A 230,686-nucleotide genomic window follows, 5' to 3' on the forward strand; every position below is an offset into this window, starting at 1 on the left:
TAGCACCTAGTTACCCCAAGGATTACTGGCATTTGAGCGTTGTTTTCGCGTCCGTGCACGATCTTTTGCTTCTTTTTTCGCTTGAATACGTTTTGCGTCACTAAAACTTAACTCACATGGTTCACCCGGTTTATGATCTTCAGGAATAACGCGGTCACGTGGTGGTAGTTCATATTGAACATCATCGGGTTTAGGTAGATTTTTTAATCTATAAAGATAAAAGTTTTCAACTTTATCTTGTGCCCACTGGGTTTTACGCAAAAATTTAACTGCAGATTTGATGTCAGGGTTGTTTTTAAAACAATTTAGCAGTAGATAAGCATGTAAAAGCTCCCACCCATATTGATCAACTAACTCTGATACAACTTGCTCAAGTTTAACGCCTTGTAGCGGGTTATTGCTGAATAAATCTTCATTACTCATGTTTTACACTCTTTTTCTAAAATCTAATCCCAGAATTATAATTTTTATCACGATAATTTGATACAAGAATATCAAGTCAGTTTGCTTGTGTAATTTACATTTGTTTACTTTATCGGTAATATTAGCACGCTTTAATAAGTATCGGCATGACGCCACAACATTGGATGATAGATTTAAGGAATAATATACATGGGTCTTTTTAATAAAATTAAAACACAAGCTACCACTATTGGTTCAAATATCAGCGAATCAACGTCTAAACTAAGCTCTGATATGAGCACCTCAATGAAAGAGAACTCAAAGTTATCGGCGATCCGCTCTGAGATCACTTCAATAGAAGGGCAGCTAAATATTGGTTATCAAGATATTGGTAAAAAATACGTAGAAAATTTACTAGAAAACCAAGGACAAAATATCGAAAGTGCTTTGCAAGAAGCATTAAACCGTGTTGAACCGTTACTTGAGAAAAAAATTGAGCTTGAAGATGAAGCTATTGAAATTGAGAAAAAGCTAAAAGATCAAATCATCATTCAAGAAAAAGCAATTTTTCAAAAAGAATACGATCAAGAAAAAGAGAAGCTTGAAAAAGCCGTTAAACTTGATGTGATCTCTGTAGCAGAAAAAGAACAGAAATTAGCTAAAGCACGATTAAAACTTGATAATTTCGACACTATTCGTAAAGTTAAAAAACAGTATGAAATGAGTTTAATTTCAAAAGACGAATTAAACGAAAAGCTTGCTGCTTTAGGCGTGTAATGACGAAGAAATTAAAGCTTCTTTTACAAGAAGCTTTAATAATACCAATTGAGTTAAATATTTAACCATTCTAGCGGGCTAAAAACTACGTCAGTAATTTTTCAAGTAGAACAACGGCATGTCAAAATTCCTGTCTTGTTATTACTGCATTTCTATGTCGCTATAAATACTTAGTAACTTAACACGATTGGTATAACTTATTTTTACTGTTGGCAATTTACTACTACACGGCCTCGGATATTTCCGGCCATCAGCTCATCAGCCGCGTTAATAACCTGCTCTAAATTAATTTCAGTCGATATTTTATCTAAGTAGCTCTGCTCAACAAGCTCACCTAGACGTTGCCATGCTTGGATGCGGTCGACCTTAGGACGCATTACACTGTCTATGCCGATTAATGAAATACCACGCAAAATAAACGGCGCAACGGATGCAGGAAAATCCATGCCTTGTGCTAAACCGCAAGCAGTAACAACACCGCCATACTTTAAAGAAGCACAAATATTAGCAAGGGTATGACTGCCAACTGAATCAATGGCTGCAGCAAAACGTTCTTTTGCTAATGGCTTACCTGGATTTGATAGCTCATTTCGGTCGATCACTTCAGAGGCGCCAAGTTGTTTTAAATGTTCGCTTTTATTTACACGACCTGTTGCTGCAACTACGGTAAAACCTAGTAGATTAAGTAAATAGACGGCAAAACTACCTACACCACCGTTTGCACCCGTTACTAAAATATCACCAGAGTCGGGAGTGATGCCTTGCTTTTCAAGCGCAATAATACTGAGCATCGCGGTGTAACCGGCAGTACCAATTTGCATGGCCTGATTAGGTGTTAACGACGTTGGGAGTGGGATCAACCAATCGCCATTAACAGCGGCTTGTTGAGCCAGCCCCCCCCAGTATTTTTCGCCAACACCAAAGCCATTTAGTAATACCAACTGATCAATAGCGAACTCGCTAGAATCACTGGCTGTTACTTTACCCACTAAATCAATACCCGGCACCATAGGAAATGAGCGCACCACGGGGCCTTTTCCTGTAATAGCTAGACCATCTTTATAATTTAGGGTGCTGTAAAGCACATCTAGTTTGACAGGGAGATTGGGTAATTCGCTATTATTTAGTGTTTGTACTGACGCGGTATACTTATCGTCAGTATTATTTATAACAATGGCTTTAAATTGATTGTTCATCTGGACTCCATTTAGACCGATCGTCTTTTAATTGTTATGCAAAAAGAGCAATTACTTAAGCCGTTACCTAAGCAATGCACGTAAAAACATTTCAGTATATAAAATAAGTGGCTGAGTATTTTTAGTTAGCTTGGCACGCATTACAGCACCTTCCCAGCCAATCCAAAAAAATTCACTCATTTGTGTGGTATTCACGTTGGCTGCAATAACACGCTCCTGCTGAGCTTGTGCCAGGCAAACTTGCACATGTTGTTGCCAAATCTCGTAACTGGTCAATAGTTTATTTTTAAAGTCAGCGCTGAGGTGGTTTAGTTCCTGATTTAAATTACCGACTAGACAACCGCGACTAAAATCGTACTTTTGCATACCCCTTGCTGCACTTTGGGTGAAATTGATTAGTCGCTCTAAAGGAGGGATATCGCTTGCCCCTAGATAGCGAATAAGTTTAGCAACAAAGTAATCGTTGTAAGCGTCTATAACAGCTAAGCCGTAGGCATCTTTATTATTAAAGTAGTGGTAAAAAGAACCTTTTGGAACACCTACTTTTTTTAAAATAGTATCAAGTCCTGTGGCACTGAAGCCAAACTCGGTAAGTGTTTCTACCCCCGTAGCAATAAGTAATGCTTTGGTGTCGGCATTACTGCGGGCAACTTTTGGTGGGCGACCACGTCGTGGTGGATTTTGACTGTTTTTTAGCATAAACACATATTAGACCGATCGTATTTATATATGCAAGGATTAATTATTAAACAATTTAAAAAAGTGTACGTGAAATGTGGGCTAATTAAGTGCGAATAAGCCGCAGTAAAGTGGTCTGAAATAAGTTCAAAAATTAAACTTCTTTACTATTAATGAGTTGAAATAAATTTGTCATAATTACATTTTTTATAGGAACTTCATCCATAAACCGCAGTCACAATTAGAGCAGGAAACTGCGTGTTAGTGATTAGATAGTCGTAATTTTTTGTACATATATGGGTCGCACAGAAGATGGTACGACCACTTTACTTTTTTATATGTTAATTCATTTTTGCATCAGCAGCTTAGTTAAAGTCAATTTATTTAATTGCTTTTGTGATTTGAATTTAACAGTTTTATTAACTATTCATTAAATGTAGATGTCACGAACACTACAAATATATAAATATAAAAGGTGAGGATTTACCTATGAAGAGACAGAAAAGAGATCGGTTAGAAAGAGCTCATTCTCAAGGCTTTAAAGCAGGCCTCGCGGGCCGTTCAAAAGACCTATGCCCTTATCAACAAGTAGACCCAAAATCAGAGTGGTTAGGCGGTTGGCGCGAAGCGATAGAAAATCGCAATATGTATAAAACCTAATTTTTAAGTATTGAATTAAAGCAAAAACGCCGCTGTTTATGAAACAGCGGCGTTTTTGTAGCTGGGTTTTAATAAAAAATTAAAACGCGCTAGTATCTTGGAATAAACCAACTTTTAAATCTTTTGCTTCGTAGATAACGCGGCCATCTACTTCAACAGTACCATCAGCCATCCCCATGAATAATTTACGTTTAATAACGCGCTTCATGGTCAAACGGTAGGTAACTTTTTTTGCTGTTGGTAAAATTTGCCCAGTAAATTTAACTTCACCTACACCTAGCGCACGGCCAAGACCAGGACCACCAGACCAACCAAGGAAAAAGCCAACCAGTTGCCACATTGCATCTAAACCAAGACAACCTGGCATGACTGGATCACCTTTAAAGTGACAAGCAAAAAACCAAAGATCAGGGTTAATATCAAGCTCAGCAACGATTTCACCTTTACCATGCTCTCCACCGTCATCAGTGATTGAGATGATACGATCCATCATTAACATGTTGTCACTTGGTAGACGACAATTGCCTTCTCCAAACATTTCACCTTGACCACATAGGATCAAATCTTCTTTTGTATAACTATTTTTAGGTTCCATAACACTTTTCATCGCTTAGAAATTGCCACGTACTTTAGCGTACACTTGTACGCTAAACAACTCGGAGCAGTTAAAAAAATAATTTATTTGCACGAAATACCACCGCTTAGGTGAAGAACATGCTAATTACACGATTAAATCGCGCAATTACTAGCAAAAATCATTATAATTACCGTGATTTTTTAACCAGTATAAAGGAAGTTTATGATCCTTTTTGTTAACGCACTTACCGTAATTGATTTTTCTTACTTGTGTAATAAACGAGGCGCAGTTGGCGAGAGCTGGATTGTTGATTTAACCTTGCATGGCAAGTTAAATGAAGAGTCTATGGTGCTTGATTTTGGCTTAGTTAAAAAGCAAATCAAAGGCATTATCGACCAATGTATTGATCACAAGCTGGCCATTGGCAACCAAATTAACGGCCAAGTTGAAAACCATGGTGACTACACAACACTTGATTGTACTTTTGGTGATGATCACCACTTAGCAATGAGCGCGCCAAACCAAGCGTTTTGTTTAATTGATGCTGATGTTATTAATGAGCAGTCAGTTATTGAATTTTTAATTGCTACAATCATGCCGCAGTTACCAAGCAATATCGATAAAATCGAAATTGAGTTAAAGCCAGAGCATAGTAAGAGCTTTTATTATCACTATAGTCATGGCCTTAAAAAGCACGACGGTAATTGCCAGCGTATTATTCATGGTCACCGTTCGCAAATTGGTATTGCCCTTGATGGCATGGCAATGCCACGATTACAAAAGCAATGGGCTGATAAATGGCAAGATATTTATTTAGCGACAGCAGAAGATCAAATTCAAGCGCCGCAGCTACAGCACATCAGCGCCAAAGAAAATGACCTCTGTTTTGCCTATACCGCCGCACAAGGCTATTTTGAAATGGCAATAAGTAAAGAACGGTGTGATATTTTACCCATTGATACTACGGTTGAATGTATTGCAGGTTACCTTGCTGAGCAAGTTAAAGCGCAGCATCCTGACAATGACGTAAAAGTCACAGCATACGAAGGTGTGGCCAAAGGGTCCATTTGTTATGCGTAAATTATTAGCCGTTTCGTTATTTGCTACTGTGAGCTTTTTTGCTGATGCAGTGGAGCTAAAAGGTCACTTAACCCAAGGCGGGTTAGTGACTGGTCAAATTGATGGGGTTAAGTCAGTTATTTTTAATGGCCAAGCATTAAAAACCACCGCACAAGGTGAGTTTGTATTTGGCTTTGGCCGTGATGCTGAATTAACCCATCAATTAGCCTGGGTTGATGCAGACGGTGTCAAACATCAGCAAGCGATTGAGATCACTAAACGTGATTATAAAATTGATAAAATTACTGGAGTGGCAAGTAAATATGTGTCACCGCCAAAAGCGGTAAGTGAACGTATCAGCCGCGAAGCTGTGGCAGTAAGAAATGCCCGAAAAGTTGACTCTGAGCTTAGGTATTTTTTAGATCCAGTTTACAAACCTGCACAAGGGCGTATTTCGGGTGTGTATGGTAGCCAACGCTATTTTAATGGTGAGCCTCGTCGGCCACATTTTGGTTTAGATATAGCCAACAAAACAGGCAGCCCTGTTTATGCGCCTGTCAGTGGTACCGTTGTTTTTGCTGATAACGACCTTTATTACTCTGGCGGCACTTTAATTTTAGATCATGGCCACAGTGTCACGTCTACCTACATACACTTAAGTAAGCTTGATGTAAAAGTAGGGGATACCATTAAACGTGGTGATAAAATAGCTGAAATTGGTGCGACTGGTCGTGTAACTGGTCCTCATCTGGATTGGCGTTTTAATTGGAAAGGCGAACGCCTTGATCCTGCACTTATGATGTTAGATAAATTAGCAAACCAAAAGTAGAGAACATGACAACTCAAGTAAACCGTGAAGAAATAATTGCTCAGCGCATTAAAGACTCAACGACTTCGGTCACAAAAACAGTATTTCCTGGGCGCACTAATCACCACAATACCTTGTTTGGTGGTGATGCATTGGCATGGATGGACGAAGTTGCATTTATTGCTGCAACGCGCTTTTGCCGTAAACCATTGGTAACCATTTCATCAGATAGAGTTGATTTTAAAGAAGCTATTCCAGCTGGAACCTTCGCTGAATTGATCTCAAAAGTTGTGCATGTAGGCAATACAAGTTTAAGAGTCGACGTTGAAATATTCTTAGAAACAATGCACAGGGATGATAAACACTCGGCAATTACTGGCAGTTTTACATTCGTTGCGGTCGATGACAATCACAGACCTACGCCGGTTGTATGCGATAAGATGATTTATGGTTTTTAAACCGAGTTGTTAAGTTAAGAAAGCACTTTTATGGTGCTTTCTTTGCTTTATAAAAAGAACACATCATACTATATTACACTATTTTATATCTTTAGCATCTGCGTTAAAACAATAATTGAGTAACCAAGTAGGGGGCTTAATCTATTCTCTACTTGGTTACTCACATTCAAGGTATTAAAGCACCATAGCGGCTATCCAGCCAAATATTAGTAATGGAATATTAAAGTGGATAAAAGTAGGCACAACTGAATCCCATATATGATCATGCTGACCGTCAGCGTTTAAGCCGGAAGTTGGTCCTAAGGTTGAATCGGAAGCAGGGGAGCCAGCATCGCCTAAAGCACCTGCGGTTCCCACTAAAGCTGCGGTTGCCATCATTGAAAAGTTAAGCTCTAAGCACAGTGGCACAAACAAGGTTGCTATTATTGGCACTGTGGAAAATGAGCTGCCAATCCCCATGGTGATCATTAAACCAACTAATAAAATTAGTGCAGCTGCCAAAGGTTTGTTGCCATCAATAATCAATGCGGCGCTTTGTACTAAGCTAGTCACATCGCCTGTCGCTTTCATTACAGAGGCAAACCCTTGAGCTGAGATCATTATAAATCCAATCATTGCCATCATTGCTACGCCTTTACTAAATACGTCGCTATTTTGCTCCCACTTAACTACGCCAAACAAACTAAAAATCATCACCCCAACTAAGCCACCTAAAATCATTGAACCACTGACATTTTGTGCTGCTAAAGAGGCTAATACCGCTGTAATACCGACTAACAATACTTTTTTAGGTTGTTCTACAACCACATTAGTTGCGTGCTCTTGATGTTCGTCATGCTGATAATCTCGATGTTTTCTATAACTGATAAACACCGCTACAATTAATCCAACTAACATGCCACAGGCAGGAATGATCATCGCCATAGGTACTTGGGTATTAATGATTTCTAAGCCATTTTCCACTAAGTTTTTATGTAAAATCGAGTATAAATAAATTCCACCAAAGCCATAGGGTAAAACCATATATGAGGTTGCTAGACCAAACGTTAAAATACAGGCAATAGCACGTCTGTCTAACCTTAGTTTATTAAATATAACCAGTAGCGGGGGGATCAAAATTGGTATAAAAGCTATATGAACTGGGACTAGGTTCTGCGATGAAATTGCACACACTAAAATTATCAGTAAAATAAAATAGCTTAAATTTGTTTCGCTATTACTACTATTGTTATTTACTTTAGCGAGTAGTTTTGCAGCTAAAATGCGCGTTAAGCCTGATTTTGAAATCGCAACAGCGAATGCGCCTAGCATTGCATAGCTTAGAGCGATCTCAGCTCCGCCAGAGAGGCCTGCGTTAAATGCGTTAAGGGTATCGTTTAAGCTAAGTCCGGCGGTTAAACCGGCGACTAAAGCACTTAAAGTCATAGCAACAATTACATTAACGCGGGCTAAAGTAAGGCCAAGCATTAAAATAACGCCAATCACGACTGCATTCATAGAGTTCTCTTAGTTGTTGTTTTAATTAATTTTACCAGATTTTTACTGTGTTTTTTACGATAAGCGCTAAATATTAGCTGTCGATAACGCACATCGGAGTATAATTGCGCAAATTGCATGATATATGTCCGCTTGTTAGGCAGCTGTTGAGCTGCATATGCTAAAAATTGCAGCGGCGTTTGATTTGACGGTGCAGAAATACCTTGCTTATTACACCAACGCACAACAGTAAGGTAGTCTTTTGCGAGTGAATGCGCTGGCGATTCTGGCTTTTTAGGCCAAGACAAATACACAAAGTAACAAATAAAGGCTAAACATACGGTTGCTATCACCATCAGTGAAATTTGCCAAAGCTGTTTATTACCGAATAATTCTTTTAGCAGGGAAGATTGCTTTTGCTGGTCAAAACCTAACACCCAATTTGTCCATTGATAATCAAGATTTTCAAGCTTAAGCCTTAGCCAGTTAATACCAGCAATATTACTCAATCGTAATAAGCCAAAACTCAAGTTGCTTGTAAATTCGCTATTCAGCTGCAAGTGCTGTGATAAAGATCCGTTTAATCGTTCAGGTGAAACAACCGCAGTTGCATCAAAAATTTGCCAACCTTTATTTTTTATAAATACTTCAACCCATGCATGGGCATCATATTGATAGACGCTCATATAACTATTTTGTTGATTATACTCACCACCTAAGTACCCCGAAACAACGCGGGCAGGAATACCAACACTTCTAAACATAAATGCAGCTGTGCTGGCATAATGGCCACAAAAACCACGTTTATTAGCAAATAAAAACTGGTCAAGGGTGTTGTTACCGGTAATTGGATCCGGCGTTAAGGTATAGCTAAAGTTATTATTGGCAAAGTAGTCATAAAGTGCTGAATAAAAAGCCTGATCATTGTTATTATGTTGTTTATATAGACGTTTAGCTAAAGACTGTGACTGCAAATTAGTCTCTTTAGCTAAACTAAGCTGCACGTTTTGATAGTGTGCAGAGCGAGAGAGTTCAGCCAAGCTAAAAGCATAACTCTGGGCTGTATAGCTAATACTATTAGCTAAAAAACGTTTCCGCAGTAGTAATCCATTGCTGGTTGTTTTTACATCTTGATGGGCCGAGTCGGCAAACTGTAAACCATAAAGCCAAGGCTTAGCGCCAGGCTCTGCAAAAATTTGATAACTATATAATGGTTCACCACGTTCAGCTGAGGTGATTTGGTCAATTACTTGTTGGCTTTTTAAAATGTCCGATATTAACCAGCGTTTCCCATCAAACTCATCATGTATAATCGCTCGCCAGTAATAGGGGGAAGATGGCTTTTGCTGATCAAATTTAGCTCGAAATACTAACTCATCTGAATTAGACAGTTTGGCTATATCAAATGGATCAACACTTTCTGACAAACCGGTTTTAGCGAGTTTTGGCCCCGGTAATTGCCAAAATGCGGGAAGTTTCGGTAACAATAATAATAAAAATATCGCTAAAGGTAGTGCTAGCAACAAAAGTTTGCAGCTGTCTTTAGCTGCAATTTTTAAACTATGTTTAGATTCAATCAGCGCTAAAAGCGCAAAATTTAAAATATATAGCATGCTAATTACTAGCGTAACAAATAAGCTCTGAGAAAATAGATATACTGTTGAGAGACTAAAAAAACTTAACAAAATGATAGTTTGATAATGCTTTTTTGTATTGGCTTGCAGTAATTTAAATAAGCTAGAGAGGATCAGCATCGCAACAAATAAAGTCACCGTATCGCTAAAACCTACGTCATAAAACAAGATCAATAGACTCAAACCGGCCAAAGTATTTGCTAATATGGCATTGGGTTTATTTCTTTTCAATAAGGTAACGGCTAGATTCCAAATACACAAACTAGCTAATAATGTATTAAATAGAGGAGGTAACTCAGTAAAAATAAAACTCAGCACTAAAATATAAACAATAGATAACGACAAATTGATCGCGGTTAAATTATCAGTGACTTTCATTTTCATCCTTTGCAAAACGGCTTAGTGCTTCTAAACACTGTTTACAATGTTCTTTGGTATCACTGATCGCGTATAGTCCTGCTTCTAATTGCAGGCTATAACTAACGCCTTGTGAGTAAGCCTGAGTGACTAAATAGCTTAATTGTTGTAGGCGGGATTCGGTATTTCCTTGTAACTGATTAAAATCAAAAACAACACTTTGGGCTGAATAATTTACAAACTCTTTTACCATTAATTGCTGAGTTTTTGCGTAATGTTTCCATGATATTCGTTTCATATTCATGCCAGGTTGATGAATATTTAAACCATCAAATTCATCACTACCATGGCTGTTTTTATGCAGGCCATCATCAGTGTTGTGGTTATTTTGCAAACTAGCTTCATGCAATGGTTTGAGTTGTTGCGGGTAGACAAATACCGTATGTGCTAATTGCATATAGCTCCATACCGATACTAATCCAAACGGGTACTTGCTGATTATTTTTAATCGGCGCAAGGGGTATTCACCACGTTCTTTTAATCCTAAATCTAAATTAACTATTTGCTTTTGACTGGTTATTTCATCAACGGTTGTGAGGGTTTTATTTTCATAAATAAACTGCAGTGATTGACATTTTTTTTCGGTTTTTAGTTGCAGCTCTAATAATGCAGAGCAGGGAGCATAGCTAGCTATATGATTTTTATAATCAATTTTTAATCCTTTAAGATTGCTATAACCCATAAGTAGCGAAAATATCATTACTACAAGCATTAAATAAGCCATCGCTAAAATCAGATTATTCTGATAATTAATGCCTAATATAAAATTAAGCATAGTAACCACTAAAAAGCTCACGCCCAATTTTGATGGCAAAACATATATTGTGTTATGCGTTAAGGTAAGATGTTCGGTATTATGTTTATTTCTTACTAATAGCTTGAAAATCTTAGCTTTAAACTGAAACCAAAAAGTAGGGCGCTTTCCTGTTTTATTGTTCATACCTTAAAGTGGCACATCAACAGTATTTATTAATTGTTTGATCTGTTGTGAGCTAACATCATGCTGCAGACCTAAACGATGTTCGGTAACACTAGCAAAAATAGTTTGGACATCATCAGGGGTAACAAAGTCACGACCATCAATAAACGCCCATGCTTTCGCGGCTTTGCCAACTGCAATACTGGCCCGTGGAGATAACGCATTAGCAAATTGACTGTTATTTCGGGTAGCAGATACAAGCGCCAAAATATAATCAACAACCGGTTCACTTAACATAACAGCACTTACTTTATTTTGTATTTCAATTAATTGTTGTGTATCGATACGTACAGGTAAGTGTGCATAATCACGATTATGTTGGCCTAAAATGAGTTTACGTTCAGCTTCATTAGGTGGAAAACCCAAACTAATACGCATAAAAAAACGGTCTAATTGAGATTCAGGTAAAGGATAAGTACCTGATTGATATAAAGGGTTTTGAGTTGCTATAACAAAAAATGGTGTTGGTAGGGCATGTTTATCACCATCCATAGTAACTTGGTTTTCTTCCATTGCCTCTAATAAAGCGCTTTGTGTTTTTGGACCTGCGCGATTTATTTCGTCCGCTAAAACAACTTGACTGAAGATAGGCCCTTTATGAAAAGTAAATTTATGCTCATTGGCATTAAAAATACTTGAGCCCAGTATGTCGGAGGGTAATAAATCACTGGTAAATTGTACTCGTTGATACGACAAACCTAATACCGCAGCAAGTGCATGCGATAAAGTGGTTTTACCCATACCTGGCAAATCTTCAATTAATAAATGACCTTGGCTAAATAAGCAGGTTAACGCGAGTTTTATTTGTTGCTGTTTGCCAAAAATAACCTGAGATAAATCATCAATGATCGCTTGTACGGTCTGTTGCATAGTAACCTTGTAGGTTGATAAATTACATTAAATAAGTTCGAGGCGTTTCATCACAGTATCAACTTTTTTAGCATTAAATGGCTTTGCAATAAAACCTTTAGCACCTAGTTCCCAAGTATTTTGAACATTTTCGAGGCTGTTATGGCCAGAGCACATGACAACATGTGTATGTGGGTAATTGTCATTTAAGTATTCAAGAATTTCTGTACCATCGGTATCGGGCAGTTCAATATCGAGAAAGATAACATTCGGGGATTTTTCATCAATCAACGTTTTAGCAGATTCAAAATCTCTGCTTTCAAGAATATCTTCAAAACCTAATTCAGTTAAGATCTGATTTAAGTAGTCACGTATATCTTGAACATCATCAATTATTAGGATTGGTTCTAACGGGCGCACAAATTCCATATTGTTTACTTCTTGTGATACAGCTTAAATTGTATTTTTAATACTATGCTAAGCGATAATGAAGCTCAAGAAAGATACTCGAATTAAACTGTATTATTGAAATAAATCATCACTAAGTCCGATACCGTCTAGTATTGGACTTAGCGGTGGTTCTAGGTGTGTATTTGCAGAGGTTCGCATTAATATATTTAATAACCTATAATTTATATTATGTTAAATAGAGTACGTTTTATAAGTAACAACCTAATTACCGTGGTTAATAAACGCTATTTTCCCTATTTGCATGCAAATTTAGATTAAATCAGTTACACCAATTTCAAACACCTAACTCACACATAACTAATTGTTAATGGCTGGTTGTTTAACTTTGACTCTAAACGCACTTTAAAAGCTGTTTTATATTAGCTGACTTTGAGCGCTGCTCATTTACACACAACTATAATGAGCTGCCGATGTTTAAACTTTACCGGCAGCTATGATGGTATTTAACCCTGGCCTAGCTCTGCCGTGATCATAAAATCTTGGTACGATATTTTTACTTGGTTGCCTATATAAGCAAACGTATTTGGTTTTTGAACAGCGTTCATTAGTTCGTGTACTTGCTCAATTGCCAGTTGGCCAGTTAAGAACTTTTCAACTTGAGTGCTGCTAACTGTAACAGCGCTACTATATATAGGTGCGTTTTTACGTGACATTCCGTTTAGTATATTCACAGGCAAGTGCCCTAGCGTTAATTGCTAGCTATCTGGTATCGACTTTTTAAGCGCTAACTTTGCTGCTGTTACTTAAATTTCAACCATATTTACTTACTAATCATTTTTAACTTTACATAATTATATTTGTAAACCATGTTTATATTAGTTACTAATGTAAAGGAGTACGATATGAAACTTATTTCTATTATTGCTGTTACATCTATACTTTGTGGTTGCAGTACATACTTTAAAAAATCCTATATATCTATTGCCGATAAAAATGAACAAACTGTTGGTACGCTCTTTGTTTGGGAGCCAGATACCAGTGCTGCAGTTATCTTAAACGATCCAGATGGAACAATTAGAGCTTGCATGCAAACTGCATTAGCTATTAAAACAACCGATAGCAAAGGTGAAGCAACTATTTCAGAAGCTATTTTGAACTTGTCCAAAACTGCCGCAAGTGTCTCAACTAGTCAAGGCACTAGTTCTGAAAAAGCGCTTGCGCTGGCTGAGTTATCTGGTTCAATTAAGCAAACTGCAAATATTTTAACAACAACTACTGAACGAACTGCTTTTTTGAACATGGGATTATTTTATATTTGCCAACTATCTGCAAATAAATCAATATCTGAATCTACAACTCTACAATTAACATCTGAGCTTATTAAACAAACCGTTACAATGCACAATAAAGAATAAAATTTTGAGTTTCAGCCAGTTAATATCATTTTTAAAAGTAATAAAATCATATTAACGGTAACCCCCTACTCCGGCCACTATTGGATTGTTTCTGCATTAACTAAATACCAATAGAATAACCTGCAGATGCGAGTTTGTCTGAAAATTTCATTTAAAAGTCTTTATGCTCATCATGAGTGATATAGCTCCAAACTAATGCCGTATTCAATATTCGTGATAGTTATTTACATAGAGTGACTAATAATGGTCTTTATTTCTTCAAATATCATTTTTTCAGAAGTCATGCTAAATTAATTCTATGCAAAATTTTTTGCTAAATAACATTATCGATAATATCGATGATGTTGACTTCGGTATTTTAGAAAAAGTAAAAAGAAAAGTTAGCAGTAAATAATGATAAAGGTTTACTACATGTAGCTATTGTATTCACATACATAAGAACACTCCGTGTTGTGGACAATTGTTAGTATGTACCTTAAAAAATATTCACTGGAACTTTATTTATGCATTTTGGCAGTTGAAATAGATGAAGTTAATAAAACTAGCTCAGAACTTCTCCAACTAATATTAGTGATTAGTAGCTAACACTTTGGTTGAAAAAGTTTTAGAGAAATTACTTTATAAAAAATTGCCTACAAGACGTGAACTTCTGATGTGCAAAAGTTACAACAATACTGACTCAAAAGCTTTTGACTGTCATGAGTGAGGTATTTGTTGATACTGTTGCAGATGGATCTTTGTCTATGGCGTAAAAAAGGATATTAATATGCTTAAAAATACATTTAAAATTGCAACTTTACTGTGTGCAACATTAACGATTTGTAATGTTGCAGCCCTTGCTCCTCAAGCAGATCGTGCAGTTATTCAATATATGAGTGCAGATATTTTACTACCAGATAATTCATTGCTTAATGTTGATATGAGCTTTGATTGTGGTAGTGACTTTTCTAAAACGGCGATGATTATAACCAGTGATGCAGGTGCGCATTTACTTGCTACTGCATTTGCAAGTATGTACGGCAACGCAGCAGGTGATCAGGTTTTGCATAGTTGGAACACTAAAGTAAATGAAGCTGACCCTCGAAAGCCTACATTTCTAGTTGTAACTCCTCCTGAAAATGCTCATGAAAATTGGTATAAAAGTACTATATCAAAAGGGGTTAAAAAAACGTTAAATTATCAAGCGGAATCATTAACATCTGAACGTTCTGATGATTTAAACGTAGAGTTACCAATTGTAAAGCCATATTGTGGTTCTAGAGATCACAGGCCAACATCGGCACAATAATGGTCACTAGGAAATGTGTAAGCCAATTTGATTGGTAATAATAATAAAATGGACACCATTATGAACAAGTTACTATTTTTAATCTTCTTTATGTTGAGTAGCACTTATTGTTTTGCATTTAACATGCAGCATTTGAATGCCGCTACCCAAGATAATAACAAGAATATTTATTTTTCTTCACATGATGGTGTCTATCGTTTCGATGGTAGTCATTACCTAAACCTTTCGAGTATCTCTATTTTACCTAAGCGTTGGACAAGTGATGTTATCTTTCAATCACCAGGTTATTTGTATATAGCCTATAAAGATAAAGAGGTGTGGCAATTTAATCTAAATACGCTTGAAGCCGTTAAACTTAGTGATATCGCAGCTAGAAAGCTGGCAGTAAATAATACATATTTATTTATGTTAGCTAGAGAGCAATTAACGTTACTTGATCTAGAAACATTTGAAGTTACTGAGCCGCTTGGTAAAAAAGATAAGATGTTTGATGTATCTGCCTCAGCCAACCATGGGTACATTATGGCAAATGACGGTGTCTACGTGATTAATAATAGGAGTGTACGATTAATTGATGACACACATGTTAGTGACGGAGAGCTAGTTGCTACACCTTACGGAGTGATTTATTTTTTAAATGATCATATGACATCATATTCATACTTGAATGACATAAAAATTGTTAATGACGACATTACAAGTGCAAGACATCTGCGCTTTTCACCTCCATATTTTTTGTATTATGTAGACCGTGGCTCTATAAACCAAGCTGAAATAACACAACTATCAGTGTTACAAAAAGGCATAAACTCCCATCCTCAAGCATATAAAGACTTGTTTGTTGATGATGAACAAAATTTATGGGCATTAGATGTTAATAGCTTTGAGGTCGTTTCATCTAAGGTCAGACTCGATCGTCTTTCAATTGCTTCGATTTACAATGTGATCGCAACAGTAAATGGTAAAACCTGGATAGGCTCTGATAACGGGCTTTATATTTACTCTGACGGTCACTATTCTGCTCTTAACAATTTAAATCAGCAAATCTCAAAACTTGGTTTTTCTGTCACTGCATTACAGCAAGAAGGTGACACGCTGTTCGTTACTACTAATTTAGGTGCATATGCTATTAACTTGACTACACAGCTTGTTACTCAGTTCTTTAAAGGTTATGTAATTAACTTAGCAGTTATTAATAAACAGATTTACTTATCCACAAATGATGAGGGAGTTCAAATATTTGATTTAGCCCTTTCGCAACTCGATTCAGGGTATATCAATAAATTTCTATCGCATAAGACTGCTTGGGCAACTAAAAACCTTGGAGGTATACTCTATATTGCTAATGAAAAGGGGTTGATATCTTTTAATCAACGGGGTGATGCCTCGATTGAACTTGAAAAATATGCACCTATCGCAGATATTCAATTGTTAGGTAATACACTTTATGCAGCAACTTACGGCAGCGGTTTATTTAGAAAAATTAACGGTCAGTGGGAATCTATTGTAAGCCCGCTATATATTAATGAGCTACATTCATTGAGCCAAGAGCTCTATTTATCTACTAACCATGGTATTCACAAGTTTAGTATGGATGATGCTTACACTAATCTTTTAGAAGGTACAGGAGATCATTCTTTTACACCAAATGGAATATTAAGTATTAGTGATAAAATTGTTGCGGTTAGCAACCAAGGCGTAATAAGAGTTGAAAGAAAAAAGCAAGAAACTATACCAAATAGTCGTATTAGTTATATAAGAACAAACACTAAAACGTACTTAAATCCAGAAACGTTAAAAGTGAATAACTCTGGCTGGCTTGATATAGCTTTGACTAATTATAGCTACACGCTTAGCGATCACATTAATTATCAATACCGCTTAAATATGAGTGAATGGCATGATATCCCTACCCCATTAATACAATTAAATAAGCTAAACCCTGATAATTACACATTAGAATATAGAAGCAAAGTTAATGGAGGTATGTGGAGTAAGCCACAGTCTTTCAATTTTTTTGTAAGTGGGCCTTGGTATAGCTCAAATAGTGCTTTGTGGTTTTATGCTTTAATACTAATTAGCTTATTTTTAGGTGTTGCTAGCTTTGTATTCTTTTGGTTGCAGAGTTTTCACCGTGTTTTTAAGTCACATCAAAAGCAATTACAGCGTGAAGGGCTAAGTGTTGCTGCTATAAACTTAGCAAACGGCATAGATTTATGTGGCGGAGATCAAATAATGGTATGTAAAGGCCTTGATAAACTTAAAAAAGCACATGAAATTTTAAGCCCTATTGCTAATAGCCATGCAAGCCTTGGGCAGAACGACTTGGCTACAGCGATTGATATGCTACATATTAAATGTTTATCAAGGGATGGTATTAAGTCGGAATTCAATATCACGCTTGGTAATGAAGTTCTTACTAAACAATTACAGTGTGATATTTATGCGGTGTTATACCATGCTGTTGAGAATATATTTAAACATGCAAGTGCAACTAAAATAACAGTTCACTTAAATAAGATCGGTAACAAGTTAATATTGCAGGTACTAGATAACGGTAAAGGCCTATCAATGTTTACCCGCTCTATAAATTTTGGCCTAGGTTATTACGTGATGAATAGTATTGCAAAAGAATATAAACTGCCTATTAAGCGAAGCTCTAGCAGCAAAGGGACTAAGGTAGTAGCCCAATTTCCAGTGATCTTACAACCAAAAAAAATTCAAAAAAGTGAGTTACATACAAGCAAATATCAGCCAAATTAATGGCTGAACATATGGCAGCTGTTGCTGCTCAGCGGTTATACACTTCAACGTGCACTATCAAGCGCTGATCTGATTAATGCAGCGCCGCAGTAAATGGGATGTTTTTACATATTTCAGCTTCAGCGATAAGAATTTCTTCTAATCGCGAATCGACCTCATTTTTATCAAAATATTCATAAGCCAGCTCGACAAATAAGTTTTTATGTTTTTCTTCTGATTTAGCTATTGCCACATAAAAATCTTTTTCTTTGCCGATTGGTAATGCTTGTGCAACTAAAGAGAAACGCTCGTGTCCCCTCGCCTCAATTACGGCACCTACTAATAATCTATCCATTAAAAACTCGTCGCGGCCATTTCTAAAAATCGCGCGAATTTTTTTTACGTACGGATCTTTTTGGTCGTTACCTAAGTTAACATCACGATCAAGCAATAGCTTTAATACTTGTTTAAAGTGGATCATTTCTTCCAGTGCTAAATCGGTCATTGCTTTTACAAGCTTGCGGCGATCTGGATAATGCGACAACATCGACATAGCCATACCGGACGCTTTTTTTTCTGCAGCGGCATGATCTTGTAAAAAGGTGTCAAAGTCTGCCATCACAGCTTCGGTCCATGCAAATGGAGTGTGGTATTTTAATTCGAACATAAATATTTTACCTAAAAACTAATGGCGAGATTTTAACGCAATTGAACTACAAAATCTTGTTACAGCAATAATTTTTAATTACCTTGAGTAGTTACTTCTTATCAAGATGTTGGGTATAGATATTTATCGATTTTACCATTTGCTGTTGATGCAACTTTTAGTGGATGCTTTATTGCATTCCAAGCTGTTACCTTGCCGCCAATATTCATTTTTTCAAACTTTGTCAGTTCAGTTTGTAATTGCAAAAAATCACAAAGCTGATTAAAACTGTTTGGATGGGCTATATCTATTGATAAAAAGTCAGCTGCTCGCTTAGCAAAATAGTTATGTGCAGCACTTTTGTGTTGCTCATAGCATTGTTGTAAATAGGCATCATTGTGTAACTCATTAATAGAAAAACTACCAAAGGTATGCAGATAACAACGCTTAATATGTGGGTTAAAACCCCCATCCTCTCGCATTAAGTTGGTGTGCATTCTCAGTAATAATTGGCGAATTGAAGGCAGCCACTTTTCTGCTTCCCGCTCTAAATAGATAAATTTAGCACCTGGATAAAGTGAATCTAAATATTCGTAATCATTAAAAATTGGTGTGTCAGCAATCACTTGCGCTTGGTTAAAACATTGCTTGGTATAGGCTGTATGGGCACAACTAAAACCAAGTTGTAAAAATGCATGGCATACACTGGTTGTGCCCGTACGAGGTAGGCCAATTATAAAGATTTTAGTTATTGGATTCATAATGACTTGTGGAACTGAATGCTTTTTTCTGGAGTAAACCATAATGCACTGTTGTTAATAGGAGTTAAGTGAGGAAGATGTGTATTTTCTAATTTTATAATCATTTTTTCTTGTAATTTTGCGCTTGCAATAATTTCAGCGAAGTGGCGATTAAATAATTTATCAAACTCACCATTTTGATGTGCTTTTTCTAGACCAATTTTAATTGCATTATGTAAATCATCGCGCTGCGAGTTAACAAAAAAGTAGATCGCTGCTGGATAATTAAAAACGACATTAGGCACCGTAGTAATGTGATCGCTTGCATCAAGCTGCTTTAATTCCCAATCAACTTCTAAAATTGAGCGAGGAAATGCATCCCCACGTCCTTTAACAAGCATATTAAATAAGGAGTCATAACTTGTTGATGTTGAAACTTGAAAACCGTTATCGCTTAGAATTACCGTGTCTGGCCAGTCATGTCCTTGAATAAAATAAAGCTTTTTAAGTTCAGATGGCATTTTTACGGCTGTAAATAATGAAAGTTTGTCTTCAGTAGTAAGTAGTAAACGCCAACCATATAAACCTTTATAAATTGGAATTCTAATAGGCTTAAACAACTGCTCTCTTTCTATACTTGTCATTGACCTACTACATTAACCAGCTCACCGTGTTCTAGCTCTTTTAAAGAACGGCTTTGTACCATTTTTATCGATGATTGTAAGGTATACGCTTGGCCACTATATTTTAGTGCAAGTTTGAGTAACTCTAGCGGATACCAATTATCTAGTTCGTATTCACGCTCTGGCTTAGGATAAATAACATTCAGTGTTTGACGCGGATCATTATGATCAACAGCTGCACTAACAGGGTTTACTATCAATGATGTAGAAAGTGCAAGCCATGTACAAAACATTTAGAAAAAACGACCGAGCAGTAACGCAATTGCACTTAACGCGAGGGTTGCAAAGGTTGATAGCATGCCTATAACTCTAAGTTTTAAGGTATTATCATTAATCGCAATGCTGTGGCATACGCGACCAAATACTAATAAAGTCCCTAAAAGATGGCAATAATGACTGCTTAAACCTTGGTACTCTGCTAAAAAAATAAGGATCAGCGCGAAAGGTACGTATTCAATAAAATTACCATGAGCTCGCGTTGCTCTCAGTAGTTGTTGGTTATCGTTAGTACCTAATGATATTTGATTTGCTTTTCGCACTTTTACAACATTTATACTTAAATAAATATACATAAAAGCTAATATGGCTGCGTAGAAAGATATGATCACAATAAACCTAATTTTTATCTAATAGTTTATAAGAACTTGTGTATTGCCAAGTCCCCCTAATAATTCGTATTACTATACAACTATTGTTATTTAAATAACAAATGATAATCAACCTCAGAAAACAACATCACTTATTTTAACCTTTGTATGGTCTTGCTACTGAGATTAATAGAATGACCTTATACAATGCCCTCTCAATGACGTCTATTATTTAGACGATTTCGTCGCATATCAAGCAATAAGCTAATATTGTAGTCAAGACGCTCAATGCGGTCCGTAAAATTAAAGTTACAACATCTTGCTGCTTGCTATTAGGAGTCCATATACTAAGTAAGTTTTAAGCCTCCAGCTAATAAAACATGCATATATTGGAAACGTTATTATTAATAATTAGACGTAAAACAAAGTTTGTTGTTAAGCTTACTGCATAAATTAGCTGTTGTTGGTACAACAACTAAGTCATCTTAGGGTTTCATATATGTTCACTCCGCGAAAAATTGCCGATAATTACCGAGAATTAGTCAGTAGTATCGGTTTCTATCCATCGTTATTATCAGTGATATTTTTATTGTTTGCTGTACTTGTAACAACTACAGAGTATACGTCTTTTGTTATGGAGCTTAAATCGCTGCTTGAGGTACTATTGGTTGATAGCGAAGAAAATGCACGAACGATTCTAAGTACATTAACGGGTAGTATTATTTCGCTAACTGTTTTTAGTTTTTCTATGGTTATGGTGGTACTTAATAGTGCCAGCGCAAGTCTATCACCAAGAGTATTACCGGGGCTTATAACGCGTAAATCACATCAACTTGTTTTGGGCTTTTATCTCGGCAGTATTATTTTTTCAATCGTTATGCTGATCAACATCCGGACTATGGATAATGGTGAAATAGGAATTCCTTCATTGGGCATACTTTTTTCACTTGTTTTTGGCCTGATATCGTTAGGCTTTTTTGTATTTTTCATCCATTCAATTTCAAGGGCTATTCAAGTCGATAACGTATTAAACGACTTATATAAGAATACTAAAAATGAATTGAAATCGATTATTAGCATGCAAAAAGATAACCCTATCGATGTATTTCCTAACTTTGACGATTGGTCGAGTATTTCAAGTAAAACAGAAGGTTACTTTAAAGGCGTGAATAGCGATAAACTATGTGCCCTTTGCCAACAACATGATATAAAAATTTATGTTGTAGTTAAGCAGGGTTTTTTTACTGTTGAAGGCTATCCGTTTTTAAAATGTAATCATGATTTATCTGATAACGAGCAACTCCTTGAAGATCTACTTAATTGCTTTATTTTTTATATCGAAGAATATGTAAGTGACAATTATAGGTTTGGAATGACACAGATTTCAGAGATTGCAGTGAAAGCGATGAGCCCGGGTATTAACGATCCTGGTACTGCGGTAAAGGCGATCGATATGCTCAGTATTTTACTCATTGATCGATTAAGCATATATAACGTTAATTACTCTTTAAAACATAGTGATGATAAACAGCCACTGTTATATTTCCATGAAACATCATTTGATGAATTATTGCATGATAACTTCACGCCAATCCGCAACTATGCAAAAAGTGATGGTTATGTGATGAATAATGTACTCGAAGCGTTCAAAAACATTTTGTTCAGAACCCACCAGAACAGTAAAGCAGCGCAGAGTCTATTTACTTATTTAGATGCTATTATCGATGATGTAAATGAGAATATTAGTAATCAGTATGATCGCGACCAAATAATTAATATGCTTAATGCTATCGCGAGAATCTCCCCTGAAATGGGAGATAAATTGGTGGCGAAATTTCGCCACCAATGAGTTGGCTGTTAATTTTTAATTAGATAAATAGCGTAACTGTCTGCCGAAATTGTGATTTCGCCGGCATGATAGGCATCAGGGACGAAACTGCCAGAATTACTGTCTGACAACATGGTTTTTTCAGCACGCATATAAGGTTGAGCTGATACGTTCATAGGGGCATTTGAAGCACTATACAAACCTTTGAGTTCTACGTCATAATCAGCAGCAAATTCTTTTGCCGCTGATTTTGCATCTGCAATTGCCATTTTTTGCACTTTCTTTTGCAATGACTCAAAACGACTCGATGTGAACTCAGTTTGGTTTATTTCATTAATGCCTGCGTTCACTAAACTTTGCAGCAGTAATGGATATTTTGTTACATCCGTCAGTGTGAGTGAAAGTGTGCGACTAACCCGGTAACCAATAAAGTCTTGCTTACCTGTTTCACGGTTGTATTGATTTTCTCGGTTAATTGAGATTTGTGAACCATAAATACTTTTTTCATCAATCCCCTGCTGCTTTGCTAATTTAATCGCTTTAGCCATAGTTTGATCAGCTTTTTGTTTAGCGCTCATCAAGTCCTTATCAACTTCAACAATTGCAACGCCTAACTTTACATTATCGGCAATAGTGGAGATTTGCGCTTGGCCTTGAATGTAAATGTGTGGGGCATCTGGTGTACTGGCTGCAAATACATTGAAACTTAGAGTCGCGGCTAACAATGGTAAATAACGCATACATATCCTTAATAGTTTTAATAACGTTATTAGATACCGTACGCGGTTAATTTAAAATGAACAAGCATAAAAAAACAGGCCGAAGCCTGTTTCTAGATAATTTACTAGTTAATCAGCAGTGATCACTTAGATACTACAACGTTTGTAATTACGGTATTTTGGTAACCAGTAATTTCTGTCAATTGCCGCCCATAACATATCATCGCTGATCTCAAGTGCAGCCCCCTCTTCGATGGCTTTTTTAGCCACACCAAAAGCAATGCGTTTACTCAGTGTTTCAATTTCTGTTAGTGCAGGTAATAAACTCCCTTTACCGGTATTAGCTCGAGGTGATGATTCTGCCAATATTTCACTCGACACCATGAGCATTGCATCAGTAATACGGGTGGCCTTCGCCGCAATGACACCTAAACCAATACCAGGGAAAATATAGCTGTTATTACATTGTGGGATTACAAATGTTTCACCGTCATAAACAACCGGTGCAAATGGACTGCCAGTTGCAACAATCGCTTTGCCTTGTGTCCAATTGATCACATCTTCAGGTAGTGCTTCAACTTGCTTAGATGGATTACTTAACGGGAAAATAACGGGCTGTTCGCATCCATTATGCATGGCGCGAATAACTTGCTCAGTAAATAAACCAGGTTGCCCTGATACACCAATGAGAATATCAGGAGCTGTGCAGTGCATCACATCTAGCAATGACGCGTATTCACCGCTGTATGTCCAATCAGCTAATTTATCTGTAGGTTGGGCAAGTGCTTGCTGGAAGTCGCGCAGCCCTTCCATGCCTTGTGTTAACAAACCAAAACGATCAACCATGAAAACTTGGCTGCGGGCTTGCTCGTCAGAAATACCTTCCGACACCATTTGTGTAATGATTTGTTCGGCAATACCACAGCCTGCGGAGCCTGCACCTACGAACACTACCTTTTGTTCTGATAACTGTGCACTCTTCACACGACATGCAGCAAGTAACGAACCAACTGTAACCGCCGCTGTGCCTTGAATATCATCATTAAAACTACAAATTTCATCACGGTAGCGTTTTAATAAAGGCATTGCATTAGGTTGTGCAAAGTCTTCAAATTGTAATAACACATTTGGCCAACGACGCTTAACGGCTTTAATAAATAGATCTAAAAATTCATCGTATTCATCTTGTGCAATACGTTTATGGCGAGCACCCATATACATAGGATCGTTTAATAACTTTTCGTTATTCGTTCCTACATCAAGCATAACCGGTAGCGTATAGGCTGGGCTTATGCCACCACAGGCGGTATAAAGTGATAGCTTACCAATTGGAATGCCCATGCCACCAATACCTTGGTCGCCTAAACCAAGAATACGTTCACCATCGGTGACAACGATAACCTTTACTTTGCCTTTGGTCGCATTACGTAAAATATCATCGATTTGATAACGGTCTTCATAAGAGATAAATAAACCGCGCGCGCTGCGATAAATATCTGAGAATTTTTCACAGGCATCACCCACGGTTGGGGTGTAGATAATAGGCAACATTTCTTCAAGATGGTCACGCACTAAACGATAGTAAAGTGTTTCGTTGTTATCTTGGATGGCGCGTAAATAAATGTGTTTATTTAGGTTGTCTTTAAAACTTGAATATTGTTGATAACAACGTTCAACCTGCTCTTCAATCGTTTCATAGCGAGGAGGCAGTAATCCCGCAAGGTTGAAACTTTCACGCTCTTTTTGAGTAAATGCACTGCCTTTATTTAAGAGTGGCGTTTCGATCAGACCTGGGCCTGAGTGATGAATATAAAGATAATTTGGGTCAGTATTTGTAGTCATAAGTCCAAGCTTAACGAAGTCTTTAAGTTACGATCTGTCATTATTACTGTTGAATATTAAAAAGCAATGATATTCAATCTTGTCAGACCATTAGGAGAAAATAAGACGTGTGCGCTTAACACACACGTAAAAGTAGATTGTACATTAAATCACGATGTCAATTAAGGCTTATTCACTGGCATTTCGTGCTCTTTAAGAACAATACTTTGCTCACTTAAAGCGATCCCTTCGCGGCGAGGATCTGCGGCACCAAATAAAGTGCCATTGACGACTTCAACCGCATGCAAGCCAGAGTTTAAATCGACGACTTTTACTGTATGACCACGTTTTTGTAAATCAGGAATAATCGCCTCTATAGCGGTGCCTTTTTCAACACTTGTATAATTATTACGATTAGTAATTCTTGGTAAGTCAATGGCTTGTTGAGCAGTTAGTTGCCAATCTAATACGCCAATAACTACTTGCGCGACATAGTCGATAATTCGGCTACCGCCAGGTGAGCCGACCACTAAGCGTAAACTGCCATCGTTATTAAACACCATCACCGGTGACATTGAGCTGCGCGGGCGTTTACCTGCTTCAACGCGGTTGGCTAATAATTTGCCGTTTTTGCGCGGCGACAAGGCAAAGTCGGTTAATTGGTTGTTTAATATATAACCGTTCACCATAACCGTTGAACCAAACGCCATTTCTATTGAGCTGGTCATTGATACCGCGTTCCCTTCACTGTCAACAATAGATACATGAGTAGTAGATGGCAATTCATACGCATCATCTTGTGCGTAACTCAGTAATGGACGAGGTTGCCCTGCATAGGCTTTTTCGTCTCGCTCACTTATTAATTTTGTCCGTTGCTCGATATAGCGTTTATCGAGTAGCTCATTAGTAGGAATATCTGCAAAATCGGGGTCGCCCATATACACATTACGATCCGCAAAAGCGAGTCGCGATGCTTGGCTAAAATAATGCAGGGCTTGTGCAGAATTAGCTTTAAATTGACCCATGTTCTTATCTTCAAGCAAAGCGAGAATTTGTAACACCGCGACTCCGCCACTGCTCGGTGGTGCCATGGAACATACTTTATAACTGTGGTACGGGGTGCAAACTGCGTCACGTTGTTTACTTTTATAATTAGCTAAATCGGTTAATGCTAAAGTACCTGGTGCCACAATAGAATGAGTGACCGCAGCAACCATTTGCTTAGCGTTATCGCCTTTATAAAAAGCATCAATGCCTTTACTGGCGATTTTTTTGTAAACTTCAGCAAGTGGTTGGTTCGTTTTAACAGTGCCAACAGCAAGCGGTTTACCATCTGGAAAAAAATAATCACGGATCACTGGAAGTGTTGTCACCCCAGGGTTTATTTGTTTGGCTAACAAAGCATGTAAACGCGGTGATACTACAAATCCTTGTTCAGCAAGTTCTATGGCCGGTTTAAACAGTTCCGCCCATGCAAGTTTGCCATATTGTTGATGCGCTTTAGCAAAGGCATGCAATAAACCAGGTACACCCACTGAACGGCCGCCAACCACTGCTTCAATCCAAGGTGCCGCGTTACCTTTTTCATCTAAAAACAATGTTTCGTCAGCATTACTTGGCGCTGTTTCGCGGCCATCAAAGCTGGTTAGCTTATTATGACCTTTGTCAAAATGCAGCATAAAAGTCCCACCACCAATTCCTGATGATTGCGGCTCAACCAAGGTCAAGACTAATTGCGTTGCAATGGCAGCATCGACTGCACTGCCGCCCTTAGCGAGTATGGTTTGTCCTGCTTTAGCAGCATAGGGGTTTGCCGCAGCAACCATATACTGCTGACCAGTTACATGCTGCTTAAGTTGATGGCCAGTGGCGGCTTCTGGCTCGCGTACTTCCCGTGGTGTTTGAGTGGCTAAAACCGGTAAAGTAAAAAGAGTTAAACTAAAGACGACGCTGGTTTTAAAAGGTAAAAACATAAAAAGACCTTAATTGCATTGAGATGTTTGGCATCTTAAAGTTAAACGGGCACAATATGCAAAATTTTGCTGTAAAAATAAGAATAAAATGGTCAATTTACCACTTCAACCCCGATATATTTTACCCCCGCTGTGTTTAATGGCATTAAGCGCCCTATTTGCAGCGTTTAATTTAAATGATGTTTTAGAGTTTAATCGCCAGCTCATTGACCAAGGCCAAGTATGGCGTTTGATCACGAGCCAATATGTGCATGCTAACTGGGCGCACTTAGCATTAAATTGTGCCGGTATCGTACTGATATGGGCGTTACATGCTGAGCATACAAAACCGACGCAATATGCATTGCACACCTTATTTTTGGCTGCTTGGTGCGGTATTGGTATTTACTTTTTTTGTCCTGACATTCACATTTACACCGGATTGAGTGCACTACTGCATGGTGTAATTGTGTGGGGGGCAATCAAAGATATTGAAGTTGGCATGAAAAGCGGCGGTTTATTGTTTATCGGTATTTGGCTTAAAATTGCTTATGAACAATTTCATGGCCCCAGTGCTGAAGTGAGTAAATTAATTGCCTCTCGGGTTGCTGTTGATGCTCACTTAATAGGTGCAATTGGCGGAATAGTACTCGCAACGCCACTGCTGATAAATTATATAAAAAAACGCCAAGCATAAGCTTGGCGTTGTCTAAAAATTTAGTGCTTATAAACTTTCTTTAAATAGTTTATGAATACGACGGTATTCATCTAACCAACTAGAAGGCTGTACAAAACCATGTGGTTCGACTGGAAATATAGCCGTTTCAAAGTTTTCTTTTTCAAGCTCAATTAAACGCTGTACTAAGCGTACTGAGTCTTGGAAAAACACATTATTATCAACCATAGGGGCGTTGATCAATAAGCGGTTTTTAAGTCCCTGCGCATAATATATAGGCGAACTTTTTTCATACGCAATTGGATCAACATCTGGGTGATTTAAAATGTTTGATGTGTATGGACCATTATAGTGTGCCCAATCGGTAACTGGACGAAGCGCAGCCCCGGCTTGAAATAAATCAGGCTGAGTAAATAACGCCATAAAGGTCATAAAGCCACCATAAGAGCCGCCATATGTACCCACAGCACCGGTATCAACATTGGCATTTTCAGCCATCCATTTAACACCATCGGCTAAATCTTCAATTTCTGGGGTACCCATTTGACGGTAAATCGCCGTACGCCAATCACGTCCATAACCTTTTGATGCACGATAATCCATGTCCATCACTACATAACCTTCAGAGGCTAGTAATGAATGAAACATAAATTCGCGGAAGTAACCTGACCAACCCATGTGTGAGTTTTGTAGATAACCTGCACCATGGTTAAAAATGATCGCTTTGCGGTTTTTGCCGCTCTCACCTTCTACATAGTCTGCTGGGTAATATACTTTAGCGTATACCGGTTGTTCAGTATGACTTGACGGTACCGCAACAATTTTAGGCGCAATTAATTGTTTTGCTAAAAATTCACTCGATACTGTATGAGTTAGCTGCGTTGCAGTTGTATTCGCTTTTGCATCAGCAACATATAACTCTGGTGGAGCCATGATTTTGGAATGTGTTAACAATAATTTGCTTTGATCAGGGCTTAATTTATAGTCGGTCATACCGTCTAAGTTGGTTACTTGCTCTGATTTTGCCGTTTGTGGATCAACGCGGTAGATTTCATATAGACCAGGATGCTCAACATTGGCTTTGTAATAAATTGCACTGTCGTCATCTGTTAGTGTGAGGTTCGATACGACAAACTGACCTTTGGTAAGTTGTGTTGCTTTACCATTGAGTGGTTTTTTATATAGGTGGCTATAGCCAGTTTCTTCAGATAAATAATACAAGGTATCTGAATTATTTAACCAGCCAAAATCGTTATAAGCATAGTTAACCCATGCATCATCGTGTAAACGGTGTTGTGAAACAAGTTTGGAATTTTCAGCATCAACAGTAGCTAACCAACGGTCTTTGTTATCCCATGCTTCAAGCATAATCGCGACTTGCGTGCCGGCTTTGTTCCAGACGATAGCACTTTGATCCCATCCCCAATCCATCATTAGGTTGATAGCACGAAGTTCTTTTTTAGATTCATATGTTTTGCCGTCACGGGCATAGTTTTCTTTTTTAACTGCCGCTAATACATCTTCATCAAAACCAGGTAAGGTATCAAATGCGAGTGTTGTTTGCGTTTGCTCAGTTAAATCTATGTAGATAACTTGCGAGGTTTGTGGTTTTTCATCAGCAACACGACGACGTACTTTTTCAGCTTTTACCCGTGCATCATCAGCAATATAGTTTGGCATGATGTCGGCTTCATCTCGCCAAGGTTTGGCCTCAGTGACAACAGCAATTAATGCTTTACCATTTGGTGATAACTGCACATCGGCTAACTCATTGCCTTTACCTAAGTAAAACTGAGCATCGGCAATTGAACTATTTTGCTGGTTGAGTTGCTCTTTGCGCGCTTGTTTATCTTTTTTATTTTTATGAGTCAGCGCAATGTAATCAATCAGTTTATGCTGTTCTTTAGCGATGTAAGTTTCAGGCTCTGTAACTCCTTTTGGTGCATCGCTCAAATGAAGATTTACAAGCTCAGCTTGCAGTCCCGTTGCCAAATCTACTTTATAAAAAGTGTTTCCTTGACGATAAGCTAAATTACCATCAGTTAAAAATTGTGGTTTAGATTGTTTAGCACTGTCGTGAGTAATTTGTGTAATTGAACCTGTATTGATGTTCTTTACAAATATATTACCTTCAAATACATAGGCTTGCTGTGTACGATCCACTGAATAAACAGCATCACCAGCCCCTAATGTATGCAACTTATTTAACGCTACTTGGCTTGCCGCTTGGCTATCAACAGCTTGTGTAAATAAGTCTCGAAGCTCATTACCTTGTTGTTTTTGCGCATAGACAACTGTTTTTGAATCAGCAGCCCAAAACGCACGCTCTGCTTGGCGGCCTAACCAATCAGGATGAGCCATTGCTTGCTCAAGTGTGATCGCGCTGCTGCCTGTATCAGCAGGCGTTACAACAACGCTGGCAACAGTTGATTGTGGTTGCTCTTTAGGGGTAGATGCGGTTGATTGACAACCGGACAACATAACGCTGGATGCTACGGCAAGTGCAATTAAGGTTTTTTGAGTAGAAGATTTAAAAATCATAGGGCTTCTGTAAGGTTATTGTAATTCCCCCAATTTAAGCAGAAGCGCCTATGTAATAGCAATTATTTCAGACAAACAGCCAAACTTTGCTGTTTAATAACCAAGTTACTTTATAGAAATATCTAACCACACCATGCGATGATCTGACGATGCATTACGATCTTTAATTAACCGGTATAACTCGCTACTTTTAGTTGGCCAAAATACCCCACCGTCATGGACTTCAATGCCATAAGTTGAAGGCAAAACATAATCTGCACGAGCTTGCCAGTAAGCTGTGTAAGCAGCAGCATATTTTTCACTGTAAGTGGTTTTAGCGCCCTTACTAGTTGGTGTAAATTGACTATTTATTAATGAGTTTTTTAAAAGTTGATCCGTTGTATCTGGGCGTTTTTTATCTCCTTCAGGAGCCGCATTTAAATCTCCGACTATAATAAACCGTGATTTTTCAGCTAACCCGCCTTTGACACCATGATCGTCATAGAGGTAATCTGCGCTGGCGATATAATCTTTAATCAAACGTACTTCATCATGATTACGTAAGCCGTTTCTATCTTCAGCACCATCAAATACAGGAGGCGTTGGGTGCGATGCAATAACGTGCAGCGTTTTACCTTTTACAGTAACCGGAATATCCCAAAACGATTTTGAGCTGAGCCTCAAAGCTTGCCACTCTTCGTTGTTATACCAATTTTCACCTGTAGTTGGATCAATTGGCATTTTAGCATTTGGCATATCTTTGTATTTAAAGGTTTGTAAGGTACGAATTTTATCAAAATCAATTGGGTAGCGAGATAAGACGGCCATACCATAATGGCCTTCAAAAAAGCCAAAACCAAATGCATCCCCTTTAATACCAGTTGCTTGGCCGTCATTATCTAGATCAAATGGCGTTTTCAAACCTGTGTTTACTGGGCCAACATAGCTGTACGGATAATCTATAGAGGGCTGTTTATTTTGGCTTTTAGCAAGGTAGTGCGTTTTAAAATAATCAATGCCTTGCGCTTTGCTGACATAATCAAATTCATTTAATAATAAAATGTCAGGGCGAATGCGTTGAATGATCTCGGCAATATTTTTGATTTGTGGATGATTTGTTTGTAACGCATTTACCAGGCCATTAGGATCAACGTCCTTATCATTTTCAGCATAATTTGTTGCATCCATGCTCACATTAAACGTGGCTACACGTAAAGATGATGCGGCCAATGCTGAGTTAGAAAAACCACTGATTAATAGGCACGCTAATGTGGCGATAGAAAACTGCTTCTTCATACGATATATCCATCTAAAATTAATAACAAAATGACACTACTTACGACTATCCATAAAATAATTGCCATTATAAAGGGCTTTAGTCCTGCTTGTTTTAATACAGCCAGTGATAAGCCACTGCCAATTAAGAATAAAGTCATTACCAATAGTTGTTTTGCTACGGTGTTGATCAGCTGCCAGAGATCCGTAAATTGAGGCAAATACGTATTGATCAATGCAGCAGCTAAAAAACCAACAATAAATAAAGGAATGCTGGCCTTTTCTTCTGAGCGCCAAAAGACACCTGCAATCGTAGTGTAGGGAATGATCCACATCGCACGTGTGAGCTTAACTGTTGTAGCAATACTTAGTGCCACAGCTCCATAAGCTGCTGAGGCCCCTACTACACTGCTGGTATCATGAATAGCTAACGCTGCCCATAAACCAAATTGGTGTTGGCTTAAACTAAAGTAATGACCAATGGTTGGAAATAGTAGCAAACCGACACCGTTTAATAAAAACACTACACCAAGTGCAACCGCTACTTCGTGATCTTTAGCTTTAATTACAGGCGCCATCGCTGCAATCGCACTGCCTCCACAAATGGCCGTACCGAATGATATTAATACACCTGTGTTACGATTTAATTTAAAGACTTGCGTTAAAATTTCACCAAGACCAATGATCGCTGTAATACTGACTATGGTCAGTACCAGCGAACTGCGACCAACTTCAATCACCTGATTAAAATCAACAGCAAAACCTAAGCCAACCACCGCGGCTTTGAGCATCCATTTACTCGCCTTTTGGGATAGCTCTGCAAATGGATTACCGAGCAAAATAGCAAACATCGCGCCACAAATTAGGGCACTACCACCACCAATCCAAGGGGTGATACACAGGCCAAAAAAAAGCAAGTATAGAGGCTTTTTAATCCGATCAGACACAGACAAAATAATCCCTTCGTTACGAGCGCACAATCTTTGTAGTGAGCTTATGCACAACTGGCGCTACAAGAATTACGGTAGGAAATGCGACACAAAATGCAAAAGCCCACGCCGCTAGCCAAATAGAAACTATGTTATCAATTAAACCAACATTAAAAATTGAAATTACCAATGACATAAAACCAGACATAAATAATGCCATGAAAAAAGCGAATACCACGGTTCTGTATTTAGCGCTAATCATAAAACCATTCCTCAAGTAAAAAGCCGAGATAAACTCGGCTTTTTTAGTTAATTTAAAATCAACGCGGTGCTGGCCGCTAATACGCCGGGATAATCTTCCTCCGGAAGATACTCCGACAATTGTGCTAAGCGTTCACCTAACTCATGAAGGTTCGCAGCAGATACATTAATATGGCCCATTTTACGACCAGGCTTTGCTGTTTTACCATACCAATGACTCGTAACCTCAGCAATGCTTAGTACTTGCTGAGGAATCGCGGCTTGTCCGAGCACATTCACCATTGCCGTAACACGCTGCAATTGTGTGCTACCTAATGGCAGCCCAGAGACTGCACGCATATGATTTTCAAATTGACTGCAATGCGCGCCTTGTTGGGTCCAATGACCAGAATTATGAACCCGAGGAGCAATTTCATTGACCAATAACTGCCCTGCCACATCGAAAAACTCAATCGCCAATACACCAACGTAATCAAGCTCATTAGCCAATTTATTAAATGCATCTTCAGCTTGTTGTTGAATCACAGATTTTTCTTTACCGGCGATAGATAAGGTTAAAACACCATTGGTATGCTGGTTTTCAGTAAGTGGGTAAATAGCGGTATTACCACTTTTATCGCGAACACCAATGATTGATACTTCACGATCAAATGGGATCATTTGTTCGGCAATAATAGTGTGTGGCGCGGATTCAGTACCGGAGGCAATAAAATCAGCCATTTGTGACCATATCTGCTCAATTTGATCATCTGATTTTAAACGCCACTGGCCTTTCCCATCGTAACCGGCTTGACAGGTTTTGATAACTAATGGCTTACCCAAGCTAGCAACGGCTTGTTCTAAATGGGCTTTTTCAGTGATCAACTGATATGGTGCGCACTTAACTGCGGTTTTACTTAGTAATGCTTTTTCTAGGGCGCGATCGCCACCCGTTTTAATCGCGGCTTTACCCGGATAAAACTTCTTGCTTGCACAGCATAGCGTTAGCACATCATCAGGAATATGCTCAAACTCAGCGGTGATCGCATGAGCGTCTACAATTGCTTGCTCTAACGTTGTAGTATAGATTTGCCCAGTTAATGGGTGAACAATTTTTTTACTACCAACATCATACGCAACCACATTTAAATTCAATGGCGCACCAGCTAAACACATCATACGTGCTAATTGGCCGGCTCCTAAAATTAAAATAGTCATATTACTCTGCTGGATTTGGGTTAGCTAAAATAGTTTCGGTTTGTTCTTTACGGAACGCTTCAACTTTGGCAAATATCTCCGGTTGCTGACAACCTAAAATCTGTGCAGCTAATAATCCTGCATTTGCAGCACCAGCTTCACCAATTGCTAATGTACCTACTGCAACACCTTTTGGCATTTGGCAAATCGACAGCAATGAATCAATGCCATTTAACGTTTTAGACTTAACCGGCACACCTAATACTGGTAACGATGTGAAAGCAGCGGCCATACCTGGTAAATGCGCTGCACCACCGGCACCGGCAATAATTACTTTAATACCACGTTCTGCTGCTGAACTTGCGTAATCAGCGAGTAGTTGAGGAGTACGATGAGCCGATACAACTTTAGTTTCGTAAGCGATGCCAAATTTATCTAGCATGATCGCCGCATGTTCCATAGTTGGCCAATCTGACTTGGAACCCATAATAATGCCAACAGTCATAAATACTCCTCAGTAATGGTTTTAATACCTATAGCGGACTTATGTCCGCATTAAAGGCGGTCATTATACACGTATTAATTGTTAAATTGCGAATATCGAGTAACAAAAAAGCCATGACTAGCATGGCTTTTTGATCAGTATGTAAATTGAGCTTTAGCCTTCTTTACTGGCTAAATATTCAGAGTAAGTACCTCTGAAATCAATTATTTTGCCGTCTTTGATTTCCCAAATACGGGTTGCAACTGAGGATACAAATTGACGGTCGTGAGATACAAACATCAACGTACCTTCATATGCTTCTAGCGCAAGGTTTAATGCTTCTATTGACTCCATATCCATGTGGTTCGTTGGCTCATCCATTAATAGGATATTTGGTTTATGCATCATAATCTTACCAAATAACATGCGGCCTTGCTCACCACCAGATATTACTTTTACAGACTTTTTAATATCATTTTGTGAGAACAACATACGGCCTAAGAAACTGCGAACAACTTGTTCATCATCGCCTTCTTGCTGCCATTGCTCCATCCACTGGAATAAGTTCATATCGGTGGCAAATTCATCAGCATGATCTTGCGCATAATAACCGATATTGTGGTTTTCAGACCATTTAAACTCGCCTTGCTTCGGTGCCAAACGACCTGCTAAAGTATTTAACAGTGTTGTTTTACCAACCCCATTTTCACCGATGATAGCGATACGCTCGCCTACTTCAACTAAGCCTTCAAGGCCAGTGAACAGCATATCGTCAAAACCTTGGCCTAAGTTTGTTAATTCAAGGGCATTACGGAATAACTGTTTTTCTTGCTCAAAACGAATGAACGGTGTTTGACGTGACGATGCTTTAACTTCATCTAATTGAATCTTGTCAATTCGCTTGGCACGAGATGTTGCTTGCTTTGCTTTAGATGCATTAGCTGAAAAGCGCGAAACAAACTGTTGTAGCTCGGCAATTTGATTTTTCTTCTTGGCATTTTCACTTAATAAGCGTTCACGAGCTTGCGTTGCTGCAAACATATATTCGTCATAGTTACCTGGGTAAATACGCAATTCACCATAGTCAATATCAGCCATATGCGTACATACAGAGTTTAAGAAATGACGGTCATGGGAAATGATGATCATTGTGCAATCACGTTGATTCAGTACATCTTCAAGCCACTTGATAGTATAAATATCCAAGTTATTAGTTGGCTCATCGAGTAGCATGATATCTGGATCTGAAAATAACACTTGCGCAAGAAGCACTCGCAGTTTAAAACCAGGAGCAATCTCTGACATCGGACCGTAATGCTGATCAGTTGCAATACCTACGCCCATTAGTAGCTCGCCGGCTTTAGATTCTGCAGAATAGCCATCCATTTCAGCAAACTCAGTTTCAAGATCGGCAACCTTCATGCCATCCTCTTCACTCATTTCAGGCAAGCTATAGATACGATCACGCTCTTGTTTAATCGCCCACAGCTCTTTGTGGCCCATTATTACAGTATCAATAACTGAATATTCTTCGTAAGCGAACTGGTCTTGGTTTAGTTTAGCAACACGTTCATTTGGATCAGTACTTACATTACCAGCTGACGGTTCCAATTCCCCACTTAAGATTTTCATAAATGTTGATTTACCACAGCCATTTGCGCCAATTAAACCATAACGGTTACCTTCGCCAAATTTAGCTGAAATATTCTCAAATAACGGTTTAGCACCAAATTGCATGGTGATGTTAGCTGTACTGATGATAGCGCTACCCTCCAACGGGGAAAATCAAAGAAATAAAATTGGCTGGAGTGTAAACCAAATAGGCCTATTTTTCCATGAATTATTAGCTTTGTGAGCTATAGCTGCAACGCATTAAAATAAGCTAATTTGGATCAATTTATTGTGCTCGCATTTTGTCGCCGGACAAAAAAGGAACAGAAATTAACAATTCAAATTTCCTCTATCATTTTTTAATGATATTTTTTCACTTTAGCCATTAATTTAGCTTTGTTAGTCTGCGCGACCAAAGGACAATGATAGATAGCACACAAGGCAATATCAAATGAATAGAAAATTAATTGGGGTCATTATCGCAAGCGCTTTGATGGCACCGAGCGTAAACGCTGTTGAAGTTTATGATGACGGAAAAAACAATTTAACCATCGGTGGTTTTATTGACGCCAGAATAATCCACACACAAGGGCAAACTGAAATAGTTAATGGTGCATCACGGATTAGCTTTGATTTTAGCCGCAAACTAAAAGATCAGTGGTCAGCTTTAGCCTTATTAGAATGGGGTGTAAACCCTGTTGGCAGTAGCGATATCATCTATAACAACCGCTTTGAATCTATTCAAGATGAATTTTTATATAACCGACTTGGTTATATAGGTATAGCGCATGAAAAATATGGCCAAGTGACAATAGGTAAACAATGGGGGGCTTGGTACGACGTAGTTTATAGTACTAACTATAGCCTAGTTTGGGATGGTAATGCAGCCGGTGTTTACACCTACAACAAAGACGATGGTGCAATTAATGGCACCGGGCGCGGTGATAAGTTATTGCAGTATCGTAATACGTTTGGTGATTTTAGTATTGCAACTCAAGTGCAATTTAAAAATAATGATTTTTATACCTGCGATATTGAAGCCATTTCAGAAGCTGCTTGCCAGACATTGTGGGAAAGTGGCAGTGATCTTGCTCAACAAGTAGAATTTAATTCAACCTATGGGGCAGCCGTTACCTATTCTGTAAGCGACGACTTAAAACTTACTGCCGGGTTTAACCGCGGTGAACTAACCGTAAATTACGCAGCAGGACGTATTCAGTCTGTTAATGATTTTATTTATGGCGCAGGTGTTACTTGGGGTAATTTCAACAATGATGGCCTTTATTTTGCCGCAAATATCAACAAAAATGAAAATCATGATACCGATAACTTAGGCCGTCTGATCAAAGACGCGATTGGGGTAGAGTCATTATTATCTTATAAGTTTGATAATGACATTCGTACCTTCATTGCATATAACCTCTATGATGCTGGAACAGATTACGTGATCCAGCCAAATTTTAACGCGGATCCTAATGACAACTTTAAACGTCAATTTACAGTACTTGGCTTTCACTATCTATTCGACGAAGATACGATTTTTTATATTGAAGCACGTAAAGACTTTAGTGATTTTTCAAGTGCCGATAAAGAGCAAGAATATCAAATGGGTCTATCAGAAGATGATGGCATTGCATTTGGTTTTCATTACACATTATAACTAGAACACTTACAGGCTGATTATTTAATCAGCCTGTTTTGCTAATATTAACCACCCGCTGCGATCACACTTTTTTGCTTTACCTTTAGTTGCAAACGCTTTTGTCAAAGCCAAATAACCTTCCTTAGGTCCTAAAATTATCCATAACATTAAAATTCCCCCCGGTAATAAAATTGCTTTAAGTAATGGTCCTAGCATGTAAGAATAAAAAATAATAAATGGGATAAATAGTCCGTAACCAATAACTTGTTTGATAAAGTTCATATAAGTTCCTTGCTTAAATGAGCGCGCTCATAAATACAATTGAGCGCAGTCACTTTTTCAAATAACTTCATCTTTACTATCACAAGTTAAATATAATCAATTGATATACAATGAATAAAAAAACGCAAACCTATAATAAAATTCTTACCTCGGCTTGGCTGTTATTCTTAGAGCAAGGTTATGCTCATACATCTACACGAGAAATCGCAAAAGCGGCTAATGTGGCCGTTGGTACAGTGTTTAGTCATTTCGAAAATAAAATCGACTTACTAAAAGCAGGAATGCAGCAACAAATAGATACGATCATTCATCAGGCTAGTTTAACTGATCGCCAACATGCACCAAGGCTTAAGTTACGTCACTATGCCCTACCGTTATTTGAATTTTATTGTAATAACATTGAATTTAGTAAAATATTGATAAGCGATATGATTTGGCAAGCCGATTTTTTTGAACAGCATATGAGTGAGTTTAAAAAACGGCTGTTCGATGAACAGCAAGAGTTTGACGATATAAAAGCAAGTGTGATGTTAGATTGTTATTTTATGACCATTATTTCAGGGTTAAATGAACCTGCGCCAGAACCTGAAAAAATGCTACGCCAACTCACCAGCAAAATATCTATTCTTTAGCGACAACTTATTTCACTTTTAGCATTAAATTTAAGCTTTTAACTTACCCTCTGTTTAAGTTAAAAGCTTAACTTAAAGTAATAGCGATTTTCTATGGTTAAGTGCAAACTCTGTAACTTATCTATTGATAAATTAAACGTCGTTAGTGTGTAAATAAAACTCACCTTCTGAACCCCTACTAATTCGCTGCAATTACTGACTTTTTACTGATATTTTTTGATTTAAGACGTTGTATCAATGAAGATCCCTCCATAGCCAAATAAGCATAACTCTTGTGATACGTTTAATCGAATTACTAACTTTGATTTATCAAGCTCATAATTCTTCTTAATAGCTTTTAGTTGAAAATAACTTTTTATGCAGAGTTATCTTAATTAACAAATATAGTATGATGTGTTCTTTTGTGGTTTATTACTGTCTTATTATTTAGTTAAGCATATTAGTTTATTGATGAATTATAGAAATCGAGTGCCTGCTTAACACTATGCACCGGGTTTTCCCTGTGCTCTAAACCTTCATTAATTCTGCTATTCCAAATAATATCATTAGCATATATGTTAAGGCTATTATTAAGACCAGCAAAGGCACTTAACATTAAAGGATGCTCGGCGCCTCCTACTGTTATATAGAGCGACAGCGGTATGTTATCGTCTGTATTGAGGCATCGTTGCGATAAGAATCGATCAAACTCTTTTACAACGGTCATATCGTCGTACCAAGCAGCCGGACTAAATGCAAAATAACCGTTAAACAGCCAAGGCTTTGTACTCATAGTGTATAAAACAAAACTCCCTCCTGCTGAATAGCCCGACAAAACACGATTATTATCTAGCTTATAATGTGATTCTAAATACGGTAATAACTCACCTTCAATAAAAGCCAAAAATTGATCAGCTTGACCAAATAATTCTGGTGAATTTTCACTTGCTGGTCTTGCTTGGGTATTCACATCTTGGCGTGCATACGGTGGGACTAAATCTCGATTTCTAGTAAAGGTCCAAAATTGATTGGGGATCGATACCAAAATTGTATCCTGCTGCGCTGGTAGCTCAGCCATCACTGAATCCCACTGCGTAAGATTGAAGTTACCGTCGGTTCTAATGATCAAGGAGTAGCGTTTATTTGGCTCAAAATTGCTAGGTAAACGAATAAACACTTTCCTATTTTCATCCAATACCTGCGAATAAATTGTGATGTCTTTAAAATTTGACGTGTAATGCGCGTTGTATTTATAAATGACAATAGTGCATGCAATGAAGGCGGCTATACTCAATAGAATTATGATTGCAGTGCGATTAAGTTTTTTTAATAGAAGCATAGCTTTCAGGTAAAGATTGTTTTAAAAACAATACCCTTTCTGTATTTTAATTAAACTACCGTTATGTAACAAAGTATGATTTACAGTTGATACGCCCATTGTTCACTCGCTACATGAGTGAATTTAAAACGGCGAAGTAATTGCTGGCTTTGGGTGTTTTCTACCGCCACTTTAGCCTTTAAATTAGTAATGTTCAACTCATTGCCTAACAGCTTAACAACGGCTTTTATATTTGTTAGCAAGAATGCTAATGCTTCAGACATATACCCATTCCCCCAATAATTTGGAGACAACTCAAAACCTAACCAAGCAGTATCTTCTTCAATATCATATAAACCAATGCAGCCAATCAAGGTCGACGTATTTAATAAGTACATTCCAAAGCGCAGCGTATTTCCTTCATACATGCCAGTAATATCATCTTGGATCAGTTGTTTTACGTCATCACGCGTAAGTGGCACTGCATAGTCATTAAACTGAGCAACTAACGGCTCAGACAAAATAGCCCACAACGCACTACAGTCCCTATGCTTAATTGGCTTTAATGTGATTCGACTTAGTGCAAACTCATTGTTCATAAATAAAATTAAATTACGGCTTTAAAGCCCGCTATTATTCCCTTAAGATACCCGCCATACAAGTTAATAACTGAGCTAATTATGAATGACGAATTTAAAGTAATACAACCTACAACCACAGTGTATTGCCCAAAGCGCGGTGAAGGTTGGACCCTTACAGGTATTACTAGCATTAATGAATTTACATCTGTTATGTTTGATGGTGTGCGTTATACGTTACCTGCACGTGAAATCATTGAACAGTTATTACCTAACCAGCTTGCTCGTGAACAAAAATAGCCACAACTTAAAATTCCCCGTTAAAGATACAAAATTAAGCCTTTAATATTATAAAACACCTCAATTTAGCCAGCATTTCGTGTATAAATGCCAACCGTTCGTTAAGATATGTTGCTTTTGTAATCAACCATTAGGATAATTGTACAATACTTTGAGGTTAATAACGGATGCGCTCGGCTTATAGGAATTAAGCAATACAATTTTGGGAACAAGGATAGGCAGCTATAAACCAAATTGTAATTACCTCAGACTAACTATAGCTGTAACAATGGATCCTCGTTAAAAGGCCTACTCTAAATGAAAACAACACTAAAAATTACAACCCTGTCTGTTGCTATCCTTTCATCTTTGCAAGTTGCGCATGCAAACCAATGTAACGGTCAACTTTATGGTATTAATGCTGGACGCGGTGACACCGGTATTATATTTAAACTAGACGAATATACACAACAAACTCAAGCACATTCTAGAGCTAAATACAGCTCTTCAGCGCTTGCTCATATTCCGGAAACAAATCGCTTGTATTACATCTCAGCACCTCACCCTATTGAATATCAAGTAGATGTTGAGCACTTAGGTTTTAATTCAACAGAGCTCAAATCTCTACCTATTAGTGGCAGTAAGTTTAAGTACATCAAATTGGCCTATGTTGATTTAGATACAAACGAACATGTTGAAGTTGGCAGAACAAGTAACATGTATCGTTTAGTGTATGACCAACAAAATAATCGCTTACTTGGATCATATAAAGATAAGCTATACGCGATCGATCCTGAAACTAGCGAAACAACTTTACTTGGAAATATTACAGGCCTTGAAAATGACCAAGGTATCTGGCGTGGTGACATGGTATTTAAAAATGGTGAATTAATCTTAGTCACCAGTACAAGTTTATATACTGTGAATGTGCAGGAACTTACGGCAACAAAATTATCTGATCACAACTTAACGACTGTCACAGGCGCTGCACTTAACCAGCAAGGTGATATTGTATTAAGCCGAACTATTTTAACTGATCTAGGCCATTCTAATAAATCTGAGTTGTACAAAGTAAATAAAAACACTGGTAATACCTGCCATGTTGCAGATTTTCCAGTACGTTTAAATGATTTAGCAACTAATTTTAACGAATCAGTTGCATGCTACGATGCACCAGTTTGCACCGTGTCAGATATTCCAAGCTTTACTATTGTACCGATTGTTGATTCAGTAGACGAAGGTAGCGCATTATCTTATAAACTAGAGCTAAGCAATAGTTATGAACAAGATAGTGATATTTATGTATCGACTTCAGCAGGAACAGCAACAAGTAGCGACTACAGTTTCTCTGATCAAGTCGTTACTATTGCGGCAGGTGAAACAACTGCTTCATTTACAATCCCAACAATTGATAACGATGACTATAGTGAAACTAAAACCTTTACCGTCAATGCCGTTGCTCAGCTTAATGTAACTGGTTCAAGTTCTCTACCAGCGTCTATCTTAAATGATGATGCTCAGTGTATTGCCGAGAATTACACACGGATCAGTTACTCTTTTATCTCTGAAAATTCTGGTTATAATAATGATTGGGGTATTAAGGTTAATAACCAATATATTAAATTGTTAGATGAGCATGGAGCATCAGGTTATTACGACGTTAAAGCCAGTGATTCAATCGTTTACGTACTTTCCGTGAACGGTAATGCAAACAATCTTAAAACAGCCTATAAAGCCAGTGGTACTAAGCAATATTGGGAAGATCAAAACGACAGAGACTACAATGACTTCGTCGTAAATGTCACAACACAACCAATTCAAAAAGGCTGTAATTAATCTGAACTTAGGATAATAAATCCCTTACCCAAGGTTCAGGTAATTCATAACTTTCCTGTTTATCATTATCAAATTTACCCCACAAAAAAAGCCAGCATCGCTGGCTTTTTAACGTCTAAATTGAAAATTAACGTAACGCGTTAATTCGACCATAAAGTGGTGGGGGTGAAGAGAGTAACTCAGCCATACCTTATACCAATCGACTTAAATATTTAACCATTCTAGCGGGCTAAATAAAGTGCTGACTGCGTTAGTGATTTTTTATGTACGACTGCATGGATGCAGGAGGTAGAGCAATGCAGGAGCAATTGCCGAGAACAACTACATGTCAAAATTCCTGCCTTGTTATCACTGTATTTATCTGTCGCTATAAATGGTCAGTAACTTAACACGACTAGTATTAACCACTAGCAATACCCACCATAACAATAAAATAGACACCCACTTTTAATAATCTCAGACTAAACATGATTTTTATCTGGTAATTTTACTGTGTCCCCTAACATGCTCTCAATTTATCATGCAAATAAACAACTCATGATAAAAAACCTAAATAACAAACACACTAAAAAGTGCATTATTGCAATGCGCAGCTTTTTGTTTGGTTGACGTTTTAAGCAAGTAGCTTTTCTATATTATGAACAAGACAATAAAGTTGCCGCATAATGCAATGAAAGCATTACTTTCGTTTTTCCGAGTAAGGTCAATTTATTCATGCATTTTTAACTGTAATATTGCACAGTTTACTTACAAGCAAACAGGCTCAATTACAGCCTAACCTTTTACCATTCCTTAAATAAAAAGCTTTCATCGCCCTATTGAGCTGTCTTTTTGAGCTTCATTTTGTCGATGTAACTTACTTGCAGTCTTCCAACGCTTATCGACTAACCGTGGGTTTAGAACACAAGATCCCCCGTTTAGTAATAATGTGTTACAGGCGACAGTGGTGCTTTTTATAAAAATAGTACGCACTAATTAGATACGCAGTTTAATCAAGTTGAAGGTTAGTGATCGACTCGCCATATCCATATAGTGTGGTATCACCAGTACCAAAAGTAGGCGCTTGGAAGCGAAAGCTCTTGTCAAAGCTCAAAAACAAAAGGCATTAACATTGCGCTAGGCAATGACTATTTAGCGTCACAAGGTTTAGTGTCATTGAAAGATATTTGGATCAATATTCATGATGGGAGATGAGCCGCCCATTGCACTTGCTATTAATAAAAAGCGCATGATGAGCAGTCTGGGGCTTGATGTTAGAGACCCCCGGCTATCCGATTTGCTCTCACTCTTTAATCAACACCCATCGCGCGGTTTTAACCCACTTTTTTAAACAGGCAATTTCTTCCATACAGCGTAGTTCATTTAAAATCGACAAATACTGCTCTTCATTTGACGTATACATAACAAATGCATCACCTTCGCTATCAAATTGAACAGATGCAAAATGTGTATTTGCTCTCACAACTTGCTCTATAGATGGGCCATTGCCGCTAAAACCATAGGCATTAAACAACTCTGTGAATGATCGCTTACCATCCTTTAAATCAATTTCCACAGGGATCGTAATTGAAAAATAGGTCTCATCAGAATATATGATTGGAGGATAATATTCTGTAATGTCAGGGTTAGCCAGTGGACGAATCCAATAGAACACGAACAATACGAGTAAAATGCAAACTACAATTATTTTCAAAATTTTCATCCTTGAGAACTAACGCTGAGTTTTACGACAATTTTGATGCCGCGAAGCGGTGTAACAAGTAAAAATGACACCCCCATTTTAAAATCACCTAAAAATAGCATCAAATAAGTTCAGATCAAATCAATTTACCGCCTAAAACTCATTCAAAATTACATTTACAATTATCTTGGGAAGCTTTTATTCTACAAATCCAAAATTACTGACATGCAAACCCTTGCCTTGGGGCAATATTTGACGTTTTAGCTGGGTATAAGTACTGGCCAGTAGTTTTTCGCTGTTGTTAACGTTGCTACATTTTGCTGGTTATTCATTACGGCGTTAGCACATATATAAATACAAAATGTCTTTGCGACTAAAGCAAGTAACTTGCCTTTCCCCCCTCTGCGATGTTCATAAGACTTTCCTGTAAAGCAGTCTTCACCACATAAAAATGCTCGGCGAACACAACGTGAAATACAGTGATAATACTTTGTAGCGGCACCATGATTATTTTTCACACTAATTAAAACTTAGTATTTAGCTTTGTAAAATGCAAAAATTAAGGTGAGTGTCTTACTTATTTATTATTTATAAATTAAACATTGGGTTATCGTTAAAATGAGAGCCCAACTAAATAAATTATTTTAAAATCTAGAAAAAGCCATATTACTTATCTATATGTTCAAATAAATTGATAGGCTTTATTAACAAACAGGATACGGCTGTTACTTTTGTTTATTGCTTAATTGTGTTTTGATGAATTACCTAAAATTTAGATCCCTTTGGTTCTTAAGTAGCTTCATTTATAACAAAGCGAATAAAGTTTAAAAATAAGAAGAGAAAATAATGACAAAACTTAATAACAATAGCGTAGTTATATTAAGCGCAGTTCGTACCGCTATCGGCAGCTTTGGTGGCAGCCTTAAACATTTCACGCCCGCCGAGCTAGGCACTCTATGTGCGAAAGAAGCACTAGCCAGAGCCAAGCTATCACCCAACCAAGTTGGCTCCACTGTAGTCGGTAAAGTAATTCATAACGGCCCTAAAGACGCATACCTTTCAAGAGTCATTGGGCTAGATGCGGGGTTACCTATTAGTAGTCACGCAGTAACTCTCAACCGATTATGTGGCTCTGGTCTTGAAGCCATTATACAAGCAGTACAACAAATACAATTAGGTGATGTAGACGCAGCCCTTGCTGGCGGAGCTGAAAGCATGAGTAGCTCAGCTTATACCCTCGAAAGTAATCGCTGGGGGCAAAAAATGGGGAATAGCATCATGCAAGATGAACTCACCTCCACATTACAAGACCCATGGGATAATAACCCAATGGGAATAACCGCTGAAAACATTGCAGATAAATACACTATTAGCCGCGACCAGCAAGACGCTTACGCAGCTCAAAGTCATCACAAAGCAGCAAAAGCGATTGCTGCAGGCCATTTTAAACAGCAAATACTCCCTATTGAAATCAAATCAAAAAGTGGCAGCCATATTTTTGATACTGACGAACACGTGCGAGCCGATACCACAACCGAGAAGCTCGCTACCTTAAAGCCCTACTTTAAAAAAGATGGAACCGTTACCGCAGCAAACTCATCAGGTATAAACGATGGCGCAGCCATGTTGGTACTCATGTCTGAGCAAAAAGCGAATGAGCAAGGCTTAAAACCGCTTGGTCGATTAATAGGTTATGCCAGAGCGGGCGTTGATCCCTCGTTAATGGGCACCGGCCCAATTCCTGCGGTAAAACACGTATTTGAAAAAACAGGCTTAACCATTGATGATATGGATGTAATTGAGTCTAACGAAGCCTTTGCAGTACAAGCTCTGTGCGTTGCCAACGAGTTAAATTTCCCAGCGCATAAGGTAAACCCGAATGGCGGTGCAATTGCCTTAGGCCACCCTGTTGGCGCAACGGGCGCAATTTTATCAACTAAATGCTTGTACGAACTCAAACGAATTAATGGCAAATATGGGCTAGTCACAATGTGTATTGGCGGTGGGCAAGGCATTGCAGCCATTTTTGAAGCGCTTTGATTCTAAGTTTGTAACAACTATTTGATACCACATTAGTTTAAACATAAGAGCTTTATTCACAAGGAGAACTAAGAGACGCTTTGCTGTTAGAGGAAACAAACAATGTGAAAGGCTATTTTTCTTCTCGTTTGCTCCTCTTTCATTTTTCTTTGTGCAAATAGCTCTTTAAAGGCTTTTTTCACAAAGGGAGCAAAGCGCTGCTACACCTTATAGGTTAATAACAAACGCTTTACTTCAAACCTCAGCAAGCCATTCGTCTACAAAACGTGTTTTAAAGTTAACTTTCTTACGCCTAATAAAACACCACCAAATGAGATTAAAAATAATATTGGTAAAAACAGTAATGCATCAGTGTTGTCTATATCTGTAGCTGGGCTACCAATAACCGCCAGCGTATTAATTAACAGCAGTATTAAACTTGATTGCAGGTAGCCCTTGTAACCAATAGCTCCTGCAAACAACAGCATAATAAATGATCCTGATATCGCAGGCGTAAAAGGTGCAGCGGCGAGTAACATGCAAACAAACGAAAATATGACAGCACAACCAATTATTATTTTAAACATAACATCCTCCATGGTGTTTAACAGTTAATTCAATATAGCTTAACTTAAAGCACCTTATCGTGCCTTTTTTCCACCAGCTATTTATAGCTGTATTATCAAAAATCGTATTCCACCTAACAGGTTTCAACTAACTTTTTGATTTATCAATAACCCCAATATAAAACTACTTATTTCCAAACTGCCGCTCACAGGGCTCGCCATCTCTATCTCCGTCCATTTCATTATTTTTAATTTTACAGCCGTTTTATCAGAGACAGAAAAAGCACAAATTCCGCCACACATAAATGCTATTTGAAAGCTAGATAGCGAAGAAAAACTAAATTGCAGAGAATACATGTACTGCCCTAATAACTGTACAAAGGTAGCCATGCCTAAAATAATCAAAAATGGACATACAACTAGCGTAAACCAAAACCAAAACCAAATACGTTTAATGCCTTTTATAATTAATACCTTCCATAAAAAATCCTTTTCCTTAATTTAACTCAGTAATTAATTAGCCAGTGAACCACCAGCATTTTATTTTAAAAACAGCTTATAAAATTGCCGCATGAATTTGATGTCTGAAGTCAAGATTTGACCCCTTTGGTTTCTTGGATTGTTATGTTTACATACCAAACCAACTAGTCATTTTGAAATAGACCACTTTAGTTTCGCCATTTGATGTTTCAATGGTTATAGCATCGTATACATCATTGCCGTTGGAGAGCATAGATTGACTTACTTTTTTAAAGTTTGGATACTTCTCTTGCAGCCATTGATTCTCCATTGGTATACCATCAAAGCTACTTTTAGCATTAGGAAAAACAACTGCATTTTCAAACGAGCTACCTTCAATCCCATCATATGAGGATGAAGTTGAAGCACATCCGACCATAGCTAGACAAAATACTAAAATAGATAATTTATACATAACTTTCCTTGTAAACATAACACCTAATTAACAGGCAAAAAATGGTTGGCTAAAATGTGTAGCGAAGCGAAACCGAGCAAACTATTTTTAGTCCCGCTTGATTGGCTTATAGTTATATGCAATTTACGGGATGCCAATTTCCCATAGTTGTTCATTACTTAAAAGCTCATTTGTCCCGTCATTTGCTTGGATTAAACCTAAACAATATTTATTAGAAATAAAGAGCTTGTTAGTTGCCAACATAACGACTACCACATTACCTAATTCATGTGGCTCTAGCCAAACATTTTGGGTAAATATTTGACCATCTATTTCTAATTTAATGTCAACGCAAGGGATCAATTTACCATTGATAAATTGATCTCTTAAAAACTCTAATTTGGCATAAATGCTAGATTCATTCATTTTGCATATAACGCCCGCTTAAATTGCGTAAAAAGCTGGCTTTGGTTTTTGCTCCGCAAAAAATATGAGCGCTTTTGGAGTCAAATTTAAAGCCCTTGTAGTTATATGTATTAAGCACAAAGCTTAATTGCTATCTCTTTACCGTTATTCCAGTACATATGAGGCCTAATTTTGTCAGAATTTAAAATATCAGTAACGCTATTATACTGATTAAAAAATGGAATAAGTTTAGAGGCTATAAGATTTGTTAATCTTGTAATTTTAGCTTCTGTATTTAGGCCTGACTCAAAATCAGACAGCCTATAAAAATCTCTAATTTCTTCATCAGAACTTAACAGCTGCTCAAATCGAAAGCGTAAATGGCAATCTAGTTCTTTTGGGTAGTCTACTTCTTTTGTTGCTTGAAAATAGATACCAACATTAAAGTAAACACAACCGCTGTTCCGAGAACATTGGATGTTGAACCACTTTGCTAATTCACCCTCAGCACAAGCCCAAGAAGCCCCTTTCTTTTTAAATCCAAAAGCTTTGAATTGAGCTTTTAATGCTTCTTGAAGTTTTTTACTTATAATCGACGACATATAGTACAACCTCAAAAATACATATAACGCCGCCAGCAGCGGCCGAGTGAAACGAGGTCCAGCGACCGTAGGGAGCGATGCTGGCTGGCCTTGTTATGAGCTTTTGCTAGTGCCACAACAAATTATTCTTATAGTTCACAGGAGGTTTTCCATCAGTAGTTAACCCTAAGTAGTAATAAAAACTCACCATTTTACCGCCAATGTCGGCGGAACCAACAAAATACCAATGATCTGTATAAGACACTAAACCGAAGTGTGAGCTATGAGAAGCCTCTGAAACTTTAATTTCAGCCCCCTTTAGAAGGGACGCAACATCCATTCCGCGAGGACAGGATTTGAAACCATGGTTTTCATATAGCTCGTTAACGGGTAAGCCTTTCGTAAACATTGCATTATTATCAACAGTGCAAATGAAAGCGTTCTTTTCTAAATATTTTATGCCTATGTCACCTTCAAATTGAGAACTATCTGAAACATTTTTTATGGTTGTGCAACTAACCAACAGAATTATCAGGCTACAAATTAGTAAGTTATTCATATGGCTCATAACGCCGCCATAAATTGCGGCTTTGTAGTTGATTTTTTTTGTGGTAGCGTAGCGTTAAACCACCAAAAAAGCGACGGAAAAGACGTCAATTTGATGGCTTTGTTAAATGCGGACTCCCCACCCAACTAGGCTTATTAATATAGTGGTAGTGGAACAGCAAACCAGTAATACCACCGGCCAAATTCCAATATAGATTCTCTAGCGAGGTGGAAAACCCAAAGCAAAAGAATGTAACAGTAAGACCTAGCAAAAATGCCGTGTAATAGTTGGCAAGCTTATATTTAGTGAGTACAACGTAAATTGGCCCAGCAACAACTGTTGCTATAACGCATGAAAAAATAGCTGTAATAAAGTAAAACAGTATAGCTCCACCAATTGCGCCACCTATAAAATCCCACCCACCAGCCAAGAACGATGCAACCATACCAATAAAGACCACCACGCTACCCAAGAACGAGGAATAAATGGCGCTGGTAAAAATATTAGCGATGATTTTCTTCATAGGCATTTAACAACTTTGTCTACGACATTTGTCGTTTTATAAACCGACAAATGTCCATATATACATTGCATTTATCTTAGCCCTCAAATAAACACCTGTAAACAGCTAGTTAACTTCAGGTCATACTTCATAAATGCAGAAATACCCCAAAATGGTGGTGATCAGTAATATTGGACAAAACATCAAGAACTGTATAAATAAACAGTATCGCTAAATATGCCATTTTTTTGCTTATAAAACATTCAGCTCACTGGCTGGTAATTTAGCTCGGTGGTTTTAATTTTTGCTGCTGTTGATTATGATGAGCGCACACCCTGCCTTTTTAAATCCATTAAGGTTTTTTCAGTCATTTTATTAAGGATTATCTCATGTCTAGCTATAATGAATCTCCAGAGCAAATTGCACAGGCCACTGAAGGCTATGTGATGCAGCAAACTATGTTGCGTATTAAAGATCCAAAACCGTCGCTGGCATTTTATGAAAACGTATTGGGCATGAAACTATTAGGAAAGTATGACTTTCCTGGTATGGAGTTTACTTTGTACTTTTTAGGCTACGAACAAGACATGCCAAAGGGTGATGATAAAGAAAAAACCCAGTGGGTGTTTCGCCGCCCTGCACTCATTGAGCTTACCCATAACTGGGGCACTGAAAACGACGACAGCTTTAGCGGTTATCATAGTGGTAATGAAGAACCAAAAGGCTTTGGCCATATTGGTATTAGTGTGCCTGATGTATATGCAGCGTGCGAGCGCTTTGCTAAGTACGATGTGGAGTTTGTAAAACAGCCAGATGGCGGCTCAATGAAAGGCCTTGCCTTTATTAAAGACCCAGACGGTTACTGGATTGAAATACTCTCGCCGGAGGGCATTACTGAGATTATTCAATCGCAATAAAAACCATTAAAAATAAAAAAGCCTGCAAATGCAGGCTTTTTGTTTACAAGTACTGTGAAAAACTTGAATTTTTTTAACGACGTAGTGCGTCTATTCGTGCGTCAAGCGGTGGGTGAGATGAAAACAACTCAGCCATGCCTTTACCACTGGCAATACCAAAGGCCATCATTGAGCCTTCTAATTGCGATGGGTGGTTTTGCTTTAATCGCTCAAGGGCTGAACGCATTTTATCTGCGCCTACCAACTGAGCTGCGCCGTTATCGGCTGCAAATTCACGTTTTCGGCTGTAATGGGCAACCACTATGCTTGCCAATACACCAAATAATACTTGGAATAACATATCGAATAAGAAGTAAGTCCAGCTGCTGCCGCCCTCTTCTTCATCGCTATTGATAAAGTTATCTACAATGCCAGCCAGCACTTTCGCGGCAAAAATAACAAAAGTATTAACCACACCTTGAATAAGCGTTAGCGTTACCATGTCGCCATTAGCAACATGCGATACTTCGTGCGCCAGTACGGCTTCTGCTTGATCTTGGCTCATGTTATGTAATAAACCCGTACTTACCGCCACCAACGAATTATTTTTACTTGGGCCGGTTGCAAAGGCGTTCATTTCTGGGCTGTCGTAAATCGCCACTTCTGGCATGTTAATGCCAGCTTTTTTAGCTTGAGCAGCCACAGTGTTTACCAGCCATTGTTCGGTTTCGGTACGAGGTTGGGTGATCACTTGCGCACCGGTTGATTTTTTTGCGATCCATTTCGACATAAATAACGAAATAAACGATCCACCAAAACCAAATACAGTCGCAATTAGTAAAATTCCGCCAAGGCTACGATGGCTTAAGCCCAGCGCACTCATTATGATTGAAAGCACCACACCTAATACCAACATAACCGCGAGGTTAGTTAATAAAAACAAAAATACACGTTTCATACGAGTTCTCCAAAAATAACATTTATTGCTGAGCGATTTACTATGTTTGATCGGCTTTGAGCAATCACTGCGTTATGACACACTATGTCATAACGTCAGCGCTATTCTGTGACAAACTATGTCACAACACAAGGGTTATTTATGGATTTATTGATAATTTTTCAAGCAGGGTTTTATAAATTTGTAATTTAGGGGTTTGCTCTGTGTATGGGCTAATGGCAAGCAGTGGAAATGGTAAACGTGTTTTCAGTGAATCTAGGTTTGCTTGGTATTCATCCATAGTGGCATCAACTTGGTTAGCAATCCAGCCAATGCAATTAACACCCATACTTTGCATATGTGCTGCCGTGAGTAATGCATGATTTATACAGCCTAGTTTCATCCCGACCACTAATATTACTGGCAGTTGCTCTGCTTTTACCCAGTCGTATAAATACTCGTTATTATTAATAGGTAAAGCCCAACCACCCGCGCCTTCTGTTAACAGGTAATCTGCGCCTTGTTGCTTAACATGTTGATAAGCCATGCTCAGCTTTTCTACTGTTATGTTTATACCCGCTTGCTCTGCAGCTATGTGGGGAGCTATTGGCGGCGCAAATGCAAATGGGTTAATTATGTCGTATTTAGCGCTGACTGTGGCACTTTCCATTAGCATTAGCGCATCGGCGTTTACGAGCTGCTCAAACGCCATTTCACACCCAGAGGCAATCGGCTTAAAACCTATTGCGCGCTTTTTATGTTGTGCGAGTAACTTTAGCAGCAAACTGGTTACATGAGTTTTACCGGCGTCGGTATCGGTACCGGTAATAAAAAACTGGTTCATGGCATGGCCTTATTATTTTTACTGGGCTTTTTCTAATGATAACAATACTACATGGTAAGATACATGGGCTTTATTGTTTACAAGCGGATAGGCATCACAGACTTTTTTTAGTGCTGATTTAGTTAATAAACCACGACGACTTGTTGCATGATTTTGTGTGGTGGCACCAATGGCTTTAATCGATTTTATAGCCGCTAATGCACTGCTGTGCTGATCGGTATAGATGACTTTTTTTGATGCGTTGATCTTAAACCCGGCCTTTTCGACCGATTGGTTTATATTATTATGGCTTGCAAACTGATTAATATGATTATGTGAATCAAGCACTGCAAAGGCGGTTTTTATTTCGTTTAATGACCCTGCAACAACCGTACTAATATAGGCTTGCCCGCCTGGTTTTAATGCTTGGTAAAGCGAGTGCATTAAGATTTCAAAATTAGCAGACCACTGCAGCGCAAAATTACTAAATAGCACATCAATACTGTTAGCTTGCAGCGGTAAGTTATCCATATCGGCGCACAGTTTAGGGGTGTTTAAATTACTGCTTTTTAGCATGTTAAAACTTAAATCTATGGCAACAACTTGGCCAAATAATGCCTTTAAAGCCTGACTATTTACAAGCGGCCCTGCGCCTAGGTCAACACAGAGCTTTTTAGGGTTTGCACTAATAAGTTTAAATAAATCATTTGCCGCTTGTTTTTGCACATTGGCATGCTGGCTGTAACTATTTGCTGCTTTTGAAAAGTTATGCGCTGTGGTTTTTTTTAAAGCCTGAGTAGCTAAATACACTGTAGTGGGGCTAAGTGGCTTAGTTTTAATTGCCTGCGGGCTTATCATGAAATGACCTTTTGTAAACTACCAACGAGCTGTTTTATATCGTCATGGGTGTGGGCTGCACTTAAGGTAATACGCAAACGCGAGGTATTGTGTAAAATAGTTGGCGGGCGAATAGCCGTTAGCCAAATGCCCTGCTGCTTTAGTTGCTCACTGGCTTTTAACGTTTGCTCGGCGCAGCCTAAAACAATCGGTTGAATCGCGGTGTTTGATTCCATTAACGCAATGTGCTGCTCTTTTGCTAGGCGTTTAAACAGCGCAATATTAGCGTTTAATTTGGCTCGCCTGTCGTTGGCGTCTCTTATGCTTTTAATACGTGCCAAAGTATGAGCGGCAATAAACGGTGACATAGCGGTTGAGTAGGTATAATCACGATTAAACTGCAGCATGTAATCTATAAAATGCCGCGAACCTAATACGCACGCCCCGCTACTAGCAACCGCTTTACCAAAGGTGATCACTAAAATATCGGGCAAGGTGTCCGCTGTAATTAAGGCTTCACAACTGCCAAGCCCCGATTTTCCTAAAACACCAAAACCATGGGCGTCGTCTATCATTAACCAGGCGTTATGCTGCTTTGCTAAGGTAAATAGCGCTTTAATTGGCGCGGTATCACCATCCATGGAGAACACACCTTCAGACACGATGAGCTTATTGCGCGCTTTTGATTTTTCTAGCCGTGAGCGTAAATGGTTTATATCGTTATGGTTAAAGCGTATTAAAGCTGCGTTGGCGTGTAATGCGCCATCAATTAAACTAGCGTGATTGAGTTTATCTTGAAAAATAGCACTGTGTTGCGCTGTCGCTTTATCTTGAAACAAGGCTTTAATAACACTACTATTTGCACTAAAGCCCGAATTAAACAACATGCCTGCCTCATAACCCAAAGCACTACATAAAGCATGCTCAAGCGCTTGCTGTGGTTGTTGATAACCCGTCACTAGTGCTGAGCTGTGGCTACCTAATAATGGCGCGCTGGTTAACTCCACCGGCGAATCGCCAAACCCTAAGTAATCGTTACTCGCAAAGTTAAGGTAGGTTTTATCATTAACCGTAATAGTGCGCGCTGTTGCGCTTTGCACTACATAGCGTTTACGCAAGAGCTGTTGTGCTTTGCGTTCATCTAAATGGGTGTTTATAAATTCAAATGACATAAATGCTTTAACCTGCAACGCGATACTTCAAACCATTACCATAGTACTAAGCGCTTTACGCTTCGTAAAACATCTCAGAGGTTGCTTTATCTGCGACCGCTGACGATAACGATGCAGCATAGGCCTCGTCTGAATAATCGTGGCGTGTTTCTGGGTTCATACCGAGCTTTTTGATCAAGTTCATATCAGCGTCAGCTTCAGGGTTTTCTGTGGTTAATAGTTTATCACCATAAAATATAGAGTTAGCACCGGCAAAAAAGCACATTGACTGCATTTGTTCGTTCATTGCTGTGCGCCCTGCCGATAAACGTACGTAGCTATGCGGCATCATAATACGTGCTGTGGCAATGGTACGAATAAACTCAAACTGATCTAAGTCATCAACATTTTCAAGCGGTGTTCCTTTTACCTTTACTAGCATATTAATTGGCACGCTTTCGGGCTGCTGGGGTAAATTAGCCAACTGCATTAATAAGCCATAGCGGTCGCTTGCTTGCTCACCCATACCGACAATACCGCCGGAGCAGACTTTCATACCAGCGTCTCGCACATTACCAATGGTGTCTAAACGATCTTGGAATGTCCGAGTTGATATAATTTGCTCATAGTATTCAGGTGAGGTGTCTAGGTTGTGGTTATAGTAATCAAGGCCAGCATCACGCAGTTCATGGGCTTTTTCGTTATTTAACATGCCTAAAGTCATACAGGTTTCAAGGCCAAGGGCTTTTACTTCTTTTACCATTTGCGAAATGTATGGCATGTCTCTGTCTTTTGGATCTGACCATGCAGCCCCCATACAAAAACGGGTGGCGCCTTTTTGTTTTGCTAACCGCGCTTGCTCTACCACTTTTTCTACTTCTATTAGGCGCTCGCGTTCTAAATCAGTTTTGTAATGCCCCGATTGCGGGCAATATTTACAGTCTTCTGGGCATGCACCGGTTTTAATAGATAACAACGTAGAAATTTGTACTTCGTTTGGATTAAAATTAGCGCGATGCACAGAGGCGGCTTTAAATAATAAATCGTTAAATGGCATTTCAAATAAGGCTTTCACCTCACTGTGGGTCCAATCGTGTCGAACTGTTGCAAGCTCCATAATACTCTCTTTTATTTTTTGCTCTTGGTGTTATTGGCTTAGAATACGTATTGCCGTACCATTGTCAACGAAGCCCACTTAGTTAAAGTTTACATATGAACAAAAAACAAACGATAGACCTTGATTTTGATCGTCAGCACATTTGGCACCCCTACACATCAATGACTCAACCTATTCCGGTTTACCCCGTTACTCATGCAAATCACAACCTTATTCACTTAGAAACGGGCGAACAACTTATTGACGGTATGGCCTCTTGGTGGAGTGCTATTCATGGTTATGGTCATCCAGTATTGAAAAATGCAGTGATTGAGCAAGTAGATAAAATGAGCCATGTAATGTTTGGTGGCATAACCCACCAGCCAGCAGTAGAGCTTTGTAAAAAGCTGGTTGCAATAACCCCGAGTAAGTTGCAAAAAGTATTTTTAGCCGACAGCGGCTCGGTAAGTGTTGAAGTGGCGATAAAAATGGCTTTGCAATATTGGCTTAGTCAAGGAGTAACCAGCAAACAAAAACTGATGACGCCGCTAAAGGGTTACCATGGCGATACCTTTGCAGCAATGAGCGTATGTGATCCTATTAATTCAATGCACTCTTTATACCAAGGCTTTTTACCTGAGCATGTATTTGTGCCTGCACCAAAGACTCAGTTTGGACAACAGTTCGATAAACTAGAAGCACACCACCTTGCACAGTATTTCGAAGAACATCATCAGCATGTTGCAGCTTTTATCATCGAGCCAATTGTACAAAATGCAGGGGGAATGAACTTCTATCATCCTGAGTATTTAAGAACCGTGCGTGAACTATGCGATCGTTACGGCGTATTATTAATTTGTGATGAAATAGCCACAGGGTTTGGCCGCACAGGTAAGCTATTTGCCGTAGAACATGCTGATATTGAGCCAGATATTTTATGCATAGGTAAAGCACTCACAGGTGGCATGATGACGTTATCTGCAACATTAACCACAGATAAAATTGCCATTGGTATCAGCGAAGGTGAAGCTGGGGTATTAATGCATGGCCCAACATTTATGGGCAATCCATTGGCCTGCGCAGTGGCTTGTGCGAGTATTGATTTATTACTTGAGCAAGACTGGCAAGCACAAATAGCCCACCTAAACGATGCGCTGCAAGCATTACACCGTTGTAATGATCTTGAGCATGTTGTTGATGTAAGAACGTTAGGAGCAATTGGTGTGGTTGAACTCGATACTGTTATCGATGTAGCAAAGATACAAGCTTTCTTTGTTAGTAAAAATGTATGGATCCGCCCTTTTGGTAAGCTTATCTATTTAATGCCACCGTATATTAGTTGTTCAGGCGATATCACCACATTAGCTAACGCCATTTACGCCGCAATTGCCGGAAAACATTATTAGCATATCATCAAGACCCCAAATAATTACCCAACCTAATCGTAATTTGGGTAATTATTACCACTCAAACATATAAGCCATTTTGCTGATCATTTTCAGTGGAATGTTATGGCTATTACGTTTGGCGTACAGGTGTTGCATTGATTTGTCTTTTACTTCACCCACAATCACTTCTTTAACTTGGTAGCCTAGTGCAACAGCGGCTTGGCTATAAGCAATAAATTCCCATTTCTTGATGTTAGTATTATCAACAATAATAAGTGGGATTTCTTGCGCTAACGCATTTATAAAACGAGCTAAATTTAAATTGTGGTATTGCGACAGTTTGAACTTATCAAACTGATACTCCCCTTGCTCATTATAAAAATAATCATCGGTCGAACAAATTAAGTATTGGCTTTGATCGCCCGCTACCATTTCATCGGCTAGGTTTTGCGCATAATAAGACTTACCACACCCTGGTAAACCACGTAAAATAAAGACTTGTTTCATAATACCTATATGTTTAGCAAGTTAGTTTAAATATCGTAATTGCATATAATGCCACAAAACCCGTTTTTATCGCAGTGAAAATCGCCTTTAAATTTTGATCTAAGTTGTTTCTTATCACAAAGAATTAAAGTTCTAGGTTTTAAACGACAAAAAACCACAAAAATGCAAAAGAATAAGCAAAGAGTTACTTTTGAATGTTTTTTTATTTTACATTCAAAGGTAAGATACACCGTTCAAGTGCAATAGCGCACATATTAATGTAGGCAACTTATATCATTGGAGTGAAGATGAGCCACTTAGCGATTTCAGAGCTATTAAAAGGCAAGGTTGCGGTAGACAGCCAAGTAACAATTAAAGGCTGGATCCGTACACGCCGCGATTCAAAAGCAGGAATTTCATTTTTAGCCGTTCATGACGGTTCGTGTTTTGATCCTATTCAAGCGGTAGTACCTAATTCACTAAATAATTATGATGAAGTTACTAGCCTAACAGCCGGTTGCTCTGTGTCAGTTACTGGTGTTTTAGTACAATCAGCAGGCCAAGGTCAATCTTTCGAAATTCAAGCAAATAGCGTACAGGTACTTGGTTGGGTAGAAAACCCAGACTCATACCCAATGTCGGCAAAACGCCACAGCATTGAGTATTTACGTGAGCACGCTCACCTTCGCCCACGTACCAATATGATTGGTGCGGTAACACGTGTACGTAACTGTTTAGCGCAAGCTATTCACCGTTTCTACCATGAGCAGGGTTATTACTGGATCAGCACCCCTATCATCACCGCAAGTGACTGTGAAGGTGCAGGCGAAATGTTCCGCGTATCAACGCTTGATATGCAAAACTTGCCACGTACAGATAAAGGCGATGTTGATTACAGCGAAGACTTCTTCGGTAAAGAAGCATTCCTTACTGTATCAGGTCAGTTAAATGGTGAGACTTACGCCTCAGCGATGTCAAAAATTTATACTTTTGGCCCGACTTTCCGTGCAGAGAATTCAAATACTTCTCGCCACTTGGCAGAGTTTTGGATGGTCGAGCCAGAAGTTGCGTTTGCCGATTTAGAAGATATCGCCAAACTTGCTGAAAACATGCTGAAGTATGTGTTCAAAGCGGTTCTTGAAGAACGTCGTGATGATATGGAGTTTTTTGCGCAACGTGTTGAGAAAACAGCTATCACGCGCCTAGAAGAATTTGTTGAGAAAGATTTTGCACAAGTTGATTACACTGATGCAGTAGAAATTCTTAAAAGCTGTGGTAAGAAATTTGAATACGCCGTTGAATGGGGTGTTGACTTACAATCTGAGCACGAGCGTTACTTAGCAGAAGAGCACTTTAAAGCACCAGTGGTTATTAAAAACTACCCACGAGACATTAAAGCATTCTACATGCGCCAAAATGAAGACGGCAAAACCGTTGCTGCAATGGACGTTGTAGCACCAGGTATTGGCGAGATCATTGGTGGTTCACAGCGTGAAGAACGTCTTGATGTACTTGATGCACGTTTAGAAGAAATGGGCTTAAACAAAGAAGACTACAGTTGGTATCGCGACCTACGTAAATACGGCACTGTACCACACTCAGGTTTTGGCCTAGGTTTTGAACGTTTAGTTGCCTATGTAACGGGTATGGGCAACGTACGTGACGTAATCGCCTTCCCTCGTACCAAAGGCAGTGCAACTTACTAAAATGAGTTGATGCTCATTACTGCAATAGATTACTGCAAAAGCCAACCTTAGGGTTGGCTTTTTTTTTGCTAAGTCAATCAGTCGACTTCCCTATTAGACCTTTTATTAATTGATTTTCTGTGCTTTATATTTAAGACTGAAAATTACAACTCAACAAAGGTCAATGGAATGAATTTAAAATCGCTATGCTATACACTCTTCGCTGTCAGTATTGGTTTTCTATATTACTTCGAGCAACTATCGATAGTCGCGGCGCTAATCATTGCAATTTTTACTGCTCTATTCGCTTTTACAGCCAAGTTAACTGACAAAAAACCAAACCCTGCGTCAGACATTAATAAACAGCCCCAACTCAGCAATGTTGCTCAAAACATCACAGTGGCAACCTCTCAAAATGCAATTGGTGCAGCAGAAGTCGGATTCTATGTAGATAGCCTAACTAAAGAAATTGATGGTTGTTACAGTGAAAGCGAATCGGTTAGCGCTGCAACACAGGCGTTATCCCATAACAGTAGTGAACTCACTAATAGTATCACCATCGTAAATGCAGCAATGTTGCAAACATCTCAGGCATCAACATCAGCAGAGCAACGCTTGCAAATAGCCACACAACAAATTGATTCGTTGTCTAACTCAATTACTAACGTCGCAAGTAAGTTAGATTTATTATTAAAAAGTGCAACTGATATTCAAAGCATTACCCAAGTTATTCAAACCATTGCTGAGCAAACTAATTTACTGGCATTAAATGCCGCCATAGAAGCAGCACGAGCGGGTGAACAAGGCAGAGGCTTTGCTGTAGTTGCCGATGAAGTACGTAATCTTGCCAATAAAACCAATCAAGCCACTAAACAAATTGCACAGATGCTAACTGAGATCAATACTAATAGCGTGCAAACAAATGATGATATGAAACAGGTTTCTTTACAAAGTGATGAAGTGAAAACCGAACTCGAAAATGTTACCCAAGCATTTTTAACAATAAATCATGATATTACAGACTCATCATCAACCTTAGAAAACATGCAGCAAGCAGTATCTGCTTTTCAACAAGCAACCACACAAATAAATACCTCTGTATCAAGTATCAGCCATTTGCTAGCTGAAATAGCAACCAAAGGTAACTCAATTTCATCACAAGCAGCTATGTTATCGATAGGATCTGAAACCATCTTTAGAGAGCTCAGTAAAGTTGAACACAATGCCTTTTTCAAGCCTATACTCAAGGCAGCAACAACGGCAAGCAATGCAATCGCGGTAAAATTTAATGAGTTGCTAGAAACGAAGCAATTAACTGAAAAGCAGTTGTTCTCACAAGAATATCAAGCAATTAAAAATACTAACCCCACAAAATATACAACACCATACGATACTTTAACCGATAAAATTTTACCGCCAATTCAAGAGCCTATCCTTGAAAATGACAAAATTCTTTTTGCTGGTGCCGTAGACAAAAAAGGTTACTTCCCTACCCACAATAAGCGCTACAGCCAGCCATTAACTGGCAATTACCAACAAGATTTAGTGAATAACCGCACTAAACGTATTTTCAACGATGCCACCGGCAGCCGCTGTGGTAGCCACACTGAGAGCTTTTTATTGCAAACCTATAAACGTGATACCGGTGAGATTTTACATGACCTATCAGTACCCATTTATGTAAATGGCAAACACTGGGGCGGTTTTAGAATTGGGTTTAAAAGTAACTAAAAAGAAGCTATCAGCTATCAGCTATCAGCTATCAGCCATTATTAACCGCCGTTTTGGTGCAAAATACCAAGCCTTGAATTTTGCTATTTTAATTACTTGTTTACAAAAGTAATTATTGGTGGAATTATCAGAATATGTAATAGATGCCGTTTTGGGGTTTATAAACCATCAAAATGGTGTTTAATAAGCTGTTAGACCTATGTGCGTACTTGGCAACAGTTAAAAATCAAGGAGATTAAATGATTGGATCAATTTGGGGTAAATGGGATTTACACATTCACTCTCCATATACTCATCAGGCTAATGAATATGGGGCTTCTACTATAGATGAGTTTGTTGACAAAATAATCTCTTCAAAACTTAGCCTAACCGGGATTACCAATTACTTTTTCTTTAAAGATAATGAATTAGGTGAAATCAGAGAAAAGTTTCAAGAGAAAGGCGTTGAACATACAGTCCTAGGAAACCTAGAATTTCGTATTGATCAACAAAATAAGGATGGTGAGTGGATTAACGTTCATTGTATATTTTCGGAAAATATTAGCACCCAGCAGATAAACAGCATTTTATCCACACTTCCCATCTCCAATACAACTTCTGACGGTAAGCATATCTATTGCTCCCAACAGTCTTTTACTGAATCCCAAACTAAAACATCTGAAGCGTTTGTAAAATTTGATTCATTGATAGCTCATCTAAATAATAACTTAAAGTTCGGAGTTGATTTTTTAATAGCTGCTTGCCCAAATGGTTATGGTGGCTTTAGACCTGATATGAAGGAAGGGAGGTCTCTAGCTGTTGCACTAGAAATAGAGAAACGGTGCCAAATTATCTTAGGCCGACCTCAAGACAGGAACTTTTTCCTTAAAGAGGATAGATATCCATCTGCAAAACAAAAACCGGTATTTCATGCTTCAGATGCTCACAAGTTGGAAGATATCGGAACAATGTACTCTTGGGTTAAGGCTAAACCAACCTTTGAAGGCTTAAGGCAATCTATTATTGAGCCAGATTTGAGAGTTCAGCAAACTGACGACTTTGTCGAAAACACATACATAAAGCCTTGGTTTAAATCAGTTGAGTTAGGTGGAAAGGTATTTGCTGGAGAGGATATTAACTTTTTTAGTCAAACTATCCCATTAAATCCAAACCTAGTCACAATAGTGGGCGGTAGAGGGACAGGTAAAAGTCTTTTTTTAGATGCGATGCATTCAAGATTCAATCATCAATCTGAGCACTCAAATGCACGAAGAGTAAGTGGAGAAAGCCTTTGCGTTGAACTAGATCAAGGTGATGGAACAGTTTTAAAGTTCGATTCATCGGCAAATACCTACTCCTATTTGCATGTTTCACAAGGAGATGTGCAACACTTTAGCCAAAAGCCTGATGACCTAAGTGGCGAAATTAAAAGAATGTTAGGAATTCATGGTGTGGAATTTGATTCTGTTACCAGTTCTGAAATATCAAATAACCTGAGTAAATATCGCACGTTCGTTGAATATTGGGAAGATGTTGACTCTCAAAATCAGCGTGTTAATACGCAACAATATCAACAAAGCGTTATCGACAATAATACTCAGTTAATTGGAACACTTACCAATCCACAAAATAAGCTGTTAATTGAACAGTATCAAAAGAACTCAAAGAATATTAACGAAAAAAATAACTTCATTGACGAAGCAAGAAGCACTTTAGCTCTTTTGAATCGGCACGCAATAGAAATAAATCAAAAAATTACACTCTTAAATACCAATCTATGCTCAACCAATCAAGCGCCATTGATTGATGATTCTTTGATTAAATATCCTATTAGCAAAAATATTGATATATGCAATAAAGAAATAGAAGCACTAACAGAATCAAATAGTGAAATAGCAAGCCAGTTTAGACAACAAGGTATCAATCAAGATATATCATCCTTGTTAAGCAAAGTGACTGAATATCAAAAATCTATTGATCTGGCGTCATCAAAATTAGATGAGATAAACCAAAAGACGATGGATTATCAAGCGTTTGTTAAAGAGCGTGGTGAACTTGCATTAAAGTACAAAGAGTACATTGATTACCAAAAAGACAATATAGATCAGGCCTTTCAAAATCTTAAGATAAAACAGCCCAATTGGAATGATGAGCAAAATGAATTAGTGCAGGAGATTCTTTCAGACATACATATTAATGGTCGTGTCGTATTTAATGTAAATCATTTCTACAGTGGAATTGAAGAATGCCTAAATCGTGGAAAGTTTAGAAGCACAAGTGAAAAATCGACATTTGAACGGTTGAAAGAAACATTTTGCGTAAGATCAATTGATGACTTTTTTAAACTGCTTTCCGGGGAAAATATTATCAACTGTGATGGAGCTCCTACAAGTATTGAAGAGTTCTTTTGGAAGCCTGAGTTCTTTAATAAGGGAGGACGATTTGAGTTGTTAAATTACCTCTACTCACCTTCAAATATTAGAAGATATCTTTATGCTAATGCAGATTTCCAGTACAAAGGTAAAATAGTAAATAAATTATCTGTAGGGCAAAGGGGTACATTCTACGTTTGTTTAAAATTAGCAACAGACCCGTTCGGTAGTCCATTTGTATTTGATCAGCCAGAGGATGACTTAGATAATGAATTTATTATGTCACAGCTGGTTCCCCTTTTTAGGAAAATTAAGAAATACCGACAAGTTATTATAGTTACTCATAATGCAAATTTGGTGGTAAATACCGATGCTGAACAAATTATTATCGCTGATAACCAAGGTGAGAGTATCCGCTACACTTCAGGTTCTGTTGAAGACGGTAATGTTAAAGAAAACATAGGGATAAGAGCAGAGATTTGTAATATTTTGGAAGGTGGGAGTTATGCTTTCGAGAAGAGAGAGCGTAAATATGGTATTCAAGAATTGGCCTAATCGGGTAGCCGGAGATCTCCTCCAGCTCCCACACCACTCATCATGCACTTTTTATTAACAGAAAGTGCAATGGGCGGTTCATCTTCCGTAATGAATATTGATTCAAATATCTCTCAATGACACTAAACCTTGTAAAGCTAAGTAGTTATTGTCTAGCGCAATGTTTATTCCTGCAAAAATGTCGATAGTTGATCAAAACGAACTAAAAAGGACAGGCATGTTTTAAATTTTGCCTTACATCAAAAATCGTCTTTGGAATTACTAATCCCCCAGCATTTATGCACTATCAAATTCACCATTCGATGATTATTAAAAATTTTACATTCTTGGATAGGATATTAAGCTGCAGAGCAAGGCTTGGCTAAAGACGTATGCTTTTTTGATGAGATTGTTTTTCAATTACTTGACGAACTTAGTGCTAACCTACCCCTTTGTACCATTTTACATCGTTGGTTGACGCGTGCAGCTTTAACCGTTGTTTACTGCCTGCGAAATTTGAGTACTGCTGCCTAAATCGCATTATTGATTCAAGCCATTGCGCTTCTTCTATATTTAAAGTGAGTAGCACTTTTGGCATAGCTTTCTTTATATGCCCTTTTTTCTTTGGATCTATGCGACGGCCACTCCAATCAACTAATTCAATGTAATCAAGTAAGGCAAAAGGGATCGTGTTTTTGATGTGGTTACCACCAAATGATTTTAGCTGGGATGGCTGGCTCTCATGCTGAATATTTATGATAAATTGTTTAAAAAATCAATAACGTCCTCTTGTAAGTCACAATACTCATCATCATTCAAATGCAGTACATCTAAGACTTTTGATTCTATAATACCCCACTGTGGTATAGGCGAGCCTCGTCTGACCATAGTCACTAAGTTTTCAGACATTTTCAAAATAGCAAAGCAGATTTGCTCATCTGTATCTGTCACCTCAGCAAGAATAGCTGCATTGTGGTGGTTGAGGATTAACTGACATATCTCTTTTGGTAAATGCCAACTATTAGCAAAATAATAGCCAACAACTGCATGGTTTGTTTTATATAAACGCTCTTCAATCTCAATAATAGTTTCTTTGTCTGTTTGATTAGCGCAGTGTAAAGCGGTTAAATAATTATCATATTTTATTGCCATAGGAGGCACACCACAATCATGAAAAAGCCCAAGCGTATACAAGGGCTCTATGGCTATCTGTTTTTTAAGACGCTGACCTATCATCATGTTTACATTAGCAATGTCGGTTGAAGTATCCCAAAATCTTTCTAAACTAATACAGCTGTTATCGGTTGCAAACATTTCTTTTAATTTCAAGCCCTGTGCAAGCACATTGACTCCGTCCCAACCAAGAAACATCACGGCTTGTTTTATATCAGCAACAGTACGAGATAAGCCATAAGCAGGAGAATTTATTATTTTTAGTATTGCTGATGAAATTGCTAAATCTTTTACCACTACCTTAGCGGCATCAGCAATAGGCGCATCGCCAGTTGCTATTAAATTTTGTAACTCAGTTAATATTTCAGGTTTAGGAGGAATAATAAAATTTCTATTTATATCTTTCAGTATCTGTTCGTTTATCTCAATCATGTATGTTTGATCCCTGAAGGTGCTTATCATTATAAGAACAAATAGATAATTAATAGTAGAAGTTCATCGCAACTATGACAACTAAAATAGGAAGCGCTAAATGAATTACAGCCCAAATAGTTAAGCTATTACTGACAAACAAAAAAGCGCTGTATATACATACAGCACCACTTGAAGTGCTACTTTATTAATCAATTAAGCTATAAAACAAAAACGGCAAGCCGAGGCTTGCCGTTTTATTACACTTAAAAAAGGTTTACTTACAAACGAATACCGCCGTCAATCTCAACCACGCGACCGGTGAAGAAGTCGTTTTCGATAATATACTGCGCTGTGTGCGCAATTTCATCCGCTTCACCAAAGCGCCCTACGGGTGTTACTGCTAGCATACGCTGCTTGGCTTCTGGTTTCATAGCATCAGTCATATTAGTACGAATAACGCCTGGTGCAATGGCACCTACACGAATACCAAAACGGCCAAGCTCTTTTGCCCAACCTGTAGTCATCGCTACCACACCCGCTTTCGACGCAGCGTAGTTAGTTTGACCAATGTTACCTGCACGAGCAACACTCGACATATTAACTATCACGCCACCTTTACCCGATTCAATCATATGACATGCAGCTTCACGCCCCGCTAAAAACACGCCGGTTAAGTTTACATCAATCACTGACTTAAATTGATCAAGGGCCATTTTAGCAACCACTTTGCCTTCTTTGGCTTTGATAAACATACCATCGCGTAAAATACCGGCATTATTTATCAATACACCAATATGACCAAAATCTGTATTGATGGTATTAAATGTATTTACCACCGCATCTTCATCAGTCACATTGGCAACATAGGCTTTTACAGTTACACCATGTTGGCTAAGCTCAGCAACTGCATCATCTAACAACGCTTGTTGCATATCAATTAACGCAATATTAGCACCAAGCGACGCAAGTTTATGCGCCATTGCAAATCCTAAGCCTTGTGCGCCACCGGTGATCACCACGGTATTATTTTTAATTTCCACCTGTTACTCCTTCGAGAATAATTTAAATATGGCGCTAAAGTCTTCGCTGCCCGCACCTTGGTGTTGCAACATGGTATAAAGGTTTTTAGCCATTGACCCCATCGGGGTTACTGAATTACTTTGCTGCGCGGCTTCCATCGCAAGACCGAGGTCTTTAGCCATTAAATCAACCATAAAGCCTGGTTTATAATCATTACTAGCCGGGGCTGTGGCCATCACACCTGGGCAAGGATTGTAAAGCTCAAGGGTCCAGTTACGACCAGAGCTGGCGGTCATAATGTCGCTCAGCACTTTTGCGTCAAGGCCATTATTTATACCCATTTGAATTGCTTCACTGGTTCCCGCCATTAAAATACTCAATAGCATGTTATTACAAATTTTTGCGACTTGTCCTGCGCCAATATCACCTGCATGAAAGATATTTTTACCCATATCAGCAAGCACCGGTTGGGCCTTAGCAAATTGCTCATCGCCACCACCGACGATAAAGGTCAGTGTACCTGCCGTTGCACCGGCAACACCACCGGATACCGGCGCGTCAACAAAGTCGATACCATGCTCACTAAGCTCAGCGCCTACGTCGCGTGCTGATGCTGCATCAATCGTTGAACAATCAATTACTAACGTTGACTTTGCTAAAATATGTACAAGTCCGGTATCACCTAAATAAAGTGACTTAACGTGCTTACTGGCCGGTAGCATGCTGATCAATACATCAACATCCGTTGCACAATGTTTAGCATCATCCGCGGCGATCGCGCCATTTTCAGCAAGTAGATTTACGACCGATCGGTTTAAATCAAACACCTTAACCTGATGACCCGCTTTAACTAAGTTGGCAGCCATTGGGCCACCCATGTTACCTAAACCAATAAAACCAATAGAAAGTGACATAACATTATCCTTGTGTAAGTTGTTTTAGTGGATGTGAGTCGTGATCCCAACGTTGAACAAAAAAACTCTCGACTAATTCATCAGGGATCTGTTCAATCGTTTTAAACTGCCAATTAGGCGCACCGTCTTTATCAATCAGTAACGCACGAATACCTTCTTGAAACTCGCCGACTTCACCACAGCGAACCGACATACCCAGTTCCATTTGAAAGCATTCGCCTAAACTTTTTCCTTTTGAACTGGCAAGTTGACGCTCAACTAAGGCGCAACTGAGCGGGCAACCATGCTTTAATGCTTTTTGTGCTCGGATAAGCCACGTATCGTCAGTTTCTAGATTTAAGATATAATTTACTTTATCGCGTAGATCAGTAAATTCACCCAATTGTTGAATGGTGGCTAAATGCGCCTTTACATTGCCTTTTGGCATTCGCCCAGAAACATTATCAAGTTCGGTAAGTAAACTGGTCAGCTTCTCGTGATTCAATGAAGCCGTTTTACCCCACTTAATGCTGCACAATTGCTCAATCAGAGTGTCGTATTTATCCGCCTTGAGGTAGTGATCTGCCAATGCCACATACATTGTATCGTCACAATTAATAGACGCTGCAGTTAACCCCAAAAATAAGCCGACATGTTCAGGCATTTTATGCAGAAAATAACTACCGCCTACATCTGGGTATAAACCAATTGTTAGCTCAGGCATAGCTATACGTGAGTTCTCAGTTACCACACGATGACTTGCTCCGGCCATTAAGCCTAAACCGCCGCCCATCACAATACCATTACCCCAAACAAGGATCGGTTTATCATAACAATGAATGAGGTGGTCAAGGCGATATTCGTGAGCAAAGTAATCTTCTATTAGATTTGCCGGTTCACCACTGTTCATAGCATTATGCAGGCTGACTACATCACCACCGGCACAAAATGCTTTATCCCCTGCCCCTTTAAGTATCACCATCGCAACATTACTGTCAGCCGCCCATGCGTTAAGTTGCGGCGCTAATAATTTGATCATCTCAAAATTAAGTGCATTTAACGATTTAGGAGAGTTGAGCGTGGCAAAACCAATGAGTGAACCGTTTGCAGCGCTCGCAGTTTCAAACACCACGGGCGCATCTGGTGAATTTAATTGCGTTAACTCAATCATTAGCCATTCACCCAATTTGCTTTGCGTTTTTCTAGGAAGGCATTCACCCCTTCTTGTTGATCTTGTGTATCAAACAAACCAACAAATAATTCACGTTCAAGCGGTAATACATGCGCCATTGGCTGAGTGCGGCCCTTTTGGATCAGGGTTTTACAGGCACTAACAGCAACAGGACTTTGATCTGCCACTTGAGTAGCTAATTTAAGTGCCACAGCAAGACTTTCGCCTTGTGGTACCACTTCTTCAACTAAGCCGATTTGTAGGGCTTTATCTGCTTTTAGACGCTCACCACATAAGATCATACGTTTAGCCCAGCCTTCACCAACTAACCATGCTAGGTTTTGCGTGCCACCCGCACACGGTAGTAAACCTACTTTGGCTTCTGGTAGTGCCATTTGTGCTTGCTCTTCTGCAATGCGAATATCACATGCTAACGCCACTTCTAGACCACCACCCATGGCATAGCCATTGATCGCGGCAATGGATACACCTCTAAATGCAGTTAATGCTTCAAATGCGTCACCAAATACTTGCGACATAGTCGCTGCTACGCCTTTATCGCCACCAGCAAATACATTTAAATCAGCACCAGCACTGAAGAATTTTTCACCTTCACCGGTGATCACTAAGGAGTAAACATTTTTATTGTCATTGAGCTCATTTACCATATTTTTTAAGGCAATTAACGTGTCTTTAGTCCAGGTATTCGCTGGCGGATTAGACATGGTTAAAATCGCTACGTGACCTTCAATGGTTAATTCAATACTTGGGTTTGACATTTCGCGCTCCTTATAAAATATCGGCTGCTGATTCAGCTAAAATACGGCGTGCAATAATCACCCGCATGATCTCGTTAGTACCTTCAAGAATTTGATGAACGCGCACATCACGAACGTGGCGCTCCAGTGGGTATTCTTTGATATAACCATAACCACCATGAATTTGTAGTGCGTCATTACACACAGTAAAACCTACATCAGTGGCAAAACGCTTTGCCATGGCGCAATAAGTGGTTTTTTCGCTGTCATTATTATCAAGTTTAAAAGCCGCTAAACGCACCATTTGACGCGCCGCAACAAGCTCGGTATTCATATCGGCAATTTTAAATTGCAGCGCTTGAAAAGCAGCCAACGGTTTACCAAATTGTGTGCGTTCTTTTAAGTATTCACGGGCTGTTTCAAGTGCCGCTTGGGCAGTGCCAATTGAACAAGTTGCAATATTAATACGCCCGCCATCAAGGCCTTGCATTGCAAACTTAAAGCCTTCACCTTCTTGACCTAATAAATTATGAGCAGGTATGCGTACATCTTCAAAACTAATTAGTCGTGTTGGCTGCGCATTCCAGCCCATTTTTTCTTCTGCTTTACCGTATTCAACGCCTTTGGCATCAGCCGGTACTACAAACGCAGAAATACCCGCCGCACCTTCACCGCCAGTACGCGCCATAACTACTAACACTTCGGTCTCGCCTGCGCCTGAGATAAACATTTTTGAGCCATTGATCACGTAATCATCGCCATCACGAACCGCTTTTGTTTTCAATGAGGCTGCATCGGAGCCTGAACCAGGCTCTGTTAAACAATAAGAAGCTAGTAGTTCACCCATAACAAGTTGGTCACAATATTGAGCTTTTGTTTGCTCAGTACCAAAACTTGCAATCATCCAGGTCGCCATATTGTGAATGGTCAACATTGCGGTTGTAGCTGTACAACCCATCGCCAACTGTTCAAAAATAATACTTGAATCTAAGCGCGACAGGCCTAAACCGCCTGCTTCCTCTGGCGTATACAAACCACAGAAACCCAGTTCACCTGCAGCTTTAATGGTATCTTTTGGAAAAATATGTTCGCGGTCCCATTTTGCTGCATAAGGAGCCAGTGCTGATTCTGCGAATTGACGAGCTGTTTGAGCAAATGCTTGCTGATCTTCAGTTAAATTAAAGTCCATTGGAGACCTCTTGTTTATAATTGCGTTGTCAAATTAGATATTCGTGAAGAGCAACGAAGGCAATATTGTGTGTGAAATAGCCTTCGTGCCCCTCTTTTTTATTATGTGGAGTAAGTTAAATTAGTTATTTAAGATTAATGCTCATGTTTGGACCAGAGGCAATCTCGTCTTCAAACCAACGTGAAGTAATTGTTTTGGTCTCAGTATAAAAACGAATACCTTGCTTACCGTACGTATGCGTATCGCCATAGAATGAACCTTTCCAACCGGTGAACGAAAAGAATGGCAGTGGCACAGGAATTGGTACGTTAATACCCACTTGACCAACTTCAATCTCATGTTGGAACTTACGCGCAACCGCACCACTTGAGGTGAATAACGACGTGCCATTACCAAATGGAGAATCATTTATAAGCGCGATTGCTTCATCAAGCGAATCAACAAACATACACGCCAGTACTGGGCCAAAAATTTCTTCTTTGTATAAATCCATCTCAGTGGTGACGTCAGTAAATAAGGTAGGTCCTACCCAGTTACCTTTTTCATAGCCTGCAACAGTAAAATCAGAGCCATCAATTAAACACGTTGCACCTTGCTCTTTACCTTGTGCAATCAGTGACAAAATACGCGCTTTGGCTGCGGTCGATGTTTGCGGACCATAGGCTGCATCTTTGTCATCCCACACACCCGGGCGCACATTGGCAAAACCGGCTTTGATGTCTTCAACCCAGTCTTTCGCTTGACCAACAAACACCGCCACTGAAATACCCATACAACGCTGACCCGCAGCACCAACAGAGGCACCAACAAGGTTATTAACTACATGTGAGCGACTTGCATCAGGCATGATCACCATGTGGTTTTTAGCACCGACACAGGCTTGTACACGTTTTAAATTAGCAGTGCCTTTAGAGTAAATGTATTCACCTACGCCACACGAGCCAACAAACGAAATTGCGCGTACTGCGGGATCTTCTAATAAGCGGTCAACTTGTACTTTAGTGCCATGAACAACTTGTAGTACACCTGCAGGTGCGCCGGCTTCAATGAACAGTTCAGCGAGTCGCATTGGCGTCAGCGGATCTTGCTCAGAGGGTTTTAAAATAAAGGTGTTACCACAGACAATCGCCAGTGGGAACATCCATAGTGGGATCATCGCTGGAAAGTTAAACGGCGTAATACCCGCGCACACACCCAGTGGTTGCATGTATGAGTAAGTATCGATTTTACGGGCCACGTTTTCCATGGTTTCGCCCATCATTAAAGATGGCGCATTAGCTGCTTGCTCAACCACTTCAATACCACGCCAAACATCGCCTTTGGCATCTTCAAAGGTTTTGCCTAATTCATGGCAAATAATGGTGGCTAGTTCATCGTGGTGCTCTTTTAAAAGTGCTGCATACTTCATCATAATGCGCGCACGTTCAGTAATTGGCACGTCTTTCCAGCTTTTAAAGGTGTCTTTGGCAAATGCGATAGCCGCATCCATTTCAGCGTCGGTAGCACACGGAACTTGTGCTAACACTTCTTGGTTTGCTGGATTAATAACGTCAATCAGTTGATCTGATGTTGATTGAACAAATTCGCCGTTGATCAGTAATGGTACTTGGTGCATAACGCACTCCTCCCCAGAGGGTAATAAATTAAGCCGCAGTAGTTATTGTTAAAAGAGCCTACGGCTGTAAGAATTTAAATTTAACTAATTTATAGTGCTTCAACCGCCAGTGCGACCGCCTCGCCACCGCCAATACATAAAGATGCTACGCCTTTTTTCAGGCCACGATTTTTAAGAGCATGGATAAGTGTCACTAAAATACGTGCGCCGCTAGCACCAATTGGGTGGCCAAGTGCACAAGCACCACCATTAACATTCACTTTGCTGGCATCAAGTTTTAATTCATTAATCGCCAACATTGTTACCATGGCGAATGCTTCGTTAATTTCCCATAAGTCAACGTCGTCAGTTGTCCAGCCTGCTTTTGCAAGCAAACTATTCATTGCGCCAACAGGAGCAAGAGTAAACTCACTTGGTTTTTGAGAATGGGTACTGTGCGCAACAATACGACACAGTGGCGTAAGCCCTTGTGCTTTGGCGTGCGATTCACTCATTAAAATAAGGGCTGCGCCACCGTCTGAAATTGACGATGAATTAGCCGCAGTGATGGTGCCGTCTTTTTTAAACGCAGCACGCAAACCGGGAATTTTTTCTGGGCGTGCATTACCTGGTTGCTCGTCAATGCTGATGGTTACATCGCCCTTGCGAGAGCTAATAGTGTGCGGCGCAATTTCATTTACAAAATCGCCATTTGCAATCGCTGCATTGGCTTTGGTCAGTGAATTAAGTGCAAATTCATCCATTTGCTCGCGGCCAATACCGTATTCATCAGCCGTATCTTGAGCAAAACAGCCCATCGCTTTATTATCGTATGCGTCTTCTAGGCCATCACTCATCATGTGATCTTTAATTTCGCCATGGCCCATACGCATACCGCCACGCGCTTTAGGAATAAAATATGGCGAGTTGGTCATGCTTTCCATGCCACCTGCAACCGCGCTGTTAATTGAACCGGCTTTAATTAAATCATGTGCAAGCATGGCGGCCTTTAAACCTGAACCACATACTTTGTTGATGGTCGTAGCGCCAGTACTGCGCGCAAGACCTGCTTTTAACATTGCTTGACGTGCTGGCGCTTGACCTAAACCTGCCGGTAATACACAGCCCATGATCACTTCATCAATAGCTGTATCGCTTAATCCGGTGTCAGCAAGCGCACTGGCAATGGCTGTTGCACCTAACTCAGTGGCGGCTGCATCACTAAGGGCTCCCATAAAACCACCCATTGGGGTGCGTTTTGCTGCTACAATAACAACGGCTTCGGTAGTCATAAAAAAGGCTCCATTTTATAATTGGCTATATTCATATGCAGAGATTAGCCAAACACTGTAATTTATAATCTGCTTATGAGCATACATAATATTTACGTTTACGCCAACGTAAATCTAAAATCAAGATTTTTGCGCCCAACGAAAGTGTAAACATATCTTTATTTTGCTGTAGCCTAATACAAACAGCGCCCCTGCAAGCTGCATTAATACAGGTTACACCTGCTATTTATGGCTTTAGGTTATTAGTCTAAAGTATAAGTTCTACAATCCACTTTACCTTTACGTAAACTTCACTTATATTGGAGTTATTCGAATGAGGTAAAAACACTATGAATCAAGATAATCAAACAAACTTTGCAAGTTCAGCCGCCGAACCGGCAAGCAATGAACAAACCTTTAGTATCAGTGAACTGGCTAAAGAGTTTGATATAACCACCCGCTCAATTCGCTTTTACGAAGATCAGGGCTTAATTTCACCTGAGCGTAATGGCCAAACCCGTATTTATTCAAAACGCGATAAAGTGCGTTTAAAACTTATTTTACGTGGCAAGCGGTTAGGTTTTACCTTAGCTGAAACAGGCCGTTTGTTTGAACTTTATGATGCCGATAAATCCAGCGCTAAACAGTTAGTGACTATGCTTGACTTAATTTCAGATAAAAAAGCTGATCTAAGCCAACAAATGGATGACATTAAAGTTGTCTTGATGGAATTAGTAACCGCAGAGCGTCGTTGTCGCGACACCTTAAATCAATTAGATGAATAACTAGTTTTAAACAATAACGATTAAATGACTATTCATTAACAGTCTCTCACACAGGAATGAATCATGAGCACTATTTCACTATATAAAGAAATGAACTTTGGCCTTGGCGAAACCGCAGATATGATCCGCGATCATGTAAACAGTTTTGCTAGCCAAGAAATTGCCCCTTTAGCTGAAAAAACCGATCTTGATAATGCGTTTCCTAATCAGCTTTGGCCACAACTTGGCGAAATGGGCTTACTAGGTATGACCGTACCCGAAGAGCTCGGTGGTGCCGGTCTTGGTTACCTTGAACACGTAATCGCAATGGAAGAAATTAGCCGAGCGAGTGCCTCTATCGGCCTAAGTTACGGTGCTCATTCTAACCTGTGTGTTAATCAAATTAATCGCAATGGCACGCAAGCACAAAAAGAAAAATACTTACCTAAATTAATTAGTGGTGAGCACATTGGTGCCCTTGCCATGAGTGAGCCAAACGCAGGCTCTGACGTAGTATCAATGAAACTTAAAGCCGAGAAAAAAGGCGATAAGTACATTTTAAACGGTAATAAAATGTGGATCACCAATGGTCCAGATGCGCATACTTTAGTGATCTATGCTAAAACTGATTTAACCGCTGGCGCTAAAGGCATCACCGCATTTATTGTTGAGAGTAATTTCCCTGGTTTTTCTACCGCCCAAAAACTCGACAAACTCGGGATGCGCGGCTCAAATACCTGTGAATTAGTGTTCGAAAACTGTGAAGTACCAGAAGAGAATATTCTTGGCAATTTAAACGAAGGCGTTAAGGTACTAATGAGTGGCCTTGATTATGAACGTGTTGTGCTAGCGGCAGGCCCGCTGGGGATCATGCAAGCCTGTATGGATATTGTAGTACCGTATATTCATGAACGTAAGCAGTTTGATACACCGATTGGTCAATTTCAGCTGATACAAGGCAAAGTAGCCGACATGTATACACAAATGAATGCAGCCCGCTCTTATGTATACACTGTTGCGCGTTCATGTGATCGCGGTGAAACGACCCGTAAAGATGCCGCAGGCGCAATTTTATATGCGGCAGAGCTGGCAACTAAAATGGCACTTGATGCTATTCAAATTCTTGGTGGTAACGGTTATATCAACGAATACGCCACTGGCCGCCTATTGCGTGACGCTAAGCTTTATGAAATTGGTGCCGGCACCTCAGAAATTCGTCGCATGCTAATTGGTCGCGAATTATTCACTGAAAGCCGTTAAGGATAAGCGCTATGACTATTTTAAAATCAAGCGTCAACCCTCACGACCCGCAGTTTTTGCAAAATCATAAAAATATGGCGGCACTGGTTGATGATTTACGCGATAAAGTAAGCGAGATCAGCCAAGGTGGTGGCGTAGCGTTAATAGAACGCCATGAAAGCCGTGGTAAAATGTTCGTGCGTGAACGCATTAGTACCTTACTTGACGAAGGTTCACCATTTTTAGAGATTTCACAATTTGCAGCCTTTGGTGTTTATGAGCAAGCGATTCCTTGTGCCGGTGTAGTTGCTGGTATTGGCCGTGTTAAAGGCGTTGAATGTATGATCATCGCCAATGATGCGACAGTTAAGGGCGGCACCTATTTTCCACTAACCGTTAAAAAACATTTACGCGCACAAGATATTGCCGAGCGGTGTCACCTACCGTGTATATATTTGGTTGATTCAGGTGGTGCCAACCTACCTGAGCAAGATGATGTATTTCCTGACAAACTGCACTTTGGTCGTATTTTTTATAATCAAGCGCGTATGTCGGGCAAAGGCATTCCACAAATTGCAGTCGTTATGGGTTTATGTACCGCAGGTGGCGCGTACGTGCCTGCAATGGCCGACGAAAGCATCATTGTAAAAGAGCAAGGCACAATATTTTTAGCCGGCCCACCGCTGGTAAAAGCGGCTACAGGTGAAGAGGTAACCGCAGAAGAACTTGGCGGCGCTGATGTCCACTGTAAAACATCAGGGGTTGCCGATCATTACGCTGAAAATGACGCTCATGCGTTATCAATTGCTCGCCAATGTATTGAACGAATTAATTATCAACGCCCTACTTCGCCAATATTAGAGCAAGTAAAAGCACCGCGTTATGATATTAACGAATTATACGGCATTGTTGGCACCGATCTTAAAAAGCCATTTGATGTTCGCGAAGTGATTGCACGTACCGTGGATGACTCTTCGTTTGATGAGTTTAAACGTTACTTTGGCGATACCTTAGTGACTGGGTTTGCGAAAATCTATGGTCATCCGGTTGGGATTGTTGCTAACAATGGCATTTTGTTTAGTGAGTCAGCTCAAAAAGGCGCGCACTTTATACAGCTGTGCGCACAACGAAATATTCCACTGGTGTTTTTACAAAATATTACCGGCTTTATGGTAGGTAAAAAATACGAAGCCGAAGGCATTGCTAAACACGGCGCTAAAATGGTGATGGCTGTTTCGTGTGCTGATGTTCCAAAATTTACCGTATTAATTGGCGGCTCTTATGGCGCAGGTAACTATGGCATGTGTGGTCGTGCGTTTGAACCGACTATGATGTGGATGTGGCCTAATGCGCGTATTTCTGTGATGGGCGGCGAACAAGCAGCAGGCGTTATGGCGCAAGTTAAACAAGATGGTTTAGCCCGTAAAGGCCAAAGCATGACTGATCAGCAAATCAGCGAGTTTAAACAGCCGATTATCGAGCAATACGAGCAACAAGGTCATCCATACTATGCCAGCGCCCGTTTGTGGGATGACGGTATCATCGATCCAGCAGATACCCGAAGTGTGCTAGGTTTAGCTCTCAGTGCTGCAGCCAATGCACCAAAACGTGATTCGCAATTCGGCGTATTTAGAATGTAAGGACGTGAGTATGTCAGTAACACTACAAATAACTAAATCAAATGTGGCTGTACTCGTTTTAAGTCGCCCTGAAAAGCGCAATGCCTTTAACGAGCAAGTGATCCAAGAACTTATTCAATGTATAGAGCATGCTAATAGCTTAAATGTACGCGCCCTTGTTTTAAAAACTGAGGGAGAGCATTTCTCTGCAGGGGCTGATCTTAATTGGATGAAGTCCATGGCAAACAATGACTTCAGTGAGAATCTTGCGGATTCAAAACAACTTGCCAAATTAATGCATGTATTAGCCAGCAGCCCACTGCCAACGGTATGTTCTGTGCAAGGCGCGGCATTTGGCGGCGCACTGGGCTTAATTGCCTGTTGTGACATAGCCATATGCCAAGACAATGCACAGTTTTGTTTAAGCGAAGTAAAACTTGGCCTCATTCCAGCTGTAATCAGCCCGTATGTGATCAGAGCCATTGGCGAGCGCGCTGCACGTCGTTATTTTTTAACCGCTGAGATTTTTGATGCCCACACAGCCAAGCAATTAGGCTTAATTCATCAAGTAACCGGTAAACTTGAATGCGCGCTTGATCAACTACTCGAAACACTGATCAACAACGGCCCTGTCGCGGTTCGCGCAGCAAAACAATTGATCAACGATGTAGCTGGCCATGATATTAATGAACAAATCATAAATTTAACCGCAGAGCGTATCGCCAAAATTCGCGTATCTGAAGAAGGTCAAGAAGGGTTATCTGCCTTTTTTGAAAAACGCCCACCAAATTGGCAAAAATAGGGATCACCATGAGCACACAATCATTACAAAAAATTCTTATTGCTAATCGCGGCGAAATTGCCTGTCGGGTTATGCGTACCGCAAAGCAAATGGGCTTAACCACTGTGGCGGTTTACTCTGATGCAGATAAAAATTCACAACATGTAAAACTCGCCGATGAAGCCTACCATATTGGCGCAGCGCCGAGTAAAGACTCCTATTTGGTAGCTGATAAAATTATCCAAGTAGCACTGGATGCAGGTGCTGATTGCATTCACCCTGGTTACGGCTTTTTATCTGAGAACAGTGAATTTGCAAAGGCCTGTGAAGCCAATAATATTGCGTTTATAGGCCCACCAGCGAGCAGTATCGAAGCAATGGGCTCAAAAACCCGCGCCAAAGAAATAATGGCAGCCGCGAATGTACCATTAGTACCTGGTTATTATGGTGACAAACAAGATCCTGCGTTTTTACAAGCTGAAGCTGAAAAAATTGGTTACCCAGTGCTTATCAAAGCAGCCTTTGGTGGCGGTGGTAAAGGCATGCGCGTGGTTGAACATGCAAAAGACTTTATCAGTGCTCTACAAGGTGCACAGCGTGAGGCAATCGCCGGTTTTGGTAACGACTTAGTACTACTTGAGCGCTATGTTAATAAACCACGCCATGTTGAAGTGCAAGTGTTTGCTGATAATCACGGTAACTGTGTGTACTTAGGTGATCGTGATTGTTCATTACAACGCCGCCATCAAAAGGTGATTGAAGAAGCCCCCGCGCCTGGTTTATCTGACGAACTACGCAAAGAAATGGGCGAAGCCGCAGTACGCTGTGCACTTGCGATCAATTACCGAGGTGCAGGCACGGTTGAGTTTTTACTGTGTGGCGATGAATTCTTCTTTATGGAAATGAACACCCGGCTGCAAGTTGAGCACCCTGTTACTGAAATGGTGACTGGTGTCGATTTAGTTAATTGGCAAATTAACGTCGCCGCAGGTAACCCATTACCCATGCAACAAAGTGATATCCAATTACAGGGCCACAGCTTTGAAGCGCGTATTTACGCCGAAGATCCAAGCAATGACTTTATTCCTTGCTCTGGTACCATCAATGGCTTGTATATACCAGTTCAATCTGAGTATGTACGCATTGATACTGGGATCATGCAAGGGGATGAGATCAGTCCATTTTACGATCCTATGATCGCTAAATTGATCGTTCATGATGACTCGCGCGAGCAAGCTTTAGCACGATTAAGCACAGCCCTTGAACAATTTCATTTAGCGGGCTTTAGTTGTAATGTGAGCTTCTTACACACCCTTGCTAACCATGCAACCTTTAAGCAAGGCGCTCCTGATACTCACTTTATTGAAGAGCAAGGCGATGCGTTGCTTAAAGTTAATCAACAACACGCTGTTAGCAGCCGCATTATAGCTGCATTTAGCTATTTAACTGGGCTTAATCGTCAAGGAACTCAGAACGCATGGGGCAGTCTAGCTGGTTTTAAACTCAATGCAGAAGCAACAATCAAGGTGCCATTCGTTGATAATGCGATCACTGCAACAGCTCATCAAGCGGGGTACACAGTCCGCATCGATGAGGTTGACTATACAACCTCTGGCAGTATCGACAATAACCTGTGTAGTGTATTTATCAATGGCAATAAACATATCGCCCATGTGGTTACTGCAGACAATAGCATCACAGTAATGTACAAGGCATTGCAAACTACCTTTGATATTTTTGATAAACACTATATCAGTGATCACGAAAGCGATGCCCTACCGCTTGCAGCACCACTTAATGGTACCGTTGTAAAACACCTTATTGACGTTGGCAGCACCATCACAAAAGGTGATGCTGTGGTGATCATAGAAGCAATGAAAATGGAATATACGCTTACCGCCCCCCATGATGGTGTATTGCAAAGCTATTGTTTTGCAGAAGGTGCTCTGGTGAGTCATGGTGCCCTATTAGCAATTGTCAGCGATGAGAGCGCAGCAGATGAATAGTACACTACCAAGTCATGTTCGCATTGTTGAAGTTGGTGCCCGTGATGGCTTACAAAACGAGCGTGCAGTAACTACCCAAGATAAGGTAACCTTAATTAACGCTCTTGCTGATGCAGGTGTTAAAGACATTGAAGCAGGCGCATTTGTATCACCGAAATGGGTGCCACAAATGGCCGATTCCAGCAATGTGATCAGTGCGCTTGATTTACCTACGACTAATTTAACGGCACTTACGCCTAACTTAAAAGGTGCAGAAGCAGCCCATGCTGTAGGTATTAAAGAATTTGCTATTTTTACCGCTGCCAGTGAAGCCTTTTGTCAGAAGAATATTAACTGCTCAATTGACCAAAGCATAGCCCGCTTTACTGATGTAATGGCCTTTGCTAAATCACATAATATTCGTGTTCGTGGTTATGTTAGTTGTGTGCTTGGCTGCCCATACGAAGGCGATATCGATCCGCAGCGCGTACTACAAGTATGTCAAAAGTTATTAGACCTTGGTTGTTACGAAGTAAGCCTAGGTGACACTATTGGCGTAGGTACCGCAAAAAAGGTCGATGAGCTGTTAGACGTGCTACTAGCTGAAATTGATAAGTCATTGTTAGCTGTTCATTTTCACGACACTTATGGTCAAGCGCTCACAAATATTTACACTGCCTTAAAGCGAGGTATAGCAACGGTTGACAGTGCGGTTGCAGGCCTTGGTGGCTGCCCTTATGCAAAGGGTGCGTCAGGAAATGTTGCCACTGAAGATGTAGTTTACTTACTACAAGGACTTGGCATAGAGCATGGAATTGATTTAGAAAGACTGGCTAAAGCTGGTTGGGCAATTTGCACGGCATTAAATAAACAACCTGTGAGCAAGGTATCCTTGGCACTTAAAAATCAAACTACTGATCAATAGTCTATATTTAGCCTTAAATTAGTAGTCATATAATTACAAATAAGGAGTGGGCCCATGGCCGGTTTCGATAAAGTGGTTTCAAGTTATGAAGCTGCAATGGAAGGCTTAAAAGATGGCGATACCATTATCGCTGGTGGTTTTGGTTTATGCGGTATCCCTGAGGGATTGATCAGCGAAATCAAACGTAAACAAACCAAAGAACTTACTGTGGTATCGAATAACTGCGGTGTAGATGATTTTGGTTTAGGTATTTTATTGCATGACAAGCAAATTAAAAAAATTATTGCCTCCTACGTGGGTGAAAATGCCCTATTCGAACAGCAATTGTTGAGCGGCGAAATTGATGTCGAGCTTACTCCGCAAGGTACGCTGGCTGAAAAAATGCGTGCCGGTGGTGCTGGCATTCCTGCTTTTTATACAGCGACAGGCTACGGTACGCCTGTGGCAGAAGGTAAAGATGTAAAAGAATTTAACGGACGCCCTTATATCTTAGAAGAATCAATCACTGGTGAGTTTGCCATTGTAAAAGCATGGAAAGCGGATCGTTATGGTAATTTAGTGTTTCGCCATACTGCCATGAACTTTAATCCAATGGCCGCAACAGCAGGTAAAATTACCGTTGCTGAAGTAGAAGAAATTGTTGAACCGGGTGAATTAGAACCAAGCCAAATTCACACCCCTGGTATTTTTGTTAATCGCGTGATCAAAGGTAACTTTGAAAAACGCATTGAACGTGTAACCACTCGCGATTAAGGAGCAATAATTATGGCATTATCACGTGAACAAGTCGCAATGCGCGTTGCACAAGAACTACAAGACGGTTATTACGTTAACCTCGGTATCGGTATTCCTACGTTAGTGGCAAACTACGTACCTGATAACATTGAGGTGATGTTACAGTCTGAAAATGGCTTACTAGGCATGGGGCAATACCCTACTAAAGCAGAGCTTGATGCAGATATGATCAACGCGGGTAAAGAAACCGTGACAGCAGCTAAAGGCGCAGCCATATTTAATAGTGCAGATAGTTTTGCAATGATCCGTGGAGGTCATGTAGACTTAACTGTTCTAGGTGCATTTGAAGTTGACCAAAACGGTAGTATCGCATCGTGGATGATCCCTAAAAAGTTGATCAAAGGCATGGGCGGCGCGATGGACCTTGTCGCTGGTGCAAAAAATATTATCGTTACTATGACCCATGCGAGTAAACATGGTGACTCGAAACTGCTAGAAAGTTGCTCTTTACCTTTAACTGGTGTTAACTGTGTGAAGAAAATAGTAACAGATTTAGCCGTGTTAGAAGTCAAAGACGGCGCATTTCATCTTTTAGAACGCGCACCGGGCGTGTCAGTTGATGAAATTATTAGTAAAACAGCAGGTAAATTACTTGTTGATGGTGAAATCCCTGAGATGGTTTTTTAATTTAACGCTCAGGTCCACCCTGTACCGACCTCATTCCCAGTGCCAATGGCGCTGAGTTACCCAAAATCCCTCGCAAGAGGGATTTTTTTTATCCATGCTTATCAATCCATCAAATAGACTCTCGTAACATCTATTTTCTTACCTGAAATTATTACAATATTCTCATCTTCTCGATATGACAATTTACCTAGTTCTTCATACCTCCAACGCCCCCAATCATTTAAATCACTTTGCCATCCTGCCCATACAATTTCCTTATCAGTAACATTACAAACATATTGCCAATTAGTCATATCAGAGTTTCTAGTATATTCAACATAGGTATGATTACCATGCTGATTGTATGCAGAAACATGAGTAAATGGTTTATGAAAAACTGTTCCTATATAAGCTCTACAGAGTCTTGATTTATCTTCAGCTGAGTAAAATTCACTTTCTTCTTTATCTGGGGCTAAAACAGCAATAACTAACAAGAATATAAAAACTATAACGGCTTTATTGAAGTGTTTATTTTGCGGAATAGTTACTAATGGAAAATTATTGTGAGTGCTCTTAGGCTCACTAGTACAAGAGGCTTTAAATGTAATTACTTCCTTTAAGCTAAGGCCACAATTAAAGCAAAACTTATTAGAATCTTGGTTTTCCTTTCCACAATTTGTACAAAACATTATCAGTAAATCCTTTTTCATTTTTCTACTATTATTGTGTTTTGTTACATTAATGTCTAATCAAGATTGGTTGTGCTTCATATCTCCACTTTATTTTGTACACAAATAGGTATTATTACGTCACACAATTACACTAAAATTGCCCCTTCAAAGTTCATTACAAGAGTTGCATCCCTCGCAAGAGGGATTTTTTTTGGCTGCACCAATTTGTCACACAAATAGCGTATAATGCCCCATGATTGTGAAAATCACTGAAATTGCTTAAACATATAATTTAATAAGCAACGGAAATAACTTAATATATTAGCTATTTAAATACTTATAGCAGATTAAACAATCCAATAAAGTCTATTTATTAGGCATTCTGGCAAATATTACCTATTCCCATACTTTAAGCAGAGGTTTTTTGCAAATTGGGATAATAATTGCTTAACTAACGTTATTGAGAATTACTAGCAACGACTATGCAAACACCTATCAGAGGATTGCGTTCATTTTGTTTTGCGGCAAGAACGCTAAGCTTTAAAGAAGCCGCCAATCAGCTTTATTTGACTCCATCTGCTGTTAGTCATCAAATAAAGCAACTAGAAGAACAGTTAGGGATTGAGTTGTTTGAGCGCCAAACACGCTCGATCAGACTTACAGCTGCGGGGAAAAACTTTTATGACTCGGTATCACCACTTATAAAAGCACTCGAAAAAACCATTAACGAATTTAGTCAGCTGCAAGAAAATATAACCATCAGCATTACTTTGCCAGAGTTTTTTGCCAGTGAGTTATTAATGCCGAAACTGAGCGAGTGGACTGTTGAGCACCCTAAAACCAATTTACAACTAAACACCATGAAAACGCGTAAAGAGTTAACTAAACAAAGTGATTTATCTATTGTGCTGTCGTCTTCGAAGCCAATTGAAGGCGTTGTCCACGAGCTGTTTTCATTACAATACACACCGGCTTGTAATAAAGAAAATTGGCAACAGTGGCACAAAAAGCCACTTGAAGCATTACAACAAGTGCCGTTAATTTTGCACAAAGCGCGTCCTTGGGCTTGGCATCAATGGGCTGAACATGCAGGCCTTGATGACTTTTCACCCAAGCAAATTATACAAGTAGATAGTATGTTTGGTGTTGCCCGTGCAGCGCAACAAGGTATGGGTATAGCGCTAATTCCTTTGCCTATTAGTCAAACATGGTTTGACGAAGGCTGGTTGTGCAACTTTACTGATGAACCATTAGTAACCAAGGATAAATACTATTTAGTACAGCACTACCCTGGCGAGGCAAATGCACAGCTTGAGCTATTTATAAAATGGCTGCTAGACACATTTAAACACTTAAAATAAAGCCTATAACAGTGATGATCCGACATTAATTGTACTCTTATAATTTGATATACAACTCATTAAATACGATAAACCCAGCTCAATGGGTTTATCGTAAAAATAGTTTATTTTGAAGCCTTACTCTGCAATTTCCTCAGCCATTATTCTAAACTGTTAGGTGTCTTTGCGAGCAACAAAATCTAACACAGTTGCATTGATACAATAACGATCTTCACCTTTTGGACCTTCACCTGTGAACAAATGCCCTAAATGAATACCCGTAGATTTAGATTTAATTTCAATACGTTGCATACCGTAACTATTGTCTTCATGCATGGTCACACTGTCTTTGATGGGGTGAGTAAATGACAGCCACCCGGTGCCCGATTTGAACCGATCCCGAGTATCAAACAGTGGTACACCACTGAGTTTGTCTATAAAAATACCGTCCGGGGTATTTTTAAAAATATCGTACTGTTTACAAAACGGACTATCTGTACGGGCCTTAAATGCCACTGTATATGCTTCACTATCCCCTAATTTAAATGCGCCAAGTGCTTTATAAAACTCTTCGCTAGACACATAACCTTGGCGACCATAAACCTCTTTACCATCTTCTAAAAATAAGATTGTTGGGGTGGCCCACGTCGCTGATTTAATCGTTAAACCATCAAGTTGATCGGCTTTACGATAAGTGACGGCAATGGTTCCTTGATAATCATTTAACACATCTTTTTTGAGTTTTTCACAATAAGGGCAGTAATCTCGTGAATCAATGATCACTATCTGCTTTCCTGCGAGTAAAGCCGTATTATCAACTTTATCATCACTGCGTTTTTCAAATACAACGCCTGTTGAATGATCTGGGCAATAGCCATTAGGATTTTTAACTAAGTAGTCTTGGTGATATTCCTCAGCCGGAAAAAATTCCGTTAATGGTTTTATAATGGTTTTTATAGAGCCATAACCAGCTTGGGTTAGTTTATCTTGATACTGCTGTTTTAATTCTTCAGCCAGTGCAGCTTGTTGCTCAGTAGTAGTTAAAATAATTGAACGGTACTGCGTGCCAATATCATTTCCTTGGCGATTTTTTTGCGTTGGATCATGACTTTCAAAGTAACTTTTTAATAACGTTGCAGCACTGATTATATTGCTATTGTAAGTAACCTGAACAACTTCAGCGTAATTATTTTCATCGAACTTGCGCGATGATTGGGTAATATTACGATAAGTTGCTTTAAAACCCTTACCATCTGCATAGCCTGACTTTGCATCAATTACACCAGGAAGCGCTTCATAACGTTTTTCTGGCCCCCAAAAGCAACCAGAACCAAGTACCATGGTTTCTAAATGCATTGTTGCTTGAATATCATTATCTTTTTCATTGTTAAGGGAAACACCATAACTTGCCGCACTGAACAAAATTGTTAAAGTGGTTAATTTAAGCCAATTCTTTGCTGCCAACATACTCTACCTCTTTCTATTTGTTGCTTCATTTTAGTAGACCTTGAAGCAGAACATATTATTTCAGGAATGTGGGTTATTTTATCGCTCATTATTGCGGCTTTACCGAATCCGACTTAACCTATGCGAATAAATGAGGTAAAACGTGTTTATTTAATAAAGGTACAAATATGAAAAACCTTATTGCTTTTTCTGCATTATCAATTGCCCTTGCACTTAGTACGCAAAGCCATGCTGCAGAGTTTAATTTTTCTTCCAAGCTTGATAGTAATGCACAAGCATTAGTGTTGTTTTACAGTGAGGATGGGAGCAATACCGCATTTAACTCAATCAATAAAAAGTTCAATGCTCAATTACAGCACGCTATTGAAAATGAAAGTTTTAGTGGCAAATACGCCAGTACTGTTGAATTAATTGCACCTTATAATAGTGACTATAAACGCGTGCTAATTGTTGGTACCGGTAAGCAAGATAAGCTTGATAGAGCGTTAATGACCAAACTAGGTGGTAATATTCATGCGCGATTAATGAGCAGTAAAACAACAACTGCTGCGGTTGTATTCGATGACGTTGAAGGCGTAAACAATAACAGTGTACTTAGTGCTCACTTTGCACACGGTGCAAATTTACGCGACCATCGTTTTGAAAAATATAAACAAAATCCGAACACTCACACTGTCAGTTATCATTTTGACGTTAGTAATTCCAAGCAAACAAAACGTAACTATTCTGAACTTGAAAGCATTCAAGCAGGAGTGTTTTTAGCACGTGATTTAACCTCAGAAGTGGCCAGCGAAATGACTCCTGTTGACTTTGCTAGTGCGGCAAAAGAGCTTGAGTCTCTAGGTGTAGAAATCACTATTTTAGAGCCTAAGCAATTAATAGAACTAGGAATGGGGGCACTTGAAGCTGTCGGGCGTGGCAGCGAACAAGGCGCTCGCTTAGTCGTTGCACATTACAAAGGCTCAAACGCGACCCCTATTGCTCTGGTTGGTAAAGGGATCACCTTTGACTCTGGTGGTTATAGTATCAAAACAGGCGCATCAATTGCGCGTATGAAATCTGATATGGCTGGCGCCGCCGCTGTACTTGGGACTATCAAAGCAATGGCGCTTGCAAAAGCTGACAAAAACATTGTTGCCGTTATGGGTATGGCTGCCAATATGGTGTCGCAATACGCTGTTGCCCCTGGTGATGTGGTTCGCACCGCAGAAGGTTTAAGCGTTGAGATTGTTAATACTGATGCAGAAGGACGCTTAGTATTAAGTGATGCAATGTGGTATGCACGTGAATATTTCAAGCCGGAGATCATGATAGACGTTGCCACCCTTACCGGCTCTAAAATCAAAGCCGTAGGTAACGATTATGCGGCGGTGTTTTCTGATGACGATACGCTTGTTACGCAACTCACTTTAGCTGGAATGCAAGTAAACGAAAACCTATGGCGCTTACCGCTGGGATATAAAGAAACCTTAAGTTCAGACATTGCCGATCTTAAAAACCTAGGCTCAAGTGGCCCCGGAGCAACAACGGCCGCCAGCTTTTTGCAACATTTTGCTGGTGAAACTCGTTGGGTACACATAGATATTGCAGGTAATGCACTAGCAACTAAAGGAAAAGATGAAATTTCACCAGGCGGCACAGGTTATGGTGTGCGCTTGCTCAGTGAGTGGCTGTTAAGTAATTAGCAGTAAGCTATTATAACTTAATGCATTCTACTAACATCATTAGTTGTTATAACAACTGTGGCATTATCAAACACCTACTCTAAGCAATAGTGAGTGATATGCCACAGTTTTTTATAGTCTGACTCACATATCTAGTTTACGTGTATTAGTCCAGAACATTCCATAACCAAACTAATGTGTTTGCGCTACACTGGGTAATGTTAATATTGCAAGGTTGTTAACTAGTCGCATCGCTATAAACATTTCATACGTTATATGCTAGTTTGAGGTATTCAAGAATAATAAATACATTTGGCTATGGATCAACAAACTATCTCTCCAACTATTAGTGTCCTCAGTAATAACAGCATATTGCTTGATGCCACTGCCCTAAACGATGACAGTCTGAGCATTCAAAAAAAAATCTGGGCACTAGTGCAACAATGCAACACCAGCGACGCCTTTATAGATGTAGTACCCGCAATGAACTCGCTGACAGTTTATTTAATAGACCCTACTTCGCTTGCTCACTGGCAAGCTCAGTTAGCACTTTGGTGGGCAAATATAAATCCGCACGACTATCAGGGTAAGCATCATAAAATTATTACCCAATACGGTGGTGACTATGGCCCAGATCTAGACTATGTAGCTGAGTATCACAATTTATCGCCACAACAAGTAATTGATATACATAGCCAAGGGCATTATCAAGTATTGTTTTTAGGCTTTCAGCCAGGCTTTGCATATTTGCACGGTCTGAATAGTCAATTACATACTCCGCGCAGAGCACAGCCGCGAACTCGAGTGCCCAAAGGTTCGGTTGCCATTGGCGCTAATCAAACCGCGATTTACCCAGCTGATTCGCCCGGTGGTTGGCATATTATCGGCCACAGTGATTTTGCATTATTTGACAGTGAAAATACTCCACCATGCGCAATACAACCGGGCGATACGCTGCAATTTATTACTAAGGAGTCGGTATTATGATCACCGTAATAAAGCCCGGAATGCAAATGACGATTCAAGATCTCGGCCGTCATGGCTATCGTCATTTAGGAATTGCCCAATCTGGTGCGCTTGACCCTTATGCAATGATCATTGCCAATCGTTTAGTGGGCAATGATGATAATCAAAGCGTTATTGAGATCACTTTAGGCTTAGCGCAATTACAGTTTCAATGTGCCACTGTTATTGCGCTGCATGGCGCTGATATGCAAGCAAAGCTTGATGGAGTAAGTATTTATCCCGGCTGGAGTTATCCAGTAGAGCAAGGACAAACACTGACATTTGCCACCGCTCGGCAAGGTTTTCGCAGCTACCTCGCAATTAAAGGCGGCATTGATTGTCATGCAGTGATGAATTCAACAGCCACCGATATTGCAGCAGGTTTTGGTGGCCTAACGGGCGCGCCTTTACAAGCCAATGATCAAGTCCCAATCACGCCATTTGATGGCAATTGGCCGCAACGTGGAGCGATTGCCCCCGCTAAGCGCAGTGTGATCCGCGTCCATTCAGGCCCACATCAACAATTACTATCACAACAATTTAGTGATTTTTTTGCCCAGACGAAATGGCAAGTCAGTCCGCAAAGTAATCGTATGGGAGTAAGGCTCAGTACTGAGCATAATCAATTAATGCATACACATTCATTGCCTTCTTTAGCTGTTAGACCGGGCTCTATCCAACTAACACCCAGTGGTGAGCCTATCGTATTGCTAAATGATGGCCAAACAACCGGAGGATACCCGCTACTTGGTACTATAATAAGTGCGGATCAACACCAATTTGCACAACTTAAACCTGGTGACTTTGTGCGATTTGAATTCGTCAACCTAGCAGCTGCAAATACTGCGCAGCGAAAACTTGACGCTCACCTACAACAATTGACTATTGCACTAAAAAACTTGAGCATCAGATAACCAATCACTAAATAAAAGCTCAGCTTAATAAATAATAATAAACACAGCACAGTGTAGGAACTATGATGTTTGATCTTAATTATTGGCCATTAATTGGCATTCCAGTGGTTGTGCTAGGATTTGCCTTGCGCTTTAACCCACTGATTGTAGTAACCGTTGCTGGCCTTGCAACTGGTTGGGCGGTAAATTTAGATATCCTCACCCTTTTGCAAACCTTTGGCGAGAAGTTTATGAACTCTCGTCAACTGGCCAGCTTTATTCTTATTTTACCCGTTATCGCACTGCTAGAGCGCTATGGTTTACAACAGCATGCGAAAAACTGGATTGCACAAATTCAAAGTGCCACCAGCGCACGTATATTAGCCCTGTATTTTATCGTTCGAGAATGCTCAGCAGCCCTTGGGTTATTAAGCCTTGGCGGTCAAGCACAAACTGTTCGTCCATTATTAGCCCCCATGGCATTAGGTGCCGCGACCAATAAACACGGTGAGCTGCCAAAACCCATAAAAGACATGATCAGCGCCCATGCAGCTGCCGTTGATAATATTGCGATGTTCTTTGGAGAAGACATTTTCATTGCTTTTGGTGCTGTACTATTGATGGATGCCTTCTTAAAGGAAAACGGCATTGCCGGTATTGAACCGCTGCATATTGGTTTATGGGCTATTCCGACCGCCATTGCCGCACTCATTATTCATTTATTTAGATTATCTCGTTTAGAAGCAAAAATAGCTCTGGCTGTTGCTCACTACAAACAGCAGGAAGTGTGATGAGTAAAGTACTAACAACCGATGTAACTAACTCAAACGCTACAATTATCACCATTGAGAACATTTATTTATTAATTGGTCTCGTTGTGATGTTTTTAGTTGTTCGAACGCTGCAAGACAAAAACCATCCAAAAAGGCTCACCACAGCATTATTTTGGTTGTTATTTGGTAGCAGTTTTTTATTTGGTGATGTATCTATTGCCTTGTTCGGCAAAGCCAACACTTATTTATGGGTTGGTGTGAGCGTAGTATTAATTGCCCTGTTAGCGGGTTTAAACCTAGTAAGCATGGGCAGTTATCAACCACTCACTGAGCAGCAACAAACACAATCGGCCTCTCGCCTAGGCAATAAATTATTTGTTCCCGCATTAATGATACCCGTGATCACGGTATTACTGACTGTTTCTTTTGATGGTATCGCAATTGGTGATTATTACTTACTTGATCAACGTCATTTAACTCTCGCATCGCTCACTATAGCGTGTGTATCTGCGCTACTTATTGGCTGGAAAATTACTGGGGGAAATCCGATTGAAGCTGTCACTGAATCCCGTCGGCTGCTAGATTCTATCGGTTGGGCAGCAATACTGCCACAAATGCTAGCAATGCTTGGTGGCGTGTTTATTGTGGCGCAAACAGGAGACTCAATTAAAGAGTTGGTTACTTTATTTATAGCGCCAGAGAATCGTTTTATGCTGGTGGTGCTGTATTGTGTTGGCATGGCGTTATTTACCATGGTGATGGGAAATGCGTTTGCTGCATTTCCGGTAATGACTGCGGGTATTGCTATGCCTTTTTTAATCGAAGGTCATGGCGCCAGCGCCGCACCACTGGTAGCAATTGGGATGTACAGTGGTTACTGTGGAACGTTAATGACGCCAATGGCAGCAAACTTTAATATCATTCCAGCGGCATTACTCGACCTAAAAGACAAATACCATGTTATAAAGGTGCAAATACCTACTGCGCTGGCCTTATTAACGGTCAATATTATTTTAATGTATATGGTGATTTTTAATGACTAAACTGACATCAAGCATGCCCTGCGTATTGATAACTGGGTTTGCACCATTTGGCGGCGAATCGCTCAATCCGTCGTGGCAAGCGGTAAGCAAACTCGACGAACATTTAATCGCTAAGCACCGAGTAATAGCCCTTGAGCTACCGTGTGAGTTTAATACCTCATTAGAGGTGCTTTATAAAGCCATAGAGCAGCATCATCCGGTTCTAGTATTATGTATCGGCCAAGCCGGTGGCCGCAGTGAAATAAGCATAGAGCGTATCGCGATTAATATTGATGATGCCCGAATTAAAGACAACGCAGGAAAGCAACCCATTGATCACCCCGTAGTCAAAAATGCTCCTGCTGCTTATTTTGCAAAATTACCTATCAAACGCATGTTATTAGCACTGCAACAAAGTGAGATCCCAGCCGCCATTTCTAATACAGCGGGTACATATGTGTGTAATCATGTTATGTATGGTCTATTACATCATATCAATGAGCATGAACCACACATCAAAGGGGGCTTTGTGCATATCCCTTATTTACCAAGCCAAGCCGTGCACCATAATGGCGCACCGAGTATGAGCGAAGAAACCGTGCTAAGCGCGTTAAAAGTAATGATCAACGAAGCTATTGTTGCAAAACAAGATGTAAAAGTCGCGGCTGGCACCACCCACTGACCAACTTGGTGCATCAGCGGCCATGCTGGTGCATAAATTATTCTGAAAATATTGTAAAAGCTATGTGACTTAGTTAATTATTTCTGTTAAAACAAACGTGAATGGTTAGGTATTATGACCTAACTAACACACATGATAGGAATGAGGAGTTACTATGTGTTCAATTTTTGGTGTATTAGATATAAAGTCTGATCCCGCTCCATTGCGTACGCAAGCAATTGAAATGTCAAAATTATTACGTCACCGCGGGCCTGATTGGTCTGGTGTATATTCATCTGAGAAAGCGATTTTAGTGCATGAACGTTTAGCCATTGTTGGTGTATCAAGCGGTGCGCAGCCTTTATACAACCCTGAAAAAACTCATATTCTAGCGGTTAATGGCGAAATTTATAATCACAAAGAACTTGCCGCTAACCTTGAAACCGATTTCACTTTTCAAACTCAATCAGATTGTGAAGTTATCTTAGCGTTATACAAACAGAAAGGGCCTGAATTTTTAGATGATCTGAACGGTATTTTTGCTTTTTGTTTATATGACGAAGAACAAGACGCTTATTTAATTGGCCGTGATCATATTGGTATTATTCCACTTTATACTGGCCACGATGAGCACGGTAACTTTTATGTTGCCTCAGAGCTAAAAGCACTTTCACCAATCTGTAAGCATATTGAAGAATTTCCTCCTGGACATTTTTTATGGAGTAAAGATGGTCAATTGCGCCCATATTATGCCCGTGATTGGCAAAGCTTCGATGCAGTTAAAGATAACAGCGCAAAAGCCGAAGACGTCAAAGATGCACTTGAAGCCGCCGTTAAACGTCAGCTAATGTGTGACGTACCTTATGGCGTGTTGTTGTCAGGCGGTTTAGATTCATCCGTTATTTCAGCTATTACCCAACGTTTTGCAGCAAAACGTATTGAAGATAATGATGAAAGCGATGCATGGTGGCCTAAACTGCACTCTTTCTCGGTTGGCCTTGAGGGCTCCCCAGATCTAGCGGCTGCACAAAAAGTAGCTGATATGATAGGAACTGTTCATCACCCGATTATATTTACGATTCAAGAAGGGATTGATGCCCTGCGTGAAGTTATTTATCACATTGAAACCTACGATGTAACGACGATCCGTGCTTCTACTCCGATGTACTTAATGGCTCGCCAAATCAAAGCGATGGGTATTAAAATGGTGCTCTCTGGTGAAGGCGCTGATGAGCTATTTGGTGGTTACTTGTACTTTCATAAAGCACCAAATGCACAAGAGTTTCATGAAGAATTAAACCGTAAAGTATCTAAACTGCACATGTTTGATTGCTTACGCGCAAATAAATCAATGGCGGCATGGGGTGTAGAAGCCCGCGTTCCCTTCCTTGATAAAGAGTTTGTTGATGTTGCTATGCGTATCAACCCTGAAGCTAAAATGTGTAAAGATGGCAAAATTGAAAAGCATATTTTACGTGAAGGCTTTGACGGCTACTTACCTGATGAAGTGTTATGGCGTCAAAAAGAGCAGTTTTCGGATGGTGTAGGCTACAGCTGGATTGATACATTAAAAGAGTTTGTAAACGAGCAAGTAACCGATCAAGAGCTTGAAAACGCAAAATTTAAATACCCTATTAATACACCTGATTCAAAAGAAGCGTATTACTACCGTACTATTTTTGAATCTCACTTCCCAGGTGATGCAGCCGCTAAATGTGTACCACACGGTAAGTCAGTCGCCTGTTCAACACCTGAAGCGTTATTATGGGATGCATCATTTCAAAATAATGCCGATCCATCAGGTCGTGCCGCAGGTATTCATAACGACGCCTATGCACAAAAGAAATAATAAGCCTAGTCGCTTATTAAATCTGGCATTAACTCACAGACTGCACAAAGCCCCGCGCTTTGTGCAGTCTTTTGCTATTGAGCAAGTTTTTAACGATACAGCGAGACGCTGTAAAGGTTCGTCTGCGTTAATTGTTATTTATAAAACCGGGTTAACAACTCGACTAATGCAGCGCATTGCAAAAAACACCGCTCAGCCTGCCACCGTATTTTTAAATCAAGCCAATATCAAAAAAAATCGATGCCCTATTCGTTGGTTTAATCACAGCCATGAGATCAGCCGCTGTGGTCATGGGACACTCGCCGCTGCACTGTTTTTAAAAAAATGGCAAGGGTTTAGCCCAAACACCTTTTATACAAAAACAGGGGAAGTATTTGAAACCAGAATACATCAACGCGCACTGCAACTACAATTAACCACCATTGATAGCACCGAGGTACAAACAGAGGTTCTGCTGCAACAAGCCATTCCAGCCTCAATAGTGCAAAGCTATAAAACAGCAGAAATTAACGGCTACAGTACTTTGATGATTAACAGTGATCAGCCTTTAAAAACACTCGCGATAAATACAGCACAATTACAATACTACCCAAATGCAGTGATTGTATTGCAACAACGCCAAACAGCTTATCAAAACACACAGTGGCATTTTCGATATTTTGCTCCTTATTATGGCGTTGATGAAGATAGCGCTACAGGTTCAGCCATCTGCATTATTGCCCCCATAATCAAACAATACACTGAACAAACACATGGCCAGCTTTTCCAAGATTCAGTTGCCGGAGCAACCATTAATTACCGTTTAAAAAACAGTAATGTCATTATCAGTTAAGCCACTAAATTTGACGGTGTATTTTCCAAGCCCTGCATAGTCAATTTCAGTATCAACATCAGTGTCTAACTCAATAACACCACAATATGAGCCTGTTATGAGAATTTGGCCAGCAGCGAGCGTGATCCCACACTTAGCCAGATAATTTATTGCCCAATAGATTGGTGTTTGTGCCAGACCACATGGGTGCTTGCCAAGATAGCTATGACACTGATTATTTTGTGTTATCGCGATAGTAATATGTGCCGCATCATAAGCTGCTTGCTTATTAATTTTAGGACCAAGTAACACCCCTTGGTTACTTAAACCATCCGCTAACTTTGTAAAGTGATTTGCTTGATACGCTGTAGAGAAACGGTTTTGGATCAGCTCAAGTGCCATATGCGTGTCACTCACCGCGTGGTCAATTTCAGCTTCGCTATAGCTGGCCTGCTTTGGCATATTTTGCGCAAACACAAAAGCAATTTCAGGCTCTATCCGTGCCTTGTTTTGTTCAGTATATAATGTGCAGATTTGTGCAAATGATTGCGGCGGCTTTAATATTGGAGCCAAAATAATCGCACCGTTATCAAGTGGTAATAGGCATTTCCAACCAAATACTTGGCCCTTGTTTAATGCAATCATCAATTGTTGAACAGCTAAACTATCTTCAGTGCTTGTTAATGCTAATTGTGGCGGTAAATCTGATTGTGGCGCTGCACTTGTGCGTTGTGCAAATAAATGTGCTGCAATCGTTTTTAATTTAGTAGAACTGTCCACACTAACCTCTTCGTAATAAGGTTTTATAATGGCTACACCAGCAGCCGTAGGTTTAATGTAGTATTTATACTATTAAAAAATCAATTTGCGCAGCATTTTTAGCTAAGTACAGTTAAATAATAAATTATGGACTGTTCATTGTTTAAATTGGCCTTAATAAACACAATGCAAAATACCCCTGCTCGTCTTGCCACGTTTGCTCTAAACGTAATCCAGCTTGGGCGCTAAGTTCAGTAAATGCCTGTAGTGCGTATTTATGGGAGTTTTCTGTATGGATACTCTCACCTTGAGAAAAGCTAAATGATTCGCCATTGACGGTGACTGTTTGATCACAGTTACTGATCAAATGCATTTCAATACGGCTTAGTTTTTCATTAAACCGTGATTGGTGATTAAACTGGCTAAGATCAAAATCAGCATTTAACTCAGCATTAATACGCTGGAGCAAGTTTTTATTAAATGCCGCGGTGACGCCTTGTTTATCGTCATAAGCATCAAGTAATACTTGACGGTCTTTGAGCAAATCAATGCCAATCAATACATAACCGTTAATACCACATAACCGATGGAAATTTTTCATGATCTCAATGGCTTTTAGCGGTGAAAAATTGCCTATTGTTGAGCCTGGAAAATACACGAGGTTCGTTTGGCTATCCAATTGTGTTTCACGGCTTAACTGCTTTACCATTTGGCTATGAGTAAAATCCCCCAACAACGGCGAAATAGCTAACTCAGGAAATAATGGAGATAAATGGGCCAGTGAGTAATTAAGCATTTCATTAGAGATCTCAAATGGCACAAAACTTTTCACATTCACTAAGTGCGCTAACAAATAAGCAATTTTTTTACCTGAGCCACAGCCCGGCTCTATGATTGATAAGTTATCAGGAAGCAACTTGGCAATTGCTTGGCTGTGCTTGGTTAAAATGCTCAGCTCTGTGCGTGTCACGTAGTACTCATCAAGCTCAGTGATCTGCTCAAACAAAGCGGCCCCATTATCATCATAAAAATATTTACAGGGTAGATTCTTTTGTTGCTGTGACAGTCCCGCAATAACATCGTTTAAAAAGCGGTTATCAATGTCGGTTGTCATTAATGTTGTTACTTGGCTCATGCTCAATCCTTAGCGAGTCTAATACCACTGCGCATCCACGCTTGGTGTGGGTAATAGAAATTGCGATAAGTTAGTCTTAAATGATTTTGCGGGGTAAGTTTACAGCCACCGCGCAGTACCATTTGGTTCGCCATAAATTTACCATTGTATTCCCCTGCCACGCCTGCTATTGGCTTAAAGCCTGGGTACGGTAAATAGGCGCTGTTTGTCCACTGCCAACAGTTGTCGGTCAGCTGGGTGATAGTTTGCGCCGCATTACTGTTAGCAACGCTTTCCCATTCAAATTCGGTTGGGAGGCGTGCTTGTGAGTAATGTGCAAAAGCGTTTGCTTCGTAAAAGGTAACATGGCTTAGCGGCTCATTTAGCGCCAAAGGCTGTAATCCAGCTAATGTAAATTCAAACCACTCATTATTTACTTTATGCCAATAGAGTGGCGCAGTTTGCCGAGCATTATTTATCTGCGCCCAACCGTCACTGAGCCAATGCTCTGGGTTTTGGTAACCACCATCTTGTATAAACGCTAAATACTCAGCATTGGTAGTTAGCCGGTTAGCAAATTTAAATGGCTGAATAAGCACTTGATGAGTTGGCCGTTCATTGTCGTAGCTGAACGTTTGCTCAGTTGCACCAATATGTGCAGTATGCTTTGAGAATGCCACAAAGCTAAGAGGACTGGCTTGCGTAACAGGATTTTCTATACGGTTGTTAAAAGTTATATTGAATGTCCATCAGCATTAGTTCTTGGTGCTGTTGTTCATGGTTAAGTCCTAATTCAATAACTTGCTTTATTGACTCGCTACACGGTGCACTCAGTAATTCAATCACCGCCCGGTCAACATATTCTCTATAGGTAATCACGTCATCTAAACTAGGCCGCGATAAACTCCCTCTGCAGGCACGCTTAAATTGTTCACCTATACCGTTATAATATGAGTTAAATAAAGTTTTAAAGTTAGGATTAAATACTGTGTAGTGAGAGCTATGTGCAATTAGTAAAAAAGTTTCAAAGAACCACGTTGTGTGCGCAAGGTGCCATTTACTAGGGCTTACATCTGCCATAGCTTGTAATTGGCAGTCTTCTGCTGATAACGAGTTTATTAACGTCACGCTTTGATGTCGAACACGCTGGTAATGATGGACTAACTGATGCTCATCAGCCGTGTTTTTAGTGTTCTCTTTGCCATGGTTACTCATAGTAATGACTAAATTCCTTATCACAACTTAACAATGATATAGCTCACCTAATGTTAAATCATATTCATATTACGCTTTCATTACTGCGACTATAAAACGTCAATCTCGTGCAGCTGCCTCTTACAACTACAAAAAATAATTATAGCTCACCTAATGTTAAATCATATTCATATTACGCTTTCATTACTGCGACTATAAAACGTCAATCTCGTGCAGCTGCCTCTTACAACTACAAAAAATAATAGTTCAATTAACCACAAAAAACAGCCACGATTACTTTAACAATCAAACTAATTTTTGACCTTTTGCGAATTATGTAGTTTTATATAAAAACATAAAAATGGTTGCAATGGCCATATAAGCCGCTATTTAACTACAAAATCATTTACATTTGGTATTTAACTCATACACTAGTAGCTGTATGATCATCTTTTAAATTAGTTAGTCTTCAAATAAATTTAAGTATCAATTATTACCTAACCTGAACTTTGCTTTAAAAATTTACTAACGTAGTGATTTATTATCCAAAGCTCAGGTTACTTAGACTAATTAAATTAGGTATGTTGCTGGTAACAAGCAGCTTGTTAGGACAACAAAAGAGGTATTGCATGAGCGAAAATCATGACAAATATAGTATCGACAATACGGATTACACCGTAGGTCAGGATAACGTGCAAAAATGGGGATTTGATATACACAACCCTGTTTTTGGCATCAGCGCGGGCCTGATTGTCATCTTTTTAATCGCCATTCTCGCTACCGATCCACAAACTGCAAAAGCAGCACTTGATGGTGTGAAACTCGATATAATTAATAATTTTGATGCCTTGTTTATGTGGGCTGCAAACTTCTTCGTTATTTTTTGTTTAGCACTGATTGTTTCTCCTTACGGAAAGATCCGTTTAGGAGGCAGTGATGCTAAGCCTTCATATACTCGTGTTTCATGGCTCGCTATGTTATTCGCCGCAGGCATGGGTATTGGCTTAATGTTTTGGGGGGTAGCTGAACCGGTTGCATATTTTACTGGTTGGTATGAAACACCACTGAATGTAACAGCCAACACCCCAGAAGCTGCAAAACTGGCAATGGGGGCAACTATGTTCCATTGGGGCCTGCACCCTTGGGCTATTTATGCTGTAGTTGGCTTATCACTATCATTCTTTACATATAACAAAGGTTTACCACTGTCTATCCGGTCAATTTTTTACCCTATATTGGGCGATAAAGCATGGGGCTGGCCTGGTCATATCATTGATATTTTAGCAGTACTGGCAACTTTATTTGGCTTGGCAACATCATTGGGGTTAGGCGCTCAGCAAGCGTCTGCGGGGATAAACCACGTGTTTGGTCTCGAAGGTGGCATTGGCTCACAAATACTCGTTATTGTTGGCGTTACCCTACTGGCTATTATTTCTGTTGTGCGTGGTATCGATGGCGGTGTAAAACTCCTTAGTAATATCAACATGCTAATTGCTTTTGCCCTTTTGGTATTTGTTTGCTTAGTTGGCTTTGCTGTTGCGATGGGTAATATTCCTACCACCTTTATGGGTTATGTAGAAAATATCATTCCATTAAGTAATCCACATGGCCGTGAAGACGAAACATGGATGCATGGCTGGACTGTATTTTACTGGGCTTGGTGGATTTCGTGGTCACCGTTTGTAGGCATGTTTATCGCTCGCGTATCACGCGGTCGTACTATCCGTGAATTTTTGATTGCGGTATTACTTATTCCAACATTGGTTACAGTATTATGGATGTCAATTTACGGCGGTATCGCAATTGATCAAGTAGTCAATGGTGTTGGCGCACTTGGCCTAAATGGTTTAACCGATGTCCCTATGGCTATGTTTCAAATGCTAGATGAATTACCTATGTCTAATATTTTGTCTGTAATTGCTGTGCTATTAGTTTTAGTGTTTTTTATCACTTCATCTGATTCAGGGTCATTAGTAATAGACTCTATCACTGCTGGCGGGAAAATTGATGCGCCAGTACCACAACGCATATTTTGGGCATCTATTGAAGGTGCTATCGCAGCCGCGCTACTGTGGATTGGTGGTACACAAGCAATCGAAGCACTGCAAGCAGGTGCGGTCTCTACCGGCTTACCATTTACAATCGTCTTGCTGTTTATGTGTTTAAGCCTTATTTTAGGTCTGAGAACTGAGCCGTTACCGGCTAAATAAACGCTATTTAAAACCACAAACGCCGCAAATTTGCGGCGTTTTTTATTTAAGCTTGTTAGCCAAAGTTCAGGTTAAGAAATTTTTAACTCCATAATTGCGAGATCGGTGTATCTTCTCGGTAATGGTGACTCAATTGTGCTTGTAACAGTTCAGCCGTTGCTAAAGCGTCAGTTAAAGCGTTATGGTTTTTATACACAGGTAATGAATAGCGCTGGCGACAATCACCTAATCTAAGCGATCCTAACTTAGAATTAAATAACCAACCTAGCAAACCCTGCCTGGCTTTTAAGGCTTTTCGTTCAATTTCCATGGTATCAACCAAAGCAAAGTTTATCCCCTCGTTAAGCCTAAGTAACAGTGCAGTATTTAAGAAGTGCCGCTCAATCGCGCCATAGTGTACAACAACGACTTTACCACTGAGTGCTTGCAATAATGGCTCAATAATATGATTAAAATCCGGTGCATCGTCAATTTCTGAATGCGTTATGCCATGTATTACAATGGATCCCTCGTTGAAATTACGCCTAGGGCGCACCACCCAATGGCGACTATCTTTGCAATATATACGCTGTAAATTAAAAGGAATTAAACCAACGCTGACAATATCATCACTGGTGCTATCTAAACCGGTTGTTTCAAAGTCCATTGCAACAAATGGCACATCTTTAATTGCTGCGAATTTATCGCTAAAAGCAGCTCCATAAAAACGTTTGATAGTGTCATTTTGAGCGCCACTTAATAAATTTTTATAGCGTGTTGCCCAGTCAATCATTGCTTGCTTTTTGAAAGCCATAAATTACTTTACCCCAGAGTTTGCTGAGTAACTAAATTTCAAATAGCTTTGTGCTTTTTCTAAAATTGCAAAAGCTTCTTTTAAGTTACGCTGCTCAAAAGGCGATAATAAATGAGGGTCTAAATCGTTGTCGGGTTCTTCCCCTTGTTCAATTTGCCATGCTTGGTGACGGATCCGCATCATGGCAATATATTCTAGCGCATCTCGCAAATCTTGTGCTTTGCCTTGCGGTAGAAGCTTGGCTTCAATAATATCTTCTAAGCGTTCGAACGAGTTTTGCTTACGTGATCCAACCGCCAATGCGTGAACACGAATAACATCTGAAAGCGGCGCTGTGCCTCTGCGCTTTAAATTCATAGAACGTTTATGCTGACCGTTGTGCTCCATAACAAAGCCTTTAAAAAACCCCAATGGTGGGGTTCTGTTGCGAGCATTTGCAGCCATATTAGCTAAAAATACGCGATTAACTTTGCTTTGTTTGGCAATAAATATTTTAAGCTCATCGGCCCATTTGGTTTTACCCCACACCCCGTCTAAATCAAAAAATATGGAGCTATTTAGTAAGGCTTGCGGTTTAGGCAGCTCTATCCACTGAGCAAATTGCTCAAACCATTGTGCACGTGTTTTTCGCCATTTTTTAAATGACGCCATTATTTCGCCATCACAATAGGTATAACCGCATTGAGCTAAACCATCACAAACAAAATCGGCAATATTTTGAAAATACGTATCATGAAGTTCATCATCATAATCATCATCTAGAATGAGCGCGTTATCTTGATCAGTAACAATGAGTTGCTCATCCCGCGCCATTGAACCTAATGCGATAAAACAGTATGCAACCGGCGGCGGCCCATACTTTTCTTCGGCTAATACCAGTAACCTTTGTTTAAAAGTGCGGCCAATCACAGCCATTGCCGTGCCAATCATATGCGAGTTTGCATCTTCATTTACCATTCGTACAAACACATTCGGCAGCTGGCGTGCATAGTGGGTTAAATCTTCAATCGATTGCTGCGCAAGTATTCCACGTACCAATAGCAAGCTGCTTTGTGATTCATAGCGTAAAATATCAGAAAGAGAAATAACCCCAATTGGACGGCGTTTTTGGACCACCGGTAAGTGATGTAAGTTATCACGTAGCATCGCAAGTACAGCTTCGAAAACATAGGCATTGGCATCTAATAAAACCAAGTTTGTAGACATTATTGTATGCGCGGGTGTGTCAAATGCCAGCCCATGAGCAATGACTTTGGTACGTAAATCTTTGTCTGTGATAATACCAACAACTTGACCATCATCTTCCTCTGGGTCGTCGTTAATAGGTTTGGTACTATCAGTCACTAAAACCGATGACACCGATTCATCAGTCATAAGCTGGGCAACTTGTTGCACCGTTGAATCAGTATTAACTGTTACCACATCACGGTGGATCAGCGATTTTACTTTTGCCGTGGTTAAATCATTACCATCGGCTTGTTCAACAATTGCCTGATGTAAACGAACATTACCATCCGTTTCAAAATAGTCAGCAAATGAATCAAATTCGTCGCAATAGCGGTTAAATAGTTCAACATTAATGCAATACACTAGCGTATCTTCAAGTGCTTTAGCTGGAAAGCGAACCTTGCGATTCATCAGTAAACCCATCTGCCCAAATATACCGGCAGTGGTTAAACGATTATCCAGTTCCCCATTACGTCGATACATTTCAACAGAGCCGCTTCTGATCACATAAAGATCGGCTATATCTTGACCAAATAATAAAATATCGGTGTGCGCTCTAAAGTAGGCGACTTCAACCTGTTGCGCGAGCTCATTGATTGCTTTACTCGGTAGGCTGTCAAAAGGCGGGTGTTGTGCTAAAAACTGCGCGATTTCTACTTGTTCGGCTTGCATAAAAAAACCTGTTGGGGATAGCTTTCCCAAGTGTGAGCCTAATTAACTTATTTTTCAAAGATAAATAGTTAATTAGGCTATTTTAATTGTGATTTACTCTACCTTATCAAGCTCCTGCGCAAGTTGCTTACTTTCATCACCACGAGGGGTAGTAAAGCGCGCTAAGCCCAAGTAAATTACCGGTGTTAAGTACAAAGTAAATAGCACCGCTAAAGACAAGCCACCAAACACGACCCAGCCAATGGCATTGCGAGCCTCAGCTCCCGCCCCGGTTGATAATATCAGCGGCAGTGCACCTAGTAAGGTTGATATCAAGGTCATAGTAATTGGTCTTAAACGTACTAATGCTGCTTGTTCTACAGCTTTACGAACAGTTAAACCTTGGTCGCGCAATTGGTCAGCAAATTCAACTAACAAAATCGCGTTTTTCGCGATTAAACCAATTAACATCACCAAACCTATTTGCGAGTAAATATTTAACGAAGTACCAGTTAAATACAGTGCTAAAATTGCTGATGTAATACCAAACGGTACTGTTACCATCACCACCACAGCACTATTAACATTTTCAAACTGTGCGGCTAATACTAAAAATACGATTAAAAATGCCAGTATGTAAGTGATAAATACTTCATTAGAAGTTTCTTCAAAGGTTAATGCTTCACCTTTAAATGCCAAGCTAATGCCACTTGGTAGCGTTTGCTCCGAAATATCACGTAGTTGCGATACCAGCTGTGCAATACTCATGTCCGCCGGCAGTTCCATATCAAGCTCGATAGCACGACGCTGTGCGTGGCGTTCAAGCTCGGCGGCAACACCTTCTTCTGTAATAGTTGCAACGCTACTCAGTGGTACTAACTGACCGTTATTTGCACTGATATATAAATTAGCGAGATCACTGGGATCTTTAATGGTTTGATTTTGTGCTTGCAGAATAATCGGTACCGATTGGTCACCAATATTTAAATCTGCAATATCATCGCCATTTATCGCAGCACGTAAGGTGATTGATATATCACTCAGTGACACTCCTAATTCCTCTGCACGGCGTCTATCAATATTAACGCGCAATTGCGGCTGTGATGGCTGATATGAAATACGCACGTTGTCAATCGACGGGATAGTCTGCTCAACCTGTGCAGCAAAATCTTGTGCGGCCTTATAAATCTGCAGGTAATCTTGCCCTAATAGTGCCAGCTCAATACCGCCACCTTGACCGCGTAAATTTAAACTATTTGACCCAGACGGATAACCTGCCGCCCCAGGAATATTACCCAGCGGACCGCGAATTTTATTAATGATCTCTTGCTGTGAAAAATGACGCTCATCCCAGTGTTTTAAAGGCACGGTAATAAACACAATATTTGGATCCCACTGCCCTACAACAGTATAAATAGATTCAATTTCGCCGCTTTGCACATACGGCAGCAAAATATCTTCCATTTGCATTGCTTGACGGTCCATAAAATTCAAACCAACACCGTCAGGGCCCCGAGCAAAGATACGTATTTTTCCGCGATCTTCTAAAGGCAGTAATTCATTATCTAAATTGAGATACAAAGCACCCGAACCCGCAGCGACTAATATACTAGCTATAAACGTAAGCCACGCATGATCAAGCACCCAATGAATGGTTTTAGTATAAATATTAGCAAGCCAATGACCTATTTTAGCAAATGGGTGTTTACCACCTTGTTTGAGTTTTAGCTTTGAGGTGAGCGCTGGCACTAATGAAAGCGCTACAAAGCTTGAAATGATCACCGCTCCCGCAAGTACCCCACCAAACTCCCTAAATAATCGCCCTGCGGTTGAGGGTAAAAAAGCGATAGGAACAAATACCGCCGCTAACACCGCTGTCGTTGCGACAACAGCAAAAAACACTTCTCGCGTGCCAATTACCGCAGCAGCACGGCGGCCAAGGCCTAAACCGCGTTGACGTTGAATGTTTTCGCTGACCACAATCGCATCATCAACAATCAACCCCGTTGCTAACACTAATGCCAGCAAAGTAAGTATATTGATTGAAAAACCCAGTGCCCATATCAACGCTAATGAACCAACCAAGGCAACAGGAATTGCAAATGCAGGCACTAAAGTCGCGCGCCAAGAGCCGATAAATACCCATAATGTAATGATCACCAGCAGCACAGTTAGCACCAGTGAGTAAATCACCTCATCAACTGAGCTCCTGATAAATTGTGCATCATCAGAAGTTAAAGTAAATTTCAGCTCCGGAAAACGCGTTTGCATTTTTGCTAATAAACTTAATACTTCGTCAGATATTTCAATGGTATTTGACTGTGCTTGACGTATAACTTCCATGCCAATCACTGGCTGGCCGTTTAAGCGCACCATAGAGCGAGGATCCGCAGGACCAAAATACACCGCCGCAATATCACCAATACGCGTACCATCACGAATAATAATATCGGCCACTTGCTCAGCGGTAACTGAGGTTGCATCTGCGCGCACTATAATTTGTTGATCCGTCGATTTCAAACTACCTGCCGGTACATCAAATGGCGCTTGGCGCAGTACTTGGGCTACATCAGGAACGGTTAAATTAAAACTGGTTAATTTGAGTGGATCAAGACGCACCCGCAAAACACGTTTTCGGTCACCATTTAAACGTACATCGGCCACACCTGGAATGGTTAAAAACTGCGGTGCTAAATCAACCTCAACCAGTTCAGTCAACGCTTCAAGGGCTATGGTATCGCTTGATACGGTTAGCGATACAACCGCCTCAGCATCATTATCAGCCTTGATAATAGAAACGCGCTCAACTTCTTCAGGCAACTCACGTTGTACACGTGCTACCGACTCACGGGTTTCATTCGCAGCATCATCAAGGTCAACACCAGCACGAAACTCAACAACAATCCGTGCGTTACCTTCTTCACTTTGTGCGCGAATGGTTTTTACACCACTTACGCGGGCTACCGCCCCTTCAAGTTTACTGGTTACTTCGGTATCAACAGTCTCTGGAGAGCCCCCAGGAAATGAAGCCGACACCGTGATCCTTGGCGTATCAACATCAGGCAGTTCACGAACTTCAACCCCGGCAATGGCCGCAATACCCGCAATAATGATCAGTAAATTAAGTACTACAATAAGCACTGGGCGGCGAATGGCCATTGAAGGGAGATCTTGCATCATAGGTTGTTGTTTCATACCTACTCCTGCGCTGCTGCAAGCGGCTTGATATAATTAAGCTCTTGCGCTGGGCGTAAACGTTGTACGCCTTCAACTACCAAAATATCGCCTTCGTTTAAAGGCCCAGATACGAGCAAACGACCCGCTAAACGTTGCTGGATTTTAACATCAACGCGAGTTGCCTTTTGCTCAACACTTTTCCATACATAGGGGCCAGTTGCCCCCCATAAAAGCGCAGCTTCAGGCACTGCAGCTAAACTCTGCCCTAATACCTCAATATGTACTCTAAAACTCATACCCGGTATAAATTGTGCTTGTGCATTATCCAGTTTTGCTTTGACACGCAGCGTACGTGTTTGTGGATCAATGCGTGAGTCAAGATAAGCGACTTGCGCATTTATCGCATCGCTTCCTTGCCACGGCATCACAGTCACATTACCGCTAGTTCTAAGCATTGTAATAGCCGACTCTGGTGCATTAAAATTTATGTATAACGAACGAGTATCATCAATACTGGCGATGGCTGTTTGAGTGGTAATTCGATCGCCAACTTCGACATCCGTTAACCCCATGGTGCCACTAAAAGGTGCTCGTACTTGGCGATCTTCTAATTCGGTTTCGGCTTTAGTCACCGCAACCATAGCTAACTCATACACGGTTTTTGCATCATCTAGATCGCTTTTTGGCACCGCGCCTTTAGCATGACTTTGCTGTAAACGTGTTTGTATTCGTTCACTATCTGCAAGTTTTATTTTCGCTTCATTAAGCGCCGCTTTTTGTCTGCGCGAATCGAGCTCTAATAAAATAGCTCCTGCGGTTACCTGATCACCGGGTTTAAAATGCACAGCCGTGACTTTATCCCCCACTGCAGGATAGAGGATAACAGAGCGAATCGCTTCGGCATTACCAACCGCTTGAACTTGCTCTTTTGCACGTTCCATCGCAACAGGTTCAACAATTACGTTAGCAGCAAATGCCGATGGCATTACCGCTGAACAAGTAATAAAAACACTGACTAAAAGAACTCGTAATTTCAAAAAGATCACCTAATTAATTATTATTTCCATTATGGTACGCAGTGTAACAGTGTTTTGATCAATAAAAAGTCTAGTTCGATTAACTGTCAAAACAATACGTTGAAATACCTTTATAGGGGAAAGTAACTAGGGCAGTGTATTTAATGCTAAGAGGCTAACTAGCTATAAATACCCTATACATAAACAGCCTAATTGGTCAGAATAAGGTATTGTCTTAAATTTTCTCATAATGGTAGTTTGAGCTTTTAGAACTAAAAATTGTTGAATTTACGGGTTAATAAACCCTGAAAGTGGTCAAAAATATCTAGTTTATTGCTAAGTACTTTTGAGTAAGTGGGCAAACAGGTATAGTATGCAACAATAGTTTTTATTAGGGTCCACTCTGCTAGTTTATATTTAAAAGGACAATTATGTTTAAGCAAAAATTTACCGATATACATGGTATTACACACCAAGAAGCCGTATTTTTGGTCAACCTTATTAACATCAGTGAACAGCTTTCTAAACAACTACAATTCGATCACAGCGGAGAAGTTAGCGTTGAGTCTTACGAGCATGGCAATGTTGAATTTTCAGCCGTTTATTGGACATCAGCAAAAGCTAAAGAGGACGGTTGTGAGCCGCTGATTTTTATGTATAAAAAAGATGTGTACACACTAGATCAATGCACTATTGCTGTAGATAACGCTAAAGACATGACACCTGAACAGCTCACCAATGCCGCCGAAGCGCATTTAAAAACATTAATCTAAAGTTAGCATGTATACATGGTGATTTAATAAAAACATCACCGTGTTAACACGCTTATTTAGAACTTAAGATGACACCTATCACAATTATTTACCTAAAAAAGATACTCACCACATAAAAATGCACGACGCACGCCACGGGATACGAAATGGTAATAACCGTATCCACACAATTTATTTGACGTTTCCTTGCAATTGCCATGTATCAACCATTTTGTATTTTGGACTAATTAAAAATTAATAATAGGGAAAATACATACTTTAGAATGCGTGTTTACTTTTTCCTTTTAAAAATATAAATAAATTCTAATCTCACTAATAACATAGAAAAAATGAGCTAAAATTTAAAGTTTGTATTGGTCATCAAATGATGTGGTTTTATCTTTTGTGATCTGATGTCTTATTCTAGGTACAGCCTAGGTGCAAGAAAGGTTTATTTGCATAACATTTGCGGTACTTTGTGCAGACTGAGACATAATTTAAAAAAGGGTCCTAGATATGAAAAAATTTATTGCAACGACTACTAAAATTTTTCTGATTTCTACTATGCTACTAAACGCAAAAGTTAATGCGTGTACTCGCCTTGTTTATCATGGTCCAGATAACACAGTGTTGACCGGTAGAAGTATGGATTTTTCTATTAATATCCCTGCAAATTTATGGATTTTCCCCAAGGGGATTGAGCGTAATGGTGAGGTTGGGCCTAACTCAATTAGATGGCGTTCAAAGTATGGAAGCGTAGTCGCTAGCTCATGGGATATTGCAGCACCTGACGGAATGAATGAAAAAGGACTAGTTGCAAACCTATTATGGTTGGTAGCATCTGAATATCCCAAATTTGATTATGATGGTGAGCGTCCAGGTCTTACTATTGCAGCTTGGGCACAGTACGCGCTTGATAATTTCGCAACTGTTGATGAGGCGGTAAAGTTTTTCGAACAAGAAAAGTTTGCAGTTGTATCAGACTTTATTCCTGACACCGATAAGTTCACGACAGTTCACTTATCATTATCTGATGCAAGCGGAGATAGTGCTATTTTTGAGTACATAGCTGGCAAATTAAAAATACATCATGATCGTTCATATAAAGTGATGACTAATGACCCTGTATATGAACAACAACTTGCTATAAAGAGCTATTGGGATACGGTCTCTGGTCAAGACTTTCTCCCAGGTACTGGTAAAGCCGCCGATCGTTTTGTTCGAGCATCTTATTACTTGAGCGTATTACCACAAACTAGTGACCCTAAAATAGCAGCCGCAAGTGTGTTTAGCGTAGTCCGTAATGTTTCAGTTCCTTATGGAATTGCAATCGAGGGGCAACCTCACTTATCTAATACTCGCTGGAGAGTTGTTGCTGATCAGGGGAATTTAATTTACTACTTTGAAAATGCGCTTACTCCAAATGTTGTTTGGGTAGACTTTAATAAAGTGAACTTTGAAAAAAATGCAGATGTCATGAAGTTGGCATTAGATAAAAACCAGACTTATGCTGGGGAATCCAGTTCTTATTTTATTAAATCAAAACCTTTTAAATTCAAAAGGTTAGATAGTAATCCATATTAAAAATTAGTTTACAGTGTAAGTCCGCAATGATCGATATTAGTTGTGGACTTAATATAGCAAGTTTAAAACCTAGTAAACTGCGAACTAAAGTTTATAACTATTCAGAAATTCTGTGTTGCTCATATATCGTTTAGATCTTAAACGTATCCAATTACTTATATATCCCCCACTGTTGCTGAAAAACTCTAAAAGCTAGGTCAATGCCGCTTTTGGCAACAGTGATGAAATTTTATCAGCGCAGGCCCGATAACAGTATCTAAATTTCAGGCTCTTTATCTTTAATAGCTTGGTTATTATTATTACTCTTATAAAACGCAACATCCTCCATGTAACTCAAGCGCAAGTTTATTGTTGAAAAAAGCTCTTGTGCTGTACTTGCAGCAAAAAAATTAGATGAGAGCAGCAAAGGTCAAGATGATTCGAAACATAATATCTTACCTTGTGAATTAGGGGGCTGTTATTGTGCAATAAAACCCTAAGGATTAAATTTATTCAATCTTGATTACCATCAAAAAAGCCCCAGACAATGCTGAGGCTTTATAAAACGGTAGTAATAGCTCTACTAAATTACTTTTTACGCTGTGCGTCTTTTTGCGCTTTTTTAGCTTCTTTACGCTTTTGTAAAACGGCTTGTGCTTCGTTGCCAATATGGCCTTCGCCACGAGCTTGCGCTAATTCAATTTGCTTTTGACGCTCAGCAAATCGTTCACGTTGTTCATCGGTAACATCATCAATACAATGATGACACGAAACACCTTCCATGTACTCTGGTTTGAGTTTTTCGTCTTCAGTGATTGGCATACGACACGCATGACATTGATCATATGAGCCTTTTTGTAGGTCGTGATCGACTGCTACGCGATTATCAAATACAAAGCACTCACCTTCCCACATGGTTTCTTCTTTTGGTACTTCTTCTAGGTATTTTAAAATACCGCCTTCAAGATGGTACACATCTTCAAAACCTTGCTCTTTCATGTAAGCAGTTGATTTTTCACAGCGAATACCACCAGTACAAAACATAGCTACTTTTTTATGTTTGCTCGGATCGAGGTTTTCTTTCGCCCACTGCGGAAACTCGCGGAATGTTTTAGTATTTGGGTCTACTGCGTTTTGAAAAGTACCAATTTCGATTTCATAATCGTTACGGGTATCAACTAAAATAACCTCAGGATCTGAGATCAATGCATTCCAATCTTGTGGTTTTACATAACTGCCAACCACTTTCAGCGGATCAATCCCTTCAACACCCATTGTGACGATTTCTTTTTTTAGTTTTACCTTAGTACGGTAAAACGGGCATTCATCATCAAATGATTCTTTGCTAACAATGTTATCAAGGTTTGGTTGGCTGTCTAACCAGCTTAAAAGGTTGTCAATGCCTTCACGCTTGGCAGAAACTGTGCCGTTGATACCTTCTGCGGCAATTAATAAAGTACCACGTACTTCATTGGCTTCCATCACATCTAACAATGGTTGGCGTAGGGCTTCGTATTCAGGTAAAGAAACAAACTTATAAAGTGCACATACAACAAAGTGCTCGCTGGTTACATTGTCTTTATGGACAGCAGTCATGGTGATTCCTATTTTGCTTTAGCCGTTATTGGCGGTAACCGAATCGTAAATCCGGCGCATAATACATATTGAGGGCGCGTATTTTACGCTTTTTCTAATTAAATGCAAAAAAAGCAGTGATAATTGGCTTTTTACTGTTAGCCACACTCGGGACTGCGCTATAATAGCGAAATTATTTATACCCAAACAAATTGCTCATTTTGGAGAAACACACTTTGCATTTTACTGATCTTGGGATTGATACTCGCCTTGAAACACAATTAGCGCATCAAGGGATCACCCAGCCCACTGATATTCAGGCCCATGCAGTGCCCACCGCACTGGCAGGCCATGACATTTTCGCCCAGTCTAAAACTGGGTCGGGCAAAACCTTGGCATTTTTATTACCTGCTGTTCAACGGGTTATGAAACAAAAGGCGCTCAGTAAACGTGATCCTCGTGTGCTTATTGTGGCGCCTACTCGTGAACTGGCGACCCAAGTATTTACCCAACTTCGCCTGCTAATTGCAGGTACTAATATTAAAGCGGTGAAAATATTAGGCGGTGAAAACTTTAATGATCAAATTAAAGCACTGCGTAACGACCCGCAATTTGTTATTGCTACACCGGGTCGTTTAGCCGATCACTTAACTCAGCGTTCATTACAATTAAGTGGCCTTGAGTTACTTATTTTTGATGAAGCTGACCGTATTTTAGATTTAGGTTTTACTGCACAGTTAAAGATGATCAACGAGCAAGCTGATCATCGCCTGCGCCAAACATTATTGTTTTCAGCGACACTGGATCATGCACAAGTCGATGCGTTATCACGTAATTTACTGAAAAAGCCAAAAAAAATTACCCTTAGTGCGGCTAACGAACAACATTCAGATATTAAACAAAGCTTATATTTAGCTGATCATCTTGATCATAAAGAAGCGCTGCTTGAGCATTTTTTAAAGCAAGACGAGGTCGGGCAATGCATTATATTTACAGCGACTCGTACTGATACCAGCCGTTTAAGCGAATCACTTAATGCTAAAGGTTTTAAAGCCCAAGCATTAGCAGGTGATTTAGCACAAAATAAACGTTTAGATATCATGGACGGCTTTAGCCGTGAAAACTTTAAAATTTTAATAACCACCGATGTTGCCTCTCGTGGTCTTGATTTACTGAGCGTAACTCATGTAATCAATTTTGATTTACCTAAACACGCTGAAGAGTATGTGCATCGTATTGGTCGTACTGGTCGAGCTGGCTTTAAAGGTACCGCTATTTCACTGGTCGGTCCTAAAGATTGGTTAAGCTATAAAGCAATTAAATCATTCTTAAATGATGAACTTGAGTTTCATACCGTTGCAGGGTTAAAAGGTAAGTTTAAAGGTTTACGCGAACCAAAACCTGATGCAACATGGGCTAAAGCACAAGAAAATGTAAAGCCTAAAGTAAAAGCTGTGACTAAACGCAAAGCAAAACCTAAAAAGCCACAAGCGCCAATCAAAGCCCCTCTTAATATTGATGGTGATGCACCAATGCGCCGTCGTAAAAAGCCAGAACAGGAATAATTATGAGTTACCTTGGAACCACCCAAACCCTATTCGTTAACGAAGTAAGTAACGAAGGCGCGTACCTTGATGGTCATGATCTGGGTGAAGTTTTTTTACCAAGCAGTGAAATTAAACATGAGCTAGAAGCTGGCGATAGTGTCAGCGTATTTATCTTTTTAGATAATGCTAATCTCGCCACTGCAACAACTAAAAAGCCGTTAGCTCAAGTAGGTGAATATGCCCTACTTCGTGTTAAAGAAATCAACAGCATTGGCGCTTTTTTAGATTGGGGGCTTGATAAAGATGTACTGGCACCGTTCAACGAACAAAAGCCAAGAATGCAAGAAGGCTATTCTTATTTAGTACGTTTGTATTTAGATAACGCCAGTGGCCGTATTTGTGCATCAAATAACTTTAATCGTTTTATCAATAAAACGGAGCCTGAGTACGCGCCGCTGCAAGAAGTACAGTTAATTGTCGCTGGCAAAACCGATATTGGCTATAAAGTATTAATAGAAGAAGCACATTACGGCGTTATATTTTACAACATGGTGTTTAAAAACATGTTTGTTGGCCAACGCTTAACTGGATTTATTCAAAAAGTACGTGAAGACGGAAAAATTGACGTTATTCTTGAAAAACCAGGTATGGCTAAAGTAAGTGACTTGGGTGAGAAAATAATGGATAGATTAAAATCCGAAGGCGGTGTTATTGCTTTAGGTGATAAATCGGATCCTGAGACAATTAAAAAAGTTTTCTCAACCAGTAAAGCAAATTATAAAAAAGCCATTGGCGGTTTGTTTAAGCAAGGCTTAATTGATATTGAAGCTAAGGCTATTAGGTTGAAATAAGCTACGGGCTACGGGCTACGGGCTACGGGCTACGGGCTACGGGCTACGGGCTAACAAAATATTGTTATATCATGAAAAGAGTAAAGTTAAAGCTTTGCTCTTTTTTATTTTATAAGCACCAATGGCAACAATGAGCGAAAAGCAGACACTAAAAAGTTAAATTTATTCTTGTTTTAATCAGTCGAATCCTAATTTTGTCCGATAACATTATTAACCGCCGTTTTGGTGCAAAATAACAAGAGCAATTCCTAGCTATTTTAATTATTTGTTTACAATGGTAATTTTTGGTGAAATTATCAGGGTATGTAATAAACGCCGTTTTGGTGTGATATAAACCACTAAAATGGTGTTCAATTAGCTGTTAAGGTACAAGAAAGTATGGAAGCATCATTTGACGTTAGAGGGAAAGAGTTTAAAGTAGACTTTTCAATGTTTGGGTCAGAAAAGTATTATTTTAACGGTGAACTTCTCAAAAAGCGGTGGAATTTTAAATTTAATGATCGGTTAGTATTTGATACCGACGAAGGGAAAATTGAAATTGTAGTTTCTCTATCCCCCAAGTCTTGGTCAACTCAAGCATTTTTAGATAATGAATTGGTTGTTGAAGAACTTTTTCCTGAATTTAAGCAAAAAATCGAAGATGGCAAAAAAATTAAAGGAATGAGTAAGTCCGGTATGTTTAAAAATGCTATTTTGTGGTGTGCGATAACAGTCTCATTTTTACTGATATTCCAGTGGGCTAAGTAACCCTAACAAGCGCCTAAACTCCGACAATTTCACGTTGTCATGGTTTTCGCAAACAACGCAAGCCACGCCAGCTGCGTATTAGGCGGGCGTTAAAAGGCTTCAGCCGACTTCGAATAAGGATGTTCAAATGAGATTACATGAACTACACGTAAATAACTTCAGAATACTAAAAAATTGCTGTATTAAATTCAGAGATACAACATTCCTTATCGGTCCAAATAATGCTGGTAAATCCAGTGTTTTCTCCGCATTAAGCCACCTTCATAAAAATTCAAACCTTGATAGAGAAGACTATTCTAAAGAATACAATGAAGAACAAGAAAGTTACTCCTATGAAAGCGAAGTAGAAATTATAGCTGAATACCAAAATGTACCTCTTGAAGCTAGCAAACTATGGGAAGTCCAGAACTCGGCTATGGTTAATGCACCAATAAAAATAAATTAAAAACGGGTTATTCTACAGGCTCGTTAGCTGCCGAAGTAGAGTCTCGTGAATAACTTAACGTGTTGTATTAAAAATGAATAACGAAATTAAACTAATTTTCTATATTGTTTTTGCTGTGCTTGTATCTGGCTGCACTTCAATTGGGAGCTACATAATATCAAATCCTGATGTTTATCTATCAGAGGCTGAATTTATCAAAGCTGAGCCTGAAGAAATCGGTTTCACAAAACATGAATTTTGTTCACATAACACAAAAGAGTGTATTCCATATTTAACAGCGCCTCCTTACCTTTCTGAGGATTTTACGGAGGGTAGTTATGTTTATTACAACCTTCACGCAATAGGCAATGGAGTAGAAAATACGATATCTCATACAATGACACCTGATACATTTAATCGTTTAAAGGGAACTGCTCTATTGCTGCATGGATATGGAGGTAGTAAAGAGGTTATGATGGCTACGGCGATCTATTTTAGAGCTCTCGGCATGAACGTGGTCATCCCTGATTTATTTGGTCATGGCGAATCAAACGAAAAGTTTGCTTTTGGTACGAGGGAGCATCAAGCGCTTTCCCAACTCCTCAGTAAATTGACAAATAAAAGAGAAAATAAAGAATTAACAGTTGTTGTTGGACACTCAATGGGAACTTTAGCTGCAAGTAACTTATTGTCATCTGAACATGTAGATGCAGCTATTTTACTAGCCCCTATGATGAGGTTCGACCTTGCAGCAAAAGAATATTTACCAAATAAAGCTCCTATGTTAAACAGTATATTTTCTGATCAGGTGGATGATATTGTTACTCAAACAATGGAAGATGCATCAGTTACATTAGAAGACACAGATTTATTAATTAATTTAAATGAAAGCAGTAAACCAACCTTGTTAGTAAACTCAAATATTGATTCGGTTTCACCACCGATTTACTTTTCGTCCGTTAAAAATAAACAGATAACAAAATTTATATTTGAAAATCGCGCTCATTCAAGCTTGATGGTCTTCAATAAAGAAGACTCCAGTAAAATAGAAAAATGGCTATTTGAGCTTTAAATTATTACAGCGGCAGCTAATCGGGTAGCCGGAGGTCTCTAACCTCCAGCCACCACACCACCCATCATGCGCTTTTTATTAGCAGGTAGTGCAATGGGCGGTTCACCTCCCGTAATAAATATTGATCCAAATATCTCCCAGTGACACTAAACCTTTTGACGCTAAATAGTCATTGCCTAGCGCAATGTTTATAGTACCTGTATTACTCAAAAGCGCAGCGCCTCTTAACCTCTTTGTGAATAATTTACTAAATTTTTTTCACAAAGAGAAAGGAATGAGAAGTAAATGAGGGAAACTTAGCGCTTAGTATTAGCATGCTTAGTAATCTAACACGAATATTACTAACCGATTGAATCAAAATAGCAACTCAGTTATGGTTAAACCATCTATAAAAATAAATTAAAAACGAGTTAATCTACAGGCTCACTGCCGACCATCTGCAATTGGCACATTCCTGCCTATTCTTCGCCAAGTTATTAAGTTTGTATACCCAGAAACAAAAAGAGCAAAGTAAATACTTTGCTCTTTTTTTCTTAGTATTAGTAACAGCACTAATTAAAATAACGCTTGTTTATTTTATCGAGTCATTAATTTCTTTAAGAACCGCAACTGGGTCTGCGGCTTGTGTGATCGGACGGCCAACAACTAGATAATCGCTACCATCTTCAATTGCTTGCTTTGGTGTCATGATACGTTTTTGATCTCCTGCATCACTGCCTGCTGGGCGAATGCCTGGGGTCACTAGTTTAAAATCGTTACCGAGTAGCGATTTTAATTGCTTGGCTTCTTGCGCTGAGCACACTACCCCGTCAAGGCCTGACTCTTTGGCAAGTTTTGCTAAATAGATAACTTGCTCAGCAGGCGTTTTTTCAACACCTAAACGCTTTAGTTCGTTTTCATCCATACTGGTTAAAACGGTAACGGCAATTAATAATGGCGCTTTATCACCAAATTGCTCAAGCGCTTGTTTGGCTTTAGTCATCATTTCAACACCGCCACTGGCGTGAACATTCACCATCCAAACACCCATTTTGGCAGCTGCGGTAACCGCTTTGGCAACTGTATTTGGAATATCATGAAACTTTAAATCTAAGAATACGTCAAAGCCAAGGTCAATTAATTCTTTTACAAAAGCAGGTCCAAAATAGGTAAACATTTCTTTGCCTACTTTTAAACGACATGTATCAGGCGATAATTGCTTTACAAAGTTTAAAGCGGTTTGCTGATCATCGTAATCGAGGGCGATAAGAACTTTTTTTGAATGTTCGAGAGACATAACTTTCCTAAAACTGATTGTAGAAGTAAGTGAATATTTTTATAGAAAACTAAAAACCGTCTAAACCACGGCTCGGTACTATGGTTTCCCAATGTTTGCACGAAGGACAAACCCAATAAATTGTATGACTGGTAAAGCCACAGTGTTGGCACTGAAAATCTGGCTTGGTCGCAATATAAGATGAGACCAGTTTATCTATTTGATCTAGTACATCTTTAATATCATTATTTTGTTTTGCTAATAGCTGTAATAAAAAACTAAAGCCACGAATTGTCGGCTGACGTTTTAAACTATCAGTTAAAAATTTAATTGCTTGTTCGGTATGCCCTTGCTCAAGTAATGCTTGGCAATGTTTTATTTTTATTAGCACCCCACCCTTATCAAGTAGCTGCTGTAATAATTCATGAAATTGGTGGGTTAGGTTTAATTGCTCATAACTGTGAGCTAAATCATCTATAAACAAGGGCGCAAAAAAAGTGAAACTACAGATCAGCTCACGCCAATAATAAATTGCTTTTACGTAATCTTCTTTTGCAAATGCTGATTTACCTAATTCATATAATGGGCGGATCGCTTTATGATTTAGGCTAATGGCTTTGCGCATAATTTGCGGATCATTGCTAAGCAACGCAGCTTCACAATAAAAGTTAGCAATGGCTTTGAAATGTTGCGGCTTTGAAAATAAATCACTGTGTGCTTCGAACATATTGATACCCTTTTCCCATTCGCGTGTTTGCGAATATAAATTAAGTATCGGCTCTAATGCATCACTGTGGTTGGCTTTTACTAACCACACTAAATGTTCTTCGGCGCCATCAAGCAAACCCGCCATAATATAATCTTCAGCAAGTTCAAGGCGACTAGCAGCAGCTTGTTGTTCATTAAGGCTTGGGTGTTTGAGCAGTAATTCGTGGATTTTTATTGCACGATCTAATTCACCTCGGCGGCGAAACATCGTTGCTAATGTAGAATAATGTTCAACAGAGTCAGCGGCGACTTCAAGCAAGTTGATTAAGTGCTCAAGGCCCTGATCTTCTTCTCTGTCGAGTAAAAACTTTAAGCCTTTACTGTATTCAGATGTGATCTGACGATTAAGTTGATGAGCTTGGTTTTTAGCGCTATTTTTACCCATGATCCAGCCATAACCAGCCGCAACAGGTAAAAGTAAAAACAAAAGCTCAATCATAGTTAGGTGTCTTTATTAGCAACAAGCTTATTATTATCTTTTTCAGGCGCTAATTTTTTTTTCAAACGATAGTTTTGCCACTTTAATTGCGAAAACAATTTAAAGCTAATAAAACAACCAATTGCGACACCTAAAGCAAAGCAGATACTTATTATCATTGCGAGGGGTAAAGTATTGCTAGCAATAATATAATTTATTTGCACTAACTGTGGATTTTGCGAACCAAGTACAAATGCAAAAATTAAGCATATTGCTACCAGGATAATTTTTAATACCCTAAACAAGTAACTACTCCAACTAAATAACTAGGCAATGCTCGCGTTTACGCGATCTCTTAACTCTTTGCCTGGTTTAAAATGTGGTACGTGCTTACCTTCTAACTCAACCGTGTCGCCAGTCTTTGGATTACGACCTGTGCGAGGTGAACGAAAGTGTAATGAGAAACTACCAAAGCCACGGATTTCAATACGATCTGAGCTTGATAATGAGCCGGCCATTTGTTCAAGAATTTCTTTAACAGCATTCTCAACATCTTTCACAGGTACATGCGCGTGTTGCTCGGCTAATTGTTCTATCAATTCTGACTTAGTCATAACGTTTCCTTAAAAAGAGATAAAGGAAGGGCAACACTGCCCTTCCAATTAAGACTGATTAATTAGTCTTTTTGTGCATTTGCGAATGCAGCTGCCATTGCGTTTTCGAACACTGGCTCTTCTTTCTTAAGCTTTTCTAGTACTTCTTTCTCTTCTGCTTCGAAAAGAGCTTTAACTGAAAGGCTTAAAGTGCGGTTCTTACGATCAACACCAACATATTTCACTTCAATTTCGTCGCCTACAGAAACAACAGTAGTTGCATCTTCAACGCGCTCTTGAGCGATATCAGCTACACGGATGTAACCTTCAACGCCTTCGATAAGTTCAACAGTTGCGCCTTTCGCATCAACTTCTGTCACTTTACCTTTAACAATAGCACCTTTTTTGTTTGCATCAAGGTAGTTATTGAATGGGTCAGCTTCGATTTGCTTAACACCTAGAGAGATACGTTCACGCTCTGGGTCAACTTGCAATACGATAGCAGTGATTTCGTCGCCTTTCTTGAATTCACGTACAGCGTCTTCGCCAGGTGTATTCCAAGAAATGTCTGAAAGGTGTACAAGACCGTCAATACCACCGTCAAGACCGATAAAGATACCGAAGTCAGTGATTGATTTGATCTTACCAGTAACTTGATCGCCTTTGTTTTGTAGACGAGCAAATTCTTGCCAAGGATTAGCAATACATTGCTTAAGACCAAGTGAAATACGACGACGTTCTTCGTCGATTTCAAGAACCATAACTTCAACAGTGTCGCCTAAGCTAACAACTTTAGAAGGATGGATGTTCTTGTTAGTCCAATCCATTTCAGAAACGTGTACTAGACCTTCAACGCCTTCTTCGATTTCTACGAAGCAACCGTAATCTGTAAGGTTAGTTACACGACCAGAAAGTTTAGAACCTTCTGGGTAACGACCAGCGATAGCTGCCCATGGATCTTCACCAAGCTGTTTAAGGCCTAGAGATACACGAGTTTTATCTTTGTCGAATTTAAGAACTTTAACTGCGATTTCGTCGCCAACATTAACGATTTCTGAAGGGTGCTTAACACGCTTCCACGCCATATCAGTAATGTGTAGTAGACCATCAACACCACCAAGGTCAACGAACGCACCGTAGTCAGTAAGGTTCTTAACGATACCTTTAACTTCTTGACCTTCAACAAGGTTAGCAAGAAGCTCTTCACGTTCTTGTGAGTTTTCAGATTCGATAACTGCACGACGTGAAACAACAACGTTGTTACGTTTTTGATCAAGCTTGATTACTTTAAATTCAAGCTCTTTGCCTTCAAGGTGAGTTGTGTCACGTACTGGACGAACATCAACAAGTGAACCAGGTAGGAAAGCACGGATTGAATCAACTTCAACAGTGAAACCGCCTTTAACTTTACCGTTGATAACACCAGTAACAGTCTCTTGCTCTTCACATGCTTTCTCAAGACGGATCCACGCTTCGTGACGCTTCGCTTTCTCACGAGAAAGGATAGTTTCACCGAAACCGTCTTCAATTGCATCTAGTGCAACATCTACTTCGTCGCCAACAGCAACTTCTAGTTCACCAGCAGCATTTTTGAACTGCTCTGCAGGGATAGCACTTTCTGATTTAAGACCAGCATCTACAAGTACAATGTTGTTCTCGATAGAGATAACTGTACCTTTAACGATAGAGCCTTGCTCTGCTTCAAAACCCTTTAAGCTTTCTTCAAATAACTGCGCAAAATTTTCTGACATACGAATATACGTCTCATATATTATTACCAATAAGCAACCATGCTGCATGGGGTTGTTAAAATAGCACTGGCATCCTGCTGGCGCATAAATAGTTTATCGTCGCTTTGGAAGTTTACCTTCGACGATCGCTGCATCTAATAAAATCATAACCTTATCAAACACTTGCTGTGCATTAAGCTCGCTAGTATCGAGTTCAATAGCATCGTCAGCTGGTACAAGCGGCGCAACAGCACGATTCATATCGCGGTCATCACGTGCTTGAATATCTTCTAATAGACCACTTAGTGTAACATCAAGACCGCGTTCATTCAACTCAACAAAACGTCGGCGCGCGCGTTCTTCTGCACTAGCGGTTAAATAAATTTTTAATGGAGCATCTTGGAACACCACAGTGCCCATATCGCGGCCATCGGCTATTAGCCCATTTTCAGTTCGAAATGCGCGTTGGCGCCGTAATAATGCTTCTCTAACGCGCGGTAAGGCTGCTACTTTTGAAGCGGCAGCTCCTACTTCTTCATTTCGAATTGTTGTTGATACATCTTCACCTTCCAGAATAACCTTTCCAGCGTTAGTTTGACTATCAACTAAAAACTGCACATCTAAGTTAGCAGCTAAAGGCACCAATGCCTCTTCGTTGTCTAGTGCAATTTGGTGATGAAGTGCTGCTAGTGCTAATACGCGATAAATCGCGCCACTATCCAGTACATCCCACCCTAATTTATCGGCTAACAAGCGACAAACAGTTCCTTTACCTGAACCACTTGGGCCATCAACGGTGATCACGGGCATTAATAACGCCTGCATTTAAACCTCCTGCAATGCACACCAAAATAAAACTGCGACATTATACGTTACTTAATTAAATATATCCGCTTTTTGTATGTAACTTTTTATATTTCAACTTTAGTCATTTATTGACTAACCGATGCTAGTACATTGAAAAATGTTGGAAATGTCTTGTATGTACACTTAGGATCATTGATAGTTATTGGCTTGCCGCCTACCGCTACCATGGCAAAACACATCGCAATACGGTGGTCGTCATAGGTATCAATCGCCACATCGTTAAAGTGTTTTGGCGGTGTTATTTCGATGAAATCTTCACCTTCAACTACCTCAGCGCCCACTTTACGCAGCTCCGTCGCCATTGCATGTAAGCGATCAGTTTCTTTTACGCGCCAGTTATAGATATTACGAATAGCGGTTGGACCATCTGCAAATAACGCCACTGTAGCAAGGGTCATCGCCGCATCAGGAATAGCATTGGCATCGATATCAACACCTTTTAATTCGCCTTTACGTACCACTAAGCGCTCGTCATACCAATCTATTTTAGCACCGACCTGCTCCATCACTTTTGCAAAGCCAATATCGCCTTGCACAGATTTTGCACCTACACCTTTGATCTCGATTTCACCACCGGCAATTGCCGCCGCAGCGACAAAGTAAGATGCACTTGATGCATCCCCTTCAACCATAATACGCTCAACAGCTTGGTATTGCTGCGCACCTTTTACAGTAAAGGTTTTATAGTTATCGTGAGTTACCGATATGCCAAAGCGAGCCATTACATCTAAGGTAATATCAATATACGGTTTAGATACCAACGTCCCCTTAATTGTAATGCACGTATCGCCATTAAATAACGGCGCAGCCATTAATAATGCAGTGAGAAATTGGCTCGAAATACTGCCATCAATTGCAACGTTGCCGCCATTAATTTGCCCACCAACAATTTTAAGTGGCGGATAGTCTTTATTTTTTAAATAACTAACATCCCCACCGAGCGCTTGCAGAGCATCCACTAGATGACCAATTGGACGTTCCTCCATACGTGGCTCGCCAATTAGTTCATAGTTTCCCTTCACCGCTGCTAAAACCGCAGTCAGTGGGCGATACGCGGTGCCTGCATTACCTAAAAACAGTGGCTCAGCTGGAGTTAAAAACTGCCCGCCAACACCTTTTACAGTGGCTACAGTTTTATCATCATTAAGACTTACATCAACGCCCAATAATTTTAATGCGCCAAGCATATGGCGAATATCATCACTGTCTAATAAATTTTCTACAACCGTTGTGCCTTGCGCAAGTGCCGCTAACAGTAAAATACGATTTGATAAACTTTTTGAGCCAGGTAAGGTAACACTGCCATTTACTAGATTGATTGGCTCTAACCGTAACTGCTCCATTAACTGTGCTCCTTGGCAAATTTCGCCATAAAGTCAACTAACGCTTGTACACCGGCAAGTGGCATGGCGTTGTAAATACTCGCACGCATACCGCCAACAATACGGTGACCTTCAAGTGCAAGTAAGCCAGCTTCTTTTGCTTGGGCTAAAAACTGTGCATTTAAGCTTTCATCATTGAGCCAAAAAGGCACATTCATACGTGAACGACAATGCTTAGCAACCTTATTACTATAAAACGGTGATTCATCAATAAAGCCGTACAGCAGTTCGGCTTTTGCTATATTTTGCTGTTCCATGGCTTTAACACCACCATTTTTCTCAAGCCAGTCAAATACTTCTGCCGCTAAATACCAAGCAAACGTAGGTGGCGTGTTATACATGCTGCCTTGTTTTACTTCGAGTGCGTAATCAAATATACCTGGCTTTGCAACCCCTTCACGCTCAAGCAACGTTTTACGAATGATCACAATGGCAAGGCCTGATGGACCAATATTCTTTTGTGCACCAGCGTAAATTAAATCAAACTGATCAACATCAAACTCACGCGATAAAATAGTTGATGACATGTCTGCAACGATCGGCGCTGTTGGGTGACTTGGTACATCAAACACTTCAATGCCATCAATGGTTTCATTTGGACAATAGTGGATGTATGAAGGATCGGCTGGAAATTGCCACTCACTAACTGGTTTGATAGAAAATTGCTCATTTGTGTCATTACGGACATCAAGCTCAGTGACGGTAGTAAATTTGACCGCTTCGTCAACCGCACCTTTAGACCACACACCATTTTCACAATATACGGCATCTTTACCTGCTTGGTGCAGGTTCAGTGGCACAGCAGCAAATTGGCCTCGACCACCGCCATGCATAAACAGCACTTCAAATTCATCGCTGATATTCATTAACCGACGTAAGCTTGCTTCACATTGTGCCGTTAATGCTAAAAATTCTTTACTACGGTGACTGATCTCCATCACCGATACACCTAAATCTTGCCAATCAAGAAATTCTTTTTGTGCTTTTTCCATCACAGCTGGCGGTAACATTGCAGGCCCAGCACAAAAATTATATATACTCATTACCTTTCCTCATTCCAGTAATTTAACAATTGTTTTTAATTGCTAATTTTAACAATTAATTTTTTTGATTTTTATAGTAAAAAAAAGCGGCCGAAGCCGCTTTAATGATTAATGTTATGCCTCTGGAGGATTATCCCCAGCGTCATCATTAACAGTGTCGACTAGTTCAACGCTTTCACCTTCGATAATAGCGTTAAGCTCATCGATTTCGATCTCTTCGATACGTTGTAAACCAACTACTTGCTCTTCGTCAATAGTTCTTATCAAAATAACACCTTGGGTATTTCGCCCAACGGTAGAAACTTCATTAACGCGAGTTCGCACCAGAGTACCTCGATTAGAGATAATCATGATTTCATCGTTATCGTCAACTTGTACAGCACCAACTACAGCACCGTTACGCTCACTTACTTTGATTGATACCACACCTTGAGTCGCACGACTCTTAGCAGGGTAGTCACTGAGCAATGTACGCTTACCGTAGCCGTTTTCTGTCACGGTTAAGATAGCACCATTCGTCTTAGGTACAATTAATGATACAACACGTTGGCCTTCAGCCATCTTAATACCACGAACACCTGTTGCAGTTCGGCCCATCTGACGAACACCCTTGAACTTGATTTCCGGGTTACCGTTTTCATCAAGTACTGGGTTGCCGTTTTCATCTAAAACAGGTGATTCTTCGGCTTCTTTAAAGCGAACAACTTTACCAGCATCAGTAAACAACATGATTTCGTTGCTACCATCAGTGATATCGACACCAATCAAGCTATCACCGTCGTTTAAGTTAACGGCAATAATACCGCTAGCACGTTGACGGCTATACGCAGTCAATGGTGTTTTCTTCACGGTACCAAATGCAGTTGCCATAAAGATGTATTTATTTTCTTCATACTCACGTACTGGCAAGATAGCCGTAATACGTTCGTCTGCTTCAAGCGGCAATAAGTTTACAATTGGCTTACCACGGGCTGCACGACTGGCAAGTGGTAATTGATACACTTTAAGCCAATATAAGCGACCCGCCGTTGAGAAACAAAGAATCGTGTCGTGAGTATTAGCAACTAGTAGACGTTCAATGAAATCTTCATCTTTCATCTTGGTTGCTGATTTACCTTTACCACCACGGCGCTGTGCTTCGTAATCAGACAATGGCTGATACTTCACATACCCTTCGTGAGATAGGGTTACTACTACGTCTTCTTCTGTGATCAAGTCTTCAAGACTAATATCATGAGCCGCGGCATTAATTTCAGTACGACGTTCGTCGCCGTATTGCTCTTTAATTTCAACTAACTCATCGCGGATAACTTCCATTAAACGCTCAGGATTAGCAAGAATATATAAAAGCTCGGCAATTAAATCTAATAACGTTTGGTATTCGCTTAGAATCTTTTCATGTTCAAGACCAGTAAGCTTGTGTAAGCGTAAATCTAGAATTGCTTGGGCTTGTTGCTCAGAAATATAATACTGACCATCACGAATGCCTAAGTCATCCGCTAACCAATCTGGACGGGCAACATTTGCTTCACCGGCTTTTTCAAGCATGGCTTTCACATTACCTAATTCCCACGGGCGGCTAGCAAGTGCTACTTTAGCTTCAGCTGGCGTTGGTGAGTTACGAATAAGCTCGATAATTGGGTCAATGTTAGCAAGTGCAATTGCTAAGCCTTCAAGCATGTGTGCACGATCGCGGGCTTTACGTAGGTCAAATACCGTACGACGAGTCACTACTTCACGGCGGTGAATGATGAATTCTTCAAGCATTTCTTTTAAGTTGAAACACTTAGGCTGGTTATTGATCAACGCAACCATGTTCATACCAAACACAGTTTGTAACTGAGTTTGTGCATAAAGGTTGTTTAAGATCACTTCGCCTACGTCACCACGTTTGATCTCGATAACGATACGCATACCGTCTTTATCTGATTCATCACGTAATGCACTAATGCCTTCAATCTTCTTATCTTTAACAAGCTCAGCAATCTTTTCGATTAAGCGGGCTTTATTTACTTGATAAGGGATCTCGTGAACGATGATCGTTTCACGATGGGTTTTTTCGTCAACTTCAATTTCCGCACGTGCACGCATGTACACTTTGCCACGGCCAGTTAAATAGGCTTGTTCAATGCCTTTTTTACCGTTGATAATTGCCGCAGTTGGAAAATCTGGGCCCGGAATATAATCCATTAGTTCATGAATGGTTAATTCAGGGTTTTGAATAAGTGCTAAACAGCCATTCACAACTTCAGTTAAGTTATGAGGCGGAATGTTCGTCGCCATACCTACCGCAATACCCGATGAACCGTTCACTAATAAGTTAGGAACTTTGGTCGGTAATACGTCAGGAATTTGCTCTGTACCATCATAGTTAGGTACAAAATCAACAGTCTCTTTTTCAAGATCAGCCAAAAGCTCATGAGACATTTTCGCCATACGGACTTCGGTATAACGCATTGCTGCTGCTGAGTCACCATCAACTGAACCAAAGTTACCTTGGCCGTCAACTAACATATAACGTAAAGAGAATGGCTGGGCCATACGTACGATTGTGTCATACACCGCACTGTCGCCATGGGGATGGTATTTACCAATTACATCACCAACCACACGGGCTGATTTTTTGTAAGGCTTATTCCAATCATTATTAAGCTCGTTCATAGCAAACAAAACGCGGCGGTGAACAGGTTTTAAACCATCACGTACGTCTGGTAGTGCTCGTCCTACTATTACGCTCATTGCGTAATCTAAATAGGAGTTTTTTAACTCGTCTTCAATATTGACTGGCAGAATTTCATTGGCGAAATCAGTCATTTGATATCACATTCCTTCAGTATTGACCCACGAAAGTGCCACATATGGGCGCTTGCGGGGATTTAGTTATTATTACCAAGTCATGCTACCACAATTTATTTAGATTTACAGGCGCTAAATCTTTGCGATTTATTAATTTACCCCTATATAATGGCCTGAGATTGACGAGGAAGTTTTTTATGACCGAACATCAGAATGTAGATAGTGCAGAAATTGCAAAGTTTGAAGCCATCGCTGAGCGTTGGTGGGATCGTGAAGGAGAATTTAAACCCCTTCATGAAATTAATCCATTAAGATTAGATTTTATTGCCGACAAGGCCAAAGGCTTATTCGACAAAGAAACACTCGATGTCGGCTGTGGTGGCGGTATATTGAGTGAAAGTATGGCGCGAATGGGCGCACATGTGACTGGTATTGATATGGGTCAAGAGCCGTTAACCGTTGCGAAACTGCACAGTTTAGAAACCGGTGTAAACGTTGACTATATAAAAATACCTGCCGAACAGTATGCCAGCGAACACCCTGCCCGCTTTGATACTATTACTTGTATGGAAATGTTAGAGCATGTGCCAGACCCTGCATCTATCATTCATGCAGTAGCAGAATTAGCGAAACCTGGTGCTGATGTATTTTTCTCTACATTAAACAAAACCCCAAAAGCATATTTGTACGCAATTATCGGGGCGGAAAAATTATTGAAGATGGTGCCTGATGGAACCCATGATCACAAAAAGTTTATCAAACCAGCACAACTCATTGCATGGGCAGAACAAGCGGGCCTCAAAGTACGTGCTAGTGCGGGATTGAGTTATAACCCTTTATCAAAGCAGTACAGCTTAAATACCGATGTAAGCGTTAATTATATTCTGCATTTTGAGAAACTAGCGTAATGGCTGGTTTTAACACAGCAACCCCCGCAATTGATTACGACGCCTTTATTTTTGATTTAGACGGTACATTACTCGATACCGCAGATGATTTAGGGGCTGCGCTTAATTACGTACTCGCTAATCATAACCAACCATTAGTAACCGCTGATATATATCGTCCTGCAGCTTCTAACGGTGCAATGGCGCTGCTTGCAGCTGGATTTGGTCAGCAATGGCACGATCACCCAAATCAAGCTGACTTACGCCAGCAGCTATTAACGGCCTACGCAGATAATATTGCCACCCATAGTCAATGCTTTACTGGAATTGCACAATTATTGATCGCGCTTGATCAACAACAGATCAAATGGGGGATCATGACTAATAAACCTGAGTTTTTGACTATTCCATTAGTTGCTGCAATTGCTGAACTCAAAGATGCACAGGCCATTGTCAGTGGTGACACCCTCGATATCGCTAAACCATCTCCTTTACCTTTACTGCATACAGCCCAACTGTTAGATGTTGATCCGAGTCGTTGTTTGTATATCGGTGATGCGCAGCGTGACATAATTGCAGCCAAGGCTGCAAACATGCACAGCGCTGCTGCGTTGTGGGGCTACATCCCTAGTGAAGCTGAAGCATTGAGTTGGCAAGCCGATTTTAATTGGCAATCACCTATTGATGCGTTTAACCATATATAGTGCCATGTTAAATTTTAACCACTACATATTGTGATCGTGTTACTTTTTGCACATTGTTTGTTGATAAAAAAAGCAGCCAAAATTTATTTTTAAAATGCGTAAATTTAATCGATCATCAGTTGATTTTTATAAATTTCATTTTAATCAGATGGTCAAAGGTTAATGGCTACTAACACAAGCGTGTTATCCCAACGTTATCCACAATTAGGGGCGTTTATGCCCCTTGCAAATGATCGCATACCACACTATCTTGTGATCTAGAATTTGATGAACACCAGATGTTGTGGCTAAATGTTATTCAATTAAATTCGCGCTAATACAGTTTTATTGCAATAAAAAATTTATTTTAAGAAAAATGTGTCACTAAAAAATATTATATCCCAAGGAATACAGGCAAAACTATGAACCAACAGCTATCTGTAAGCAAACGTGACGGCCGTAAAGAGTCACTTGATTTAGATAAGATCCATCGCGTTATTGCTTGGGCCGCCGAAGGTCTAAATAATGTGTCTGTCTCACAAGTTGAGCTGAAATCGCACATCCAGTTTTATGATGGTATTCGTACTGAAGACATCCATGAAACCATCATCAAAGCGGCCGCTGATCAGATCTCTAAAGAGTCGCCTGATTATCAATATTTATCAGCCCGCTTAGCTGTATTCCATTTGCGTAAAAAAGCCTATGGTCAATTTGAGCCACCGCGCTTGTATGATCATATCGTTAAGTTAGTTGAAGATAAGCGTTACGATGCACACTTACTAGCTGACTACACAGAGCAAGAAATTGATCAACTGGATGAATACCTTGATCATGGACGTGATTTAAACTTCAGCTATGCTGCTGTTAAACAGCTTGAAGGTAAATATTTAGTACAAAACCGTGTTACGGGTGAAATTTATGAAAGCGCACAGTTTTTGTATATTTTAGTTGCAGCCAGCTTGTTCTCTGATTACCCAAAAGAAACGCGTTTAGACTACATAAAGCGTTTTTACGATGCGGTGTCATTGTTCAAAATTTCATTACCTACGCCTATTATGGCGGGAGTTCGTACCCCTACGCGTCAATTCAGTTCATGTGTACTGATTGAATGCGGTGACAGCCTAGATTCAATTAATGCAACCTCATCAGCGATTGTAAAATACGTATCGCAACGTGCAGGTATTGGTATTAATGCTGGTCGTATTCGCGCACTAGGTAGCCCTATTCGCAATGGTGAAGCATACCACACTGGTTGTATCCCGTTTTATAAGCACTTTCAAACGGCCGTTAAAAGTTGTTCGCAAGGTGGTGTCCGTGGTGGCGCAGCAACCCTGTTCTATCCACTTTGGCATCTAGAAGTTGAAAACTTATTAGTGCTTAAAAACAACCGTGGTGTTGATGATAACCGCGTTCGTCACTTAGATTACGGTGTACAGTTTAATAAACTAATGTACTCACGTTTGATCAAAGATGATTACATCACATTATTCAGCCCGTCTGATGTGCCTGGTTTATATGATGCATTTTTTGAAGATCAAGATGAATTTGATCGTCTTTACGTACAATATGAACAAGACGAGTCAATTCGTAAAAAACGTATTAAAGCGATTGAGCTGTTTTCAATGTTTGCACAAGAGCGTGCTAGCACTGGCCGCATCTATTTACAAAACGTTGACCACTGTAATACACACAGCCCGTTCATTGCTAAAGTGGCACCAATTCGCCAATCTAACTTATGTTTAGAAATTGCATTGCCAACTAAACCACTTAACAATGTTAATGATGAAGAAGGTGAAATTGCACTGTGTACGCTGTCGGCCTTTAACTTAGGTGCGATTGAGTCACTGGATGAACTTGAAGAGCTTGCAGAACTTGCGGTACGTGCACTTGATAACTTACTGGATTTCCAAGACTACCCGGTGCCAGCAGCACATAATGCAACTATGGGCCGTCGTACACTAGGAATAGGCGTAATCAACTACGCATATTACCTTGCTAAAAATGGCAAACGTTATTCTGATGGCAGTGCCAATGCATTGACTCACAAAACATTTGAAGCAATACAGTATTACCTAATGAAAGCCTCAAATGAACTGGCTAAAGAACGTGGTGCATGTCCTAAATTTAACGAAACAACGTATTCGCAAGGTATTATGCCAACCGATACGTACAAACGTGATTTGGATAAAATTTGTGATGAACCATTGCATTTAGATTGGGATACATTACGTGCCAATATTAAAGAGCATGGTATGCGTAACTCAACGTTATCTGCGTTGATGCCATCTGAGACATCGTCGCAAATTTCAAATGCAACTAATGGTATTGAACCACCACGTGGTCATATCAGTGTTAAAGCCAGTAAAGATGGTATTTTAAAACAAGTTGTACCTGAGTATGAACGCCTTAAAAATAATTATGAATTATTGTGGGATATCCCATCAAATAAAGGTTATTTAGAATTAGTGGGTATTATGCAAAAGTTTGTTGACCAAACAATTTCTGCCAATACTAACTACGATCCAAATAAGTTTGAAGGTGGTAAAGTACCAATGAAGGTCTTATTACAAGATTTACTGGGTGCTTACAAACTTGGCGTTAAAACCCTTTACTACCATAACACCCGTGATGGTGCATCTGATATGCAAGAAGATACACCAGAAGTGGAAGATGATGATTGTGCAGGCGGTGCGTGTAAAATCTAATCGGTAATAAATATAAATTGGAAGCGGGCTATACGCCCGCTTTGCCCTGTTCGTTTTTTGAGTGATCTTATGTCTTATACTACTTTTAGCCGAAACCATAATAACCAACTACAAGAACCGATGTTTTTCGGCCAAACCGTTAACGTATCGCGTTATGATCAACAGAAGTACCCTATTTTCGAAAAGCTAATTGAAAAACAACTATCGTTTTTTTGGCGTCCTGAAGAAGTCGATGTAAGTAAAGATCGGTTAGATTTTCAGGCCTTACCTGATCACGAAAAACATATATTTTTAAGTAACTTAAAATATCAAACCTTACTTGATAGTGTGCAAGGTCGCTCGCCTAATGTTGCGTTACTGCCAATTGTGTCGATCCCAGAACTTGAGACCTGGATTGAAACATGGGCATTTAGTGAAACAATCCATAGCCGTTCATATACACATATTATTCGTAACGTTACCCAAGCCCCTGAGCTTATTTTTGATGATATCGTTAGTAACGAAAAGATCAGTGAACGTGCTGATGCCGTAACTAAATATTACGATGAATTAATTAATAAAGTGGCTGTGTATAACTTATACGGTGAAGGTAAACATGAACTTAATGGCGAAACAGTTCATATCAGTTTATTTGAACTTAAAAAGCTTTTATACCTTGCAATGATGTCAGTGAATATCTTAGAAGCGATCCGTTTTTATGTCAGTTTTGCCTGTTCATTTGCGTTTGCAGAGCGAGAATTAATGGAAGGTAACGCTAAAATTATTAAGCTGATCGCCCGTGATGAAGCGCTTCATCTTTCTGGTACTCAGCATATTTTGAATATTATGCAAGATGGTAAAGACGATCCTGAAATGGCTATCGTAGCAGCCCAGTGTCGTGATGAAGCGATCAAGATGTTTGTTGATGCTGCTGAACAAGAAAAAGAATGGGCTGAATACCTGTTTAAAGATGGTTCAATGATTGGCTTAAACAAAGATATTTTATGCCAATACGTTGAGTACATTACTAATGCTCGTATGACTGCAGTTGGTTTACCAACACAGTTTAAAACCAGCAGTAACCCTATCCCATGGATCAATTCATGGTTAGTGTCAGACAATGTACAAGTTGCTCCACAAGAAGCGGAGATCAGCTCATACCTTGTAGGCCAAATTGACTCTCAAGTTAATGCCTCTGATTTCGGTGACTTCGATCTCTAATGACCAGCAACAAAACTGCAAAGATCCACTTTGCAGATAATAGCCAGTGTGTAGATTTTGACACTGGCTGTCATTCCCTTTTAGACTGCCTAGAACAACAGCAATATGAAATTCCTTTTCAGTGTAGAGAAGGATATTGTGGTGCCTGTAGAGCAACCCTAGTAGCAGGGCAAGTCACCTATAACGAAGAACCACTCGCCTTTGTACGTGATGGAGAAGTACTGCTGTGCTGCTGTAAACCCGATGGCAATATCACTCTCAATTTGAAGTAATTTGTTAATGCCAGTCAAACTGCTTTGTTTCATAGCAATGTATTTTATCACTGATCATTAAACTACTTTCATCTATGGTTACATCCCAATTTAAACTGCGGGTTAAATCCACCTGAATATCATCAATAAACTGTTGGTCAATCTCAATAATATGGCTATTATCAAATAACTTTAACCGTGACTGAGATTGCGTCAACCATTCACTATTGCCCGTTGTTAAAATTAATAATTCATCCACCTGCTTAGCGATCTTAACTAATTCATCAAGGTCAGGTTTATCAACACTTAACCAGGTTTTATAATGTTCGTCCAACGCTTGAATTCCTACATCTGGCTGTAGTTTATCAGCAAGTTTATTAAGCACTGCATGGCTGTCATAAGATAAAATACAATAGCCTAACAGCTTTAAAACAAAATGCTCCAGTGTTTCATTTTTAGTCAACGCTGTGGTAAAAATTTCTTTGTGATTACGCTGATGACGCAGATCAGCTATGCTAAATCGTGCTTTAAAAATACGTGTTTTATCAGACATAATATTCACCAGTCTCGCCGTTACTCCTATTGAGTATAGCCCAATCTGATATAAGCACGTTTATTTTAAAAGTTATGGTATAACATTATTGATCAGCACAAATGATGGTGTTATATTATATCACAACATAATAGCAACAACGTAGTAACCATGATCCGACATTCCTTAATATCAACTGCAATTATCACTGCTTTAAGCTCTTTTTCTGCTCATGCTGCGCTGGTAACTGGGCAAGTTTTTGACAATAACAAGCAACCACTCAGCTATGCCGATGTGCACGTACACGGTAAAGCACAGTCAATTAAAACTGACGAGAATGGCCGATTTAGTATTAATATTGATGCTAATAGCCAATTACATATTAGTAAAAATAATTTTGTTGATGCTAGAGTTCAAGTAACTGAAACCAGTTCTGCTCTAAATATCACGCTTGTACCTACGTCAGTTGAATCTGTCGTTGTGTATGCCTCTGCCCTGCATAAAAATAGCTTAGAGATGATTTCACCAGTGAGTGTACTCAGTGGTGATGAACTGCGCAATAAAGCAAAACCCACGTTAGGCGAAACGCTCAAAGGGCTTCCGGGTGTTAATGCCAGCTATTTTGGCCCTGTTTCATCTAGCCCTATAATCCGTGGCTTAGATGGCCCTCGCGTTAAAATCACCCAAAATGGCTTAGACAGCAGCGATGCGTCACGTATTGGCCCAGATCACGCAACATCGAATGACAGCCTAGCTGCAGAACAGATTGAAGTTTTGCGTGGCCCAGCTACGCTACTTTATGGCTCAGGCGCGATTGGTGGCGTAGTTAACGTAGTAGATAACCGCATTCCAACTGATAATATCGAGCAGTTAACTGGGGCTGTTGAATACAGCCATGACACAGTTTCAAATGCCAACACCTATGCTGCCAAGCTTGAGACGGGCCATAACAACTTTAACTTCCATTTTGACGGTACCAAACGCACTGGTGATGACTACCAAACTCCGCGTTTTAACTTACCTGAAGAAGAGCACGAAGATCATGAGGGTCATGACGAAGAAGAGCATGAAACAGCCACCTCGGTAAAAAATACCTTTATTGATAGCCAAACCGTTAACTTTGGTACTAGCTATGTAGGTGAGCATTTAACGCTAGGTGTTTCTTATGGCCGTATTGAAACCGACTACGGTATTCCAGCACATAGCCATGAACATGGCCATGATCACGAACACGAACACGACCATGATGAAGGCGAAGAAGAAGCCGTTTATGCGCGTGTAGAACAAGATCGCTGGCAAGGTTTGATGAGCTATGCATTACACAACAACTGGATTGAAACTATTAATTTACGTCTAGGTTATACTGATTATCGCCATGCTGAAATTGAAGATGGCGCGATCGGTACTATCTTTAGTAATGAAACCACTGAAGCACGTTTAAATATCGAGCATAAGTTAGGTAATTGGCATGGTATGGCTGGTTATCATTTTAGTGAATCTGATTATGATGCCGATGGTGAAGAAGCCTTCACACCCGCTAGCAAAACGACTACTCATGCATTATTTATCCTCGAAGAAAAACAGTTTGGCAACGTGACATTAGAATTAGGTGCGCGTATTGAAGATTATAATATTGATAGTAATGTCGGTGCTGCTGCGCATGACCATGACCATGAAGATGATCATACTGATGAACACGCCAATGAAATAACGCCTTACAGTAAAAGCTTTACTAATCTGAGCGCTTCAGCAGGCGCTATTTGGCAATATACACCCGGACAAAGTATTGCGCTTAGCGTGTCACACTCTGAACGCGCACCGTTATCAGCCGAGCTATTATCAAATGGTGTCCATATTGCAACTGGCACCTATGAGCTTGGTTTAGGCTACGCGATAGAAGACGGTGAAATTCACTTCGAACCTGAAAATATCAAACAAGAAACATCAACCAATATTGATTTTGGCTTTAGACGCTTTAGTGGCGATTTTGGTTATACGGTTAACTTTTTCTATAACGACATTGCCAATTTTTACTATCAGCAAAACACGGGGTTAATGTTTGATGAAGAGCACGGCCTTGAAGCTGCAGAGCCTGGCCACGATGATGGTATGGCTGTTTATCAATTTGTCAGTAAAAATGCGAAATTATACGGCATTGAATTTGATGCACATTATCAATTAAATTCAAATGCGATGGTAAAAGTATTTGGTGACTCAACCACTGCAAAACTTGCTGATGATGAAGGGTATTTACCGCGTATTCCGGCAAATAAGTTAGGTTCAGAATTTCAGTATAATATCAGTGATTGGCAGTTCAGCTTAACTGGCACACACTACTTTGAACAACGTGATATTACGGCTTATGAAACCGCAACTGATGGCTATACACTGTTTGATGCGCAAGCAAATTATCAATTAAGTGTCGGTCCGGTAGATACACAGTTTTATATCAACGTTGATAATATTACGGATGAACTGGGTTTTGTACATAGTTCATTTATTAAAGATGAAGCGCCACTTCCTGGGCGTAACTTTAGAATTGGTCTACGTGGTTATTTCTGATCTCAGTAAATAACCATAAAAAAGCCGCGCTAATAGTTATTAGCGCGGCTTTTTTATTACTCAATTTCTAATTAAAGAATTTCGTGTAGCTCAACGTCAAATACCAGTGTTGAGAATGGTGCAATTGCAGCACCGGCACCACGTTCTCCATAAGCAAGCTCATGAGGAACATAGATACGCCATTTGGTGCCTTCAGGCATCATTTGTAATGCTTCAGTCCAGCCTTTGATCACGCCACCAACTGGAAACTCAGCAGGTTGACCACGCTCATAAGAGCTGTCAAATACAGTACCGTTGATAAGTGTACCGTGATAATCAACACGCACTGTTGACTCAGCAGTTGGCTTGTTGCCTTCACCTGTTGCTAGTACTTCATATTGAAGACCAGACTCAGTCACTGTGATTTCAGCACGTTTTGCATTTTCTTCTAAGAATGCAATGCCTTCAGCTGCAAGTACTTTCGCTTCTTCTTCACGACGTGCTTGGATTTCAGTGTTGATTTTTTCGAATGCAGCTTGGATCTCAGGGATCTCAACTTGGAAATCGCCGCCCACATACGCATCTTTCATGCCTGCAAATACTGAATTTAAGTTTAAACCTTCGAAAGGGTTAGCTTTAAGTTGCTCACCCATCTGTAGGCCAATACCGTAACTTGCTTTTTCAGCATCTGTAGTAAAATTATCTGACATAATATGTTTCACGTTTTGTTTATACCAAGCTTAATAACGCTGGTATCAGTTAAAAGACGCGCCTATGCTATCATAAAAAAAAGCCCTTTTGGGCTTCTTTAGAGCTAGTTTTTAGTGAGTTTTCGCTTTATTAAGCGCACAGCAAAAGTCAAGATTGGCAAGCTGATTAAAATACCAGCAAGTAATGGACGACTCAGTAATGCCTGCGTACCAACTAATAGCACCGGCACGACTAATAAACCGATACAACCAATAAATATTGCCGCAATTTCTGGCCAGTATTTATCATATTTAGTAATTAAATGCCCAGCTAATAGATTAAAGCCTAGGCAGTAAAGCATAGCTGTGAGCAATACATGCTCTGGTTGTGCATCCATCGCCATTTTAACGAGTAAGTTAATAGCACTGTGATAACAGTAGCCAAACACCGACCATAACAGTACGTGTTTTAGCACCCGTTGTGTGGTGTTTAATTGATTTTGCTGTGACATCTTAAACTCCAGATAGCAAAAAGCCGCCCATAAGGCGGCTTTTTAAATATGGTGGAGAGATAGGGATTTGAACCCTAGAGGGGCTATAAACCCCTGCCGGTTTTCAAGACCGGTGCATTCGACCACTCTGCCATCTCTCCGTACGGCGCGGATAATAGGGGTTAGCCGCCTTGTTGTAAAGCCCTAAAAGTAAAAAAGTTCAAATTAATCGTTATAATTACTCAAAGCGCTTAAAAATACATCAATAATACTGTTTTGGACGTTTCGCGACCCACGAACACAGTAAGCAGACTAATAAGCTAAAAGTTACAAAACTTAAGCTCTGAAAGATTAAATCAAAACGGTTTAGATCATCACTTGGTACAAGCACCAATACAAAAGCGGGTAAAATACTCACAAACAACACGTAACAACACACTTTAAACGCTCTACCAAAATCAAATCGTCTTGTGCGTTGCATCCACCACGCTAAGATAACCACAATAGCAGTTGATGAGATCGCTATTAAATGAGGAGTCTGTGTACTAAATGCTGTGTAAAGAGTGATAGCCGCACCAACAAAACCCCATAAGGACCACGTTAACCATTTTTCTTTTTCACGTAAAAATAAATTTCCCATTATCCTCGTCTTCTTGTTGTTATTCTAATTAAGACACTCCATACATTAACAAACTGCAGAAAAATAACAAACCATTGTATTGAGGGTTATTGCATCCAAGCGCTTCAGACAGCCAAGCTACCTAAAGATAATAACAAAGGTAGCCTTAATGCACTCTGACTGAAATAACACGACAAAGTTCCAATTAATTACGTTTTGGCAACTATAAGTTTGTGAAAAAGTGTTCTGGGCTATGACGAACAGCCTTTTTACAGTCCACTTCTGGAGTGCCTAAATACAGGTAACCGACAATCTCATCTTCATTATCAAGCTTTAACGCCGCTTTTACCGCCTCACTTTGCGCAAAGTAACCAGTACGCCAGACACCACCCAGTCCTTGCGCAAAAGCTGCTTGTTGCATAGCTAACACAGCACAACCAGCACTTTGTACTTGTTCGATGCGCGGCACTTTTGGGTGCGCTTGATATTTGGCAATGGCAATGATTATCATCGGTGCACGCAGCGGTAACTCTTTGGCACGATTAATTACTTTTTCATCTTGTTGTTCTGCAACTGCACTTTGATAATAAATTTCGCCGAGTCGTTCTCGCGCATCTTCTGCAACAACAATAAATTGCCAAGGCGCAAGGCAACCATGATCAGGCACACGAAGCGCTGCTTGTTTAATAATATCAAGTTGACTGTTGTTTGGGGCAGGTGCAATCAGTCGAGGATCTGACTGACGAGTCAATAAAAGCTCAATAGCGTCCATAGCGATTCTCTAATTAAAAAAGAAACTAGCATAGCATTGATAGGGATTGCTGAGAAAGTTTGAAAGTTAGAAAGTTTGCGACGGCCGTCGCAAACTGACAGGTAGAGATTTAGATTATTCGAATCTTTTCCGTAACCAGTGATCAAGGCTAACAAAACGCCCACCGCCGGTAAAAAATAAACTCAATAACATCGCAAAATAAATTGCTGAAAACTCAATGCCATTATTCAAAATCGACGGTTTACCCTTTTCATAAAGGTAATCTGGGAAACCATGTTCTTGTACAAGTCCTCGAATTTTCTCAATACGTTCTTTTACTTCTCGGGAATTATCTAAACTTTCTTTTGCACCGGGGATCGCCAACCAATCAAGTACTTGTGCAGCACTGGTATCTGGATCTGTCGGCGCAATCGCAAACCAGCCATTGTGCCAATGTACAGAAGTTGCGGCAACGACCATAGTAAACATCAGCGGTATGCTAACCAGACGGGTTAATAAACCAACTAAGAGCAGCCAGCCACCGAGAAATTCACTCCAGCCAGCTAAAAAAGCCAGTAAATCAGGAAAAGGTAAGCCTAAGCCCCAGTCTGGGTTACCAAACCAAGCAACAACATCTGGAGAAGCTAAAAAGAATTCAAAAAACCCATTACCATTACCATTACCACTGATATTTAGCTTGTTATAACCTGCGATGATCATAACTGGCGCCAGTATCAGTCTAAATAGCAAAGCAGGGATACCATCAAAAATGGCTGTTTTTTGTAGGGAAGTTTTATATAGTGTGATCAATGTATTCATCGTAGCAGTCTAGTCTTTTGAAATGTATTAAACAAAGACCGCTACGATTAAAAGTTTATTTCAGTTAAATTTTACGCGCGACCTGAAGCGCTTCATAAATAGCTCGTTTTGCATCAATTGCTGATGCTAATTTGGCCCCGCCAATTACATGTACTTTAGGATTATCGATTAACCCCGACATTAATTCGTTATTAGAGACTTGCCCGATACAAGCGATCACTGTATCAACAGGTAGCACCTGCTCCTCTCCTGCCACAGTAATTTTTAGACCTTGCTGATCAAAATGATGATACTGACAATCAGCGATCTGTTTTACACCATGTTGCTTTGCAACTTGACGATGTATCCAGCCCGTTGTTTTACCAAGCTCACTGCCAAAACGCCCAGCGCTGCGTTTTAGCATAAACAATTGACGATTATCTTTATCTGGACTTGGCTGACACTCAATTCCCCACTGCGATTTAAAATCAGCAATACTTTGGTCTTTATGTTCACTTAAAAAAGCAACCATATCAAAGCCAATGCCGCCGGCACCTAAAATTGCAATCGATTGCCCTAATTCAACTTCACCACGAATAACTTCATCGTATGAAAAAACACGTTTATTATCCGCGCAGGTAAAGTTTGCCTCACGCGGGCGCACCCCCGTTGCAAACACCACGTCATCGTATTGCTCAAGCATTTTATCGGTAAAAGGAGTATTGAGTGTTACCGTGACCTTTAGACGTTCAAGTTCATTAATAAAATAACGCAAGGTATGATTGAAATCTTCTTTACCAGGGATTCGCATCGCTAAATTAAATTGGCCGCCCATATCTGTATTTTTATCAATCAGCGTTACCGTATGACCTTTTTGCGCTAAGTAACAACTGGCAGATAAGCCCGCAGGCCCAGCACCTACAACCAACACATTTTTAGCCTTGTTGGTCAGCTCAAGAGGATAATCTAGCTCAAACCCCGCTTGAGGATTCACTAAGCATGTTGCTCGTTTACCTTTAAATACATGATCTAAACAGCCCTGATTACAGCCGATACAAATATTAATGTGTTTACTTTGTTGTGCTTGATATTTATTAAAAAACTCTGGATCGGCTAATAGTGGTCGTGCCATCGAAATCAGATCGGCATCCCCTGCAGTTAAAATTTCATTGGCAATCTCAGGAGTATTAATACGATTTACAGCAATGACAGGAACCGATACCACTTCTTTTAAACGTTTTGAAGCTTCTTTAAATGCACCTGCTGGCACCATACTAGCAATAGTAGGTACTCGTGCTTCATGCCAGCCTATGCCGGTATTTAAAATATCAACTCCAGCCTGCTCTAATGCTTTGGCCTGGATGGTAACCTCTTCAGGTGTTGACCCATTCGGAATTAAATCCATCACCGATAATCGAAAGATAATTAAAAATTCTTTATTTACTTTGGCACGTACAGCTTTGACTATCTCTAACGCTAAACGCATACGGTTTTCTAAACTTCCACCGTATTCATCTAAGCGTTTATTGGTATGCGGTGCCATAAACTCATTAATCAAATAACCTTCTGAGCCCATCACTTCAACGCCATCGTAGCCTGCCTTTTGTGCTAAATAGGCGGAATGAGCAAAGTCTTTGATGGTTTTTTTAATTGCACTGAGCGACATTGCTTTAGGTTGATATGGGTTAATAGGTGCTTTAATTGCACTTGGTGCTTGATTAAATGGATGATACGCATAACGTCCAGCATGTAATAATTGTAAGCAAATCTTACCGCCGTATTGATGGACAACATCAGTGTATGCACGGTGCTTAAACACATCATAATAGCTATTAAAAGACGATGAGATTGGGGTTAATTTGCCGCGCAAATTAGGACTGTAGCCCCCCGTAATGAGCATCGCAGTACCACCTTTAGCGCGCGCTTCATAAAAAGCACGCAGTCGTTTTCGGTTATGCCATCCCTCTTCAAGCCCCGTGTGCATTGAGCCCATTACCAAACGGTTACGTAGCTGTGTGTGTTTCAATTGTAATTGTTGTTCTAACATCCTCTGCCCCAATGAACTGGTCTAACCTCTATACATTAGCCAATTTTGCTCGATTGGCAAGCAATAAGCAACAAAAGCGATAAATTAGTTAATATGTTCACATTCTCACGGTTAAAACCTCGCTCATAAATACTTAGTTACGATTTAACAGTTAAATTAATTTTTATTCTGAGCTAAGATGGTGACAGATATAAGTTGTACCAGACTAAGGATTTATTTTGATTGCAAAGCTATTTAAAGGACTGTGGGCAGGAATTAACTTTTCTCGTCGTTTAGTCCTCAATTTTTTATTTGTGTTACTCGTTATTCTTTTCATTGTTTCAATCGCAAGCGATGACAATGAAATCAATGTTGCTGACACATCTGTGCTCAGGCTAAACCTCAATGGTCCAATCGTAGAAGAAAAAGTTTACGTTGATCCAATTGAATCTGCCATCAATGACGCAACACAGAGCAACGATGAGCCCGCTGAAATTTTACTTGATGATATTATCAATGTAATTGATCAAGCCACTGAAGATAAACGCATTAGTGTGATCTTGCTGGATTTACAAAAAATGCCTAGCGCGCATTTAAATAAATTAAAACAAATCACTCTAGCGTTAGAGCGGTTTAAAGCGAGCGGCAAAAAAGTAATTGCCTCTGGTTATTATTACTCACAAGCACAATATTACATTGCTGCGCACGCTGATGAAATATCTATGCACCCTTATGGTGGTGTAGAGATCCAAGGCTTTGGCATGTACCCGTTATATTTTAAAGATGCGCTTGAAAAACTCGGTATCACTCAGCATATTTTCCGTGTTGGTACATTTAAATCGGCTGTTGAACCGTTTATTCGTAACGATATGTCAGATGCAGCAAAAGAAGCTAATAATGTATGGCTAGGTGCATTGTGGAAAGAATACAAACAAGACGTTGCCGCTGTGCGCCCATTTGATGAAGCAAACTTTGATGAAACAATGGACGTGTTTCTGGCAAAAATGCAAGCAGTTAATGGCGATTCAGGTAAATATGCCCTTGAACATCAATGGGTTGATTCTTTAAAAACCAATCAACAAGTGCGTCAACAATTAATTACCTTAGTAGGCACTGAAGAAACAGGCAAAACCTTTAACCAAGTATCGTTTAAAGAATATCTCTCATTAGTTAAATCGCCGATTGAGTTTGATAACCCAATGACAGAAAAAGTCGCCGTTGTGGTTGCACGCGGTACTATCTCTGACGGCGAACGTAAAGCCGGTGAAATTGGTGGTGACTCTACAGCGGCTTTACTACGTAAAGCACGCTTAGATGATAAAGTAAAAGCGGTTGTACTGCGTATTGATTCTGGCGGTGGCAGTATGTTTGCCTCTGAAGTTATTCGTGCTGAAGTGCTTGCTCTTAAAGCAGCTGGTAAACCAGTGGTTGCTTCAATGAGCTCAGTAGCAGCTTCTGGCGGCTACTGGATTGCCTCTGCTGCCAACGAAATTTGGGCAGCGCCGAGCACAATTACCGGCTCAATTGGTGTATTTGGTAACTTTATGACCTTTGAAAACACCATGGCTAAATTAGGTGTTTATTCAGATGGCGTTGCCACAACTGAAATGGCTGGTCTATCAATCGCTCGCCCGCTTAATGAAAAAATGGCACAGGTTATTCAACTAAGTGTAGAAGATGCTTATCAACGCTTCTTAGAGGTTGTTGGTGAAGCACGAAATATGACCCCTGAGCAAGTTGACTCTATTGCACAAGGCCGTGTTTGGATTGCAAGCCAAGCGCAAGAGCTTGGCTTAGTTGACAAATTAGGCAATAAGCAAGACGCTATCAAAGCGGCAGCTGAACTGGCTAAGCTTGATTTTTATGAAGTTAAAACCATTAAGCAGAGTCTATCGGCGGAAGAGAAATTAATGCAGGATATTTTTGGAAATGCATCGATTAGATCGCTAATTGGCTCACAAAGTACGCTACAAAACGCACTCTCAAACCAAGCATCTATCAATGGTTTAGTTAAGCAATTAACAACTGAGGTTGAAGGTCTAAAAGATTACAACGATCCGCAAGGCATTTATGCCCGCTGCTTAGTGTGTAATATTTCGCAATAAATAGTGTATAGGCTGTAATCGCAGCAACTAACCGTTATACTAAGCCCAGTTTTTTTACTGGGCTTTTTTTATGAAACGTAAACGTATTTATATCGCATATACTGGCGGTACGATTGGGATGAAAAAATCGAGTCGAGGCTATATTCCCGCTGAAGGTTTTTTAACACAAACCGTAGAAAACAATGCCGAATTTAATCGTGATGAAATGCCCTTATTCGATATTCACGAGTATTGCCCGCTGATTGACTCATCAGACATGTCCCCTGCTCATTGGCAACTAATTGCTGATGATATTAAAAGTAAATACCAAGATTATGATGGCTTTGTCGTGCTTCATGGTACAGATACCATGGCGTATACCGCATCTGCTTTGTCCTTTATGTTTGAAAACTTAACAAAGCCAGTGATAGTGACAGGCTCGCAAATTCCACTGTCGCAATTGCGCTCTGATGGCCAAGTAAATTTACTTAATGCGATGTATTTAGCGGCTAATTATCCGATTGCTGAGGTTAGTCTATTTTTCAATAATCAATTATTTCGCGGCAATCGTGCAACTAAAGCACATGCCGATGGCTTTGATGCCTTTGCATCCCCTAACTTAGACCCACTGGCTCTCTCAGGTATTAATATTCAATTATTAAAAGGCCAGTTGAGCCCGTATGTTGAAAATGAGCTACAAGTCACCAACATCACGCCGCAACCTATTGGTGTTTTATACTTGTATCCAGGGATCAGTCATGCTGTAGTTAAAAGTCTGGTAAACGACAATATCAAAGCCCTCGTATTATTGAGCTTTGGTGTGGGCAATGCACCACAAGATCCAGACTTTTTAGAGATCCTCTCCAGCGCAAGTAAGCGCGGTATGGTTATCATCAATTTAACCCAGTGTTTAAAAGGGCATGTAAATATGGGCGGCTATGCAACTGGTAACGCATTACTTAACATTGGTGTGATCAGCGGTTACGATATGACCTTAGAGGCATGCTTAACTAAATTACACTACTTATTTAGCCAAAAGCTTGAAATTGAAACTATTCGCCATTTAATGCAAGACAACTTACGTGGTGAGTTAAGTAGATAAGCTGAGCGCTTTATAATAAAAACTATTTTTTTAAACTAAAAAGGCACGCTAATTAGCGTGCCTTTCATTTTAACTTATTGGCCTAATTAACGTACTTTCGCGTCAATCTCTACTAAATCAGTTAAATGACATACCTCACCACTATGAGTTTTAATGCCATGCTCACCAAAATAATCTCGCTGTGCTTGTACTAGATGACCATTGCTTGGTGTCGTCAACGTCGCAAAATACGTTTGCGTTGAGCTAAGTACCGGAAATGCTAATCCAGTCATCATTGCTTGACCTGTTATTTTACGCAGCGCTAATGACTCTTTTTCTAAAGTGTCGATAAACTCAACACCTTCAGCGATGTTATCTAAGTAATCAGCACGGATAATACAACCAGCACGCCATGTTTGCAGTGTTTTAGATAAATCGACTTTCCATTGATGTGCACGTGATGCACCTTTGATCAGCGCAAGGCCTTGACGATAAGCCAGTAAACTTGCAAACAAGAAGGCATCTTTAAGTTCATCTAAATCTAATTCAACCTGTGAAGTTGATTTAGCTGCATAGGTCATTTCTTTCGCTGCATGTGTGTCACCAGTATTGGTTAAGTGACGCGCTTGCACAGCTGCAACCAATGAAGGAACGGCTATACCCAGTTCTAATGCATTTTGTGCCGTCCACAAACCCGTGCCTTTCGCGCCAACTTTATTATCAATCAAATCAACTAACGCTTCACCCGCATCGGTTTCTAACGATAAAATATGACTTGAGATAGATAATAAATAGCTATTGAGTGTGCCTTCAGACCATTGATTAAAAATCTCTGCAACTTCATGTGGAGTGCGGTTAGTGCCTAAGCGTAATAATTGATACATTTCTGCGATTAGTTGCATTAATGCATATTCAATTCCGTTGTGCACCATTTTTACAAAGTGACCACTGGCTGATTGACCAACACGGGCAAAACACGATTCACCTTTGTAGCTTGCTGCTACTTTTTCAAACCATGGCTCAACGCGTTCCCAGCCGCCTTCTGAACCACTTGCCATCATCGCAGGACCATGACGCGCGCCTTCAGCACCGCCAGAAATCCCCATAGTGGCAAATTCAAATTTATTTTGATATTTTAGTTTACGAGTAATACCGTCTTTATAATTACTATTGCCACAATCGACGATAATATCGTCACAATCAACGCCTGCATCAACTAAATCGCTGCAAACTTTATCGACTAACTCACCCGCTGGCACTAATAACAAAATTGAGCGAGGCGGCGTTAACCGTTTTACCATATCACCTAAATCAGACACAATGTGCAGACGATCTGCCATGCCTTGTAATTTAGCACAGCTTAATAGCTCTTCGCCCGCGTCTGGGTTTTTATCATAAGCTACTAGCGTCATCCCTTGTTCAATCAAGTTGAGAGCAAGATTTTTACCCATAACGCCTAACCCTACTAATGCAACTTGCATTTAGTGTCCTCCTCGGTAACAACTATTGGTTAGTAAATGAAATAATACCGCGCGCATTATATACCCAAGCCACTTAAAATTGCGAGCCTAGACAACAGATACAACGCTTTGCGCAAGACAAACACGCAAGATACAGTGATTATATCAAACAACCGTTGCCTCGGGGCGATAAATTTTCCTGATATGGATTTCTGAGTCGAGCATTGACGAGACCTGACACCGGTGTCATAATGTGGTCATAATTTTTTTGTATAAAATAATGACAGCTTTACACGTTACCTTGATGTCAACGCGCTATTTGCTGTCAGTAAAAACTGTATTATGCGTGTCAGTTAAACTAACACCTATAAATAACGAAAAACCGTCAACCTGCTTACAACATTGTAAGCCTACAGGAGAATTTGATGCTTAGACGCACAAAAATAGTCGCGACCCTTGGACCTGCAACCGATCGAGATAACAACTTAGAAAAAATAATCCGTGCTGGTGCAAACGTAGTGCGTTTGAATTTCTCACACGGCATTGCACAAGATCACAAAGACCGTGCCCAAGCAGTGCGTGACATTGCCAAAAAACTAGGCAAGCACATTGCTATTTTAGCCGATCTACAAGGCCCAAAAATTCGTGTATCGACATTTAAAGATGGCAAAGTAACGCTACCTGTTGGTGCAAAATTTATTCTTGATGCAAAAATGGAAAAAGGCCTAGGCGATATCAACGCCGTAGGTATTGATTATAAAGAATTACCACAAGATGTTGCCCCTGGTGACTTACTACTTTTAAACGATGGTTTAATTCAATTAACAGTAGTAAATGTTGAAGGTCATTTAGTGCATACCACAGTAACTGTTGGTGGCGTGTTATCTAACAATAAAGGCATCAACCGCTTAGGTGGTGGTTTAACTGCTCCAGCCTTCACTGATAAAGATAAAGAAGATTTATTAACTGCAGCAGAAATTGATGTTGATTATATCGCAGTATCATTCCCACGCAGTGGCGACGATATGCGTTATGTGCGTTCACTAGCTGAAGCTGCAGGCTCTAAAGCACAGCTTTTAGCTAAAATTGAGCGTGCTGAAGCCGTTGAAACGGTAGAAGCAGTTGATGATATTATCCTTGCTTCAGATGCGGTGATGGTTGCTCGTGGTGACTTAGGTGTTGAAATTGGTGATGCTGCCTTAATGGGTAAACAAAAACTCATTATCCGTCGTGCTCGCTCACTTAACCGTACCGTGATCACAGCAACACAAATGATGGAATCAATGATCGATAACCCAATGCCTACCCGTGCAGAAGTTATGGATGTTGCCAACGCAGTCCTTGATGGCACTGATGCGGTAATGCTTTCAGCTGAAACAGCGGCAGGCGATTACCCAGAAGAAACCGTGGCAACCATGGCGCGCGTTTGTTTAGGGGCAGAATCACAAAAAGAAACTCACGTTTCTAAGCATCGCTTAGATAGTCGTTTCTCTTCTAATGCAGAATCAATTGCATTGTCAGCTATGTATGCGGCAAACCATTTAGATTCAGTAAAAGCGATTATTACTTTAACTGAATCAGGTAGCACAGCAAAATTGATGTCACGTATCAGCTCTGGCTTACCTATTTATTCATTGTCTCGTCATGCCAGTACGCTTGGTCAAACAGCATTATATCGTGGTGTTTACCCGGTATTCTTTGACTCAACACAATGTGAAAAAGATAACATGGTAAAAGATGCCCTTAACACACTTGTGAATGCGGGTTCATTACAATCTGGCGATACTGTGATCATCACTCATGGTGATGCTATGGAAACGATTGGTGCAACCAATACTATGAAAATTGTTACTGTTTCTTAATTAACGCAGTTATAAAAAAACGCGAGCCAAGGCTCGCGTTTTTTTATTTAAAACACATGGTTTAATTTACTTCGTTATATAACAGCTATTGAGCCCGTTTCTAAGTTAACTTGCTAACGCAGCTTTTACTTTATCGCGATAACTACGGCTTACTTTTAATTCTTGGCCGTTCTCAAGCACTAATAAATACTCACCACTTACCTGAGTTACAAGCTTGCTAATTTGTTTAGTATTTACAATCGCACTGCGGTGTACACGTACAAATAGCTGAGGATCAAGTTCCTGTTCTAGTTCTTTCATAGTTTTTCGTAAAATATGCGTTTGACCATCTTGGCAATGTAAACACATATAGTCACCAGCGGCATCAACCCATTGAATTGTTGCTACAGGTACACGGATTATTTCACCCTGCTCTTTCACCGCTAAAGATTCTGGGTAACGGCGATCTGTTAATGTATCGCCAGTTGCCAGTTTTTTCAAAATCTCTTCACAATTATTACCAGTAATTCCAGCTACAAAACTCGCCAATTTCTTTTTATGGGCGTTGTCTTGTTGCGTCTTCAAGTAGGTATGCACTTTTTCTACCGCCTGTTTTAGTCTGTTGTCGTCGACTGGTTTAAGGATGTAATCTAAAGCATGAATCTCAAATGCTTTGACTGCGAACTGATCAAATGCGGTTACGAATACAATAGCAGGTAACGCTCTGACACTTTCACTGAGTGCTCTGGCAACCTCAAACCCATTCATTCCAGGCATTTGAATATCTAAAAAAACTAAATCTATTTTCCCTGCTTGGCATGCATCGATAGCCTCTTGACCAGAGTTACATAACTTAATGACTTCGATATCATCAAACTCCTCTAATCTTACCGCTAACCCTCTACGGGCTAATGGTTCATCATCGACAATCAGGGTCTTAATCTTGCTCATTTCTTCACAGCCTTCTCAAACGGAACGCGCAGATTCACTTTCAATCCACTTGGCGTATTATGTGATAACACAAACGAATAGTTATTTTCATACAAAGTTTTCAGGCGGTCTTTCGTATTTGCCACCCCTACCCCTTGTGAATTAACTAATTGGCCATTAAGTAATTCAGTACCGGGGCCATTATCACCTACTTCCAATAATAGTTCATTAGCAAAAACTTGTGCTTTAATATCAATTACTCCCCCTTCGCTAAGATGAGCTATTGCATATTTAATCGCATTTTCGATGATCGGTTGCAATATTAAACTCGGCACTAATGCATTTTTTGCTTCATCACTGATTTGCACATTCACTTGCAACCGTTCATCAAAGCGTACTCGCTCTATTTCAAGATAAAGCATCAGTGCATGCAACTCTTGTTCAAGTGGGACTTTTTTTATCGGATCGGTATTGAGTGTATAACGTAAAAAGTCGCTCAACTTTGACACCATTAAATTAGCATCTTTATTCTCTTTTACCAAAATCAACGTAGATATAGCATTAAGAGTATTAAACAAAAAATGAGGATTTAATTGATAACGTAGCATTTTCAGTTGTGCTTCATGCGCCATCGTTGTTGCTTTAAGGGCTTTTTGGCGCTCACTTTGCAGTAGTTGATAATATTTAATGCCAAAGTACAAACCACTCCAACAAAGAATAATATAAACCGAATCTAAGCCTTGTTGCAGATAGTAAAACCATTCTGTAGGACGATAACCATGGCGATAAATCTCCCATAAATTAAATTTCTGTATTACCGCCCATAAAGTGCCTGTAATGTACGAAGCGCCGAACACTACTAACATTAAAACCCAAGGAGATGCATTCCAGGCTTTGCGATACATATAGCGCAATGGCACAGTCATTAAACACCCGGCGTAAGCATTGAGTACGATCACAAATACATAAATATCGCGCATCTCAAAGACTTTTGAGCCAATGTAGTTAACAAGTGCATAACCGATCCAACCCGCAATCTGTAAGACCCAGAAAAAGCGTTGGCGGTTATCAACTAAGGATTGCCAATTCAAAATAGTTAATTACCTCATTTATTTGTAATTATTATATAGCGTTAGCGCGGTTGGGATCACTACCGACTATCTCGCTTTTCACGAGCCTTACCGCAAATAACTGTTGGTGAAAACTTTATTTTAGCCACAAAAAAAGGAGCCATAGGCTCCTTTTTAATACTTATTTTAAAAGCTTAAGCTGCCGCTAGGCCTTCTTTAGCTTTTGCAACAAGCGCTGCGAATGCAACTTGGTCATAAACAGCGATATCTGCAAGGATCTTACGATCGATTTCTACAGATGTCTTTTTAAGACCATTGATAAAACGGCTGTAAGACAGACCATTTTGACGTGAAGCAGCATTGATACGTGCAATCCATAATTGACGGAAAGTACGTTTCTTCGCACGACGGTCACGGTAAGCGTATTGACCCGCTTTAGTAACAGCCTGGAAAGCTACGCGGTAAACACGTGAACGTGCTCCGTAGTAACCTTTTGCTTGTTTTAAAACTTTTTTGTGACGTGCACGTGCGACAACGCCGCGTTTAACTCTTGCCATTTCTAAAAACCCCTATTAAGCGAATGGTAACATACGTGAAACTAGACCATGGTCGTTCTTATGAACCATCATCTTAGGACGTAGGTGTAACTTACGCTTAGAAGTTTTCTTAGTCAGAATGTGACGAAGATGCGCTTGTTTACGCTTGAAACCGCCAGAAGCAGTCTTTTTGAAACGCTTAGCCGCGCCTCTGTGACTTTTTAGCTTATAAGCCATTGCAATAACTCCAAATGTATTGCTTTAAAATTAGTAAGCAGGCGTGAGATATATTGCTATAGCTCCACTTTTAGGCCTAACTTACTGCCATATTCCGGTGAAAACCCAACATAAATGCTGCAGTTTTACTTTATTACCGGTTAGCACAGGTGAATATTTGCATATTACTTGGTGACCTGAGCTAAATTCGCTGCGTATCTTAGCTTGTTTATTGCTTTTTAGCAACAGGTGCCATCATCATAACCATTTGGCGACCTTCAACACGATTAGGGAAAGACTCAACAACTGCAAGCTCTTCCAAATCGCCTTTGATACGGTTTAATAATTCTATACCAATTTCTTGGTGGGCCATTTCACGACCACGGAAGCGGATGGTAATCTTAGCTTTATCGCCACCTTCTAAGAACTTACGTAAGTTGCGAAGCTTAACCTGATAATCACCTTCATCCGTGCCAGGACGGAATTTGATTTCTTTTATCTGGATTTGCTTTTGCTTCTTCTTCTGCTCTTTTAGTTCTTTGCTTTTTTCAAAGATGAACTTACCGTAGTCCATGATTCTACAAACAGGCGGCTCAGCATTTGGGCTAATCTCTACTAGATCAACACCAGCGGCATCAGCCATAGTTTGCGCGTCTTTTAATGACTGAATTCCAGCTTGCTCGCCTTCAATGTCAATTAAGCGAACTTCTTGAGCTGTAATTTCTTCGTTAATACGATTTTTTTGGGCTGTTTGTTGCCCTTTCTTGCCGCCTCTAATAGTACGTTCCTCCAAGAATATCAAATAATAAGCGTGTAGTTAGCAATTAAATGTATGCCCTACACGCAGAGTTTTTATAGTCGATTTTTAATTTCTTCGCTAATTTTAGCGACAAATTCATCAACATTAAATTTGCCCAAGTCTTCACCTGTGCGGGTACGTACAGCTACTTCTTGTTGTTCAACTTCTTTATCACCAACAACAAGTAAATATGGGATACGTTTTAATGTGTGTTCACGGATTTTAAAGCCAATCTTCTCATTTCTCAAGTCAGCAGCGGCTCTAATTCCAAGTTTATTTAATTTTTGTACAATTTCCTGCACATAAGCAGCTTGTTTATCAGTGATATTCATAATCACTACTTGCTTTGGTGCAAGCCAAGTCGGGAATAAACCCGCGTACTCTTCTGTAAGAATACCGATAAAGCGCTCGATAGAGCCCAATATTGCACGGTGTATCATAACAGGTGTACGACGTTCGTTGTTTTCAGCAACATAAGTTGCCCCTAAACGCCCTGGTAATGCAAAATCTAGTTGCACTGTACCACACTGCCACGCTCTGTCTAAGCAATCGTACAAAGTAAATTCAATTTTTGGACCATAGAAAGCACCTTCACCCGGTAAATAATCAAATTCGATGTTATTTGCTTTCAGTGCATCAGCTAATGCAAGCTCTGCTTTGTCCCACATATGATCTTCGCCAATACGCTGTTCAGGGCGTGTTGACAGCTTCACCACAATTTTTTCAAAGCCGAATGTTTCGTACGTATCGTAAACCATTTGGATACACGCTGATACTTCATCCATGATTTGCTCTTCAGTACAGAAGATATGGGCATCATCCTGAGTAAAGCCACGTACGCGCATTAGACCATGAAGTGCGCCTGACGGCTCGTTGCGATGACAACAACCAAATTCAGCCATACGCAGTGGAAGATCACGGTACGATTTTAAACCTTGATTAAAGATCTGTACGTGACCTGGGCAGTTCATTGGTTTGATTGCGTATTCACGCTTTTCAGATTCAGTGGTAAACATTGCTTCTGAATACTTTTCCCAGTGACCTGATTTTTCCCATAAAGAACGATCCATCATCATTGGACCTTTTACTTCTTCGTACTGGTACTCGCGTAACTTTTCACGCACAAACTCTTCAAGTTCACGGTAAATGCTCCAACCATCGTTGTGCCAAAACACCATGCCTGGCGCTTCTTCTTGCCAATGCCATAAATCAAGTGCTTTACCAATACGACGGTGATCACGTTTCTCGGCTTCTTCTAAACGTTGTAAGTAGGCTTTAAGTTGCTTTTTATCGCCCCATGCAGTGCCATAAATACGCTGCAACATTTTATTATCTGAATCGCCACGCCAGTAGGCACCGGCTACTTTCATTATTTTGAAATGTTGGCAAAAACGCATGTTCGGTACGTGTGGACCACGACACATATCGATATATTCTTCGTGGTGATATAATCCTGGACGGTCATCTTTAGCGATGTTTTCGTCAAGGATTTGAATTTTGTACATTTCGCCGCGCGCTGCAAATGCATCACGGGCTTCTTGCCAGCTTACGGTTTTCTTAACCACGTCGTAGTTTGTTTTAGCAAGTTGCAACATGCGCTTTTCAATAGCTTCTAAGTCATCTTGACTTAATGAATGTTCCATATCGATATCATAGTAAAAACCATTATCAATCGTTGGACCAATGGCCATTTTTGCATCAGGAAACAGTTGCTTAACTGCATGACCTATCAAGTGAGCACATGAGTGACGAATTATTTCTAAGCCGTCATCATCTTTTGCGGTGATGATTTCAAGACGAGAATCGTCAGAAATTAAATCACAGGCATCAACGCGAGTGCCATTAACACGACCAGCGATAGTGGCTTTTGCTAAGCCTGGGCCGATATCATTGGCTACATCAAGTGTACTTACAGGGTTTTCAAAACTACGCTGACTGCCGTCAGGAAGAGTAATAACTGGCATTATAAGTCCTTACTACAGTGGTGACGCCTACAATGCATCACATGTATTTATTAAATTAAAATGAATAACTCGACAACGCTTTTACGAATAAGCATTGTTAATTTTAACCGTATTTGGTTAATGTATTTGTTGAGTCTTAGCAAACACAAGCGGTTATTGTCGCGTTTGGAGCCACTAAATACAAGTATTTAGCCAGACAAATTGACAAATAACCCTCGCATTTCATACTTAATTTAATTTCAGCTGTTGGATAACCTAATGACGACGTCTAATCGTATCCGTTTTGCCACTTTAAATTTACTTAATTTTACGGCGCCACCTTATTCTTTTTATCAATTACATGAACGTTACAACGCAACGCAATGGCGGCAAAAACAGCAATTTATCACTGACTTCCTACAGCAAAGTCAAGCAATGGTTGTTGCTTTCCAAGAGGTGTTTAGCCCCAAAGAATTGGCAATTTTGTGTAAAGAGCAAGGCTATGACTATTTTGCTACTGTTGCCAGTCCACGCAGTGATCATCTCTATCCACAGGTATTATTTAACCCTGTGGTGGCGATTGCCGCGAAAATCCCTTTTCAAGCATGCCACGAACTCACCCCTTGCCCAGAACTACTTGAGTACTTAAATAATCAAAATGAATTTAAATTTAATCGCACACCTATTAAATGCAGTTTTGATGTACCTGAATTTGGTGATTTAACCTGCTACGTGGTGCACTTTAAATCACAACGGGTGCATTCAATGGCGCATATTTTAAACATTCATAATCAAGACGATCCCTTATTAAATCTATTACAACAAACCGTTGGCATGATGCAATCGCAAATATCACGCTCACTGGAAGCTTCGATTGTTTATTATGATGCGCTAAAAACCCAGCGTGAAAAAAACTGTGCAACATTAGTAATGGGGGATTTTAACGACAATATTGACAGCCCTGCGCTGTCATTCATGACCCAAGGATTTCACCCTACTCGTTGCGAGCCCTGTTTAGAGCTTGAACAACCCATTGTAGGATTAACTGATTCGTTTGAATTAAGCAGTGAATCGGCAAATGGTAAAGTAAAACCAGCAACACATTACTATCAAGGTCGTGGCAATGTGCTTGATTATATTTTGACCTCAGGACACTTTAATACTGATTGTGCATTATCGCGGATAAAATCGTTGCACTATCTAAGCTTTGATAAACACTTAAATCCAAACCAAATTGATGAAGATATCTGCGTAAGCGACCACAGTGGCATTGGGATTGAAATCGGTTTTTAAAATGCACTGTTTTTAAGGCGTTTAATTGATATAATGCTGCCCAAATTAGTTATTTAGAGAATGACAATGAGAACATGCGGTGTAGAAATTACCGGTAGTGACGTACTACTGTGTATTTTAACAAAAGATAACGATGTATTTGATATACGAGATATTCGCCAAACTCGCTTTACCTTAGGTAATGGTAATGACACTGAAGTAATGCGTAAATTCCAATTTGATTTTGCGAAACTTATGCAGGACTATCAAATTGACTCAGTTGCTATTCGTCAACGTGCGCCTAAAGGTAAATTTGCCGGTAGTGCGAACGGTTTCAAAATGGAAACTGCAATTCAATTGATCCCTGAGCTGAGTGTTTATTTATTCAGTACAACCGAGATCAAAGAACAATTAAAACGTAATCCTATTCCTATTGATTTCGCTGAAACGGGGCTTAAAAAGTACCAAGAAAATGCGTTTGTAAATGCATATGTACATTTAATGAAAAAAACCTACCGCAGCGAAGAGCTTTAATTTTCAATTAGAGTTCAATTTATAATCAGATACTACGCTAGTGTGTACTGCAATGTTTTTGTTGTAGCTACAGCTAGCGTTTTTTATTGCCTAATATTTATCATTTTTATTACTACATTGGTCGTATAGCGCTTTCATTTGTCGACAATCTGTGTTTTTCTAACTGAGTAGACTCTCACAACATTGACACGGAGACCGTACATGCAAATAAGTAACAATAATACAACTGCAACCGATGCGAATAAAACAGTCAAAGATACAGCTGGCTTAGAGCATAGCTACTATAAAGGAGCACAAAGCCCAGCATTGATCAATAAAACCATAGGTGATTACTTCGACTCCATTGTCGACAATAATCCAGACCACCCTGCGATAGTGCTGCATCATCAAAACATTCGTTTAAGCTATAAAGAATATCAGCAGCAGATCAACCAGCTGGCAATGGGGTTACTGGCTTTAGGTGTAAAACCAGGTGATCGTGTTGGTATCTGGTCACCAAACAACCTTGAGTGGTGCTTAACCCAATTTGCGACCGCCAAAATTGGCGCAATCATGGTCTGTATTAACCCAGCGTATCGTCCAAACGAACTACAATTTGCACTAAATTCAGTCGAGTGTTCAACTCTTATAACCGCTTCAAGTTTCAAAGCCAGTAATTACCTAGGCATGCTTAATGAATTACTGCCCGAACTTGCCGCTGCAAAAGCTGGGCAACTGCAGGCAAAAAACCTCCCCTATTTAAAAAATATTATTCGCATTGGTGATGAGCCTGCCGCAGGCATGTTTAGTTTTAGTCAAGTTATGACAATGCCAACGGCCGCCCACCGCGTTGAGCTCAACGCCATTGGTGCAACTTTGCAACCAGATCAAGACATCAACATTCAGTTTACCTCCGGCACAACAGGCAATCCCAAAGGCGCTACGCTCTCCCATAAAAACATTTTAAATAATGGTTTTCTTATGGCTAATGCAATGCGCTTAACTGCAGATGATAAGCTGTGTATTCCAGTGCCGTTATATCACTGTTTTGGAATGGTATTAGGTAATTTAGTATGTATAAGTAAAGGAGCTACGGCAGTATTTCCAGGAGATTCTTTTGATCCAACAATCACGCTTGAGGTGGTTGAAAAAGAACGCTGTACTGCACTGCATGGCGTACCTACGATGTTTATTGCTGAACTGGAACTAAAAGATTTTGCTCGTTTTGACTTATCCAGTTTACGTACGGGTATCATGGCAGGCTCGACGTGTCCTGAGCAAGTAATGCGTAAAGTACAATCGCTGATGCATATGAATGAAGTTGTTATCGGTTACGGCCAAACGGAATGCAGTCCCATTAATAATGCCACGGAGATTGACTCATCCATTGAAAAACAAGTTACTACCGTCGGCCGCGCGCTGGCGCATACAGAAGTAAAAATTATTGACGAAGTGGGTAATATACAAAAAATAGGGCTTGCTGGCGAAGTATGCAGCCGTGGTGCGGGTATTATGCGTTGCTATTGGAATGATGAAGAAAAAACCGCCGCAACTATCGATAAAGAAGGCTGGCTACACTCTGGTGATTTAGGTGTAATGGATGCGGAAGGTTTTGTTGCAATAGTGGGCAGAATTAAAGATATGATCATTCGTGGTGGCGAAAATATCTACCCGCGCGAAATTGAAGAAGTACTTTACACTTACCCTGGTGTGCAAGATGCTGCTATTTTTGGCATCAGTGACGACAAGTACGGCGAAGAAGTATGTGCTTGGGTGCAGCCTAAAGATGATGCCGTGTTAACAGAGCAAGAAATTCGCAGCTTCTTAAAAGATAAATTAGCTTATTTTAAAATACCAAAACATATTCAATTTGTTGAAAGTTACCCTATGACGGTTACCGGAAAACTACAAAAGTTTAAAATGCGCGAACAAATGCAAGCACAATTAAAAGACAACGCGTTTTCATAATTAGCCAAAGCTCACGTTAGTTAATAACGCCCAATGTAATTTAAAACCTTGGGCGTATTATAAGATTAATAGCTTAACAGGCCTATTCTGGCGGTTTTAAAAAATACGTTTGCGCTAATGCATTATGAATGCCCGCTAATTCAATTTGGATTTGATCCATATAATTGTGTAAGTGGCCATTTTTAAGCGCTCTTACATCTTCAGCTTTCAATTGTTTTACCACTGCATCTATTAAATTTATAATCTCTGTAGAGTTTGGCAAAGGTGAAATCAGCGTTTTCAGCTCTATTAAGCAAAACAAAATTGACCGTGGAAATACTTCACTGTGCATCACGAATTCTAATACATCAGCACGTTGCACCCGTACGCTCATCTCTTGTCGATACATTTGATAAGCACTAAGCGAGCGCAATAAGCTGATCCACTGAATATTTTCATAAGGTTTTGCTTCATCGCTGGTGATCAACGTCTCTGAACGAATGTCTAATATCCGTGACGTCATATCAGCACGTTCTATTAACGACCCAAAGCGGATAAACGTAAAACCATGATCATGGTTAATAGTCGCATCTAAAGCACCAAATATTTGATGGGCTGATTCGATGATTTTCTTTAGATAAGCAAATCGGCCACGCTTAGCAAGCCCTTCTTTTTGATTATCTTTTACATAGTAATAAAGGGAGTTAATTTCTTCCCATACATCGCGAGGCATTACGTCTCGAATTGTTCGAGCGCTCTCTCTAGCATAGATAATAGAATTTAAAATAGACGAGCCATTATCACTACCTACAAGTAAATAACGCAGCGCTTTTTGCTCTGTGTAATCAGCGTGTTTATCTTCATACGCCTGACGCGCGCCAATAATATCTATTAATGGCTCCCAGCCTGTACATACGCCTTTAGGTAAATCCAACATCAGCATGTTGTTGACATTAATTAACCGTGCAACATTTTCTGCACGTTCAACGTAACGAGCTACCCAATATAAAGTTTCACCTACTCTTGATAACATATTATTTAGCCTCTTCGTCAACAATCCAGGTATCTTTACTACCACCGCCTTGAGATGAATTTACCACTAATGAACCTTTCACCATCGCAACACGAGTAAGGCCACCAGTAGTGATCTGTGTGTCTTTACCTGACGATAATATAAACGGTCTCAAGTCAACGTGACGTCCATCAGGCTCTGTCCCGTCAAGGGTGGGAACCGTAGACAAATCAAGAGTTGGTTGCGCTACCCAATTCCGTGGATCGGCTTTTATTTGTGCAATGGTTGCTTGTTGCTCTTTTTTAGTCGATTTAGGACCAATCAATAAACCATAGCCACCCGACTCGTTTGCAGGTTTGACAACTAGTTTATCAATATTTTTAATAACATAATCACATTCTTTAGGATCTAAACACTTATAGGTTGGCACATTTTCTATCTTGGGTTCTTCGTCCAAGTAATATTTTATGATGTCAGGTACATAGGCATAAACCACCTTATCATCCGCAACCCCTGCACCGGGTGCATTGACTAACGCCACATTACCTTTCGACCATGCTCGCATTAAACCGGGTACACCTAATTGTGATTCAGGTAAAAAAGCTTCGGGATCTAAGAATAAATCGTCGATGCGTCGATAAATTACATCAACGCGTTGCAAGCCTGTAATTGTGCGCATATAGACACAGTCGTCTTTTTCGACTACTAAATCACGCCCCTCTACTAATTCACAGCCCATCTCTTGAGCAAGGTAACAATGTTCAAAATAGGCGGAGTTAAATACACCGGGTGTTAATACCACTACTTCAGGCTTATCGTCTGGACGAGGTGACATTGCTGCCAACATATCAAACAGTTGTGAAGGATAATCATCAACTGGTAAAATCGACACTTGTTCGAATAACTCAGGGAAAACACGTTTCATCACTGAGCGGTTCTCAAGCATATAAGACACCCCAGACGGCACCCGTAAGTTATCTTCGAGTACAAACATAGTGCCATTTCCATCGCGCACTAAATCGGAGCCGCAGATATGCGCCCATATATTATTTGGTGGAGTAATTCCAACACATTGAGAGCGAAAGTTAACTGATTTTTCGAGTAAGCCTTTTGGAAAAATACCGTCTTTTATTATTTTTTGATCATGGTATAAATCATTTATAAACAGATTCAACGCTTCAACACGCTGTTTTAAACCTACCTCAATAGTTTGCCATTCTTTTTTACCAATAGTGCGCGGAATAATGTCAAACGGCCACGCTCTATCGATCATATTGCCTTCATTATAAACTGTAAAAGTAATGCCCATTTCTTTTATGGCAAGATCTGCAACAGCTCTGGCTTTAACTAATTCTTCTTTTGATAAGCTAGAAAAAAACTGTGCTAACTGTTTACCGTGCGTTCGAATATTTCCTTGTGCGTCTATTAATTCATCAAAAAAGCCATTTGTTTGATATGCTTTCCAGTCAATTTTCATACATCCTTCCGCCTTATCCATTATTAATATTGAGTTGTTTTAATCACTCCAATCGAATCATATCAACCGCTACATCAAGCAATTGTGTACCGCCACCAAAAACCACGCCTTTCAAAGGAGTGACATCAGAAAAATCACGGCCAACAGCAAGTGTTATATGCTGCTCATTAGGCATAACATTGTTTGTTGGATCAAAGTCTACCCAACCAAACCTTGGCACAAACACAGAAAACCATGCATGGGTCGCATCTGCACCTGCTAACTTTTCTTCCCCCTCGGGAGGCATTGTTTCTATATACCCGCTAACATAACGTGCTGCTAAACCAATACTGCGTAAGCACGCTATCGCAAAATGTGCAAAATCTTGGCAAACGCCCCTTTTTTGTGCAAAAACAACACTCAAAGGTGTACTAATCGTAGTAAAACCGGGATCATACTGAAACTCATGAAAAATCCGTGCCATGAGATCTTTACAGCCGCAAATCAAGCTAATATCAGCTAAAAACGACGTTAAAGCGTATTCCTTTATACCCTGTACAAAAGGAGTATATTGAGATGGCAAAATAAACTCCGATGTTTTTAACAGCTGATATGTATTTGGCTTTGCGACGATATCGCGAGCCTCTTGCCAAGGCATATCAGTGTCGACGAGGTTAATATTTGCACTTAATAAAAGTTCCACTTCACTGGTCATAGTCACTTTCAATTTTTTATGCTGAGTGGCTATTTCAAACGCGGTCACTTTATTATCAAAATAATCCGTAAATTCTTGTAGATAATTTGCCGGCGGCTCAATATCTATGCGACTACTGTGGCATATCTGAGCACGATTTGTTTTTGGTGTTAACCGTGCTTGGTTTTGACACAAGCTAACAAAATCGGCATAACTGTAAGTTGTGGAATGCTTTATTTTATATTTCACGATTGAGCTTGCTCAATATTAGTCCAATTCAATTTATTCGCCGTTTGTGTATGAGAAAAATACTGCAATAATAATACATCACAAAAGGTATTTAAGTTCAGGCGAATATTATGGTTAAACTCGATTAACTGTTTACGAACTCCAGCGTCCGTCCTTTGCAGGTAGTCTTTTTCTGTGACATAGCAACTCGTTTTAGAAAGTAAAATTGCTTTTTCATGTGCTGCTATCACTCCCTGTCTGCGTTTAGTCGGTAAATGCTTACATAACTGGTTTATTTGCTCTAACTGAAAAAGTAATGAGCGAGGGTATTCTGCATCCAGTAATAACAGCTCAAGCCCAGTACCTATACTTTGATACATTCTATAGCGACGTTTATGGGTCACTAAGCTAACTTGACTACTCAAAACCGCTTCGAGTAAACCAAGCTCTTCAGCTTGCTCGAGTTCTTGCGTTAATAAAGCCCCTGTTAATGAGGTGATTTGTAAGCTGCGCTCAATCCTGCGACCCATCTCAAGTAAAAACCAGCCATTGCTGTTTGGCATACAATCCACTAACGAGCCATTAAAGGCCATGATCAAACCAATCACTTTATCTAAAATACTTTGCATCGCACGTGATGAAATATTGATATTGATATGCTTTAGCACTTTAACTTGTTCATTGATTTCATCAATAATACGACGACTATCATGGGACAATAATTCTTGGACCTGTACTGATGCATTCGCTAAATAATTTAACGTATTTATTATACTACCCGCGCGTAGCTCATCAGCGAGTAAAGCAAACGCTGTTTGCTTAGACACTGCGCTATCAAATTCTTCAAGCTTGATTGCTTGCTCTACATAAGGGTAAACAATATGCTGAGCGCTGATAGCAGCCAACAAACGAGCAACAGTACTGCGGCGTATTAAATCTGGATAAATAGCCAACTCAGTGTAACGATCAATAAAGATACGTAATATTCTTATGGTATTTTCACAGCGCTCTAAATAACGACCGAGCCAAAATAAATGTTCTGCAGTACGACTTGATATAACCCCTTCAAGTAAGCTTACATCCATTCTTTTTTTAATTGGTGTTGGTACACTTTGCTCAGTTAAATCAATATCTTTACTGGTATTTATCCAAGTATCTTTGAGCCAACCAGCGCCCTTAGCGTTAGCACTATTTTGATAAGAGAAACACAGTGCCGATGGCAGCACTTCGATGCCATTTTCTGTGGTTAATACATAACACCTAAATACCACAGGTTTTGCAATTAACTTACCGTCATCCCAAAATGGTGCGCTACTAAATGCGGGTTTATCTTGAAAATAATAATCGCTAGGTTGCTTAGTTATAAGTTGTTTAATTTTATCCGCGTCTAAATGGCCATCAAGTGTTAGTTTAGGATCTTTATAACTACCAAACACTAACTGTGACCAATCCGATGATTTAACATCTTCAATGCTGTGGTACTTAGGGCAATCTAGTAATAATGGTTGTTGTAAAAGTTGCTCTGATAGCTGGGCTAAATTACATTGTATTGCTGGTGATGAGAGTACCCCGCTACCAAAAGGATTTAATACTTTTACTGAGCCCTCACGTACAGCTTGTAATAAGCCTGGAATACCATGTAACGAGTATTGTGTTTGTTCAAGTGAATCGATACTTTGATCTGGGATCCAACGTAAAATCACATTGATTTTCCCCAACCCTTGTAATGACTTTAAACACACTTCGCCATTACGCACTGTTAAATCAGCGCTTTGCACTAAAGTATAGCCAAAGTAAGTAGATAGAAACGCATGCTCGTTATAATTTGGATCATCGATCCCTTGAGTTAAAATAACAATACGAGGATCATCCATATAATGAATAAACTCGTTAATGCCTTCTTGAAACAAATTTAAAAACTCTTTAATTTGTTGCACGTTGCATTCAGCAAACTCTTCAGCCATAACGCGCCTAGCTATAATGCGGTTTTTAAGCAATAGCCCTAGACCTAACGGACATTGGCAATGATCAGCTAAGACTTTAAATTCACCCGATGGTGCGCGATACACATCAACCGCTGTAAAAAACAGTTTTAGCTCATCACTTGGTAAGCTAAATCCTTCACGTAAGTAATGACTATCTTGGTACAGCTGCTGCGGTGATATTTGCCCACTCAAAAGTAGCTTTTGCTCAGAATAAACATCTTGTTGGATCTTATTAAGTAATAAAGTTCGCTGTTTTATGCCTTGCTCTAACGTATTCCAATCTGCTCGAGAAAACATAAAAGGCAGTGGATCGAAGTGCCACTGTTGATTACTCTCACTTTTAATATTGCCATTTTGCAAAAGTTGCGTAATTTCAATGGCACGACTACTTACATCTTCAGCGGTTAAACTTGCTAAACGATTAAATAAAGTATCCCAATGCTCAGGGTTTAAGCCACTGTGATCCGCCAATTCATCATGACCGTGGCGTTTATCAAGGTATAAAGACAACCAATTAGGAAGCTCTGGCATCGTATTATTATTAATGTACAAGCTAAAAGCGCTCCGCTATAGAAAGTAAACTATCATTCTAGTTCAATTTGTTGGTAATTGTATTAACAAAAGCGTCTGTTAAATAATGACTCTACTTTGCGTAATGTCAAAGTGGAGTCATACAATGAACAACCCAAAAAGATGATTTATTTGAACTTAGGTTGTCTCCTTAAATCGAGCGTATTAGGGTAATCTGAATTAGTATTTTCTTCATCGGGAACAACAAATTCACTCACCGATTGTGCTGATTCAAAGCTTCGTGTCGCAGCCGATGGGCTCCAACTAGGCTGATCAGATGCTAATAATGATGGTGTGTGACCATGCTCCCAAAATCGTGCAACCCTTCGCCCTTCAGCTTCAAATGCATTAACGGGTAATGTTTCTGGATTTCGCCCACCAGCATGACTAACATGGTAGACAAAACCACCCTTTGAGCGGCCTTCCCAGGTATCGATCAGATCAAATACTAACGGTGCATGTACACCAATTGTAGGATGCAGCGCTGTTGGTGGCTGCCATGCACGGTAACGGATCCCGGCAACCATTTCATCTTTCGCTTTGCCTTTAACAATTTTAAGCGGCACGCGTCGGCCATTACACGTAACGATATAGCGGTCACTCATTGTGCCAATTACTTTGATTTGCACGCGCTCTAATGACGAATCGACATACCGAGCAGTACCAGATGCACTGGCTTCTTCACCCAGTACATGCCAAGGTTCAATCGCGGTTCTAAGCTCTAACGTCACATCATCGAGTTCTCGGGTTCCGCAAACAGGGAACCTAAACTCAAAAAATGGGTTTAGCCAACTTACTTGGAATGCAAAACCAGCTTGCTGCAGATCTCTAACAACCTCAGCTAAATCATTTTCAACATACTGAGGTAATAAAAATTTATCATGTAATTCGGTGCCCCAACGGATCAACGGTTTGTGATAAGGCTTTTTCCAAAACCAAGCTAATAAAGTCCGTAATAACAACATTTGCACTAAGCTCATTTGTGAGTGAGGTGGCATTTCAAATCCCCTAAACTCGACAATACCTAGTCGTCCTGTTGCTGAATCGGGTGAATATAGCTTATCAATACAAAACTCCGCCCTGTGTGTATTACCTGTTAAATCAACAAGTAAGTTGCGTAACAAACGATCAACGAGCCATGGCTCAGGCACTTCCCCTTCAGGCATATGTGAAAATGCGATTTCAAGCTCATAGAGCAACTCATCACGTGCCTCATCCACACGAGGTGCTTGGCTTGTAGGGCCAATAAATAAACCTGAAAATAAATAAGATAATCCAGGATGGTGCTGCCAATAAGTAATAAAACTTCTTAAAATATCTGGGCGTCGTAAGAACGGGCTTTGCTGCGGTGTTTCACCACCTAAAGTGACATGATTACCACCCCCGGTGCCGGTATGACGACCGTCCGCCATAAACTTATCTGTTCCTAAGCGTGCTTGTTTGGCTAGATCGTAAAGTGTCGTTGTTCTATCAACTAATTGCTGCCATGACGAAGATGGGTGGATGTTCACTTCAATGACACCTGGATCAGGTGTCACGGCGTATTTTTCTACACGACTATCTTTAGGCGGGCTATAGCCTTCAATAACAACCGGGATTTGCAGGGCTTTTGCGGTGCTTTCAATCGCATTTAATAGCGACATATAATGTTCAAAATGGCTCGTTGGCGGCATAAAGATGTACAACCGCCCTTCTCTTACTTCCAATGCCATTGCGGTTTTGATCATCTGTTGACCAATAAAGCCTTTTTGCAGTTTTTTAGCTTTTGTAAAGTTATCTGGAATATCAAACGGATCTCGCTCAATAATGTTGCTTGTCCACTCAAGGCTATCAAGCGGTAATCTATAACCTAGGGGTGATTCACCTGGTAATAAAAAACAGTATTCGCGTTTAAATTCCCATTTGCATGACTGCCAGCAATGTTTCGCTTGATTAAACTGCAGCGGCAATGCATAACCAACAGGCTTTTCAATACCTTGTTCCATTTTAGCTAAAAAGCCTTTACGGCTCATTGCACTAAGAAGTTCAGGCTGTTTAGGCCCCACCTCTTTGGGTAACGATGCCTCTTGCCATAAATGATATAAAATATCTTCATAGGCTGTAGTGATAGCCTTGGTTTCAAGGCCTATTTCTGCACATAGCTGTTCTGTAAAACGCTTGGTATCTGTGTGGTCTAATTTATAATCTTTATTCGGATCAGCTAATAAACTGGCATCTTGCCACAAAGCTTCACCGTCTTTTCGCCAATAACATGCATATTGCCAGCGAGGCAGTGACTCTCCCGGATACCATTTACCTTGCCCATAATGTGTAAAGCCACCTTTGGTATATGCTTTGTTCATCGCAATAAATAAGCTTTGTGCTAACACTCGTTTTTCTTTACCGTCGGCTTCTGTGTTCCATTGGGGATGTTCCATATCATCAATAGAAATAAACGTCGGCTCACCGCCCATTGTTAAATGAACACCTTCCTTAACATATACATCATCAACTTGCTGACCCAAGCGGTTTATTGCAGCCCATTGTGTTTCTGAATATGGCTTTGTAACGCGAGGGTCTTCATGTACGCGCGTTACTTTGTTATAAAAACTAAATTCTGATTCGCACTTATCTATGCCACCAGAGACAGGTGCTGCTGAGCTAGGTTCAGGTGTGCACGCAAGCGGAATATGGCCTTCGCCAGCAAATAAGCCGGAGGTAGGATCAAGCCCGATCCAACCTGCGCCTGGAATATATACTTCAGTCCATGCGTGTAAATCAGTAAAATCTTCATCAGGACCACTTGGGCCATCAAGTGATTTTTGATCTGATGTAAGTTGGATTAAATAACCAGATACAAAACGAGCAGCCAAACCTAAATGACGAAACAGTTGTACTAACAACCACGCAGAATCTCGACATGAACCGGTTTTTTTTGTGATGGTTTCGTTCGCCGTTTGAACTCCAGGCTCTAAACGAATGCCGTAGCCAACAAGATTATAAATTGACTGATTGACCGCAACTAAAAAATCAACACTTCTGATTGGTTTTTCCGGACGTAACGAATCAATCAATTCTAAAAACTTAGGACTCGCCTTACGTTTTTTTAAATAGGGATTAAGCTCAGCCTTTGCGACTTTATCGTATTCAAATGGAAACTCTTCAGCATATTCTTCTAAAAAGAAATCAAACGGATTAATTACCGTCATTTCAGCCACTAAATCAACAGTAAAACTAAACTCAGTTGTGGGGCTATTAAATACCACTCTTGCCTGATAATTACCAAAAGGGTCTTGCTGCCAATTGATGTAATGATCTTCCGGCACTATTTTTAATGAATAGCTTTTAATTTTAGTTCGGCTATGCGGTGCTGGACGTAAGCGGAAAATATGCGGCCCCATATTTACTGGGCGGTCGTACTTGTATTGAGTATGGTGCGCTATACCAACAGTAATTGTCATCGATTAATCCCTCTTTAATTTTTTGTATAGCCATTTAAGTATAACTTACTACTACCTGCCTGCTATTTAAGCAATATACATTCCATATAGATTACATAATAAAATTAGGCTGTTAGCCTATATATTGGTCACTATTGACTGTTTAGAATCAAAGAGCGAGCGCTGTGAAGAATTATTTGGTGCGACATTCGCACCAAATTAGCACAAAGCTAAGTATTAAAAATCACACAGCGCTTATTATTTTATGTAATTCACCAATAAAGCATGCCTGTTTTTTCTAGCGATTAAATAGAAAAAAGTCCCAATTAATCACAACACCAGTTAAATGCTTCGCTAAAACGAACTTAAAAAATAGTTCACAATAAAACCACGATTAAGCTTCTTAACAGTGTTATAGTAGTTTGATTTTTAATCGCCCTGAAAGCCAAACTAGCAAGCTTAGTGTCTTTAAACAAGCAATGTTGGCATTTTATTTTGCTAATTTATTATTAGCATCAATGCTTAAGGTAGATTGTTCACAGTTAGATCATGACGTAATACACATCCCGCCTATCTTCATATTAAGGACTCTATTTATGCAAACATTAACAAACATTGGTGACAACTTGGTTAAAGGAATATCTGCCCGCTATGGTTTAAGTTATGAGGCAGTAGTACATATGTTAGTTGCAGTAAATAATGGCGGCGGTTCAATGGCGCAGTTTAATTGCCCAGAGCTTGGCGGCTCAGGTCAATGGATGCGCGGTGGAATGACAATGGTAGGAGACATGTTCAATAATGGCTTGAAAAACACCGTTGATAACTTATGTAACGAACTTGCCACTATTTTAGCAAACAACCAAGTTTTCCCCGTCATTCCTGCCGGTACTTTAGGTAGCAACCAGTGGTGGCCAGTTAATTTAGGTAATCCATCGAGTACCGGTTCACAAAACAACACCCGTTATGCTGTTTTTCCTAATCGCTTAGCCATTGAAAAAAATGGTCAGGTCACACTCTATGATACGCTCGATCACCAGATCGGGGGAGTAAGCCAGCAACAAGGCAACGATATATCGCTTACCTTTAGTAGCCAGTGGGGAAACATTAGCGTAAATAGTTTGCCAGTGATTGCTGATGATAGCTTCACTCAGACACATTCAAGTCACAATACCAACTTTGCCCAATCAACAGACTTTGCAAAACAACAGCAATCCCCCCCTGAGACAGGCTCAAATGATAAAATGATGAGTAGCGAGTCGACAGCTATTAATGCTTCGCAATACTCAGTGAATGAAACCCTCGACATTATTGAAAAATTAGCACAATTACGTGATTTAGGCGCACTCACTGATGCTGAGTTTAATGAGAAAAAATCAGATTTATTGCAACGAATTTAACGGCAAGTAATCTCAGGCTTATTAATTTTATAATTTGCTAACTTTATAATTTGTTAGCAATATAGCTAATGTAAGTCTGTTCACTGAATAATTTGTCATTGTATTTATCAACGGATACGGTAAAAAATATGAAAACGTTTAAATGTAACTGCAAAGATAATCAAATATTGTTTTTTGAAAGTAGTCACTGCCTTGCCTGTGGCAAAACTGTTGGTATTGATGACAATTTTAACCTTGTAGAACCCTACGAATTTAATGACACAACGGGCTTATATTACAAAGCGTCAGCCCCTGATGTGCCCTATCAAAAATGTGATAACAATGCACACTATAAGGCATGCAATGGCATGGTTGATATCGACAGTTTTGTACCAGCGCCAGACACAGAAGAAGTGCTGTGTTTCGCATGTCGGTTTAATGAAACAATCCCAGATCTAAGTATTAATCAACACATTCCACTTTGGACCAAAATGGAAACAGCAAAACGCCGGGCATTGTATACGCTTAAAGCGCTTTCTTTACCATTAAATAACCTCAGCCAAGATGCCGAAGGTGGCCTTAGTTTTGATTTTATAACCGACCGCAGTGTTAATGACCATTTCGTGACTAAATTAGCAGGTCAAGAAAATGTTTTTACTGGCCATAACTGCGGCCATATTACAATTAATTTGGCTGAAGCTGATGATGTCGCTCGATCACAAACAAAGCATGCTATGGGTGAGCGCTATCGCACTTTGCTTGGTCATTTTCGTCATGAGTTAGGGCATTATTATTTTGACCAGTTAATTGCAAATTCACCGCAAAAACATGCTTTATGTAAACAATATTTTGGCGATGATTCTTTAGATTACCAACAAGCGATTGATGCCCATTATAAAAATGGCGCTCCTGCTAATTGGCATGAAAACTATATTAGTGAATACGCCACCATGCACCCTTTTGAAGACTGGGCAGAAACTTGGGCGCACTACATGCATATTATTGATACTTTAGAGACAGCAAAAAATTTCTCTATTACCGGTTCTACACTCGGTAATGAATTTGAAGTTGAGGACACTGATGAGTTAAGGCTACCGCAAAACTCGTATTACTTTAATAGCCAAACATCAATCTCAGTAATGTTGGATAGCTGGATGGAATTTTCGATTATTTTAAATTCGTTAAATCGCAGCATGGGCTTAGCTGATGCTTATCCATTTGTTTTAACGCAGGCGGTACGCACTAAGCTTTCGTTCGTTCATCACGCGATCCATAACAGACTTAATCTTATGCCTGATTTAAATACAACAGCTGAGGACACATAACAACAGCCTTGATAATGTAATTTCCAAATGCGCTACCCGGATTAACAGCACTGACACAGATAACAAACCGCAGTAAGTTATCAGCCAGCTAACACAACACATCCGCTAATGAGTATGACCTGTATTGCGTTATAAACTTTTGGTATTACAAACTAAAGCTTGCCTGATACTTAGTTGAAATTAATCGTACTCGATCAAATGGCCAATGCTCAGCGAGCCAATGTAAGATACGTAACCGTAAGGTATTATTTAATTCCTGACTATCATTACGTAGCCAAAAAGTAATCTCACTATCGAATTCATTGTTTACCCCAGGATCGATATACACTGAGCCTAGGCAGCGTGTTTTTTTCGGGTTTAATATCGCATAAGCAAATGCTTTTTTTTCGTTAAACTCTGCGGCATGTTGAGCTAAGCTTTGACGATTCTCTTCAAGGGTCATATCGGCTTTTGGCCAATCAGGCTTGGTGGCGAATATACCTTTTAGCTGCGGCACACTTGACATTACAGCAGTAAAATCAAGCTCGACTACCTGCTCATTTAATGGAGTAAAATAAAACGCAGTTGTTTGCAGCGCTTCTGGGGGGTTAAAATCCGTCGATACAAATAAAGACATTGCTTCCTTCCTTGCTAATATTTAACTGATAAAACCAGCCATTGTTGTTTTAATCCTATAAAATGAAAGCCGCCAATCAGTAAACAAATGATCGAGCTCCAAAGCCAAAACATCTCACTGCGTCCTAGCGGATTAGTCATTAAATATAATCCTGCAATACCGCGAAATAAATAAATCGCAGTTACCACAACTAACACAAAGCGTATGAAAGGTAGCTGTTTGAACAAACCCGCGGCTGAAAAAGCATATAACGACCAAACGCTTAATACAAAAGCGATGAAGAAAGTGATCAGCGAAGGCGTCAACTTACCCTGCTCTGCGAGCATTGCCATGTGCTCACCAGCACCGAAAAAGCGATACCACGGCGCACCAAAAACAATACAACCAAGGTGAGCGAGTGCGGCTAAAGCACTTAAGCTGCCTGCAATCAGCAAAAATAGATTCATACACTGTCAACTAATTCACATTTAACTCCACCATAATACGAAAAAGCTATTAACTTCAAGTATTCACTGAAATTATTGTATGAAAAGCGTACATTCATAAACTAAGGTCAACATAAAATACAACTATTGCTGTTCAATTGCGAAGTCCGCTACTAAATTGTCTTGCCTGATATTCAAGCGCAACTGTAATTACGCTTGAATATCAGACGCTACACATTACTTTAGTGTTTGCTCAAACGCACCTACATCGCCAGGGAAAACCACCGGTGATTCAATACCGTCTTTATTAACCGCAGCAACCCCAAAATAATAATTATCAATGACTACATTTTTAAGAGTCGCTTCACTTAAATCACCCACATAGCGGCTAAACTGCCATTGTGGTTCACTGGTATAACGCCAATAGAGTCTGTACCCCGTGGTCGTTTTATCATTATTTTTTTGCCATTTTAAGGTCGTACTAGGTTGCACAGCACCTGATATTTCAACGTTATTAGGTGGTGCCGGTGCCCATGCCATTGACGCTAAACTTACCGCATTAAGCGCTGTTAATTTTGCGGTATAATCAAAATCAACGCCATCAATGGTATCACCATAAACAATACCATCCTCAGTGCGTAAGTCTTGATGTTGATGGTTATAATTTTCGTTCGTTTCCATTACTCTTACAGCAGCATAACCCATGTCGTTAAACGGGCGATGATGCCCTCCTCGACCAAAGCGATCGAGTCGATAAACTAGCAATGTGTCAAGATTGGGAATATAGCGATCGGCAATGGTATCGATATAACGGGCTAAATTACGACTAGCTGAATCGACCTCGCCACCGGTAAAACGGCGTTTATGCGCTTGCTCTTTGGTTTCGATAACCCGCGTACCTTCAGAGAAAATACGTGCAGTCGTGTTATCAGTAACGCCATTAATACCAGTAATATTACCAATCATGTCATTATTGAGTACACCGTGTACTTGCCAGCCTTGCTTTTGTGCATAGTCGGCTAAAATTTTACCACCAAACAGTCCTTGCTCTTCGCCTGAAAGCGCGGCATAAACAATTGAGCCATTAAATTTATATTTAGATAACACGCGAGCTGATTCAATCACCCCAGCAACACCCGATGCATTATCATTCGCCCCTGGTGCGTCGCTGGTAAAATCCATTACATCGCTGACCCGTGAATCAATATCGCCCGACATCATCACCATCCGGTTTGGCTGATCAGTACCGCGTTGAATAGCAATAATATTCACCACTTCAACAGGATTTGGAATACGCTTTTCGCCAGAAATGGTATCTTTAACTTCTATTACTTCTAAACAGCCACCGCATTGCTGAGAAATTTTCTCAAACTCAGCCTTGATCCAACGCCGAGCTGCACCAATTCCTCGGGTGTTTGATTTCGTTTCTGATAACGTATGACGAGTGCCAAAATCAACAAGTGTTTGAATATCACTGCCAATACGTGTTGCTGAAACATCAGCGGCAATATCATGAAGCTTGGTTTGATCTTGATAATTTAGCTCAGCGGCCAAGGTGCTTGTTGAAATAAACAATGTAGTTATTAAAATAGCGGGCTTGAGGGTCGATAGCTGATAGGTTTTATGATCAGACATAGTGTTGATGCTCTTTATTATTTGATAAATATACAATACGTGAGCAGTTACCTGCTGCAAATAATTTTGAGACCAACACCTGTTTAACTCGTTCAATCACTGATTGGTTAGATAAACGGGATAATAATCGCGGTATGAACAAATATACGTCAATAAAAAACCCACCAATATAGTGGGCTTATGCATAGTAAAACTATCGTATGTTAAACAACACCTTGCTCAATCATAGCATCTGCTACACGACGAAAAGCAGCAATATTAGCACCTAACACTAAATTACCAGGTTGATCAAATTCAGCGGCTGTATTACTTGCAGTATCAAAGATATTTTTCATTATTTGTTGCAGCTTAGTATCGACCTCTTCGAACGTCCACATTTGCATACTGGCATTTTGCGCCATTTCTAATTGGCTCGTCGCAACACCACCCGCATTAGCTGCTTTGCCAGGGCCATAGGCTATTTTAGCAGCAAGCAACACATCGACCGCTTCTTTAGTACTTGGCATATTTGCGCCTTCACAAACTAATATACAGCCATTGCTTATTAACGTTCGCGCATCAGCTTCAGTTAACTCATTTTGCGTCGCACAGGGAAAAGCAGCATCAGCAACAAAACGCCATACCGCATGTCCATCACTTGGGTAATCTGCACAAGCAATATACTTCGCATCGCTGTGGGTTTCTAAATAGACAGCTAAACTTTCACGCGCACCTTCTTTAAGCTTTTTAACAAGTGCAACATCAATACCTGATTCATGATACAGCGTACCGCTTGAATCACTGCAAGTGATAGGTGTTGCCTCTAATTGATAAAGTTTTTCCATCGCGTAAATTGCCACGTTCCCGGCACCAGAAACTAAACAGCGCTTACCTTTAAGTGAGTCATCATTGTCTTGCAACATGTAATTGGCAAAATAAACAGCGCCATATCCTGTCGCTTCTTTTCGAGCCAATGATCCACCCCACAATAAACTTTTGCCGGTAAAAGCACCGTCGTAACGTCCGGTCAACCGTTTATATTGACCAAACATATAGCCTATTTCGCGTGCCCCAACGCCAATATCACCCGCAGGCACATCGGTGGTTGGGCCGATATGACGATACAGCTCGTTGATAAATGATTGGCAAAAACGCATTATTTCGCTGTCAGAGCGGCCCTTAGGATCAAAGTTTGCGCCGCCTTTACCACCACCAATCGGTAAGCCAGTTAACGCATTTTTAAAAATTTGCTCAAACCCTAAAAATTTTATGATGCTGGCATTTACACTTGGATGGAAACGTAAACCACCTTTGTATGGACCTAAGCTTGAGTTAAATTCAATTCGATAGCCTTTATTGACATGAATATTACCGTCATCATCAACCCAAGGGACTCTAAACATAATTTGACGTTCAGGTTCAACTAGACGTTGAATAATCGCATTTTTTTGATAGTCGGCTGAGTTTTCAAGAATAGGTTCAAGTGATTCAAGCACTTCTTCAACGGCTTGATAAAATTCGCATTGTGCTGGGCTAGTTTGTTTTAAATGTGCAATGGTATCATGGATATAATTCATAATTATTCTTCCGTGTTAAAAGTTATGCTTGTCTCAGATGTTAAAATAGACGTGATCAAGTTTATGGGTCATCTAGTTAAGAGCCTTAAAAATTGTAATATTTTTAACACTGTAACATGATAAACCTATATATTTAACGTTCAATAACGTGAATTATTTTTGAGTTCATACGCAAGAGCAACAATTAACGCTCATTAAAAAAGAATATAAATTTATGAAATGTGAATAAATAAAGATTTAAATACTAACGCAGAGAGCAGCTTAAAACACCGATACTTAAAGTGGGGTTAAAAATCATATCCGTACGATATAAATACGGATATGAACACGTAAATTATTCGCCGCTTGCCTCTGGACGAAGTTGTAGCTGTAAACCAGTTAAAAAGTTACGTAATATTTGGTCATTACATACACGATAATGCTTGTTATCGGCTTTGCGAGAAAATGCACTTAACTCATGCTTACTCAAACTAAAATCAGTTAAGGCAAGGACATCGATCACGTCTTCCGTTTTCATATTTAATGCGATACGTAATTTCATTAAAATAATATTATTATTTAATTTACTTTCTGGCGCTGGTTGCTCACCGTCGCGCTTACCGCGCTTTGTATTAATAAAACCATTTAGAAAAATGGCAAACTCAGTATCACTTGGATCTACGTAACCCTCTTCCCCTTCTCTGGTTAGCCAACCAATCACTTGTTGTTGAGTCACGTCATGATCTGCTGCAGCAAAAATTTCAATCATGGTAGTATCAGCTAAATTAAAGGTATAGCGAAGGCGGCGTAAAATATCATTATTAGTCAAAGTAAATTCCAGAGTAAGATAAGACAACCAAGCAGGTATTGCTGGCTTATGAGTAGCCATACAGTTTAGCAGAGTTAACAAGGTCACCCTATTGATTTTTTGTTTTGCTCAACATCCCCATTATGAAGGAACGGCATGATTGATTTAACGCCATTTACTACCGATGCATACCTAGTAGCAACGATCCAAAGTAAGCAAGACACGCTAAAGGTTTTTGAAAATGCTGATTATCGTTGGCTTACACTCGGGGATAAGCTAACTTTACAAGGTGTAATGGAAAAGTCACAACCGCAGCAAGTATGTAATCCGGTAAATCAAGCTATGCTGCTATTTTTGCTTTGTAGCGAGCCCTACTCACAGATATTAAATTTAGGTTTAGGCAGCGGTTGTTTTGAACGAGCAGTGACTAATAAAGCCGGATTTGAATTAACGACTGTCGAAATTAATCCGAATGTAATTAAAGCAGCTAAGCAGTATTTTTTCCTCAATGACAACAATCATATTGTAGCGCAATGCGCTGAACAATTTGTTGCTCAAAGTAGCCGCAAATTTGATGTGATTATAATTGATGTTTTTAGTGGTAAATCGCAGCCAGCATTTTTACAAAAACAGGCATTTTTGTGCGACTGTCATGCTCGACTTAGCACATACGGTAAGATCTGCATCAACTTTACTGCAGAAAATAAACAACAATTAATCGCTCTACTAACGACACTTCGAAGTCTATTCAGTCATATTGTGGTGATTGAATTTAACCAATATAAAAATATTGTGCTGATCGCCAGTGAGCAACGCCTTGATGCTATTAATATTGAACAGATAAAACAGCACAACAATTTTAGCTCGCCTGATTTAGCTGCTGAAATTAAACAATTATTTCATATACCTAAGCTTGATTAAAAATGCGAGCCTGGTTGAGCTAAAAACGCAACTTCCTCGGCGCTGGACTGACGCCCTAAAATAGCATTTCGGTGTGGGTAGCGACCAAACTGATCGATAATATTTTTATGGGCAAGTTCATAATCTTCATTACTCAAACCTTTAAATAATACCATCGCCTGTTGGTGTATAAAGCTCGATTCGCTGTGCATAAACGGCATATAAAAAAACACCCGCTGCTCAACAGGTAATAATTGATCAAAGCCTTTTTCGATTGCCAACTGTGCCAATGTTAACGCTTGCGGATCTTGACTAAACGCGTGAGGGGTATCCCGGTAAATATTACGAGAAAACTGATCAAGCACAATCACTTCAGCTAATGCACCTAAGGCAGTCACTCGCCAAGACGCATACTCGCCTTTTTTAATAGCTATCAACAGATCACTAAATGTATCTCGTATCTTAATATCTGTAGCATCAGATTTTTTATACCAACCAGATGGACCAAGTTCATCAAACCAATAATCAATTACTACTTGATAACTAAACATAAATTTCCCTTAGTTGCCTAATACCTTGGCTGGATCCACTGTTGTTGCCTGCCATGCAGGGTAAATAGTGGCTAATACTGCCAACACAAAAGTTACAATAACAGTGATCACAATATCTTGCCATACCAGCTTACTGGGTAAAAACTCAATAAAATACACCCCTTCCAGCGGGTTTGAGCCTAACAACTGACTCAGTAGGGTAAAAAGCTCACTGATGTTCAGCGCCAGTATCACACCTATAAATGAGCCCAGTACCACGCCAATAAATGCTTGGCTAAGTCCTTGTAAAATAAAGGTCGCTAATATCGTACTGTCTTTAGCGCCCATGGTTTTTAATATCGCTATGTTGGCCTGTTTTTCACGTACTTCCATCACTAATGACGAAACAATATTAAAACTTGCCACCGCAATGATTAAAAACACCACAATATAAACAATGGTTCTGACCATTTGTATATCTTGGTATAAGCTACCTTGAGTTCTAAACCAGCTAGAGATATAAACATAATCATCAATTGTTTGGCCAACCCGTAGCGCAATTTGGTGCGCTTGAAAAACATCGGTTACTGCTAAGCGAAGCCCTGTTACTTGCAGTGGTTCATAACCAAGTACTGATTGCGCCTTACTGAGATGGATGAAGGCAGCAGAACTATCAATAGGGCCACCCATTTCAATAATACCCGCAAGGGTTAAAGTGACCCTTTTGGGTGCTAAAATCTCAGTACTTACCTCGTTAACTTGCGGGATCAATAAGGTAATTAACTCTCCTTGCTTAACACCTAACTGTTTAACAATTTGTTGGCCTAAAATAATTTCGTCTTCGCTTATTTGGCTGACCAACTTGCCATGGGTAAACTGATTAACCGCCGATACGTCACTTTCTAGAGCAGGATCAACCCCTCGCACTTCAACCGCTTTTAGTTCACTTTTGTATTGCGCCATGCCATTGACACTAATAAAAGGTGCTGCACCGGTTACGCCACGTTGCTCTGAGAGCTTTTGAACTTTATCCGGCCAGTTATCAATTGGACGATTAGGCGCAACATATTCAACTTGTGGCACAACGCTTAATAAGCGATGTACTAGTTGTTGTTCAAAGCCATTGATCACCGACAAAGCAACAATTAACACTGCAACGCCGAGTAAAATACCAATGGTTGACGCTTTGGCAATAAAACTAACAAAGCCATTTTTTTCATCGCTGCTGCCGGAGCTTGCTCTAAAACGTTTACTTAAATAGGCACTAAGCAACATGGCTGGCCTCTTTAATTGCCAATTTCCCATCATCAAGGTAAGCAATTTTACCCAGCTTATCGGCTAATTCTAGGTCGTGCGTCACCACCACAAAACTGGTATTCAAACTGCTATTAAGCTCTTTGATCAAATCGTAAATTTTAATCGCATTTTGTTTGTCTAAGTTACCTGTTGGCTCATCGGCCAATACTAAATCAGGTTCGCTCACCAATGCCCGCGCAATTGCCACACGTTGACGCTCTCCACCAGAGAGCATTGATGGTTTATGGCTACTACGGTGCGATAGCCCTACTTTATCGAGCATTACGAGGGCTTTAGCATTGGCTTTTTTAGCGCTGAGACCTTTGATCAACAGCGGCATCGCAACATTTTCTAACGCGTTAAACTCCATTAATAAATGATGGAACTGATAAATAAACCCTAAATGCTCATTACGAAATTTTGCTTGCTCAGCACGTGATAGCTTAGCAACTTGTTGACCTTTAATTTTTGCCACACCGGCACTTTGTGAATCCAAAGTCCCCAAAATGTGCAGTAAAGTACTTTTACCAGAACCAGAGCTGCCAACGATAGCCAGCATCTCACCTTGTTGTAAGGTTAAATCAACCCCTTTTAAAACCTCAACGTGATTTTCACCATCTTGATACACTTTACTTAACTGTTCACATTGGATAACTAAATCATTCATAGCGCAATACCTCTGCTGGGCTAACATTGGCAGCTTTACGCGCCGGATATAAAGTGGCTAAAAAGCTCATGGTAATACTGCCTACGGCAATCAGCGATAAGCTCATTACGTCAAATTTTACTGGTAAGGCAATCCCTGTTAACAAGTTTAAACCTATGCCTGCCAGCACTTCGTTGATATAAGCACTGAGTAATAAGCCAAGGGCTGCACCGATACTGGTGCCAATCAAACCATTGTACAAACCTTGGATCATAAATACTTGCTGCACTTGAGCCGGCGTTAAGCCAAGCGTTTGTAAAATAGCCACTTCACTTTGTTTTTCGCTCACCATCATGGTCAACGCAGAGACAATATTAAATACCGCAACTAATACAATCAGCGCCAGCAGCATCGACATAATGCGTTTTTCCATTGCGACTGCTGCAAACAAAGTACCTTGTGACTGGCGCCAATCGGTGACTGTATGTTGACTTAAAATTGCACTAGCTGAAGCGCTAAAGGCATCTAGTTGAAAAGGATCGTTCAGTGAAATACTCAAATTAGGAGCACTAGTTTGTGGCAACTTTAATACCCGTTGTAGCGATTCGCCGCTAGTAAAAGCAAGTCCCATATCAATTTCAGAACCTGTTTCATAAATGGCAGCAACGGTGAACAAACGTTGGCTTGGTACGCGACCTAAAGGTGTATAGGTTGACGCATTAGGCATGATCACGCGCACTTTATCACCTAAACCAATTCCCAGTTTACGTGTTAAATAACGACTAACCGCAATGTGATAGCGCGATGTCATGACTGTTTGCCAATTACCTTGAATAACTTTATCGCTGATTTTATAAAGCGATGCGTTATCGTCGTACAAACCTTGCAATAGCACGCCATGTAAATCGCGATTGGTTTGTAAAATGGCTTCACCATGGCGATACAAACTCGCTCTTTTCACAAATTTGGACGCAACAATGGTATCTTGCAGCTGGATCATTTGTGCTTGAGTTTGTCCATCAGACGCAATTTCAACATGAGGAATGAGGCCCAACATATTGGTTTTAAGGTTATTTTCAAAACCATTCATCACTGAGCTGACAGTAAATAATGCCATTAAACCAATGGCGATACCGGCAATGGAGAAAAACGAAATAAAAGAGATAAATGCGTTCCCTTTCGAGGAGCGACTGTATCTCAGCCCGATAAACAGGCTAACAGGTTGAAACATAATTATTTATGGTCACATTTAATGCCAATTCAGCGCTCATACTAGCATAAATAAAGCGCCATTGGGTATGCGCAGAAGTGTAAAAATTCATGACAAATCAACTGCTGTATCAAAATTAAGCCGCTTTATTTAAACTTTTAGTTTAGAGATTTAATAAGGTGATCGAGTAATGCTCTGACATTGGTCGCAACAAATTGTCGCGGAGGATACACTCCCCATACACCTTCTGGTTTTGGCTGATTATTGGTTAAAATAGGCACTAAATCACCCGTGGCTAAATCACTCTCAATGTAGTAGTTTGGCACTTGTATGATGCCAAGACCCTTTTTAGCTGCATCAGCTAACGCCCAGCCACTATTACACTGTAACCGCCCCGCAATTTTAATATGTTTATCACGCCCTTGCTCACACACCCGCCAATAACTGCTGTTGCCGACTAAGCATTGATGGTGCTGTAATTCAGCTAATGTGTGAGGTTCGCCAAAACGGGCTAAATAGGCTTTTGAGCAGCAAATTACAAAATGACGTGCACTTAAGCGTCGTGCTTTTAAGCTAGAGTCTTTTAAATGACCAAGGCGAATAGCTAAGTCAAAGCCGCCCTCAAGTAAATTTTCTTGTTCATTGCTCAGCGCCATCACCACTTCTACATCAGGGTGCAGTTGCATAAAAGTATGCACTGCTGGCATCACGAAGCTTTCGCCATACATAACCGGAGCTGTAAGTTTAATTTTACCTTTAGGAGCATTTTGCTGTTGTGCTAATAACGCGGTGGCGTCGTCCATTGCATGCTGTAAATGTTTTGTTTGATGTAAAAAGACTTCGCCTTCTTTAGTCAGTACAACTTTACGGGTAGTACGCGTTAATAATTGGGTATTTAAGCGCTGCTCTAATTGCGTTACATGGCGGCTTATGTGTGCAACAGATACCCCTAATGCGGTTGCAGCGCGGGTAAAGCTGCCTTCTTCACCGACTGCGATAAATTCGTCTATGCCTAACCAACGACTCATTATTACCATACTGTAAAAGTGTTTTATTAAAATGAAGATTAACATTGTTTGAGAAACAAATAAAATAGCGTTATTGTTTTCAAGTCATCTTCGTATTTAACCAGCAAGAGAATTACTATGTCTGAATTTATAAAATCAAAAGCCGCAATTGCTTGGGGTCCAAATCAACCACTATCTGTAGAAGAAGTGGATGTAATGATGCCTAAAAAAGGCGAAGTAATGGTAAAAATTACTGCTACTGGCGTATGTCACACCGATGCATTTACATTATCAGGTGCCGATCCTGAAGGGATTTTCCCAGCCATTTTAGGGCATGAAGGCGCTGGTGTTGTTTATGCTATCGGCGAAGGCGTAACCAGTGTTGCTGTGGGCGATCATGTTATTCCTTTATATACTGCAGAATGCGGTGTATGTAAAATGTGTACTTCAGGCAAAACAAACTTGTGTTCCGCTGTACGTGAAACGCAAGGTAAAGGCTTAATGCCAGACGGCACGACTCGCTTTTTCAAAGATGGCCAACCAATTTATCACTACATGGGCACATCAACCTTTTCTGAATATACGGTACTGCCAGAGATCTCACTGGCTAAAGTAAACAAAGCAGCATCACTTGAAGAAATTTGCTTACTGGGCTGTGGTGTTACAACTGGTATGGGCGCGGTCACAAACACTGCAAAAGTTCAAGCAGGCGATACCGTTGCTATCTTTGGTTTAGGTGGTATTGGTTTATCAGCAATTATCGGCGCGAAAATGGCTGGTGCCTCGCGTATTATCGGTATTGATATCAACACATCTAAGTTTGATTTAGCCACTAAATTAGGTGCCACAGACTTGATCAATCCAAAAGATTTCGATAAGCCTATTCAAGAAGTTATTGTCGAGATGACCGATGGTGGCGTTGATTTCTCATTTGAGTGTATAGGTAATGTTGATGTCATGCGCTCAGCCCTTGAATGTTGTCATAAAGGTTGGGGGGAATCGGTGATCATTGGTGTTGCTGGTGCAGGACAAGAAATTTCAACTCGCCCATTCCAGCTAGTCACTGGCCGCGTCTGGCGTGGTAGCGCATTTGGTGGGGTTAAAGGTCGTTCACAACTACCTGAGATTGTTGAACGTTACATGGCTGGCGAATTTGCATTAAATGACTTTATCACTCATACCATGGGTCTTGAAGACATAAACGACGCGTTTGATTTAATGCATGAAGGCAAAAGTATTCGTACTGTGATCCACTACTAATATTAAAAATACAGATACCGCATAGCGTGTAAGCTATGTGGTATTTTAGCGAGGAATCCATGTTAGATAATTTAAGCGCCACAAAAGTTAGCGGTGGCTGGCACAAGCTATACAGCCATACATCTACAAGCACCCATTGCCCAATGCGGTTTGCTATTTTCTTGCCACCCGGTGCCAGCCAAACTAATAAAGTACCGGTACTGTATTGGTTATCAGGCTTAACCTGTACGGATGAAAATTTTATGCAAAAAGCAGGTGCATTTAAAAAAGCGGCAGCGCTTGGTATTGCTATCGTTGCACCTGATACCAGTCCTCGTGGCGACACTGTGCCAGACCAAGACAGTTATGATTTTGGCCAAGGCGCAGGGTTTTATTTAAACGCCACCCAAGCCCCCTATAACACGCACTATAATATGTATGATTATGTGGTAAATGAATTGCCTTCGCTAATTGAACAGCACTTTCCCGTGACTGATAAAAAAGCGATTAGCGGGCATTCTATGGGGGGGCACGGTGCGTTGATGATTGCATTGCGCAATCCAAAAAGTTACACCAGTGTTTCTGCTTTTAGCCCAATCACTAACCCTATTGACTGTCCTTGGGGGCAAAAAGCGTTTAGTCAGTACTTAGGAGATGATCAATCACAATGGGCCAATTACGATAGCTGTGAACTAATGAAAAAGGCACACAGTAACGAATTTTTACCAATGCGTATTGACCAAGGTGATGCCGATAATTTTTTAGTCGAGCAACTAAAACCAGACAACCTAACTGCAGTAGCAAAGCAAGTTAATTACCCGCTAACGTTGAATATGCACGCAGGCTACGATCATAGTTACTTTTTTATCAGCAGCTTTATCGACGAACACTTATCATTTCATCAAGTGTATCTTCAGCGTTAATTGTATCCTCTACTGTGAGGTTGTCAGTCGTTACTTCCTCACATTGTTGTATTGATTTAGTTATTCTTTTGCAGACCAGAGTAGGCTCTGAGCTATCTTGCACTAACCCCACTAAAAAACGATCTACTTCGATGCCTAAGTCCGCAAATGACAAAGTCTGTTCATGACTAAAGTAAGTATTATCTTGAGGCGATACATGTGCGGGGGCCTGCGCTAAATCAGCATCATAATTTGTATCCGCTTTTGAATAAATAACTCCATCAACTAATACACCCGCTACAGTGCATGCGCTTAGTAATTGGCAGACAAGTAAAACAGTAATAAAGTGCTTGAACATAAATTTAATCCTTTATATCCCATTGCTTAAATGCGTAAGTTATTATTTAACTACCTCGAATGAGCCAGTTTTTAATAGCATTAGTATTGCTTAGTGGTTGTATCTGTAATACTCACTATAAACGAACGAGTATAAAACACTGTAAGTGAATAACAATAAAGTAATTAAACTATAAACTATAAACTATAAACTAGCTCGAGCATAGCAACAGTAATAGGTTTAACTACACTTGTAACTCCTTCATAAACTCTTTTACAAATCCTATCAGCTGCAAAATAAAAATAAACAAAAATGGCACTGCACCAATAATTGCAATACTTCGGTTAAGTAATTCATTATTTTGTAATAACAATACCCAGCTACTTAGAGCTAAAGTAAAAGACCACACATACAAACTAAATCGATGACTGCTTTTTGTCCCCGCTAAATTACGGATCACTAAAATTGCAGAATCTGCCGAAGTAGCAACAAAGATCAGTAATAATAATAAGCTCGACCAAATAAGCACACCTCCTTGCCAACCTAACTGCTTAAAAAATACAAATAAGCCTTGTGTATAATCAGTTTTAATAGCGGCCATAATGCCACTACTATGGCCGCTATCCCAAGCAATAGCAGATCCCGAAAAAACACTAAACCAAATTAAAGTAACGAAAGTTGGCACAATTACTACGCCAACAATGTATTGCCAAACTGGCCGACCTTGACTTATTTTAGCTAAAAAAACCCCAACAAAAGGTCCCCACGCTAGCCACCAAAAATAATAATTATACGTCCAACTATTAGCCCAAGCAGGATCATTTAGTTGACTTGATAATTGCCATGTCCCTGTCACTAATAAGTGGCTATAAAATTTAACGCCACTGATCGCCACATCTATAATCGGTTGTAGTGGTACCATCATGATGAGCCAAATAAGTACTCCAAATGCTAAAAAAACATTAAATTGACTGAGTGTTTGAATACCCTTTTTTAATCCTAAGCGCGCAGATAAGCTAAACAACAGCGCTAATAACATAATAATAATCAAACCAACTAACCAAGGCGAGTTAATGCCAAGCTCAAGCTCAATCCCTTTTCGTAGTAATAATGTTGAATTTGCAATCGTGCCAACTACACCAAAAAAAATAGCTAAAATGGCCACTAACTGGATCACGTATTTACACTTTAGCTGCCCTGCGCGACTTAAAAATGAAGTTGTTACACTCAACACCGGAGCACTTATATCTCCCGCTTTGCCACTGTTATGGCTCAAACCACCTAAGACTAAGCCAAATACTGCGTAGAGTGCCCATGCATGAGCGCCCCAGTTTACTAACGTAATAGCCAATGCAGCACCTTGTCTATCAGGGTAAAGACTTTGCTTTAATGGCGGTTGCAATACGTGCATGGCAGGCTCTGCTACGCCCCAAAAAATTAAACCCGATCCCATTCCTGCAGCAAATAACATTGACAACCAACCAAAAGTTGAAAACTCGACAGATGTATGCTTTCCACCTATTTTACGTTGTCCGAGTGGGCTAATAGCCAGCACAATAACGCTTATCAATAAAAAATTAACTAACAGAAAAAATGGTCCACCCAACACTGATAATGCATTAATGATCAGTGGTTGAATATGCGCGGTGAGCATATCAGGAAATAATAGAGCCCCGCTAACAAATAGCACACACAAGGTGAGCGCTAGTTTTTCAAGATTCGACACTAATTTAGGAATACGAGCTTTAATTACCACATAGATACCTTAAAAATTATACTAATTAAATCGGTTTTATCAGCGCTAACGTTACGACGCTTTACAGCTACACCAAAGCAACTTTTTAATTTTACATAATTTAGACACAAAAAAACCGGCCGCAGCCGGTTTTCTGATACTTAATAGCAATTATATTGATTTACAGAGCTCTTGAACTCGCTTGCATGATCATGCATTTAATAAAACTGAGATCAATAAACTTTACTTTGCAGCCAAAAGCTTCGCTTGCTCTTGTTGGCTTGCCATAAATTCGTTAAAGGTGCCGTGGAAATTAACCACTTCTTTGTCACGAATATCAATAATACGAGTTGCCAATGATGAAACAAACTCACGGTCATGGCTGACAAAAATCAGCGTACCTTCAAAGCCTTTTAATGCATTATTAAGCGCTTCAATGGCTTCCATATCCATGTGGTTTGTCGGTTCGTCCATCACCAAAACATTTACGTCTTGCATCATTAATTTGCCAAACAATAGGCGATTTTTCTCACCACCTGAGCAGTTTTTAGCTTTTTTATTCGCATCATCCGCAGTAAACAATAACCGACCTAACATGCCACGCACCATTAAATCGTTATGCTTGGCTGTACGCCACTGTGACATCCAATCAAACAAGGTTAAATCGTTATCAAAGTCTTTACTACTATCTTGCGGACAATAGCCAATCGATGCATTTTCTGACCATTTTACAACACCGTGATTAGCTTCAAGTTCACCCACTAAACAGCGAATAAAGGTTGATTTACCAACACCGTTTTCACCAATAATCGCAAGTTTTGAACCCGCTTCTAAAATCAGCTCGCCGCCTTCAAACAATACTTCACCGTCAAAACCATGGCCAAAGTCTTCTAAGATCAATGCTTGGCGGTGCATCTTTTTACCTTCATCAAAATACAATGACGGCGCCATTCGGCTTGACGACTTCACTTCATCTAAGCTGATTTTATCCATGCGTTTAGCACGTGAACTCGCTTGTTTTGCTTTTGACGCATTAGCACCAAAGCGGTTAACGAAATCTTGTAACTCTTCAATTTCAGATTGCTTTTTAGCATTACCAGCAAGTAATTGATCACGAATAAGTGTTGATGCTTCAATGTATTTTTCGTAGTTACCTGGGTAAATACGCAGCTCACCGTAATCAATATCAGCCATATGAGTACATACCGCATTAAGAAAATAGCGGTCATGAGAAATAATGATCATGGTACATTTACGCTGGTTAAGTTCGTGCTCTAACCAGCTAATGGTATGAATATCCAAGTTATTGGTTGGCTCATCCAGTAATAAAATATCAGGGTTAGCAAACAAGGCTTGCGCAAGTAAGACGCGCAGCTTCCAGCCTGGGGCTACTTGTGACATTAGACCAAAATGAAATTCTTCTTCAATACCCGCTTTTAATAAAATATCACCCGCGCGGCTTTCTGCACTGTAACCATCCATTTCAGCAAAAACGCTTTCAAGCTCAGCGACTTTCATACCATCTTCTTCACTCATTTCTGGCAGTGAATAAATACGTTCACGTTCTTGCTTTATTTTCCATAATGCAACGTCACCCATGATCACAGTATCAACCACTGAGTATTGCTCAAATGCAAACTGATCTTGGCTTAAGTTACCGACTTTCAGTCCTGGGCCAATTGATACGTTACCTGATGTTGGCACTAATGAGCCATTGAGGATTTTCATGAAGGTTGACTTACCGCATCCATTGGCGCCAATTAAGCCATAACGATTACCGTTACTAAATTTAGCGGAGATATTTTCGAACAAGGGTTCGGCACCAAACTGCATGGTGATATTAGCGGTAGAGATCAAAATGAATTTCCTAAGCAAATACTGACAAGTACACTGTTCGCTGAATAAGGAAAAGTTAATACAGGCAATAAGACGGTATAAAGAGGCCGCGAATTATACAGGCACTAGCTGCACTAGTCGAGCTTAGTCTCAATAATTGACTCACCGAGCACTGGTTTTTATGTGACTTAAATAAATTTTAATGTCATCTACGGTTTCAGCCAATGATTTGTTCGATAGCAACAAAAAAGCGAAGGCAGTGCCTTCGCTTTTTTATCAAACGTCTCGTTTAAGCAAGTTTGTCTGAAGCAACTTTATAAGTTGGATCTTCTATTACATTAACTTCTACTAAGTCGCGCGCTTTATGTAATAACTGTATACAGTCTGGGCTCAAGTGGCGTAAATGCAACTGCTTACCTGCCTTGGTGTATTTATCAGCTAAAGTATCAATTGCTTCAATGGCACTGTGATCTGCCACTCGGCTGTATTTAAATTCGATGATAACGTCTTTAGGGTCATTTTTAACATCAAACAACTCCGCGAACTTTTTCACTGAGCCAAAAAATAATGGGCCGTGTAGTTCGTAGACTTTAGAACCTTCTTCATCAATGTAGTTTGTAGTAAAAATATGTTTAGCATGTTGCCATGCAAATACTAAGGCTGACACAATCACACCCACACATACTGCAATTGCTAAGTCAGTTATCACCGTTACACCCGATACTAATACAATGACAAAAGCATCTGATTTTGGGACGCGTTTCATCATTTTGAAACTCGCCCATTCAAAGGTGCCTAATACCACCATAAACATCACGCCAACCAATGCTGCCAGCGGCACCATTTCAATCAAACTGGCGGCAAAAATAATGAATGCTAGGAGCATTAATGCTGCTGTAATACCAGATAAACGCGAACGACCACCTGAGTTAATGTTGATCATTGATTGACCAATCATCGCGCAGCCCCCCATCGCACCAAAGAAACCACAGGTAACATTTGCAGCGCCTTGACCAATGCATTCTTTATTGCTGTGACCACGGGTTTCTGTGATTTCATCAATCAGGCTAAGGGTTAATAGTGATTCAATTAAACCAATTGCCGCTAAAATAAGTGCATAAGGTAAAATAATTTTCAGTGTTTCAAAGGTAAATGGCACCATTGGAATGTGAAATTGTGGTAAACCACCAGCAATAGTTGCCGCACTGTCACCAGTCATATCTTTTAAGAAATCAAGTACTGTACGCGCTTCTAAATCAAATCCGATAACAATGGCGGTTACAGTAACAATAGCGACTAATGTTGATGGCACAGCTGTAGTCAACTTTGGCAAAAAGTGAATAATGGCCATCGTTAAAGCGACTAATCCTAGCATGATCATCATCGGCGTGCCTGTCATCCACTGCATGCCACCTTGACCATCGGACACCTTAAATTGACCTAGTTGCGCTAAGAAGATGACAATCGCTAAACCATTTACAAACCCAAGCATCACCGGATGCGGAACCATACGAATAAACTTACCGAGCTTAAACACCCCTGCTAGTATTTGCAGTATCCCCATCAGCAATACAGTCGCGAAGAGATACTCAACCCCATGATCTAGCACTAAACTTACCATAACAACGGCAAGTGCACCGGTTGCACCGGAGATCATACCTGGGCGGCCGCCAAAAATAGCGGTGATCAAGCCAACAATAAATGCTGCATATAAACCAACTAAAGGCTCTACATTTGCAACAAACGCAAATGCAACAGCTTCAGGAACGAGCGCTAGGGCAACCGTTATACCTGATAAGATATCGTTTTTAGCAGAGCTCGGCGCCTTGCTTAATAAGTTAAACATTGAATTCCTCTTCGGGGTGTGGGATCAAAAAAGCGCTGAATTCTAACAAATTAAGCTAAGGTTAACAATTGCAGTAAGAGGAACATGCTAACGCCTTTATAGCGCTAGCATAATTAGATACGATTAAAGTGGCAGCGATGTACTGCGTTTGACACAAGTCATAGTGACATTTGAGTGAACTTCTTGAACAAATTCAAGATTCAATAAATTATCACGAACAAACTGTTCATAGCCTTCAATGCCTTTAGAAATGATCCGCAACATAAAGTCCATAGTGCCAGCCATACTGTAACATTCTGTTACTTCATCATAACTTAGGATAAGTCGTTCAAACTCAGCTAAATTTGTACGGCCATGATTTGATAAACGAACATGAGCGTACACTAGCATATCAAAGCCGAGCTTTTTCTCATCCAATAAGGCAACTTTGCCTTTGATGTAACCATCTTGCTCAAGCTTAGCAATACGACGCCAACAAGGTGATTGAGATAAACCGACTTTATCAGCAATATCAGCGGTCGAAAGACTTGCATCTTGCTGTAACAGTGCCAAAATTTGGCGGTCAACATGATTTAGAGACATTTTATTTCTTATTTATTTTACTAAATTGGTTAAATTATACATTGGTTTATAGGTTGAGTCTTGTACTTTTATGCATTTATTATGCGCAACTAACCAAATTTACCACTTATAAATGGATTCGATATGCGCTCAGTCAGCACTTTAGTGTCAGGTCCATGCCCAGATAGAATTCGCGTTTCATCAGGCAGTGTCAAAATTTGATTTTTAATCGAGTCAAGTAACTGCTGGGCATCCCCTTTAGGGAAGTCTGTACGCCCTACTGAGCCTTTAAAAATAACATCACCCACTATCACTAACTGATGTGTTGCTTCATAAAATACAATATGCCCAGGCGTGTGGCCCGGACAATGACGAATGTCAAATCGCAATTGACCCAATGTAAACGTATCACCATGACTTAACCAATGCTGAGGATGAAAAGGCGCAATTGGTGCAAAGCCAAACATTTGCGCTTGCATAGGTAATGCATCAAACCAAAACAATTCGTCTTTTTGTGGCCCGACAATATCAACAGAAAAATGCTCAGCAAGTACTTTTGCCGCACCGACATGATCAAGATGGCCATGGGTGAGTAAAATACACTGCAAGCTTAACTGATGCTTGGCAAGCTCAGTAATGATTTTATCAGCGTCGCCACCTGGGTCGATAACCGCTGCGTGGCGTGTTTGTTTACAAATAACCACTCGGCAATTTTGTGCAAAAGCGGTCACCGGTACGGTAATTATTTCCATATGTTAATTCTTTATTTGCGGTTTAGTGTCAAATGTCATCAGCACAGGATACTTTAAATAAGCTTGATCATAAAATGGCGTATGCTCATAGAGCCAGTTTAATCGTGCTTGTGCATCTTTAGCAAAAGCGGCATCATCACGAATTTTTTTATCAAACTCAAGTGCAAGTGCCGGTTTATCTTTGAGCATATGGCGAGCATACGGCGCTAATGCATAGTTTTCCATGTACTCAGTACGTTGAAAAATCGTATTAAACTCACCCCACGCAAAAAATGAATCCGGTGCTTTGGGGTGTAAAAGATGGGCAACTAACTCACCGAAAGGTTGAGCAGTTTCAACTTTAGACCAACCGATCAGAGACTTTTCTGGTACATCGACAAAATCAAAATCTGCGTTTACTCGAAAGCGTCCTTCAAACGGCGCTTTATCAAATTCATGCTTTGTTACTACCGCGACTTTTAAATTAGTTACCAGCTCATCACTGCTCACGTTTTCTACTGTAATACCATGTAATTTGAGTTTTTCGACAATGTCTGGATACGCAGGTGGAATATAAAATGTACTTGGTACGGTGATCACGGTTTTTGCGTCCTTCTGCCAGTAAATAGGCAACGCATCATAGTGCTGTTTTTCGCCTAAATACTTTACTTCCATCTGGCCACTCAAGGCGCTTTTACTGCGCGAATATTTGATCCCTGCAAATGCGATAGTGTTTGGCTCTTTTGCATAACTGCGTTCAACAATAAGCTGGCTTGGCACAAAAGCTCGTTCTTTTTCAACCGCTTCGGTTAATTGATGATGATGTTGCGCCAATGCTGAAATAGCCCCATCTAAAAATACATAGGTGCCAAGTACACGTTGTTTATACGGTTTTAATGAATGATTTTCGACAAGAATTGTGGGTAACGATCTTAAATCCCCCCAACCATTCGAATAACGAGGCGTGGCAACCCAGCCCGCTAAGCCTTTTTTAAACTCGCGCTTATCCATTACAAATACCAGCGGCCCAGGTATATGGCCTTGCTCTTGTAATTTTGTGTCGATAATAGGTTTAAAATAATTATTGAGCGCATCTGACACACTTGGCGATTCACTGGCAAATACGGGGTTGTAACCGTAAGTTACATCGTATTGATAATCTGCACCGTCAGTCACATGCACATCGATATATAAATCTGGGTTAAACTGCTTGATCACCTTTAATACACCACGTACTTCCGGCGTATCTAGTTTGGTGAAATCACGATTTAAATTTAAATTATTAGCATTGGTTCTAAAGCCCATTTCAACTGGCCCACGCTGGTTTATGCGATTAAACTGACTACTACGCTCATGGCCATCAACATTTAAAATAGGAATAAATAAGATGTTCACTTGGCTTAAAATATCTCGACGTTTACCGGTTGCAATATCGCGTAGCAACATAAACATCGCATCTTTACCGTCAATTTCGCCGGCATGAATTCCCGCTTGAATAAAAATAGTCGGCTTGGCGTTTTGCATTAACTGCGAAGGTGTAAATGCGCCATCTTCGCTTGCTACCATCATGTTGATCGCACGGCCACTGGCACTATGTGCAATAGTTTGCACTTGGAATTGGGTAGGGTTTGCTGCAACAAGACGATCTACAAAAGCCATAGTATGCTGATAATTTGGTGACTTTAGCCCTTCGCTTAGTTCGAAATCAGTGGTTAATGGGCCTTTTTGTTGTATCAGTGCCAAACTTTGACCTTGCCATGGCAACAATGGCGGTAAATGGCTATCTAATGTAACACTGGCACTTAACAATAATAAACTGGCGATCATAGGACTCTCAAACGTTGGCCTCTTTAATAGCTTGAAATTATAACAAGGATAAATGACAGATCGCGTAAACTGCGGTGATTCAACAAAAAAATGCAGCCAATGACAATTTAAAAACTTTATAGGGCTAATTTTCACGCATTAAAAAAGGCGCTATAAAAGCGCCTTGCCACTCAAGAATAATGTGCTTAAAACATATCTTGATAAGGATTCGTTTTACTAAATGCAATGGCTTTATCAAAACCGGGAATATGCATGTCGGTATCAGAAATGACAATTTCATCTTCATCAATCATGCCATCACCAAAGCGATAGATTAGCTCATATTGTCCTAAGTCAGCTTGTTGCTGATAATTAGTCTGAGCAGCTGTAACGGTTTGATTGCTCAATGCATATGCATCCATCACCGCACTACCATGGCGTTTTGCTAACATTTTCATGGTCACCATGGGTGACAAAACAGTGGCGGTGGCATTATTTCCGCCAAAGCCTTTTGAATTAATAAAAGCAATATCCATGTCTTCGCATTGATAATGCTCAGTACGAATATCTAAATACTGGTTATGCACATCCTTGGCCACTTTATCTATGGTGGTAATACCCGGCATAATATTATGTGCAAATACACCCAGCGCCATCGCTAATTGGTCGCCACTAGCTGGCGCAATTGTGTGCCCTACATACGCTTTTGGTGCTGCTACTTTCCAATTATCAATGGCAAACGTTTGTGCCACCTTATGATAAATTAATGACTCTGTTACGCGGTTTTGCGGTGTGCTTGAACCATGCGCTAAAATAAAGCTACGTTGTTGTAATGCTTCTTTACCTAATAAGCTCGTGGCTAATGCCGCCGACTTCGCCATGGTTATATAATTACCCGGTCCCGGTGATGTAATTGATTTTTTAACGCCATCAGCATTTACAAATACATCAGGCACGCAGCCTAGAATGTCTGCCCCCAACTCCAGTGCTAACGCATCATCCATTAGAATCGCTACTTGTGCGCCTTCACCTAAAGTAAAGCCACAATTTTCGCCAAATGGGCGGCTACTTTTACGATAATCAGGCTCATCATCATTGCTTAAGTTATCCAAGCGGCGTAAACCTTCAATATTCGCCAGCGCACTCATATTACCAAAGCCTTCAACAACTTCAGGGGTAATTGCGCATTCAACACTTGCCACAATAGCAACACGTGTACGCCCTGCTTGTATATCGTTTACTGCAGCGCGCAAGTTATATAAAAATGTTGCACACGCGCCTGAAGTTGAAAACGTAGTGCCTACATTGCCCGTCACATAGGCATTAATAAAATCGGTCGACATTGTATTTAAGCCAAGCGCTAACTGCTTGGTGCTGACGCGATCACCTTGCTGGCGCGCTTTTACTAAACCACCTAAGCCCTTGTCATCCATTTGACCAATAACCGACGCTGAATAAGTGCCAATTTTATCAGGCTCAACACTATTCATAATGTGTTGCCAATCGAGTCCGGTTGATTTAATCGCGTCAGTAGCAGCAAATATAGTGGCTTGTAAACCACGTGGCTGGTAGCGACTGTTGTACATAATAGACGGATCAAACCCTGTTGGTAGTTGCCCAGCCGATTTAATCGGATTATCGCGAGTAGAATCATGTTTAATATCAAACTGAGCCGCAATGGTTACTTTTACTTTTTTATTTTCAAGCTCTTCTACTTGCCAACTTGTAGGGACCGGCGAAGGTAAATCTTTACGACGTGTTTCAAACACAATAGCGCTTTCATCTGACGCGGTTAACGTCATTTTTTGCTGCCACGGTGTTGCATCGACATCAAAATGCTCTTTTTCAATTTTACGAATTAACGTACCGGCAATAATTTGCTCACCAAAGCGTGCTTCTATGTCGCTTTGCTCAACAGTATTGCCTTGTAAATCTTGCAGTTGCCCATTCACAAGACTCACTAAATTCATTAACGTGGCGAGGCCTAAAAATGTTTCTTGGCGGGCTTGAGTATCTAAGTTATTTAACACGATACGACGATAACCTTGATGAAAAGAAGTACGGCCTGCGGCGTTAATTCCACCCATGCCGATAATAACGGGTAATGCTGTCATAATTTACCTTGAGAAAACGTGTTATAGGAGAAGCTTGCAGTTTAGATGGATTTAATTATCAACATTGTGCTTAAATAGCCAAATAATGAGCCTATGAGGCCAAATCAAACTGGTCGGAGCAATTAAATGGACAACAACTTGGTACTTAGCCCTTTGCAAATAAGTATTTTGGTATACCAGCACTTATTGATCACCAGTGTCACCTTGCCAATTGAAATGCTCAGAGCCGGTGAGGCGTACGCCAAAGGGCATATAAACAGCGGAACTTTTCGGCCATTAACGATTAATTTAATCGCTGAGGACAGCGAACCTATCAAAAATCGCAGCGGCTTAGCAATATTACCGGATCACACTTACGGCACAGCACCTTACAGTGACTTGATTATTGTGCCCGGTATTTGGCGCAATCCTCGCCCTGTTGTCAGAGCAAACTCTGGGTTAGTTCAGTGGCTTGCCAGCAGCTGGCAAACGGGTAGCTCAATCATTGGCGTGGGTACTGGCAATTGCTTAGTCGCTGAAGCTAAGTTATTAAATGGTCACCCCGCTACCACTCATTGGCATTATGCAGAACAATTTAAACGCGACTACCCACAAGTGCTGCTCAAGCCTGATTTTTTTATCACTCAATCTGAGCGCTTATACAGTGTGGCAAGTCTAAATGCCTTAGCAGATGTGATCGTGCATATTATTAGCCAATACTACGGACAGGCCGCCGCTCAGCATGTTGAGCGCAACTTTTCTCACGAAATTAGGAAACCTTACGAAGATCAGCGCTACCTTGAAGGCGCCGTTGATCGGCATCCAGATGAACTCATCGCGCAAATTCAATTTTGGTTAAAAAACAACTTAACCACAGAACAAAGTTTAACAGAGGTCGCTCAACTATTTAGTTTGAGTTACCGCTCTTTTACCCGCCGTTTTCGCATTGCGACCAACCAAAGCCCCATTGAATATTGGCAGCAATTACGCGTACAAACAGCCAAAGAGCTACTTGCATCATCTAACTTATCAATTCAGGAGGTTGCTTTAGAGGTGGGTTACAATGATCAAGGTCATTTAACCCGCGTGTTTAAGAAAGTGCTCTCGCAAACGCCTAGCGAGTATCGAAAAGTGGTTAGAAGAAAGTTATTTGGTTAATAAGTTGGCGGGGTGTTATTTTTGAACAGTTAAACCTTTTAGATAGCAAAATATACAGTGCGGGTTAAACATGAGTATCGACGTTTAACGCGTATCATTTATCATCGCTGTCGATTTGAGTACGCCTTTCAAATACTAACTTTAATGCTGCGTCCATTTCTTTAATAAAGTCATCCTTAAATGGAAATTTTTCTGATGGTGCTTTCAAATAACCAATGTGAGCAGTTCGCTTGAAAATAATTCTGTCTTGCTGAAGTTGACTCAAATTAACAAAAGGATGGCTTTGCTTAAGTGCTTTAATGCCTGATAAAATGGCCCACTTGTCGTTGATATAACAGTCGATTCTATTTTTAGCCAGCTTCAAAATATTTGATAATGTATCTTTATTTTCCCATATTTTTATTTTGTTTTGCTCCATGGCAGTGTTCAATGCTTGATCGAATAAAAGATACCCAGCATTGATACCAACATTAATCGGCTTTAATGGATATTCTGTGTTTTCAATCTTGAGTAAGCTTGAGTTTGGATTACAAAAAGCTTGTATTACTTCTTCATGCAGCGGCTCTGAGTAAGGCCAAATAAAACTGCGCCCTTGCACATTTTTATAAGGAGGTAGTAAGGCAAAGTCCTCTCCTCGTCTAAGTGCGTCAACACCGCGCTTCCAAGGTACTGGTTGCAACTCTATAATATATTTTTCACTGATCAAATCGGCAGCTTGACGAACTACATCAACATATAAACCCACTAACTCACCGTCTTTAAGGTAAGAATATGGGGGATAACTATCATCGACTAATATCACAACACGATAGCTTGGTTTGGCCACTACCTGTATTGTAAAAAAGAAAGCAAACAGCAGAAATACAATTCTTTTCGGCCCATTCCACTGTATTATTTGCCAACTCGATTCCATTAAACAACACCTAAATAAATAATCACTGGTTATTAGCGCAGTCAGATTCATATTTTTTACAAATCTTACCATCCCCAAATATTATACCTACTGAAACGCTAAAATAACAAAAGCATAAGGCTTACTCTTATTATTACGATAAGCGTACGACAAGGACCATCTAAGTGCCGGACTTTCTAGGCCATTAACGACCGATTTAATCGCGCAGGACTGCAAATCTATAAACGAGCTAGTCCCTCCCTGAATTATAGATAGAGAAAACTGAACTAAGCAGCAAATAAAATCAAACGCTAATTAGACGTTTATATCTATATAAATTATAGTAATAGCATTAAAAGTGCTAAAAAATCACATGGAGGCGCCATGACGGCAAATTTTAGCGATGTGCTTTTGGATCAAAAAGATAATTCGTCAATCGATGCTAAATTGACAAATTTGCTGGGATTAGTGCGCAAACATTTAAATATGGATGTTGCTTTTATTTCAGAGTTTATTAACGATGAACGCGTTTTCAAAGTTGTCGATAATCCATCAGCAAATAAAACGGTTAAAGTGGGCAATTCCGATCCTATTAATGAAACATATTGCCATAAAATCACTGAGAAACAGCTTAGCCCTATTATTACCAATTCAAAAATAAATCCAATTACTCAAATAATGCCAGTAACCGACAAGTTAAACATAGGCGCTTATATTGGTGTGCCTATCAATCTTTCAAATGGTAAATTATATGGTACGTTTTGTTGTTACAAATCGCATCATGATGAAAGCTAAAACGAGCGGGACTTGTCTTTTTTAAACATGATCTCTGAAATTGCAACTGGATTAATTGAAAAAAACCTGCATAACACTGCATTGCATAGCCAAACCAAATTAGCAATTGATGAGGTTATTGCAAGCAACAGTATAAGTATTTATTTTCAGCCTATTTTTAATCTATTTAGTAATGAAATTGCGGGCTTTGAATCACTGTCGCGCTTTTTTACCAAACCTTATAAAACACCTGATCTCTGGTTTAAAGAGGCAACAGATGTGGGCCTAGGTGAATCTCTGGAAATGCTGGCGATAAAAAACAGCCTCGCCTATATTGCGCAATTTAATGACACCACTTATATCGCCATTAATTGTTCACCATCCCATATACTCTCGGGTGCACTTGAATATACTCTGCAAGGAGCCGATTGTTCAAGGTTGGTATTAGAAATAACTGAACATTCACCAATATCAGACTATACAGTAATGCGAGCTGCATTAGCGCCACTGCGAAAAAAAGGGCTACGTTTGGCTATTGATGATGTAGGTGCTGGCTTTTCGTCGTTTCAACATATTTTAGAACTGGAAGCCGACATTATTAAATTAGATATCAGCCTTACTCAAAATATAAATAAAGACAATCGTAAGTTTTTACTGGCCAAGGCACTGTGTGGCTTTGCTAAAGCAATAGACTGTTCGATTGTTGCCGAAGGCATTGAAACGCAAGCAGAGCTTAACGCATTAAGAAAATTAAATGTTGATAATGTGCAAGGTTACTTTATTGGCCGCCCAGCTCCTATTGAAGATGCATTGAGCTATCAAAGCATGACTTTATCAACATAAAAACGCCACTCTTAGTGGCGTTCTGATTCGTTAATTTCTTTTCGATAGTATCGTTTGTGATAACTTTTAACTTTAGCGTGTACACCTTTACTTAAGCTTTTAAACTTAGCTTCAAGGACATCTACACCATATAAAATGCCCACCACCAAAATGGATAGTTTAATAGCTGCCAATAAATTATCGGTTGCAATCACTACACCAATAGATGCCAAAACCCAGATAGTTGCCGCAGATGTTACCCCAACCACAGCGCCATCTTTAGCGAGCATCACTCCAGCACCTAAAAAGCCGATGCCAGTAATAATTTGACCAACCACGCGCGAGTGGTCAATCACATCACCATGGAGCATAAACGCCGTGGCTAAAAACAAATAAGTACCTAATATAATCAGTACTGAGGTTCTTATTCCTACTGGTTTGCCCCGTAACTGGCGTTCCATACCAATCAAAGCACCACAAAATGCAGCACTGCCTATTGCCGACCACGAATAGGGGGCGATATCTACTAATTCAAAAAAAGTCACTCAAAATCCTAAAATTACTGCATGTGTATAGCCAGTGCCGTACTCAAACGAGAACTACCGAAACTGGCCATTTTTAAAAAGTCACTCTTAGCGATGGGTACGTGTTGACAATCAATCGCCAGCTGTTTATCGCTTTCACAAAAAGGGTCATGGACATATAGACAATGCTCATCTAAATGCGTTACACACACCCAATGCGGTGACTTTTTACCATCAAAGCGATACGTACTGATCAATAGCACCACGGCCATTTTGGCTGCTAACCAGCGCTCTATGTGCTCAAGGGTTAAGTCTTGATACTTCACATCTAGTTTGTGATTAATTGCCTCAACCACAAATTGATTATGAACCGTGTGTAAAATTGCTTTCTTCTTATCACTTCTTACGCCATCAACAAACAATGTATCACGTGTATTAATAATCACATCGGCTGTAAAACCGCGTTTATTGGCAGCTAAAGCAAGTCCTAATGGATGACAACCACCATGACCAGAGGTCATAAAAATAGTGGTTGCTTCACGCCAAATATCAAGCTCATTCACTTGTGAAATAATCGCTTTTTTTATTGATGACATTGCCATTAATAATGCCGCTGGCCCGCAAGTAAATTCGGTAGTTTGCTGATACCAAGGCGTTTCACGCGAAAACTCAAGCTCATTGGTTTTACGAATGTTTTTTTGCATCCGCAAGGCATCACTATGATCATCATAATAGTCACTGTATTGCCCAAATACCCGATAGCCAAGCTTTTCATAAAGTGCGATTGCAGCTTTATTATTTACCGCCACTTCAAGACGCATAAATAACCGTCCGCGTTCAGCCGTTGCTCTTTCTAGTGCTTTCAAAAGCTGCTGAGCAACGCCTTTTCCTTGTGCATTTGGTGCAACTGCTAGCGAATATAAACGTGCTAAACGAGTGCCTTTATGACACCACACTAAGCCATAGCCGAGTAACTGTTGTTCTGACTCTGCAACCATTAAAATACCATGCTTGGCTGCAATCCAGCGCTTAAAGCTACGCGCACTTAATCTATCTTGATTAAAACTTTGCTGCTCTATCTCAAGTAACGCTTTTAAATCGCTATCTGTGGCAGCGCGAACTGCCACACTATGCTCGGTCATTAACTTCGACCTCGTGCTTCGAGGCGTTGTTTAAATTCTTCCATAATGATCATATAAAGTTCATCACCTAAGTAACCATCTTCTACTTTATGGTCAATACTTGGGTTATCGTTTACTTCAAGCACATATGCACGGCCTTGGTGTTCTTTAACATCCACACCATAGAGCCCTTTGCCCACAGTTTTACATGCTTTTAATGCCGCATCTAAAACTGCTTTTGGCAACTCAAAAGTAGGCAGTGTTTCAAAACCACCAGAGAAAAACCGTTTTGCATCATGATTATAAATTTGCCAATGATTACGCGCCATTAAATAACGGCATGCATAGATAGCACGACCATTTAAAACTCCTACTCGCCAATCGTATTCTGTGTACATATATTCTTGGGCTAGAACTAAAGCGCTAAATTCAAATAACTCAGCCAATTTTGCTGCCAGCTCATTGCGTTCAGTTACTTTGTAGACACCTTTTGAAAACGACCCTTCAGGCATTTTAAGCACTAATGGGTAAGTAAATGCCTCTTCAAGCTGACTGATGGTTTCATCACTTTGATCAGCTACTACCAAGGTTTTTAAGCTCGGTACTTTTTGATAATTAAACGCATCATGTAAATACACTTTATTACAACAGCGTAAAATAGACTCAGCATCATCAATCACCACTAACCCTAGGCTCTGCGCCTTACTTGCCAGACGGTAAGTTGGGTGGTCAATTGCAGTTGTTTGGCGAATAAATAGCGCATCAAACTGAGCGATATTATCTATTTCTTCAAAACTGAGCGCTTGAGCATAGATACCATGTTTAGCTGCCGCTTTAATAAAACGGGCTATTGCATCTTTATCGCTTGGTGGCACTTTTTCATTGTGATCAACTAAAATAGCCATATCCCAGCGGTAACGTTTTTGCGAACTGCTTATACGCCACTGTGTTTGCGTAAACTCAGTTAATTTAGCAACAAAGTCTTGATGCTGCTGAGTATTAAGCGACGCTAATGAACCTTGCTGTAACAGCCCGGCTTCATCTACAAATAAAATAGGCGCTGGATATTGTTTAAATACCGCTTTTGCTGCTTTGTTTTGTAGTTCATTTACTGCATGCCCAAAGTATAAGGCATCATCGAGATGGCCAACATTAAGCATCAAAGTTTGGCCATTACGTAGCGCATTAATCGTTTTTACGCTTGGCAATACTTGATGTTTACGTGCCTCAGCAAGTAATGAGCAATAATAGCCTTTACTCAAGTATTGGCTTGAGTCGCATAGATTAATAATGCGCGTTTTTGGCTCATTATGCTTTGGATAATCTCGTAAGTAGGTATTGAAGGTAATTACGTTTTCGAATGAGTGAGCAAGTGCCTGCTCGTTGTTATCAACCACAATCAAGGTTTTAAACACGACTTTTCCTAAAATAAGTCAAAATACAAATGTAAGAGTGAATATAAATAGAAACACCCATACTGCTAAGTCATCGTTGTGCAACACGTGTACTTAACAGGATGGGTGCTTTAGATTCAGCTACTGCTTAATCTACAGGTGATTTATAAAGGGTTTTTCGCTACCTTTCCAACGAGTAATTTTTAGCGTTAAGATAAGTAAATTTAATCAACCACAGTAAGATCAAAAAAAGCTGGTTAAAGCTCCTTTCAGCATCACTAACTTATTGAAATAATTTCTAATAACGTGGATTTATTCGCTATTGTAAAACTAAACTCATCACCTTGTTGCTTATCCATCAGTAATTGACCTAATGGTGACAGTGGTGTGAGAACATACACTGTAGTGTCTTTTATTTTAATGCTTAAACCACCAGAAAGTGGCCCTAAAAAATACCATTTTAGATTTTCGTCTTCATCGCAGATACAGACCAGCGAACCAATGGCAACTTTACTTGATACAGCGATTTTAAATGCCTTTTCAAACTCGATAATACTCAAATGGCAGTCATTCACACGCTGTGCTTGCCCTTGCGCTAAATAGGCAGCTTCTAGGCCTAATGTATCGTATTTATTTTCAGCAATATTTTCTTCATGAGTGGCGGTGTCATGGGCTGTCTTTGCAGCAGCCTGCGCGGTACTAAGTTGCGCCTCTAAAGCAAAACGCAGGCATTCAATCACATGGGTTTTATTCATATCTAAGGAATTATTTTAAATCTATAATGACTGTATTTTAACGTGCTTTGGGCTGCGTGTAACTCAATTGGCTAAAAACAAGGTTATTCATAGGCATTGATTAGTAAATATGGAAGGATATTTTTTAATTACTCTTGATTACTCTTGATTAGTAATAACATAAATCAAGCGCTGCTGTTAACAGCGCTTACTCAACTGTTTTTTACTACTTAGCAATCCATGGCGTTACTTTTAGTAATGGCACCGGCACAGTAAATGCTGTTTTATCGTCTTCCCACTGCTCAGTAACACTGACATGACAAATTGCTCCTTGGCAATCAAAAGCAGGATCGGCAATCGTCACTGGCTCTGCAAAAGTCAGCACCACACCTTGTTGTTCAGGCAATAAAAAGCTCATCAGTTTGCTAACAAAAAATCCCGACAGATCCGATAATAATTCATCAAACTCATCATTAAGCTGATACAACTGGTGTTTATTTAAATTACTATTATTGAACTCACGCGCCTCAATTTGCAGTTTTAACTGGCAATCATGGTTTTCATTTTGAGGCTCGATAACCACCACAGCTTTATTTGTATCAAGTTGTTTATCAAAAGGAAGTAAAAGCTGAGCATGCTCAGTATAATTAAGTGAAAATTCCTCTCGCTCAGTAATAATGCGCCCGGTTTTAATTAAACATTCGTCATTACTGGCAATGTCGGTGATGTAAAAATTGACCTGAGCAAATTGAAAATCACCTTTATTGACGACTTTTAAACGATCATAAAAGCCATCATAGGAAACCACAAACTCTTTTGCTTGCACAGTAAACGTTGCTATTAGTACAACGGCTAATGCCATAATATGACTGATACTACGTACTGGGTTATTCATCAAAGTAAGCTCTATTTTGGTTGATCATTTGATTTAATTCTTCGATATACGCTTCACCACGCTCGGAATAGGAGATTAATCCGTAACTTAGCTTAGTCGCTGAAATTGGCTTTTCTTGTAAACGCAAATCGGCGCGGATACTACGTAACTCTTTATAAGCTGCATGGGTATTAATATTTTTAAAATAAGAAGTCACGGCTGCTCGCACAGATTTAAATGCCGCCACTTCATGGTCTGCACCAGTATTACGACGATTAGGCACCATACCGCAGCCTTTGCTATAACACCACTGACCAAAAAAGTTTAATCCTATTCGAGCAAATCGAGACGTTCCCCATGCTGATTCGTTTGCCGCTTGCATCAGCGCTAGCTCTTTAGGAATAATATCAACTCGACGTAATGCCTGACGCAAAGACAAACTATCAATCGTTTCTGGTAATTTATAGCTGTTTAAAATCGTTTTAACTTGCTTAGTTTGCGTGCGACTTAATGGCTCATCGTATTGCACCATCATCAATGCAATCTCCAGCGTTGCCCGTTGCTGCAGGATTTTTTTATTTTCAGCCTCAACATGCGGCCGAATAAAGTTAAAAAAAGCATGTTTTTTTTCTTTTACATCACTAAAGCCGTTAAAATCAGGAAGCTTAACGTTATGTAATGGCTTTTCTTTCTTTTTGACTGGTGGCTTGATTAAGGCTGTTTCGCCCTCAATAGTTGAATTCGACCTTTCTATAAATGGGTAACTCAATGCCCAAATAAAAAATAGGCTAACGATTAAACGAAATAGATACTTAAGCATGTATTCTCTCAAAAAAACTAATGTTTATGCATGGTATATCCACACGCATCTGACCATTCATTATACCTAAGCACTCCAATAAAGGCGAATATACCCATTTGAAGGATTTATAATCTATAAAAATCGGCTACAATTAAGCGCATAAAAACGCTAAAGAAGTTACCGGATACCCATTAATGAAATTAGACTGGCAAAGCCGCATAATAAATCAAAACAAGTTTCGCCCTAATGACAATCGCTCAGCATGGCAAGTAGACCGCTCCCGGATAATCCATGCAGCTGCATTTAGACGTTTACAAGCTAAAACTCAGATAATGGGGATTGGCCTAAATGATTTTCATCGTACACGATTAACCCATTCTTTAGAGGTATCGCAAATTGGCAGTGGTTTACTTCGTCATTTAGAGAAACAACACCCTGACTTCACACATTTTCCCGACCCTAGTTTGCTTGAGACGCTTTGTTTGGCCCATGATATAGGCCATCCTCCTTATGGTCATGGCGGTGAAATTGCCCTTAACTACATGATGCGTGAACATGGTGGTTTTGAAGGCAATGCACAAACACTGCGCATTGTTTCAAGACTTGAACCATACAGTGATGGTCATGGTATGAACTTAACGCGCCGTACTTTGCTTGGCTTTATAAAATACCCGGCTTTTATTGATGACTTGTGGCACACCATCCCACATCATGATCCGCAACGTGCATTTATAAAAGCTAACGACTGGCGCCCAGCAAAAGGTTTATACAAGGATGATAAAGCGACCTTTGACTGGATTGTAGCGCCTTTATCTGACGCTGATAAACAACGCTTAGGCGATTTTAAGGCCGTCGATGAGTTTAGATCTAAAACCAGTTTTAAATCCCTTGATGCGGCCATTATGGAACTTGCCGACGATATCGCTTATGCCGTACATGACCTTGAAGACGCAATTGCAACAGAGCAAATCACCCTAAAAGAGTGGCAAAATCATGCCTTACCCGCACTTGAGCTTGTGCAATGTGAGTGGCTTAGCGACAGTAACTTAACCGAGCGGCTATTTTTAGGTAGCGAAGCACAACGTAAAGATGTGATTGGGGAATTAGTAAACTTATTTATTACTCAATCATCCATTGTGCACACAGAACTTGAGTTTGAAAATCCAATTTTAAATTACACCGTTGAATTACCGCACAGTTATCAGCATTTACTTGAGACGTTAAAGTCATTTATTTATCAACGACTCATTCGTGCTTCACATATGCAGCAAATTGAGTTTAAAGGACAAAAATTAATTATTGAATTATTTGAAGCATTTGCCTGCGAACCATTACGACTATTACCTGAAACCACAGCAAATGTGTTTCGCCTAGCACAACAACAAAATGGTAATACACACAGAGTAATTTGTGATTATTTAAGTGGTATGACTGACGAATATGCGTTTAAAACACACCAACGCCTTTTTTCAAGTAATAGCTAATTAATACTCTTGCGTTGCAAAGTCCCACTGCGCAACCTTAAAAACACCGAAAAAATCGCTTCGGTGTTTTATTTATATTATTCAATTACAGTGATTTGATACCCATGTTATAAAGGGTGAAACCGTAAATATCTGCATATTGATCAATAATTTTACTGGTTGGTGTACCTGCACCATGACCCGCATTAGTTTCAATACGGATAAGGTATGGATTGTTCCCTGCACCTTTGGCTTGTAGCTCCGCTGCAAACTTATAAGAGTGAGCTGGCACCACACGGTCATCGTGATCGCCTGTGGTGATCAAGGTCGCTGGGTATTTAACCCCAGCTTTTACATTATGAACTGGCGAGTAGCCTTTTAAGTAATCAAACATTTCTTTACTTTGCTCACTCGTACCATAGTCATATGCCCAGCCAGCTCCGGCGGTAAAAGTGTGATACCGTAACATATCAAGTACGCCTACTGCAGGTAGTGCGACTTTAAATAACTCAGGGCGCTGAGTCATGACCGCGCCAACTAATAAACCGCCATTTGAACCACCGCGAACGGCTAGGTAATCACTTGATGTGTATTTCTCTGCGTTTAAATACTCAGCAGCAGCTATAAAATCATCAAATACATTTTGCTTTTTAAGTTGTGTACCCGCATCATGCCACTGTTTACCGTATTCACCGCCACCACGAATATTAGCCACGGCGTAGACACCCCCTTGCTCAAGCCAAGCAGCAATGGTTGAACTAAAGCTTGGCGTCATGCTGGCATTAAAACCGCCATAACCATATAGAATAGTTGGGTTAGTACCATCACGTTTTAAATCTTTTCTATAGGAGATGATCATCGGTACTTTAGTGCCATCTTTGGAACTATAAAATACTTGTTCAGAAGTATATGCCGCAGAATCAAACTGCGCCCCAGATTTACGGTAAACGTCTGAGTTACCAGTATTTACATCAAACGCATAGGTATTGCCCGGCGTTGTGTAATTAGCGAATGAATAATAAAGCGTACTACTTTCTTTTTTACCACTGAAACCACGAGCGGTACCCACACCGGGTAAACTAATTTCACGAACTAACTTGCCAGCTTTGTCATATTGTTGCACTTTAGAAATGGCATCAACCATGTATTTTGCAAAAAAGAAATCCCCCCCTTTAGACATACTCAATACATTATCTGTTTCTGGGATCAAATCTTGCCAATACTCAACAGTTGGGTTTGCGGCGTCTACCGTCACTACTTTCTTATTCGGCGCATTTAAGTTTGTTACTAAAAATAACTTACTGCCGTCGTTATCTAAAACGTAAGTGTCTGAATCTGTATTATCAAGCACTGTGACAAGTTTGCTGTCTGGCTTGGTTAAATCTTTAATAAACAGTTTATTACCAGATGTTGAAACACTAGCAGAAATCAATAAGTAGCGATTATCACGCGTTACCGAGGCACCAATATAGCGATGTTTTTGTTCCTCAGAGCCACCATATATAAGTTCATCGGTTGTTTGTGCAGTTCCTAATTTATGGTAATACACTTTGTGTTGATCAGTTTTTGCCGAGAGTTCACTGCCTTTAGGTTTATCGTAGCTTGAGTAATAAAAACCATCGTTGCCAACCCAAGCAATACCACTGAACTTTATATCGATTAATGCACTTTCAATTTGCTCTTTACTTTGCGTATCAATAATAATGACTTTACGCCAATCACTGCCACCTTCAGAGATCTGATAAGCTGCTAGCGAACCATCTTCAGAGAAAGTCAGACCAGACATTGAAGTTGTACCATCTTCGCTAAACTTATTTGGATCGAGGAAAACCTCTGCTTCGCCCTTGCCTTTACTACGATAAAGTACATATTGGTTCTGTAGGCCATCATTTTTATAAAAGTAGGTGTATTCACCTTCAGTAAATGGAGCCGTTACTTTTTCGTAATTCATTAGCTTTTCAAGGCTGGCTTTTAATTTATCCCGGTACGGGATATTTTCAAGATATGAAAAAGTCAGTTCATTTTGTGTTTTAACCCACTTAGCCGTATCACTGCTCATATCATCTTCTAACCAACGGTATGGATCAGCCACTTTCTCGTCAAAGTACTGATCAACCACAGTCCCTTTTTTTGTTTCTGGGTAAGTGATAGATTGGTTAGCAGTTATCGGTGCTGCTGCATTATTTTGATTGTTTGTTGATATTGATGTCGATTCAGAACAACCCCAAAGCGCAACTAACACCGCGCAAGTAATGGCTTTTTTTAACATGATTATGATCTTTTAATTATTTGTTAGACTCATAACGGTATAAATTTGTCGTAAGTATGTCTAGTAGTATGAGATCAAAGCGCCTAATATCTGTAAAGAAATGTAAAACTAAATATTTAAAACCAGTCAATAGCATTAACAAGATATGTGATATGAAAAGTACACCAGAATTTACTAGCTTTAAAAAGTTTTACCCATACTACTTACAAGAACATAAAAATATTACCTGCAAACGGTTACATTTTTTTGGTAGCTCTTTGGTGCTTATTATCGTTTTGTATGTGCTGTATAGCCAACAATTTATGCTGTTGTGGTTGCTACCCATTATTGGTTATGGTTTTGCCTGGGTTGGTCATTTCTTCTTTGAGAAAAACCGCCCTGCTACGTTCAAATACCCGTTTTATAGCTTATGGGCAGACTGGGTGATGTTTAAAGATATGCTGATTGGCAAAATAAAATGGTAGTCACTGTTGTTTTGTAATAACCGACAAACAAGCAAAAAGATCATTATGCAAACCTGTTTTTGTCGCTTTTCAGTGATATAGTTAACGCCATTTTTGCTATTCAAGATATTAAAATGTATCGATTATTTGAGCGGATGATCAAGCCGTTTCCCGAACAAAAGCCAACCCAGCCTCCTGCGACGCTATTTGCATTTTGTCGTCACTACACTAAAGGTATGGAAGTCTCGCTATTTTTTATGTCGCTAAGCGCAGCATTGCTCGCGATTTTAGAAGTATCACTGTTTAGCTATATGGGCCAGCTTGTTGATTGGCTAAGTATCTACACCCCTGAAACATTATTTGTTGAGCAAAAATCTGAACTCATAAAAATGGCGATAGTGCTACTTGTTGTCCTACCTATCGTGGTGTTTTTTCATTCTGCGATATTGCACCAAGCCTTGTTAGGTAATTACCCGATGTCAATTCGTTGGTTAGCACATCGCTATTTGCTTCGCCAAAGTGTGAGCTTTTACCAAAATGAATTTGCAGGGCGCATCGCCACCAAAGTAATGCAAACATCCCTCGCGGTGCGTGAAACCGTGATGAAACTACTTGATGTATTAATGTATATCGTGGTTTATTTTGGCGCTATGGTGTTTTTAGTAGCCGAAGCCGATTGGCGCTTAATGCTTCCTTTGCTTGTATGGTTAGCTCTGTATATTTTGATCCAAATGTACTATGTACCTAAGCTCAAAAAAGTGGCTAGCTCGCAAGCAGACGCTCGCTCTGAGATGACCGGCCGAATAGTCGACAGTTACACTAATATTTCGACTATTAAATTGTTCTCATATACCCAACGTGAAGAGCAGTACGCAAAAGACAGCATGGATGTTTTTTTACAACCTGTGTATAAGCAAATGCGCTTAGTTACCAGTTTAAATTTTGCCATTCAAACGCTTAACTACTTTTTAGTATTTAGTGTTGCGGCATTATCTTTGTATTTATGGACTCTGAGCGCCATTAGTGCCGGCGCAATTGCAATTGCGGTAAGCTTAGCACTGCGTTTAAATGGCATGGCACAGTGGATCATGTGGGAAATTAGTGGCTTGTTTGAAAACATCGGCACTGTCGCTGATGGTATGAAAACGTTATCAAACCCAATTGAAGTCGATGATCTGCCTGATGCCAGCACATTAAGTGTAACCACAGGTGCAATTGACTTTAATAATGTGCATTTTAACTACGGTAAAGCCGCAAACGAAACGAATCGCGGCGCTGTTATCAATGGCTTAAATCTCAACATCAAGGCCGGAGAGAAAATAGGTCTTGTTGGTCGCTCTGGCGCTGGTAAGTCAACACTCGTTAATTTGTTGCTACGTTTTTACGATATTGATAGCGGTAGTATCAACATCGACGGCCAAGATATCTCAAAAGTGAGTCAAGAAAGCCTGCGTAAGTACATTGCGATGGTTACCCAAGATACTTCTTTACTGCATCGGACAGTCAAAGAAAATATCCTTTATGGCCGCCCAGATGCCAGCGATGAAGAAATGATGAAAGCGGCTAAACAAGCCAAAGCGCTAGAGTTTATTGATGACCTTGAAGATAGCAAAGGCAACAAAGGTTTTGCAGCTCAAGTGGGTGAGCGCGGCGTAAAACTCTCTGGAGGTCAACGCCAACGTATAGCCATAGCTCGGGTGCTGCTGAAAAACGCCCCGATATTAATTTTAGATGAAGCCACCAGCGCGCTCGATTCTGAAGTTGAAGCGGCTATTCAAGCTAGTCTTGATGATTTAATGACCGGTAAAACCGTCATTGCCATCGCGCATCGACTATCCACTATTGCACAAATGGATCGGCTCATCGTACTTGATGAGGGCGGCATTGTAGAGCTAGGTAGCCATGAAGAACTGCTGGCACAAAATGGTATTTATGCCGCGTTGTGGACACACCAAACCGGCGGGTTTATTGGTGTAGAATAATTTTTACCTAGCCATAACGCCTTAGTTAAGTTTCAAAATCCAAGCGCTGTTTTTTGAAACTTAACCAGCCAAGTGTCATTACGAAAATTTTTATCGTTTTTAATACAACTTAAAAACCATACCTTCCCTGCCAATTTGGCTATGAAACTGTTCCCTACAAAACTCATATTTTGGGTGGCTTGGCCGTCTCTTTATACCCAAACCACCTCAAGATGCGAGCGTCGTTGGAATTAAAAGCGATTTAGGCAAGGCATTGCTTGCAAGGAATAGTGGTTCTATTGTTAAAATCAATAACGCAGTATAAATCGCTTTAAACCAACCTGTTGGGAGTTTCACAGGCACTTACTCTCAGCGTTGTTACTTCTTAAAAGGGACTGCCATTGTTGCAAAGTAACGCCTTGATATTAAGCCCCTGTGAAACGCTGAATTCTGCACCTTGAGGTGGTTTGGGTATACTGCTATAATCGCGGCCTTTCATAGCCTGCGTAATTTGTCAGAGTGTCTCCTTTTAGCTCTATAATACGCGTATGCGCTAGTAGTTTAAATGACAGCAACCTGTATAAGCGAAATTATCCATGAGCGAAAATAGTCACATTAAAGTCATCGTTGGCATGTCCGGCGGTGTTGATTCTTCTGTATCAGCTTATTTATTAAAACAACAAGGCTATCAAGTTGAAGGCCTGTTTATGAAAAACTGGGAAGAAGATGATAATGATGAATATTGCGCTGCTGCCGACGATTTAAAAGACGCGCAAGCAGTCTGTGACAAGCTGGGGATTGAACTACACACAGTTAATTTTGCCGCAGAATATTGGGATAACGTATTTGAGTACTTTCTTGCTGAATATAAAGCAGGCCGTACGCCAAATCCTGACATCATGTGTAATAAAGAAATCAAATTCAAAGCTTTTTTAGAATTTGCAGCAACGGCGCTTGGCGCTGACTTTATAGCCACGGGCCATTATGTACGCCGTGAATTACGCGATGATAAATACGTTATGTGTCGTGGTCTTGATGATAACAAAGATCAAAGCTACTTTTTATACACATTAAGTCATGAACATATTGCACAAACGCTGTTCCCAGTTGGTGATATTGCCAAACCTGAAGTGCGCCGCATTGCTGAAGAACAAGACTTAATTACCCACGATAAAAAAGACAGTACCGGTATTTGCTTTATCGGTGAGCGTAAGTTTAAAGACTTCCTACAAAAATTCTTACCTGCACAACCGGGTGTTATTGAAGACACAGACGGTAACAACGTTGGTGAACACGAAGGCTTGATGTATCACACTCTCGGTCAACGTAAAGGTTTGCTAATTGGTGGCATGAAAGAAGGCTCTGGCGAACCATGGTATGTAGTAGATAAAGACTTAGAACGCAACGTATTGATTGTTGGTCAAGGTAAAGACCATCCGCGTCTTTACAGCAATGGACTAAATGCCAACCAATTACACTGGGTTGATCGTGTTGGACCAAAAGGTACCACCCGCTGCACGGTAAAAACTCGCTACCGTCAAGAAGACCTAAACTGTACGCTGCTCGTTGGCGATGATGGTTTTGCCCGAGTATTATTTGATGAACCACAAAAAGCAGTAACCCCAGGACAATCTGCGGTATTTTATGCCAACGAAATATGTTTAGGTGGCGGTATTATTGATTCGGTGATCAAATAATGAATGAACACCAAGTCATGGCATTAGCAGCCATGTGCCAAGTTGCTAAACAAGTTCAAAAAATAGCGCAGTACGGCAGTAGCAACGATTACGAATTAGAAAAACTATTAACCAGTATTGTACAAACCTCCCCTGATTCACCCAGTGATGTGTATCAAGGCACTGAGAATCTAAGAGATGGTTATAAAATCTTACTTGATCAACTAAGTGCAGGTGAAAAGAAAGATGTTGAAATCGTCAAATACGTTGGCGGTTTAATGCAACTTGAGCGTGCACTGAGCGCAAAAGCAAGTAGCTTAGCAGAGCTTGGTAAAAGCATTGATGATATCAAGCGACGTCTTGATCACTTTGCTATTACTGATGACACTGTTATTACGGCTCTTGCCGATATTTATTCAAAGGTGCTTAGCCCCCTAGGGCACCGAATTCAGGTTTATGGCAAGCCTGACTTACTAAAACAGCAATTAGTACAACACAAAATACGTGCATTATTATTAGCAGGTATTCGCAGTGCAGTATTATGGCGACAAATGGGCGGTAAACGCCGTCACTTTTTCTTTGCGAAAAGAAGAATTATCGCCATTGCTAAAAACCATATTTAATTATCGTTCAAAACTAAAATTTAGGAGTTATTATGGAGCTTTCAGCGTTAACAGCTATCTCTCCGGTGGATGGTCGCTACGGCAGCAAAACCACTGAACTACGCAGTATTTTCAGCGAATTTGGCTTGATAAAATACCGTGTAACAGTCGAAGTTCGTTGGTTACAAGCCCTTGCAGTAGCTGATGCGATCAAAGAAGTACCGGCATTTAGCGACGAAGCCAATGCTTTACTTAACGCGATTGTTGATAACTTCAGCGAAGCCGATGCGCAACGTGTAAAAGATATCGAGCGTACTACAAACCACGATGTTAAAGCCGTTGAATACTTATTAAAAGAAAAAGTAGCTGACAACGCCGAGTTACATGCAATTAATGAATTTATTCACTTTGCATGTACATCAGAAGACATCAATAACCTGTCTCACGGTTTAATGCTCACTGAAGCACGTAACGAAGTATTACTTCCTTACTGTGATCAACTACTTAATGCAATTAAAGAAAAAGCCATTGAGTACAAAGCAGTACCAATGATGACACGTACTCACGGTCAACCTGCAACACCTTCAACTATGGGCAAAGAATTTGCCAACGTATATATGCGTTTAAAGCGTCAACGTGACCAAATTGCACAAGTTGAAATGCTAGGTAAAATCAACGGTGCTGTAGGTAACTACAATGCTCACCTCAGTGCCTACCCTGATTACGATTGGCACAATCATGCTGAGCAATTTGTAACTAGCCTAGGGTTAACATTCAACCCATTTACAACGCAAATTGAACCGCATGACTACATTGCCGAGTTATTTGATGCGATTGCTCGCTTTAACACTATCTTATTAGATTTTGACCGTGATGCATGGGGCTATATAGCGCTAAATCACTTTAAACAAAAAACCATTGCGGGTGAAATTGGTTCATCAACTATGCCACATAAAGTTAACCCGATTGATTTTGAAAACTCAGAAGGTAACTTAGGTCTAGCAAATGCTATTTTCGCTCATCTAGCGCAAAAGCTGCCGGTATCTCGCTGGCAACGTGACCTTACTGACTCAACAGTACTGCGTAACTTAGGTGTTGGTATGGGTTATGCGCTAATTGCATACCAGTCAACCCTAAAAGGTGTAAGCAAGTTAGAAGTAAACGAGCAACGATTACTTGACGAGTTGGATCAGAACTGGGAACTGCTAGCAGAGCCAATTCAGACGGTAATGCGTAAATACGGCATCGAAAAACCATACGAAAAGCTAAAAGATTTAACCCGTGGTAAACGTGTAAATCAAGAGATCATGGCTGACTTCATCGATGGTTTAGAGTTACCGGAAGAAGCAAAAGTAGAAATGAAAAAACTAACACCGGCTAACTATATTGGTCGTGCTGTCGAGTTTATCGACAACCTAGTTTAAGCTTTCTGCGACAACTTATTTTATATACACTATAAAGCGAAAGGCTCTTGCCTTTCGCTTTTTTCATTTTAATGGGCGCAGCATGTATCAATTAACGATTAACGACTTATCCGAGCAAGACTTTCTAACACAGTATTGGCAAAAAAAACCGCTCTTGATCAAGCAAGGGTTTACAGACTTTGCCGACCCGCTTGATGCTAATGAGCTTGCCGGTCTTGCCATGGAAGAGAGCATTGAATCGCGTATTATCACTAATCATGATAATGACTGGCAAGCGCATCATGGCCCATTTGAAGATTTTGAATTACTAACCGAGCAACATTCTACCCTACTCGTACAAGCAGTCGATCATTGGCATCCTAATGCTGCGCAGCTGCTGGAACCATTTCGGTTTATTCCTAATTGGCGTATTGATGACCTAATGATCAGCTTTTCAACGCCTGGGGGTGGAGTCGGTCCGCATTTAGATCAATATGACGTATTTATTATTCAAGGTGAAGGCAAGCGTCATTGGCGTGTCGGTATGCCAGATAATAAACTAAAACAATTTGCACAAAATAAAAGTTTATTACAAGTTGAACAATTTCCAGCCGTGATTGATTGCATCCTAGAACCAGGCGATATTTTATACATCCCGCCGGGCTGCCCACATGAAGGTTATGCTGTAGAAAACGCATTAAACTACTCGATCGGATTTCGTGCACCAAATCAACGCGATCTATTATCAAACTTTGCTGATCACATTATTGATAAAGAAGCGGGAAATAGCCGTTATCAAGACCCTGCAATAACACTGCGCGATTCTAAAGGTGAGATCCAAGCTTGCGAAGTCGAAAACATTAAACTATTAATGCAAGCGGCCCTAAATGACGACGCATTACTTAAATCTTGGTTAGGTAATACACTTAGTCAACCTAAGCATGAAATGGATTTAATGCCGCCAGAAGATTTATTTAATAGTGAACAAATAGCTGAGCTATTGAATGATGATGATGTGATTTTTGAGCGCCTCGGTGGCACCCGTGCATTGTATCAAGTTTTTGAAAATGAAATACTTCTCAGCGTAAATGGTGAAAACTACCCACTCCCTGTTAGTGACTTAACTGCGGTTAAATTACTCACTGACCATACTATGGTGACAGCAGAGCAACTAAATAGTTCAAAAAATAGTTTAGTTTTTATACAAACCTTTACTACACTAATTAATGAGGGGATTTGGTTTTGCTAGGAGTGTGTTTGTATGGGCTATCATATCAACAAGGTAGAATGGGATATAGGCAAGGAGTTACTACAACAGATCAGAGAGCGGGTATTTGTATGTGAACTACATATTCCCAAACATATCGAGTTTGATAATCTTGATAGATATGCTCATCATATACTGGTAACAGATGACAGCCAAGGCCCAGTTGCAACAGGCCGATTATGTAGCGATGGCCTTATTGGCCGTATTGCGGTGCTGCCAGAGCACCGTAATCGCTCCGTCTATCGTTCATTGCTGAATTATATTGTTGAGCTTGCACAACAGCAGGGTTGTGATTGCGTCAGCATTAATTGTATTTTAAATGAGGTAGAACGATTTAAACGTAATGGCTTTGAACAACAAGGTTGTGTGTTTATGGAAGCAGGTATTCCACGGCTTCGTATGCAATGCCCCATTAATAAATTCAATACGAAACCATTTACACTGGTGCATTGATAAAAATTTATTAAAAATGGCCATCCTAGCGAGTTAAAAACCACCAATTTAACGCAATGGGCATTAAAAAAGCGAACATATTAATGTGTAACTCCACATAACACGTTCGCTTTTTTAATTTTTAAAGCTGTTCTTTATATTAAAATCTTTAAGTTAAAATTATAAATAAGCTTTCAGGTCAATTAACTTCGTTTGCCCACAGCTGTTCTTTTTCGTACATTTCATAAATACCATGCGCACGATTAATTAGTAGGTTTGCAAAATCAACTTTAGTTTTATCGTGTCCACCGGTTTGCATAATTTGATCTGCTTTTAACTGCCATTGCAGAGAAAAATATCGCAGCGCATCACGCGCATTTTCGGCAACTGATGCTAACGCATGATCAGTTGGTAAGCGACCGGTGATAACCCAATAACTTTTACCGTCTTGGCCTTTAAACTTCCATAGGGCACATAACGGAGCGATAAAGCGGCTTTCTTTTTCTAGCAAAGTTTTTGGCATTACGCCCTTCTCTGCTAAATGCTTTTGTGCATTTTGAAAACACTCACGTTGCCATGCAATACTTTGCTGCTTTGCTTGTTCTTGTTCTTCTGGTGTTAATTCTTTAAGTTGTTTTTGTTCCACAGTATTCATCACTCGTTTACATCATTTTAGCTACTTTAAGTGCATATAATTATCGGTGCAAGTATAAAAGACCAATTCCAGCGAGATCATAAGCGATCGCCTGTTTTTTCTACATTCTAACCCATCGTTCTACGCACAACTGTTTACTAATACTGCAAAAAAATCAATTTATAGCTAATTTATAAACTATAAAGCCGCTGTTAATGCATACCAGCACGGTGTTATTCATCGTTTGTTTAACGATAATTCTTTTTCGCTGTCATACGATTAAAAAAACTAGGAAAGAAACGTTTTATAGTCGGAGCCCAGCCACTGATCCCCTCGCCAACCACCACTTCATCTTTACGTTTAGCTATTGCACTGACCATTTGCTTCACAGCAGCCGTTACATCCATACCATTTTCAATGGAGTGTTCAGCCTTATTTTGCGCAATACCATGTTCATTAAGTGAATTATGAGCAATAGCCGTTTTTATAGAGCCTGGGCAGATAGTCAAACAATGAATGTTTTTATCGGCCACTTCAGCTCGCAAACAATCCATAAAACCAACGACTGCATATTTAGAGCCTGAGTAACCGGTTCTGAATTTAGAGCCAACTTTACCTGCGACACTACTGATTGATACTACACAGCCGCCGCCATTTTTAACCATACTCGGTAATACCGCTTTAGTTAGCGCAATCAAACCAAAATAGTTAACTTCCATAAGTTGACGATACACAATAAAGTCATTTTCTAAAAACAAACTACGCTGCGACACGCCACCATTATTAATTAAAATATCAACGTTACCAATCGTAGCCATACTATTTGCAACATACTCAAGTACCCGCTCAGGTTGTGATAAATCAAGAGGTATTACTTTGTGTTGTCCAGCCGGTAACTCGCTACAAAGTTGATTTAGTTTATCTGCACTTCTGGCTGATAAAATAATATTAGCGCCTAAGTGTGCTAACTGTATCGCTAACTCTTTACCAATACCTGATGATGCCCCGGTGATCCACACCGTTTTATTATTAAAGTTCATGCTCTACCTATGATTATTATTAAGGCTTTGTAGGACCCGCAATGTCTGTGATCTGTTGCTCGAGTTGTTTATATAGTCCGAGTAAAAAAAGCGCCTCAACAAGCACAAATAATGGCCCAATGATAAGCCCGATTATGTCATCAACAAAAGCTGGTTTTTTACCTTCAAAATAATGCCCAATAAACTGTAAAACCCAGCCAAAAATAAAAACACCTATACTAACAGCTAACCAGCTAGTAAAACTAAGTGATGCAATTGGCGCAGCCGCTATACTCATTACTACTAAAATAACAGCCATTATCAAACCTAGTGAGACATTAAGCAGTAAATAATAAATCACAGTAGCTAACACAAAAACATGAGCGCCATTGATAACATGATCAGCAACCGGTAAATAAATACGCGCTAATAAACACAATACAGCGTATACAATGAGTGGAATACCAAAAAAGTGTGTGAGTACATTGCGTTTTGAACGGTGATATAAGCCATAATTGCCCAGTTGTTGTTGCAGTGTTTTCATTTTCTTTACTTTATATAATTATCTTATTATTTACTTTAGCAGTTAACACAACGTAACAATGTCTTCTAGCCGACATTTGTAAAATCCACTTATACAAATGCGCTTATGATTTTACCTTTATCGTGATCCGGAGTTTTAGATTGTAACTCACGGCCTTTTTGATATTCTTGTCCAAGCATTTTTTGTAACGATTCCATTTGTTTTGCTAATTCGTCATTCCCCCCTCCCTGCTCTTGTATTTTTTCTGTCAGCTTTTCAATCGCGGCCTTAAGTTCAGCTATTTTATCTTTATCAACACCTAATCGTTGATAAATAAGCGCTTCATTTGCTTTTTCTAAAAAGTCTTTTCCATATAAAGGGTTTTTAGGGCTGCTAACAGTATTAGCTTGGCTATTTATTGCCGTTTCTGGCAATTCGGTTGCCGCTTTAGGATGGCTTATGCTTTTCGCTTGCACAGGAGGGTTATAAGGTTCTGTCCGGTACTGATTATTAAATATTAGTGAGCTCATTGCTTCAAATCCATTGATAGTTTTATTTTATAAAGCAAATTTAAGGCCAATGTACTTATATCAGGTAAAAATAATAACGCAGCTAATGTACAAGTAAAGCCAGCTGTTGTTTATCAAGAATTTCTATACGCTGGTAATGCAGGGAAATAAGCTTTTTTTCACTTAATAACTGCAAGATTTGATTAATAGTTTGACGAGTTAAATAGGTCATATCTGCGAGTTGTTGCTGCGATAACATAATAGTAGCGGTATTACTGGGCAGCGACATGGTTGCCATCATAACCAGCCGTTTGCAGACTTTTTGCTGGGCAGTTAATAAAGCATGATCTTCTAATGAAGTGAACAGCAGCCGCATTTTTTGTGAAAGTAAAACACCAAAATCATGCCAGTAAATAGGCGTGATTGCTAATAATTGTATCAGTGCCCGATGCGGTACATGTAGCAATCGAGCGGGTGTTTGTGCATAAACATCGTGGGTACGCAAACCACCATCAAATAAAGCAACTTCACCAAACCAAATAGCGGGATCTATAAAACTCAGTACCGCTTCTTTACCTTCTCCATTTACTCCACTAACTCGCATAACTCCATTAACAACAGCGTATAAACCCGCATTTTCATCTCCTCTTAAAAATAATGCTTCACCCGCATCGAGTTTAATTACTTTTGCATGTAACAATAGCTGGTGTTGAAATTCTTTAGAGCGGCTACTAAACCAATTTCCTTGGTTAACTATCGCACGGTCCTGTTCATTCATATCGGTTTACTCTACATTAGTTTTAATAATCAAATAATAAAAGGGATCACTATGTTACACAAAGTTATTTACAGCGGCTTATTGCTAAGTACGTTATCTGCACCAAGTTTTGCAGCTGCTCCTGATCAACAGCTCAACAAGAATCTAAAAAAAGCTAACCACAGTGTAAGTGAAAAAGTGATCACTTGGCGACGCCATCTTCACCAATACCCAGAGCTTAGTAACCGCGAATTTGAAACGGCTAAATACATTACTAAACATTTAAAAGCACTGGGGCTCGAAGTACAAACTGGGATAGCCCATACGGGTGTAGTTGCTAAACTCAAAGGTGGTAAAAAAGGCCCTTTAGTGGCGCTGCGTGCCGATATGGACGCCCTGCCTGTCACTGAGCAAGTTGATTTACCGTTTGCTTCAACTCAGACCTCAACCTACCGTGGTAACGAAGTCGGTGTTATGCACGCCTGCGGCCATGATAACCATGTCGCTATTCTAATGGCTGTAGCTGAATCGTTGGCTAAAATTCAAGATGACTTAGCGGGTGATGTATTATTTGTCTTTCAACCAGCTGAAGAAGGTGCCCCAGAAGGTGAAGAAGGCGGTGCTGAACTCATGCTAAAAGAAGGCTTATTTAAAGAAAAACCTGACGCCGTGTTTGGTTTACATGTAACCAGTTCATTAAACACAGGCCAAATTGGCTTCCGTGAAGGCCCGCTTATGGCCAGTGAAGATTCATTTACAATTAATGTACAAGGCCGCCAAACTCATGGTTCACGACCATGGAATGGTGTTGATCCGATTGTTGCATCATCACAAATAATTATGGCCACACAAACAATTTCATCTCGCCAAGTTGATGTTACTAAAGCGCCGTCAGTTATTTCGTTTGGTGCTATTAATGGCGGCGTACGTTCCAATATCATTCCGGATAGTGTCGAGTTAATTGGCACTATTCGCACCTTTGACCAAGCAATGCGCGCTGATATCAAAAAGCGTTTAGTGAAAACAGCTGAAATGGTCGCTGAATCCGGTGGTGCTAAAGCTGATGTACATATCGACCACGGCTACCCTGTCACCGTAAACGATGTAAAACTCACGCAAAAAATGACGCCAACACTAACTAAAGTTGCTGGGGCTGAGAATATCATTACCACTGATTTGATCACCGGCGCTGAAGATTTCAGCTATTACGCTTTAGAAACTCCTGGATTGTTTTTCTTTTTAGGTGTTACCCCACAAGGTCAAGATGCAAAAACGGCAGCAAGTAATCATTCACCACAGTTTTTCGCTGACGAGCAAGCACTGCAATTAGGCGTGAATGCGATGACGCAGTTAGTTGTGGATTACTTTGCGATGAAAAAATAACCAGAACTCCAACGTACATGCTAAATCATAATCGGTTAGCATAAAATAAATATACCCACACTCTGTGGGTATATTTAAAAGTATTGATAAACCTACGCGGATTTATTTTATCGTGCGGTTAGTAGCTGTGATAAATAGTCAGGCTTACCTTCAATGCGTTCAAGGTGAGGATATTTAAGGCCATCATGATAATCGATCTGGATTTCACTGTACTGATCAAAGTTTTTCACCAAGAGCTTAATTGGCGCTTTTGAGCCTTTAGCATCCGTCACTGCATCTTTGAGTGCATCAGCACTAAATTGAGTATTATTAACGGCAACAATTTGCATACTTGGCGCAAGACCCGCATTAAATGCAGGGCTATCCCATAATACGTCACGCATTTTGCCTTCTTTATTTACCGAGAAGCCCAGAGAATAAAGTAAATCAGTTGATTTATAGCGGCTTTCAATTGCTTTAATGCCCTCAGAGGCTTTATCGTTATAGGTCAATTTCCAACCTTGGTCTTCCAGTGATTTAGATAAGTTAACATGGCCTTTTAAACGCGAATTAATAAAGTCATCCCATTGATACTTTTCAATACCATTAAGCGTGTTAATCACATCATCAAATTTGTAGGTCAACACATTCCAATCACCCGGGTTTACGCCAAAAAAGTTGTGGGCAAAATCATCTAATGAATGACTGTTGTTACTCAATTCACGTAATTTTGCATCAACCGCAAACCAAATTAATTCTCCACCAGAGTAATAGTCTTCGCTCATTTGATAACTACGATAAGGCAAAGATGAACGCTGAGCGATAGTTGGATCGTTGGTTGTATCTAAAATATTACGCCATGCCATGCCAGGGCGTCCTTGGTCGTAGGTTGCACCTAAACGAGCTAGCATATCCATCGCATTTTCTTGGCTCCAAAGTCCTGAACGAGCCGCAATGACTTGCCCCCAAAACTGTGTTTGCCCTTCATATACCCATAAACCATTAGCTTCTTTAACTTGGTTATAGGTCGGTGTCCATAATGCGTCAGGGCGACGATATTTACCATTCCATGAATGATTAAATTCGTGTGCTAATAAATCGCGACCGACCCATGACTTATCCCAGTCAGAAAAATAATTTTCTTTCGCGCTATTTTCACTTGAGCGATGATGTTCCATGCCGATGCCGCCTAACTTATCTGTCAGGGCAAGTAAAAAGTCATAATGATCAAAGTGATGTGCACCATAAAGCGCATACATTTGTTGAATAAGCTCACGGTGTGCTGTTAACCCTTCTGCACTGATCTCAAGATCTTTTTCTTTATCGGCAAAGACATTTAAGAACACCGGAGTATCTGCATTTGGGTTTAAATCAACACGCTTATAGTGGCTACCGGCAAACATTGGCGAGTCTACAAGGTTTTCAAAATCAATTCCCTCAAAGGTAACTGTATTGCCTTTTTGCGAAGATTTTTCAAGTGCAGTAGCAAACTGCCACCCTTTTGGTAACGTTACACTCGGTTGAAATTTAATTTTACGGCTATAGTGCCCAGCAGGGTAAAGCGCTACTGTATCCCATTGTAAATTGAGCATTTCTGGCGTCATCATAACGCGCCCTTGCTCTGAACTTTGTGGTGACAAGAATTGATATTCAACATGCAACTCACGTACACCTTTAGGAACCTTAAGATTAAAAGCATATACATTGCCAGGATCTCGTTGCCATTCGATCACTTTACCTTTTGCTGACATTTTTAATCCAGCCAACTGACTTATTGGTCCAACTGGTGAGTGATGTCCAGGTATCCATTGTGGATAAAGCAAAGTCATTTCACCAGCATTAACAGGGATAGTTTCGTTTATTTTAAAAATACGATGAGCTAGATCTGTGGCATCAACCGCTATTTTTATAGTGCCGGAATATGGGGTATCAATCGGGTTTGGAACATCAGCAAACGCTGGAAGCGTAAAGCCCATAACAGAGCTGAGGGCAGCAGCAAAAACATGTTTATTCACTTACTTCTCCAATTAGAGAGGCGCAAAGCACGCGCATTAGATGGGTATTGTCCTAGTAATTTGAGTGCAAAACACTCGATAACCTCCCTTTTACTTTCAGAAACTTCTGAAACAACCAACATCAGTTATAACTATAACAACAGCTAATAGCAATTATTTATGGACGAACAACCATTTAATGCGTTCAATTTACTTGCGCTTTAAGTCAATTTATAGTGCCGAATTTAGCTGTATCAGCGCTTATTTGCATTCTTGTACTGAGAATATAAGAGCGCTGCAAGCACTGTTTTAAAACTTAATCATGCACCATACCTATGTTCAGGCTAAATAAATCATCAGTACGCTATTCTAATAGGCTACTTTTTTGGTAATGGTATGGAGACCACAATGGCATCTGACTATTTTCATTTGTTAAATTTGATCGGGGTAGCGTTTTTTGCCATCTCAGGTACTCTGATGGGCCATGAAAAAAACATTGGAGGTTTTGGTGTTGTGGTTGTCGCGTCAGTAACAGCGCTCGGCGGCGGCACACTGCGCGACGTATTATTAAACCACCCAGTATTTTGGATAGCCGAACCGGATTATTTATACGCAACATACAGCGCCATATTTATCGCCGTAATATTTATTCGTCATTTACCTCACGTATCAAACTATTACATGTTGCTGGTCGATGCTTTGGGCATGGCAATTTTTAATATTGTTGGCATTGAAAAATCCTTAATCGAAGGCACTACGATGATTGTGGCTATTACTATGGGCATGACCACGGGCATCTTTGGTGGTCTAATGCGCGATGTAATATGCCGTGAAGTCCCGCTTGTCATGCGCGAAGAGCTCTACTCCACCGCGTGTCTATCTGGCGGCTTAACTTATGCCACACTGTTTCTATTAGAAGTACCTTATGTTTGGTGTATTTTAGGCGCACTCTTTATTACCGTATTTTTACGGCTCGGTGCCCTACACTGGGGATGGCAACCAAATATATTTAGAAAAAGGTCGGTTAGAAAGCAATAGTTTGCTATGTGAAGTTCCGATTAAAACGCCGAACTTTTGTACGTACCTTTTTCATCGATGATGACGTATTAAACTGAATTTTACGTCCCAATGTCGATTTTTCGTACCACGATACAGCATACAATTCATAGTTATTTAAGCTGAAATAAGCAAGAGTATATCGTTTGCCTTAAATTCAAGCTCCATAAGTAGATCATCGTATTTCCAGTCTCGATACTCTTGTTATTGGGTCAGGATTTGCTTTGTGAAGTCAGCCATTTATAGGTGGAAATATGATACTTTTAGGCACCTTGTCTTATTTTACCCTTATTTTTTCAACTGTGTTTGCCTCTATTTACTTATCCGTTGCTTTAGCTGACTCTTTTTTATAAGGTGTTGTGCTGGTGACTATTGGTTCGTTAATTTGCTTTTGGGTTACTCGCACAAAAAAACCTGTAGTAGATAATTAAATTAAAAAACGAGAAGCAAATAATGCTTCTCGCTTTATCAGGTTTTATTAGCTGGCTAATCTTAGCCCTAGCATCACCAACATAACTAGATTCGCAATCACGCCAATCAAAAAGAAGTAGCTACGCGGGCTGGGGTTTTTCTCTGTGGCAATGGCGTAATACAGTGCCATATGAATTAAACGTGCAATGACGTAAACCCAAATACAGATTGCAAAAACCGAACTGTGGTAATTAATCACAAAAGCAAATAAAACCGTTCCTATAAATAACGCACTGTTTTCTAATGTATTATGAAAGGTGCGATGCGCTCTAAATATAAAACTCTCATGAGATAGGTCTTTATCAATTTTTCCTGGAACAGCGCCAGGCTGTTTGGTTTTACTAAACGTCGCCACTGCCCACTGTACTAACACCATAATTAAATATAAATAAAATGCTAAAAACGCTGAATGTGCTATATCGGTCATTGTTTAATCCTTTGTGTTGTTATTAGAGTAGTAGTTACAGCAACTATCAAGCCATATATAAGCCACTGATGTATATAATAATTACTTTTCCGCAAAATAACTTTTTGTAATAGATTCACTCTTTATATAAAACTTACTTTATAACAGCTGCTTGGTATTTATGTAGCATAGGCATAAGCGCCACCACAAAAACAATGCTAATTACGTACTTTATAAATTTTGTTTGATTATTTATTCTAAGTATTGTTTTATAGCGTTACTGATAACGGAACAGTAAAATAAATATGATGAATAAAATAACCAAATGCTTGGCAACCTTAGCGCTATTGAACTGTGTATCAGCGCCCGCTTTTTCAGCTCAATATGAAATCGAAAAAGGTGAAAACTTGTCTAAGTTGGCGCAATACAAAGACGTAACCACCATTAAACGCAATTTCGCAAAACAAATAGCGCTTAATTACAGTGTATTAAACGCTGATCTTAAACAAACGCTAAGCCAATATAAACTGGTTTTGAATGCGGATCAGCTACCGTCTTTAGGCATGCACACACAACAAAATACTCGTTTAGCAAACAGCGCATTACAACAGCTTAAAGGTTTACCACAAAACACCGGTAGTTTGTTACAAGTGCGTTTGGCTAGCGATGAAATGCTTAACGCTTGGCAGCAAGGCGAACGCCCTTTATTTGCATTTGCACCTGCTGGTGACGATTCGCAATGGAGCGAGATTGAAGCGTTCGATCAGTTTGGTGACATTCACTATCTTAGTGTTGATCAAATGCCGACCCAACCTGTATTTATTGTCGAATTAGATCAACAAAAAGTACAAGATGCGGGTATTGCAGTAATGAGAGGAATTTTATCTGCTAACAAATTCAGTAAAACCACGGTTAGTCCACAAAACCAGTTAAGCAATGAACAACCCCTGCAAACCAGTGTATTGAAAAAAATACGCTTAGAAGATGACAAAGAACCTTGGATCTCAGGTGGTGCTGAAATTTATGCCATTGTAACGGGTATCGACCCGACCCGAGATGAACCAATATTAGATATCGTTGATTTACCTTATTTAGATCATGACAAAACCGATTACAGCCCTAATCAGGTTTTAATTCATTGGCAGCGTTATCGTTGGCAAGCGGTCGATTTACTCTTAATGGAACAAGATGACAACACCAACTATAAAACTCTAGCAATAAAATTATTAGAAATATCAGAGCAAGTAATGGCGAGCATTCCTGATTTACAAGCGCAAGGTTATGCCATTATCCCTAAGCTGACCAATGAACTACTAAAAGCAATGCCGGATGAATGGTTTACTAATAATGACGATTATGTTGATGCTTTTTACACGCTGTTTGAAAACAAAGACTATCAAGAATATAAAGGAGCAAGCAGTAATGCGACCATTACGCTGTCTCCTTTAGAAATTAACCCAAGACTAAACTAAGTCATCCCCATTCGCTTAATTATTATTGCGGATGGTATCTTCAGTAGCCACCCATTAGCGCTTTAACGTTAACGGGTGGCTTTATCTTAAACAGCCACTTTTTTGAAAACACGCGTTATATTTTAATACCCTAACCTTGCGCCACTGATTTACGAAAGCGCATTAATGCAACAGTAAAAAACACACTGCCAATAACAACTAACGCTAAAAAGTAAGGCCAAACTACATCCCACCCTGCCCCTCGGTATAAAATTGCTTGAGCAAATTTTACAAAATGCGTTGTTGGCGCCAATAACATAATATTTTGCACCACCTCAGGCATACTTTCTCGCGGCGTAACACCGCCAGAGAGCATTTGTAATGGTAATAAAATTAAGATCATCAATAACCCGAGTTGCGGCATAGTGCGCGCCTGCGTTCCCAACAATATACCCAGCGATGTGGTCGCAAATAAATGAATAGCAACGCCAAATAAAAATAAGCCTGGCGAGCCATGAATAGGCACTTGTAACAAACCTTCGATCACAATAAATAATGAAAACGTAGTCAGTAATAAAATCACTAACCCATTGGCCCAAATTTTCGCCATCACTATTTCAAAGGGGCTTAACGGCATCACTAATAAATGCTCTAATGTGCCGTGTTCGCGTTCACGGATCACCGCGGCGCCAGTTAAAATAATCGAAATCATTGTGATCACGTTCATTAATTCCATCACGCTACCAAACCATACACTTGTCATGTTTGGATTAAACATAATGTGCGCCGATTGCTTTATTGGCAGTGAATAAACGGTTCGATAACCTTGCACAAACTCATTTACTTCGCCTTTAATAATGGTTTGAATATAGTTATCACCAATAAATGCTTGCGACATGCGCGTAGCATCTATATTTACTTGAATCGTAGGTTGCTTAGCTGCAAGTACATCACGCTCAAAATAAGGCGGGATATTAAGCACAAAAGTATAACGGCCATTATCCATAGCTGAGTCAACATCGCTTAATGAAATACTGTCTGGTGTTTTAAAGTAAGGCTCATAAAAGGCATTAATAATACGCTTAGATAATTGCGATTGGTCGTGATCAACAACTGCAATCGGCGCATTATTTAACTCTATCGACGTGGCTGAAGCCACCACATAAATCAGCCCAGTAAAAGCAAAAAAAACGAATAGCAGCAAAATCTTATCACGCCATAAACTACGCAACTCTTTAATACCTAAATTAATAATGTTTCCGCGACGTTGCATGGCTATTTGTCCTGCTTTGGAAGTAAAAATACACTGGCCAGAGTCAGCACGGGTATAAAAGCGAATAAAGGCAGTAGCTGGGCTGATAAATCAGAAAAATTAAGTGCTTTATTAAAGACCCCCCGACACGCCTCTAAAAAGTAGGTGGTCGGAAACAGTTTGCCAATAATCGCACCAAACCCTTCTAAGGAAGAAACGGGGTCAATTAGCCCACAAAAGTTAACGGCAATCATCAACACAACCACCGTAGTAGCTGCCAATGCTGAAATTTGTGTTTTTGTAAAAGCCGAAATTAATAGCCCCACTCCCGTAGTCGCTGTAACGTATAATAATGCAGCCAAACTAAGCGCCCAAAAGCTGCCTTTTAGCGCCACACCAAACACGGTAATAGCAAGTGCGACTAAGCCAAAAAAGCTGATCATACTCACTAAAATGTAAGGCAGCTGTTTGCCAATAATAAATTCCAGCCGGTTAACCGGTGTGACATATAAGTTTATAATTGAACCTAACTCTTTTTCCCGCACTACGCCAAGCGCCATCAATATCGCAGGAATAAATACCAATAGTAGTGGAATAACCGCCGGCACCATGGCCTCAATGCTTTTAAAATCTTGGTTATAACGATAGCGAGATTCAATATTAGCTGGCACTAAATTGGGTACCTGTGCGTAAGTGCGCAAAGATAAGTTGGTTAAATAGCTATAATACACGCCGCTCATATAACCATTAATCGTTTCTGCCCTAAACGGCATAGAACCATCAATCCACACTACAATTTCAGGTTTACGGCCGCGTTTAAATTGCTGAGCAAAGTTAGGTGGAATTTCAACGGCCACGCTTAACTCGCCACTGCGCATTCGTTTATCAAGTTCTTGCGGGCTTTTAATATCTGCTTTTTGAATAAAGTAACGTGAACCTGCCATATTTTGAATGTAGTTGCGGCTCTCGGGCGATTGGTCTTGATCTAGTACCGCAAAGCTTAAATCTTCAACATCAAATGTAATGCCGTAACCTAAAATAAACAGCAAAATTATCGAGCCCAGTAAAGCAAACGTTAGGCGAATAGGATCGCGCCATAACTCTAGCGTTTCGCGATGCGCATAACCAAATAGCCGCAACAAACTAAATGTGGGGTTAGTGTTATTTTTACGAGTAGCGGGCGCTTTAGCCAATACTTTGGGTTTATCAGTTATCGATGCTTGTAACGCCGAGCTTGCTCCGGCTGCATTTACTGCTTCTTCTAAATATGCAATAAAAGCAGCTTCTAATGTGTCGGTATTACGCGCTCGGCACAGTGCAGCTGGCGTATCGCTGGCAAGTATTTTACCTGCATGCATTAACGAAATTCTATCGCAACGAGCCGCTTCATCCATAAAGTGAGTCGAAATAAAAATAGTCACGCCTTGTTCGCGCGAAAGCTCAATGAGTAGCTGCCAAAAGTCATCCCTTGCAACGGGGTCTACACCCGATGTGGGCTCATCAAGTATGAGCATTTCAGGGCTATGTACTACCGCAACAGCAAGCGATAAACGCTGGCGAATACCTAGGGGCAAATCGGTAGGAAAATCGTCACTGTATTTTTTAAGGTTAAACCGAGTAATTAAATCTTTAACGCGCGGCTCTATTTTCTCTGCGGGTAAGTGAAATAAACGAGCATGTAATACCAAGTTTTGCTTCACTGTAAGCTCGTTATAAAGCGAAAACGCTTGCGACATAAAACCAACGCGTTTGCGGCTTTCGATGTTATTGGCATCGACCTTTTCACCAAACAATTTTGCTTCGCCACTGGTTGCCGGTTGTAACCCCGTAAGCATTTTCATTGTGGTAGTTTTTCCACAGCCATTTGAGCCTAAAAAGCCAAAAATTTCACCTTGTTCAATACTCAAGCTCACGTTGTTAACAGCGGTAAAATCACCAAATGTTTTACATAATCCATTTGCTTCTATAGCGAACTGGGTTGTGTTTAAGTCTTGTTTACGAGGTGGCACAACTAACCGCTGATGATCATGGCGTTTTTCTTCAGGAAGTAATGCTATAAACGCCTCATCAAGCGATTCTTTGTTAGTTTGTGCTTTTAGATTTTGTGGGCTGCCCGTACCGATTACTTTTCCATCGTCCATAGCGACTAGCCAATCAAAATCATCGGCTTCTTCCATGTAGGCGGTCGCAACCAGTACGCTCATCTGTGTATTTTCAGCGCGGATACTGTTTATTAATTGCCAAAATTGACGACGCGATAGCGGATCAACCCCGGTTGTTGGCTCATCTAAAATCAATAATTGAGGGTCATGGATCAATGCGCAGCACAAACCGAGTTTTTGTTTCATCCCGCCAGAGAGCTTTTCTGCGGGGCGATCTGCAAATGCCTCTAAGCCTGTACTTTTTAAAAGGTTATTAATTCGTTGATTGCGCTCTGCTTTATTTTGAGAAAAAAGGCGACCAAAAAAATCTATATTTTCAAACACAGAAAGTGTTGGGTACACATTTTTGCCAAGCCCTTGAGGCATGTAAGCAATACGTGGCGACACCATATTACGAAAACCACTGCTACGCATATTGCCACTTAATACCTCGGCCTCCCCATCTTGAATCGCCCTTGCCCCTCCGATAAGTGCCAGCAAGCTTGATTTTCCTACGCCATCAGGGCCTATAAACCCAACCATTTTCCCGGCAGGTAATGAAATGCTAATGTTGTCCAGCACGCGATTATTAGCATAGCGATGACTCACCTTAGTAAGCGTAACTACACTTTCAAGAGGTGGCTGTTGCGCGTTTTTATCGGTGTTATTATTAGCGTTATCCATTATTCAGGTACTCGTACCTGTAACGACGTAGGCCAATTTTTTTCAGGTGCTAGCAACACATAAGCAAGCCCTGGCACCCCTGTTTTTACTTGTTTGATATGATCTTTTAATAACTGCGAGTCGAGCTTTACCTTAACCCTAAACATCAGTTTATCGCGCTCGTTTCGGGTTTCTACCGATTTAGGGGTAAATTGCGCCTGTGCAGATACAAACGTCACTTTAGCCGGCAATGTATACTCGGCAACAGCATCAATAACAATGCGCGCTTGTGAGCCTATTGTTACCTTGCCCGCTTGCGCTGTTGGTAAATATATACTCATATAAACATCGGTTAAATCTAATAACGATAAAACCTTGCCACCACTGCCAAGCACTTCTCCAGGCTCAGCTAATCGATACAATATGCGTCCATTGATTGGTGCTGTGAGCGTGCTGTCGGCTATGTTGCTTTGTAATCGCTCAATACGTGCCTGCGCTGCTTCTATTTCAGCATCCGACTGCACAACTTTTACGTTTGCCGCGGTTAAAGCAGCTTGCGCAATAGCAGAGGTGGTTCGTTGTTGATCAACCACTTCTTTTGAAATATGGCCTTTTTCCAATAATTTTGCAGAGCGGCGCAATTCAGTTTGTGCAAAATTAAGCTCACTTTTATGCTGCTCTACAATCGCTAATGCGTATTTACGAGACTCATTGGCAACACGAAGCCCCGCCTCAGCTTCACGTAACTGTGCGTTTAAATCATCAGTGTCAATAACCGCTAACGTTTGACCCGCTTTAACCATATCGCCTTCTTGCACCATAACATCAACTAAGCGGCCCGGTAATTTTGTAGCAATATCGTACTCAGTCGCTTCAATTCGCCCATTCCCATAGGCAACACTGTCAGGGAGTTGTTCAGCAAATGATGTAGGCTGCAAGGTTTGCCAAGCATACCAGCCAGCCCCGCCCACAATGACCAAAACAGCGAGCTTACTCAAAGATTTGAACGTTGATTTAATTGTCATGTGCTAAAACTCCATGTATGTAAAAAGTATATAAGTGAGGGTAGTCAAGGTAAAAATTTTTAGGATACAGCACGCTATTTGTTATATAAAAGCAACCCTGCTTTGTAAGTACAACAAGGGTAGTTGTAATAAGCGATTTAAACGAACTTAAAAATCCAGCGTCACTAATTTACCACTCTCACCGTTAATAAAGATGATGTGGATCAATATAAATTAGAGTTAATGCACTAATTATTAGTGATTTTTTAAAACAGCAGGATAAAAGAAAGGGAAAACATCAAGGCACCTACTGAGCGCCTTAATACTAATTATGTCAGCGGCAGATTAGCTTACAATTTATAGTAACAAAACCCGCTACGACCTTAATGCTAAGCTAATCAATACCACGCCATGATCGGTGCTTAAATCATCACGCTCAAATTCAGGGTTAATTAAATGACGATCGTAAGTATGGTACTGGCTCACCTCAAAAAAGCTGTCGTCGTAACTTGAGTCAAACTCGCAAGACAACAAAATGTAGTCAAGCACTGAGCTGCTCGCGCCAAAATAATGGGTAGGCTTTCGCTTTAAATCCACTGTATTTTCATTACTTTGATTAGCCAAATTTAATTGCGACCTTGCAAATAACTGCCATGCGTCGTTAAGGCAATATTTTGCAAGGTAAGTGTTACTGTCAAACGTGGGGGCAAAGCGCAGTGTATTTGTTAGTAAATGGCTTAAAACGCCATCAGCTAAGTCGTTGTTAAAATCGCCCATTAAAACCATTGGATTTTGTGTAGATTCGCGGCGCGCAATGATGTCCATCATCAGTAATGTGGCTTCACTGCCGCGCTGAATAGTTGAGCCCCAACTCCCTGCTATATCGGCTTTTAATAGCTCGATAATATTTTTTTCGGGTGTGAGGTCTTTGTTTTGCTCATCAAGCTCTATCATTGAGCGCTTAGACTTAAAATGCACCACATAACAATCCGTGTTGCCGATATGCGGTAAGGTTATTGTAGCTCTAAGCACCTTTCGGCTAAATGTAAAATCCTCAGTTAAACCAAGGGTTTCAGCAAGCTCATGGTCATGCTCAACACTTGCCACTTCAGCAATTGGGTATTTTGCGGCTATTGCCACAACAGGGCGTTTGTAAATAAAGTCGTCGATTACCTGGGGCTCATCTACCACGGCAAAGTACGCATAACCTTGCTCTTTAACTAATTCTTTAAGCGACTCAATACTAAATACTTCTTGAAAACCAATCACATCAGGCTGATGCTCGGTTAAGTAATTAATAAGCCAACGCTGCTTTTTAGCCCACTGCTCTGCGGTGTATATGCGTTCAAATTCATAATAAGCATTAGGCGGCTCAAGGTAATTAAACAAGTTAAAAGTGGCAATTTTAAGAATCGTATCAGTAATAACCGAATCGTCTGCTGTGGTGTTTAAAGGTGTTTTAGTGTGTGATTCAAGGTTGCTGATAAGGCTGCCCTACTTAAAATATGAAAAACGATTATAGCGGGTTATGGCTATAGTAATCTAATCGGTGAAAATTTTTCAATATCAAATTCATAGTGTTAATTTACACTAACTTATCATTTTTTAAGGCACACGGTCATTATGGATTACTCAAACTTCGGCACTAAATTTACTCAACCTAATGGTATTACTCAGTTAATGGAAGATTTAGGCGATGCTAAAAACAGTAACAATCCAAATATTGTTATGCTCGGTGGTGGTAATCCGGCCCTAGTGCCTGAGGTTAATGATATTTTTATCAATGAGTTACAAAAGCTTGTTGCTAATAATACACTTTCCAACGTATTTGGACTTTACGATGGCCCAACGGGTAATGATGCATTTCGTGCAGCTCTGGCCAAGCAACTAAAAAGTGAATACTCATGGGATTTAACCGCAAATAATATAGCGCTTGGTAATGGCAGCCAAGCCAATTTTTTTGTGTTATTTAATCTGTTAGCTGGAAGTATGCCTGATGGAAGCCATAAAAAGGTTTTATTTCCGCTGGCACCTGAATATGTAGGCTATGCAGATCAAGGCTTAACTGACGATATGTTTGTAGCAATAAAGCCCGATATCGAAATTTTAAATACTGAAAGTGGCTCAAACCAATTTAAATATATTATTAATTTTAAAGCTGTTGAGCAAGTATTAGCAAGCGACAGCAGCATTAGCGCACTGTGTGTATCGCGCCCGACTAACCCAACAGGCAATGTCATTACTGATGAAGAAGTACAGCATCTCGATTTATTGGCTAAGCAATATAATATCCCACTGATCATTGATAACGCCTACGGCGACCCATTCCCTGGGTGTATTTATACCGACGCAAACTTAACCTGGAACTCAAACATTATTTTATGCATGTCACTTTCAAAGCTTGGCCTACCGGGTTTGCGAACCGGTATTGTAGTGGCTAACAATGACATAATTAAAGCCATTGGCCGTGTGAATGGCAGTATGGTTTTGTCGCCGAACAGTTTTGGCCCAAGTTTAGTAACGCGCCTTATTAATGAAGATGAACTCCTTCCGCTGTGTAAAAATTCAGTGCTGCCTTTTTATCGAGAAAAAGCACAAACAGCAATGAACTTGTTTGATGAAATATTTGCCCACCTCCCCGTTTACTTACACAAAGTAGAAGGCGCATTTTTTATGTGGCTGTGGTTTAAAGAGGCAAAAATAACCAGCGAACAACTTTACCAAAAGCTTAAAGAGCAGGATGTTTATATTATTCCCGGGCATAATTTTTTTATTGGTATTGATGATGCTTGGGCACACAAACACCAGTGTATTCGCATTAATTATGCAACCGATGCCAGCACTTTGCGAAAAGGCTTAGAGGCCATTAAAGCCGTGATGGCATGAATTGATATTTAGGGCATTCAAACCCTTTGCGTGAATACAGTGCGTGCAAAGCGTTTATAGTGCCTATAGTTATTGGCATAAACCTGTGAACAATTTAAGGTTATTCAGTCATCCTCTAAGCCGTTAAATAAGCCCTAAACTGAGGTAAGCGGTTATTACTTTTATTTGTTGATTGTATTAATTTTGTGCAAACGCGCCACACCCCCTTTAAATTTATATATAAGTTGGTATGCTACGCGACCTTTTTTAACATATGATTATCATCAAAAAAGGGTTTGCCAAGGGGCGGCTATCGCTGCAAGGCACTTAATATAAGTGGCAGCAATAATACAGGCATCGCGTTATAAAACGTTAGATGTAACTTTAAATAGCAATATACAAAAGTACTATTAAGGTCAATTATGCGATTAGGACCAGGACTACTCGTCACCGCTGCCTTCATTGGACCAGGGACTATTACGACTGCCAGCGTGGCAGGTGCAAACTTTGGTTTTGCACTAATATGGACATTACTGTTTTCAGTTATTGCCACCATATTATTACAATCTATGGCGGCGCGCCTTGGCGTAGCCACCGGGCAAGATTTAGCGCAAGCGCTAAGAGCTCACATTGAAACGCCCCTATTTAAATCTCTCGCTATATTTTTAGTGATCAGCGCCATTGGAGTAGGCAGTGCCGCCTATGAAGCTGGCAACCTTAGCGGTGCCAGCATGGGATTAATTGAAATATTCCCTCATGTTAATGCCCAGCTTTGGACGCCACTCATTGCATTTTTAAGTGCGGTGTTACTTTACAGCGGTAAACACAAAGTCGTTGAAAACGCGCTTATTTTATTAGTGATTTTAATGAGCCTAGTGTTTATCTCTACGTTAGTTATGGCTGCTCCCTCGCTGAGTGATGTGTTAGCAGGGTTTATTCCTAGTATGCCAGAGGGTTCAATTACCACGGTATTGGCATTAGTGGGCACCACCATAGTGCCGTATAACTTATTTTTACACTCAGGTGTTTTAGCTGCAAGACACGACAGCAAAAGTGAT

The 230,686-nt window shown here is 40.0% G+C and carries 201 protein-coding genes, 1 tRNA gene and 4 pseudogenes (1 of these 206 cut by a window edge); 78 read left to right on the forward strand and 128 right to left on the reverse strand.

What is annotated here, in order from left to right; genetic code table 11:
• Positions 1-6 precede the first annotated feature (6 nt).
• Positions 7-423 carry a VF530 family DNA-binding protein gene (locus H5203_RS00005; protein WP_182819155.1) on the reverse strand — a complete coding sequence of 139 codons (417 nt, stop codon included), beginning with the start codon at positions 421-423 and terminating at the stop codon, positions 7-9.
• Positions 424-612: 189 nt separating this feature from the next.
• Here H5203_RS00005 and H5203_RS00010 point away from each other — a divergent pair, with 189 nt between their 5' ends.
• Positions 613-1,179 carry a hypothetical protein gene (locus tag H5203_RS00010; RefSeq protein ID WP_149981103.1) on the forward strand — a complete coding sequence of 189 codons (567 nt, stop codon included), beginning with the start codon at positions 613-615 and terminating at the stop codon, positions 1,177-1,179.
• 203 nt (positions 1,180-1,382) lie between these two features.
• On the opposite strand, the gene H5203_RS00015 is transcribed toward H5203_RS00010, so the two are convergent.
• On the reverse strand, positions 1,383-2,375 hold the full coding sequence (locus H5203_RS00015) for an MDR family oxidoreductase (protein ID WP_182819156.1): 993 nt from the start codon (positions 2,373-2,375) through the stop codon (positions 1,383-1,385).
• A gap of 63 nt (positions 2,376-2,438) precedes the next feature.
• Complete coding sequence (locus H5203_RS00020) at positions 2,439-3,074, reverse strand: TetR/AcrR family transcriptional regulator (protein ID WP_145233944.1); 636 nt, start codon at positions 3,072-3,074, stop codon at positions 2,439-2,441.
• A 468-nt stretch (positions 3,075-3,542) separates the two neighbouring features.
• Between H5203_RS00020 and rmf the strand changes: the two genes are divergently transcribed.
• Positions 3,543-3,713, forward strand: coding sequence for a ribosome modulation factor (gene rmf, locus H5203_RS00025; RefSeq protein ID WP_016707188.1), 171 nt, complete (start codon positions 3,543-3,545; stop codon positions 3,711-3,713).
• 79 nt (positions 3,714-3,792) lie between these two features.
• Here rmf and fabA read toward each other — a convergent pair whose 3' ends face one another.
• A complete protein-coding gene (gene fabA, locus H5203_RS00030; protein ID WP_145233946.1) occupies positions 3,793-4,308 on the reverse strand; it encodes a bifunctional 3-hydroxydecanoyl-ACP dehydratase/trans-2-decenoyl-ACP isomerase in 516 nt (171 codons plus the stop codon).
• A 204-nt stretch (positions 4,309-4,512) separates the two neighbouring features.
• Here fabA and H5203_RS00035 point away from each other — a divergent pair, with 204 nt between their 5' ends.
• The 3 genes from H5203_RS00035 to H5203_RS00045 are packed head-to-tail and all read left to right on the forward strand — an operon-like array spanning position 4,513 to position 6,615.
• Positions 4,513-5,370: a 6-carboxytetrahydropterin synthase gene (locus H5203_RS00035; RefSeq protein ID WP_149981106.1), complete on the forward strand. Its 858-nt coding sequence runs from the start codon at positions 4,513-4,515 to the stop codon at positions 5,368-5,370.
• Entirely contained in the window at positions 5,363-6,178 is an 816-nt protein-coding gene (locus H5203_RS00040; protein WP_182759275.1) for a M23 family metallopeptidase, read from the forward strand. Before H5203_RS00035 ends, H5203_RS00040 begins: the two co-directional genes overlap by 8 nt.
• Positions 6,179-6,183: 5 nt before the next feature.
• Positions 6,184-6,615, forward strand: a complete 432-nt coding sequence (locus tag H5203_RS00045; protein WP_064666260.1) for an acyl-CoA thioesterase — start codon at positions 6,184-6,186, stop codon at positions 6,613-6,615.
• A gap of 174 nt (positions 6,616-6,789) precedes the next feature.
• Here H5203_RS00045 and H5203_RS00050 read toward each other — a convergent pair whose 3' ends face one another.
• From H5203_RS00050 to H5203_RS00075, 6 genes are all read right to left on the reverse strand, one after another.
• Positions 6,790-8,112 (reverse strand): Na+/H+ antiporter family protein, encoded by a 1,323-nt coding sequence (locus H5203_RS00050; protein WP_145233952.1) that lies wholly within the window; start codon positions 8,110-8,112, stop codon positions 6,790-6,792.
• A complete protein-coding gene (locus H5203_RS00055) occupies positions 8,109-10,103 on the reverse strand; it encodes a DUF3488 and transglutaminase-like domain-containing protein (protein WP_182819157.1) in 1,995 nt (664 codons plus the stop codon). The genes H5203_RS00050 and H5203_RS00055 overlap by 4 nt, the downstream gene beginning before the upstream one ends.
• A complete protein-coding gene (locus tag H5203_RS00060; RefSeq protein ID WP_182819158.1) occupies positions 10,090-10,917 on the reverse strand; it encodes a DUF58 domain-containing protein in 828 nt (275 codons plus the stop codon). Before H5203_RS00060 ends, H5203_RS00055 begins: the two co-directional genes overlap by 14 nt.
• Positions 10,918-11,085: 168 nt before the next feature.
• Entirely contained in the window at positions 11,086-11,991 is a 906-nt protein-coding gene (locus H5203_RS00065) for a MoxR family ATPase (RefSeq protein WP_182819159.1), read from the reverse strand.
• A 27-nt stretch (positions 11,992-12,018) separates the two neighbouring features.
• Entirely contained in the window at positions 12,019-12,399 is a 381-nt protein-coding gene (locus tag H5203_RS00070) for a response regulator (RefSeq protein WP_145233960.1), read from the reverse strand.
• Positions 12,400-12,884: 485 nt separating this feature from the next.
• Positions 12,885-13,112 carry a hypothetical protein gene (locus H5203_RS00075; RefSeq protein WP_259397336.1) on the reverse strand — a complete coding sequence of 76 codons (228 nt, stop codon included), beginning with the start codon at positions 13,110-13,112 and terminating at the stop codon, positions 12,885-12,887.
• 171 nt (positions 13,113-13,283) lie between these two features.
• On the opposite strand from H5203_RS00075, the gene H5203_RS00080 reads away from it, so the two are divergent.
• The 3 genes from H5203_RS00080 (at position 13,284) to H5203_RS00090 (ending at position 17,847) form a co-directional block, all read left to right on the forward strand.
• Positions 13,284-13,796, forward strand: coding sequence for a hypothetical protein (locus tag H5203_RS00080; protein WP_182732068.1), 513 nt, complete (start codon positions 13,284-13,286; stop codon positions 13,794-13,796).
• Positions 13,797-14,562: 766 nt separating this feature from the next.
• Positions 14,563-15,084: a hypothetical protein gene (locus H5203_RS00085; protein ID WP_182732069.1), complete on the forward strand. Its 522-nt coding sequence runs from the start codon at positions 14,563-14,565 to the stop codon at positions 15,082-15,084.
• A 27-nt stretch (positions 15,085-15,111) separates the two neighbouring features.
• On the forward strand, positions 15,112-17,847 hold the full coding sequence (locus H5203_RS00090; protein WP_145233372.1) for an ATP-binding protein: 2,736 nt from the start codon (positions 15,112-15,114) through the stop codon (positions 17,845-17,847).
• Positions 17,848-17,920: 73 nt separating this feature from the next.
• On the opposite strand, the gene H5203_RS00095 is transcribed toward H5203_RS00090, so the two are convergent.
• From H5203_RS00095 to H5203_RS00115, 5 genes are all read right to left on the reverse strand, one after another.
• The gene (locus H5203_RS00095) at positions 17,921-18,493 is read right to left on the reverse strand and encodes a tRNA-(ms[2]io[6]A)-hydroxylase (protein WP_145233370.1); all 573 of its coding nucleotides are present in this window, start codon (positions 18,491-18,493) and stop codon (positions 17,921-17,923) included.
• A gap of 101 nt (positions 18,494-18,594) precedes the next feature.
• A complete protein-coding gene (locus H5203_RS00100) occupies positions 18,595-19,224 on the reverse strand; it encodes a sulfotransferase family protein (protein WP_182732097.1) in 630 nt (209 codons plus the stop codon).
• Positions 19,225-19,229: 5 nt separating this feature from the next.
• On the reverse strand, positions 19,230-19,856 hold the full coding sequence (locus H5203_RS00105; protein ID WP_182819160.1) for a transporter substrate-binding domain-containing protein: 627 nt from the start codon (positions 19,854-19,856) through the stop codon (positions 19,230-19,232).
• Entirely contained in the window at positions 19,853-20,128 is a 276-nt protein-coding gene (locus H5203_RS00110; protein WP_182819161.1) for a hypothetical protein, read from the reverse strand. The genes H5203_RS00105 and H5203_RS00110 overlap by 4 nt, the downstream gene beginning before the upstream one ends.
• Positions 20,129-20,503, reverse strand: coding sequence for an MAPEG family protein (locus H5203_RS00115; RefSeq protein ID WP_145233364.1), 375 nt, complete (start codon positions 20,501-20,503; stop codon positions 20,129-20,131). It lies immediately after the preceding gene.
• Positions 20,504-20,981: 478 nt separating this feature from the next.
• On the opposite strand from H5203_RS00115, the gene H5203_RS00120 reads away from it, so the two are divergent.
• Entirely contained in the window at positions 20,982-22,331 is a 1,350-nt protein-coding gene (locus H5203_RS00120) for a DUF2254 domain-containing protein (protein WP_145233363.1), read from the forward strand.
• Between the two features lie 8 nt (positions 22,332-22,339).
• On the opposite strand, the gene H5203_RS00125 is transcribed toward H5203_RS00120, so the two are convergent.
• The 3 genes from H5203_RS00125 to ggt form a co-directional block, all read right to left on the reverse strand.
• Positions 22,340-23,050 (reverse strand): SIMPL domain-containing protein, encoded by a 711-nt coding sequence (locus H5203_RS00125; protein ID WP_182732073.1) that lies wholly within the window; start codon positions 23,048-23,050, stop codon positions 22,340-22,342.
• 126 nt (positions 23,051-23,176) lie between these two features.
• Entirely contained in the window at positions 23,177-24,871 is a 1,695-nt protein-coding gene (locus H5203_RS00130; RefSeq protein ID WP_145233359.1) for an NAD-dependent malic enzyme, read from the reverse strand.
• Between the two features lie 161 nt (positions 24,872-25,032).
• Entirely contained in the window at positions 25,033-26,823 is a 1,791-nt protein-coding gene (gene ggt / locus H5203_RS00135; RefSeq protein ID WP_182819162.1) for a gamma-glutamyltransferase, read from the reverse strand.
• 88 nt (positions 26,824-26,911) lie between these two features.
• On the opposite strand from ggt, the gene rrtA reads away from it, so the two are divergent.
• Positions 26,912-27,499: a rhombosortase gene (gene rrtA / locus H5203_RS00140; protein ID WP_182819163.1), complete on the forward strand. Its 588-nt coding sequence runs from the start codon at positions 26,912-26,914 to the stop codon at positions 27,497-27,499.
• A 27-nt stretch (positions 27,500-27,526) separates the two neighbouring features.
• Here the strand turns inward: rrtA and H5203_RS00145 are convergent, their stop codons facing one another.
• From H5203_RS00145 to H5203_RS00175, 7 genes are all read right to left on the reverse strand, one after another.
• Positions 27,527-30,019, reverse strand: a complete 2,493-nt coding sequence (locus tag H5203_RS00145; protein ID WP_182819164.1) for a prolyl oligopeptidase family serine peptidase — start codon at positions 30,017-30,019, stop codon at positions 27,527-27,529.
• A gap of 105 nt (positions 30,020-30,124) precedes the next feature.
• A complete protein-coding gene (locus H5203_RS00150) occupies positions 30,125-31,294 on the reverse strand; it encodes an endonuclease/exonuclease/phosphatase family protein (RefSeq protein ID WP_182819165.1) in 1,170 nt (389 codons plus the stop codon).
• On the reverse strand, positions 31,291-32,226 hold the full coding sequence (locus H5203_RS00155; protein ID WP_182718854.1) for a YeiH family protein: 936 nt from the start codon (positions 32,224-32,226) through the stop codon (positions 31,291-31,293). Before H5203_RS00155 ends, H5203_RS00150 begins: the two co-directional genes overlap by 4 nt.
• A 13-nt stretch (positions 32,227-32,239) precedes the next feature.
• The gene (locus H5203_RS00160; protein WP_145233348.1) at positions 32,240-32,464 is read right to left on the reverse strand and encodes a DUF2798 domain-containing protein; all 225 of its coding nucleotides are present in this window, start codon (positions 32,462-32,464) and stop codon (positions 32,240-32,242) included.
• Between the two features lie 47 nt (positions 32,465-32,511).
• Positions 32,512-33,660, reverse strand: coding sequence for a 5-(carboxyamino)imidazole ribonucleotide synthase (locus H5203_RS00165; RefSeq protein ID WP_182735528.1), 1,149 nt, complete (start codon positions 33,658-33,660; stop codon positions 32,512-32,514).
• A 1-nt stretch (position 33,661) separates the two neighbouring features.
• Positions 33,662-34,144 carry a 5-(carboxyamino)imidazole ribonucleotide mutase gene (gene purE / locus H5203_RS00170; RefSeq protein WP_145233343.1) on the reverse strand — a complete coding sequence of 161 codons (483 nt, stop codon included), beginning with the start codon at positions 34,142-34,144 and terminating at the stop codon, positions 33,662-33,664.
• Positions 34,145-34,297: 153 nt separating this feature from the next.
• Positions 34,298-35,884, reverse strand: a complete 1,587-nt coding sequence (locus tag H5203_RS00175) for an ABC-F family ATPase (RefSeq protein ID WP_145233417.1) — start codon at positions 35,882-35,884, stop codon at positions 34,298-34,300.
• Positions 35,885-36,185: 301 nt separating this feature from the next.
• Between H5203_RS00175 and H5203_RS00180 the strand changes: the two genes are divergently transcribed.
• Positions 36,186-37,394 (forward strand): porin, encoded by a 1,209-nt coding sequence (locus H5203_RS00180; RefSeq protein WP_182732078.1) that lies wholly within the window; start codon positions 36,186-36,188, stop codon positions 37,392-37,394.
• A gap of 24 nt (positions 37,395-37,418) precedes the next feature.
• On the opposite strand, the gene H5203_RS00185 is transcribed toward H5203_RS00180, so the two are convergent.
• Positions 37,419-37,658, reverse strand: coding sequence for a hypothetical protein (locus H5203_RS00185; RefSeq protein WP_145233341.1), 240 nt, complete (start codon positions 37,656-37,658; stop codon positions 37,419-37,421).
• A 110-nt stretch (positions 37,659-37,768) separates the two neighbouring features.
• Here H5203_RS00185 and H5203_RS00190 point away from each other — a divergent pair, with 110 nt between their 5' ends.
• Positions 37,769-38,290 (forward strand): TetR/AcrR family transcriptional regulator, encoded by a 522-nt coding sequence (locus tag H5203_RS00190; protein WP_182819166.1) that lies wholly within the window; start codon positions 37,769-37,771, stop codon positions 38,288-38,290.
• A gap of 439 nt (positions 38,291-38,729) precedes the next feature.
• Here H5203_RS00190 and H5203_RS00195 read toward each other — a convergent pair whose 3' ends face one another.
• Entirely contained in the window at positions 38,730-39,608 is an 879-nt protein-coding gene (locus H5203_RS00195) for an alpha/beta hydrolase (protein WP_182732080.1), read from the reverse strand.
• 80 nt (positions 39,609-39,688) lie between these two features.
• Positions 39,689-40,186 (reverse strand): GNAT family N-acetyltransferase, encoded by a 498-nt coding sequence (locus H5203_RS00200; protein ID WP_182732081.1) that lies wholly within the window; start codon positions 40,184-40,186, stop codon positions 39,689-39,691.
• A gap of 81 nt (positions 40,187-40,267) precedes the next feature.
• Here H5203_RS00200 and H5203_RS00205 point away from each other — a divergent pair, with 81 nt between their 5' ends.
• Both H5203_RS00205 and H5203_RS00210 read left to right on the forward strand, forming a co-directional pair.
• The gene (locus tag H5203_RS00205; RefSeq protein ID WP_145233335.1) at positions 40,268-40,465 is read left to right on the forward strand and encodes a hypothetical protein; all 198 of its coding nucleotides are present in this window, start codon (positions 40,268-40,270) and stop codon (positions 40,463-40,465) included.
• Positions 40,466-40,762: 297 nt separating this feature from the next.
• Positions 40,763-42,280: a Calx-beta domain-containing protein gene (locus H5203_RS00210; RefSeq protein WP_182819167.1), complete on the forward strand. Its 1,518-nt coding sequence runs from the start codon at positions 40,763-40,765 to the stop codon at positions 42,278-42,280.
• A 1,282-nt stretch (positions 42,281-43,562) separates the two neighbouring features.
• Here H5203_RS00210 and H5203_RS00215 read toward each other — a convergent pair.
• Positions 43,563-43,934: a hypothetical protein gene (locus H5203_RS00215; RefSeq protein ID WP_182758789.1), complete on the reverse strand. Its 372-nt coding sequence runs from the start codon at positions 43,932-43,934 to the stop codon at positions 43,563-43,565.
• 338 nt (positions 43,935-44,272) lie between these two features.
• Positions 44,273-44,485: pseudogene (locus tag H5203_RS00220) on the reverse strand (hypothetical protein); the annotation flags it as partial.
• 322 nt (positions 44,486-44,807) lie between these two features.
• Between H5203_RS00220 and bktB the strand changes: the two are divergent.
• The gene (gene bktB, locus H5203_RS00225; RefSeq protein ID WP_182819168.1) at positions 44,808-46,001 is read left to right on the forward strand and encodes a beta-ketothiolase BktB; all 1,194 of its coding nucleotides are present in this window, start codon (positions 44,808-44,810) and stop codon (positions 45,999-46,001) included.
• Between the two features lie 257 nt (positions 46,002-46,258).
• Here the strand turns inward: bktB and H5203_RS00230 are convergent, their stop codons facing one another.
• From H5203_RS00230 to H5203_RS00255, 6 genes are all read right to left on the reverse strand, one after another.
• Entirely contained in the window at positions 46,259-46,567 is a 309-nt protein-coding gene (locus H5203_RS00230; protein WP_182732085.1) for a DUF6419 family natural product biosynthesis protein, read from the reverse strand.
• A 607-nt stretch (positions 46,568-47,174) separates the two neighbouring features.
• Positions 47,175-47,480, reverse strand: coding sequence for a hypothetical protein (locus H5203_RS00235; RefSeq protein WP_182732086.1), 306 nt, complete (start codon positions 47,478-47,480; stop codon positions 47,175-47,177).
• Positions 47,481-47,603: 123 nt separating this feature from the next.
• Complete coding sequence (locus H5203_RS00240) at positions 47,604-47,885, reverse strand: hypothetical protein (protein WP_182819169.1); 282 nt, start codon at positions 47,883-47,885, stop codon at positions 47,604-47,606.
• Between the two features lie 110 nt (positions 47,886-47,995).
• Entirely contained in the window at positions 47,996-48,466 is a 471-nt protein-coding gene (locus H5203_RS00245) for a DUF4304 domain-containing protein (RefSeq protein WP_182732087.1), read from the reverse strand.
• 106 nt (positions 48,467-48,572) lie between these two features.
• Positions 48,573-49,013, reverse strand: coding sequence for a hypothetical protein (locus tag H5203_RS00250; protein WP_182759180.1), 441 nt, complete (start codon positions 49,011-49,013; stop codon positions 48,573-48,575).
• A gap of 85 nt (positions 49,014-49,098) precedes the next feature.
• On the reverse strand, positions 49,099-49,515 hold the full coding sequence (locus tag H5203_RS00255) for a hypothetical protein (protein ID WP_145233313.1): 417 nt from the start codon (positions 49,513-49,515) through the stop codon (positions 49,099-49,101).
• Positions 49,516-49,883: 368 nt separating this feature from the next.
• On the opposite strand from H5203_RS00255, the gene gloA reads away from it, so the two are divergent.
• On the forward strand, positions 49,884-50,411 hold the full coding sequence (gene gloA / locus H5203_RS00260) for a lactoylglutathione lyase (RefSeq protein WP_145233310.1): 528 nt from the start codon (positions 49,884-49,886) through the stop codon (positions 50,409-50,411).
• A 73-nt stretch (positions 50,412-50,484) separates the two neighbouring features.
• Here gloA and htpX read toward each other — a convergent pair whose 3' ends face one another.
• The 5 genes from htpX to bioB all read right to left on the reverse strand — a co-directional run bounded on the left by htpX (position 50,485) and on the right by bioB (position 55,255).
• A complete protein-coding gene (htpX, locus tag H5203_RS00265; RefSeq protein ID WP_064666216.1) occupies positions 50,485-51,348 on the reverse strand; it encodes a protease HtpX in 864 nt (287 codons plus the stop codon).
• A 139-nt stretch (positions 51,349-51,487) separates the two neighbouring features.
• Complete coding sequence (bioD, locus tag H5203_RS00270; protein WP_064666215.1) at positions 51,488-52,171, reverse strand: dethiobiotin synthase; 684 nt, start codon at positions 52,169-52,171, stop codon at positions 51,488-51,490.
• A gap of 18 nt (positions 52,172-52,189) precedes the next feature.
• A complete protein-coding gene (locus tag H5203_RS00275) occupies positions 52,190-53,008 on the reverse strand; it encodes a methyltransferase domain-containing protein (protein WP_182819170.1) in 819 nt (272 codons plus the stop codon).
• The gene (locus H5203_RS00280) at positions 53,005-54,159 is read right to left on the reverse strand and encodes an 8-amino-7-oxononanoate synthase (RefSeq protein WP_182819171.1); all 1,155 of its coding nucleotides are present in this window, start codon (positions 54,157-54,159) and stop codon (positions 53,005-53,007) included. The genes H5203_RS00275 and H5203_RS00280 overlap by 4 nt, the downstream gene beginning before the upstream one ends.
• 55 nt (positions 54,160-54,214) lie before the next feature.
• Positions 54,215-55,255, reverse strand: coding sequence for a biotin synthase BioB (gene bioB, locus H5203_RS00285; protein ID WP_145233304.1), 1,041 nt, complete (start codon positions 55,253-55,255; stop codon positions 54,215-54,217).
• A gap of 95 nt (positions 55,256-55,350) precedes the next feature.
• On the opposite strand from bioB, the gene bioA reads away from it, so the two are divergent.
• Complete coding sequence (gene bioA / locus H5203_RS00290; RefSeq protein WP_145233302.1) at positions 55,351-56,640, forward strand: adenosylmethionine--8-amino-7-oxononanoate transaminase; 1,290 nt, start codon at positions 55,351-55,353, stop codon at positions 56,638-56,640.
• Between the two features lie 54 nt (positions 56,641-56,694).
• Here bioA and H5203_RS00295 read toward each other — a convergent pair whose 3' ends face one another.
• On the reverse strand, positions 56,695-57,129 hold the full coding sequence (locus H5203_RS00295; protein ID WP_145233300.1) for an AAA family ATPase: 435 nt from the start codon (positions 57,127-57,129) through the stop codon (positions 56,695-56,697).
• 287 nt (positions 57,130-57,416) lie between these two features.
• Here H5203_RS00295 and asnS point away from each other — a divergent pair, with 287 nt between their 5' ends.
• The 3 genes from asnS to H5203_RS00310 all read left to right on the forward strand — a co-directional run bounded on the left by asnS (position 57,417) and on the right by H5203_RS00310 (position 63,430).
• Complete coding sequence (gene asnS, locus H5203_RS00300; RefSeq protein ID WP_064666209.1) at positions 57,417-58,814, forward strand: asparagine--tRNA ligase; 1,398 nt, start codon at positions 57,417-57,419, stop codon at positions 58,812-58,814.
• Between the two features lie 168 nt (positions 58,815-58,982).
• Positions 58,983-60,524, forward strand: a complete 1,542-nt coding sequence (locus tag H5203_RS00305; RefSeq protein ID WP_145233297.1) for a methyl-accepting chemotaxis protein — start codon at positions 58,983-58,985, stop codon at positions 60,522-60,524.
• A gap of 239 nt (positions 60,525-60,763) precedes the next feature.
• On the forward strand, positions 60,764-63,430 hold the full coding sequence (locus H5203_RS00310; protein ID WP_182819172.1) for a TrlF family AAA-like ATPase: 2,667 nt from the start codon (positions 60,764-60,766) through the stop codon (positions 63,428-63,430).
• Positions 63,431-63,848: 418 nt separating this feature from the next.
• Here H5203_RS00310 and H5203_RS23175 read toward each other — a convergent pair.
• The 9 genes and pseudogenes from H5203_RS23175 to H5203_RS00355 form a co-directional block, all read right to left on the reverse strand.
• A pseudogene (locus tag H5203_RS23175) lies at positions 63,849-64,160 on the reverse strand (alpha-amylase family glycosyl hydrolase); the annotation flags it as partial.
• A 2-nt stretch (positions 64,161-64,162) separates the two neighbouring features.
• On the reverse strand, positions 64,163-65,014 hold the full coding sequence (locus tag H5203_RS00320; RefSeq protein ID WP_145233293.1) for an HDOD domain-containing protein: 852 nt from the start codon (positions 65,012-65,014) through the stop codon (positions 64,163-64,165).
• 260 nt (positions 65,015-65,274) lie between these two features.
• Positions 65,275-66,036 (reverse strand): SDR family oxidoreductase, encoded by a 762-nt coding sequence (locus H5203_RS00325; RefSeq protein WP_145233291.1) that lies wholly within the window; start codon positions 66,034-66,036, stop codon positions 65,275-65,277.
• A 3-nt stretch (positions 66,037-66,039) separates the two neighbouring features.
• Positions 66,040-66,930, reverse strand: a complete 891-nt coding sequence (mmsB, locus tag H5203_RS00330; RefSeq protein WP_145233289.1) for a 3-hydroxyisobutyrate dehydrogenase — start codon at positions 66,928-66,930, stop codon at positions 66,040-66,042.
• Between the two features lie 4 nt (positions 66,931-66,934).
• Positions 66,935-68,080, reverse strand: a complete 1,146-nt coding sequence (locus H5203_RS00335) for an enoyl-CoA hydratase/isomerase family protein (RefSeq protein ID WP_145233286.1) — start codon at positions 68,078-68,080, stop codon at positions 66,935-66,937.
• Complete coding sequence (locus H5203_RS00340) at positions 68,080-68,859, reverse strand: enoyl-CoA hydratase (protein WP_145233284.1); 780 nt, start codon at positions 68,857-68,859, stop codon at positions 68,080-68,082. The genes H5203_RS00335 and H5203_RS00340 overlap by 1 nt, the downstream gene beginning before the upstream one ends.
• A gap of 10 nt (positions 68,860-68,869) precedes the next feature.
• Positions 68,870-70,027 carry an acyl-CoA dehydrogenase family protein gene (locus H5203_RS00345; protein WP_145233281.1) on the reverse strand — a complete coding sequence of 386 codons (1,158 nt, stop codon included), beginning with the start codon at positions 70,025-70,027 and terminating at the stop codon, positions 68,870-68,872.
• 124 nt (positions 70,028-70,151) lie between these two features.
• Complete coding sequence (locus H5203_RS00350; RefSeq protein ID WP_182819173.1) at positions 70,152-71,642, reverse strand: CoA-acylating methylmalonate-semialdehyde dehydrogenase; 1,491 nt, start codon at positions 71,640-71,642, stop codon at positions 70,152-70,154.
• 89 nt (positions 71,643-71,731) lie between these two features.
• Positions 71,732-72,913 (reverse strand): acetyl-CoA C-acyltransferase, encoded by a 1,182-nt coding sequence (locus H5203_RS00355; protein ID WP_145233277.1) that lies wholly within the window; start codon positions 72,911-72,913, stop codon positions 71,732-71,734.
• Between the two features lie 329 nt (positions 72,914-73,242).
• Between H5203_RS00355 and H5203_RS00360 the strand changes: the two genes are divergently transcribed.
• The 8 genes from H5203_RS00360 to H5203_RS00395 all read left to right on the forward strand — a co-directional run bounded on the left by H5203_RS00360 (position 73,243) and on the right by H5203_RS00395 (position 81,627).
• Positions 73,243-73,677 (forward strand): MerR family DNA-binding transcriptional regulator, encoded by a 435-nt coding sequence (locus tag H5203_RS00360; protein WP_145233276.1) that lies wholly within the window; start codon positions 73,243-73,245, stop codon positions 73,675-73,677.
• A gap of 63 nt (positions 73,678-73,740) precedes the next feature.
• Positions 73,741-74,916, forward strand: a complete 1,176-nt coding sequence (locus tag H5203_RS00365) for an isovaleryl-CoA dehydrogenase (RefSeq protein WP_145233275.1) — start codon at positions 73,741-73,743, stop codon at positions 74,914-74,916.
• A gap of 11 nt (positions 74,917-74,927) precedes the next feature.
• Positions 74,928-76,535 carry a carboxyl transferase domain-containing protein gene (locus tag H5203_RS00370; protein WP_145233274.1) on the forward strand — a complete coding sequence of 536 codons (1,608 nt, stop codon included), beginning with the start codon at positions 74,928-74,930 and terminating at the stop codon, positions 76,533-76,535.
• A 10-nt stretch (positions 76,536-76,545) separates the two neighbouring features.
• Positions 76,546-77,316, forward strand: coding sequence for an enoyl-CoA hydratase/isomerase family protein (locus tag H5203_RS00375; RefSeq protein WP_182819174.1), 771 nt, complete (start codon positions 76,546-76,548; stop codon positions 77,314-77,316).
• 8 nt (positions 77,317-77,324) lie between these two features.
• Positions 77,325-79,301 (forward strand): acetyl/propionyl/methylcrotonyl-CoA carboxylase subunit alpha, encoded by a 1,977-nt coding sequence (locus H5203_RS00380; protein ID WP_182819175.1) that lies wholly within the window; start codon positions 77,325-77,327, stop codon positions 79,299-79,301.
• Positions 79,294-80,205, forward strand: coding sequence for a hydroxymethylglutaryl-CoA lyase (locus tag H5203_RS00385; RefSeq protein ID WP_145233271.1), 912 nt, complete (start codon positions 79,294-79,296; stop codon positions 80,203-80,205). The genes H5203_RS00380 and H5203_RS00385 overlap by 8 nt, the downstream gene beginning before the upstream one ends.
• A gap of 54 nt (positions 80,206-80,259) precedes the next feature.
• A complete protein-coding gene (locus H5203_RS00390) occupies positions 80,260-80,958 on the forward strand; it encodes a CoA transferase subunit A (protein WP_145233270.1) in 699 nt (232 codons plus the stop codon).
• A gap of 12 nt (positions 80,959-80,970) precedes the next feature.
• Positions 80,971-81,627 carry a 3-oxoacid CoA-transferase subunit B gene (locus H5203_RS00395; RefSeq protein WP_145233269.1) on the forward strand — a complete coding sequence of 219 codons (657 nt, stop codon included), beginning with the start codon at positions 80,971-80,973 and terminating at the stop codon, positions 81,625-81,627.
• 101 nt (positions 81,628-81,728) lie between these two features.
• Here H5203_RS00395 and H5203_RS00400 read toward each other — a convergent pair whose 3' ends face one another.
• Positions 81,729-82,316: a zinc-ribbon domain-containing protein gene (locus H5203_RS00400; protein WP_145233268.1), complete on the reverse strand. Its 588-nt coding sequence runs from the start codon at positions 82,314-82,316 to the stop codon at positions 81,729-81,731.
• A 443-nt stretch (positions 82,317-82,759) separates the two neighbouring features.
• Here H5203_RS00400 and H5203_RS00405 point away from each other — a divergent pair, with 443 nt between their 5' ends.
• Entirely contained in the window at positions 82,760-83,638 is an 879-nt protein-coding gene (locus H5203_RS00405) for a LysR family transcriptional regulator (RefSeq protein ID WP_145233266.1), read from the forward strand.
• A 153-nt stretch (positions 83,639-83,791) separates the two neighbouring features.
• On the opposite strand, the gene msrA is transcribed toward H5203_RS00405, so the two are convergent.
• The gene (gene msrA / locus H5203_RS00410) at positions 83,792-85,084 is read right to left on the reverse strand and encodes a peptide-methionine (S)-S-oxide reductase MsrA (protein WP_182819176.1); all 1,293 of its coding nucleotides are present in this window, start codon (positions 85,082-85,084) and stop codon (positions 83,792-83,794) included.
• A 167-nt stretch (positions 85,085-85,251) separates the two neighbouring features.
• Between msrA and H5203_RS00415 the strand changes: the two genes are divergently transcribed.
• The 8 genes from H5203_RS00415 to H5203_RS00450 all read left to right on the forward strand — a co-directional run bounded on the left by H5203_RS00415 (position 85,252) and on the right by H5203_RS00450 (position 93,783).
• Entirely contained in the window at positions 85,252-86,769 is a 1,518-nt protein-coding gene (locus H5203_RS00415; protein WP_145233264.1) for a leucyl aminopeptidase, read from the forward strand.
• Positions 86,770-87,066: 297 nt separating this feature from the next.
• Entirely contained in the window at positions 87,067-87,735 is a 669-nt protein-coding gene (pxpB, locus tag H5203_RS00420; RefSeq protein ID WP_145233263.1) for a 5-oxoprolinase subunit PxpB, read from the forward strand.
• On the forward strand, positions 87,732-88,667 hold the full coding sequence (locus tag H5203_RS00425; RefSeq protein ID WP_145233261.1) for a biotin-dependent carboxyltransferase family protein: 936 nt from the start codon (positions 87,732-87,734) through the stop codon (positions 88,665-88,667). Before pxpB ends, H5203_RS00425 begins: the two co-directional genes overlap by 4 nt.
• 65 nt (positions 88,668-88,732) lie before the next feature.
• Complete coding sequence (locus H5203_RS00430; RefSeq protein ID WP_145233413.1) at positions 88,733-89,437, forward strand: DUF969 domain-containing protein; 705 nt, start codon at positions 88,733-88,735, stop codon at positions 89,435-89,437.
• Entirely contained in the window at positions 89,437-90,462 is a 1,026-nt protein-coding gene (locus H5203_RS00435; protein WP_145233259.1) for a DUF979 domain-containing protein, read from the forward strand. Before H5203_RS00430 ends, H5203_RS00435 begins: the two co-directional genes overlap by 1 nt.
• Positions 90,455-91,123, forward strand: coding sequence for a pyroglutamyl-peptidase I (pcp, locus tag H5203_RS00440; protein WP_145233257.1), 669 nt, complete (start codon positions 90,455-90,457; stop codon positions 91,121-91,123). Before H5203_RS00435 ends, pcp begins: the two co-directional genes overlap by 8 nt.
• Positions 91,124-91,277: 154 nt before the next feature.
• Complete coding sequence (gene asnB, locus H5203_RS00445; protein ID WP_145233255.1) at positions 91,278-92,951, forward strand: asparagine synthase B; 1,674 nt, start codon at positions 91,278-91,280, stop codon at positions 92,949-92,951.
• Positions 92,935-93,783 (forward strand): PhzF family phenazine biosynthesis protein, encoded by an 849-nt coding sequence (locus H5203_RS00450; protein WP_182757629.1) that lies wholly within the window; start codon positions 92,935-92,937, stop codon positions 93,781-93,783. Before asnB ends, H5203_RS00450 begins: the two co-directional genes overlap by 17 nt.
• On the opposite strand, the gene H5203_RS00455 is transcribed toward H5203_RS00450, so the two are convergent.
• The 3 genes and pseudogenes from H5203_RS00455 to egtB form a co-directional block, all read right to left on the reverse strand.
• Positions 93,754-94,542, reverse strand: coding sequence for a 2-keto-4-pentenoate hydratase (locus H5203_RS00455; protein ID WP_220495272.1), 789 nt, complete (start codon positions 94,540-94,542; stop codon positions 93,754-93,756). The two genes, H5203_RS00450 and H5203_RS00455, sit on opposite strands and share 30 nt — an antisense overlap.
• A 142-nt stretch (positions 94,543-94,684) precedes the next feature.
• A complete protein-coding gene (gene egtD, locus H5203_RS00460; RefSeq protein WP_145233249.1) occupies positions 94,685-95,656 on the reverse strand; it encodes an L-histidine N(alpha)-methyltransferase in 972 nt (323 codons plus the stop codon).
• Positions 95,657-95,658: 2 nt separating this feature from the next.
• Positions 95,659-96,850: pseudogene (gene egtB / locus H5203_RS23180) on the reverse strand (ergothioneine biosynthesis protein EgtB).
• Positions 96,851-97,458: 608 nt separating this feature from the next.
• Here egtB and H5203_RS00470 point away from each other — a divergent pair.
• Entirely contained in the window at positions 97,459-99,039 is a 1,581-nt protein-coding gene (locus H5203_RS00470) for a BCCT family transporter (protein WP_145233245.1), read from the forward strand.
• 82 nt (positions 99,040-99,121) lie between these two features.
• Here H5203_RS00470 and H5203_RS00475 read toward each other — a convergent pair whose 3' ends face one another.
• The 4 genes from H5203_RS00475 to H5203_RS00490 form a co-directional block, all read right to left on the reverse strand.
• Positions 99,122-99,832, reverse strand: coding sequence for a 3'-5' exonuclease (locus H5203_RS00475; RefSeq protein WP_145233243.1), 711 nt, complete (start codon positions 99,830-99,832; stop codon positions 99,122-99,124).
• 3 nt (positions 99,833-99,835) lie between these two features.
• Complete coding sequence (locus H5203_RS00480; protein ID WP_145233241.1) at positions 99,836-101,731, reverse strand: DUF294 nucleotidyltransferase-like domain-containing protein; 1,896 nt, start codon at positions 101,729-101,731, stop codon at positions 99,836-99,838.
• Between the two features lie 93 nt (positions 101,732-101,824).
• Positions 101,825-104,905, reverse strand: a complete 3,081-nt coding sequence (locus H5203_RS00485) for an efflux RND transporter permease subunit (RefSeq protein ID WP_182819177.1) — start codon at positions 104,903-104,905, stop codon at positions 101,825-101,827.
• A 2-nt stretch (positions 104,906-104,907) separates the two neighbouring features.
• Entirely contained in the window at positions 104,908-105,924 is a 1,017-nt protein-coding gene (locus H5203_RS00490; RefSeq protein ID WP_182819178.1) for an efflux RND transporter periplasmic adaptor subunit, read from the reverse strand.
• Positions 105,925-106,334: 410 nt separating this feature from the next.
• Here H5203_RS00490 and H5203_RS00495 point away from each other — a divergent pair, with 410 nt between their 5' ends.
• Positions 106,335-106,676: a hypothetical protein gene (locus H5203_RS00495; protein WP_182819179.1), complete on the forward strand. Its 342-nt coding sequence runs from the start codon at positions 106,335-106,337 to the stop codon at positions 106,674-106,676.
• Positions 106,677-107,171: 495 nt separating this feature from the next.
• Complete coding sequence (locus H5203_RS00500; RefSeq protein ID WP_182819180.1) at positions 107,172-108,239, forward strand: linear amide C-N hydrolase; 1,068 nt, start codon at positions 107,172-107,174, stop codon at positions 108,237-108,239.
• A 567-nt stretch (positions 108,240-108,806) separates the two neighbouring features.
• Here H5203_RS00500 and H5203_RS00505 read toward each other — a convergent pair.
• On the reverse strand, positions 108,807-109,814 hold the full coding sequence (locus tag H5203_RS00505; protein ID WP_145233236.1) for a rhodanese-related sulfurtransferase: 1,008 nt from the start codon (positions 109,812-109,814) through the stop codon (positions 108,807-108,809).
• Between the two features lie 215 nt (positions 109,815-110,029).
• On the opposite strand from H5203_RS00505, the gene H5203_RS00510 reads away from it, so the two are divergent.
• The 5 genes from H5203_RS00510 (at position 110,030) to H5203_RS00530 (ending at position 114,434) form a co-directional block, all read left to right on the forward strand.
• Positions 110,030-111,358 (forward strand): DEAD/DEAH box helicase, encoded by a 1,329-nt coding sequence (locus H5203_RS00510; RefSeq protein ID WP_182819181.1) that lies wholly within the window; start codon positions 110,030-110,032, stop codon positions 111,356-111,358.
• 2 nt (positions 111,359-111,360) lie between these two features.
• Entirely contained in the window at positions 111,361-112,191 is an 831-nt protein-coding gene (locus H5203_RS00515; protein ID WP_182719011.1) for a S1 RNA-binding domain-containing protein, read from the forward strand.
• Between the two features lie 378 nt (positions 112,192-112,569).
• On the forward strand, positions 112,570-112,938 hold the full coding sequence (locus H5203_RS00520) for a hypothetical protein (protein ID WP_182819182.1): 369 nt from the start codon (positions 112,570-112,572) through the stop codon (positions 112,936-112,938).
• A gap of 127 nt (positions 112,939-113,065) precedes the next feature.
• The gene (locus H5203_RS00525; protein ID WP_182819183.1) at positions 113,066-113,383 is read left to right on the forward strand and encodes an AAA family ATPase; all 318 of its coding nucleotides are present in this window, start codon (positions 113,066-113,068) and stop codon (positions 113,381-113,383) included.
• Positions 113,384-113,456: 73 nt separating this feature from the next.
• A complete protein-coding gene (locus tag H5203_RS00530) occupies positions 113,457-114,434 on the forward strand; it encodes a carboxylesterase (protein ID WP_182819184.1) in 978 nt (325 codons plus the stop codon).
• A 571-nt stretch (positions 114,435-115,005) separates the two neighbouring features.
• On the opposite strand, the gene pyrF is transcribed toward H5203_RS00530, so the two are convergent.
• From pyrF to gyrA, 9 genes are all read right to left on the reverse strand, one after another.
• Complete coding sequence (gene pyrF / locus H5203_RS00535) at positions 115,006-115,710, reverse strand: orotidine-5'-phosphate decarboxylase (protein ID WP_182759318.1); 705 nt, start codon at positions 115,708-115,710, stop codon at positions 115,006-115,008.
• Positions 115,711-115,759: 49 nt separating this feature from the next.
• The gene (gene lapB / locus H5203_RS00540; protein ID WP_182819185.1) at positions 115,760-116,896 is read right to left on the reverse strand and encodes a lipopolysaccharide assembly protein LapB; all 1,137 of its coding nucleotides are present in this window, start codon (positions 116,894-116,896) and stop codon (positions 115,760-115,762) included.
• 2 nt (positions 116,897-116,898) lie between these two features.
• Positions 116,899-117,180 carry a lipopolysaccharide assembly protein LapA domain-containing protein gene (locus H5203_RS00545; protein ID WP_016707217.1) on the reverse strand — a complete coding sequence of 94 codons (282 nt, stop codon included), beginning with the start codon at positions 117,178-117,180 and terminating at the stop codon, positions 116,899-116,901.
• Between the two features lie 21 nt (positions 117,181-117,201).
• Entirely contained in the window at positions 117,202-117,489 is a 288-nt protein-coding gene (ihfB, locus tag H5203_RS00550; protein WP_016707218.1) for an integration host factor subunit beta, read from the reverse strand.
• Between the two features lie 62 nt (positions 117,490-117,551).
• On the reverse strand, positions 117,552-119,219 hold the full coding sequence (gene rpsA, locus H5203_RS00555) for a 30S ribosomal protein S1 (RefSeq protein WP_029216020.1): 1,668 nt from the start codon (positions 119,217-119,219) through the stop codon (positions 117,552-117,554).
• Between the two features lie 93 nt (positions 119,220-119,312).
• Complete coding sequence (gene cmk, locus H5203_RS00560) at positions 119,313-120,023, reverse strand: (d)CMP kinase (RefSeq protein WP_145233224.1); 711 nt, start codon at positions 120,021-120,023, stop codon at positions 119,313-119,315.
• 107 nt (positions 120,024-120,130) lie between these two features.
• Positions 120,131-121,408 (reverse strand): 3-phosphoshikimate 1-carboxyvinyltransferase, encoded by a 1,278-nt coding sequence (gene aroA / locus H5203_RS00565; RefSeq protein WP_182730600.1) that lies wholly within the window; start codon positions 121,406-121,408, stop codon positions 120,131-120,133.
• Complete coding sequence (gene serC / locus H5203_RS00570; RefSeq protein WP_182717451.1) at positions 121,408-122,490, reverse strand: 3-phosphoserine/phosphohydroxythreonine transaminase; 1,083 nt, start codon at positions 122,488-122,490, stop codon at positions 121,408-121,410. Before serC ends, aroA begins: the two co-directional genes overlap by 1 nt.
• A 114-nt stretch (positions 122,491-122,604) precedes the next feature.
• The gene (gene gyrA, locus H5203_RS00575) at positions 122,605-125,304 is read right to left on the reverse strand and encodes a DNA topoisomerase (ATP-hydrolyzing) subunit A (RefSeq protein ID WP_145233217.1); all 2,700 of its coding nucleotides are present in this window, start codon (positions 125,302-125,304) and stop codon (positions 122,605-122,607) included.
• A gap of 179 nt (positions 125,305-125,483) precedes the next feature.
• Between gyrA and ubiG the strand changes: the two genes are divergently transcribed.
• The 5 genes from ubiG to yfaE all read left to right on the forward strand — a co-directional run bounded on the left by ubiG (position 125,484) and on the right by yfaE (position 131,033).
• Positions 125,484-126,194: a bifunctional 2-polyprenyl-6-hydroxyphenol methylase/3-demethylubiquinol 3-O-methyltransferase UbiG gene (ubiG, locus tag H5203_RS00580; RefSeq protein ID WP_145233215.1), complete on the forward strand. Its 711-nt coding sequence runs from the start codon at positions 125,484-125,486 to the stop codon at positions 126,192-126,194.
• Positions 126,194-126,877, forward strand: coding sequence for an HAD family hydrolase (locus H5203_RS00585; RefSeq protein WP_182819186.1), 684 nt, complete (start codon positions 126,194-126,196; stop codon positions 126,875-126,877). Before ubiG ends, H5203_RS00585 begins: the two co-directional genes overlap by 1 nt.
• A gap of 401 nt (positions 126,878-127,278) precedes the next feature.
• On the forward strand, positions 127,279-129,561 hold the full coding sequence (gene nrdA, locus H5203_RS00590; RefSeq protein WP_145233211.1) for a class 1a ribonucleoside-diphosphate reductase subunit alpha: 2,283 nt from the start codon (positions 127,279-127,281) through the stop codon (positions 129,559-129,561).
• 69 nt (positions 129,562-129,630) lie between these two features.
• Positions 129,631-130,761 (forward strand): class Ia ribonucleoside-diphosphate reductase subunit beta, encoded by a 1,131-nt coding sequence (gene nrdB / locus H5203_RS00595; protein ID WP_145233209.1) that lies wholly within the window; start codon positions 129,631-129,633, stop codon positions 130,759-130,761.
• Entirely contained in the window at positions 130,761-131,033 is a 273-nt protein-coding gene (gene yfaE, locus H5203_RS00600) for a class I ribonucleotide reductase maintenance protein YfaE (protein ID WP_145233207.1), read from the forward strand. The genes nrdB and yfaE overlap by 1 nt, the downstream gene beginning before the upstream one ends.
• A 4-nt stretch (positions 131,034-131,037) precedes the next feature.
• Here the strand turns inward: yfaE and H5203_RS00605 are convergent, their stop codons facing one another.
• Positions 131,038-131,565 carry a YaeQ family protein gene (locus tag H5203_RS00605; RefSeq protein WP_182717449.1) on the reverse strand — a complete coding sequence of 176 codons (528 nt, stop codon included), beginning with the start codon at positions 131,563-131,565 and terminating at the stop codon, positions 131,038-131,040.
• 150 nt (positions 131,566-131,715) lie between these two features.
• Between H5203_RS00605 and H5203_RS00610 the strand changes: the two genes are divergently transcribed.
• Positions 131,716-134,106, forward strand: a complete 2,391-nt coding sequence (locus H5203_RS00610; RefSeq protein WP_182819187.1) for a TonB-dependent receptor domain-containing protein — start codon at positions 131,716-131,718, stop codon at positions 134,104-134,106.
• 71 nt (positions 134,107-134,177) lie between these two features.
• Here the strand turns inward: H5203_RS00610 and H5203_RS00615 are convergent, their stop codons facing one another.
• The 7 genes from H5203_RS00615 to H5203_RS00645 all read right to left on the reverse strand — a co-directional run bounded on the left by H5203_RS00615 (position 134,178) and on the right by H5203_RS00645 (position 139,480).
• Positions 134,178-134,795: an FKBP-type peptidyl-prolyl cis-trans isomerase gene (locus H5203_RS00615; protein ID WP_182717447.1), complete on the reverse strand. Its 618-nt coding sequence runs from the start codon at positions 134,793-134,795 to the stop codon at positions 134,178-134,180.
• 104 nt (positions 134,796-134,899) lie between these two features.
• Complete coding sequence (locus H5203_RS00620; protein ID WP_179959208.1) at positions 134,900-135,286, reverse strand: hypothetical protein; 387 nt, start codon at positions 135,284-135,286, stop codon at positions 134,900-134,902.
• 49 nt (positions 135,287-135,335) lie between these two features.
• Positions 135,336-135,426, reverse strand: a tRNA-Ser gene (locus H5203_RS00625).
• 101 nt (positions 135,427-135,527) lie between these two features.
• On the reverse strand, positions 135,528-135,905 hold the full coding sequence (locus H5203_RS00630; RefSeq protein WP_145233198.1) for a hypothetical protein: 378 nt from the start codon (positions 135,903-135,905) through the stop codon (positions 135,528-135,530).
• Positions 135,906-136,107: 202 nt separating this feature from the next.
• Positions 136,108-136,656: an NAD(P)H nitroreductase gene (locus H5203_RS00635; protein ID WP_145233196.1), complete on the reverse strand. Its 549-nt coding sequence runs from the start codon at positions 136,654-136,656 to the stop codon at positions 136,108-136,110.
• Between the two features lie 114 nt (positions 136,657-136,770).
• Positions 136,771-137,454 (reverse strand): DoxX family protein, encoded by a 684-nt coding sequence (locus H5203_RS00640; RefSeq protein ID WP_182819188.1) that lies wholly within the window; start codon positions 137,452-137,454, stop codon positions 136,771-136,773.
• Between the two features lie 64 nt (positions 137,455-137,518).
• Positions 137,519-139,480, reverse strand: a complete 1,962-nt coding sequence (locus H5203_RS00645; RefSeq protein ID WP_182819189.1) for an FAD-dependent oxidoreductase — start codon at positions 139,478-139,480, stop codon at positions 137,519-137,521.
• A gap of 218 nt (positions 139,481-139,698) precedes the next feature.
• Between H5203_RS00645 and sppA the strand changes: the two genes are divergently transcribed.
• Positions 139,699-141,564, forward strand: a complete 1,866-nt coding sequence (gene sppA / locus H5203_RS00650) for a signal peptide peptidase SppA (RefSeq protein ID WP_182819190.1) — start codon at positions 139,699-139,701, stop codon at positions 141,562-141,564.
• Positions 141,565-141,634: 70 nt separating this feature from the next.
• The gene (gene ansA, locus H5203_RS00655; protein ID WP_182730605.1) at positions 141,635-142,645 is read left to right on the forward strand and encodes an asparaginase; all 1,011 of its coding nucleotides are present in this window, start codon (positions 141,635-141,637) and stop codon (positions 142,643-142,645) included.
• An 86-nt stretch (positions 142,646-142,731) separates the two neighbouring features.
• Here the strand turns inward: ansA and gndA are convergent, their stop codons facing one another.
• Positions 142,732-144,105, reverse strand: a complete 1,374-nt coding sequence (gndA, locus tag H5203_RS00660) for an NADP-dependent phosphogluconate dehydrogenase (RefSeq protein WP_145233185.1) — start codon at positions 144,103-144,105, stop codon at positions 142,732-142,734.
• A gap of 404 nt (positions 144,106-144,509) precedes the next feature.
• Here gndA and pyk point away from each other — a divergent pair, with 404 nt between their 5' ends.
• On the forward strand, positions 144,510-145,946 hold the full coding sequence (pyk, locus tag H5203_RS00665; RefSeq protein ID WP_145233183.1) for a pyruvate kinase: 1,437 nt from the start codon (positions 144,510-144,512) through the stop codon (positions 145,944-145,946).
• A gap of 105 nt (positions 145,947-146,051) precedes the next feature.
• Here the strand turns inward: pyk and H5203_RS00670 are convergent, their stop codons facing one another.
• The 6 genes from H5203_RS00670 to thrS all read right to left on the reverse strand — a co-directional run bounded on the left by H5203_RS00670 (position 146,052) and on the right by thrS (position 151,440).
• Positions 146,052-146,876: a LytTR family DNA-binding domain-containing protein gene (locus H5203_RS00670; RefSeq protein ID WP_145233180.1), complete on the reverse strand. Its 825-nt coding sequence runs from the start codon at positions 146,874-146,876 to the stop codon at positions 146,052-146,054.
• A complete protein-coding gene (locus tag H5203_RS00675; RefSeq protein ID WP_145233178.1) occupies positions 146,873-147,946 on the reverse strand; it encodes a sensor histidine kinase in 1,074 nt (357 codons plus the stop codon). Before H5203_RS00675 ends, H5203_RS00670 begins: the two co-directional genes overlap by 4 nt.
• A 173-nt stretch (positions 147,947-148,119) precedes the next feature.
• Positions 148,120-148,482, reverse strand: a complete 363-nt coding sequence (gene rplT / locus H5203_RS00680) for a 50S ribosomal protein L20 (RefSeq protein WP_008110477.1) — start codon at positions 148,480-148,482, stop codon at positions 148,120-148,122.
• A gap of 15 nt (positions 148,483-148,497) precedes the next feature.
• Positions 148,498-148,698, reverse strand: a complete 201-nt coding sequence (gene rpmI, locus H5203_RS00685) for a 50S ribosomal protein L35 (protein WP_004587840.1) — start codon at positions 148,696-148,698, stop codon at positions 148,498-148,500.
• Positions 148,699-148,906: 208 nt separating this feature from the next.
• Entirely contained in the window at positions 148,907-149,470 is a 564-nt protein-coding gene (gene infC / locus H5203_RS00690) for a translation initiation factor IF-3 (RefSeq protein ID WP_145233176.1), read from the reverse strand.
• Positions 149,471-149,529: 59 nt separating this feature from the next.
• Entirely contained in the window at positions 149,530-151,440 is a 1,911-nt protein-coding gene (gene thrS, locus H5203_RS00695) for a threonine--tRNA ligase (RefSeq protein ID WP_145233174.1), read from the reverse strand.
• 258 nt (positions 151,441-151,698) lie between these two features.
• Here thrS and H5203_RS00700 point away from each other — a divergent pair, with 258 nt between their 5' ends.
• The 3 genes from H5203_RS00700 to H5203_RS00710 all read left to right on the forward strand — a co-directional run bounded on the left by H5203_RS00700 (position 151,699) and on the right by H5203_RS00710 (position 155,172).
• Entirely contained in the window at positions 151,699-152,712 is a 1,014-nt protein-coding gene (locus H5203_RS00700; protein ID WP_182730607.1) for an endonuclease/exonuclease/phosphatase family protein, read from the forward strand.
• A gap of 66 nt (positions 152,713-152,778) precedes the next feature.
• Positions 152,779-153,225, forward strand: coding sequence for a DUF3010 family protein (locus H5203_RS00705; RefSeq protein WP_145233170.1), 447 nt, complete (start codon positions 152,779-152,781; stop codon positions 153,223-153,225).
• A 201-nt stretch (positions 153,226-153,426) separates the two neighbouring features.
• Positions 153,427-155,172 carry an AMP-binding protein gene (locus H5203_RS00710; protein WP_182730608.1) on the forward strand — a complete coding sequence of 582 codons (1,746 nt, stop codon included), beginning with the start codon at positions 153,427-153,429 and terminating at the stop codon, positions 155,170-155,172.
• Positions 155,173-155,254: 82 nt separating this feature from the next.
• Here H5203_RS00710 and H5203_RS00715 read toward each other — a convergent pair whose 3' ends face one another.
• From H5203_RS00715 to H5203_RS00735, 5 genes are all read right to left on the reverse strand, one after another.
• Positions 155,255-156,184 (reverse strand): alpha-E domain-containing protein, encoded by a 930-nt coding sequence (locus H5203_RS00715; protein ID WP_145233168.1) that lies wholly within the window; start codon positions 156,182-156,184, stop codon positions 155,255-155,257.
• A gap of 1 nt (position 156,185) precedes the next feature.
• Entirely contained in the window at positions 156,186-157,640 is a 1,455-nt protein-coding gene (locus H5203_RS00720) for a circularly permuted type 2 ATP-grasp protein (RefSeq protein WP_145233167.1), read from the reverse strand.
• 43 nt (positions 157,641-157,683) lie between these two features.
• Entirely contained in the window at positions 157,684-158,562 is an 879-nt protein-coding gene (locus H5203_RS00725; RefSeq protein WP_145233166.1) for a transglutaminase family protein, read from the reverse strand.
• Positions 158,559-161,078, reverse strand: coding sequence for a circularly permuted type 2 ATP-grasp protein (locus tag H5203_RS00730; protein ID WP_145233165.1), 2,520 nt, complete (start codon positions 161,076-161,078; stop codon positions 158,559-158,561). Before H5203_RS00730 ends, H5203_RS00725 begins: the two co-directional genes overlap by 4 nt.
• Before the next feature lie 146 nt (positions 161,079-161,224).
• The gene (locus H5203_RS00735; protein WP_182819191.1) at positions 161,225-164,536 is read right to left on the reverse strand and encodes a DUF2126 domain-containing protein; all 3,312 of its coding nucleotides are present in this window, start codon (positions 164,534-164,536) and stop codon (positions 161,225-161,227) included.
• Between the two features lie 575 nt (positions 164,537-165,111).
• Between H5203_RS00735 and H5203_RS00740 the strand changes: the two genes are divergently transcribed.
• Both H5203_RS00740 and H5203_RS00745 read left to right on the forward strand, forming a co-directional pair.
• Complete coding sequence (locus H5203_RS00740) at positions 165,112-165,912, forward strand: SHOCT domain-containing protein (RefSeq protein ID WP_149982508.1); 801 nt, start codon at positions 165,112-165,114, stop codon at positions 165,910-165,912.
• Between the two features lie 128 nt (positions 165,913-166,040).
• Positions 166,041-167,216 carry a putative zinc-binding metallopeptidase gene (locus H5203_RS00745; protein ID WP_182819192.1) on the forward strand — a complete coding sequence of 392 codons (1,176 nt, stop codon included), beginning with the start codon at positions 166,041-166,043 and terminating at the stop codon, positions 167,214-167,216.
• 145 nt (positions 167,217-167,361) lie between these two features.
• Here the strand turns inward: H5203_RS00745 and H5203_RS00750 are convergent, their stop codons facing one another.
• The 5 genes from H5203_RS00750 to H5203_RS00770 form a co-directional block, all read right to left on the reverse strand.
• Positions 167,362-167,832 carry a hypothetical protein gene (locus tag H5203_RS00750; protein ID WP_182819193.1) on the reverse strand — a complete coding sequence of 157 codons (471 nt, stop codon included), beginning with the start codon at positions 167,830-167,832 and terminating at the stop codon, positions 167,362-167,364.
• Positions 167,833-167,846: 14 nt separating this feature from the next.
• Positions 167,847-168,278: a hypothetical protein gene (locus H5203_RS00755; protein ID WP_182717430.1), complete on the reverse strand. Its 432-nt coding sequence runs from the start codon at positions 168,276-168,278 to the stop codon at positions 167,847-167,849.
• Between the two features lie 216 nt (positions 168,279-168,494).
• Positions 168,495-169,892, reverse strand: coding sequence for a M28 family peptidase (locus H5203_RS00760; protein ID WP_182819194.1), 1,398 nt, complete (start codon positions 169,890-169,892; stop codon positions 168,495-168,497).
• Between the two features lie 203 nt (positions 169,893-170,095).
• On the reverse strand, positions 170,096-171,448 hold the full coding sequence (gene gdhA / locus H5203_RS00765) for an NADP-specific glutamate dehydrogenase (protein ID WP_145233158.1): 1,353 nt from the start codon (positions 171,446-171,448) through the stop codon (positions 170,096-170,098).
• A gap of 334 nt (positions 171,449-171,782) precedes the next feature.
• Complete coding sequence (locus H5203_RS00770; protein ID WP_145233406.1) at positions 171,783-172,256, reverse strand: DUF1456 family protein; 474 nt, start codon at positions 172,254-172,256, stop codon at positions 171,783-171,785.
• A 135-nt stretch (positions 172,257-172,391) separates the two neighbouring features.
• Between H5203_RS00770 and H5203_RS00775 the strand changes: the two genes are divergently transcribed.
• Positions 172,392-173,156, forward strand: coding sequence for a spermidine synthase (locus H5203_RS00775; protein WP_182819195.1), 765 nt, complete (start codon positions 172,392-172,394; stop codon positions 173,154-173,156).
• Here H5203_RS00775 and H5203_RS00780 read toward each other — a convergent pair.
• The 5 genes from H5203_RS00780 to H5203_RS00800 form a co-directional block, all read right to left on the reverse strand.
• The gene (locus H5203_RS00780; RefSeq protein WP_182819196.1) at positions 173,153-173,686 is read right to left on the reverse strand and encodes a DUF924 family protein; all 534 of its coding nucleotides are present in this window, start codon (positions 173,684-173,686) and stop codon (positions 173,153-173,155) included. The two genes, H5203_RS00775 and H5203_RS00780, sit on opposite strands and share 4 nt — an antisense overlap.
• A gap of 9 nt (positions 173,687-173,695) precedes the next feature.
• On the reverse strand, positions 173,696-174,940 hold the full coding sequence (locus H5203_RS00785) for a lipoprotein-releasing ABC transporter permease subunit (RefSeq protein WP_182819197.1): 1,245 nt from the start codon (positions 174,938-174,940) through the stop codon (positions 173,696-173,698).
• A complete protein-coding gene (gene lolD / locus H5203_RS00790) occupies positions 174,930-175,628 on the reverse strand; it encodes a lipoprotein-releasing ABC transporter ATP-binding protein LolD (RefSeq protein ID WP_145233154.1) in 699 nt (232 codons plus the stop codon). Before lolD ends, H5203_RS00785 begins: the two co-directional genes overlap by 11 nt.
• A complete protein-coding gene (locus H5203_RS00795) occupies positions 175,621-176,838 on the reverse strand; it encodes a lipoprotein-releasing ABC transporter permease subunit (protein WP_145233153.1) in 1,218 nt (405 codons plus the stop codon). The genes lolD and H5203_RS00795 overlap by 8 nt, the downstream gene beginning before the upstream one ends.
• A 137-nt stretch (positions 176,839-176,975) precedes the next feature.
• Positions 176,976-177,845, reverse strand: coding sequence for a LysR family transcriptional regulator (locus H5203_RS00800; RefSeq protein ID WP_182739612.1), 870 nt, complete (start codon positions 177,843-177,845; stop codon positions 176,976-176,978).
• A 117-nt stretch (positions 177,846-177,962) separates the two neighbouring features.
• Here H5203_RS00800 and H5203_RS00805 point away from each other — a divergent pair, with 117 nt between their 5' ends.
• Positions 177,963-179,084 (forward strand): S-(hydroxymethyl)glutathione dehydrogenase/class III alcohol dehydrogenase, encoded by a 1,122-nt coding sequence (locus H5203_RS00805; protein ID WP_145233151.1) that lies wholly within the window; start codon positions 177,963-177,965, stop codon positions 179,082-179,084.
• Positions 179,085-179,143: 59 nt separating this feature from the next.
• Entirely contained in the window at positions 179,144-179,986 is an 843-nt protein-coding gene (gene fghA / locus H5203_RS00810) for an S-formylglutathione hydrolase (RefSeq protein ID WP_182819198.1), read from the forward strand.
• Here the strand turns inward: fghA and H5203_RS00815 are convergent.
• The 8 genes from H5203_RS00815 to H5203_RS00850 all read right to left on the reverse strand — a co-directional run bounded on the left by H5203_RS00815 (position 179,940) and on the right by H5203_RS00850 (position 190,931).
• Entirely contained in the window at positions 179,940-180,323 is a 384-nt protein-coding gene (locus H5203_RS00815) for a hypothetical protein (protein ID WP_182819199.1), read from the reverse strand. The two genes, fghA and H5203_RS00815, sit on opposite strands and share 47 nt — an antisense overlap.
• 223 nt (positions 180,324-180,546) lie before the next feature.
• The gene (locus H5203_RS00820) at positions 180,547-182,058 is read right to left on the reverse strand and encodes a BCCT family transporter (protein WP_310736537.1); all 1,512 of its coding nucleotides are present in this window, start codon (positions 182,056-182,058) and stop codon (positions 180,547-180,549) included.
• A gap of 222 nt (positions 182,059-182,280) precedes the next feature.
• Positions 182,281-183,894 (reverse strand): ABC-F family ATPase, encoded by a 1,614-nt coding sequence (locus H5203_RS00825; protein WP_145233148.1) that lies wholly within the window; start codon positions 183,892-183,894, stop codon positions 182,281-182,283.
• 268 nt (positions 183,895-184,162) lie between these two features.
• Positions 184,163-185,719 carry a SulP family inorganic anion transporter gene (locus H5203_RS00830; RefSeq protein ID WP_145233147.1) on the reverse strand — a complete coding sequence of 519 codons (1,557 nt, stop codon included), beginning with the start codon at positions 185,717-185,719 and terminating at the stop codon, positions 184,163-184,165.
• A gap of 123 nt (positions 185,720-185,842) precedes the next feature.
• Positions 185,843-186,301: an Lrp/AsnC family transcriptional regulator gene (locus H5203_RS00835; protein WP_016707271.1), complete on the reverse strand. Its 459-nt coding sequence runs from the start codon at positions 186,299-186,301 to the stop codon at positions 185,843-185,845.
• A gap of 89 nt (positions 186,302-186,390) precedes the next feature.
• Positions 186,391-187,032 carry an MBL fold metallo-hydrolase gene (locus H5203_RS00840; protein WP_145233146.1) on the reverse strand — a complete coding sequence of 214 codons (642 nt, stop codon included), beginning with the start codon at positions 187,030-187,032 and terminating at the stop codon, positions 186,391-186,393.
• 3 nt (positions 187,033-187,035) lie between these two features.
• The gene (locus H5203_RS00845) at positions 187,036-188,838 is read right to left on the reverse strand and encodes a M14 family metallopeptidase (protein WP_182819200.1); all 1,803 of its coding nucleotides are present in this window, start codon (positions 188,836-188,838) and stop codon (positions 187,036-187,038) included.
• A 185-nt stretch (positions 188,839-189,023) separates the two neighbouring features.
• Complete coding sequence (locus tag H5203_RS00850; protein ID WP_149982523.1) at positions 189,024-190,931, reverse strand: beta-ketoacyl synthase; 1,908 nt, start codon at positions 190,929-190,931, stop codon at positions 189,024-189,026.
• Positions 190,932-191,057: 126 nt separating this feature from the next.
• Between H5203_RS00850 and H5203_RS00855 the strand changes: the two genes are divergently transcribed.
• Positions 191,058-192,068: a GlxA family transcriptional regulator gene (locus H5203_RS00855; RefSeq protein WP_149982524.1), complete on the forward strand. Its 1,011-nt coding sequence runs from the start codon at positions 191,058-191,060 to the stop codon at positions 192,066-192,068.
• A 94-nt stretch (positions 192,069-192,162) separates the two neighbouring features.
• Here the strand turns inward: H5203_RS00855 and H5203_RS00860 are convergent, their stop codons facing one another.
• On the reverse strand, positions 192,163-192,981 hold the full coding sequence (locus H5203_RS00860) for an ABC transporter substrate-binding protein (protein WP_182819201.1): 819 nt from the start codon (positions 192,979-192,981) through the stop codon (positions 192,163-192,165).
• 363 nt (positions 192,982-193,344) lie between these two features.
• Between H5203_RS00860 and H5203_RS22725 the strand changes: the two genes are divergently transcribed.
• Together H5203_RS22725 and H5203_RS00865 are read left to right on the forward strand one after the other, a co-directional pair.
• A complete protein-coding gene (locus H5203_RS22725) occupies positions 193,345-193,755 on the forward strand; it encodes a GAF domain-containing protein (protein ID WP_259401882.1) in 411 nt (136 codons plus the stop codon).
• 12 nt (positions 193,756-193,767) lie between these two features.
• Entirely contained in the window at positions 193,768-194,577 is an 810-nt protein-coding gene (locus tag H5203_RS00865; protein WP_259401883.1) for an EAL domain-containing protein, read from the forward strand.
• 11 nt (positions 194,578-194,588) lie between these two features.
• Here H5203_RS00865 and H5203_RS00870 read toward each other — a convergent pair whose 3' ends face one another.
• The 6 genes from H5203_RS00870 to H5203_RS00895 form a co-directional block, all read right to left on the reverse strand.
• Complete coding sequence (locus H5203_RS00870) at positions 194,589-195,101, reverse strand: MgtC/SapB family protein (RefSeq protein WP_145233140.1); 513 nt, start codon at positions 195,099-195,101, stop codon at positions 194,589-194,591.
• Positions 195,102-195,115: 14 nt separating this feature from the next.
• Positions 195,116-196,222 carry a ribosomal protein S18-alanine N-acetyltransferase gene (gene rimI, locus H5203_RS00875; protein ID WP_145233139.1) on the reverse strand — a complete coding sequence of 369 codons (1,107 nt, stop codon included), beginning with the start codon at positions 196,220-196,222 and terminating at the stop codon, positions 195,116-195,118.
• Entirely contained in the window at positions 196,222-197,616 is a 1,395-nt protein-coding gene (locus H5203_RS00880) for a RimK family protein (RefSeq protein WP_182819202.1), read from the reverse strand. The genes rimI and H5203_RS00880 overlap by 1 nt, the downstream gene beginning before the upstream one ends.
• Positions 197,617-197,873: 257 nt before the next feature.
• Positions 197,874-198,350, reverse strand: a complete 477-nt coding sequence (locus H5203_RS00885; protein ID WP_145233137.1) for a GreA/GreB family elongation factor — start codon at positions 198,348-198,350, stop codon at positions 197,874-197,876.
• A gap of 205 nt (positions 198,351-198,555) precedes the next feature.
• Positions 198,556-199,224: a DUF2987 domain-containing protein gene (locus H5203_RS00890; protein WP_145233136.1), complete on the reverse strand. Its 669-nt coding sequence runs from the start codon at positions 199,222-199,224 to the stop codon at positions 198,556-198,558.
• A complete protein-coding gene (locus H5203_RS00895) occupies positions 199,217-200,023 on the reverse strand; it encodes a glucosaminidase domain-containing protein (protein WP_145233135.1) in 807 nt (268 codons plus the stop codon). Before H5203_RS00895 ends, H5203_RS00890 begins: the two co-directional genes overlap by 8 nt.
• 176 nt (positions 200,024-200,199) lie before the next feature.
• Between H5203_RS00895 and H5203_RS00900 the strand changes: the two genes are divergently transcribed.
• On the forward strand, positions 200,200-201,489 hold the full coding sequence (locus H5203_RS00900; RefSeq protein ID WP_182819203.1) for an anti-phage deoxyguanosine triphosphatase: 1,290 nt from the start codon (positions 200,200-200,202) through the stop codon (positions 201,487-201,489).
• Between the two features lie 85 nt (positions 201,490-201,574).
• On the opposite strand, the gene H5203_RS00905 is transcribed toward H5203_RS00900, so the two are convergent.
• Positions 201,575-203,737, reverse strand: coding sequence for a prolyl oligopeptidase family protein (locus H5203_RS00905; protein ID WP_182819204.1), 2,163 nt, complete (start codon positions 203,735-203,737; stop codon positions 201,575-201,577).
• A gap of 152 nt (positions 203,738-203,889) precedes the next feature.
• Between H5203_RS00905 and H5203_RS00910 the strand changes: the two genes are divergently transcribed.
• The 7 genes from H5203_RS00910 to H5203_RS00940 all read left to right on the forward strand — a co-directional run bounded on the left by H5203_RS00910 (position 203,890) and on the right by H5203_RS00940 (position 211,542).
• A complete protein-coding gene (locus H5203_RS00910; protein WP_149982533.1) occupies positions 203,890-204,201 on the forward strand; it encodes a DUF962 domain-containing protein in 312 nt (103 codons plus the stop codon).
• A 113-nt stretch (positions 204,202-204,314) separates the two neighbouring features.
• Positions 204,315-206,162, forward strand: a complete 1,848-nt coding sequence (locus tag H5203_RS00915; protein WP_145233131.1) for an ABC transporter ATP-binding protein — start codon at positions 204,315-204,317, stop codon at positions 206,160-206,162.
• A gap of 575 nt (positions 206,163-206,737) precedes the next feature.
• Complete coding sequence (gene mnmA, locus H5203_RS00920) at positions 206,738-207,838, forward strand: tRNA 2-thiouridine(34) synthase MnmA (protein WP_145233130.1); 1,101 nt, start codon at positions 206,738-206,740, stop codon at positions 207,836-207,838.
• On the forward strand, positions 207,838-208,440 hold the full coding sequence (gene hflD / locus H5203_RS00925) for a high frequency lysogenization protein HflD (RefSeq protein WP_149982535.1): 603 nt from the start codon (positions 207,838-207,840) through the stop codon (positions 208,438-208,440). Before mnmA ends, hflD begins: the two co-directional genes overlap by 1 nt.
• A gap of 32 nt (positions 208,441-208,472) precedes the next feature.
• Positions 208,473-209,843, forward strand: coding sequence for an adenylosuccinate lyase (gene purB / locus H5203_RS00930; RefSeq protein ID WP_182819205.1), 1,371 nt, complete (start codon positions 208,473-208,475; stop codon positions 209,841-209,843).
• An 82-nt stretch (positions 209,844-209,925) separates the two neighbouring features.
• Positions 209,926-211,071: a cupin domain-containing protein gene (locus H5203_RS00935; protein ID WP_182730630.1), complete on the forward strand. Its 1,146-nt coding sequence runs from the start codon at positions 209,926-209,928 to the stop codon at positions 211,069-211,071.
• A gap of 12 nt (positions 211,072-211,083) precedes the next feature.
• Complete coding sequence (locus H5203_RS00940; protein ID WP_145233126.1) at positions 211,084-211,542, forward strand: GNAT family N-acetyltransferase; 459 nt, start codon at positions 211,084-211,086, stop codon at positions 211,540-211,542.
• A gap of 178 nt (positions 211,543-211,720) precedes the next feature.
• Here the strand turns inward: H5203_RS00940 and H5203_RS00945 are convergent, their stop codons facing one another.
• The 5 genes from H5203_RS00945 to H5203_RS00965 form a co-directional block, all read right to left on the reverse strand.
• On the reverse strand, positions 211,721-212,176 hold the full coding sequence (locus H5203_RS00945; protein WP_220491234.1) for a DUF4826 family protein: 456 nt from the start codon (positions 212,174-212,176) through the stop codon (positions 211,721-211,723).
• 227 nt (positions 212,177-212,403) lie between these two features.
• Entirely contained in the window at positions 212,404-213,195 is a 792-nt protein-coding gene (locus H5203_RS00950; protein ID WP_145233125.1) for an SDR family oxidoreductase, read from the reverse strand.
• A 19-nt stretch (positions 213,196-213,214) separates the two neighbouring features.
• Positions 213,215-213,718, reverse strand: coding sequence for a DUF962 domain-containing protein (locus tag H5203_RS00955; protein WP_182819206.1), 504 nt, complete (start codon positions 213,716-213,718; stop codon positions 213,215-213,217).
• 89 nt (positions 213,719-213,807) lie between these two features.
• The gene (locus H5203_RS00960; RefSeq protein WP_145233123.1) at positions 213,808-214,227 is read right to left on the reverse strand and encodes a hypothetical protein; all 420 of its coding nucleotides are present in this window, start codon (positions 214,225-214,227) and stop codon (positions 213,808-213,810) included.
• 82 nt (positions 214,228-214,309) lie between these two features.
• Entirely contained in the window at positions 214,310-214,984 is a 675-nt protein-coding gene (locus tag H5203_RS00965; RefSeq protein ID WP_145233122.1) for a Crp/Fnr family transcriptional regulator, read from the reverse strand.
• A 51-nt stretch (positions 214,985-215,035) separates the two neighbouring features.
• Here H5203_RS00965 and H5203_RS00970 point away from each other — a divergent pair, with 51 nt between their 5' ends.
• Positions 215,036-216,346, forward strand: coding sequence for an amidohydrolase (locus H5203_RS00970; RefSeq protein WP_145233121.1), 1,311 nt, complete (start codon positions 215,036-215,038; stop codon positions 216,344-216,346).
• Positions 216,347-216,453: 107 nt separating this feature from the next.
• On the opposite strand, the gene H5203_RS00975 is transcribed toward H5203_RS00970, so the two are convergent.
• Positions 216,454-218,340, reverse strand: coding sequence for a peptidase M61 (locus H5203_RS00975; protein ID WP_310736538.1), 1,887 nt, complete (start codon positions 218,338-218,340; stop codon positions 216,454-216,456).
• Between the two features lie 387 nt (positions 218,341-218,727).
• Here H5203_RS00975 and H5203_RS00980 point away from each other — a divergent pair, with 387 nt between their 5' ends.
• Positions 218,728-219,357: a trimeric intracellular cation channel family protein gene (locus H5203_RS00980; RefSeq protein WP_182819207.1), complete on the forward strand. Its 630-nt coding sequence runs from the start codon at positions 218,728-218,730 to the stop codon at positions 219,355-219,357.
• Between the two features lie 4 nt (positions 219,358-219,361).
• On the opposite strand, the pseudogene H5203_RS00985 reads toward H5203_RS00980, so the two are convergent.
• Positions 219,362-219,579 (reverse strand): annotated as a pseudogene (locus H5203_RS00985) (ClbS/DfsB family four-helix bundle protein); the annotation flags it as partial.
• A gap of 274 nt (positions 219,580-219,853) precedes the next feature.
• The gene (locus H5203_RS00990; RefSeq protein ID WP_182819208.1) at positions 219,854-220,273 is read right to left on the reverse strand and encodes an MAPEG family protein; all 420 of its coding nucleotides are present in this window, start codon (positions 220,271-220,273) and stop codon (positions 219,854-219,856) included.
• A gap of 284 nt (positions 220,274-220,557) precedes the next feature.
• Here H5203_RS00990 and H5203_RS00995 point away from each other — a divergent pair, with 284 nt between their 5' ends.
• Positions 220,558-221,724: a DUF3103 family protein gene (locus H5203_RS00995; protein ID WP_182819209.1), complete on the forward strand. Its 1,167-nt coding sequence runs from the start codon at positions 220,558-220,560 to the stop codon at positions 221,722-221,724.
• 130 nt (positions 221,725-221,854) lie between these two features.
• Here H5203_RS00995 and H5203_RS01000 read toward each other — a convergent pair whose 3' ends face one another.
• The 4 genes from H5203_RS01000 to H5203_RS01015 all read right to left on the reverse strand — a co-directional run bounded on the left by H5203_RS01000 (position 221,855) and on the right by H5203_RS01015 (position 228,152).
• Positions 221,855-222,976 carry an ABC transporter permease gene (locus tag H5203_RS01000; protein WP_182819210.1) on the reverse strand — a complete coding sequence of 374 codons (1,122 nt, stop codon included), beginning with the start codon at positions 222,974-222,976 and terminating at the stop codon, positions 221,855-221,857.
• Positions 222,977-222,978: 2 nt separating this feature from the next.
• Entirely contained in the window at positions 222,979-225,780 is a 2,802-nt protein-coding gene (gene rbbA, locus H5203_RS01005; protein ID WP_182819211.1) for a ribosome-associated ATPase/putative transporter RbbA, read from the reverse strand.
• Positions 225,780-226,784 carry an HlyD family secretion protein gene (locus H5203_RS01010; RefSeq protein ID WP_149982547.1) on the reverse strand — a complete coding sequence of 335 codons (1,005 nt, stop codon included), beginning with the start codon at positions 226,782-226,784 and terminating at the stop codon, positions 225,780-225,782. The genes rbbA and H5203_RS01010 overlap by 1 nt, the downstream gene beginning before the upstream one ends.
• A 354-nt stretch (positions 226,785-227,138) precedes the next feature.
• Positions 227,139-228,152, reverse strand: coding sequence for an endonuclease/exonuclease/phosphatase family protein (locus tag H5203_RS01015; protein WP_182819212.1), 1,014 nt, complete (start codon positions 228,150-228,152; stop codon positions 227,139-227,141).
• A 234-nt stretch (positions 228,153-228,386) separates the two neighbouring features.
• Between H5203_RS01015 and H5203_RS01020 the strand changes: the two genes are divergently transcribed.
• Both H5203_RS01020 and H5203_RS01025 read left to right on the forward strand, forming a co-directional pair.
• Positions 228,387-229,649, forward strand: a complete 1,263-nt coding sequence (locus tag H5203_RS01020; protein ID WP_182785154.1) for a valine--pyruvate transaminase — start codon at positions 228,387-228,389, stop codon at positions 229,647-229,649.
• A 401-nt stretch (positions 229,650-230,050) separates the two neighbouring features.
• Positions 230,051-230,686, forward strand: partial view of an Nramp family divalent metal transporter gene (locus tag H5203_RS01025; RefSeq protein WP_145233113.1) — the 5' portion only. The gene runs 564 nt beyond the window's last position; 636 of the gene's 1,200 nt are visible here — the first part of the coding sequence; it begins with the start codon at positions 230,051-230,053; its stop codon lies off the right edge, out of view.

Origin of the sequence: Pseudoalteromonas sp. SG41-1 (assembly GCF_014164575.1) — a bacterium.
Lineage (GTDB): Bacteria > Pseudomonadota > Gammaproteobacteria > Enterobacterales > Alteromonadaceae > Pseudoalteromonas > Pseudoalteromonas rhizosphaerae.

Excerpts from the sequence above, each read along its gene's own strand:
- H5203_RS00005 (WP_182819155.1), bottom strand. The coding sequence starts at position 423 with ATGAGTAATGAAGATTTATTCAGCAATAACCCGCTACAAGGCGTTAAA.
- H5203_RS00010 (WP_149981103.1), top strand. The coding sequence starts at position 613 with ATGGGTCTTTTTAATAAAATTAAAACACAAGCTACCACTATTGGTTCA.
- H5203_RS00015 (WP_182819156.1), bottom strand. The coding sequence starts at position 2,375 with ATGAACAATCAATTTAAAGCCATTGTTATAAATAATACTGACGATAAG.
- H5203_RS00020 (WP_145233944.1), bottom strand. The coding sequence starts at position 3,074 with ATGCTAAAAAACAGTCAAAATCCACCACGACGTGGTCGCCCACCAAAA.
- rmf (WP_016707188.1), top strand. The coding sequence starts at position 3,543 with ATGAAGAGACAGAAAAGAGATCGGTTAGAAAGAGCTCATTCTCAAGGC.
- fabA (WP_145233946.1), bottom strand. The coding sequence starts at position 4,308 with ATGGAACCTAAAAATAGTTATACAAAAGAAGATTTGATCCTATGTGGT.
- H5203_RS00035 (WP_149981106.1), top strand. The coding sequence starts at position 4,513 with ATGATCCTTTTTGTTAACGCACTTACCGTAATTGATTTTTCTTACTTG.
- H5203_RS00040 (WP_182759275.1), top strand. The coding sequence starts at position 5,363 with ATGCGTAAATTATTAGCCGTTTCGTTATTTGCTACTGTGAGCTTTTTT.
- H5203_RS00045 (WP_064666260.1), top strand. The coding sequence starts at position 6,184 with ATGACAACTCAAGTAAACCGTGAAGAAATAATTGCTCAGCGCATTAAA.
- H5203_RS00050 (WP_145233952.1), bottom strand. The coding sequence starts at position 8,112 with ATGAATGCAGTCGTGATTGGCGTTATTTTAATGCTTGGCCTTACTTTA.
- H5203_RS00055 (WP_182819157.1), bottom strand. The coding sequence starts at position 10,103 with ATGAAAGTCACTGATAATTTAACCGCGATCAATTTGTCGTTATCTATT.
- H5203_RS00060 (WP_182819158.1), bottom strand. The coding sequence starts at position 10,917 with ATGCTTAATTTTATATTAGGCATTAATTATCAGAATAATCTGATTTTA.
- H5203_RS00065 (WP_182819159.1), bottom strand. The coding sequence starts at position 11,991 with ATGCAACAGACCGTACAAGCGATCATTGATGATTTATCTCAGGTTATT.
- H5203_RS00070 (WP_145233960.1), bottom strand. The coding sequence starts at position 12,399 with ATGGAATTTGTGCGCCCGTTAGAACCAATCCTAATAATTGATGATGTT.
- H5203_RS00080 (WP_182732068.1), top strand. The coding sequence starts at position 13,284 with ATGAAACTTATTTCTATTATTGCTGTTACATCTATACTTTGTGGTTGC.
- H5203_RS00085 (WP_182732069.1), top strand. The coding sequence starts at position 14,563 with ATGCTTAAAAATACATTTAAAATTGCAACTTTACTGTGTGCAACATTA.
- H5203_RS00095 (WP_145233370.1), bottom strand. The coding sequence starts at position 18,493 with ATGTTCGAATTAAAATACCACACTCCATTTGCATGGACCGAAGCTGTG.
- H5203_RS00105 (WP_182819160.1), bottom strand. The coding sequence starts at position 19,856 with ATGACAAGTATAGAAAGAGAGCAGTTGTTTAAGCCTATTAGAATTCCA.
- H5203_RS00110 (WP_182819161.1), bottom strand. The coding sequence starts at position 20,128 with ATGTTTTGTACATGGCTTGCACTTTCTACATCATTGATAGTAAACCCT.
- H5203_RS00120 (WP_145233363.1), top strand. The coding sequence starts at position 20,982 with ATGTTCACTCCGCGAAAAATTGCCGATAATTACCGAGAATTAGTCAGT.
- H5203_RS00125 (WP_182732073.1), bottom strand. The coding sequence starts at position 23,050 with ATGCGTTATTTACCATTGTTAGCCGCGACTCTAAGTTTCAATGTATTT.
- H5203_RS00130 (WP_145233359.1), bottom strand. The coding sequence starts at position 24,871 with ATGACTACAAATACTGACCCAAATTATCTTTATATTCATCACTCAGGC.
- ggt (WP_182819162.1), bottom strand. The coding sequence starts at position 26,823 with ATGTTTTTACCTTTTAAAACCAGCGTCGTCTTTAGTTTAACTCTTTTT.
- rrtA (WP_182819163.1), top strand. The coding sequence starts at position 26,912 with ATGGTCAATTTACCACTTCAACCCCGATATATTTTACCCCCGCTGTGT.
- H5203_RS00145 (WP_182819164.1), bottom strand. The coding sequence starts at position 30,019 with ATGATTTTTAAATCTTCTACTCAAAAAACCTTAATTGCACTTGCCGTA.
- H5203_RS00150 (WP_182819165.1), bottom strand. The coding sequence starts at position 31,294 with ATGAAGAAGCAGTTTTCTATCGCCACATTAGCGTGCCTATTAATCAGT.
- H5203_RS00160 (WP_145233348.1), bottom strand. The coding sequence starts at position 32,464 with ATGATTAGCGCTAAATACAGAACCGTGGTATTCGCTTTTTTCATGGCA.
- H5203_RS00165 (WP_182735528.1), bottom strand. The coding sequence starts at position 33,660 with ATGACTATTTTAATTTTAGGAGCCGGCCAATTAGCACGTATGATGTGT.
- purE (WP_145233343.1), bottom strand. The coding sequence starts at position 34,144 with ATGACTGTTGGCATTATTATGGGTTCCAAGTCAGATTGGCCAACTATG.
- H5203_RS00180 (WP_182732078.1), top strand. The coding sequence starts at position 36,186 with ATGAATAGAAAATTAATTGGGGTCATTATCGCAAGCGCTTTGATGGCA.
- H5203_RS00185 (WP_145233341.1), bottom strand. The coding sequence starts at position 37,658 with ATGAACTTTATCAAACAAGTTATTGGTTACGGACTATTTATCCCATTT.
- H5203_RS00190 (WP_182819166.1), top strand. The coding sequence starts at position 37,769 with ATGAATAAAAAAACGCAAACCTATAATAAAATTCTTACCTCGGCTTGG.
- H5203_RS00195 (WP_182732080.1), bottom strand. The coding sequence starts at position 39,608 with ATGCTTCTATTAAAAAAACTTAATCGCACTGCAATCATAATTCTATTG.
- H5203_RS00200 (WP_182732081.1), bottom strand. The coding sequence starts at position 40,186 with ATGAACAATGAGTTTGCACTAAGTCGAATCACATTAAAGCCAATTAAG.
- H5203_RS00205 (WP_145233335.1), top strand. The coding sequence starts at position 40,268 with ATGAATGACGAATTTAAAGTAATACAACCTACAACCACAGTGTATTGC.
- H5203_RS00210 (WP_182819167.1), top strand. The coding sequence starts at position 40,763 with ATGAAAACAACACTAAAAATTACAACCCTGTCTGTTGCTATCCTTTCA.
- bktB (WP_182819168.1), top strand. The coding sequence starts at position 44,808 with ATGACAAAACTTAATAACAATAGCGTAGTTATATTAAGCGCAGTTCGT.
- H5203_RS00230 (WP_182732085.1), bottom strand. The coding sequence starts at position 46,567 with ATGTTTAAAATAATAATTGGTTGTGCTGTCATATTTTCGTTTGTTTGC.
- H5203_RS00235 (WP_182732086.1), bottom strand. The coding sequence starts at position 47,480 with ATGTATAAATTATCTATTTTAGTATTTTGTCTAGCTATGGTCGGATGT.
- H5203_RS00240 (WP_182819169.1), bottom strand. The coding sequence starts at position 47,885 with ATGAATGAATCTAGCATTTATGCCAAATTAGAGTTTTTAAGAGATCAA.
- H5203_RS00245 (WP_182732087.1), bottom strand. The coding sequence starts at position 48,466 with ATGTCGTCGATTATAAGTAAAAAACTTCAAGAAGCATTAAAAGCTCAA.
- H5203_RS00250 (WP_182759180.1), bottom strand. The coding sequence starts at position 49,013 with ATGAGCCATATGAATAACTTACTAATTTGTAGCCTGATAATTCTGTTG.
- H5203_RS00255 (WP_145233313.1), bottom strand. The coding sequence starts at position 49,515 with ATGAAGAAAATCATCGCTAATATTTTTACCAGCGCCATTTATTCCTCG.
- gloA (WP_145233310.1), top strand. The coding sequence starts at position 49,884 with ATGTCTAGCTATAATGAATCTCCAGAGCAAATTGCACAGGCCACTGAA.
- htpX (WP_064666216.1), bottom strand. The coding sequence starts at position 51,348 with ATGAAACGTGTATTTTTGTTTTTATTAACTAACCTCGCGGTTATGTTG.
- bioD (WP_064666215.1), bottom strand. The coding sequence starts at position 52,171 with ATGAACCAGTTTTTTATTACCGGTACCGATACCGACGCCGGTAAAACT.
- H5203_RS00275 (WP_182819170.1), bottom strand. The coding sequence starts at position 53,008 with ATGATAAGCCCGCAGGCAATTAAAACTAAGCCACTTAGCCCCACTACA.
- H5203_RS00280 (WP_182819171.1), bottom strand. The coding sequence starts at position 54,159 with ATGTCATTTGAATTTATAAACACCCATTTAGATGAACGCAAAGCACAA.
- bioB (WP_145233304.1), bottom strand. The coding sequence starts at position 55,255 with ATGGAGCTTGCAACAGTTCGACACGATTGGACCCACAGTGAGGTGAAA.
- bioA (WP_145233302.1), top strand. The coding sequence starts at position 55,351 with ATGAACAAAAAACAAACGATAGACCTTGATTTTGATCGTCAGCACATT.
- H5203_RS00295 (WP_145233300.1), bottom strand. The coding sequence starts at position 57,129 with ATGAAACAAGTCTTTATTTTACGTGGTTTACCAGGGTGTGGTAAGTCT.
- asnS (WP_064666209.1), top strand. The coding sequence starts at position 57,417 with ATGAGCCACTTAGCGATTTCAGAGCTATTAAAAGGCAAGGTTGCGGTA.
- H5203_RS00305 (WP_145233297.1), top strand. The coding sequence starts at position 58,983 with ATGAATTTAAAATCGCTATGCTATACACTCTTCGCTGTCAGTATTGGT.
- H5203_RS00310 (WP_182819172.1), top strand. The coding sequence starts at position 60,764 with ATGATTGGATCAATTTGGGGTAAATGGGATTTACACATTCACTCTCCA.
- H5203_RS00320 (WP_145233293.1), bottom strand. The coding sequence starts at position 65,014 with ATGATTGAGATAAACGAACAGATACTGAAAGATATAAATAGAAATTTT.
- mmsB (WP_145233289.1), bottom strand. The coding sequence starts at position 66,930 with ATGTCACTTTCTATTGGTTTTATTGGTTTAGGTAACATGGGTGGCCCA.
- H5203_RS00335 (WP_145233286.1), bottom strand. The coding sequence starts at position 68,080 with ATGATTGAGTTAACGCAATTAAATTCACCAGATGCGCCCGTGGTGTTT.
- H5203_RS00340 (WP_145233284.1), bottom strand. The coding sequence starts at position 68,859 with ATGTCAAACCCAAGTATTGAATTAACCATTGAAGGTCACGTAGCGATT.
- H5203_RS00345 (WP_145233281.1), bottom strand. The coding sequence starts at position 70,027 with ATGGACTTTAATTTAACTGAAGATCAGCAAGCATTTGCTCAAACAGCT.
- H5203_RS00350 (WP_182819173.1), bottom strand. The coding sequence starts at position 71,642 with ATGCACCAAGTACCATTACTGATCAACGGCGAATTTGTTCAATCAACA.
- H5203_RS00355 (WP_145233277.1), bottom strand. The coding sequence starts at position 72,913 with ATGACTACCGAAGCCGTTGTTATTGTAGCAGCAAAACGCACCCCAATG.
- H5203_RS00360 (WP_145233276.1), top strand. The coding sequence starts at position 73,243 with ATGAATCAAGATAATCAAACAAACTTTGCAAGTTCAGCCGCCGAACCG.
- H5203_RS00365 (WP_145233275.1), top strand. The coding sequence starts at position 73,741 with ATGAGCACTATTTCACTATATAAAGAAATGAACTTTGGCCTTGGCGAA.
- H5203_RS00370 (WP_145233274.1), top strand. The coding sequence starts at position 74,928 with ATGACTATTTTAAAATCAAGCGTCAACCCTCACGACCCGCAGTTTTTG.
- H5203_RS00375 (WP_182819174.1), top strand. The coding sequence starts at position 76,546 with ATGTCAGTAACACTACAAATAACTAAATCAAATGTGGCTGTACTCGTT.
- H5203_RS00380 (WP_182819175.1), top strand. The coding sequence starts at position 77,325 with ATGAGCACACAATCATTACAAAAAATTCTTATTGCTAATCGCGGCGAA.
- H5203_RS00385 (WP_145233271.1), top strand. The coding sequence starts at position 79,294 with ATGAATAGTACACTACCAAGTCATGTTCGCATTGTTGAAGTTGGTGCC.
- H5203_RS00390 (WP_145233270.1), top strand. The coding sequence starts at position 80,260 with ATGGCCGGTTTCGATAAAGTGGTTTCAAGTTATGAAGCTGCAATGGAA.
- H5203_RS00395 (WP_145233269.1), top strand. The coding sequence starts at position 80,971 with ATGGCATTATCACGTGAACAAGTCGCAATGCGCGTTGCACAAGAACTA.
- H5203_RS00400 (WP_145233268.1), bottom strand. The coding sequence starts at position 82,316 with ATGAAAAAGGATTTACTGATAATGTTTTGTACAAATTGTGGAAAGGAA.
- H5203_RS00405 (WP_145233266.1), top strand. The coding sequence starts at position 82,760 with ATGCAAACACCTATCAGAGGATTGCGTTCATTTTGTTTTGCGGCAAGA.
- msrA (WP_182819176.1), bottom strand. The coding sequence starts at position 85,084 with ATGTTGGCAGCAAAGAATTGGCTTAAATTAACCACTTTAACAATTTTG.
- H5203_RS00415 (WP_145233264.1), top strand. The coding sequence starts at position 85,252 with ATGAAAAACCTTATTGCTTTTTCTGCATTATCAATTGCCCTTGCACTT.
- pxpB (WP_145233263.1), top strand. The coding sequence starts at position 87,067 with ATGGATCAACAAACTATCTCTCCAACTATTAGTGTCCTCAGTAATAAC.
- H5203_RS00425 (WP_145233261.1), top strand. The coding sequence starts at position 87,732 with ATGATCACCGTAATAAAGCCCGGAATGCAAATGACGATTCAAGATCTC.
- H5203_RS00430 (WP_145233413.1), top strand. The coding sequence starts at position 88,733 with ATGTTTGATCTTAATTATTGGCCATTAATTGGCATTCCAGTGGTTGTG.
- H5203_RS00435 (WP_145233259.1), top strand. The coding sequence starts at position 89,437 with ATGAGTAAAGTACTAACAACCGATGTAACTAACTCAAACGCTACAATT.
- pcp (WP_145233257.1), top strand. The coding sequence starts at position 90,455 with ATGACTAAACTGACATCAAGCATGCCCTGCGTATTGATAACTGGGTTT.
- asnB (WP_145233255.1), top strand. The coding sequence starts at position 91,278 with ATGTGTTCAATTTTTGGTGTATTAGATATAAAGTCTGATCCCGCTCCA.
- H5203_RS00450 (WP_182757629.1), top strand. The coding sequence starts at position 92,935 with ATGCACAAAAGAAATAATAAGCCTAGTCGCTTATTAAATCTGGCATTA.
- egtD (WP_145233249.1), bottom strand. The coding sequence starts at position 95,656 with ATGAGCCAAGTAACAACATTAATGACAACCGACATTGATAACCGCTTT.
- H5203_RS00470 (WP_145233245.1), top strand. The coding sequence starts at position 97,459 with ATGAGCGAAAATCATGACAAATATAGTATCGACAATACGGATTACACC.
- H5203_RS00475 (WP_145233243.1), bottom strand. The coding sequence starts at position 99,832 with ATGGCTTTCAAAAAGCAAGCAATGATTGACTGGGCAACACGCTATAAA.
- H5203_RS00480 (WP_145233241.1), bottom strand. The coding sequence starts at position 101,731 with ATGCAAGCCGAACAAGTAGAAATCGCGCAGTTTTTAGCACAACACCCG.
- H5203_RS00485 (WP_182819177.1), bottom strand. The coding sequence starts at position 104,905 with ATGAAACAACAACCTATGATGCAAGATCTCCCTTCAATGGCCATTCGC.
- H5203_RS00495 (WP_182819179.1), top strand. The coding sequence starts at position 106,335 with ATGTTTAAGCAAAAATTTACCGATATACATGGTATTACACACCAAGAA.
- H5203_RS00500 (WP_182819180.1), top strand. The coding sequence starts at position 107,172 with ATGAAAAAATTTATTGCAACGACTACTAAAATTTTTCTGATTTCTACT.
- H5203_RS00505 (WP_145233236.1), bottom strand. The coding sequence starts at position 109,814 with ATGACTGCTGTCCATAAAGACAATGTAACCAGCGAGCACTTTGTTGTA.
- H5203_RS00515 (WP_182719011.1), top strand. The coding sequence starts at position 111,361 with ATGAGTTACCTTGGAACCACCCAAACCCTATTCGTTAACGAAGTAAGT.
- H5203_RS00520 (WP_182819182.1), top strand. The coding sequence starts at position 112,570 with ATGGAAGCATCATTTGACGTTAGAGGGAAAGAGTTTAAAGTAGACTTT.
- H5203_RS00525 (WP_182819183.1), top strand. The coding sequence starts at position 113,066 with ATGAGATTACATGAACTACACGTAAATAACTTCAGAATACTAAAAAAT.
- H5203_RS00530 (WP_182819184.1), top strand. The coding sequence starts at position 113,457 with ATGAATAACGAAATTAAACTAATTTTCTATATTGTTTTTGCTGTGCTT.
- pyrF (WP_182759318.1), bottom strand. The coding sequence starts at position 115,710 with ATGTCTCTCGAACATTCAAAAAAAGTTCTTATCGCCCTCGATTACGAT.
- lapB (WP_182819185.1), bottom strand. The coding sequence starts at position 116,896 with ATGATTGAGCTTTTGTTTTTACTTTTACCTGTTGCGGCTGGTTATGGC.
- ihfB (WP_016707218.1), bottom strand. The coding sequence starts at position 117,489 with ATGACTAAGTCAGAATTGATAGAACAATTAGCCGAGCAACACGCGCAT.
- rpsA (WP_029216020.1), bottom strand. The coding sequence starts at position 119,219 with ATGTCAGAAAATTTTGCGCAGTTATTTGAAGAAAGCTTAAAGGGTTTT.
- cmk (WP_145233224.1), bottom strand. The coding sequence starts at position 120,023 with ATGCAGGCGTTATTAATGCCCGTGATCACCGTTGATGGCCCAAGTGGT.
- aroA (WP_182730600.1), bottom strand. The coding sequence starts at position 121,408 with ATGGAGCAGTTACGGTTAGAGCCAATCAATCTAGTAAATGGCAGTGTT.
- serC (WP_182717451.1), bottom strand. The coding sequence starts at position 122,490 with ATGAGTATATATAATTTTTGTGCTGGGCCTGCAATGTTACCGCCAGCT.
- gyrA (WP_145233217.1), bottom strand. The coding sequence starts at position 125,304 with ATGACTGATTTCGCCAATGAAATTCTGCCAGTCAATATTGAAGACGAG.
- ubiG (WP_145233215.1), top strand. The coding sequence starts at position 125,484 with ATGACCGAACATCAGAATGTAGATAGTGCAGAAATTGCAAAGTTTGAA.
- H5203_RS00585 (WP_182819186.1), top strand. The coding sequence starts at position 126,194 with ATGGCTGGTTTTAACACAGCAACCCCCGCAATTGATTACGACGCCTTT.
- nrdA (WP_145233211.1), top strand. The coding sequence starts at position 127,279 with ATGAACCAACAGCTATCTGTAAGCAAACGTGACGGCCGTAAAGAGTCA.
- nrdB (WP_145233209.1), top strand. The coding sequence starts at position 129,631 with ATGTCTTATACTACTTTTAGCCGAAACCATAATAACCAACTACAAGAA.
- yfaE (WP_145233207.1), top strand. The coding sequence starts at position 130,761 with ATGACCAGCAACAAAACTGCAAAGATCCACTTTGCAGATAATAGCCAG.
- H5203_RS00605 (WP_182717449.1), bottom strand. The coding sequence starts at position 131,565 with ATGTCTGATAAAACACGTATTTTTAAAGCACGATTTAGCATAGCTGAT.
- H5203_RS00610 (WP_182819187.1), top strand. The coding sequence starts at position 131,716 with ATGATCCGACATTCCTTAATATCAACTGCAATTATCACTGCTTTAAGC.
- H5203_RS00615 (WP_182717447.1), bottom strand. The coding sequence starts at position 134,795 with ATGTCAGATAATTTTACTACAGATGCTGAAAAAGCAAGTTACGGTATT.
- H5203_RS00620 (WP_179959208.1), bottom strand. The coding sequence starts at position 135,286 with ATGTCACAGCAAAATCAATTAAACACCACACAACGGGTGCTAAAACAC.
- H5203_RS00630 (WP_145233198.1), bottom strand. The coding sequence starts at position 135,905 with ATGGGAAATTTATTTTTACGTGAAAAAGAAAAATGGTTAACGTGGTCC.
- H5203_RS00635 (WP_145233196.1), bottom strand. The coding sequence starts at position 136,656 with ATGGACGCTATTGAGCTTTTATTGACTCGTCAGTCAGATCCTCGACTG.
- H5203_RS00640 (WP_182819188.1), bottom strand. The coding sequence starts at position 137,454 with ATGAATACATTGATCACACTATATAAAACTTCCCTACAAAAAACAGCC.
- H5203_RS00645 (WP_182819189.1), bottom strand. The coding sequence starts at position 139,480 with ATGTTAGAACAACAATTACAATTGAAACACACACAGCTACGTAACCGT.
- ansA (WP_182730605.1), top strand. The coding sequence starts at position 141,635 with ATGAAACGTAAACGTATTTATATCGCATATACTGGCGGTACGATTGGG.
- gndA (WP_145233185.1), bottom strand. The coding sequence starts at position 144,105 with ATGCAAGTTGCATTAGTAGGGTTAGGCGTTATGGGTAAAAATCTTGCT.
- pyk (WP_145233183.1), top strand. The coding sequence starts at position 144,510 with ATGCTTAGACGCACAAAAATAGTCGCGACCCTTGGACCTGCAACCGAT.
- H5203_RS00670 (WP_145233180.1), bottom strand. The coding sequence starts at position 146,876 with ATGAGCAAGATTAAGACCCTGATTGTCGATGATGAACCATTAGCCCGT.
- rplT (WP_008110477.1), bottom strand. The coding sequence starts at position 148,482 with ATGGCAAGAGTTAAACGCGGCGTTGTCGCACGTGCACGTCACAAAAAA.
- rpmI (WP_004587840.1), bottom strand. The coding sequence starts at position 148,698 with ATGGCTTATAAGCTAAAAAGTCACAGAGGCGCGGCTAAGCGTTTCAAA.
- thrS (WP_145233174.1), bottom strand. The coding sequence starts at position 151,440 with ATGCCAGTTATTACTCTTCCTGACGGCAGTCAGCGTAGTTTTGAAAAC.
- H5203_RS00700 (WP_182730607.1), top strand. The coding sequence starts at position 151,699 with ATGACGACGTCTAATCGTATCCGTTTTGCCACTTTAAATTTACTTAAT.
- H5203_RS00705 (WP_145233170.1), top strand. The coding sequence starts at position 152,779 with ATGAGAACATGCGGTGTAGAAATTACCGGTAGTGACGTACTACTGTGT.
- H5203_RS00710 (WP_182730608.1), top strand. The coding sequence starts at position 153,427 with ATGCAAATAAGTAACAATAATACAACTGCAACCGATGCGAATAAAACA.
- H5203_RS00715 (WP_145233168.1), bottom strand. The coding sequence starts at position 156,184 with ATGTTATCAAGAGTAGGTGAAACTTTATATTGGGTAGCTCGTTACGTT.
- H5203_RS00720 (WP_145233167.1), bottom strand. The coding sequence starts at position 157,640 with ATGAAAATTGACTGGAAAGCATATCAAACAAATGGCTTTTTTGATGAA.
- H5203_RS00735 (WP_182819191.1), bottom strand. The coding sequence starts at position 164,536 with ATGACAATTACTGTTGGTATAGCGCACCATACTCAATACAAGTACGAC.
- H5203_RS00740 (WP_149982508.1), top strand. The coding sequence starts at position 165,112 with ATGCAAACATTAACAAACATTGGTGACAACTTGGTTAAAGGAATATCT.
- H5203_RS00745 (WP_182819192.1), top strand. The coding sequence starts at position 166,041 with ATGAAAACGTTTAAATGTAACTGCAAAGATAATCAAATATTGTTTTTT.
- H5203_RS00750 (WP_182819193.1), bottom strand. The coding sequence starts at position 167,832 with ATGTCTTTATTTGTATCGACGGATTTTAACCCCCCAGAAGCGCTGCAA.
- H5203_RS00755 (WP_182717430.1), bottom strand. The coding sequence starts at position 168,278 with ATGAATCTATTTTTGCTGATTGCAGGCAGCTTAAGTGCTTTAGCCGCA.
- H5203_RS00760 (WP_182819194.1), bottom strand. The coding sequence starts at position 169,892 with ATGTCTGATCATAAAACCTATCAGCTATCGACCCTCAAGCCCGCTATT.
- gdhA (WP_145233158.1), bottom strand. The coding sequence starts at position 171,448 with ATGAATTATATCCATGATACCATTGCACATTTAAAACAAACTAGCCCA.
- H5203_RS00775 (WP_182819195.1), top strand. The coding sequence starts at position 172,392 with ATGATTGATTTAACGCCATTTACTACCGATGCATACCTAGTAGCAACG.
- H5203_RS00780 (WP_182819196.1), bottom strand. The coding sequence starts at position 173,686 with ATGTTTAGTTATCAAGTAGTAATTGATTATTGGTTTGATGAACTTGGT.
- H5203_RS00785 (WP_182819197.1), bottom strand. The coding sequence starts at position 174,940 with ATGTTGCTTAGTGCCTATTTAAGTAAACGTTTTAGAGCAAGCTCCGGC.
- lolD (WP_145233154.1), bottom strand. The coding sequence starts at position 175,628 with ATGAATGATTTAGTTATCCAATGTGAACAGTTAAGTAAAGTGTATCAA.
- H5203_RS00795 (WP_145233153.1), bottom strand. The coding sequence starts at position 176,838 with ATGTTTCAACCTGTTAGCCTGTTTATCGGGCTGAGATACAGTCGCTCC.
- H5203_RS00800 (WP_182739612.1), bottom strand. The coding sequence starts at position 177,845 with ATGAGTCGTTGGTTAGGCATAGACGAATTTATCGCAGTCGGTGAAGAA.
- H5203_RS00805 (WP_145233151.1), top strand. The coding sequence starts at position 177,963 with ATGTCTGAATTTATAAAATCAAAAGCCGCAATTGCTTGGGGTCCAAAT.
- fghA (WP_182819198.1), top strand. The coding sequence starts at position 179,144 with ATGTTAGATAATTTAAGCGCCACAAAAGTTAGCGGTGGCTGGCACAAG.
- H5203_RS00815 (WP_182819199.1), bottom strand. The coding sequence starts at position 180,323 with ATGTTCAAGCACTTTATTACTGTTTTACTTGTCTGCCAATTACTAAGC.
- H5203_RS00830 (WP_145233147.1), bottom strand. The coding sequence starts at position 185,719 with ATGTTTAACTTATTAAGCAAGGCGCCGAGCTCTGCTAAAAACGATATC.
- H5203_RS00835 (WP_016707271.1), bottom strand. The coding sequence starts at position 186,301 with ATGTCTCTAAATCATGTTGACCGCCAAATTTTGGCACTGTTACAGCAA.
- H5203_RS00840 (WP_145233146.1), bottom strand. The coding sequence starts at position 187,032 with ATGGAAATAATTACCGTACCGGTGACCGCTTTTGCACAAAATTGCCGA.
- H5203_RS00845 (WP_182819200.1), bottom strand. The coding sequence starts at position 188,838 with ATGATCGCCAGTTTATTATTGTTAAGTGCCAGTGTTACATTAGATAGC.
- H5203_RS00850 (WP_149982523.1), bottom strand. The coding sequence starts at position 190,931 with ATGACAGCATTACCCGTTATTATCGGCATGGGTGGAATTAACGCCGCA.
- H5203_RS00855 (WP_149982524.1), top strand. The coding sequence starts at position 191,058 with ATGGACAACAACTTGGTACTTAGCCCTTTGCAAATAAGTATTTTGGTA.
- H5203_RS00860 (WP_182819201.1), bottom strand. The coding sequence starts at position 192,981 with ATGGAATCGAGTTGGCAAATAATACAGTGGAATGGGCCGAAAAGAATT.
- H5203_RS22725 (WP_259401882.1), top strand. The coding sequence starts at position 193,345 with ATGACGGCAAATTTTAGCGATGTGCTTTTGGATCAAAAAGATAATTCG.
- rimI (WP_145233139.1), bottom strand. The coding sequence starts at position 196,222 with ATGACCGAGCATAGTGTGGCAGTTCGCGCTGCCACAGATAGCGATTTA.
- H5203_RS00885 (WP_145233137.1), bottom strand. The coding sequence starts at position 198,350 with ATGAATAAAACCCATGTGATTGAATGCCTGCGTTTTGCTTTAGAGGCG.
- H5203_RS00890 (WP_145233136.1), bottom strand. The coding sequence starts at position 199,224 with ATGAATAACCCAGTACGTAGTATCAGTCATATTATGGCATTAGCCGTT.
- H5203_RS00895 (WP_145233135.1), bottom strand. The coding sequence starts at position 200,023 with ATGCTTAAGTATCTATTTCGTTTAATCGTTAGCCTATTTTTTATTTGG.
- H5203_RS00900 (WP_182819203.1), top strand. The coding sequence starts at position 200,200 with ATGAAATTAGACTGGCAAAGCCGCATAATAAATCAAAACAAGTTTCGC.
- H5203_RS00905 (WP_182819204.1), bottom strand. The coding sequence starts at position 203,737 with ATGTTAAAAAAAGCCATTACTTGCGCGGTGTTAGTTGCGCTTTGGGGT.
- H5203_RS00910 (WP_149982533.1), top strand. The coding sequence starts at position 203,890 with ATGAAAAGTACACCAGAATTTACTAGCTTTAAAAAGTTTTACCCATAC.
- H5203_RS00915 (WP_145233131.1), top strand. The coding sequence starts at position 204,315 with ATGTATCGATTATTTGAGCGGATGATCAAGCCGTTTCCCGAACAAAAG.
- mnmA (WP_145233130.1), top strand. The coding sequence starts at position 206,738 with ATGAGCGAAAATAGTCACATTAAAGTCATCGTTGGCATGTCCGGCGGT.
- hflD (WP_149982535.1), top strand. The coding sequence starts at position 207,838 with ATGAATGAACACCAAGTCATGGCATTAGCAGCCATGTGCCAAGTTGCT.
- purB (WP_182819205.1), top strand. The coding sequence starts at position 208,473 with ATGGAGCTTTCAGCGTTAACAGCTATCTCTCCGGTGGATGGTCGCTAC.
- H5203_RS00935 (WP_182730630.1), top strand. The coding sequence starts at position 209,926 with ATGTATCAATTAACGATTAACGACTTATCCGAGCAAGACTTTCTAACA.
- H5203_RS00940 (WP_145233126.1), top strand. The coding sequence starts at position 211,084 with ATGGGCTATCATATCAACAAGGTAGAATGGGATATAGGCAAGGAGTTA.
- H5203_RS00945 (WP_220491234.1), bottom strand. The coding sequence starts at position 212,176 with ATGAATACTGTGGAACAAAAACAACTTAAAGAATTAACACCAGAAGAA.
- H5203_RS00950 (WP_145233125.1), bottom strand. The coding sequence starts at position 213,195 with ATGAACTTTAATAATAAAACGGTGTGGATCACCGGGGCATCATCAGGT.
- H5203_RS00955 (WP_182819206.1), bottom strand. The coding sequence starts at position 213,718 with ATGAAAACACTGCAACAACAACTGGGCAATTATGGCTTATATCACCGT.
- H5203_RS00960 (WP_145233123.1), bottom strand. The coding sequence starts at position 214,227 with ATGAGCTCACTAATATTTAATAATCAGTACCGGACAGAACCTTATAAC.
- H5203_RS00965 (WP_145233122.1), bottom strand. The coding sequence starts at position 214,984 with ATGAATGAACAGGACCGTGCGATAGTTAACCAAGGAAATTGGTTTAGT.
- H5203_RS00970 (WP_145233121.1), top strand. The coding sequence starts at position 215,036 with ATGTTACACAAAGTTATTTACAGCGGCTTATTGCTAAGTACGTTATCT.
- H5203_RS00980 (WP_182819207.1), top strand. The coding sequence starts at position 218,728 with ATGGCATCTGACTATTTTCATTTGTTAAATTTGATCGGGGTAGCGTTT.
- H5203_RS00990 (WP_182819208.1), bottom strand. The coding sequence starts at position 220,273 with ATGACCGATATAGCACATTCAGCGTTTTTAGCATTTTATTTATATTTA.
- H5203_RS00995 (WP_182819209.1), top strand. The coding sequence starts at position 220,558 with ATGATGAATAAAATAACCAAATGCTTGGCAACCTTAGCGCTATTGAAC.
- H5203_RS01000 (WP_182819210.1), bottom strand. The coding sequence starts at position 222,976 with ATGCAACGTCGCGGAAACATTATTAATTTAGGTATTAAAGAGTTGCGT.
- rbbA (WP_182819211.1), bottom strand. The coding sequence starts at position 225,780 with ATGGATAACGCTAATAATAACACCGATAAAAACGCGCAACAGCCACCT.
- H5203_RS01010 (WP_149982547.1), bottom strand. The coding sequence starts at position 226,784 with ATGACAATTAAATCAACGTTCAAATCTTTGAGTAAGCTCGCTGTTTTG.
- H5203_RS01020 (WP_182785154.1), top strand. The coding sequence starts at position 228,387 with ATGGATTACTCAAACTTCGGCACTAAATTTACTCAACCTAATGGTATT.